At 69.9% G+C, this 171,388-nt stretch carries 146 protein-coding genes and 8 pseudogenes (1 of these 154 running past the window's edge); 86 read left to right on the top strand and 68 right to left on the bottom strand.

The genetic code is table 11. The features are described from left to right. Positions 1 to 224 (bottom strand): annotated as a pseudogene (locus G3I56_RS06170) (cytochrome ubiquinol oxidase subunit I); the annotation flags it as partial. Continuing rightward, the gene (coxB, locus tag G3I56_RS06165) at positions 221 to 1,213 is read right to left on the bottom strand and encodes a cytochrome c oxidase subunit II (RefSeq protein WP_343239873.1); all 993 of its coding nucleotides are present in this window, start codon (positions 1,211 to 1,213) and stop codon (positions 221 to 223) included. The gene coxB and the pseudogene G3I56_RS06170, both read right to left, overlap by 4 nt. A gap of 315 nt (positions 1,214 to 1,528) precedes the next feature. On the opposite strand from coxB, the gene G3I56_RS06160 reads away from it, so the two are divergent. After that, entirely contained in the window at positions 1,529 to 2,905 is a 1,377-nt protein-coding gene (locus G3I56_RS06160; protein ID WP_164407806.1) for a cysteine desulfurase/sulfurtransferase TusA family protein, read from the top strand. Positions 2,906 to 2,994: 89 nt separating this feature from the next. Here G3I56_RS06160 and G3I56_RS06155 read toward each other — a convergent pair whose 3' ends face one another. Next, on the bottom strand, positions 2,995 to 3,969 hold the full coding sequence (locus G3I56_RS06155; RefSeq protein ID WP_164407805.1) for a carbohydrate kinase family protein: 975 nt from the start codon (positions 3,967 to 3,969) through the stop codon (positions 2,995 to 2,997). Positions 3,970 to 4,102: 133 nt separating this feature from the next. Between G3I56_RS06155 and G3I56_RS06150 the strand changes: the two genes are divergently transcribed. Both G3I56_RS06150 and G3I56_RS06145 read left to right on the top strand, forming a co-directional pair. Then, the gene (locus G3I56_RS06150) at positions 4,103 to 4,348 is read left to right on the top strand and encodes a hypothetical protein (protein WP_164407804.1); all 246 of its coding nucleotides are present in this window, start codon (positions 4,103 to 4,105) and stop codon (positions 4,346 to 4,348) included. Between the two features lie 194 nt (positions 4,349 to 4,542). Further along, the gene (locus G3I56_RS06145) at positions 4,543 to 6,195 is read left to right on the top strand and encodes a hypothetical protein (RefSeq protein ID WP_164407803.1); all 1,653 of its coding nucleotides are present in this window, start codon (positions 4,543 to 4,545) and stop codon (positions 6,193 to 6,195) included. Between the two features lie 106 nt (positions 6,196 to 6,301). On the opposite strand, the gene G3I56_RS06140 is transcribed toward G3I56_RS06145, so the two are convergent. Next, positions 6,302 to 6,658, bottom strand: coding sequence for an iron-sulfur cluster assembly accessory protein (locus G3I56_RS06140; RefSeq protein WP_006380335.1), 357 nt, complete (start codon positions 6,656 to 6,658; stop codon positions 6,302 to 6,304). A 291-nt stretch (positions 6,659 to 6,949) separates the two neighbouring features. On the opposite strand from G3I56_RS06140, the gene nadA reads away from it, so the two are divergent. Beyond that, complete coding sequence (gene nadA / locus G3I56_RS06135) at positions 6,950 to 8,134, top strand: quinolinate synthase NadA (RefSeq protein ID WP_164407802.1); 1,185 nt, start codon at positions 6,950 to 6,952, stop codon at positions 8,132 to 8,134. A gap of 714 nt (positions 8,135 to 8,848) precedes the next feature. Here the strand turns inward: nadA and G3I56_RS06130 are convergent. Both G3I56_RS06130 and G3I56_RS06120 read right to left on the bottom strand, forming a co-directional pair. After that, positions 8,849 to 9,310 (bottom strand): hypothetical protein, encoded by a 462-nt coding sequence (locus G3I56_RS06130; RefSeq protein WP_164407801.1) that lies wholly within the window; start codon positions 9,308 to 9,310, stop codon positions 8,849 to 8,851. A gap of 701 nt (positions 9,311 to 10,011) precedes the next feature. Next, positions 10,012 to 10,815 (bottom strand): annotated as a pseudogene (locus G3I56_RS06120) (efflux RND transporter permease subunit); the annotation flags it as partial. 244 nt (positions 10,816 to 11,059) lie between these two features. Between G3I56_RS06120 and G3I56_RS06115 the strand changes: the two are divergent. Then, positions 11,060 to 12,232, top strand: coding sequence for an RNA-guided endonuclease TnpB family protein (locus G3I56_RS06115; protein WP_164407800.1), 1,173 nt, complete (start codon positions 11,060 to 11,062; stop codon positions 12,230 to 12,232). A gap of 261 nt (positions 12,233 to 12,493) precedes the next feature. Here G3I56_RS06115 and G3I56_RS06110 read toward each other — a convergent pair whose 3' ends face one another. From G3I56_RS06110 to G3I56_RS06095, 4 genes are all read right to left on the bottom strand, one after another. Next, positions 12,494 to 13,177 (bottom strand): response regulator transcription factor, encoded by a 684-nt coding sequence (locus tag G3I56_RS06110; protein WP_164407799.1) that lies wholly within the window; start codon positions 13,175 to 13,177, stop codon positions 12,494 to 12,496. 50 nt (positions 13,178 to 13,227) lie between these two features. Beyond that, positions 13,228 to 14,478: a histidine kinase gene (locus tag G3I56_RS06105; protein WP_164407798.1), complete on the bottom strand. Its 1,251-nt coding sequence runs from the start codon at positions 14,476 to 14,478 to the stop codon at positions 13,228 to 13,230. A 132-nt stretch (positions 14,479 to 14,610) separates the two neighbouring features. After that, positions 14,611 to 14,889, bottom strand: coding sequence for a hypothetical protein (locus G3I56_RS06100; RefSeq protein ID WP_164407797.1), 279 nt, complete (start codon positions 14,887 to 14,889; stop codon positions 14,611 to 14,613). A 60-nt stretch (positions 14,890 to 14,949) separates the two neighbouring features. After that, entirely contained in the window at positions 14,950 to 15,747 is a 798-nt protein-coding gene (locus tag G3I56_RS06095; RefSeq protein ID WP_164407796.1) for a PspA/IM30 family protein, read from the bottom strand. 224 nt (positions 15,748 to 15,971) lie between these two features. Here G3I56_RS06095 and G3I56_RS06090 point away from each other — a divergent pair, with 224 nt between their 5' ends. Together G3I56_RS06090 and G3I56_RS06085 are read left to right on the top strand one after the other, a co-directional pair. After that, a complete protein-coding gene (locus G3I56_RS06090; RefSeq protein WP_164407795.1) occupies positions 15,972 to 16,598 on the top strand; it encodes a DUF3043 domain-containing protein in 627 nt (208 codons plus the stop codon). An 83-nt stretch (positions 16,599 to 16,681) separates the two neighbouring features. Beyond that, a complete protein-coding gene (locus G3I56_RS06085) occupies positions 16,682 to 17,389 on the top strand; it encodes a methyltransferase domain-containing protein (protein ID WP_164407794.1) in 708 nt (235 codons plus the stop codon). 138 nt (positions 17,390 to 17,527) lie between these two features. Here G3I56_RS06085 and G3I56_RS06080 read toward each other — a convergent pair whose 3' ends face one another. Further along, positions 17,528 to 17,743, bottom strand: coding sequence for a hypothetical protein (locus tag G3I56_RS06080; RefSeq protein WP_164407793.1), 216 nt, complete (start codon positions 17,741 to 17,743; stop codon positions 17,528 to 17,530). A gap of 302 nt (positions 17,744 to 18,045) precedes the next feature. Between G3I56_RS06080 and G3I56_RS06075 the strand changes: the two genes are divergently transcribed. After that, the gene (locus G3I56_RS06075) at positions 18,046 to 19,245 is read left to right on the top strand and encodes a bifunctional adenosylcobinamide kinase/adenosylcobinamide-phosphate guanylyltransferase (RefSeq protein WP_164407792.1); all 1,200 of its coding nucleotides are present in this window, start codon (positions 18,046 to 18,048) and stop codon (positions 19,243 to 19,245) included. A 7-nt stretch (positions 19,246 to 19,252) separates the two neighbouring features. Here the strand turns inward: G3I56_RS06075 and G3I56_RS06070 are convergent, their stop codons facing one another. Continuing rightward, the gene (locus tag G3I56_RS06070) at positions 19,253 to 20,224 is read right to left on the bottom strand and encodes a class I SAM-dependent methyltransferase (protein WP_164407791.1); all 972 of its coding nucleotides are present in this window, start codon (positions 20,222 to 20,224) and stop codon (positions 19,253 to 19,255) included. A gap of 132 nt (positions 20,225 to 20,356) precedes the next feature. On the opposite strand from G3I56_RS06070, the gene cobT reads away from it, so the two are divergent. The 3 genes from cobT to G3I56_RS06055 are packed head-to-tail and all read left to right on the top strand — an operon-like array spanning position 20,357 to position 24,077. Further along, positions 20,357 to 21,472, top strand: a complete 1,116-nt coding sequence (gene cobT / locus G3I56_RS06065) for a nicotinate-nucleotide--dimethylbenzimidazole phosphoribosyltransferase (protein WP_164407790.1) — start codon at positions 20,357 to 20,359, stop codon at positions 21,470 to 21,472. A 55-nt stretch (positions 21,473 to 21,527) separates the two neighbouring features. Next, a complete protein-coding gene (locus tag G3I56_RS06060; RefSeq protein ID WP_164407789.1) occupies positions 21,528 to 23,297 on the top strand; it encodes a phosphatidylglycerol lysyltransferase domain-containing protein in 1,770 nt (589 codons plus the stop codon). Positions 23,298 to 23,333: 36 nt separating this feature from the next. After that, positions 23,334 to 24,077, top strand: a complete 744-nt coding sequence (locus G3I56_RS06055; RefSeq protein WP_164407788.1) for a hypothetical protein — start codon at positions 23,334 to 23,336, stop codon at positions 24,075 to 24,077. Here the strand turns inward: G3I56_RS06055 and G3I56_RS06050 are convergent. Next, the gene (locus G3I56_RS06050; RefSeq protein ID WP_164407787.1) at positions 23,972 to 24,739 is read right to left on the bottom strand and encodes a hypothetical protein; all 768 of its coding nucleotides are present in this window, start codon (positions 24,737 to 24,739) and stop codon (positions 23,972 to 23,974) included. The two genes, G3I56_RS06055 and G3I56_RS06050, sit on opposite strands and share 106 nt — an antisense overlap. An 89-nt stretch (positions 24,740 to 24,828) precedes the next feature. Between G3I56_RS06050 and G3I56_RS06045 the strand changes: the two genes are divergently transcribed. Then, on the top strand, positions 24,829 to 25,638 hold the full coding sequence (locus G3I56_RS06045; RefSeq protein WP_164407786.1) for an adenosylcobinamide-GDP ribazoletransferase: 810 nt from the start codon (positions 24,829 to 24,831) through the stop codon (positions 25,636 to 25,638). A 30-nt stretch (positions 25,639 to 25,668) separates the two neighbouring features. Here G3I56_RS06045 and G3I56_RS06040 read toward each other — a convergent pair whose 3' ends face one another. The 4 genes from G3I56_RS06040 to G3I56_RS06025 form a co-directional block, all read right to left on the bottom strand. After that, entirely contained in the window at positions 25,669 to 26,319 is a 651-nt protein-coding gene (locus tag G3I56_RS06040) for a spherulation-specific family 4 protein (protein WP_164407785.1), read from the bottom strand. A gap of 46 nt (positions 26,320 to 26,365) precedes the next feature. Then, positions 26,366 to 27,856, bottom strand: coding sequence for a hypothetical protein (locus G3I56_RS06035; RefSeq protein ID WP_164407784.1), 1,491 nt, complete (start codon positions 27,854 to 27,856; stop codon positions 26,366 to 26,368). After that, positions 27,853 to 29,376 (bottom strand): GT4 family glycosyltransferase PelF, encoded by a 1,524-nt coding sequence (pelF, locus tag G3I56_RS06030; RefSeq protein WP_164407783.1) that lies wholly within the window; start codon positions 29,374 to 29,376, stop codon positions 27,853 to 27,855. The genes G3I56_RS06035 and pelF overlap by 4 nt, the downstream gene beginning before the upstream one ends. Before the next feature lie 134 nt (positions 29,377 to 29,510). Then, positions 29,511 to 31,547 carry a hypothetical protein gene (locus G3I56_RS06025; RefSeq protein ID WP_203689238.1) on the bottom strand — a complete coding sequence of 679 codons (2,037 nt, stop codon included), beginning with the start codon at positions 31,545 to 31,547 and terminating at the stop codon, positions 29,511 to 29,513. A gap of 331 nt (positions 31,548 to 31,878) precedes the next feature. Here G3I56_RS06025 and G3I56_RS06020 point away from each other — a divergent pair, with 331 nt between their 5' ends. The 8 genes and pseudogenes from G3I56_RS06020 to G3I56_RS05985 all read left to right on the top strand — a co-directional run bounded on the left by G3I56_RS06020 (position 31,879) and on the right by G3I56_RS05985 (position 43,477). Beyond that, the gene (locus tag G3I56_RS06020; protein WP_164407781.1) at positions 31,879 to 33,399 is read left to right on the top strand and encodes a leucyl aminopeptidase; all 1,521 of its coding nucleotides are present in this window, start codon (positions 31,879 to 31,881) and stop codon (positions 33,397 to 33,399) included. Positions 33,400 to 33,704: 305 nt separating this feature from the next. Further along, on the top strand, positions 33,705 to 35,093 hold the full coding sequence (gene lpdA, locus G3I56_RS06015; RefSeq protein WP_164407780.1) for a dihydrolipoyl dehydrogenase: 1,389 nt from the start codon (positions 33,705 to 33,707) through the stop codon (positions 35,091 to 35,093). Between the two features lie 58 nt (positions 35,094 to 35,151). Next, complete coding sequence (sucB, locus tag G3I56_RS06010; protein WP_164407779.1) at positions 35,152 to 36,969, top strand: 2-oxoglutarate dehydrogenase, E2 component, dihydrolipoamide succinyltransferase; 1,818 nt, start codon at positions 35,152 to 35,154, stop codon at positions 36,967 to 36,969. Positions 36,970 to 37,194: 225 nt separating this feature from the next. Beyond that, positions 37,195 to 37,818: a GntR family transcriptional regulator gene (locus tag G3I56_RS06005; RefSeq protein WP_053742795.1), complete on the top strand. Its 624-nt coding sequence runs from the start codon at positions 37,195 to 37,197 to the stop codon at positions 37,816 to 37,818. Positions 37,819 to 38,100: 282 nt separating this feature from the next. Next, the gene (aceE, locus tag G3I56_RS06000) at positions 38,101 to 40,821 is read left to right on the top strand and encodes a pyruvate dehydrogenase (acetyl-transferring), homodimeric type (RefSeq protein ID WP_164407778.1); all 2,721 of its coding nucleotides are present in this window, start codon (positions 38,101 to 38,103) and stop codon (positions 40,819 to 40,821) included. 446 nt (positions 40,822 to 41,267) lie between these two features. Continuing rightward, positions 41,268 to 42,308 carry a WYL domain-containing protein gene (locus tag G3I56_RS05995; RefSeq protein ID WP_164407777.1) on the top strand — a complete coding sequence of 347 codons (1,041 nt, stop codon included), beginning with the start codon at positions 41,268 to 41,270 and terminating at the stop codon, positions 42,306 to 42,308. Between the two features lie 5 nt (positions 42,309 to 42,313). Beyond that, a pseudogene (locus tag G3I56_RS05990) lies at positions 42,314 to 42,859 on the top strand (transposase); the annotation flags it as partial. Positions 42,860 to 42,952: 93 nt separating this feature from the next. After that, positions 42,953 to 43,477 (top strand): DUF4240 domain-containing protein, encoded by a 525-nt coding sequence (locus tag G3I56_RS05985; RefSeq protein WP_164407856.1) that lies wholly within the window; start codon positions 42,953 to 42,955, stop codon positions 43,475 to 43,477. A 10-nt stretch (positions 43,478 to 43,487) separates the two neighbouring features. On the opposite strand, the gene G3I56_RS05980 is transcribed toward G3I56_RS05985, so the two are convergent. Then, on the bottom strand, positions 43,488 to 43,757 hold the full coding sequence (locus G3I56_RS05980; RefSeq protein WP_164407274.1) for a hypothetical protein: 270 nt from the start codon (positions 43,755 to 43,757) through the stop codon (positions 43,488 to 43,490). A gap of 124 nt (positions 43,758 to 43,881) precedes the next feature. Continuing rightward, a complete protein-coding gene (locus G3I56_RS05975) occupies positions 43,882 to 44,685 on the bottom strand; it encodes a peptidoglycan recognition protein (protein ID WP_164407775.1) in 804 nt (267 codons plus the stop codon). Positions 44,686 to 44,898: 213 nt separating this feature from the next. Between G3I56_RS05975 and G3I56_RS05970 the strand changes: the two genes are divergently transcribed. Next, entirely contained in the window at positions 44,899 to 46,083 is a 1,185-nt protein-coding gene (locus G3I56_RS05970; RefSeq protein ID WP_164407774.1) for a MarP family serine protease, read from the top strand. Positions 46,084 to 46,122: 39 nt separating this feature from the next. Here G3I56_RS05970 and G3I56_RS05965 read toward each other — a convergent pair whose 3' ends face one another. Continuing rightward, positions 46,123 to 46,680 (bottom strand): GNAT family N-acetyltransferase, encoded by a 558-nt coding sequence (locus G3I56_RS05965; RefSeq protein WP_164407773.1) that lies wholly within the window; start codon positions 46,678 to 46,680, stop codon positions 46,123 to 46,125. 62 nt (positions 46,681 to 46,742) lie between these two features. Here G3I56_RS05965 and G3I56_RS05960 point away from each other — a divergent pair, with 62 nt between their 5' ends. Then, a complete protein-coding gene (locus G3I56_RS05960; protein WP_203689236.1) occupies positions 46,743 to 47,642 on the top strand; it encodes a TIGR01777 family oxidoreductase in 900 nt (299 codons plus the stop codon). Positions 47,643 to 47,840: 198 nt separating this feature from the next. Continuing rightward, positions 47,841 to 49,244, top strand: coding sequence for an NAD(P)/FAD-dependent oxidoreductase (locus tag G3I56_RS05955; protein ID WP_164407772.1), 1,404 nt, complete (start codon positions 47,841 to 47,843; stop codon positions 49,242 to 49,244). A 163-nt stretch (positions 49,245 to 49,407) separates the two neighbouring features. On the opposite strand, the gene G3I56_RS05950 is transcribed toward G3I56_RS05955, so the two are convergent. Then, positions 49,408 to 50,847, bottom strand: coding sequence for a regulator (locus G3I56_RS05950; RefSeq protein ID WP_164407771.1), 1,440 nt, complete (start codon positions 50,845 to 50,847; stop codon positions 49,408 to 49,410). Positions 50,848 to 51,132: 285 nt separating this feature from the next. Here G3I56_RS05950 and lipB point away from each other — a divergent pair, with 285 nt between their 5' ends. The 4 genes from lipB to G3I56_RS05930 all read left to right on the top strand — a co-directional run bounded on the left by lipB (position 51,133) and on the right by G3I56_RS05930 (position 54,494). Further along, on the top strand, positions 51,133 to 51,918 hold the full coding sequence (gene lipB, locus G3I56_RS05945; protein WP_164407854.1) for a lipoyl(octanoyl) transferase LipB: 786 nt from the start codon (positions 51,133 to 51,135) through the stop codon (positions 51,916 to 51,918). A 329-nt stretch (positions 51,919 to 52,247) separates the two neighbouring features. Then, positions 52,248 to 53,213 carry a lipoyl synthase gene (gene lipA, locus G3I56_RS05940; protein WP_164407770.1) on the top strand — a complete coding sequence of 322 codons (966 nt, stop codon included), beginning with the start codon at positions 52,248 to 52,250 and terminating at the stop codon, positions 53,211 to 53,213. 303 nt (positions 53,214 to 53,516) lie between these two features. Continuing rightward, on the top strand, positions 53,517 to 53,717 hold the full coding sequence (locus G3I56_RS05935) for a hypothetical protein (RefSeq protein ID WP_164407769.1): 201 nt from the start codon (positions 53,517 to 53,519) through the stop codon (positions 53,715 to 53,717). 78 nt (positions 53,718 to 53,795) lie between these two features. Next, entirely contained in the window at positions 53,796 to 54,494 is a 699-nt protein-coding gene (locus G3I56_RS05930) for a DUF4191 domain-containing protein (protein WP_164407768.1), read from the top strand. A gap of 120 nt (positions 54,495 to 54,614) precedes the next feature. Here G3I56_RS05930 and G3I56_RS05925 read toward each other — a convergent pair whose 3' ends face one another. After that, the gene (locus G3I56_RS05925; RefSeq protein ID WP_164407767.1) at positions 54,615 to 55,082 is read right to left on the bottom strand and encodes an RDD family protein; all 468 of its coding nucleotides are present in this window, start codon (positions 55,080 to 55,082) and stop codon (positions 54,615 to 54,617) included. Between the two features lie 197 nt (positions 55,083 to 55,279). On the opposite strand from G3I56_RS05925, the gene glnA reads away from it, so the two are divergent. The 5 genes from glnA to G3I56_RS05900 all read left to right on the top strand — a co-directional run bounded on the left by glnA (position 55,280) and on the right by G3I56_RS05900 (position 60,465). Further along, positions 55,280 to 56,689 (top strand): type I glutamate--ammonia ligase, encoded by a 1,410-nt coding sequence (gene glnA, locus G3I56_RS05920; protein WP_164407766.1) that lies wholly within the window; start codon positions 55,280 to 55,282, stop codon positions 56,687 to 56,689. Positions 56,690 to 56,858: 169 nt separating this feature from the next. Continuing rightward, on the top strand, positions 56,859 to 57,116 hold the full coding sequence (locus tag G3I56_RS05915; protein ID WP_164407765.1) for a hypothetical protein: 258 nt from the start codon (positions 56,859 to 56,861) through the stop codon (positions 57,114 to 57,116). Between the two features lie 153 nt (positions 57,117 to 57,269). Next, positions 57,270 to 58,748 carry a hypothetical protein gene (locus tag G3I56_RS05910; RefSeq protein ID WP_164407764.1) on the top strand — a complete coding sequence of 493 codons (1,479 nt, stop codon included), beginning with the start codon at positions 57,270 to 57,272 and terminating at the stop codon, positions 58,746 to 58,748. Positions 58,749 to 58,844: 96 nt separating this feature from the next. Further along, positions 58,845 to 59,768 carry a zinc metalloprotease HtpX gene (gene htpX, locus G3I56_RS05905; protein WP_164407763.1) on the top strand — a complete coding sequence of 308 codons (924 nt, stop codon included), beginning with the start codon at positions 58,845 to 58,847 and terminating at the stop codon, positions 59,766 to 59,768. Positions 59,769 to 59,808: 40 nt separating this feature from the next. Beyond that, positions 59,809 to 60,465 carry a hypothetical protein gene (locus tag G3I56_RS05900; RefSeq protein ID WP_164407762.1) on the top strand — a complete coding sequence of 219 codons (657 nt, stop codon included), beginning with the start codon at positions 59,809 to 59,811 and terminating at the stop codon, positions 60,463 to 60,465. A gap of 44 nt (positions 60,466 to 60,509) precedes the next feature. Here G3I56_RS05900 and G3I56_RS05895 read toward each other — a convergent pair whose 3' ends face one another. Next, positions 60,510 to 60,797 (bottom strand): hypothetical protein, encoded by a 288-nt coding sequence (locus G3I56_RS05895; protein ID WP_164407760.1) that lies wholly within the window; start codon positions 60,795 to 60,797, stop codon positions 60,510 to 60,512. Between the two features lie 254 nt (positions 60,798 to 61,051). Here G3I56_RS05895 and G3I56_RS05890 point away from each other — a divergent pair, with 254 nt between their 5' ends. Continuing rightward, complete coding sequence (locus G3I56_RS05890) at positions 61,052 to 61,792, top strand: alpha/beta fold hydrolase (RefSeq protein WP_164407759.1); 741 nt, start codon at positions 61,052 to 61,054, stop codon at positions 61,790 to 61,792. A gap of 181 nt (positions 61,793 to 61,973) precedes the next feature. Here the strand turns inward: G3I56_RS05890 and G3I56_RS05885 are convergent, their stop codons facing one another. Continuing rightward, on the bottom strand, positions 61,974 to 62,282 hold the full coding sequence (locus G3I56_RS05885; RefSeq protein WP_164407758.1) for a hypothetical protein: 309 nt from the start codon (positions 62,280 to 62,282) through the stop codon (positions 61,974 to 61,976). 129 nt (positions 62,283 to 62,411) lie between these two features. Between G3I56_RS05885 and G3I56_RS05880 the strand changes: the two genes are divergently transcribed. From G3I56_RS05880 to G3I56_RS05850, 7 genes are all read left to right on the top strand, one after another. Continuing rightward, positions 62,412 to 62,783, top strand: a complete 372-nt coding sequence (locus tag G3I56_RS05880) for an arsenate reductase family protein (RefSeq protein ID WP_164407757.1) — start codon at positions 62,412 to 62,414, stop codon at positions 62,781 to 62,783. Between the two features lie 97 nt (positions 62,784 to 62,880). Next, positions 62,881 to 63,543 (top strand): hypothetical protein, encoded by a 663-nt coding sequence (locus G3I56_RS05875; RefSeq protein ID WP_164407756.1) that lies wholly within the window; start codon positions 62,881 to 62,883, stop codon positions 63,541 to 63,543. A 552-nt stretch (positions 63,544 to 64,095) separates the two neighbouring features. Continuing rightward, entirely contained in the window at positions 64,096 to 65,124 is a 1,029-nt protein-coding gene (glnII, locus tag G3I56_RS05870; RefSeq protein ID WP_164407755.1) for a glutamine synthetase, read from the top strand. A gap of 349 nt (positions 65,125 to 65,473) precedes the next feature. Further along, the gene (locus tag G3I56_RS05865) at positions 65,474 to 66,079 is read left to right on the top strand and encodes a winged helix-turn-helix domain-containing protein (RefSeq protein WP_164407753.1); all 606 of its coding nucleotides are present in this window, start codon (positions 65,474 to 65,476) and stop codon (positions 66,077 to 66,079) included. A 97-nt stretch (positions 66,080 to 66,176) separates the two neighbouring features. Continuing rightward, positions 66,177 to 67,475: a sensor domain-containing protein gene (locus G3I56_RS05860; RefSeq protein WP_164407752.1), complete on the top strand. Its 1,299-nt coding sequence runs from the start codon at positions 66,177 to 66,179 to the stop codon at positions 67,473 to 67,475. Continuing rightward, the gene (locus G3I56_RS05855) at positions 67,460 to 68,113 is read left to right on the top strand and encodes a response regulator transcription factor (protein ID WP_164407751.1); all 654 of its coding nucleotides are present in this window, start codon (positions 67,460 to 67,462) and stop codon (positions 68,111 to 68,113) included. Before G3I56_RS05860 ends, G3I56_RS05855 begins: the two co-directional genes overlap by 16 nt. A gap of 223 nt (positions 68,114 to 68,336) precedes the next feature. Continuing rightward, a complete protein-coding gene (locus tag G3I56_RS05850; protein WP_164407749.1) occupies positions 68,337 to 69,986 on the top strand; it encodes a DUF1996 domain-containing protein in 1,650 nt (549 codons plus the stop codon). A gap of 143 nt (positions 69,987 to 70,129) precedes the next feature. Here G3I56_RS05850 and G3I56_RS05845 read toward each other — a convergent pair whose 3' ends face one another. After that, positions 70,130 to 70,591 (bottom strand): hypothetical protein, encoded by a 462-nt coding sequence (locus tag G3I56_RS05845; RefSeq protein ID WP_164407748.1) that lies wholly within the window; start codon positions 70,589 to 70,591, stop codon positions 70,130 to 70,132. A gap of 140 nt (positions 70,592 to 70,731) precedes the next feature. Here G3I56_RS05845 and G3I56_RS05840 point away from each other — a divergent pair, with 140 nt between their 5' ends. From G3I56_RS05840 to G3I56_RS05820, 5 genes are all read left to right on the top strand, one after another. Then, positions 70,732 to 71,241: a tetratricopeptide repeat protein gene (locus tag G3I56_RS05840; RefSeq protein WP_343239872.1), complete on the top strand. Its 510-nt coding sequence runs from the start codon at positions 70,732 to 70,734 to the stop codon at positions 71,239 to 71,241. A 48-nt stretch (positions 71,242 to 71,289) separates the two neighbouring features. Further along, positions 71,290 to 73,218: a hypothetical protein gene (locus tag G3I56_RS05835; protein WP_164407746.1), complete on the top strand. Its 1,929-nt coding sequence runs from the start codon at positions 71,290 to 71,292 to the stop codon at positions 73,216 to 73,218. Positions 73,219 to 73,287: 69 nt separating this feature from the next. Then, a complete protein-coding gene (locus G3I56_RS05830) occupies positions 73,288 to 74,166 on the top strand; it encodes a metal-dependent hydrolase (RefSeq protein WP_164407745.1) in 879 nt (292 codons plus the stop codon). After that, positions 74,166 to 75,245 carry a PDR/VanB family oxidoreductase gene (locus tag G3I56_RS05825; protein ID WP_164407744.1) on the top strand — a complete coding sequence of 360 codons (1,080 nt, stop codon included), beginning with the start codon at positions 74,166 to 74,168 and terminating at the stop codon, positions 75,243 to 75,245. Before G3I56_RS05830 ends, G3I56_RS05825 begins: the two co-directional genes overlap by 1 nt. Before the next feature lie 56 nt (positions 75,246 to 75,301). Beyond that, complete coding sequence (locus tag G3I56_RS05820) at positions 75,302 to 76,021, top strand: TetR/AcrR family transcriptional regulator (RefSeq protein ID WP_203689234.1); 720 nt, start codon at positions 75,302 to 75,304, stop codon at positions 76,019 to 76,021. Between the two features lie 38 nt (positions 76,022 to 76,059). Here G3I56_RS05820 and G3I56_RS05815 read toward each other — a convergent pair whose 3' ends face one another. From G3I56_RS05815 to G3I56_RS05800, 4 genes are all read right to left on the bottom strand, one after another. Next, entirely contained in the window at positions 76,060 to 76,416 is a 357-nt protein-coding gene (locus G3I56_RS05815; RefSeq protein WP_164407743.1) for an isomerase, read from the bottom strand. A gap of 128 nt (positions 76,417 to 76,544) precedes the next feature. Next, entirely contained in the window at positions 76,545 to 78,167 is a 1,623-nt protein-coding gene (locus G3I56_RS05810; RefSeq protein WP_164407852.1) for a fused response regulator/phosphatase, read from the bottom strand. Positions 78,168 to 78,238: 71 nt separating this feature from the next. After that, entirely contained in the window at positions 78,239 to 83,683 is a 5,445-nt protein-coding gene (gene pulA / locus G3I56_RS05805) for a pullulanase-type alpha-1,6-glucosidase (RefSeq protein WP_343239871.1), read from the bottom strand. Positions 83,684 to 83,936: 253 nt separating this feature from the next. Further along, positions 83,937 to 85,319, bottom strand: a complete 1,383-nt coding sequence (locus tag G3I56_RS05800) for an alpha-amylase family protein (RefSeq protein ID WP_164407739.1) — start codon at positions 85,317 to 85,319, stop codon at positions 83,937 to 83,939. A 290-nt stretch (positions 85,320 to 85,609) separates the two neighbouring features. Here G3I56_RS05800 and G3I56_RS05795 point away from each other — a divergent pair, with 290 nt between their 5' ends. Then, positions 85,610 to 86,020, top strand: coding sequence for a hypothetical protein (locus G3I56_RS05795; protein ID WP_164407737.1), 411 nt, complete (start codon positions 85,610 to 85,612; stop codon positions 86,018 to 86,020). A gap of 43 nt (positions 86,021 to 86,063) precedes the next feature. On the opposite strand, the gene G3I56_RS05790 is transcribed toward G3I56_RS05795, so the two are convergent. From G3I56_RS05790 to G3I56_RS05775, 4 genes are all read right to left on the bottom strand, one after another. Further along, on the bottom strand, positions 86,064 to 87,749 hold the full coding sequence (locus G3I56_RS05790; RefSeq protein WP_239134724.1) for a glycoside hydrolase family 13 protein: 1,686 nt from the start codon (positions 87,747 to 87,749) through the stop codon (positions 86,064 to 86,066). Positions 87,750 to 87,999: 250 nt separating this feature from the next. Further along, positions 88,000 to 88,902 carry an ABC transporter permease subunit gene (locus G3I56_RS05785; protein ID WP_164407735.1) on the bottom strand — a complete coding sequence of 301 codons (903 nt, stop codon included), beginning with the start codon at positions 88,900 to 88,902 and terminating at the stop codon, positions 88,000 to 88,002. A 19-nt stretch (positions 88,903 to 88,921) separates the two neighbouring features. Then, on the bottom strand, positions 88,922 to 89,926 hold the full coding sequence (locus tag G3I56_RS05780; RefSeq protein WP_164407733.1) for a sugar ABC transporter permease: 1,005 nt from the start codon (positions 89,924 to 89,926) through the stop codon (positions 88,922 to 88,924). 95 nt (positions 89,927 to 90,021) lie between these two features. Further along, on the bottom strand, positions 90,022 to 91,296 hold the full coding sequence (locus tag G3I56_RS05775; protein WP_164407732.1) for an extracellular solute-binding protein: 1,275 nt from the start codon (positions 91,294 to 91,296) through the stop codon (positions 90,022 to 90,024). Between the two features lie 485 nt (positions 91,297 to 91,781). Between G3I56_RS05775 and G3I56_RS05770 the strand changes: the two genes are divergently transcribed. Further along, positions 91,782 to 92,819 carry a LacI family DNA-binding transcriptional regulator gene (locus G3I56_RS05770; protein WP_343239870.1) on the top strand — a complete coding sequence of 346 codons (1,038 nt, stop codon included), beginning with the start codon at positions 91,782 to 91,784 and terminating at the stop codon, positions 92,817 to 92,819. A 166-nt stretch (positions 92,820 to 92,985) separates the two neighbouring features. After that, positions 92,986 to 93,867, top strand: coding sequence for a phosphatase PAP2 family protein (locus G3I56_RS05765; protein WP_164407728.1), 882 nt, complete (start codon positions 92,986 to 92,988; stop codon positions 93,865 to 93,867). A 31-nt stretch (positions 93,868 to 93,898) separates the two neighbouring features. Here the strand turns inward: G3I56_RS05765 and G3I56_RS05760 are convergent, their stop codons facing one another. After that, positions 93,899 to 96,904 (bottom strand): bifunctional [glutamine synthetase] adenylyltransferase/[glutamine synthetase]-adenylyl-L-tyrosine phosphorylase, encoded by a 3,006-nt coding sequence (locus G3I56_RS05760; protein WP_164407726.1) that lies wholly within the window; start codon positions 96,902 to 96,904, stop codon positions 93,899 to 93,901. 212 nt (positions 96,905 to 97,116) lie between these two features. On the opposite strand from G3I56_RS05760, the gene G3I56_RS05755 reads away from it, so the two are divergent. After that, positions 97,117 to 97,563 (top strand): VOC family protein, encoded by a 447-nt coding sequence (locus G3I56_RS05755; RefSeq protein WP_164407724.1) that lies wholly within the window; start codon positions 97,117 to 97,119, stop codon positions 97,561 to 97,563. Positions 97,564 to 97,619: 56 nt separating this feature from the next. Here G3I56_RS05755 and G3I56_RS05750 read toward each other — a convergent pair whose 3' ends face one another. After that, on the bottom strand, positions 97,620 to 98,981 hold the full coding sequence (locus G3I56_RS05750; protein WP_164407723.1) for a glutamine synthetase family protein: 1,362 nt from the start codon (positions 98,979 to 98,981) through the stop codon (positions 97,620 to 97,622). 328 nt (positions 98,982 to 99,309) lie between these two features. Between G3I56_RS05750 and G3I56_RS05745 the strand changes: the two genes are divergently transcribed. The 3 genes from G3I56_RS05745 (at position 99,310) to G3I56_RS05735 (ending at position 102,765) form a co-directional block, all read left to right on the top strand. After that, complete coding sequence (locus tag G3I56_RS05745; RefSeq protein WP_164407721.1) at positions 99,310 to 99,996, top strand: DUF3105 domain-containing protein; 687 nt, start codon at positions 99,310 to 99,312, stop codon at positions 99,994 to 99,996. Further along, the gene (locus G3I56_RS05740) at positions 99,993 to 100,616 is read left to right on the top strand and encodes a DUF305 domain-containing protein (protein WP_164407719.1); all 624 of its coding nucleotides are present in this window, start codon (positions 99,993 to 99,995) and stop codon (positions 100,614 to 100,616) included. The genes G3I56_RS05745 and G3I56_RS05740 overlap by 4 nt, the downstream gene beginning before the upstream one ends. Positions 100,617 to 100,824: 208 nt before the next feature. Further along, positions 100,825 to 102,765 carry a S53 family peptidase gene (locus G3I56_RS05735; RefSeq protein WP_164407717.1) on the top strand — a complete coding sequence of 647 codons (1,941 nt, stop codon included), beginning with the start codon at positions 100,825 to 100,827 and terminating at the stop codon, positions 102,763 to 102,765. A 37-nt stretch (positions 102,766 to 102,802) separates the two neighbouring features. Here G3I56_RS05735 and G3I56_RS05730 read toward each other — a convergent pair whose 3' ends face one another. Beyond that, a complete protein-coding gene (locus G3I56_RS05730) occupies positions 102,803 to 103,159 on the bottom strand; it encodes a hypothetical protein (RefSeq protein WP_343239869.1) in 357 nt (118 codons plus the stop codon). Positions 103,160 to 103,438: 279 nt separating this feature from the next. On the opposite strand from G3I56_RS05730, the gene G3I56_RS05725 reads away from it, so the two are divergent. Both G3I56_RS05725 and G3I56_RS05720 read left to right on the top strand, forming a co-directional pair. Then, the gene (locus G3I56_RS05725) at positions 103,439 to 105,193 is read left to right on the top strand and encodes an NAD+ synthase (protein ID WP_164407713.1); all 1,755 of its coding nucleotides are present in this window, start codon (positions 103,439 to 103,441) and stop codon (positions 105,191 to 105,193) included. Positions 105,194 to 105,619: 426 nt separating this feature from the next. Then, positions 105,620 to 107,119, top strand: coding sequence for an arabinofuranosidase catalytic domain-containing protein (locus G3I56_RS05720; RefSeq protein WP_164407712.1), 1,500 nt, complete (start codon positions 105,620 to 105,622; stop codon positions 107,117 to 107,119). Between the two features lie 304 nt (positions 107,120 to 107,423). Here G3I56_RS05720 and G3I56_RS05715 read toward each other — a convergent pair whose 3' ends face one another. Continuing rightward, entirely contained in the window at positions 107,424 to 108,266 is an 843-nt protein-coding gene (locus tag G3I56_RS05715) for a DUF6461 domain-containing protein (RefSeq protein WP_164407710.1), read from the bottom strand. A 346-nt stretch (positions 108,267 to 108,612) separates the two neighbouring features. Between G3I56_RS05715 and G3I56_RS05710 the strand changes: the two genes are divergently transcribed. The 3 genes and pseudogenes from G3I56_RS05710 to G3I56_RS43625 all read left to right on the top strand — a co-directional run. Further along, entirely contained in the window at positions 108,613 to 109,119 is a 507-nt protein-coding gene (locus tag G3I56_RS05710) for a DUF6584 family protein (RefSeq protein WP_164407708.1), read from the top strand. A gap of 108 nt (positions 109,120 to 109,227) precedes the next feature. Beyond that, positions 109,228 to 109,308 (top strand): annotated as a pseudogene (locus G3I56_RS44985) (IS5/IS1182 family transposase); the annotation flags it as partial. 119 nt (positions 109,309 to 109,427) lie between these two features. Further along, positions 109,428 to 109,715 (top strand): annotated as a pseudogene (locus G3I56_RS43625) (IS256 family transposase); the annotation flags it as partial. 68 nt (positions 109,716 to 109,783) lie between these two features. Here the strand turns inward: G3I56_RS43625 and G3I56_RS05700 are convergent. Then, positions 109,784 to 110,356: a dihydrofolate reductase family protein gene (locus G3I56_RS05700; RefSeq protein ID WP_164407706.1), complete on the bottom strand. Its 573-nt coding sequence runs from the start codon at positions 110,354 to 110,356 to the stop codon at positions 109,784 to 109,786. Between the two features lie 171 nt (positions 110,357 to 110,527). Between G3I56_RS05700 and G3I56_RS05695 the strand changes: the two genes are divergently transcribed. Then, positions 110,528 to 111,178, top strand: coding sequence for a tetratricopeptide repeat protein (locus tag G3I56_RS05695; RefSeq protein WP_164407704.1), 651 nt, complete (start codon positions 110,528 to 110,530; stop codon positions 111,176 to 111,178). A gap of 98 nt (positions 111,179 to 111,276) precedes the next feature. Here G3I56_RS05695 and G3I56_RS05690 read toward each other — a convergent pair whose 3' ends face one another. From G3I56_RS05690 to G3I56_RS05675, 4 genes are all read right to left on the bottom strand, one after another. Further along, the gene (locus G3I56_RS05690) at positions 111,277 to 112,518 is read right to left on the bottom strand and encodes an MFS transporter (protein ID WP_239134745.1); all 1,242 of its coding nucleotides are present in this window, start codon (positions 112,516 to 112,518) and stop codon (positions 111,277 to 111,279) included. 142 nt (positions 112,519 to 112,660) lie between these two features. Then, a complete protein-coding gene (locus tag G3I56_RS05685; protein ID WP_164407700.1) occupies positions 112,661 to 113,722 on the bottom strand; it encodes an endonuclease/exonuclease/phosphatase family protein in 1,062 nt (353 codons plus the stop codon). Between the two features lie 219 nt (positions 113,723 to 113,941). After that, positions 113,942 to 114,559, bottom strand: coding sequence for a TetR/AcrR family transcriptional regulator (locus tag G3I56_RS05680; RefSeq protein WP_343239868.1), 618 nt, complete (start codon positions 114,557 to 114,559; stop codon positions 113,942 to 113,944). A 52-nt stretch (positions 114,560 to 114,611) separates the two neighbouring features. Further along, positions 114,612 to 116,210 carry an MFS transporter gene (locus G3I56_RS05675; protein ID WP_164407698.1) on the bottom strand — a complete coding sequence of 533 codons (1,599 nt, stop codon included), beginning with the start codon at positions 116,208 to 116,210 and terminating at the stop codon, positions 114,612 to 114,614. Between the two features lie 265 nt (positions 116,211 to 116,475). Between G3I56_RS05675 and panB the strand changes: the two genes are divergently transcribed. Beyond that, on the top strand, positions 116,476 to 117,351 hold the full coding sequence (gene panB / locus G3I56_RS05670; protein ID WP_164407696.1) for a 3-methyl-2-oxobutanoate hydroxymethyltransferase: 876 nt from the start codon (positions 116,476 to 116,478) through the stop codon (positions 117,349 to 117,351). Between the two features lie 215 nt (positions 117,352 to 117,566). On the opposite strand, the gene G3I56_RS05665 is transcribed toward panB, so the two are convergent. Genes G3I56_RS05665 through G3I56_RS05645 form a run of 5 tightly spaced genes read right to left on the bottom strand, consistent with a single transcriptional unit; the run spans position 117,567 to position 121,738 of the window. Beyond that, on the bottom strand, positions 117,567 to 118,142 hold the full coding sequence (locus tag G3I56_RS05665; protein WP_164407694.1) for a hypothetical protein: 576 nt from the start codon (positions 118,140 to 118,142) through the stop codon (positions 117,567 to 117,569). Then, the gene (locus G3I56_RS05660) at positions 118,139 to 119,533 is read right to left on the bottom strand and encodes a hypothetical protein (RefSeq protein WP_164407692.1); all 1,395 of its coding nucleotides are present in this window, start codon (positions 119,531 to 119,533) and stop codon (positions 118,139 to 118,141) included. Before G3I56_RS05660 ends, G3I56_RS05665 begins: the two co-directional genes overlap by 4 nt. Next, complete coding sequence (locus G3I56_RS05655; RefSeq protein ID WP_164407690.1) at positions 119,530 to 120,366, bottom strand: ABC transporter ATP-binding protein; 837 nt, start codon at positions 120,364 to 120,366, stop codon at positions 119,530 to 119,532. Before G3I56_RS05655 ends, G3I56_RS05660 begins: the two co-directional genes overlap by 4 nt. Then, complete coding sequence (locus G3I56_RS05650; protein ID WP_164407688.1) at positions 120,363 to 121,181, bottom strand: zf-HC2 domain-containing protein; 819 nt, start codon at positions 121,179 to 121,181, stop codon at positions 120,363 to 120,365. Before G3I56_RS05650 ends, G3I56_RS05655 begins: the two co-directional genes overlap by 4 nt. Then, positions 121,178 to 121,738, bottom strand: a complete 561-nt coding sequence (locus G3I56_RS05645) for an RNA polymerase sigma factor (protein ID WP_164407686.1) — start codon at positions 121,736 to 121,738, stop codon at positions 121,178 to 121,180. Before G3I56_RS05645 ends, G3I56_RS05650 begins: the two co-directional genes overlap by 4 nt. A gap of 145 nt (positions 121,739 to 121,883) precedes the next feature. Between G3I56_RS05645 and G3I56_RS05640 the strand changes: the two genes are divergently transcribed. Both G3I56_RS05640 and G3I56_RS05635 read left to right on the top strand, forming a co-directional pair. Next, entirely contained in the window at positions 121,884 to 122,918 is a 1,035-nt protein-coding gene (locus G3I56_RS05640) for an ATP-binding cassette domain-containing protein (protein ID WP_164407684.1), read from the top strand. Further along, positions 122,915 to 123,781 carry an ABC transporter permease gene (locus G3I56_RS05635; RefSeq protein WP_239134723.1) on the top strand — a complete coding sequence of 289 codons (867 nt, stop codon included), beginning with the start codon at positions 122,915 to 122,917 and terminating at the stop codon, positions 123,779 to 123,781. Before G3I56_RS05640 ends, G3I56_RS05635 begins: the two co-directional genes overlap by 4 nt. A gap of 45 nt (positions 123,782 to 123,826) precedes the next feature. On the opposite strand, the gene G3I56_RS05630 is transcribed toward G3I56_RS05635, so the two are convergent. Then, entirely contained in the window at positions 123,827 to 127,291 is a 3,465-nt protein-coding gene (locus G3I56_RS05630; protein ID WP_164407682.1) for a BTAD domain-containing putative transcriptional regulator, read from the bottom strand. A gap of 213 nt (positions 127,292 to 127,504) precedes the next feature. Between G3I56_RS05630 and G3I56_RS05625 the strand changes: the two genes are divergently transcribed. Next, a complete protein-coding gene (locus tag G3I56_RS05625) occupies positions 127,505 to 128,302 on the top strand; it encodes a site-2 protease family protein (RefSeq protein WP_164407680.1) in 798 nt (265 codons plus the stop codon). Here G3I56_RS05625 and G3I56_RS05620 read toward each other — a convergent pair. The 3 genes from G3I56_RS05620 to G3I56_RS05610 form a co-directional block, all read right to left on the bottom strand. After that, entirely contained in the window at positions 128,295 to 128,477 is a 183-nt protein-coding gene (locus G3I56_RS05620; RefSeq protein ID WP_164407678.1) for a hypothetical protein, read from the bottom strand. The two genes, G3I56_RS05625 and G3I56_RS05620, sit on opposite strands and share 8 nt — an antisense overlap. Positions 128,478 to 128,549: 72 nt before the next feature. Further along, positions 128,550 to 129,275: an NADPH-dependent F420 reductase gene (npdG, locus tag G3I56_RS05615; protein ID WP_164407676.1), complete on the bottom strand. Its 726-nt coding sequence runs from the start codon at positions 129,273 to 129,275 to the stop codon at positions 128,550 to 128,552. Positions 129,276 to 129,312: 37 nt separating this feature from the next. Beyond that, positions 129,313 to 130,389: a sialidase family protein gene (locus tag G3I56_RS05610; RefSeq protein WP_164407674.1), complete on the bottom strand. Its 1,077-nt coding sequence runs from the start codon at positions 130,387 to 130,389 to the stop codon at positions 129,313 to 129,315. A gap of 162 nt (positions 130,390 to 130,551) precedes the next feature. Here G3I56_RS05610 and G3I56_RS05605 point away from each other — a divergent pair, with 162 nt between their 5' ends. Together G3I56_RS05605 and G3I56_RS05600 are read left to right on the top strand one after the other, a co-directional pair. Next, entirely contained in the window at positions 130,552 to 131,160 is a 609-nt protein-coding gene (locus G3I56_RS05605; RefSeq protein ID WP_164407672.1) for a hypothetical protein, read from the top strand. Between the two features lie 154 nt (positions 131,161 to 131,314). Beyond that, on the top strand, positions 131,315 to 132,592 hold the full coding sequence (locus tag G3I56_RS05600) for an MFS transporter (protein WP_164407670.1): 1,278 nt from the start codon (positions 131,315 to 131,317) through the stop codon (positions 132,590 to 132,592). A 126-nt stretch (positions 132,593 to 132,718) separates the two neighbouring features. Here the strand turns inward: G3I56_RS05600 and G3I56_RS05595 are convergent, their stop codons facing one another. Further along, complete coding sequence (locus tag G3I56_RS05595) at positions 132,719 to 132,949, bottom strand: hypothetical protein (protein WP_164407668.1); 231 nt, start codon at positions 132,947 to 132,949, stop codon at positions 132,719 to 132,721. A 60-nt stretch (positions 132,950 to 133,009) separates the two neighbouring features. Between G3I56_RS05595 and map the strand changes: the two genes are divergently transcribed. Next, positions 133,010 to 133,867: a type I methionyl aminopeptidase gene (map, locus tag G3I56_RS05590; protein WP_164407667.1), complete on the top strand. Its 858-nt coding sequence runs from the start codon at positions 133,010 to 133,012 to the stop codon at positions 133,865 to 133,867. A gap of 85 nt (positions 133,868 to 133,952) precedes the next feature. Then, positions 133,953 to 134,126 (top strand): annotated as a pseudogene (locus tag G3I56_RS05585) (biliverdin-producing heme oxygenase); the annotation flags it as partial. Between the two features lie 104 nt (positions 134,127 to 134,230). Here G3I56_RS05585 and G3I56_RS05580 read toward each other — a convergent pair. Next, complete coding sequence (locus tag G3I56_RS05580) at positions 134,231 to 134,875, bottom strand: PhzF family phenazine biosynthesis protein (protein WP_164407665.1); 645 nt, start codon at positions 134,873 to 134,875, stop codon at positions 134,231 to 134,233. Positions 134,876 to 135,031: 156 nt separating this feature from the next. Here G3I56_RS05580 and G3I56_RS43620 point away from each other — a divergent pair. The 5 genes and pseudogenes from G3I56_RS43620 to G3I56_RS05555 form a co-directional block, all read left to right on the top strand. Then, a pseudogene (locus tag G3I56_RS43620) lies at positions 135,032 to 135,270 on the top strand (hemin ABC transporter ATP-binding protein); the annotation flags it as partial. A 218-nt stretch (positions 135,271 to 135,488) separates the two neighbouring features. Then, positions 135,489 to 136,628: an iron uptake system protein EfeO gene (gene efeO / locus G3I56_RS05570; protein ID WP_164407663.1), complete on the top strand. Its 1,140-nt coding sequence runs from the start codon at positions 135,489 to 135,491 to the stop codon at positions 136,626 to 136,628. A gap of 15 nt (positions 136,629 to 136,643) precedes the next feature. Beyond that, positions 136,644 to 137,990, top strand: coding sequence for an iron uptake transporter deferrochelatase/peroxidase subunit (efeB, locus tag G3I56_RS05565; protein ID WP_164407661.1), 1,347 nt, complete (start codon positions 136,644 to 136,646; stop codon positions 137,988 to 137,990). Between the two features lie 5 nt (positions 137,991 to 137,995). Further along, the gene (gene efeU, locus G3I56_RS05560) at positions 137,996 to 138,880 is read left to right on the top strand and encodes an iron uptake transporter permease EfeU (RefSeq protein ID WP_164407660.1); all 885 of its coding nucleotides are present in this window, start codon (positions 137,996 to 137,998) and stop codon (positions 138,878 to 138,880) included. 52 nt (positions 138,881 to 138,932) lie between these two features. Then, a complete protein-coding gene (locus tag G3I56_RS05555) occupies positions 138,933 to 139,868 on the top strand; it encodes a hypothetical protein (protein ID WP_203689230.1) in 936 nt (311 codons plus the stop codon). Between the two features lie 34 nt (positions 139,869 to 139,902). Here the strand turns inward: G3I56_RS05555 and G3I56_RS05550 are convergent, their stop codons facing one another. Then, the gene (locus G3I56_RS05550; RefSeq protein WP_164407658.1) at positions 139,903 to 140,652 is read right to left on the bottom strand and encodes a bifunctional DNA primase/polymerase; all 750 of its coding nucleotides are present in this window, start codon (positions 140,650 to 140,652) and stop codon (positions 139,903 to 139,905) included. A 165-nt stretch (positions 140,653 to 140,817) separates the two neighbouring features. Further along, complete coding sequence (locus tag G3I56_RS05545; protein ID WP_164407657.1) at positions 140,818 to 141,489, bottom strand: TetR/AcrR family transcriptional regulator; 672 nt, start codon at positions 141,487 to 141,489, stop codon at positions 140,818 to 140,820. A gap of 100 nt (positions 141,490 to 141,589) precedes the next feature. Here G3I56_RS05545 and G3I56_RS05540 point away from each other — a divergent pair, with 100 nt between their 5' ends. Together G3I56_RS05540 and G3I56_RS05535 are read left to right on the top strand one after the other, a co-directional pair. Further along, a complete protein-coding gene (locus G3I56_RS05540; RefSeq protein WP_239134722.1) occupies positions 141,590 to 141,826 on the top strand; it encodes a DUF6243 family protein in 237 nt (78 codons plus the stop codon). A 516-nt stretch (positions 141,827 to 142,342) separates the two neighbouring features. Beyond that, entirely contained in the window at positions 142,343 to 142,756 is a 414-nt protein-coding gene (locus G3I56_RS05535) for a cytidine deaminase (protein WP_164407656.1), read from the top strand. 93 nt (positions 142,757 to 142,849) lie between these two features. Here the strand turns inward: G3I56_RS05535 and G3I56_RS05530 are convergent, their stop codons facing one another. After that, entirely contained in the window at positions 142,850 to 143,968 is a 1,119-nt protein-coding gene (locus G3I56_RS05530) for a glycosyltransferase (RefSeq protein WP_239134721.1), read from the bottom strand. 413 nt (positions 143,969 to 144,381) lie between these two features. Here G3I56_RS05530 and G3I56_RS05525 point away from each other — a divergent pair, with 413 nt between their 5' ends. From G3I56_RS05525 to G3I56_RS05515, 3 genes are all read left to right on the top strand, one after another. Beyond that, on the top strand, positions 144,382 to 145,398 hold the full coding sequence (locus G3I56_RS05525) for a collagen-like protein (protein WP_203689229.1): 1,017 nt from the start codon (positions 144,382 to 144,384) through the stop codon (positions 145,396 to 145,398). Positions 145,399 to 145,833: 435 nt separating this feature from the next. Next, positions 145,834 to 146,106, top strand: coding sequence for a hypothetical protein (locus G3I56_RS05520; protein ID WP_164407655.1), 273 nt, complete (start codon positions 145,834 to 145,836; stop codon positions 146,104 to 146,106). 13 nt (positions 146,107 to 146,119) lie between these two features. Continuing rightward, positions 146,120 to 146,680 carry a GNAT family N-acetyltransferase gene (locus G3I56_RS05515; RefSeq protein ID WP_164407654.1) on the top strand — a complete coding sequence of 187 codons (561 nt, stop codon included), beginning with the start codon at positions 146,120 to 146,122 and terminating at the stop codon, positions 146,678 to 146,680. 168 nt (positions 146,681 to 146,848) lie between these two features. Here G3I56_RS05515 and G3I56_RS05510 read toward each other — a convergent pair whose 3' ends face one another. Continuing rightward, the gene (locus G3I56_RS05510) at positions 146,849 to 147,229 is read right to left on the bottom strand and encodes a VOC family protein (protein WP_164407653.1); all 381 of its coding nucleotides are present in this window, start codon (positions 147,227 to 147,229) and stop codon (positions 146,849 to 146,851) included. A gap of 345 nt (positions 147,230 to 147,574) precedes the next feature. Next, a pseudogene (locus tag G3I56_RS44645) lies at positions 147,575 to 147,679 on the bottom strand (DUF397 domain-containing protein); the annotation flags it as partial. On the opposite strand from G3I56_RS44645, the gene G3I56_RS05505 reads away from it, so the two are divergent. Then, entirely contained in the window at positions 147,675 to 148,889 is a 1,215-nt protein-coding gene (locus G3I56_RS05505) for an RNA-guided endonuclease TnpB family protein (RefSeq protein ID WP_164407845.1), read from the top strand. The pseudogene G3I56_RS44645 and the gene G3I56_RS05505 overlap by 5 nt on opposite strands. Positions 148,890 to 148,923: 34 nt before the next feature. Here G3I56_RS05505 and G3I56_RS05500 read toward each other — a convergent pair whose 3' ends face one another. Both G3I56_RS05500 and G3I56_RS05495 read right to left on the bottom strand, forming a co-directional pair. After that, complete coding sequence (locus tag G3I56_RS05500) at positions 148,924 to 149,358, bottom strand: GNAT family N-acetyltransferase (protein WP_239134720.1); 435 nt, start codon at positions 149,356 to 149,358, stop codon at positions 148,924 to 148,926. A 212-nt stretch (positions 149,359 to 149,570) separates the two neighbouring features. Then, entirely contained in the window at positions 149,571 to 150,581 is a 1,011-nt protein-coding gene (locus G3I56_RS05495; RefSeq protein ID WP_164407651.1) for a small ribosomal subunit Rsm22 family protein, read from the bottom strand. Positions 150,582 to 150,679: 98 nt separating this feature from the next. Here G3I56_RS05495 and G3I56_RS05490 point away from each other — a divergent pair, with 98 nt between their 5' ends. After that, on the top strand, positions 150,680 to 151,420 hold the full coding sequence (locus G3I56_RS05490) for a class I SAM-dependent methyltransferase (protein ID WP_164407649.1): 741 nt from the start codon (positions 150,680 to 150,682) through the stop codon (positions 151,418 to 151,420). A 20-nt stretch (positions 151,421 to 151,440) separates the two neighbouring features. Here G3I56_RS05490 and G3I56_RS05485 read toward each other — a convergent pair whose 3' ends face one another. Together G3I56_RS05485 and G3I56_RS05480 are read right to left on the bottom strand one after the other, a co-directional pair. Beyond that, positions 151,441 to 152,625: a serine hydrolase domain-containing protein gene (locus G3I56_RS05485; RefSeq protein ID WP_343239867.1), complete on the bottom strand. Its 1,185-nt coding sequence runs from the start codon at positions 152,623 to 152,625 to the stop codon at positions 151,441 to 151,443. Then, a complete protein-coding gene (locus G3I56_RS05480; protein WP_203689228.1) occupies positions 152,577 to 153,965 on the bottom strand; it encodes a multidrug effflux MFS transporter in 1,389 nt (462 codons plus the stop codon). Before G3I56_RS05480 ends, G3I56_RS05485 begins: the two co-directional genes overlap by 49 nt. Before the next feature lie 116 nt (positions 153,966 to 154,081). Between G3I56_RS05480 and G3I56_RS05475 the strand changes: the two genes are divergently transcribed. The 4 genes from G3I56_RS05475 to G3I56_RS05460 all read left to right on the top strand — a co-directional run bounded on the left by G3I56_RS05475 (position 154,082) and on the right by G3I56_RS05460 (position 158,666). Further along, positions 154,082 to 155,086, top strand: a complete 1,005-nt coding sequence (locus G3I56_RS05475) for a Gfo/Idh/MocA family oxidoreductase (RefSeq protein WP_164407644.1) — start codon at positions 154,082 to 154,084, stop codon at positions 155,084 to 155,086. Next, positions 155,083 to 155,892 carry an SDR family oxidoreductase gene (locus G3I56_RS05470; RefSeq protein WP_164407642.1) on the top strand — a complete coding sequence of 270 codons (810 nt, stop codon included), beginning with the start codon at positions 155,083 to 155,085 and terminating at the stop codon, positions 155,890 to 155,892. The genes G3I56_RS05475 and G3I56_RS05470 overlap by 4 nt, the downstream gene beginning before the upstream one ends. Before the next feature lie 506 nt (positions 155,893 to 156,398). Then, entirely contained in the window at positions 156,399 to 157,886 is a 1,488-nt protein-coding gene (locus G3I56_RS05465) for an ABC transporter permease (RefSeq protein ID WP_164407640.1), read from the top strand. 90 nt (positions 157,887 to 157,976) lie between these two features. Then, positions 157,977 to 158,666, top strand: a complete 690-nt coding sequence (locus G3I56_RS05460; protein ID WP_164407638.1) for an ABC transporter ATP-binding protein — start codon at positions 157,977 to 157,979, stop codon at positions 158,664 to 158,666. A 100-nt stretch (positions 158,667 to 158,766) separates the two neighbouring features. Here G3I56_RS05460 and G3I56_RS05455 read toward each other — a convergent pair whose 3' ends face one another. Both G3I56_RS05455 and G3I56_RS05450 read right to left on the bottom strand, forming a co-directional pair. Further along, positions 158,767 to 159,813: an aldo/keto reductase gene (locus tag G3I56_RS05455; RefSeq protein WP_239134719.1), complete on the bottom strand. Its 1,047-nt coding sequence runs from the start codon at positions 159,811 to 159,813 to the stop codon at positions 158,767 to 158,769. Between the two features lie 94 nt (positions 159,814 to 159,907). Beyond that, complete coding sequence (locus G3I56_RS05450; RefSeq protein WP_164407636.1) at positions 159,908 to 160,231, bottom strand: nuclear transport factor 2 family protein; 324 nt, start codon at positions 160,229 to 160,231, stop codon at positions 159,908 to 159,910. A 101-nt stretch (positions 160,232 to 160,332) separates the two neighbouring features. On the opposite strand from G3I56_RS05450, the gene G3I56_RS05445 reads away from it, so the two are divergent. Together G3I56_RS05445 and G3I56_RS05440 are read left to right on the top strand one after the other, a co-directional pair. Beyond that, entirely contained in the window at positions 160,333 to 160,896 is a 564-nt protein-coding gene (locus G3I56_RS05445) for a DoxX family membrane protein (RefSeq protein WP_164407634.1), read from the top strand. Positions 160,897 to 160,962: 66 nt separating this feature from the next. Beyond that, the gene (locus G3I56_RS05440) at positions 160,963 to 161,289 is read left to right on the top strand and encodes a MazG-like family protein (RefSeq protein ID WP_164407632.1); all 327 of its coding nucleotides are present in this window, start codon (positions 160,963 to 160,965) and stop codon (positions 161,287 to 161,289) included. 226 nt (positions 161,290 to 161,515) lie between these two features. On the opposite strand, the gene G3I56_RS05435 is transcribed toward G3I56_RS05440, so the two are convergent. Beyond that, complete coding sequence (locus tag G3I56_RS05435; protein ID WP_164407843.1) at positions 161,516 to 162,178, bottom strand: response regulator transcription factor; 663 nt, start codon at positions 162,176 to 162,178, stop codon at positions 161,516 to 161,518. A 326-nt stretch (positions 162,179 to 162,504) separates the two neighbouring features. Between G3I56_RS05435 and G3I56_RS05430 the strand changes: the two genes are divergently transcribed. Further along, positions 162,505 to 165,453, top strand: a complete 2,949-nt coding sequence (locus G3I56_RS05430) for an AAA family ATPase (RefSeq protein ID WP_239134743.1) — start codon at positions 162,505 to 162,507, stop codon at positions 165,451 to 165,453. 15 nt (positions 165,454 to 165,468) lie between these two features. Here the strand turns inward: G3I56_RS05430 and G3I56_RS05425 are convergent, their stop codons facing one another. After that, positions 165,469 to 166,536 carry a DUF6183 family protein gene (locus G3I56_RS05425; RefSeq protein ID WP_203689225.1) on the bottom strand — a complete coding sequence of 356 codons (1,068 nt, stop codon included), beginning with the start codon at positions 166,534 to 166,536 and terminating at the stop codon, positions 165,469 to 165,471. Positions 166,537 to 166,639: 103 nt separating this feature from the next. Continuing rightward, positions 166,640 to 168,589, bottom strand: coding sequence for a DUF262 domain-containing protein (locus G3I56_RS05420; RefSeq protein WP_164407628.1), 1,950 nt, complete (start codon positions 168,587 to 168,589; stop codon positions 166,640 to 166,642). Between the two features lie 468 nt (positions 168,590 to 169,057). Between G3I56_RS05420 and G3I56_RS05415 the strand changes: the two genes are divergently transcribed. Beyond that, entirely contained in the window at positions 169,058 to 170,038 is a 981-nt protein-coding gene (locus G3I56_RS05415) for a DUF3800 domain-containing protein (protein ID WP_343239878.1), read from the top strand. Between the two features lie 21 nt (positions 170,039 to 170,059). On the opposite strand, the gene G3I56_RS05410 is transcribed toward G3I56_RS05415, so the two are convergent. Further along, positions 170,060 to 171,388, bottom strand: partial view of a DEAD/DEAH box helicase gene (locus G3I56_RS05410; protein ID WP_164407624.1) — the 3' portion only. The gene runs 798 nt beyond the window's last position; only the last 1,329 of its 2,127 coding nucleotides appear in the window; its start codon lies beyond the right edge, outside the window; its stop codon occupies positions 170,060 to 170,062.

Raw genomic sequence — 171,388 nt, 5'->3', positions numbered from 1 at the left:
AGACCCGGCCGGGCCAGCTCGGCGCGCATGAACAGCGCCATCACGCCACCGATGCAGAAGAACGCGAACGACGTCACCAGATACAGCGTGCCGATCGTCTTGTGGTCCGTGGTCGTCAGCCACTTGATGACCACGTTGCCGGGCTGCTTGCGCCGTACCGGCAGCTCGTTCTCGTACGAGTCCTCAGCCGCGACGGCACCCTGGGGTTCGTTGGTGATGCTCACAGGTTCGTCGTCTCCCGGTTCTTCTCGTGGCTCGTCTGCGCGATGCCGGCGGGAATGTAACCGGTCTGCCCCTTCTTGGCGAGGTCCTTGAGGTGCTGCTCGTAGCGCTCGGGGGAGACGACCTTCACGTTGAACAGCATCCGGGAGTGGTCGACGCCGCAAAGCTCCGCACACTTGCCCAGGAAGGTGCCCTCCTTGTTGGGGGTCACCTGGAAGGCGTTGGTGTGGCCCGGGATGACGTCCTGCTTCATCAGGAACGGCACCACCCAGAAGGAGTGGATGACGTCACGCGAGGTGAGGACGAAGCGGACCGTCTTGCCCTTGGGGAGCCAGAGGGTCGGGCCGGGGTTGCCGGTCTGCGGGTTCTTCGTACCGGGGGTGCCGACGTCGTAGACGCCGCCGGCGTTGGCCGGGAAGTCCTCCTTGAACCGGTCCGGAATGGCGGCCAGGTTCTCGTCGGTGTCCGCGTTTCCGGTGGAACCCTCGACGTTCTCGATGTAGTTGAAGCCCCAGCTCCACTGGAAGCCCACCACGTTGACCGTGAGGTCGGGCTTCTTGGAGGTGTCGAGGAGCTTCGACTCGTCACGTGCCGTGAAGTAGAAGAGCACCGAGACGATGATCAGCGGGACCACGGTGTACAGCGCCTCGATGGGCATGTTGTACCGGGTCTGCGGAGGTACTTCGACCTTGGTGCGGCTGCGCCTGTGGAACATGGCGCTCCACAGGATCAGACCCCAGACCAGCACGCCGGTGGCGAGCGCGGCTGCCCAGGATCCCTGCCACAGGGAGAGGATCCGCGGAGCCTCTTCCGTGGTCGGGGTGGGCATACCAAGGCGGGGGAAGTCCTTGTATGTGCAACCGGTCGCGGTCGCGAGGACCAGGCCCGCAGTCAATGCCTGCAGCAGCTTCCGCCGCAACGGGCGCCGCGGCGTGGGGGTACCGCCCGCGCCCCCCAGGGCGTGGGGGAGGTCGGAGCCGTTGGGACTCACGTAGCGCCTTCCCGAGAGTCTCGCCCGCGCGGATCGGCTGCGGCCTGCCTTCTCGGGGTCGGTCGCCGCCCTGCGTCGGGCAGGGGTTTGGATGTTTATGCGGACCAAACCCTACTGGACGCAATTTGGGGTCGCGCGGGGAGGGTCCCCAACGCGCCGGGGGTCACCCCGAAGGGGTCTGACGGAGGGTCGGGCGCCTAGTGGGTGGGGGTTCCTCTTGTTCGGCGGCTGCAGGTGCGTTGTGGCTTGTCGCGCAGTTCCCCGCACCCCTTAGGTGGGACCGCGCACCCCTTGTTGAGGACTTAGCGTTGGGGTGTGTCCTACTTCGATGCGGCCTCCTCTGCTCCCCTTCACCCCGTTGCCCGGCAGGCTCTGCTGGCCTCTCTCGATGAGGGGTGGGCCGATCCCGCACGTCTGTACAGGGAGGGGCGGCGGGCCCGGATGTTGCTGGATGCCGCTCGGGAGGCCGCCGCCGAGGAGGTGGGGTGTCGGCCCGATGAGCTGACCTTCACATCGTCGGGTACACGGGCCGTGCACACCGGTATGGCGGGCGCTCTCGCGGGCCGGCGCCGCGTCGGACGTCACCTGATCGTGTCGGCGGTCGAACATTCTTCGGTACTCCATTCGGCGGAGGAGTGGGAGGCGGCGGGCGGCGAGGTGACGGCCGTCGCGGTGGATCGTGCCGGTGCCGTGGCCGTCGGGGTGTACGAGGCCGCCGTACGGCCCGACACCGCGCTGGCGTGTCTCCAGTCGGCCAACCACGAGGTGGGGACCGAGCAGCCGGTGGCGGAGGTGGCCGAGGTGTGCCGGGCGGCCGGGGTGCCGTTGCTGGTGGACGCGGCGCAGTCGTTGGGGTGGGCGGCAGTCGCGGGGCCCTGGTCGCTGCTGGCGGCGAGTGCCCACAAGTGGGGTGGGCCCTCCGGGGTCGGGCTGCTCGCCGTGCGCAAGGGAGTGCGGTTCGCGGTCCAAGGGCCCGTGGACGAGCGGGAGTCGGGGCGGGCGGCCGGGTTCGAGAACCTTCCGGCGATCGTCGCGGCGGCGGCCTCCTTGCGCGCGGTACGGGCCGAGGCGGCCCAGGAGGCGGAACGACTGCGGGAGCTGACGGAGCGGATCCGGGCGCGGGTGCCTCAGCTGGTGACGGACGTGGAGGTGGTCGGCGATCCGGTACGGCGGCTGCCCGGTGTCGTCACCTTCTCCTGTCTCTATGTCGACGGGGAGACACTGCTGCACGAGCTGGACCGTGCCGGTTTCTCCGTCTCCTCCGGCTCGTCCTGTACGAGTAGCACGTTGACGCCCAGCCATGTGCTGAAGGCGATGGGGGTGCTCAGTGAGGGAAACGTGCGGGTCTCGTTGCCGGTCGGGACCCCGGCCGAGGAGGTCGACCGGTTCCTGTCCGTCCTGCCGGGGGCGGTGGCGACCGTACGGGAGAAGCTGGGCGCGCCGGTTCCGGTGACGGTCCGGGAGAAGGACGCGCTCGTCGTGAACGCGCTCGGCAAGCGGTGCCCGATCCCGGTGATCGAACTGGCGAAGGTCATCGGCGATGTCCAGGTGGGCGCCACAGTCCGTGTCCTCTCGGACGACGAGGCGGCGCGGCTGGACATCCCGGCGTGGTGCGAGATGCGGGGGCAGGAGTACATGGGCGAGGAACCGGCGGAGAAGGGAACGGCATACCTGATCCGCCGGTTGAGCTGACCGACCTGCCTTCAGGGGCGCGGGGCTGTATCGATTTGCGGCTACCGCCGCGGGTGCGCGACCAGCCCCCACGCACCCGCACCCGGCACTCAGCCCAGATGCCCCTGGACCTCCGCCGCGGCCTCATCGCCGTACGCCTTGGCGAACCGCTCCATGAAGTGGGCCCGCCGCAGCTGGTACTCCTGCGTACCCACCGTCTCGATGACGAGAGTCGCCAGCATGCAGCCGACCTGTGCGGCACGCTCCAGGGAGACGCCCCACGCCAGTCCCGACAGGAACCCCGCGCGGAACGCGTCGCCGACGCCCGTGGGCTCGACCTTGGCCTCCTCGTCCGGGCAGCCGACCTCGATCGGCTCCTCGCCGACGCGCTCGATGCGTACGCCCTTGGCGCCGAGGGTGGTCACCCGGGTGCCGACCTTGGCGAGGATCTCGGCGTCGGACCAGCCGGTCTTCGACTCGATGAGGCCCTTCTCGTACTCGTTCGAGAAGAGGTAGGCGGCACCTTCCAGCAGGACCTTGATGTCGTCGCCGCCCATGCGGGCGATCTGCTGGGAGAAGTCGGCGGCGAACGGGATGGACCGCGTGCGGCACTCCTCGGTGTGGCGGAGCATCGCCTCCGGGTCGTCCGCGCCGATCGAGACCAGGTCGAGGCCGCCGACACGGTCGGCGACGGTCTTCAGCTCGATCAGCCGGGCCTCGCTCATGGCGCCGGTGTAGAAGGAGCCGATCTGGTTGTGGTCCGAGTCGGTGGTGCACACGAAACGCGCGGTGTGCAGCGTCTCGGAGATACGCACCGAGTCGGTGTCCACGCCGTGGCGGTCCAGCCAGGCGCGGTACTCGTCGAAGTCGGCGCCTGCGGCTCCGACCAGGATCGGCCTGGTGCCGAGCTGGCCCATGCCGAAGGCGATGTTCGCGCCCACGCCACCCCGGCGTACGTCGAGGTTGTCGACCAGGAAGGACAGCGAGACCGTGTGCAGCTGGTCCGCTACGAACTGGTCGGCGAAACGGCCGGGGAAGGTCATGAGGTGGTCGGTGGCGATGGAGCCGGTGACTGCGATACGCACGACGGGGACACTCTCCTGGGAGGGGAGGGGGATTGACAGTTCACGCTACCCGGTCGGCCCGTGCTCGCTGAAGCGGCAAAACTACCCGATAGTAGATCTTTCTCGCCGAGTATCCGGTGCATACGGTTCCACTATGACCAACTTCAAGATCCACCAGGCCCTTCAGGTCCAGCAACTGCACTCCGGACCGGGTGCCGCCCCGCACGATCTCGAAGGGGATCTGGCCTCCCTGCGCGGCGACTGCGCCCGGATGGCGCCGCACTGGGCGGCCCCGGACCGGATCATCGCCCTGCCCGTCTCCCCGTCCCGTATCCACGGCGTGACCGTCCCGCCCGCCTCGGCGCGGCTGGTGGACGCGATGCCCGAGTACGGCGACTAGGCCCGGCCCGGACGAGGGCCCGCGACCGACGGCACCCCGCCGACCAGCGCTCGACGGGAACCGTGCGCTCCCCCGCTGCGTCCCATCGCTGTCCCCCGTAAAGAGGACGCGGTGTACGACCTCCCGGTGCCTGTCTGTGACAGGGCCGGGTGGTCGGGACAGCCGGGACAGCTGGGAGCCCAAGGAGCGATGCGGTGAACACCGAGCGACCCGATCACGACGACGCCGACGCCGACGACAAGGCCGACGACAAGGCCACCGAGGCCACCGAGGCCGAGGCGGACGGCACCACCGAGGCCACGCCGGAGGAGAGCGACACGGAGCGTCCGTCCCGGCGCCGGTCCCCGGTGCTCGTCGCGTCGGTCGCCGCCGCGGTCCTGCTCGTCGGGGGCGGCGGGGCGTACCTCACCGCCGGCCTGACCGGCGGCTCGGGCGCCGACGATCGTACGGACAACTCCGCGCCCGGCGGCGACAGCACCACTCCCCCGCCGCTGGCCCTCGACGGCTACACCGAGGGCGGCACGGGCGGTACGGATGACACGGGCGGTACGAACGGCATCGCGCCCGGCGAGCCCGACCCGAACGGGGTGACCTACCGGGCGGACGGCGCGCTGCCCGCCGGGCCCGCCTCGGCGCCGGTGTACACGATGGCGAAGAAGGGCGAGGAAACGATCACGGCCGCCGAGGTGACCCGGCTGGCCAAGGCGCTCGGCGTCGAGGGGAAGCCGGTGACGGAGGCCGACAGCTGGCTGGTCGGCACGGCGAAGGACGGGACGGGCCCGTTCCTGCGGGTGAACAAGCAGGCGCCGGGGACCTGGTCCTTCAGCCGGTACCTTCTCGGCGGTCCCGACAACTGCAAGAGCACGACCGTGTGCGCGCAGAACTCCGGCACGGGCGCCGAGGGGACGACCGTCGATCCGGTGAGCGAGGCGGCGGCGAAGAAGGCCGCGGCGCCGGTCCTGAAGGCGGTCGGCCAGGACGACGCGAAACTGGACGCGAGCCAACTGACAGGCACCCAGCGGGTGGTGAACGCCGATCCGGTGGTCGGCGGACTGCCCACCTACGGCTGGACGACCGGCCTCCAGATCAGCGCGCAGGGCGAAGTGGTCAGCGGCAGCGGCCAGTTGGCGACGCCGGTGAAGAGCGACACGTACCCGGTGATCAGTGCCAAGGCGACGCTGGCCCTGCTCAACGAGCCGGGCGCCGGGGCGACTCCCGAGCACCGTATGGGCATCGGGGGCTGCGCCAGCCCCGTACCGCTGAAGGACCGTCTGGAGGCACCGTGCGGGGCCACCACTACGACGACGACGGGGCAGAAGGAGTCGCTCACCGTCGGCAAGGCGGTGTTCGGGCTGGCTTCGCACTCCGTGTCGGGGCGGCCTGCGCTGGTGCCGTCGTGGCTGTTCGAGGTACGGGCGCAGGGTGCCGCCAAGGGCTTCACGGTGACGTATCCGGCGGTCGACCCCCGGTACCTGGCCGGGGACGCGACCAGTGCGGAGCCGTCCCCGACGGCCACGCCGACCGCACCGGGCGACGAGCCGACGTCCGGGACGACGACGAGTGACATGAAGATCGAGGGCTACACGGTCTCCGGTGACGGCAAGGAGCTGACCGTGGGCTTCTGGGGCGGGGTGTGCAGCAAGTACTCGGCGTCGGCGAGCGAGGACGGGGACAACGGTGAGCAGGTCACGGTGACCGCGACCTCGACGACCAAGAAGGGCACGGTCTGTATCGCGCTCGCCAAGGCGACGTACACGACGGTGCGGCTGGACGAGCCGCTGGGCGACCGGAAGGTCGTGGGGGCGGACGGGGAGTCGATCCCCAAGGGCGACTTCGTCAACAAGTAGTCGACCCGGGCCCCTTTCGGGCTCCCCCGGTACGCGTGAAGGCGGCGCCCCCTCGGAGGGGGCGCCGCCTTCACGTGACGGCCTTGTGGCCTGACGGCCCTACGGCCTAGCTGAAGGAGTCACCGCAGGCGCAGGAGCCCGTCGCGTTCGGGTTGTCGATCGTGAAGCCCTGCTTCTCGATGGTGTCGACGAAGTCGATGGAGGCGCCGCCGAGGTAGGGAGCGCTCATACGGTCGGTGACGACCTTGACGCCGTCGAAGTCCTTGAGAACGTCACCGTCGAGGGAACGCTCGTCGAAGAACAGTTGGTAGCGCAGACCCGAGCAACCGCCGGGCTGGACCGCGACACGCAGCGCGAGGTCCTCGCGGCCTTCCTGGTCGAGCAGGGCCTTGACCTTCGCCGCGGCGGCGTCGGACAGGATGATGCCGTCGGTGACGGTGCTGGTCTCGTCCGATACGGACATCTACATCTCTCCCGGGTTGTACGGAGACTTCTGCCGACGAGTGCAACCGGCGGGGCCGCGGATTCATTCCGGGCCGAGAGTCTGTTTCTTTCCGTTCTCCTCTCCATGCTCGCACACACGCGGAAACGCGAACAGCGACCTGTGGACGGGCTCCGGTCCGGCTCCGGCCGGGCGCCGGGATTCATGTCACATCGACGCAATGAACCTCGTCAAAGTGACGTGAAGGGGTTACGATAGATAACGTCAATTAGACGAAAAGGCTTGAACGGCAGAACAGAAAGGGTGCGTGTCGTGACCACCGCCCAGACCCAGGACCTCGACGTACAGCCGACGCCCCTCGCCCTGCTGCTCCTCGGCCGTGAGGCCGACCCGCGGAGCGAGCGTGGCGTGGAGTGCCCCGGCGACCTGCCCTCCCCCTCCGACCCGAACCTGGTGGCACGTGCCCGTGCTGCCAAGGAGAAGCTCGGCGAGAAGGTCTTCGTCCTCGGCCATCACTACCAGCGCGACGAGGTCATCCAGTTCGCGGACGTCACGGGTGACTCCTTCAAGCTGGCCCGGGACGCGGCGGCGCGTCCGGAGGCGGAGTACATCGTGTTCTGCGGTGTGCACTTCATGGCGGAGTCGGCGGACATCCTGACCGGCGACGACCAGAAGGTGGTCCTGCCCGACCTGGCCGCCGGCTGCTCGATGGCGGACATGGCGACGGCCGAACAGGTGGCCGAGTGCTGGGACGTTCTGACGGAGGCCGGGGTGGCCGACCAGGTCGTGCCCGTCTCCTACATGAACTCCTCGGCGGACATCAAGGCGTTCACCGGGAAGCACGGCGGCACGATCTGTACGTCGTCCAATGCCGAACGCGCCCTCGAGTGGGCCTTCGAACAGGGCGAGAAGGTCCTGTTCCTGCCGGACCAGCACCTGGGCCGCAACACGGCCGTGCGGGACATGGGGATGTCGCTCGACGACTGCGTCCTCTACAACCCGCACAAGCCGAACGGCGGCCTGACGGCGGAGCAGCTGCGCGACGCGAAGATGATCCTTTGGCGCGGCCACTGCTCGGTGCACGGACGCTTCAGCGTGGACTCGGTGAACGACGTCCGGGAACGGATCCCCGGCGTGAACGTCCTGGTCCACCCGGAGTGCAAGCACGAGGTGGTGGAGGCGGCGGACTACGTCGGCTCCACGGAGTACATCATCAAGGCGCTGGAGGCGGCCCCGGCCGGTTCCAAGTGGGCCATCGGGACCGAGCTGAACCTGGTCCGCCGCCTGGCGAACCGTTTCGCACCCGAGGGCAAGGAAGTCGTGTTCCTCGACAAGACGGTCTGCTTCTGCTCGACGATGAACCGGATCGACCTTCCCCACCTGGTCTGGACCCTGGAGTCCCTGGCCGAGGGCAAGCTGGTGAACCAGATCTCCGTGGACAGGGAGACGGAGACGTTCGCGAAGCTGGCGCTTGAGCGGATGCTGGCGCTGCCGTAGGCGGGTTACCGGGTGAATGGCGCCGCCCGTGTCCATTCGGGTGCACTCGCGTTCTTGGGGATGCACATATTTGACGCGCATCCCCAAGAACGAGGTGACCTTGCCGCGCCCGTCCCGCCTCCAGCGGGCCATCGGGGTGCGCGCGGGCCGTCATCTGCGCCGCCACCCCCGCATCCTCCTTCTGGGACATCACCGACCCGAGGCTCTCGGTCCTCACCCACGCCACGGTCGGCGGAACCCCGGCCTACCGACGGGAGTTCGTCGACGACGACGCACCGACAGGACTGGACGACTTCGACGACTGGGTCTGCCGTACGGCCCTCAACCCGGCCCGTCCGCTGTACGGCGAGGCGGAGTACCTGCTGGCCGCAGAACCGGGCGTACGTGATCGCGCGCTCTGTCACTCCGTCCTCGCGGCGGTCTCGGCCGGCAACCGCAGTGCGTACCGCATCGCCGAACCGCTGATCACGTTCCACCACGCGGTGGTACGCCCCGACCAGGCCCACCTGCCCCGCCGACACAACGCGGCGCCGGCCTGGGCGCTGTCCCGGGACACCTTCCTTGGCAAGGTCGTCGGCCTCCACCTCGAGCACCTGTGCCGTGAGTGGGTCTCCTGGCACGCGGAACCCGACACCTTCGGCGGTCTGCCCATCGACGTCACCTCGGGAACCGAACGCCACGAGACCGCTCCGGCCCTCCGACCTGGCCTCGGCGTCACGCCAAGGAAGGAGCTACCGATCCGCTGGTCGTACCCTCAGCCTCACCGGCGAAGGCCAGAATTCCGTGTACGTGACACACAGGGGAGGTGTTTCTCTTGCGGTTCGCAAAATCTTCCAATAATTGATAGCCGGCGCACAGAACGGCCTCGTTCCCCTGATAAGACTCCAGGTTAATCACGGCGGCCTCGAGAAGACCAATCTCGTCGGCGAGTAAAGGAACACTGCGGCGCCCCTGGATTGAGCTGAATCCAGCTCGCGCGTAAAGCATCGGTATCAAACTGGATCCACTGGCCCTGGCGAGGGTTTCTTTGTCGACCTCACTCAAATCGACTATGAGGGCATGGGCGTGCTCGAAGATTTCTATAAGGGTGACTACCTCTGGGATCGCAATCGCAATCGCATCCGGGAGCGCTGACGCCAAGGGATCGCGAGGTTGGTCACGGCGCCGTCGACGCATCGATCTACTCCCGGAAGAGGCCTGTATGAGGACTGGGTCCCGCTTGCCAGCCAGCTATTTCGCGCCACGGCCGATAACGCAGAAGCCAAGCGATGCCCAAATCCTAGCGTAAGCGCTTTCCATTTCGACAGTTGTCGATCGTCTTCGATTACCTTTTATGTCATTTTTTCCTTATCGCGCACTCGGTCGCCAGGCATCGCCGTTGACCGCCACGGCGGGCGACACGTCGAAGCTCTGGGCGATGCGGGCGACCTCGTGGTTCAACAGCGTCAATCCAGAGCTTCGCCGCACGAGAGGCCACTCGTCGTAGCATCGTCAGGCTGTCGTGGCCATCACGGATCGCCGACCGGCAGGACTTTGGAACCGCCGCGAGGGTGAACGACTCGGAACCTTCGCCTTTGCGATTTCGGAGATTTTCCGCGTCGGCGGATTCGGAGACCCACGGTTACGCCTGTGAGACTCATCGAAAACGCCAGCACCGCCTGCCCCACAGCGCCTCAGCCAGCCGTACGACGAACTCCGCCGAGTTAAACAGATCCGTCTCCAACTCGTCCGCGACAGCAAGAGCCCTCGAGGGTCCGTATTCGTCGTCCCAGCCGCGATCTGGGACATGTTCGTCAACTCGCTGAAGGCATAAGACAGAGCGAAAGGGCGGCCGGGTCGCGTACGCGACCCGGCCGCCCTTTCGCTCTGTCAGCCGGTCACACCCCGGCCGGCTCCAGCACCTCCGGCTTCGGCTCCCGCTTCGCCGCCTTCTTCTTCGTCCGCCGTTCCTTCCGCAGCTCCACCACCGCGTACAGCGTCGGAACCAGCAGCAGGGTCAAGGCAGTTGACGTGATCAGGCCGCCGATGACGACCACCGCGAGCGGCTGGGCGATGAAGCCGCCCTCGCCCGTCACGCCCAGCGCCATCGGGAGGAGGGCGAAGATGGTCGCCAGGGCCGTCATCAGGATCGGGCGGAGCCGGTGACGGCCGCCTTCGACCACAGCCTCGACCACTCCGTAGCCCTGGCCGCGGTACTGGTTGATCAGGTCGATCAGGACGATCGCGTTCGTCACCACGATGCCGATCAGCATCAGCATGCCGATCATCGCCGGGACGCCCATCGGGGTGCCCGTGGCAACCAGCAGGCCGATCGCGCCCGTTGCCGCGAACGGGATCGACACCAGGAGGATCAGGGGCTGGACCAGCGAGCGGAACGTCGCCACCAGGAGCATGAAGACGATCGCGATCGCCGCCAGCATCGCCAGCGCCAGGTTCTTGAACGCGTCGTCCTGGTCCGACGACACCCCGCCGATCTCCGCCGTCGCACCTGCGGGGAGCTTGAGGGCGTCCAGCTTCGAGGTGAGGTCCGCGCTGACCGCGCCCGTGTTGTCGCCCGTCGGTCTCGCCGTGATCGTCGCGGCCCGCTGGCCGTCGATCCGGGTCATCGACACCGGGCCGTCGACCAGTCACACGTCCGCTATGTCGCCGCGTTTCACCGCGCCCAGCTTCAGCGCCTTCAGCCTGATCGTGCGAGGAACCACGGGCATTCACACCTGAGAGGAATCGCACCCGGGGCCGTGACGCGAAGCGCCCCAGCACCTTGCCCGGCGAATCCGTGTGTGGCGAAATCCAGCGGAGCAGGACGAGTTCCGTTGTTGCCGGAGGTGGTCACAGCTACCCCGGTCGACCGGCATCTCACTCAATCGGGTGATCCGATGAGCGGACGGTGTGGTGCGGGCGGTGAACTGTTTAGAGTCGGTGGCCATGAAGCTGGTGGTGCGGGTGAAGCTCCTGCCGACGCCCGTGCAGGCGGCGGCACTTGAGGCGACCCTGACCGCCTGCAACGAAGCGGCGAACTGGGTGTCGGCAGAGGCATTCGCGAAGAAACCGACCTCCAAGCGGGCGCTGCGGGATCGCACCTACAGTGCGGTCAAGGAGCGGTGGGGACTGGGTGCCCAGGCGGCCCAGCACAGCATCAAGAAGACCGCCGACGCCTACACCAGCCTGCGGGCCAACCTCAAGGCGGGCAACTACGGCCGCCCCGGCACCAAACGCTACGAGAAAGCGGCAGGCGAACCGATCACCTTCCGGGCCGAGTCCGCTCAGCCATTCGACGACCGGATGCTGTCCTGGCAGCACCAGGAGCGCACGGTGTCGATCTGGACAACCGGCGGGCGGATGAAAGAGGTGGCCTTCACCGGCCAGGCGGAACAGCTGGCGATGGTGGCCCGCTGCCGTCAGGGTGAATCGGACCTGATCCGCACCGGTGGACAGTGGTACCTCCTGGCGACCTGTGAGATCGCCGAGGCCGAGCCGAACACCCACCCCGTCGCCTTCCTCGGGGTGGATCTGGGCATCGTGAACATCGCCACCACCACCGACGGCGCCCGGCACAGCGGGCGCCGGATGAACCGGCGCCGAGACAACGACCGGAAACTGCGCACCAAGCTGCAGAAGAAGAACACCAAGTCCGCCAAGAGACGGGCGAAAAAGCACGCGGGCAAGGAAGCTCGGCGGGCCCGCGACATCAACCACAAGATCAGCAAGAGCATCGTGACGGTGGCACAGCGCACCGGTCGCGGCATCGCCCTGGAAGAACTCACGGGCATCCGCGAACGGGTACGGCTGAGGAAGCCCCAACGCGCCACCCTGCACTCCTGGTCCTTCCACCAACTGGGCACCTTCATCGCCTACAAGGCCAAGCGCTCCGGCATCCCGCTCGTACACGTCAACCCGGCGTACACCAGCCAGGAATGCTCCCAGTGCCACCACACCCACCGGCACAACCGGCCCTCCCAGGCCGTCTTCACCTGCAGGGTCTGTGGCTTCGTCGAGCACGCAGACCTCAACTCGTCCCACAACATCGCGGCCCGAGGCTGGATGACGTGGGTTCGCGGGGCCAAGTCACAGGCCCCCGCTCTCACCCTCATCGCGTGAGAGCTGGACGCAGCCGGGACCCATCGAAGCCATCGATGACTCGAGCAGCAAGCCCGGGCGTTCACGGCCGGGTCGTTGACGGACAGGTCCCTGATCCACAGAACGATCAGCGGCAGTATCACCGACAGCGGGATCGAGACCGCAGTGACGCGGTCGAGCAGACCGACACCATGAAGACCAGGATGACGATGACTGCGAAGAGGCGTCCGAGCCCGTCCTCCTTACTGGCTCCCGCTCCGGCCGCAGTACGCCCCGCGAGACTCACTCCACCCTTGGACGTACCAGTCCCGACTCGTAGGCGATGACGACGAGTTGCGCCCGGTCCCGGGCGCCCAGCTTGGCCATGGCCCGGTTGACGTGCGTCTTCACCGTCAGCGGGCTGACCTCCAGCCGCTCCGCTATCTCGTCGTTCGAGTGCCCGCCGGCGACCTGCACCAGCACCTCGCGCTCCCGCCCGGTCAGCGCGTCCAGCCGCTCGGCACGTGCGGGATCACGACTGTCGTCCAGCACGTCGCCCTGCGCGAGGAACTGGGCGATCAGCCCCTTGGTGGCGGCCGGCGACAGCAGTGCCTCGCCCCCGGCGGCGACCCGGATGGCGTTCAGCAGCTCGTCGGGCTCGGCCCCCTTGCCGAGGAACCCGGACGCGCCGGCGCGCAAGGACTGCACCACGTACTCGTCGACCTCGAACGTCGTCAGCATCACGACCCGTACATGCGCGAGCCCCGGATCCGCGCTGATCAGCCGCGTCGCGGCCAGTCCGTCGGTGCCCGGCATCCGGATGTCCATGAGCACGACGTCGGCACGCTGCTCCCGCGCCAGCCGCACCGCCTCCGCCCCGTCGGACGCCTCCCCGACCACCTCCATGTCGGCCTCCGAGTCCACGAGCACCCGGAAGGCGCTGCGCAGCAGGGCCTGGTCGTCGGCGAGCAGGACACGGATCGTCATGGGCGGTCCTCAGTGAAAATCGATGGATCGGCGAATCGGTGCGCGGCCGTCTACGCGGTTCTCGGTACGGGGGTGCCCGCGCCGTCCGCAGGACGCGGTCTGCTCTTCACCGGCAGGATCGCATGCACCCGGAAGCCGCCTCCGTACCGGGGACCGGCGCTGCAGCCGCCGCCGACCGCGGTGACGCGCTCCCTCATCCCGAGCAGCCCGTGCCCGCCGCCCTCCTCCGGGCCGTCCTGGCCTTCTCCTTTGCCCGGCCCGTTGTCCAGCACGGTGATCTCGATGTTCGGCCCCACCCGTACGACGCTGACCTCGGCCTTCGCCTCCGCTCCCGCGTGCTTCTGTACGTTCGTCAGGGCCTCCTGGATCACCCGGTAGGCGGCCAGATCGATGGCCGCGGGGAGGGTGGTGTCCTGGTCGGCGCGGGCGACCTCGACCTGGAGTCCGGCACTGTGGAAGGTGCCGACCAGCTCGTCGAGCCGGTGCAGACCGGGCGCGGGCTCGGTGGGTGCCTCCGGGTCCCCGGACTGACGCAGCAGTCCGACGGTCGCGCGCAGCTCGTTCAGCGCCGAGCGACTGGCCTCCCGTACATGGGCGAGGGCCTCCTTGGCCTGGTCGGGGCGCTTGTCCATGACGTGCGCGGCGACTCCGGCCTGGACGTTGACGAGGGCGATGTGGTGGGCGACCACGTCGTGCAGGTCACGGGCGATGCGCAGCCGCTCCTCGGCCACGCGTCGGCGGGCCTCCTCCTCGCGGGTGCGTTCCGCTCGCTCGGCGCGCTCTCTCATGGCGTCGATGAAGCCACGGCGGCTGCGTACGGCGTCCCCGGCGGTCGCGGCCATACCGGTCCAGGCGAAGATGCCGAGGTTTTCCTGCGCGTACCAGGGCAGCGGGCCGGCCAGCATCGCGGAACCGGTGAGGACGGTCATGGTGAGGAGGCCGACACGCAAGGTGGTGGGGCGGTCGGTGGTCGACGCGACGGTGTAGAGGGCGATCACCGCGGACATCGCGACAGGGGCACGTGGATCGGCGGTGACCGACTCGACGAGGGAGGCGACGCCGGTGAACGCGAGCACCTTCATGGGGGCGCGGCGGCGGAGGGTGAGGGCGGCCGAGCTGAGCACCATGAGGACGAGACTGAGCGCGTCGGGGGTGCGGGCGGTCCAGCCGCCGCCGTGCTTTCCATGCGGGTCGACGAACGAGGCGCCCAGCATGCAGAGGAGCACGGCTGCGGCGAGGGCCACGTCCAGCACGAGGGGGTGCGCCTTCAGATGGCGTCGGGCTCGCTGGAGGGGGGTCACATTCGTCAAGGTAGCTCTCACTTGGGCGTTACTGGGGGTTGCACCCCCAGGCACCCGCTACGGCCCTGAACGGGCCTTGTCCTCAATCGCCGGACGGGCTGAAGTTGCCGTCCGGCGCTGAAATACGGAACCTCACCCCGGGATCAAGCCGTCGTCGCCCAGCATCTCCCGGACTTCCTCCAGCGTCGCGTCCGGCGACGGGAGGATGAGGTCCGACGGGTCCAGGGCGGCGTCCGGAAGGGGCTCGCCGAGATCGCGGACCTTGTCCAGCAGGAGGTGGAGAGTGCGGCGGAAGCCGGGGCCGTCGCCGAGCTCCATTTCCGCCAGAAGCACGTCGTCCAGCTTGTTCAGCTCGGTGAGGTGGCTGTCCGCCAGCCTCACCTGGCCCTCCCCCATGATCCGTACGATCATGTCGCCCTCCTCAGGCGTGGCCCACTGCTGTGGGTTGCCGCTACGGGTTGCCGCGGTGGCTTACTGCTTGTCGAAGCGCGGAGTGTCGTTCGGCTGCTGCTGGGACTGCTGCTGGCCGCTGCCGCCCTCGATGGCCTGTTTCCCCGAGGACGACCCGCCGGCCAGCTCCGCCTTCATGCGCTGCAGTTCCAGCTCGACATCCGTACCACCGGAGAGCCGGTCCAGCTCGGCCTGGAGGTCGTCCTTGGCCATGCCCGTGGGGTCGTTCAGGGCGCCGGAGGCGAGCAACTCGTCGATCGCACCCGCCCGCGCCTGGAGCTGTGCCGTCTTGTCCTCGGCCCGCTGGATCGCCAGGCCAACGTCGCCCATCTCCTCGGAGATGCCGGTGAACGCCTCACCGATCCGGGTCTGGGCCTGGGCGGCGGTGTACGTCGCCTTGATCGTCTCCTTCTTGGTGCGGAAGGCGTCGACCTTGGCCTGGAGTCGCTGCGCCCCGAGGGTGAGCTTCTCCTCCTCGCCCTGGAGGGTCTGGTGCTGCGTCTCCAGGTCCGTCACCTGCTGCTGGAGGGCGGCGCGGCGCGAGAGCGCCTCGCGGGCCAGGTCCTCGCGGCCCAGCGCGAGCGCCTTGCGGCCCTGGTCCTCCAGCGTGGAGGACTGCTTGTTCAGCTGGGCGAGCTGCAGTTCCAGGCGCTTGCGGCTGGTCGCCACGTCGGCGACACCGCGGCGCACCTTCTGGAGCAGCTCCAGCTGTTTCTGGTACGAGTAGTCGAGGGTTTCGCGCGGGTCCTCGGCCCGGTCAAGGGCCTTGTTCGCCTTCGCGCGGAAGATCATCCCCATACGCTTCATGACACCGCTCATGGGCTTCGCGCGCCCCCTTCTGACTGACTTCAGCTCCAGGACCTGCAACAGGACCAACAGTACGGGCCCTGCCTCCATTACCGCACTGTTCCGGGCCCGATGCGCTCATCCCCAAGGACGACTGCGATCTGTCCCACTCCGGCGTAGGGAGTAGGTGACCCCCTACTGTCTGTCTCGTAAAGACGACCGGTGTTGCCGGATCGTTCCCCACTCGGCTGGGGTCCATGCCCCGATACCCATTACCCTTGGGTTTTGTGTTCCGTAGCCGCGCCAAGGAAGAGAAGGCCCCCGCCGACAAGGCGCTGGTGACCGACTCCAAGCAGACCCGTGACCCGCAGGCCCCGAAGGGCAGGCCCACTCCCAAGCGGAGTGCGGCCCAGTCCCAGCGCCGCAGCGTCGCCAGTACTCCCACGACGCGTAAGGAGGGGGCCAAGCGACAGCGCGACGAACGCCGTGCCGCGATGGACCGCCAGCGCCAGGCACTCGCCAGCGGGGACGAGCGTTATCTCCCCGCCCGCGACAAGGGCCCGGTGCGCCGTTTCGCGCGCGATTTCGTGGACTCGCGCTTCTGCGTCGCCGAGTTCTTCCTGCCGATGGCCGTGATCATCCTCGTGCTGAGCATGGTCCGGGTCGGCGCGCTGCAGAGCATCGCGCTGCTGCTGTGGCTCTTCGTGATCGTGCTGATCATCGTGGACTCGGTCTTCATCGCGCTCCGGCTGAAGAAGCAGCTGGCCACACGCCACCCGAACGAGCGGACGAAGGGCGCGGTCGCCTACGCGCTGATGCGTTCCCTCCAGATGCGTCGCCTCCGGCTGCCGAAGCCGCAGGTCAAGCGCGGAGAGCGGCCCTGAGCACTACGTCGTTCTCCGGGGGCGCGGCGGATGCCTGGCTGGACAGGCTGGGCGGGCTGCGGAATGTCGTACGGCAGGAACTGGTGGCCCGGCAGCTCGACGAGCAGATAGCCGGGCGGTTCCCGGTCGGGCAGCGGCTCCGGGTGCTCGACGTCGGTATGGGCCAGGGCACGCAGGCGTTGCGGCTGGCCCGGGCCGGCCATCAGGTCACCGGTGTCGAGAAGGACCCGAGGATGCTCGACGCGGCCCGTGAGGCGCTGGCCGCCGAGCCCGAGGGCATCCGTGATCGCGTCCGGCTCCTCGAGAGCGACGGCCGTGACACCGGGGTGCACTTCCTGCCGGGCAGCTTCGACGTCGTGCTCTGCCATGGCGTACTGATGTACGTCGAACTGCCGGACGCCCTGCTGGCGGGGCTGGCGCGGATGCTGGCGCCGGGCGGGCTGCTGTCGCTGCTGGTGCGCAACGGCGACGCGCTGGCCATGCGGCCGGGGCTCGCCGGGGACTGGTCGGGAGCCCTGGGCTCCTTCGACACCGACTCGTACACGAACCGGCTCGGCCTCGAAGTTCGCGCCGACCGGCTCTCCACCCTCACCGGCACGCTCGCCGGCATCGGGGCGCCGCTGCACGCGTGGTACGGGGTGCGGGTGTTCACCGACACGGCGGACGACGACGCGGAGATCCCGGCCGAGGCCGAGGTTGACGCGCTGCTGGCCGTGGAGGAGCGGGCCGGGCGGACCGATCCCTATCGGCAAGTGGCTGCTTTGTTGCACCTGTGCGGTGTTCGGGGCTGATAACCCCGGTGCTTCGTCTGCGGGTCCGTCGTGGCTGGTCGCGCCCGCGCGGCGGTAGCCGCAAGTCAAGTACAGCCCCGCGCCCCTAAAAACCTGCCCCGCGCCCCTCGAGGGGCGCGGGGCAGGTTTTCTGTCCGGCTACGCCTCCTGGGCGTCCTTCAGGCTCATCGGGCCGTAGATCTGTGTGGTGTCCTCGAACAGCCGTACCTGGTCCGCGCCGCCTGCGAGAAGTTCTTTCCAGTACTCACCGATCCAGGACTCGGCGTCCCCCTGCGTCGTGAACTCCTCGGGCTCCAGCGCGGGCTGGACCTCCGCCCCGTCGGCCTTCTCGAACCGCCACGTCCATGCCGCCATGTACGCCTCCAAGATATGAACCGCTGCAGACCAGGAGCCGGATCTTGATCCCGCTCCAGCCCCCCGAGCCTAGGGCCTGTCCGGCGGATCATGTCGGAGACGCGGGTCTTGGCACGCCCGTCTGCGGCGTTGTCGTCATTCGCCGACGCTCCGCGTCGACTCCCTCCTCCGCCTTGCAGCCAGACGCACCAAGACCCGCTCACCTGCGTTGATGAGGCACCGCAGCTATTCTCCGACCTGATCCGCCGGACAGGCCCCAGCCGGACGCGCAAGACCTGCGGGGACACGCGAAAATCAGGTTCGTGGAACTCACTCTGCTCGGTACCGGTGCCCCCGCGGGTCTGCCCCGCCCCGACTGTGCGTGCGCGGCCTGTGCCGGCGCGCTCGGTGTGCACGCGCGGGCGGCCACCGCGCTGCTCGTGGACGGCACGCTGCTGCTCGACCTCACCCCCGGCGCCGTACTCGCGGCGGCCCGTGCCGGGCACTCGCTGGGCGGCGTACGGCAGGTGCTGCTGTCGCATCCGCACGACGGGCCCGCCGTGGAGGTGCCGGCGGGGCTCCCGCAGCCCGGACGGGTGCCGGACGGGCGGGAGTTGGCACTGCTGACCGGGCACCGGGTGCGCGCGGTCCCGATGGACGCACCGGGTACGGGGTACGCGGTGACCGGTCCCGACGGGCAGCGCCTGCTGTATCTGCCGCCGGGCGCGGCGCCGGCCGGGCTCGACGGGAACGGTCCCTCGTACGACATGGTCCTCGCGGACGTCGTCGGGCGGCCGGACGCCCTGGCCCGGCTGCGGGCAGTGGGCGCGATCGGGCCGGCCACGGATGTCGTCGCCGTTCATCTGGACCATGACGTGCCGCCGGGTGCCGAGCTGCGGCGCCGGCTCGCGGCGGCGGGCGCGCGGGCGGTGGCGGACGGTACGACGTTGACGGTCGGGGTCTACGAGGACGTACCGGACGTGCCCCGGCGGACGCTGGTCCTGGGCGGGGCGCGGTCGGGGAAGTCGGTGGAGGCGGAGCGGCGGCTGGAGGCGTTCCCGGACGTGCTGTACGTGGCCACGGGCGGGACGCGGAACGGGGACGGGGAGTGGGCGGCGCGGGTGCACGCGCACCGGGAGCGGCGGCCCGGGTCGTGGCGTACCTCCGAGACGTGTGACCTCGTACCGCTGCTGAAGGACGAGGGGGCGCCGCTGCTCATCGACTGCCTGTCACTGTGGCTGACGGACGCGATGGACCAGGTGGGGGCGTGGGACGACGCGGAGTGGGCGGGGGGTGGGGAGAAGGAATTGCGGCGGCGGGTGCGGGAGTTGACGGCGGCGGTCCGGTCGACGCGGCGGACCGTGGTCACCGTGTCCAACGAGGTGGGGTCGGGAATTGTGCCCGCCACGGCGTCCGGGCGGCGGTACCGGGACGAGCTGGGGCGGCTGAACTCGGTGTTCGGGGCGGAGTGCGAGCACGTGCTGCTGGTGGTGGCCGGGCAGGCGCTGGCCCTGCGGGGGTGAGCGCCGGTCAGTCGGAGGCGCCCTTCCTCGCGATGATCCGGTACGTGTTCGCGAAGCGGGTACGGCGCAGGAGCGGGGCCAGGGTGTGGTCCAGGGCTGTGGCCACCGCCAGGAACGGGGTCACCGCCCGGAGCAGGAGTGTGCGACGGGCCGGGAGGGCGCGGGTGACGGCCAGGGAGAGGGCACCTGTCAGGTCGTACGGGATGTGGGGTTCCCGGCGGTCCGTCACGATGATCGTGCAGTGCTGGGACTCCAGTTCCGCCACCAGGTTGGCCAGCGGCATCAGGTGGAGGTGGCGCGGCTGGGCGTACCAGGGCCACCACCTGCCCAGCAGGGTGCCGAACGCGCAGTGCGGGTCCGGGACTTCGATGAGGAGGTGGCCGCCGGGGCGAAGGACCCGCAGGGCGGCGCGGAGTTCCTCGCGGGGGTCCTCGGTGTGTTCCAGGTGGTGGAACATGCTGACGACGTCGTAGCGGGCGTGCAGACGGTTGACGATCTTCTCGTCCGTGAGCCGGCCCCGGTAGGCCTCCTCGATGTGGCCGGAGGCGCGGGCCTTCTGAACGCGGCGGGTGGTGTCGACGCCGTCGAAGGCCGTGTACGGGAAATAGCGTTTCGCCGCCGCCGGAAAGGCTCCTTCGCCCGTCCCCACGTCGAGCCAGCTCTCCGGTTCCGGGAAGGGGAGCATCGCCCGGGCCGCCGCGCGGTGGCGGCGGGGCGCGACCGGGTGGGGGGCCTCGGGCAGATCCTGGTGGTGGAGGGCGAGACCCTCCGCGGTGAGGCGCGGGTTCTGGAAGGCGTGGGCGCAGTCGCGGCACTCGTCGACGACGAACGTGCCCGGCCCGCGCCGCCGGAGGTCCGATGTGCGCAGCCGGGTGCGCAATCGCCTGGAGCCGCACCAGGGGCAGTCCTCGCGGCGCGGTTCGTGGAACCCGTCGGTCCCGGTCTCCTGTGGGGCGGTCGCCTTGGGTGCGGCGGGCATGAGCGGCTCCTACCAGGAGGTGCTACGACATTACGTCTCAAAACGTTACGTAGGGGATCGCGATCCTGGGTGCAATGACATGGCTCCAACGTGACGGCGCCCTGTTCGATCGCTGCCGGTACTGTTCGGCGAATGAGCTCGCTTAATCTCGACGACTTCACCGATCTGATCGAGCGTCCCGACGGCGGTGTGCGCCGCGACGCGGAGGCACGGCGGGAGCGCCAGATCGTGCCGCCCGGGTCGCTCGGGCGCCTCGACGACCTGGGCGAGTGGCTGGCGGCGGCGCAGTCCTCCGTACCGGTACGGGCGGTGGAGCGACCGCGAGTAGTGCTGTTCGCGGGGGATCACGGGATCGCCGGCCAGGGTGTGTCGGCGCGCCCGGCCGGCAGCGCCGAGAAGTCCGTGCGGGCCGTGCTGGACGGCTCCAGCCCCGTCGCCGTGCTCGCGCGGCGGCTCGGTGTGCCCGTGCGTGTCATCGACATGGCGCTGGACTGCGAGCCGGACACGCTGCCCGACGAGGTCGCGGGACACCGGACGCGGCGCGGCAGCGGGCGGATCGACGTCGAGGACGCGCTGACCCTCGAGGAGGCCGAGGCCGCCTTCCTGGCGGGGGTCGCCGTGGCCGACGAGGAAGCCGACTCCGGTACGGATCTGGTGGTGCTCGGCGATGTGAGCGTGGGCGGCACCACGGCCGCGTCGGTGCTGGTGGCCGCGTTGTGCGGGACGGACGCGTCCGTCGTCACCGGGCGGGGCGGGCTACCGATCGACGACCTGGCGTGGATGCGCAAGTGCGCCGCGATCCGCGACTCGCTGCGGCGGGCCCGGCCGGTGCTCGGGGACCAGTTGCAGCTGCTGGCGACGGTGGGCGGCGCCGACCTCGCCGCGATGACCGGGTTCCTGCTGCAGAGCGCGGTGCGCAAGATGCCGGTGATCCTGGACGGTGTCGTCTCGGCCGCCTGCGCGCTGGTCGGGCAGCGGATCGCCTTCCGGGCGCCGGACTGGTGGCTCGCCGGACACAACAGCGGGGAGCCGGCCCAGGCGAAGGCCCTCGACCGGATGGCGCTGGAGCCGCTGCTCGACCACGGGGTGACCGTGGGCGAGGGAGCCGGGGCCCTGCTGGCCCTCCCGCTGGTCCAGGCAGCCGCGGCCCTGGCTGCGGAGCTGCCGGAGACGCCGGAGACACCCAAGGCGGAGGACGCGAAGGAACTGGAGGAGTCGGAGGCACCGGAGGAGTCGGAGGCTCTCTGACCACCGGGGATCATATGGGGCACATAGCGCAACATGCCCCATATGATCGTTCTCCATGGGAGATGACCGGCTCACGCCGAACGTTCAGCGAAGTGCCAGCACCACCGCCTCGCGGCGCGCCGCCGCGTTCGCCGTCTGGTATCTGCGGGTCGTCACCTTCGTCAATCTCCTCAGCGCGGTGTGGGTCTCCTTCGGGAACGACGTGCGGCGGCACAACGAGGAGAACTTCTTCACCCCGTACCTGCTGACCGCTGGCTTCGCCTCCGGTGTGTTCACGATGTTCCTGGCGATCACCATGCGGCGCCGCAAGCGGGCCGCCTGGATCCTGAACATCGTGATCAGCTCCCTGTTCCTGCTGCTGTTCGCGTTCGCCATGTTCTTCGCGGAGATCAGGGAACACGCGCAGAACTGGATCTCGCTCGTCCTCACGGCCGCCTTCGTCGCCGCGCTCGTCGTCGGGCGGCGCGAGTTCTACGCCAAGGGCGACCGGTCCAACCCTCGGCTCGCCGCCGCCGTCGCGGTCGGCGGCCTGCTCGTCTCCTCGCTCCTCGCCGCGCTGCTGGTCACCGTCGCCAACCAGGCGCACGACAGCCACCGCTCGACGTTCCTGGAGCGCTGGGGCTACGGCACGATGCGGCTGATCTCCGTCGCCGCCGACGACACGGGCTTCGCCGGGATCTCCACGCCCAACTGGGTCGACGTCACCATCAACGTCATCAGTACGGTGCTGATCCTCGCCGTCTTCTACGCCGCCTTCCGCTCCCGCCGTGCCGTCGACCCGCTCACCGAGGACGACGAGACCAGGCTGCGCGCCCTCCTCGACCGGCACGGCGACCGCGACTCCCTCGGCTACTTCGCCCTGCGCAGCGAGAAGAGCGTCGTCTGGTCCCCCACCGGCAAGGCCGCCGTCGCCTACCGCGTCCTGGGCGGGGTCTCCCTGGCCGCCGGTGATCCGCTCGGCGACCCGGAGGCCTGGCCCGGCGCCATCGAACCGTGGCTCGCCGAGGCCCGCGCCCACGGCTGGATCCCGGCCGCGATGGGGGCGAGCGAGGAGGCCGGCACGGTGTACGCGCGGCACGGCCTCGACGCCCTCGAACTCGGCGACGAGGCCATCGTCGAGACCGCCGAGTTCACGTTGGAGGGGCGGGCCATGCGGACCGTCCGGCAGGCCTACAACCGGGTCAAGCGGGCCGGGTACACCGTACGCATCCGGCGCCACGCCGACATCCCGGCCGCCGGGATGACGTCCCTCCTCCAGCGCGCCGACGACTGGCGGGACGGCGCCACCGAGCGCGGGTTCAGCATGGCGCTCGGGCGGCTCGGCGATCCGGCCGACGGGCAGTGCGTGATGCTCGAATGTACCGATGGGGAGGGAGAGTTGAGAGCGTTGCTCTCCTTCGTTCCCTGGGGGCCGCACGGCCTCTCGCTCGACCTCATGCGGCGCGACCGTGACTCCGACAACGGGCTGATGGAGTTCATGGTCATCGAACTTCTCCAGCGCGCCGAGGAGATCGGGATCACTCAGGTCTCACTCAACTTCGCGATGTTCCGTTCCGTCTTCGAACGTGGCGGGCGCATCGGCGCGGGGCCGGTGCTGAGGCTGTGGCGCTCGCTGCTCAGCTTCTTCTCCCGCTGGTGGCAGATCGAGTCGCTGTACCGCGCCAACGCGAAGTACCGGCCCATCTGGGAGCCCCGGTTCCTGCTCTTCGAGAAGAGCGCGGACCTGCCGCGCATCGGCATCGCCGCCGCGCGCGCGGAGGGCTTCCTGGAGGCGCCGGGACTGCCGAAGTGGCTGCACAGGAGACACCTGGAGTCGAAGAGATGAGCACGTGGACGGGCACGCACGGATGAGGACCGGGGTATGAGCACGGTCGCCCGCTGGGCCCGCGCCGAATGGGGGCGGCTGTACGTCGCCGTACGTGAGCCCCTGTTCCGGCGGCGGTGGCGGGCGGTGCCCATGACGCTCGTGGTCGTGTGCCTGACCGCGCTCGTCCAGTTCACGCAGAACCAGTCCTGGGGCTACCGGATCGTCCAGGACGCCGGTGCCGTCCGCGCCGGGGACCCTCTCTGGCTCGCCCTGCTGCGCACCCCGCTCTCCCTCTTCGTACCCGCCCCCGACCTGCCGGTCTGGGGCGCGCTGGCGCAGATCCTGGCCGCCTTCGGCCTCGCCGAGATCTGCCTCGGCCGGTGGCGCACCCTCGTCATCGCGTACGCCGCCACCCTCGCCGGCACGCTCTACGCGCGCGTGGGCATCGCCGTGGGCCCGGCGGGCCTCCTGGGACTGCCCGGCACGGACGCGCACGTCGTGGACACCGGCCCGTCGGCGGCCGTGGTGGGCCTCGCCGTGTTCCTGGGGTGGCGCTACCGGGCGTACGTGACCGCCGGTGCGGTGGTCGTCGCGATGGTGGTGGAGGTGATCCTGAAGGACAACCTCGCGGGCAAGGAGCACCTGGCCGCCATCGTGGCCGTACTCGCCCTGTGCGGGGTCTCGGCGACGCGTCACGGGCGTACGGCAGGGGTGCGGGTCGGCTGGGGATCGGGCTTGCCGCCGATCAGGTCCTGGACGCGGCGCCGGGGGCCGGCCCAGCGGCGGTCGTGGCGGTAGGCGCGCAGGACGGAGCGGGAACGGGCGCGCGGGCGGCGGCGGTAGAAGCGCTTCGCCCAGGCGGAACCGGGGCGGGCCAGGCGAAGGGCGCCCAGGATCGCGACGAAGGGGACGATCACGCCGAAGATCGCCGTGCGGGTCTTGCCCTTGCTCAGGGCGAGGAGGGAGAAACAGAAGTTGACGCCGACGCTGAGCATGGCTTCGCCCCGGTTCTGGATGTCCTCGTCGGTGAGGTCGTTCACGCCGAACGGCAGGAAGCCCAGGAGGACCAGGCCGACCAGGGCCGCCGTCAGCACCACCACCTCGACGCTCTGCCGGCCGGCCTCGGTCCAGTAGACGTCGTCGAGGTGCAGGATCAGCGCGAACTCGTCCAGCACCAGACCGGCGCCCATCCCGAACAGCACCGCGCACAGCCCCGCGCCGAACCCGCTCTGCCCGCTGGCCACGGCCCCGAAGCCGCCCACGACGGTCAGTACGACCCCGGGCACGACGTGATGGATGTGCATCCCGCCCGCCTTGACGTTGCCGAACGGCCCCTTGCCCGCGCGGATCATCCGGGTGACGACCCGGGTGATGAGGAACGTCAGTACGAAGGCGGCGAGCGCCAGGAGCAGCGGCAGCTTGCCCGGCTCGATGATGTTCCGCTCCAGCCAATGACCCATGCATGCACTTTATCCAGGTATGCACCATTCGTGACCCTCACTCACCGCCCGCCCTGGGCTGCCCGCACCCCGCCAGGTACTCTGCGCCGGTGTCCACGCCCCCGCCTCCGGAACATCCCGGGGCCTCCGACCCCCTCGACGGCCTCCGCTTCGCCTTCGGCACGCTGACGGTCCTGCCGGTGAAGGTGACCCGCTGGGACCGGGACGCGGCGCGTGGCGGCATGCTGTGCGCGCCGGTGGCGGGTCTGGTCGTCGGTCTGTGTGCCGCCGGGGTCGGGCTACTGCTTCTGTTCCTGGGCGCCGGTGCGCTGCTCGCCGCCGTCGCCACGGCTGCCGTACCCGCCGTACTCACCCGGGGGCTGCATCTCGACGGTCTCGCCGACACCGCCGACGGGCTGGGCAGCGGCAAGCCCGCCGAGGACGCGCTGCGCGTCATGAAGCAGTCGGACATCGGCCCGTTCGGCGTGCTCGCCCTCGTGTTCGTGCTGCTGGCCCAGGTGGCCGTGCTCGCTCAGGCGTACGGCGACTCGTGGGCCAGGGGTGCGCTCGCCGCCGTCGTCTCGGCGACCGCCGCCCGGCTGGCCCTCACCCTGGCCGCCCGCACCGGCGTACCGCCCGCGCGGCCGGACGGACTGGGGGCGGCGGTCGCGGAAACGGTGCCCGTGCGCTCGGCGCTGCTGGTCGCGGCCCTGGTGACGCTCGCGGCGGCCGGCTTCGGCGCGTTCTTCGGGGCGTTCGACATCGTCCGCACCGCTTTCGCGGTCGTCGCGGCCTGCGCCGCCGCCGAACGCCTCCTGCAGCACTGCACGCGCCGCTTCGGCGGGATCACCGGCGATGTCTTCGGCGGCCTCGCGGAGACGGCGGCCACGGCGGCACTGGTTGTGCTGTCGCTGCGCTGAGACATCAGCCGCACACAGTCACTCAGGTGCTCAGGCCACGGGCACGGCGTGGGGCAGGGTGCCCCAGGGATGGTCTCCGGTGCCGGGCACCGCGCAGTGCAGGTCGGCTCCCCGGGTCCTGGCCTCGGTTTCGAGGTCGGCGTCCGGCGGGACGCCGTACACGAGGTGGCACAGGCGTGTTCCCGGGGCCCCCCAGGGCTGGGGGCGCTGGGTGCGGTACGTGTCCCAGGTGCCCTCGAAGGTCACCAGGACGTCGGCGATCCTGGCGTACGAGGGGTGCGGCGGGACGCCGTGGTTGAGGGCGAGGGTGCGCAGGCCGGTGCCCCAGGCCGCCGAGGCGAGACGCCGGTAGTGGTCGAGCCGGTCCGGTTCCGAGGTGACCTGGTCGAGGAAGGCGCCGTCCGCGCCGTACCACTCGTGGTGGCGGACCAGGTCGCGGATGACGGCGGTGACCGGTCGGCGGGCGTAGTCGGTGTCGGCGTACCCGAGCACCCTGACGCCCTCCGCGCGCAGTCGGGCGGCGATCTCGGCGAAAGCCGGGTCGGGGTGGTCGCCGGGGCCGCTGGCCGGGTTCAGGACCACCCCGTACAGGCCTGGCGCGGCGGCGAGGATCGCCTCCCACTCGGCGGGGCGGACGGACGGGTGTTCGTAGTACGGGACCAGGAGACTGCTGGGGCTCATGTGGGGGTTCTTGTCCGTTCCGTTCGGCTGGGGATCCTGCGGCTGCTCAGCGGTGGGCGGTCGCTCGGCCCAGGAGGCCGCCGACCAGGGCCGCCTGGACGCAGGCCGCCGTTCCGTACACGATCAGGCCCACCCAGTGCGGGCTGCCGACGTGGGTCGCCAGGGCCAGGGTCTGGGCGAGGGCCGCGACACAGCAGATCACGGCCGCGCTGAGGATCGCGCCGAAGGACTGGAGCAGCAGGCCCGTCCAGAGGACCACGCCGAGGAGGAGCAGGCCGGCGAGCCTGATGCCTCCCACGCCTGGATCGTGCGGCCAGAGTGCCGAGATGGCGAGGCTGAGGGCGAGGAGGGTGGCGAGGTAGGCGCTGAGGCACTCGATGAGGGTGACGGCTGTGGTGCGCCAGAAGTCCTTCGAGGTACTGGTGGAGCGCAGTCCGGCGAGGCTGTTGCTGCGGAAGCGGTGCAGGAGCCATTCGGCGGGGCCCATGCTCAGCGTGAGCGCGACGGCGGCGGGGGCTCCGCCCAGGGCCGCGTAGAGGACGAGGATGCCGCCGCCGAGGCCGAACAGGGCGTACGGGACAGAAATGGACAGACGGGGGCCTGAGGATGTAGGTCGTCTGCGGGCCCGTGGGGGCTTGTCGCGCCCACGCGGCGGTAGCCGCAAATCAAATACAGCCCCGCGCCCCTTGGGTCCGGTGCTGCCAGGCACGACTTCGAGTAGACCCAAGATCACTACTGCGATCAGGGAGCCCAGCAGCAGGACGGCTCTCGCCGCGTCCGGCACGGGTCGGATCATCGCCAGGACCGCGCCCGCCGCCATCGGCAGCAGGGCTGCGAGGAGGGCGCGTTCGCGGCCCAGGACGAGCAGGGCGGTGGCGGCGGCGAGGTAGCAGGACTGGCCTGCGGCGAAGGCGACCGCGCCGGGGGTGGCGGCGCCTATGGCCGCGAGGGCGACCAGGGAGCCGAGGAGTGCCCCGGCCGGGGCGCCGAGCAGGAGGGAGCGGCGGGCCGCCGGGCGGTCGCCCAGGCTGAGCCAGGAGTACGCCCGGTGGGACAGGCCCTGGTTCCAGGTCCAGCCGACCAGGGCGCCGGCGAGCAGTGGGATCGTGCCGGCCGGGAGGCCCAGGCCGTCCTTCGGGCCGGCCAGGAGCGGGGCCCCGAGGACGTAGCCGAGGCCGGGGAGGGCGAAGACGACGCCTCTGAGGAGGCAGCCCAACAGGCCTGTCCGCCAGGGATCGTGGGCCGGGCCGTCCGGTTCGGGATAGCGGCGCTCGACCCGGTCGTACAACTCCTCGGCGAGTGCGAAGGAGCTCCTGACGCCGTACCGCTCGCGTATCTGGTCGTCCGACAGGCCGTCGGACTCCAGGAGGGCGGCTATCTCGTCCGGGTGGACGGCGGCGGCTATGAAGTCGTCGAGCCGGGCCGCGAGTTGGTCAATCGGGTCGGGCTCCGCCCAGCTGGGGACGGTGCGTTGCCGGGGAATGGCGGGGAGCGTGCCGGGGCCCGCTCCGGGCGGCATCCAGATGCTTCCGCTCACCAGCCGGCCCCTTCCGTCGCGACGGCCTCGTACCAGGGGTCACGCAGTTCGAGAGTCCAGTCGGCGACGGTCTCCAGCGTCGGTTCGTACACCTCGGGCCGGCCCGCGAGTTCCTGGTAGATCGTCCGGAAGGCGTCCACGGAACGGCGGAGCGTGAAACGGTCGATCACTCGCTGACGGGCCAACTCGCCCAGTTTCAGGCGCCGTTCATCGTCCCGGAGGAGGGTCAGTGCGGCGGCGGCCATCTTCTCCGGTTCACGCGGCGGCACGACGAGGCCGGTGTCGCCGACGGCCTCACTCACTCCACCGACGTCCGTCGAGACCGTCGTACGGCCACAGGACATCGCCTCGATGATGGAGAACGGGAAGCCCTCGGAGATGGACGACAGCATGACGATGTGACCGGCCGCGTAGGCGCGCCAGACCTCGGTGATGCGGCCCTCGAAGGTCAGTCCGTCGGTGACACCGAGTTCGGCGGCGAGCTTCTCCAGGCGGGTCTGGTACGCCTCGCCGCCCGCCGGTACCGGGCCGAACAACCGCAGCCTGGTTTCCGGGAGTTCGGCGCGGACCATGGCGTAGGCGCGGAGCAGTGTCTCCAGGTCCTTGATGGGGTCGACGCGTCCGCACCAGGTGAGGGTGGGGACCTCGGGCTCGGGGCCGGCGTGCGGGAAGGCGTGCGGGTCGACGCCGTTGTAGACCGTGCGGATCTTGTCGCTGTCGGCGCCGCCGCGTTCCTCCCAGCGGCGGTTGTACTGGTTGCAGGGGGTGATGAGGTCGGCCTCGCGGTAGCCGAGGGAGTTCAGCTCACGGTAGAAGCCGAGCATGAACGCCTTGACGGGCCAGCGCTGTTCACCGCTGCGGTAGCCGAGGTAGCGCTCGCGCAGATAGATGCCGTGCTCGGTGAGGAGGAACGGCACACCGTCCAGCTTGTGCGCGGCGAGCGCGGGCAGGGTGGCGAGGCCGCTGCTGACCGCGTGGGCGACGGAGTTCTCAGGGATACGGGTGCCCAGCGGCCGAAGTGCGTGCTCCAGCAGGTCCGTTGCGGTCAGGGCGTCGTGAACCGTCGGGCGGGCCTCGGCGGTCGACAGATGCGGCATCGTCCATATCCACATCAGCGAGCGCAGCGCCGACTCGGTGCGCAGGGCCGCCGACAGGCGTCCGTCGCGGGCGAGTTCGGCGAGTTCGTAGAGGGCCTCACCGAAGTCGCAGGGCGCCGCCGGGTCCAGGAAGGACAGCAGGAAGCGCTCGTACGCGTCGATGAAACGGCGACGGGACCGGCCCAGCGGTGCTCTCGCGCGACCGGGTCGCGGTCCCCACGTCGGCACGGAGGTGTGCCGGTAGACGTTGGGCGGCAGCTCCCAGGTGACGGGTTCGCGGCCGCTGCCGGTGAGCGAGACTATGTGGAAGTCGACTTCCGGCATGCCCTTGACCAGCTGGTCGCACCAGGTGCTTACCCCTCCGTGGACGTGCGGGTAGGTGCCTTCGGTGAGCATGGTGACGTGACGGCCTGTGCGGAACACTGCGTTGGCTCTTCCCCTGGGATGCGGGTGATGTGGGGGGAACTGTGCGATCGGCCCCGGCTGCGGGTTCGTCGTGGCTGGTCGCGCAGTTCCCCGCGCCCCTTCGGCGGCGCTGCCCCTTCGGGGTAGCTGCCTTACGGCAGGTTCAGCGTGAGTGCGGACTGGAGTAGCTCCGGTGTCGTCCAGGCCGAGAGGCGGCCCGCGTACGGGGTGCCGAACGCGGTGGTGCCCAGCAGGAGTTGCTTGGTGGTTCGCGTCGGGGCGGTGACCGGGATCCGGGTACCGGACGGGGCGGAGACCGTGATCTTCTTGCCGACGCGGTAGGCCGTGACCGTGCCGTTCGCGACAGCTGTCCGCCAGGCGGCGCGGCGCTGGAGTTCGGTGCCGATCGCGCTCTGGCGGGGGTTCTCCAACGGGGTGTTGTCCGCGAACAGCGCCCGGTAGTCGGCGAGGACCTTGTCCAGGACCGGGTACAGGGTGCGGTCCTCGGCCAGGTTGGACTGGTGCGCGTAGTGCGGACGCGGGTCGCCCGAGATGGCGTGCCCGAGCGCGGTGCGCGCCTCCTGCGGGACGATGTACGACAGATAGCCGGTGGCGGTGTCGAGCGGCTCGGCCAGGCAGGTGGACGTCGGGTTGTTCTCGCAGATGCCGCTGCCGCCGTCGGCCGCCGAGGCGTAGATCCAGTTGTACTCGTCGGCCATCTCGGCCTTCGTGCCCGTGTTGTAGTACACGTTCATCGGATAGCGCGGCACGGTCAGTGTGCTGCTGCCCGCCGAACGCTGCTGCGGCTCGCGGGAGTTGTCGGAGGCGGTCCACTGGATGCCGTTGTCGGCGAGGGCGCCCGCGAGGTTCGGGTTGTCGGCGGGCTGCTGCGGCAGGGTCTTCAGGCCCGAGTGCTCACCGGTCACCAGCTCACCCCGCTCGGCCGGAAGACCGTGGGTGAGGCCCCAGTTGTAGTTGTTCGCGATCTCCGCCGAGATCTCGGCGCGGCTCATGTACCGAGTGGAGCCGTCCGCGTTCTTCGCGCAGCTCCACGGCACGGTGGCGGTGTCCTGCACACAACCGAGGTACTGGTGGGTGTATGTGTGGTTCACCCAGCGGTACTTGGCCTTGTCGGTGAGGAGCTGGGCGGCGAGGGCGTCCGTGCCGCCGTTCTCGCTCTTCCATTCCTCTCCCGAACCGGCGTTGTAGACCATGTCGAGCGTGAGGCCGCTGCTCTGCTGCCACTGGGCCGCGTACACCGCGTCGGCCGCCGTCATCCGGATCGGCGTGGTGCCCTCGCCGTCGCCGCCCACACAGTCGAAGTCGCCGGGCGTGCAGTTGCGTTCGGTGTCCCAGCGGCTGTCGGGCGCGAAGACGTCGTCGACGTGCACGGAGAAGGAGTTCCGGCTCTGTCCCAGGTGGATCCCCTGGGTCAGCCATTCCACGATGCCCCGGGCCAGGACCCGGAACTGCTGCTGGTACTCGTTGTACGCGAAGGTGACCACGAGTTCGCGGCGCCCGTCGTGCGCGTACTCGCCGATCAGGCTGCCGCGGCCGGTGCCGCCGGGCACGGCGGTGTCGACGTAGCTGGTGAAGCCCGCGCGAGGTGTGGCGACGAAGCCGTAACTCTCCTGCACGGACGCCGAGTTGTCCTCGAACGTGAGCGGGCCGTCGAGATAGCCGAAGTACCCCGCCCGGCCCGAGTCGGTGACCGCGGCGGCCTGCCCGTCGAGGGTGCCGGAGTAGGAGCTGTAGTCGAGGCCGACCTCCGGGTGCGCCCAGGTGTAGGCGTCGACCTGCGGGATGCCGTACGTCGTCTCGTAGGTCTCCAGGGCGGTCTGCTCGGCCGAACCCGTACCGAACGGGGCCTCGTTGGGCAGCACCACGCCCTGGAACCTGGCCAGGGGTGTGCCGTTCACCGTGCCGCTCAGGAACGCGGCGTCGATCGTCGGGCGGTTCGCGTCGTTCAGGTCGACGGTCGTGTACGGGATGCCCGTGTCCGCCAGTTCGGCCGTGATGGCGTCGACCGGGCTGTCGCCGTTGTCCACGACGAGCACCTTCAGGTCGACGCGCGGCTCCGCGGCGGCTGCCGCGCCGGGCACTCCCAGCCCCAACGCCAGCAGTCCGGCAACCGCCACGACAATGGCCGTGTCCCGGGAAAATTTACTTCTGGGCGCTATCTGCGCCATGTTCGCCCCTCCCCCAACCAGTCCGCCCCGGTGGTCAATTCCGAGAGGATCCGTGGAAATGATGCATAAGCGATGCCAGCACCGCTTACCAGAACTTGACGAGTGTGACTCAGGTCACCGGAAGTGAAGGGTGGGAAGTGACCATGACGCCACTGCCAGGTGAACGCTCGCAGGAATGAGCGAACGCAGCGACCGAGCGTAGGCTCGTGCCGGGTGTACCAACCCTGGTACGGACTGCCCCCGGGGCCGGACCTAGGGTCGCTTGTCGGGCCTGGTCGACCCATTCCACTCGGCCACAGAAGTTTTCAGACGGAAGCGAGAATTCACCACCGTGACTGCTCTCACTCTCAGCACCGCCGCGGCGCCCGGCCTTCGGGCCGACGCGATCGTCGTCGGTGTCGCCAAGGGCGGCAAGGGCCCCGTCGTCGCACCGGGCGCCGAGGCCGTGGACAAGGCGTACGACGGCAAGCTCGCCGACGTCCTGGGGACCCTCGGCGCCTCCGGCGCGGAGGGCGAGGTGACCAAGCTGCCCGCCCCGGCCGGCTTCAAGGCACCCGTCGTCGTGGCCGTGGGCCTGGGCGCGCTGCCCGAGAAGGACGAGACCTTCGGCGCCGAGTCGCTGCGCCGCGCCGCCGGTGTGGCCGCCCGCACTCTCGCCGGCGCCAAGAAGGCCGCCTTCGCCCTGCCGATCGAGGACGCCGCCGACGCCGGCGCGATCGGCGAGGGCGCGCTGCTCGGGGCGTACAGCTTCGACGCGTACAAGGAGATCGGCAAGGACGCCAAGAACGGCAAGGCGCCGCTCGGCGAGATCGCCCTGCTCGGCGGCAAGCCCCGCGACGCCGCGTACAAGGCGGCCGTCGCCCGCGCCACCGCCGTGTCCGAGGAGCTCAACCGGGCCCGCGACCTGATCAACACCCCGCCGAACGACCTCAACCCGGAGGCCTTCGCCGCCGTCGCGCAGACCGCGGCCGACGAGCACGGCATCAAGGTGCAGGTGCTCGACGTGAAGGCGCTGGAGAAGGGCGGCTACGGCGGCATCCTCGGCGTCGGTATCGGCTCCGCCGCCGGTCCCCGGCTGGTGAAGCTGACGTACACGCACGAGGCGGCGAGCAAGCACCTCGCCTTCGTCGGCAAGGGCATCACCTACGACTCGGGCGGCATCTCGCTCAAGCCCGCCGGGCACAACGAGACGATGAAGTGCGACATGAGCGGTGCGGCGGCGGTCCTCGCCGCGGTCGTCGCCACCGCGCGGCTCGGCCTCGAGGTCAACGTCACCGGCTGGCTGGCGCTCGCCGAGAACATGCCGTCGGGCACCGCCACCCGCCCCGGTGACGTGCTGCGCATGTACAGCGGCAAGACCGTCGAGGTCCTCAACACCGACGCCGAGGGCCGTCTCGTCCTCGCCGACGCCCTGTGGGCCGCCTCGGCCGAGAAGCCGGACGCGATCGTCGACGTGGCGACGCTGACCGGCGCGATGATGCTGGCGCTGGGCAACCGGACGTACGGGATCATGGCGAACGACGACGCGTTCCGCTCCGCGGTGCACGAGGCGGCGGAGGAGGTCGGGGAGCCGGCGTGGCCGATGCCGCTGCCCGACCACCTGAAGAAGGGGATGGAGTCCCCCACGGCCGACATCGCGAACATGGGTGAGCGGTACGGCGGCGGGCTGGTCGCGGGCCTGTTCCTGCGGGAGTTCGTGGGTGAGGGGATCACCTGGGCGCACCTCGACATCGCGGGGCCCGCGTACAACGAGGGCGGGCCTTTCGGGTACACGCCCAAGGGCGGGACCGGGACTGCGGTGCGGACGCTTGTTCGGCTGGCTGAGTTGACTGCTGTCGGCGATCTGGGCTGAAGGTGCTTTTGGTGACGGGACCTCGCGTGCGGGTAGTGCCGAGGTCCCGTCACGCCTATCAGCTCGGTCATGCGCGTCGTATCGCGAGTGCGGGTCGTGTGTGGCTTGTCGCGCAGTTCCTCGCGCCCCTATCGGGTGGGGCGTCTCTCACAGTCACCCGGCGTCTCGTCCGGGGCCGACAAGTGCGAAGATGGGGCTCGGCAGGACAGGGCCCCCACCACAGGGCCGAAGAAAGAGCGGCCGGACACCAGCCGCCGCCCGGTCACTGACGACCGGCGTACGGCGCAATGCATGGAGGACGTGACGTGGCGAACGACGCCAGCACCGTTTTCGACCTAGTGATCCTCGGCGGTGGCAGTGGCGGTTACGCCGCGGCGCTGCGCGGGGCCCAGCTGGGGCTTGACGTCGCCCTGATCGAGAAGGACAAGGTCGGCGGTACCTGCCTGCACCGGGGATGCATCCCCACCAAGGCCCTGCTCCACGCTGGCGAGATCGCCGACCAGGCCCGCGAGAGCGCGCAGTTCGGCGTCAAGGCCACCTTCGAGGGCATCGACGTCCCGGCGGTCCACAAGTACAAGGACGAGGTCATCTCGGGCCTGTACAAGGGACTCCAGGGCCTCGTCGCCTCCCGCAAGGTCACCTACATCGAGGGTGAGGGGCGGCTCTCCTCCCCCACCTCGGTCGACGTGAACGGGCAGCGGATCCAGGGCCGCCACGTCCTGCTGGCGACCGGCTCCGTGCCGAAGTCGCTGCCGGGCCTGGAGATCGACGGCAACCGGATCATCTCCTCGGACCACGCCCTCGTCCTGGACCGGGTGCCGCAGTCGGCGATCGTCCTCGGCGGCGGCGTCATCGGCGTCGAGTTCGCCTCCGCGTGGAAGTCCTTCGGTACGGACGTCACGATCATCGAGGGCCTCAAGCACCTGGCCCCCCTCGAGGACGAGAACTCCTCCAAGCTTCTTGAGCGCGCGTTCCGCAAGCGCGGCATCAAGTTCAACCTGGGCACCTTCTTCTCGAAGGCCGAGTACACCGAGAACGGTGTCAAGGTCACCCTTGCCGACGGCAAGGAGTTCGAGGCCGAGGTGCTGCTCGTCGCCGTCGGCCGCGGCCCGGTCTCGGCCGGCCTCGGCTACGAGGAGCAGGGCGTCGCGCTCGACCGCGGCTACGTCCTGGTCGACGAGTACATGCGGACGAACGTGCCGACCATCTCCGCCGTCGGTGACCTGGTCCCGACACTCCAGCTCGCGCACGTCGGCTTCGCCGAGGGCATCCTGGTGGCGGAGCGTCTGGCCGGTCTGAAGGCCGTCCCGATCGACTACGACGGCGTGCCCCGGGTGACGTACTGCCACCCCGAGGTCGCCTCCGTGGGCATCACCGAGGCCAAGGCCAAGGAGATCTACGGTGCGGACAAGGTCGTCGCTCTGAAGTACAACCTCGCGGGCAACGGCAAGAGCAAGATCCTCAAGACCGCGGGCGAGATCAAGCTCGTCCAGGTCAAGGACGGTGCCGTGGTCGGCGTCCACATGGTCGGCGACCGTATGGGCGAGCAGGTCGGCGAAGCCCAGCTGATCTACAACTGGGAGGCGCTGCCGGCCGAGGTCGCGCAGCTCATCCACGCCCACCCGACGCAGAGCGAGGCACTCGGCGAGGCCCACCTGGCCCTGGCCGGCAAGCCGCTGCACTCCCACGACTGACCCTCGCTCGACGGACGACGACACAGACTTCCGCAATTCGTAAGGAGCAACCGAAACCATGGCGGTTTCCGTAACCCTTCCGGCGCTCGGTGAGAGCGTCACCGAGGGCACTGTCACCCGCTGGCTGAAGGCCGAGGGCGAGCGCGTCGAGGCCGACGAGCCGCTGCTGGAGGTGTCGACCGACAAGGTCGACACCGAGATCCCCTCGCCCGTCTCCGGCATCCTCGCCTCCATCAAGGTCGCCGAGGACGAGACCGTTGAGGTCGGCGCCGAGCTGGCCCTCATCGACGACGGCAGCGGCGCCCCCGCTGCCGCCCCCGCCCCGGCCGCCGAGGAGGAGGCCCCCGCGGCCCCCGAGCCGGCGCCGCAGTCCCAGCCTTCCACCGAGCAGGCGGCTCCGGCCCCGGCTCCCACCGCCGAGGCCGCCACCGGCGGCGGCTCCGCCGAGGGCACGGACGTCGTTCTGCCCGCGCTCGGCGAGTCCGTCACCGAGGGCACCGTCACCCGCTGGCTGAAGTCGGTCGGCGACAGCGTCGAGGCCGACGAGCCGCTGCTCGAGGTCTCCACGGACAAGGTCGACACCGAGATCCCGGCGCCCGTCTCCGGCGTGCTCCTGGCGATCGTGGTCGCCGAGGACGAGACCGCCGAGGTCGGCGCCAAGCTGGCCGTGATCGGTGCCCCGGGTGCCGCTCCGGCGGCTGCTCCGGCTCCGGCCGCCCCGGCTCCGGCGCCCGTCGCCGCCGCCCCGGCGCCCGCTCGGGCCGCCCCGGCCGCGCCCGTCGCGCCCCCGGCCCCCGTGGCTCCGGCCGCTCCGGCCCCCGCGCCGGCTCCGGTCAAGGCCGCGGCTCCGGTCGCTCCCCCGGCGCCCGCGCCGGTCGCGCCCGCCCCCGTGGCACCGGCCGCTCCGGCGCCCGCCGCCACCTCCGGTGACGACGGCGCGTACGTCACCCCGCTGGTGCGCAAGCTCGCCGCCGAGAACGGCGTCGACCTGGGCTCCGTCAAGGGCACCGGCGTCGGCGGTCGTATCCGCAAGCAGGACGTCCTGGCCGCCGCCGACGCCGCGAAGGCCGCCGCGGCTGCTCCGGCGCCCGCTGCCGCCGTTGCCGCCCCGGCTGCCTCCACGGCGCGCAAGACCCCCGTCCTGGAGGTCTCGCCGCTGCGTGGCCAGACCGTCAAGATGACCCGCATCCGCAAGGTCATCGGCGACAACATGGTCAAGGCGCTGCGCGAGCAGGCGCAGCTGTCCTCGGTCGTCGAGGTCGACATCACCCGCCTGATGAAGCTCCGCGCGCAGGCGAAGGACTCCTTCGCCGCCCGTGAGGGCGTCAAGCTCTCCCCGATGCCGTTCTTCGTGAAGGCGGCGGCCCAGGCGCTGAAGGCCTACCCGGTCATCAACGCCCGGATCAATGAGGCCGAGGGCACGATCACCTACTTCGACACCGAGAGCATCGGTATCGCGGTGGACTCCGAGAAGGGCCTGATGACCCCGGTCATCAAGCACGCGGGCGACCTCAACATCGCCGGTATCTCCAAGGCCACGGCCGAGCTCGCAGGCAAGGTCCGGGGCAACAAGATCACCCCGGACGAGCTGTCCGGCGCGACCTTCACCATCTCCAACACCGGCTCGCGCGGCGCGCTCTTCGACACGATCATCGTGCCGCCGAACCAGGTCGCGATCCTGGGCATCGGCGCGACGGTCAAGCGCCCGGCGGTCATCGAGACGGAGGAGGGCACGGTCATCGGCGTACGCGACATGACGTACCTGACCCTGTCCTACGACCACCGTCTGGTCGACGGCGCCGACGCGGCCCGTTACCTGACGGCCGTCAAGGCGATCCTTGAGGCCGGCGAGTTCGAGGTCGAACTCGGCCTGTAGCCGGCCGCCAGCCGCTTGGGCTGTACGTGTGTACGACGGTGCCCCGTCCGGAGTCCTCCGGACGGGGCACCGTCGTACGTGCTGTGGCGTGGGCCCTGCCCGGTCTGTAACGCTCGTCTCACGTTCGGCCGCACCCTCGCCCGGAACCCCTCTGTGCAGGGACGCGGCCTTATTGTCTAAAGGTCAAAGCCCCTGGGGCCGAAGCCCCTCCCTCAAGGAGCCCTCATGACCGCGCCCGTCGTCCACTCGCTGCGCGAGCAGATCCGCGAGCACATCGTGGAGGGGATCGTCAGCGGGCGCTGGAAGCCGGGCGAGAGGATCGTCGAGCGCCGGATCGCGACCGAGCTGGAGGTCAGCCAGACCCCCGTACGGGAGGCGCTGCGCGAGCTGGAGTCGCTGCGGCTGATCGAGTCGGCGCCCAACAAGGGCGTACGCGTACGGAATCTGACCGCCGCCGACCTGGAGGAGAGCTACCCCGTCCGGGCCGGCCTGGAGGCCATCGCGGCGGAGCTCGCGGCGGCGAAGCTGGCGGACGACTGCTCGGCCCTCGAACCGCATGTCGCCGCCCTCTACGAGGCCGACCGGGCGTCGGACGGAACCGGCCAGGTCCGGCACACGGTGGGGTTCCACCGCGAGATGGTGCGCGCGGCCGGGAACTCGGTGCTGCTGCACACCTGGGAGGGGCTGGGCATCGAGGTGTTCACGGCCCTGTCGATCCGCTGGCTGGGGACGGTCCAGCAGTCGTACGCGGAGGAGCACGAGGAGCTGGTCGCCGCGTTCCGCCGCCGGGATCCACGGATCGCCGAGCTGGTGAAGGCGCATGTGCTCGGGTGCGCGCCGCGCCCCTGACACAACCGAGCCCATACTCGCTCACCTGCGGAAACAGCGAAAAAGTGCGGCACCCCGTGCCCACTCACAAGGCACCCCGTGCCTACTTTCTCGTGATCAAGAGGTTTTGCCCTCAACCCTTTGATCGATCATCGATCAGCGAGTTAGAGTCGCCGACGGGCCCGTGGCGGAGCCACAAAATCGACACCGCCAAGGACCCGCAGCCCTGTCCTGCCAAAGACCAAGGGCACCCCCGAACCCTTACCGACGAGGGAACCCCCTTCGACTGAGGAAGGCGGCGACATGACCGACCCCAAGGCCATCCAGCCGAGCGAGCTCGACCAGCTCCCTGACCGCGACCCCGAAGAGACCGCCGAATGGCAGGCCTCACTGGACGCGGTCACCAAGGCGGCCGGGCCGCACCGTGCCGCGTATCTGATGCGCCGCACGCTGGAGCGCGCCGAGGGCAACGGCATCGCGCTGCCCAAGCTGCTGGAGACGGACTACGTCAACACCATCCCCACCGCCGCCGAGCCCGTAGCGGACGGCGACGAGGCGATGGAGCACCGGATCGCCGCCTGGAACCGCTGGAACGCGGCGGCCATGGTGACCCGGGGCAGCAAACACGGCGTGGGCGGCCACATCGCCACCTTCGCCTCGGCCGCCTGGCTGTACGAGACGGGCTTCAACCACTTCTTCAAGGGCAAGGAGTCGCAGGAGTCCCCCGGCTCCGGTGACCAGCTCTACATCCAGGGCCACGCCTCCCCCGGCATCTACGCCCGCGCCTTCCTCGACGGTCGGCTGAGCGAGGACCACCTCGACAACTTCCGCCGCGAGTCGGGCGGCAACGGCCTCCCGTCCTACCCGCACCCGCGCCGGCTGCCCTGGCTGTGGGAGTTCCCCACGGTGTCGATGGGTCTCGGCCCGCTGTCGGCGATCTACCAGGCACGCTTCAACCGCTACCTGACCAACCGCAACATCAAGGACGTCTCGGCGTCCCACGTGTGGGCGTTCCTCGGCGACGGCGAGATGGACGAGCCGGAGTCGACGGCGGCACTGGCGCTGGCGTCGCGAGAAGGTCTCGACAACCTGACCTTCGTCATCAACTGCAACCTCCAGCGTCTCGACGGGCCGGTCCGCGCGAACTTCAAGATCGTGCAGGAGCTGGAGGCACAGTTCCGCGGCGCGGGCTGGAATGTGATCAAGACGCTGTGGGGCACGGCGTGGGACGAGCTGTTCCAGCTCGACACCACGGGCGCGCTCGTACGCAGGCTCCGCGAGGTGCCGGACGCCCAGGTGCAGACGTACCAGACGCGCGACGCCGCCTACATCCGCGCCGACTTCTTCGGCAAGGACCCGGCGCTCGCCGAGATGGCGAAGCTGCTGAGCGACGACAAGATCCTCGAGTGTTTCCACCTCTCGCGTGGTGGCCACGAGTCGCGCAAGGTGTTCGCGGCCTACAAGGCGGCGGTCGAGTTCAAGGGCGCACCGACGGTCATCCTGGCCCAGACGGTCAAGGGCTTCACCCTGGGCGAGGGCTTCGCCTCGAAGAACGCCAACCACCAGATGAAGAAGCTGACGGTGGACGAGTTCAAGCAGATGCGTGATCTGCTCGAACTCCCCATCTCCGACGCGCAGTTCGTCGACGGTGTCGTCCCCTACGGCCACCCCGGCGCCGACTCCCCCGAGGTCCGCTACCTCCAGGAGCGCCGCGCGGCCCTCGGCGGCCCGGCCCCGGCCCGCCGTACGCAGGCACTCGCCCCGCTCCCCGCCCCTGCGGAGAAGACGTTCACGTCGTTCGACAAGGGCTCCGGCTCGCAGAACATCGCCACGACGATGGCCTTCGTACGGCTGGTCAAGGACCTCGTCCGCGACAAGGAGACGGGCCGTCGCTGGGTACCGATCGTGCCGGACGAGGCACGTACCTTCGGCATGGAGTCGCTGTTCCCCTCCCTCGGGATCTACTCCCCCAAGGGCCAGACGTACGAGCCGGTCGACCGCGACCAGCTGATGTACTACAAGGAGGCCAAGGACGGCCAGATCCTCAACGAGGGGATCACCGAGGCCGGTTCCATGGCGGACTTCATCGCCGCGTCGACGTCGTACTCGACGCACGGCGAGCCGATGATCCCGTTCTACATCTTCTACTCGATGTTCGGCTGGCAGCGCACGGCCGACCAGATGTGGCAGCTCGGCGACCAGCTCGGCCGCGGCTTCCTGGTCGGCGCGACCGCCGGCCGTACGACGCTGACGGGCGAGGGTCTGCAGCACGCGGACGGTCACTCCCCCGTGATCGCCGCGACGAACCCGGCCGCGATGTCGTACGACCCGGCTTTCGCGTACGAGGTCGCCGTGATCGTCCGTGACGGTCTGCGCCGGATGTACGGGGAGGCGGCGCCGGGCGAGGACCCGAACGTCTTCTACTACCTGACGGTGTACAACGAGCCGATCCCGCAGCCCGCGAAGCCGTCGGGCCCGGCCGGTACCGGCATCGACGAGGGCATCGTCAAGGGGCTGTACCGGTTCAACACGGCGGAGTCGGCGGGGCTCTCACCGGCCGCCAACGCGCCGCGCATCCAGCTGCTCGGCTCCGGTACGGCGATCCACTGGGCCCTGAAGGCGCAGCGGCTGCTCGCCGAGGAGTGGGGCGTGGCGGCCGACGTGTGGTCGGCGACGTCCTGGACCGAGCTGCGGCGGGACGCGCTGGACGCGGACGCGGCGCTGCTGCGGGGCGAGGAGCGGGTGCCGTACGTCCGTCAGGCGCTCCAGGGTGCCGAGGGGCCGGTGCTGGCGGTGTCCGACTACATGCGTCAGGTGCCGGACCAGATCGCTCAGTGGGTCGAGCAGGACTACTCGTCGCTGGGCGCGGACGGATTCGGACTGTCGGACACGCGGGACGCGGCCCGGCGGTACTTCGGGGTCGACGCGGAGTCGATCGTCGTGGCGGGGCTGGCGCAGTTGGCTCGGCGGGGCGAGGTCAAGGCCACGGCAGTGAAGGAGGCGCGGGAGCGGTACGGGTTGTAGGGGGCGGTTTTGCCCACCCACCCGCCCGTTTCCAGTCCGTTCGCCGGGCGCCCTCGAACTTCGCGAGCGCGCCCGGCGACCGAACAGCAGGGCCTGTTCAGCCGGGGTCCGGTAACTCACCCCGCCCGGCGTGGGAAGGCGAGACCGGTTCAGCCCGGGTCTTGTTTCCCACCCACTCGCCCTCACTGTCACTCCAGCCCAGGCCCAGGCATATCCAGCCCGCCCGGCGTGGGAAGACGAGGCCCCTTCAGCCCGAGCCGCGTTTCCCACCCACCCACCCCCACCGTCGCTCCAACCCAGGCCCAGGCATTCCAGCCCGTCCGGCGTTTGAGGACGAGGCCCCTTCAGGGCCGACAGCGGGGTCTGGGGACGCAGCCCCCAGGGATGGGACGGGTAAGGGCGGCGGGGGCGAGAACCCTTCGCGCGCCCCCAGGCATCATGAACCCATGCGCGCTGCCCGCCTCATCAAAATGGTGCTGCTGCTCCAGTCCAGGCCCTCCATGACCGCCGCCGAGCTGGCCCGGGAACTGGAGGTGTCCGAGCGCACCGTCACCCGGGACGCGCAGGCCCTGTCCGAGGCGGGCGTGCCCGTGTACGCGGACCGAGGGCGGGCCGGCGGATACCGGCTGGTCGGCGGATACCGTACCCGCCTCACCGGACTGGCCCGCGGCGAGGCCGAGGCACTGTTCCTGAGCGGAGTACCGGGCGCCCTGCGCGAGATGGGCCTGGAGGACACCGCCTCGGCGGCCCGCCTCAAGGTGTCCGCCGCCCTGCTCCCCTCTCTCCGCGACGCCCCCAGCACAGCCGCCCAGCGCTTCCATCTGGACGCCCCCGCCTGGTTCAGCGAGCCCCCGACCCCCGAGTCGCTGTCCGCCGTCGCGGAGGCGGTGTGGGACGACCGTCCGATCCTGGCCCGCTACCGGCGCGGCGGCCCCGGGGGCACCGACGTGGAGCGCGACCTGGAGCCGTACGGGCTCGTCCTCAAGGCGGGCGTCTGGTACCTGTGCGCCCGGGTGCCGGACCACGCCGGTCCCGGGCCCGGGTCCTTCCGGGTGTACCGCGTCGACCGCTTCACCTTCGTGCAGGCCACCGGCCAGGCCCCCGGCCGCCACGCACACTTTGCACGCGACGCCGGTTTCGACCTGCCCGCGTTCTGGGAGGAACGGGCGGAGCAGTTCGCCCGGTCGATCCTGCGCACCGAAGCCGTCGTACGGCTGTCGGCGGAAGGGGCGCGCAGACTGCCGTACACCGTCGATCCCGTGTCCGCCCGGGACGCGCTGTCGGCCGGCGGCGAGCCCGACGAGCGGGGCCGGGTCACCGTGACGCTCGCCGTGGAGTCGGCGGAGGTCGCCCACACGCAGCTGGCGGCGCTCGGGCCGGAGGCGGAGGTGCTGGCGCCGCCGGAACTGCGGGCCCGGTTCGCGCGGGACGCGCAGCGGCTTGGGGCGCTGTACTCCCCTCCACACCCACCTCCACCAGACGCGTAGTTCACCGCGAGGCGCGGGCGCAGCTGACCCGGCACGACCGGATGATGGCCCGCCGTAAACCGAAGAAGGGCCAGCCCGGGTCGAAGGGCTACCGCGAAGCGAAGATACTGCGGGCGAAGGCGCACAAAAAGGTCGCCAGGCAGCGTGCGGACACCGGCCGCAAGGGGGCCAAGAAGGTTGTCCGCGACCACGATGCCATCGCCGTTGAGGACTTCCGCCCGAAGTTCCTCGCCAGGAGCACCATGGCCCGCAAGGCTGCCGACGCCGCCATCGGGGCCACCAAGGCCGCTCTGATCGAGATGGGCCGCAAGCACGGGCGGGACATCCGCCTCGTCCACCCCGCGCACACCACGATGGACTGCGCGCACTGCGATGCGAGAGCCAAGCATCGCCTGCCGCTGGGGATGCGCACCTACACCTGCACCGCGTGCGGAAACGTGTCCCCACGGGACAAGAACTCCGCACACGTCATGCTCGTCCGGGCTGGTCTCAACCCGGCTGGCGCTGACGGCAGAAGACCTCCTGGAGCGCTGCTCCAGGAGGCGGCCTGAGCCAGGAATCCCCTTCCCTTCAGGGAGGGGAGGATTCAAATCCGCGTATCTCCACGTGCGTCCCACGTCTCCAGGCCCGATGCTGGACCCGTGATGGACGAGACGGAGTTCTGGAAGCTGGTGGACGCGACCCGTGAGGCCGCCGAGGGTGACCCCGAGGATCAGGCCGATCTGCTGGTCGAGCGGTTGCTCCAGCTGGACCCGGACTCGGTCCTCGACTTCGCCCGGCATTTCGAGGCCCGCTACAACAGGGCCTACCGCTGGGATCTGTGGGGCGCCGCCCGGGTACTGCTCGACGTGGCCGACGACGACGCCTTCGACTTCTTCCGGTGCTGGCTGATCGGCCAGGGCCGCGAGGTCTTCGAGGGCGCCCTGCACGGCGACCCGGACTCGCTCGCCGATCTCCTGGACGACTTCGACGCGGAGATCGACGGGGACGGCGAGGAGTTGGGCTACGCGGCCGACGAGGCGTACGAGCAGCTCACCGGCACCGTCAGCCCGGATCTGGGTATTCCGCCCGCGTCGGCGGAGCCCGAGGGGACGCCCATCGCCCTGGCGGACGAAGGGGCCCTCGCCGACCGGTATCCCAAGCTGTGGCAGCGGTTCAAGGGCGCCTGAGAGCCGTCTCTCAGGCCGCCGTGCCGCGGCGCCGGGTCAGGTCCGACGGGATGTAAGCCTGCTGCGTGTGGTCGACCCGTACGGCGTGGTGGTGCATGGGCGCCGCGTTGGCCTGGTCGAGGGCGGATGCCGTGACCGCGGCCGGGCCCAGGACGACCGTCGCCACCGCGCAGAGCACGGTCCACGGATTCCGCGCGGCCCCCGCCCAGCCGCCGGAAGACCTCTTGCCGCCGGCCTGTTCGGTCCGCTCCAGCGGGTTCGTACGACTGCTGCTGCTCATGATCCCCACCTCCGGTCAGTGCGTACGACGAAGGTAGGACGGGTAGTTGGGGCGCCTCGTTGAAAGCGCTGTGGTGTACCTGTGAGCCCGCGTCGGCACGTGTGCGCTCTGTTCTTGTCGCGGCTCAGCGCCTGCCCTGCAGACGTGCCGCCGTCTGTCTGATCGCCGGGAGGCGGGCCGTGAGGGCGGCGCCGGGGCAGCTCGTCATGTAGCCGGCGTTGTGGCCGGCCAGGGCGGGCAGGGTGACGGCGGTGCCGGACGAGTAGCGGCTGAGGTCGTTGCTGGAGACCAGGCGGGCGCCGCCGCGCGGGTCGGTGTCCGAGAGGCCGAGTTTCCAGGCGGCGAGGGCGGCGATCGCGTCGGTCATGGCCTGCGGCACGGGTACGCCCGCGGTGAAGGTGCCGAGGGCGGCGATGCCGGCGGTCCGATGGTTGAAGCCCTGGGTGTGGGCGCCGGTGACGGGGCGGTCGACACCGCCCGCGCGGCCTTCGTAGACGGTGCCGCAGCGGTCGACGACGAAGTTGTAGCCGATGTCGTCCCAGTCGCGGGAGTCGACCTGACCGGCGTACAGGTAACGGATGATGCGGGGCGCGTCGGCGCAGTCGTAGCCGTTGGGCGAGTCGGTGTGGTGGACGAACACGGCGACGACCCGGTCGTCGTAGCGCGGCGGCGGCTGCTCGCGTTCGGCGTCCGCGATCCAGGCGGTACGGGGCACGATGCGCGGCTTGGCGGCGGAGTGGACGACGGGCGGGCGCGCCGGGCGGGCCGCGACGGGGTGGGCCCGGTGCGAGGTCGGACGGTCGTCGCCCGTCGCACACAGGACCAGCCCGACAGCGGCGGCGATTCCGGGCAGGCAGGCGAGCACCACGCGGGCGGCGCCCGGCACGCGGCGGACACGCGAGTCACCCACGGACCCCTTGGACCCCATGGGCCCACTGTCGGCCAGTACGGTTCCGCCCGCGATGTGGGGTGTGCCACTTGGTGGAACCAATATCCCGGTCCGGGACGTTTTTACGGGTCCAGGCGCCTGGTGCGCGCAGGTGACTGATCGGCGACTGATCACCAGGCCCGTCCCGCGCGTACTACCGCATGCGAGGCATGTGTACGGGGGACCAATAGGTCCAGAGGAAAGGCGGCCGGAGTGGACCTGCTCGACGTCCTGCTGTTGCTGGTGATCGTCGGCTATGCGGCGTCCGGTTACCGGCGTGGCCTGGTGGCGGGCTGTGTCTCTCTGGCCGGGTTCGTGGGCGGCGCCGTCATCGGGGTGTGGGTGCTGCCCTGGATCATGGAGCTGGCGACGGCCGGGACGCCCGGGGCGACGGTGACGGCCGTGCTCACGGTGCTGGTGCCGGCCGTGGTGGGCCACGAGCTGATGGGCAGGTTCGCGCTGAGGCTGCGCCGCGAGCTGGACCGGGGACCGGCGCGGGTCGCCGACGGGGTCGGCGGGGCCGTGGCCAACGCGGTCGCCGTGCTGCTGGTGGCCTGGGTGGCCGCGAGTGTCCTGGGCGCCTCCTCCTCGCCGGTGGTCACGACGGCGATCCGGGACTCGGCGCTGCTGGGCGCGGTGCAGGACTCGATGCCGGAGACCACCCCGACCTGGTTCTCGCGGGCCACGTCCGCGCTCACCCAGGCGGGCTTCCCCCAGGTCTTCAACCCCTTCGAGAACGAACCGGCGACGAGCGTCGCCAAGCCCACCGGGGACAGTGTCACGGCGAGCGCGACGAACGCGGCCAAGCTGAGCACGGTCAAGATCGAGGGCGTCGCGGGCACCCAGGGCCGGGAGGGCAGCGGTTTCGTGTACGCGGCCCGGCATGTGATGACCAACGCTCATGTGGTGGCGGGCATCGACAACCCGACCGTCCGGGTCGGCGGGGTCGGGACGGCGCACGAGGCCCGGGTGGTGCTCTTCGACCCCGAGAAGGACGTGGCCGTGCTGTACGTTCCCGATCTGCGCGCGCCCGTCCTGCGCTTCGACGACAGCGCGAAGCGAGGCGACTCGGCGGTGGTCGCGGGCTATCCGCAGGACGGCGACCTGAATCTGCAGGCCGCCACGGTCGCCGACAAGGTGCGGGCCAGGGGCCAGAACATCTACAACAGCGAGACGGTGACCCGCGAGATCTACTCGATCCGCTCGACCGTCCGACCCGGCAACTCCGGCGGCCCGCTCCTCACCACCGACGGCAAGGTGTTCGGCGTGGTCTTCGCCCGCTCCACGTCCGACGCCGAGACGGGCTACGTCCTGACGGCGGACGAGGTCTCCGGCGACGCGAAACGTGCCGCGACCGCGACGGCGGCGGTGGACACGGGCGACCTGGTCACGTCCTAGACGTCCCCACCCGGTCGGTCGCGGCGTCACCCCGGGTGGCTACAGCGCCCGGCCCATGAGGACGTCGTCCACGAACTCGCCGTCCAGCAGGAACTCCCTGGGCTGGACGCCCTCGACGACGAAGCCCTCCGACTCGTACAGCCTGCGGGCCGGGGTGTTGGGCCCGAGGACGCGCAGCGAGAGGCGCAGGGCGCCCCGGCGTCGGGCCTCGGCCACGGCGGCCCGGATCAGCAGCCGCCCGACGCCCATGCCGCGCGCCTCGTCGGTGACGGCGAGCCCCTGGATCTGCCGGACGTGCGCGTTCGACGCGAGCGGGGTGGGCCGGCCGAGCTTGACATAGCCCACCACCAGACCGTCACCGACGACGGCGACCAGGTGGTCGCCCGGGGTGGAGTTCTCGTTGAAGAAGGGCGTGTACGGCGGTCTGGGCCGGGGTGAGACGGCGTGCAGGGTGGACCAGGTGGCGCGGTCGAGTCTGCCGAGGGCGTCGTCGTCGTCGGGCACGGCGAGGCGCACGAACGGCTCACGGCCGACAAGGGGCGCCTGGTCCTCGTGTCCGTCGTGCGGCTGGTGTGGTCGAAGCGGCTCGGGCGGCATGGGGATCACTCTAGAGCGGGGGTACGACAACGGGCCCGGGGCCGGTGGCGCAGGATGGGGGCATGGAACGCTCGCGAATCGCGGTGGCCGGTGCGTCCGGTCTGATCGGTACGGCCCTGGTGCGGTCCCTGACCGCCGACGGGCACGAAGTCGTCCGCCTGGTACGGCATGCGCCCCGGACGAAGGACGAGGTCCGCTGGGACCCCGAACGGCGGACGATCGACAGGGCCGGTCTCGCGGGCTGTACCGCTGTGGTGAACCTGGCCGGGGCGGGGGTCGGCAGCCGGCGCTGGACGGACGCGTACAAGCGGACGATCCGCGACAGCCGCGTCCTGGGCACGACGACGCTCGCCGAGGCCGTCGCCTCGCTGGACGAGCCACCGCGGGTCTTCGTGAACGGCAGCGCGATGGGCTACTACGGGGAGACCGGCGAGCGGCCCGTGGACGAGGACTCCCCTGCGGGAGAGGGCTTCCTGCCGTCGGTGTGCGTGGAGTGGGAGGGGGCCGCGAGTGCCGCCGAGGAGGCGGGCGTACGGACGGTCTTCGTGCGGACCGGGCTGGTGGTGGCTCGCGGGGGCGGGGCCTGGGGAAAGCTGTTTCCGCTGTTCAAGGCGGGCCTGGGCGGACGGATGGGTGACGGCTCCCAGTACTGGTCGTTCATCGCGCTGCACGACGAGGTGGCGGCGATCCGGCATCTCATCGACACCGACGGGCTGTCCGGGGCGTTCAACCTGACGGCGCCGCAGCCGCTCACCAACCGGGAGATCACGGCGGCGATGGGCCGCGTGCTGGGGCGGCCGACGCTGTTCACGGTGCCGGCGCCCGTGCTGCGGGTGGTGCTGGGCGAGATGTCGGGGGACGTGCTCGGCAGCGCGCGGGTGCTGCCGAAGCGGCTGCTGGAGTCCGGGTTCACGTTCGCGTTCCCGGAGATCGACGACGCGATCCGGGCGGCGCAGGCCTGATCCTCCTCCGCGCCCCTGGCCCACACCCTGGGTGACGGGGTGCGACCGCATGCGACCGGTGTGCGACCGTGCCCTGTTCATGCGCGACTTCCGCCTGCCGCGAGCAGCCCTACTCTCGATCCGAACTCGCTTATCCCGTAAGCCTGTTGGGGCAACGGCGCCCTGGCCGGCCGCGCCACCGCGATCGAGGGAGGGCACGTGCTTGAGCCCGCGTACCAGGCGGACGTCGTCATCGTGGGAGCCGGGGTCGCCGGACTCGCGGCGGCCCATCGGCTGACCAGCGCAGGAGTAACGACCGCGGTCTTGGAGGCCGCCCCTTACGTCGGCGGCCGGATGGCGACCGAGAAGGTCGACGGATTCCGGCTCGACCGGATCGGGCAACTGCTGTCCACCTCGTATCCCGAACTGCGGCTGACCCCCGGCCTCGACGAGCTCGTCCTGCGGCCCTTCGCACCGGGAGTCCTGGTGCACAGCGACGGACGCCGGCACCGCGCGGTCGCCCCGCTGGGCGGCGGGGGCGCACGGGGCGCACTCGGCGCTGTGCGCGCCCTGGCGAGCGCCCCGAGGCCGGCGAGGACGGCCAGGTCCGCCCGGCTGACGGCATCGGCGGCGGCGCGCACCGGCGCGCAGCGTGGTGGGGCAGTGGGCGGGGCGGTCGATCAGGCCCGGCTGGGCGCCGCGTTGAACCGGCTCGCCGGGGTCCCCGTGCAACGGCTGCTGGCCCGCCCCGAGCTGCCGGCCGCCCGCGCCCTGGCGGGCCGCGGCCTGCCCGCCCGTACGGTCGAGGGCTTCCTGCGCCCGCTGCTCGCCGCGCTGCTCTGCGATCCCGAGCTGACCACGTCGAGCCGGTGCGCGGATCTCGCGCTGCGGTCGTTCGCGAGCGGCCGGCTGTGTGTGCCGGAGGGCGGTGCGGAGACACTGCCGGAGCTGCTCGCGCGGACGCTGCCGTCCGGCACGGTGCACACCGGGGTCCGGGTCACGTCCATCGCCACGAACCTCGTGACCACCGCCGACCACGGCGAACTGCGCTGCCGGGCCGTCCTGGTGGCGACCGACGCGCGCGCCGCCGCCGGTCTGCTGCCCGGTCTGCGCGTGCCCGGCTTCCACCCGGTGACCGTCGTCCACCACACGGCCGACGAGGCGCCCGCGACCGGCGCGTTCCTGCTGCTGGACGCGGACCGCGAGGGCCCGGTGGCGCACACGGCGGTGGTCAGCCGCGTGGACCCGTCCCGCTCCCCCGCCGGCCGCCCGCTGATCTCGTCGACGGTGCTGGGCACCCCTCCCCAGGACGTGGACACGGCGGTGCGGGCCCATCTGTCCCGCCTCTACGGGATGTCCACCGCGCGCTGGGAGACGCTCGCGGTGCACCACACCGCCGAGGCGGTGCCCGCGATGCGTCCGCCGCACGACCTGCGCCGCCCGGTACGGCTGCTGGCGGGCCTGTACGTGTGCGGCGACCACCGGGACACCAGCACCGTCCAGGGCGCCCTGCACTCCGGGCACCGGGCCGCGTCCGCGATCCTGACGGACCTTGGCGCGGGCCCGATGCACATGGCGGAGCCGTTGCCGGCACATACGACGGCAACGGCCGAAGCGGCCTGAACGGCGCCCGCGTCCCAAGGGGCCGCGGGCTGTATCGATGTGCGGCTCCGCCGCGCCCATAAGGGGCGCGGGGCTGTATCCATGTGCGGCTCCGCCGCGTGGGCGCGACCAGCCACAACGGCGCCGCAGCAAACCGACAAACCCACACGGCACCGCCCCGCGCCTAGCCAAACGCAGCGACCTTGTCCCGGTACCCCCTGACCGGCGCCGCGTCCTTGTAGGGCTCCAACCGCCGCTCGAAGTCCCGCACATACTCGGTCGCCCGAACCGACCGCATCTCCGTCGCCGCGCCGGCCGCCTCGGCGCCCAGCTGACAGGCCTGGTCGAGCTCGCCGAGGCCCAGCCGGGCGGAGGCGAGCACGACGCGGCAGAAGAGTCGGCTGCGGGCGAAGGCGGGGGCGCGCAGCTGGAGCGAGCGCTCGGCGTGCTGGGCGGCGGCACGGAACTGCTGGAGATCGCGGTGGCAGTGCCCGAACTCGTCGGCGAGCTGTGCCTCGTCGAAGAACCTCGCCCAGTGCGGGACCTCGTCCCCGGGCCGGGACGCTTCGAGGGCGCGTTCGGCCCGTACGAGGGAGGCGGTACAGGCCCTGACCTCCCCCAGCACCCCGTGCGCGCGCGCCTCGCAGGCGTGCAGCAGGGACTGGACGACGGGCGGCGCGGTGGTGCCGACGCCCTGCTGGGCCACCCGCGCGAGTTGCACGGCCTCCCGCCCGTGCCCGAGGTAGACGGCCTGCCGGCTCATGGTGGCCAGCACGTACGAGCCGTACGCCCGGTCTGCCGCGGCCTGCGCGAGCCGCAGCGCCTGCACGAAGTAGCGCTGGGCGAGGCCGTGCGCGGCGATGTCGTACGACGTCCAGCCCGCGAGCCGGGTGAGGTCGGAGGCCGCCGCGAACAGGCGGCGGCCTGTCTGCTCGCCGTATGTGCCGCGCAGCATGGGCTCGGTCTCGTGTTCGAGGTAGCGGACGAGAGCCTGCCGGGCGTGGCCGCCCCCGTAGGCGTCGTCGAGGGTGCGGAACAGCTCGCCGACCGAGCGGAGCGCGGCGATGTCACCCCCGGTGACCTTCTGCCCGGGCCCGCGTTCGGCCTGCCCACGCTGCCGGGGCACGCCGGGGCGCCCCTGCACGGGTACCCGTACGACGGGCTGGTCGCCTCGTCCGACCCGCTCGTCGGGGCGCCCGATCAGCCAGTCCCGGCTGGGCACGACGAGCCCGGCCGGGGTGAAGGCGATCTTGCGCAGCTCGGCGTGGCTGCCGGAGTCCTTGCGCCACAGTCCGCTGACGATGTCGACGGCCTCCTCGGGGGTGGCCGCGAACTCCAGCCCCGCGTAGACGGGCGCGCAGGCGTCGAGCCCCAGGTCCTGGGCGGTGAGCCGTCTGCCGAGGCGCCGGGTGAACACCTCGGCGATGAGCGCCGGAGTGGTCCCGCGCGGCTGCTGCCCGCGCAGCCAGCGGGTCACCGATGTCTTGTCGTATCTCAGGTCAAGGCCGTGTTCGAGACCGAGCTGGTCGACCCGGCGGGCCAGACCTGCGTTGGAGAATCCCGCTTCTGCGATGAGCGCGGCGAGCTGTCGATTGGGCGTGCGCTGCGCGGGTCGTTCCGTCATCTGCGGTGCGGTCTCCTGCCTTCGGGCCCTCTGATGTGCCCGGATTGCTGGTGAGCAGCCCTATTCGGCCTCGTGAACGGCGCGAATGTAGCGGAGAGTAAGCAGCCGATCGCACATTCCGCCGCACATTCATCCGATCGTGTGAGAATCGGGCGTCGGACTGACGGGGATCGACCGGACGTACAGTGGCTTGGGCGCGTTACGTGCCTGACGCACAGTCGCCGAGGAAGTTGCGGAAACAGCCAGGGAGGCGCCACCGTGAGTGGTGAGTTGCGGTTCGTCCGGATGGGATTCGGTGCCGACGGCGTCGAGTACGTCGACTACCAGGTGGCCTGGGACGAGCAGCGCAGGGTGCACGCGGCCCGTTTCGCGGACGAGGTCCCCGACACCTGCCTGCTCCTCGAACACCACCCGGTGTACACGGCCGGCCGGCGCACCGACCCGAGCGAGCGGCCCCTCGACGGCACTCCGGTCATCGACGTGGACCGCGGCGGCAAGATCACCTGGCACGGTCCGGGCCAGCTGGTCGGCTACCCCATCCAGAAGCTGCCGCGTCCGGTGGACGTCGTGGCGCATGTACGGCGACTGGAGGACGCGCTGATCCGCACTTGTGCGGAGTTCGGGGTGGAGACGTCGCGGGTGGAGGGGCGCAGTGGGGTGTGGGTGCTGGGCGATCCGGTCGAGCAGCGGGCCGCCGCGCTCGGCGGTCTCTCACTGGACCTGGACCCGCGGCTGACGGACGACGAGTTCGATCCCCGGCTGAACGGACCCGAGTACGCGCCCTCGAACGCCGGGCAGCGGCGGGAGGACCGGAAGCTGGCGGCGATCGGGATCCGGGTGGCGAAGGGGGTCACGATGCACGGCTTCTCGCTGAACGTGAACCCGGACAACGTCTGGTTCGACCGGATCATCCCGTGCGGGATCCGCGACGCGGGGGTCACGTCGCTCGCGAACGAGCTGGGGCGGGATGTGACGGTGCCGGAGGTGCTTCCGGTTGTGGAGCGGCATTTGCGGGATGTACTGGAGCACGCGGATCTGCAGGCTCGGGTGGTGGAGGGGGCGTCGGCGTAGGAGGGCCTTTTCGCCCCCGCCGCCCCTGCCCGTCCCATCCTTCTGGGGCTCCGCCCCAGACCCCGCTCCTCAAACGCCGGAGGGGCTGGATTGTCAGCGCCGGCCGGCATTCCAGCCCGTCCGGCGTTTGAGGACGAGGCCGTTCAGGCCGACAGCGGGGGTCTGGGGGCGGCAGCCCCCAGGGATGGGACGGGTAGGGGCGGCGGGGGCAAGGAAACCCGGCCCCCGGGAATGCACCCCTCGTCTCAAAGGTTGCCCGTCTCGTAGGGCGGGAAGCGCACGGGCGTACCCTGGTGTACGCCGAAGAATCGAAGCTACAGGGAGCCATCGTGTCCGCAGTCGCACCCGACGGACGCAAGATGCTGCGCCTGGAGGTCCGGAACGCCCAGACCCCCATCGAGCGCAAGCCCGAGTGGATCAAGACCCGGGCGAAAATGGGTCCCGAGTACACGAAGATGCAGAACCTCGTGAAGAGCGAGGGCCTGCACACCGTCTGCCAGGAAGCCGGTTGCCCCAACATCTACGAGTGCTGGGAGGACCGCGAGGCCACCTTCCTCATCGGCGGCGACCAGTGCACCCGGCGCTGCGACTTCTGCCAGATCGACACCGGCAAGCCCGAGGCCCTCGACCGCGACGAGCCCCGCCGCGTCGGCGAGTCCGTGGTCACCATGGACCTCAACTACGCCACCATCACCGGCGTCGCCCGCGACGACCTGGAGGACGGCGGCGCCTGGCTGTACGCCGAGACCGTGCGCCAGATCCACCAGCAGACCGAGGGGCGGGAAGAAGGACGCACCAAGGTCGAGCTGCTCGCGCCCGACTTCAACGCCGTACCGGAGCTGCTGGCCGAGGTCTTCTCCTCCCGGCCCGAGGTCTTCGCGCACAACGTCGAGACGGTCCCCCGTATCTTCAAGCGCATCCGCCCCGGCTTCCGCTACGACCGCTCGCTCAAGGTCATCACCGACGCCCGCGACTACGGTCTGGTCACGAAGTCGAACCTGATCCTCGGCATGGGCGAGACCCGCGAGGAGGTCAGCGAGGCGCTCCGGCAGTTGCACGAGGCCGGCTGCGAGCTGATCACCATCACGCAGTACCTGCGACCGACCGTCCGGCACCACCCCGTCGAGCGCTGGGTCAAGCCGCACGAGTTCGTCGAGCTGAAGGAGGAGGCCGAGCAGATCGGCTTCTCCGGGGTCATGTCCGGCCCGCTGGTGCGTTCCTCGTACCGCGCCGGCCGCCTCTACCAGATGGCGATCGAGAAGCGGGGCTCCTACATCGCCTCGCAGGCGGTCTGAGCGGGCCTCCGGCCCCGGGTACGGCGCCTGACACACCGTCACTCATCCTGCCCAGCAGGGGCGCGGTAACCGTGTGAATTCCCGCACAAGTGACTACCCGCCAGTAACGGCCGATTCCGTGCGGTCCTGACCGTCCTCCCAGTTGAGGGCATACGTCAGGGCCGCATCGGTGTTTTCACCTTCCGTATCAAGGCTTCATCCGTGTTTGACCGGCAGGTCACGCCCTGGTAACACCAATCAGTGACCCTGTCTTTACACGATGTGCACCCTTACCCAGAGCCGATCCGAGGGGGGACCTCCATCATGCAGACCGCGCCCGTCCGTGCCACACCCATTCCGTCGTTCACCGACGCACTGCGAGCAGTCGAGTCGTTGCTCATGAACAGCGGCCAGCGCACCGCCCGCCAGAACGCCTGGACCTCCGTCCAGGAGGACCGCCGTCGCGCCAAGGACCGGGTCGAGGCACAGCGCGTCCTCGAGCAGGCCCTGGCCACCTACTCCTGACCACTGCTCCCCCCTCCCGGCCGTCTACCGGCGGCACCGGCGTCGTCGGCGCTTCCCAGGCCACGTAGACTTCACGGCATGGCGAGGAAGGAAACCGCGGCGGACGCCGCGAACCCCGGGCGACTCAAGCAGATCGCTCTGACGTACAAGATGACCCGCAAGGCCGACAAGAAGATCGGTCTTGTACTCGCGGCCGTCGGAATTTTCACCTTCGGTGTCTTCCTTGCGATCGGCTTCCTGATCGGTCACCCGATCTATCTCGGCGTTCTCGGCCTCCTGCTCGCCTTCCTCGCGACGGCGATCGTGTTCGGGCGCCGGGCCGAGCGGGCCGCCTTCGGGCAGATGGAGGGCCAGCCGGGTGCTGCGGCAGCCGTGCTGGACAACATCGGCCGAGGCTGGACGACGACTCCGGCGGTGGCGATGAACCGCAGCCAGGACGTGGTGCACCGCGCGGTCGGCAAGGCCGGCATCGTACTGGTCGCCGAGGGCAACCCGAACCGCGTGAAGAGCCTGCTGGCCGCCGAGAAGCGGAAGATGGCCCGCATCGTCGCGGACGTACCGGTGCACGATCTGCTGGTCGGCACGGGTGAGGGCCAGATCGAGCTGAAGAAGCTCCGCACGACCATGCTGAAGCTGCCCCGCGTTCTCGCCGGCCCTCAGGTGACCGCCACCAACGACCGGTTGCGGGCGATGGGCGACCTGATGAGCAACATGCCGGTGCCGAAGGGCCCGATGCCCAAGGGGACGCGCATGCCGCGCGGCGGCAAGATGCGCTGACGCGACGAGCGACCGCGTACGGCGACCAAGCAACCTCGTACGACGATGGGGGCGCCCGGATCACTCCGGGCGCCCCCATCGTCGTACGTCGTATGTCATGCCTGTCGTGCCGTGGAAGCGCTAGATCCGTACTTCCACGGTGCGGGCCAGCCGGTCGTGCAGGCCGCGGCCGTCGCGGTCCCAGATCAGGGGCGGGAGGGCGAGGAAGAACAGGACCGTTCGCAGCGCGGCGCGCAGGGGGTTGACGCGGCCGGTTTCCAGGGCGACGACCCGCAGGCCGAGAAGCCGCTTGCCCGGGGTGTAGCCGAGCGTGCCCAGCGTGAGCAGGAGCAGCGCGAGGAGGATGAGCGGCGCCCAGATCTGCGCGGCCTCGTTGTAGCTGTCCGTGATGAGGCCGTATGCGATCAAGAGACACAGGCCCCAGTCGACGGCCAGGGCGGCGATCCGGCGGCCCGGGCGGGCGATCGAGCCGGGGCCCTCCTCGGGCAGACCGAGCTGTTCGCCGCGGTATCCGAAGTCGACACCGGCTTCCTCTGCGGCTGCGCGAGGCCCGGAGAGCCACGATCCGATTGCGTCCCTGTTGTCCACGCGACCACCGTACTGCGCGTGAATTTCGATACCCACAGGTGGGTCGCCCGGCCCGGGTCCGGTTAACTTGGTCGAAACAAATGGGTCATGCCTGAGAAATCACCTGTCCCTATGGTCGGATCCAACGTGTGCCACCGCACTGGCCGCACGAACGAACTACCACCCCGGCACGGACGGCCGGGAGTAGGAGGAGCTGGATGTTCCAGAACGCCGACGAGGCCAAGAAGTACATCGCGGACGAGGACGTCAAGTTCGTCGACGTCCGCTTCTGCGATCTGCCGGGTGTGATGCAGCACTTCACGCTGCCGGCGACGGCCTTCGACCCGGACGAGGAACTTGCCTTCGACGGCTCCTCGATCCGCGGCTTCCAGGCCATCCACGAGTCCGACATGGCGCTCCGCGCCGACCTGTCCACGGCGCGGGTCGACCCGTTCCGCAAGGACAAGACGGTCAACATCAACTTCTTCATCCACGACCCGATCACGGGCGAGCAGTACTCCCGTGACCCGCGGAACGTGGCCAAGAAGGCGGAGGCGTACCTGGCGTCGACCGGTATCGCGGACACCGCGTACTTCGGTCCCGAGGCCGAGTTCTACGTGTTCGACAGCGTGCGCTTCGCGACCGGCGCGAACGAGTCCTTCTACCACATCGACTCCGAGGCCGGCGCCTGGAACACCGGCACGGTCGAGAACAACCGTGGCTACAAGGTCCGTTACAAGGGCGGTTACTTCCCGACCCCGCCGGTCGACCACTTCGCCGACCTGCGTGCCGAGATCTCCCTGGAGCTGGCCGCCTCCGGCCTCCAGGTCGAGCGTCAGCACCACGAGGTGGGCACCGCCGGCCAGGCCGAGATCAACTACAAGTTCAACACGCTGCTCGCCGCGGCCGACGACCTCCAGCTCTTCAAGTACATCGTGAAGAACGTGGCGTGGCGCAACGGCAAGACCGCGACCTTCATGCCGAAGCCGATCTTCGGTGACAACGGCTCGGGCATGCACGTCCACCAGTCGCTGTGGACGGGCGGCTCGCCTCTCTTCTACGACGAGGCCGGCTACGCAGGCCTGTCGGACATCGCCCGCTACTACATCGGCGGCATCCTCAAGCACGCCCCGTCGCTGCTCGCGTTCACCAACCCGACGGTGAACTCGTACCACCGTCTGGTCCCGGGCTTCGAGGCGCCGATCAACCTGGTGTACTCGCAGCGCAACCGCTCCGCGGCCATGCGTATCCCGATCACGGGCTCCAACCCGAAGGCCAAGCGCGTCGAGTTCCGCGCGCCCGACTCCTCCGGCAACCCGTACCTCGCCTTCTCCGCGCTGCTGATGGCGGGCCTGGACGGCATCAAGAACAAGATCGAGCCGGCCGAGCCGATCGACAAGGACCTGTACGAGCTTGCTCCCGAGGAGCACGCGAGCGTGGCGCAGGTCCCGACGTCCCTCCCGGCCGTCCTCGACTCCCTCGAGCGCGACCACGAGTTCCTTCTCCAGGGCGACGTGTTCACGCCGGACCTGATCGAGACGTGGATCGACTTCAAGCGCACGAACGAGATCGCGCCGATCCAGCTGCGTCCGCACCCGCACGAGTTCGAGCTGTACTTCGACGTGTGATCGACCCGCCTCACCAGCGTTTCAGGGCCGTCCCCGCGAGGGGGCGGCCCTGCCGTGTTTGGGCTGATCGATATCCTTTCCCGCTTCACAGACCGGCCGCGGTCAAGGGATCATCCTTGTCTATTGTCCAGACGGTTGTTCGAACCAGGCGTGAGAGAGGGAAACGGGGATGTCCGAACAGGACGACGTGGAGCGGGAGTTCGACGTGAGGTGGGCCGACGACGCCGAGCACAAGGAGCCCTCCGCGCGGGCCCGGATGCTGGCCGCGCGGTGGAAGGAGAACCCGCCGGAACCAGTGCCGTTTCGGGGGGATCCCGACTACTCGGGACCGCGCCGGTCGTCGTGGGTGTCGACGGCGGTCGTACTGGGGTGTGTGGCCGCGGTGATCCTGCTGCTGGGGTACGCGAACTTCCGGGCTCCGTACTAGACGTAGCAGCAGCGGCAGCTGCACTGGTCCTACCGGCTGTATCGCCGTATCGGCCGTACCGGAGTGCGTTGCCGGCCGCCCGTATATCGCGCGACCGGGGGCCGGATCCCGGCTTAACATCGCGCGATACGGCAGGCTGAACCGGGGGCGGGCATGTGCGAGGACGTCAGGGACGGCGAAGTGGCGGTGCGGCGGCTGGGCGAGGGGGCCGCTCTGGCGGATGTGCTCGATGCCGGGGACCCCATGGCCTGGCTCGGGCTGGACTCGGGGATTCGGTCCTGGTTCCACTGGCTCCCGTCGGAGCTGTTGCCGACCCTGACCGAGGTCGACGGTCGACGACCCTGGCTCGCCGACCTCCCCGAAGCCAGGCTCGCGCTCGCCCTGTGCCATCGCGACGGGCGGGTGCGTGAGGCGGCTCTCGGCCAGGCCGCGCGGTGTCCCGGGCTGTGGCCGTTGGTCGTCGTCCGCACCGCCGACTGGGTGCCTGCCGTGCGGGACGGCGCCCGGGAGGTGCTGCGGGCGGTCCTCGACCTGGACGCGGCCGTCCGGCTCGCCCCGCTGATCCTGCTCGGCGCTCGCCGCGGCCGGGGTGTCTTCGCCGTCGACCTGCTCGACGAGGTGCTGCGCCGGGCACCCCGCGAGCGTCTCGGGCCCCTGTTCACCGACGCCGACCGTGGCGTGCGCCGGTACGCGTACCGCCTGGCAGTCGCCGAGGGGCTCCTCTCCCCCGCCGAACTCGCCCGCGCCGCCGCCCGCGACACCGACCCCGTCGTCCAGAACGTGTGCGCCGAGGCCGCCTTGGCCGCCGTACCGGAGGGCGATGCGATGGGCGATGCGGTGGGTGGTGTGGCGGGCGGTGTGGCGGGCGGTGTGGACGTCGGCGTGCTCGACGCGCTGCTCTGCGCGCGCGGGCCCCGGGTGCGGTCCGCCGGAGTGACCGCGCTGCGGCGGGCCGGGCAGGGGGAACGGGCGGAGAGGTTCCTCGCCGACCGGTCGGGGCTGGTGCGGGCCTGTGCGCGGTATGTCGTACGGCAGTCCGGGGGCGATCCCCGGGCCTGGTACCGGCAGCGGTGTGCCGGGGCGGGCGACCAGGCGCTGTCCCTGTCCCCCGGCGCGGTCGCCGGGCTGGCGGAGTGCGGGATGCGCACGGACGCGGAGCTGCTGTGGCCGCTGCTCGGCCATCCCGCCCCCGGGGTACGGGCGCGGGCGGTGGCGGGTCTGCGGACGCTGGACGTGACGGACGTACGACGGCTGCGGGCGCTGCTCGACGACCCGGAGCCCGGCGTGGTGCGCGAGGTGACGTCGGCGCTGTTGCCCTTCGCGCGGTCGCTGGACACCGACCGGCTGGCGGAGCGGCTGGGTGACGGATCGGCGAGGCATGCGCGGGTGGCGGCGTTCCGGCTGCTGGACGCGCACGGCGGGGTGGTGCGGCTGCGGGCGGCGGTCGCCCTGCTCGATGATCCGGACGTTCGGCTGCGGGCCCGGGCCGCGCACTCGGTACGGGGATGGACGCCGACTCCGGGTGTGCCGCAAGGGTCGGCGGAGGTGGGTGAACTGCTCGGCCGGGCGCAGCGCCTGCTCGGCGAGTCCGCCCTGAGAATGCCGATGTGGGAGGCCGGCTTCCGAGGCTGAGCTTTGCTGGGCCCAGGACCGATCGCGACCGTTTCATGGGACGGGGCGGGTGCACACTGGGCAGTGGGGCGAGTGCCTGACTGCGGGGTGGTACGGATGCCGAACCGAATGCGGAGCGACTGGCGACTGACCGTGCGGATGACGGTCACGCTGTTTCTGCTCGGACTGCTGTACGTGGCCTTTGTCGCCGCGTTGATCGTGTTGCTGAAATCCTGGGTGCTGGTCGTGGTGGTCGCGGCGGGGTTCCTCGCCGCGCAGTACTGGTTCTCCGACCGGGTCGCCCTGTTCGCGATGCGCGGGCGGGTCGTGGAGCGCGAGGAGTATCCGCAGCTCCACGGGGTGATCGACCGGCTGTGTGCCGTGGCCGATCTGCCCAAGCCCCTGGTCGCCGTCTCGGACATGGATATGCCGAACGCGTTCGCGACCGGACGGAACGCCGATCACGCCGTGGTGTGCGTGACCACCGGGTTGCTGCGGCGGCTGGAACCGGAGGAACTGGAGGGTGTGCTCGCGCACGAGCTGTCGCATGTCGCGCACAAGGACGTCGCCGTGATCACCGTCGCGTCCTTCCTCGGCGTCATCGCCGGGCTCATCGTTCGGTTCGCGTTCTACTCGCAGATGTTCGGCGGGGGCCGGCGGGACCAGAACACCGCCGTCGTCTTCATGGCGGTGATGGGTGTCTCCGCGGCCGTGTACACGATCAGTTTCCTGCTGATCCGCGCGCTGTCCCGGTACCGGGAACTCGCCGCCGACCGCTCCGCCGCGCTGCTCACCGGGCGGCCCTCGGCGCTGGCCTCCGCGCTCACCAAGGTCTCCGGCGACATCGCGCGGATCCCGTCGAAGGATCTGCGGACCGCGCAGGCCTTCAACGCCTTCTACTTCACGCCCGCCCTCGGCAAGGAGCCGGGCCTGGCACGGTACTTCTCCACACACCCCAGTCTGGAGCAGCGGCTCGACCAACTGGGGCAGATCTCCGGCGAGTTGGGTGAGGCGGCGGCTCCCGGCACAGGACACTCGTGAGCTGCGGATCGAGGAGCAAGGATCGAGGAGAACGGAACCCATGGGGCTGCTGGACATTCTGCTGGGGCGCACCAAGCCCGTCGCACCCGATCTCGACCGGCTCTTCGGGCTGCCGTCGGCCGCCGTGACCCTCCAGGCCGCGGCCGGCTTCACGCCCACAGGCGGCGGGTCGGTGTGCTTCGCCACGGTGGAGGGCGCGGCCTTCGACGACGTACGCAAGGAGGTCCAGGCCCTGCTCGACGCGGATACGGAGCGGACCGGGCCGCCTGTCGAGCTGGTCCGGGACGAGTACGGGTACTCGTGGATGGTGTCCCGGCGCGGGCCGGAGGATCTGCCTGCGCTCGTGGGGGATCTGCACGCGGTCAACAGCGCGCTGGAGGCCAGTGGGTTCGGGCCCCAGCTGTTGTGTTCGGTGGTCGGGTTCGAGGATGTGGGGGGTTCGGAGGGCTCTGGGGGTTCGGAGAGTTCGGGAGGTTCGGGTGGGGGTGCCCGGCGGCTTGGGCTTGTCTATCTCTACAAGCGCGGGACCTTCTATCCGTTCTCGCCGCTGACCGGCGGTCACGGTGACGGTCGTGGTGACAGCCAACGGCGGGACAGCGCGCTGGAGTTGCAGGTGCGGGCCGTGCTCGCCAGTGATCTGCGGATCGAGCAGGACCTCAACCGCTGGTTCCCGGTGTGGGGCGCCCCCGGTCTGTGAGACGGACCGACCGACCGGAGGCACACTCCCTTTCTCGACTTCGCTTACTGGCCCCGGCGGTTCTGGCGGCGGGTCTGGACGGGGTGCTCGCGGCGGTAGCGGCGCTCCCACCTGGCCTGCTGGTCCCGGCGCTGGCGGTAGGCGCGGTAGCTGGCGGGTGCGGAACCCGCGGACGGGCCGCCGCCCCCGGACGAGGAGGTCGCCGTACCGCTCCCCGTGCGGCCGTAGCGGAAGTAGACGAAGAGCAGGCCGGCGGCGGCGAGCCACAGGACGCTGTTCTTGAAGCCCATGATGATCAGGACGACGATCGCGGAAATGATCAAGGTGCCCATGACGGGACTCCTTGTGAGTGACGTGGGTGGCTGAGCGGTGATGTACGTGACGGTGTGCGTCGGGCGCGGGCGCCTGGGGTGGGTTACCGTCCGTCGGTGCGTAGAGAGTAGCCCCGAGTCCCGCAAGTCATGCCTGCCCGGCGGAAAGCGGTATGGACGGCTTCGCTCTGCCTGTCCAGCCTAGGGACGACAGGGGAGCCCGCGCATCCGTATTTCCCGTGTGTGTGACGGGAGTGGCGTGAGTGAATGGGCCCATGAGTGAGCTGCTGCCCTTCGTGTACGACGTCGACGGTGAACGACTCAGCGGGGTGTACGGGGCTGCTCGGAACGGGGGTTCGGGCGGGGAGTTGGGCGGGGCCGCCGTCGTTCTGCTGCACGGTGCCGGCAACGGGAGCAAGGAGCGGCTGGTGCCGCTGCTCGCCGAGTTCGTCTCGCGAGGCTGCCAGGGGCTCGCCTTCGACTTCTCCGGGCACGGCGAAAGTACGGGTGAGCTGCGGGAGTTGAGCTTGCGGCGGCGGTTCGAGCAGGCCGTCGGCGTCATCGGGGCGCGGGTTCCGGTGGGCAGCCCGCTCGTGCTGGTCGGGTTCAGCATGAGCGGGCAGACGGTGGCCGATCTTGTCGGCCACTACGGCGAACGGGTCGCCGGTGTGGGGTTGTGCGCGCCCGCCGTGTACGGGGCCGAGGCGTGGGATGTGCCGTTCGGCGAGGGAACCGGCCGCTTCAGCGAGTTGATCCGGACGCCGGATAGTTGGCGTGGGGCGCCCGCGCTGGGTGCGCTGCGGGCGTTCGCGGGGCGGGCGGTGCTGGTGGTGCCGGGCACCGATCACGTCATTCCGGGTGAGGTGACGGAGGCGGTGGCGGAGGCTCTGGCGGTGCGGGCGCGGTTCACGCGGCTTGAACTGGCGGACGCGGACCACTTCTTGGGGCTCTGGTTGCGTGAGCATCCTGAGGATCGGCGGGAGTTTGTGGATGCGGTGCTGAAGGGGGTGGGGTGAGCGGGGTTTTCGCCCCCGCCGCCCTTACCCGTCCCATCCCGTACCTGAGGGCTGCCGCCCCCAGCCCCCCCTTCGGCCCTGAACGGGCCTCGTCCTCAAACGCCGGACGGGCTGAGTGGCGCGGGCCGGTGCTTGAAGAGGTGCCGGGTGCCCCTGGACAGACAAGGCACCCGGCGGTCGTTCAGCGGGAGTAGCGCATCAGCGCTCGGACCATGTGGCACGTCGTTTCCGACGGTGGGTGGACGCCGATCAGGTCCGCCGCGCTGCGGATCGTCTCGTTGCGAGCCTGGTTCGGCATGTAGACGCCGGAGTCGAGCAGGGCGATCGCGAGCCGCATCGCCTTGAGCCGGCGGTTGTGCGTGACGTACCAATCGCGGGGCCGCCCCGGCGGCAGCGGGCGCTTCTCCACGGGGGCGCACGGCAGTTCGAGCAGGACCCCCCTCTTGGCGGTGGACTGGGTGGGCATCAGCTTGAGAGCGGCAGCGGGCACAGGCATCCTCCTGTCGCGGTCAGGGTGGCACCGGACCCCCCGGCGACACCCTCGAACACTGCTTCTATTCTACTGCCCACCACTGACAAAAGCCCCTGGCCACAAGGCCTCTGGCGTACCGTGAGCCCCATGGAAATCTGGATCAACCCGGCCTGCTCCAAGTGCCGCGGAGCCCTGTCGGTGCTCGACGCCGAGGGGGCCGAATACACCGTCCGCCGCTACCTCGAAGACCTGCCCACGGAGGACGAGATCCGCGACGTACTCGACCGGCTCGGGCTCGAACCCTGGGACATCACCCGGACCCAGGAAACCGTCGCCAAGGAGTTGGGAGTACGTGAGTGGGGGCGGGAGGCGGGCGACCGCGAGCAGTGGGTCGCCGCTCTCGCCGCGCATCCCAGGCTCATCCAGCGGCCCATCATCACCGCCGACGACGGGAGCGCCGTCGTGGCCCGTACCGACGAGGCCGTGCGGGATGCTCTGGGTCGGCGGCCATCCGCGTGATGTACGTCACTTCGACGGCCACCGTGACCGCTGAGTGACCTCGTTCGATATCTCGTACATAGCGGCGTACGCTCCCCTATCTCTTCAGGAGGCGCGCATGTCGCGTAGGAGAACTTTCAGTACGAAGAAGAAGCTCGCGCTGTTGATCAGCGCCGGTGTGGTGGCGGGCGGTGGTGCTTTCGCCATGGCGGCCACCTCCAACGCGGCGCAGACCGCCGCGGACTCGACCGTCTGCCAGGGGCTCGCCACCGCCCTCGGCAACAACCAGAAGTTCATCGCGGACCAGCGGGCAAATCCCGACGCCCAGTCGACGGCCCGGATCGCGAACCGTGACGCGGTCGTCGCCCAGATCAAGGTCCAGCAGGAGGCGTCCGGTTGCGTGGTTGGGGAGTCGGCTCAGGACTCCCAGATCACGCAGCCCGGCACCCAGCCCGAGGCACCCGCGTCGCCTGCTCAGACCACCTCACCCGCCTCACCCGACACTCCGGCCTCCCCTGGCGTGCCCGGCGACGGGCAGCAGGTCTGCGACGGGTCCACCGTCACCCTCTCCGGGGAGGGCGGGGTCCCCGCCGCGTCCAGCAACCAGTTCCCCGCCGGGACCACGTTGCGCGTCACCAACCTGGACAACAACAAGTCCACGACGGTGGAGGTCACTTCGGTCTCCGGCAGTTGCGCCCTGCTCAACAACGCGGCCTTCGAGCAGGTCCGCGAACCCGGCAAGTTCCTGATCCGCCGGGCACTGATCGAGAAGGTGGGGTGAGGTTCCAGCGCTGACCTGCTCGGACAAGGGCCTGTCCGGCGGATCAGGTCGCAGGAAATCAGCGGCGCCACATCTCGCTGGTGAGCGGGGTTTGGTGCGTCGAGCTGCAAGGCGGAGGAGGGCGTCGACGCGATGGGGGTCCCCCCGGTCGAGCGAAGTCGAGAGTGGGGGAGTCGGCAACCGACGACAACGCCGCAGATCGGTGTGCCAAACCCCGCGCCTGCGGCATGGGCCGCCTGACAGGCCCTTGGGTCCTGTCGCTCCCGGCCAGGGGTGGCAGGACCCATCCGTTTCCCGGATTTCTCCAACCTCTTCGCATACGAGTCCCGGAGGGCGCCCGCTCGTTTCCCGCCGCTTCCCCTCCGCGGTCCGCGCGACCCTCTCCACGTGAAACTCACCACAAGAACAGCAGGTAACACGGGGTTCACACTCGAGCAATGATCGGGAAATCGCCTGTTGACAGGCTTCCGGGCAATGGCGCGGTGCCTCAGTGCCGTAGCACCGCAGCACCCGCAAGTGCGCATAGAGACCCACCCCGAAGGATGTGTCCCCGTGACCTTCAAGGCTGAGTACATCTGGATCGACGGCACCGAGCCGACGGCCAAGCTCCGCTCCAAGACCAAGATTCTGGCCGACGACGCCAAGGGCGCCGAGCTGCCGATCTGGGGCTTCGACGGGTCTTCCACGAACCAGGCCGAGGGTCACGCCTCGGACCGCGTGCTCAAGCCGGTCTCTTCCTACCCGGACCCGATCCGTGGCGGTGACGACATCCTCGTCATGTGCGAGGTCCTCGAGATCGACATGACGCCGCACTCGTCCAACACGCGTGCCGCGCTGACCGAGGTCGCCACGAAGTTCGCCGCTCAGGAGCCGATCTTCGGCATCGAGCAGGAGTACACCTTCTTCGACGGCTCCCGTCCGCTGGGCTTCCCCGAGGGCGGCTTCCCGGCCCCCCAGGGCGGCTACTACTGCGGTGTCGGCGCCGACGAGATCTTCGGTCGCGAGATCGTCGAGGCCCACCTGGAGAACTGTCTCAAGGCCGGTCTCGCCATCTCCGGCATCAACGCCGAGGTCATGCCCGGTCAGTGGGAGTTCCAGGTCGGCCCGGTCTCCCCGCTGGAGGTCTCCGACCAGCTGTGGATCGCCCGCTGGCTGCTCTACCGCACCGCCGAGGACTTCGGCATCACCGCGACGCTGGACCCGAAGCCGGTGAAGGGCGACTGGAACGGCGCGGGCGCGCACACCAACTTCTCCACGAAGGCGATGCGCGAGGGCTACGACGCGATCATCACCGCGTGCGAGTCCCTCGGTGAGGGCTCGAAGCCGCTCGACCACGTCAAGCACTACGGCGCCGGCATCGACGACCGCCTCACCGGTCTGCACGAGACCGCCCCGTGGAACGAGTACTCGTACGGCGTCTCCAACCGTGGCGCCTCGGTCCGTATCCCGTGGCAGGTGGAGAAGGACGGCAAGGGCTACATCGAGGACCGCCGCCCGAACGCCAACGTCGACCCGTACCTCGTGACGCGGCTGATCGTCGACACCTGCTGCTCCGCCCTGGAGAAGGCCGGACAGGTCTGATTCCGGTCTGATTCGCCTCTGACTCCTGTCTGAGTCTCATGTGATCCCAGATAGTGAGAAGGGGTGTCCACCGGACGGTGGACACCCCTTCTCTGCTTCGCCCCTTCTCTGCTTCAATGGACCCATGGCCAGCTTCCAGAAGTGCATCGCGACAGGTCGCCACGACCTCGAGCCCTTCTGGCCTTCCCGCCAGCACCACGACTTCGACCGGGTGTGTTGTCGCGCGATGAACGCGTCGGCCCTCTAACACCAGCCGTACGGCCTCTCTGCCGCCGTACCTCTCGGTCTTCCGCCGACGCGCACGACGTACGTCCCCGACGAACTCCTCGCGCGAAAGAGCTGACCTCTCATGGCGACCACTCGTACGCTCCCTCCCCTGGCCCCCGTCTCCCCCCTCTCCCCCGGCGGCTCCGCCCGGCACCGACTGCGCGCCGTCGACCGGGACGAGGTGGTCGACGTCAGGGACTTCCTGCCGCCGGGTGCCACCTGGCTGCCCGCGCCCCCGCACACCCTGCCCACGCTGCCGGGCCAGCCGCCGATGATCGGCTACCTGGTGCTCGTACCGGCCGACCAGCAGCCGCCCGTACTGCCCTTCGCGCTCCCTGACCCGGGACAGCCGGCCCCGGCCGTGGACCCGGAGCAGCCCGGGACCGACAGCGGCCGTCACCTCGTACGCGTCGACAACGTGCAGCGCACCGCCGAGGTCGAAGGGCGTCCGCTCGATCTCACGTACCTGGAGTTCGAGCTGCTCGCCCATCTCGTCGCCCACCCGGGCCGGGTGCACACCCGCGACCAGCTGGTCACCACGGTGTGGGGCTACGGGCACGTGGGCGACGGCCGGACCGTCGACGTCCACATCGCCCGACTGCGCCGCAAGCTCGGCGCGGAGCACCGGCAGGCCATCCAGACGGTGCGCCGGGTGGGGTACAAGTACACGCCCCCGACCGCCCGCTGACCTGCCGCCCCTGTCCAGGGGGTGTCCCTGGCACCACCCCCAGGTACGGGTGTTCGGGCCCGTGACCCGGCGGGGTGTGCTCGGCGAGACTGACCGCATGGACGACGCCATCAACGCACGATTCCGGGTTCCGGCTCGGGTTCGAGTTCGGATTCGTACGGTCGCGCTCGCCGGGGTGCGGGCACTGCTGCTGGCCGTCGGCTCGATCGCCGGGTCGGTGCCGCTCTTCGTGCTTCTCCTCGTCTCCCTCGCGCTCGTGCCCGTCCTGGGCATCGGTCTCCTCACGACGCCCAGGGTCGTCTCCTGGGTGCGGGCGTGGGCCGACTGGCGGCGGCTGACGGCAGTGCGGTGGGGCGGAGTGCGGATTCCGCCCCGGTACCGGGTGCCGGCGGCGGACGCGGGGCGGTGGGCGCGGGCCTTCGGGGTGCTGCGTGATCCGGCCACCTGGCGGGAGTTCGCGTGGCTGCCGCTCGACGCGGTGCTCGGGTTTCTCAGCGCGCTGGTGCCGGCCGCGCTGCTCCTCTACCCCGTCGAGGGGTTCGCGCTGGCCCTCGGGCTGTGGCGGGTGTTCACGGACGGGACGTACGTCGGCTGGTGGTACGGCTTCGTGCCGATCGGCGGGCAGGGAAGCGCGCTCGCCGCCGGCGCCCTGGGGGCCGTACTCCTCGTGGCCTCGTACCACCTCACGCCCGCCCTTCTGCGCCTCCACTTTCTGCTCACCCGGGCGCTGTTGGGCGCCGGACGCGGTGAACTCCGTGAGCGGGTAAGGGTGTTGACCGAGTCACGGCGGGACGTCGTGGACACCTCCGCCGCCGAACTGCGGCGGATCGAAAGGGACCTGCACGACGGTGCGCAGGCGCGGCTGATCGCGATGGGGATGGATCTGGGGACCGCCGAGGCGCTCATCGAGAAGAACCCCGACAAGGCACGGGAGTTGCTGGCGCGGGCCCGGCGGTCCTCCGCGGAGGCGCTCGCCGAGCTGCGCGACCTGGTGCACGGCATCCATCCGCCGGTGCTGGCGGAGCGTGGACTGGGCGATGCCGTAAGGGCGTTGGCGCTGCGGCTGCCGGTGGACACCGAGGTCACGGTGGAGCTCGAGGGCGGCCGGGTGGAGGCACCGGTCGAGTCGGCGGCGTACTTCGCGGTGAGCGAGGTGCTGACCAACGCCGTGAAGCACTCCGGCGCCGGGCGGGTAGGAGTCGATCTGCGGTACGCGGACGGCTCGCTGCGGATCGCCGTCTTCGACGACGGGCGGGGCGGGGCACGCGTCGGAGGCGGGTCGGGGCTGGCCGGGGTGGAGCGGCGGATCGGTACATTCGACGGCGTCCTGGCCGTCAGCAGTCCCGCGGGCGGTCCCACCATGGTGACCATGGAGATTCCTTGCGAGTTGTCCTAGCCGAAGACCTGTTCCTGCTGCGCGACGGGCTGGTCCGGCTGCTGGAGGCGTACGACTTCGAGATCGCCGCGGCGGTGGAGAGCGGCCCCGAGCTGGACCGGGCGCTCGCCGAGCTGGCGCCGGACGTCGCCGTGATCGACGTACGCCTGCCGCCGACGCACACCGACGAGGGGCTGCAGTGCGCGCTGCGGGCCCGCCGGGCGCGGCCGGGGCTGCCGGTGCTGGTGCTGTCGCAGCACGTGGAGCGGTTGTACGCACGGGAGTTGCTGGCCGACGGGGTGGGTGGGGTCGGCTATCTGCTCAAGGACCGGGTGTTCGACGCGGAGGAGTTCGTGGACGCCGTACGACGGGTCGCGGCGGGCGGTACCGCAATGGACCCACAGGTGATCCAGCAGCTGCTGGCGGGGCGCGCCGGGGACGGCCGGCCGCTGGGGCGGCTGACGCCCCGGGAGCTGGAAGTGCTGGATCTCATGGCCCAGGGACGTTCGAACGCGGCGATCGCTGGGCATCTGGTTGTCACGGAGCGGGCGATCGCCAAACACACGTCCAACATCTTCGCCAAACTGGGACTCGAGGTGTCGGACGATGACAACCGGCGCGTCCTGGCGGTACTTGCATATCTCGACCAGGGGCGCTGAAAGTACGCCAAAGTCGACGACATCCGCTCCCCCACCGAACACTTGCCGTAAGAGATCCGCAACTCCCGGTATAACCGGTGGAGTTCGGGCTGAATTGTCCTACGAATCTCTCATCAATTTCTGAGGCGGCTGAACACTCCTGAGGTCCCCCTCGTATGGAACGACGCCGCTTCAACTCCTGTCGGGCGCCTCGATAGCCCCGCAAGGAAGTCAGAGGAGTTCCATGGGACGCAATGCACGTAAACGACGCTCACCGCTGGCCGTTCGCGCCGTGGCCGCATCCGCGGCCCTCGCGATCGGTGGTGGTGGACTTGTCTGGGCGAATTTCTACGCCTCCGCACACGAGGAGAACGGCGCCCAGAACCAGACCAAGGCCGCTGCCGCACAGATCGCCACGATCGACTGCCCGGACGTCGGCCAGAAGCTCTCGAACGTCCCCAGCGGCGCCCGCGCCGGTGTGGACAAGGAGCTCGCGAATCTGGACAACCAGATCACCGAGGCCTACGCACGTCTCGCCTCCACTCGCCAGGCGCAGGCCGGCGACGCCAGCTTCGTACAGAACGCGATCGTCGGTCCGCTGAAGGACAAGCGGGCCGCCGCGATCGACCGGATCCGCATCAACATCAAGCGGGCCGGTGGTTCCGGAGCCGACAACCTGGCGCAGTTCGCCCAGTGCACCGGTGTTGCGGCGGCGCCGCAGACCAACGCCGGCCAGGGCCAGGGCAACAACAACCAGGGCAACGGCCAGAACAACAACGGCAACCAGAACAACGGTGGCCAGAACAACGGCCAGGCCAACGCCGGTGCGGGTAATGCCGGTGCGGGCAACGCTGGTGCAGGCAACGCCGGCGCGGGTAATGCCGGTGCAGGCAACGCTGGTGCGGGTAACGCCGGTGCAGGCGCCGGTGCGGGTAACGCCGCCGGTGGCGGCCAGGGCGGCAACGGCCCGGTGGCTGCCGACTTCGTCGACATCACCAAGGTTCAGGGCAACGCCCAGCTGGGTGTGGGCGCGAACGGACTCGCTGCAAACGGCAACAGCGGCTCGCTCGGCTCCTTCACCACGAAGTGCGGCACCAACGGGAACGACAACCACAACACGGACAACGTGATCGTCGCCCCCGGTGTCGCCAACGGTGCGCACCACCTGCACGACTACGTCGGCAACCAGAGCAACGACGCGTTCGCGAGCGACCAGGAACTGGCGGCGGCCCAGACCAGCTGCCAGAACCAGGGCGACAAGTCGTCGTACTTCTGGCCGGTGCTGCGTGTGCAGGACGGTTCGCAGGACTTCGACCAGAACGCCGACGGCGGTGGCAAGGAAGGCAACGTCGGCAAGATCCTGCAGCCCGCCAAGGCGCAGATCAAGTTCGTCGGCAACAAGAAGGGCAACGTCGTCGCGATGCCGACCGCCCTGCGCATCATCACCGGTGACGCCAAGGCCTTCGTCAACGGCAACGCGAACGCCAACGTGAACTGGAGCTGCACCGGCTTCGAGAACAAGGTGCAGCTGAAGGACAAGTACCCGATCTGCCCGCAGGGCAGCGCCGTGGTCCGTACGACCGACTTCCAGAGCTGCTGGGACGGCCAGAACATCGACAGTGCGAACCACCGCACTCACGTGTCCTTCGTCCAGGCCGACGGCACCTGCGCCAACGGCTTCAAGGCGATCCCCCAGCTCCAGGTCCGTCTGGTCTACAACGTCGCGGCCCCGAAGCTGCAGAACGGCACGGTTGTGAACCCGTACGCCGTGGACTCCTTCCCGGAGAACCTGCACAAGCCGATCACCGACCACAACGACTTCATCAACTTCTTCTCCGTGAACACGATGAACACGATGGTCAACTGCATCAACACCGGCAAGAAGTGCCAGTAGATCCACCAGTGGCCCACCGTCGGTGGGCCACCTGAGAAAGCCGGTGGCGGGTTCTCCCGCCACCGGCTTTCTCATGCTCTGAGCTGCTCTGCTCGGTGTTGCTCTGCTCGGTGTTGCTCGGTCCTTCTCGTTCCCGCTTCCGCTCAGCCTTCGTGGCCGGCGGAGTGGGTCGCCTCGGCACCGCCGCCCGCGTGGTGGTCGGCGCCCACCTCGGTGGTCCCGCCGAGCTTGGTCTGAAGCTTCGCGATCATCTTCTGGTCGCCCACCGCGGTCCACTTGCGGCCGAGGAGGTAGAAGCCGCCGTAGTCCTTGGCCCCGTTGATCCACTCGCGCTGGCCGCGGTCGGTGGCGTAGGTCAGGAGAAGGAACTTGCCGTAGGTGGTGGTCTTGCAGGCGGCCTGGCGGAGCTCGTCCGCGTCGATCTGCATGATCGGCTTGCAGCCCGCCTTGTTCGCGAGCTGCTCCAGGCTGCCCGTCGCGGCGACCGGCGTGGCGTCGATCGCCGTGGCCGCAGAATCGCTGTTGCCGCCCGAGCAGCCCGTCAGTGCCAGCACCGCCACGGCTGTGACCGCGGCAGCCGCGAGCTTCGGTCGCTTCACCATCATCTGTTCGTCCTCCGGTCCGTTCGCCGCCGACATTACTCTCGGCCCATGCCGCGGGTGACCCCGTCGCGGAGCCCTCGCACTCGATACGGCTACCGGGCACAGACCACTCAATCAGGGAACGTGTGTGCGAGAGTGGGCAAGTGAACGCAGACTGGAATGAGCGCGTGGACACCGCCTGGGCCACCTTCGACGACTACGACGAGGACCACGGGGCCGACTTCCGCGCCGTGATCGACACCCTCGTCGCGGAACTGCCCGCCGACAGCCCCCTGGGATTGTTCGAACAGGCATGCGCATGGGACTCGACGGGCCACTCGGACCGGGCGGTGCCGCTCTACCGGGAGGCTCTCGCGCTCGGGCTCAGCGAGGACAGCGGCTACAAGGGCCGGCGCGCCAAGATCCAGCTGTCGAGTTCACTGCGGAACATCGGGCAGGCCGAGGAGGGCGTCAAGCTGCTCACACCCGAACTGGACGCCCCCTCCGACGAGTTGGACGACGCCGTACGAGCCTGTCTGGCGCTGTGTCTGTCCAGCCTCGGCCGCGACCGTGAGGGCCTCTCGCTGGTCCTCGGTGCCCTCGCTCCCCATCTGCCGCGCTACCAGCGGTCGATGGCGAACTACGCCCGGCTGCTGACCGACCCCGACCGGTAACTCCGGGAGGCCAGGTGACCATCCGACCATTCGCTCGTTCTGCTGAACGTGCAGTCACAGGATGTCGCCTTCAGCCCCACCACCGGTAACAGCGCCAAGGGCCGCCCCGTCGTCGACGTGGAGCAGGCCGAGGCCGCACTGGTCGAGCACTACCCCCGGCTCGTCCGGCTCGCCTATCTGGTGCTGCCGCCGAGCCTCGGCCGCAACCGGCGTGTCCTGACCGCGCACGCCCTCACCCAGCGCGCGCTGCCCAGGGGTCGCACGGCCACTGCCGCGATCCCGGCCCAGCCCAAGGGCCGCGCGGGCGACCCCGGTTACGCGCTCATCCGCCTCCAGGTGCTGCGTACGGCACTCGCGGCGGGGCAGCCGTGGCGGGGCCGCACGCTGCCGAAGCGGTCGCAGCTGCCGCCGCTGCTCCCCCAGGTGTGGGGCCTGCGGCTCTTCCCGCGGTCGGGTGGCGCCGAGGAACTCGCCCTGGACCAGCGGCTGTCGGCCCTCTCCGGCCCCGCGCGGGCCGCGTACGTCCTGCGCGGTCTGGAGAAGCTCCCGGACTCCGACGTCACCACCGCCCTGGAGGCCGCCGGGGTCGACCGGCCGATCGAGGCGCTGCGCGAGGCGGACACGGTCCCGGCGCGGTACGCGCTGCTCGACTCCGCCGAGTTCGACCCCTGTTCGCTCCAGGCCCGCCCGACCGACCTGATGCGGCGCAGGCAGCACCTGAAGGCCGCGCTCGTCGCCGCCACGGCCGTCGCGGTGTGCGGCGCGCTGCTCGGCCTGCCTGGCGACGGCTGGGCCCCGGACGGTGCCGCCGCCCCCGCGTACGCGAAGAACCCGGCCGCCGAAGCCGCCCTGGACCCGGCCCGGCTGACCCTGGTGGCCCCCGCCACCTGGAAGTCCTCCGCGCGCACCGACTTCTCCGTCTGGCCCGCACGCGGCGACCTCGTCGGCGACAGCGCCCTGCTGCGCCGCGCCCTCGCCGTCTGGGCCCGCCCCGGCGAGACGGTCCAGGTATCGGCCACCCCGGGCACCCCGTCCGGCGGCCCGGCCGGCCCGCCCCAGCTGCTCTACGCGGGCACTGTCGACGCCGCGCACGTGGTGATCCTGTACGACGGTCTGCGCATCGCCCGGTACGCCGAACCGAAGGACGGCACGAGCGGGGCCGCCCTCGACTTCGCCCGGGTCGACGGCGCGACCGGGGCCGAGGCCGACGCGGTGGTCCTCGACCGGGCCGACGGCAACGTCCGTTATCTGACGGCTCCCTGGGTGCTCAAGGCGGAGATGCGGGACCTGCGCACGCCGGGCGCGACGCCGATCGGCCTGGGGCTGACCGACGGGGTGACCGGGCCGCTGGCCAGCCCTGTCGCGCAGACCGGCACCTGCCGGTCCTGGAACACGCTCCAGGTGACCGACGCCGGTGGCGCCCGCCTGCTGAGCGACCTCGGCGAACTCGTCCCGGCCCACCTCACCACGGGCCGCCCGACCGCACCCCGCGAGGCCTCGGCCCCGGCGGCGCTGGCCACCTGGTCGCCGTTCGCCTGCTCCCTCGCCGCGATGCACTCCCAGGGCGTGCGCGCTGTGAACGCCTGGCAGTACGCCCAGCAGCCGCTGCCCGACGCGAGCGGCGCCGCCGACTGGGTGTGCACCCGCGCCGAGACCTGGCGGGGCGACGGCGCTCAGGTGCTGGCCCAGTTCCACACGCCCGGCGGGATGTACGGAGCGGTCGCGGCGAAGTCCGCCAGCAGCCCGGCGTGCGGCCCCCGCGACCCGAACGTGCTCGCCGGTGTTCTGTGGAAGTCGGGGGCGGGCGAGTGGTACATGCTGGCCGCCGGCGCCGAGAACACGGCGTCGATCACGGCGACGGGCGGGGTGAGCTCGTCGACGCGGGGTGCCATGCTGGCGGCGAAGACCCAGCAGGGGGCTCAGGCCGGGTTGAAGGGCACGTTGAAAGACGGGCGGGCCATCGGCGGGTTGCGCTAGCTGACACCGGCGTCAACAAGTCGGCGCAGAGGGGTTTCCTCGCCTCCTACTGATCAGTACATTGACGCCATGTCTAACCGGCCACACATACCGCTCAAGGCGCGCAAGGTGTCCTTCTCCTGGGAGGGCACCCCGCTGCACTGGGTGCCGGGGGATCCGTTCACCTCGCACACCATCAACGTGCTGCATCTGCTGCTGCCCGCCGGTGAGCGGTGGTTCGTGCACGTGTACAAGCAGGTGCTGCCGTACATCCGTGACGAACGGCTGCGGGCGGACGTCGTCGGGTTCATCGGGCAGGAGGCGATGCACTCCCAGGCCCACGACGAAGTCCTCCCGCATCTACGGGAGTCGGGGCTCGATCCGACTCCGTACACCGCCCAGGTCGACTGGCTCTTCGAGAAGCTGCTCGGCGACCGGTTCCCCCTGCCGGGCCGCCGGGCGCGCAAGTGGTGGCTCATGGAACGGGTCGCCGTCATCGCGGCCATCGAGCACTACACGGCGTTCCTCGGCGGCTGGATACTCAACGCGTCGGAACTGGACCGGCGCGGCGCCGATCCGACCATGCTGGACCTGCTGCGCTGGCACGGCGCCGAGGAGGTCGAGCACCGGTCGGTCGCCTTCGACCTGTTCACCCACGTCGACGGGAGCTACCGGCGGCGTGTGCGGACCTGGCTGACCGGGCTGCTGGCGCTGTTCTTCCTGTGGCAGCGCGGGGTGCGGTTCTTCATGGCGAACGACCCGGCCCCGAACCTCCGCAAGCCGACCTTCCGGGGGTTCTACGTGCGCGGGAAGCGCGGTCTGTTGCCGTCGACCCGGGCCATGGCGAGATCGGTGCCGCGCTATCTCGCCCGGGACTACCACCCCTCCCAGGAGGGCTCCACCGAGCAGGCCGTCGCCTATCTGGCCTCCTCCCCCGCCGCCGTCGCCGCCGACAGGGGTGCCGCCTGATGCCCCGGCCGCTGGCTCTCGCGCTCACCGCCGGGGCCGCGCTGCTCGCCCGGGGGGCCATGCGCCGCCGGATCGAGGACTCGCCGCTGTGGCCGCTGGGTGCGCTGGCGGAGCCGGTCTCCGGCCGGCCGCGCTCACGGGCCCTGCGACTCACGGTCGCCGCGCACGAGACGGTCGCCGACGGGGTCGTGCAACTCCGGCTGGAGGGGCGGGAGTTGCCCGGCTGGGCGCCGGGCGCGCATCTCGATCTGGTACTGCCGTCGGGGCTCGTTCGGCAGTACTCGCTGTGCGGGGACCCGGCGGACACCTCGTCGTACACCGTCGCCACGCGGCTGGTGCCGGACGGGCGCGGAGGCTCGCGCGAGGTGCACGAGGGACTCCGGGCGGGCATGACCGTCGAGGTGCGCGGCCCGCGCAACCGTTTCCCGCTCGCCCCGGCTCCGGCGTACGTCTTCGTGGCGGGCGGTATCGGCATCACCCCGATCCTGCCGATGCTCCGGGCGGTGAGCGCCCGACCCGGTCCGGAATGGCGGCTGTTGTACGGGGGCCGCAGCCGGGCCTCGATGCCGTACCTCGCCGAGATCGAGAAACTGGTCGCGGGCGACGCTGCCGAACGCGTCACCGTCGTCGCGGAGGACGAGGACGGGCTGCCCGACCTCGACGCGCTGTTCGCGGGCGTGGCGGCGGACCTGCCCGAGGGCACCGCCGTCCACTGCTGCGGTCCCGAGGCGCTGACGGCCGCGGTGGAGGCCCGGATTCCCGAAGGTGCCGTCCTGCGTACGGAACGCTTCACCCCGCGTACGTCGATCGGCGGCAACCAGCCTTTCGAGGTCGAACTTCGGCGCAGCGGGCGGACGTTGACGGTGGCCGCCGACTCGACCGTGCTGGCCGCCGTACGGGCGGAGCTGCCGGACACCCCGTACTCGTGTGAGCAGGGATTCTGCGGGACCTGCCAACAGCGCGTGCTCGCGGGGGAGATCGACCATCGTGACGAGCTGCTGACCGACGCCGAGCGGGCGGACTCGATGCTGATCTGTGTGTCGCGGGCACGACGGAGTCCACTTGTGCTGGATTTGTGAACATCCTCGGTCGGACCCGTCCGTTGCGGGCCGTATCCGATCGGTAAGGTGTTCGCATGACAACCGGGGTTCGCCGCAGAATGGGAGTCGAGGAACGCCGGCAGCAGTTGATCGGCGTCGCCCTCGAACTGTTCAGCCGCCGCTCGCCCGACGAGGTCTCCATCGATGAGATCGCGTCGGCCGCGGGCATCTCGCGCCCACTGGTCTACCACTACTTTCCCGGCAAACTCAGCCTGTACGAGGCTGCGTTGAAGCGGGCGTCGGACGATCTGGCGGGCCGGTTCGTGGAGCCGCACGAGGGTCCGCTGGGGTCTCGGCTGCTGCGCGTGATGCGCCGGTTCTTCGACTTCGTCGAAGAACACGGGCCCGGGTTCGCGGCGTTGATGCGCGGTGGTCCGGCGGTGTCCGCGGACGAGGTGCGTTCGAGCAGTGCCTCGGCGACGAACGCGCTCATCGACGCCGTACGACAGGTCGCGTACGTCCAGATCCTGTCGCATCTGGAGCTGAGCGTCGAAGAGGCGCCCGCCCGGCTGGAGTTGGTCATCCGGACGTGGATATCGCTCGTCGAGTCGACCGCGCTGATCTGGCTGGACGGGCGGCGGGTGCCGCGCGGTGAGCTGGAGGCGCAGCTCGTGCACGACTTCGCGGCGCTGGCCGCCGTGAGTGCCGCCTACGACGAGGAGATGGCCGCCCTGCTGCGCCGGATGCTCAAACAGGAGCCCGCCGAAGGCCCGTTCAGCGACCTGGTCGCACGGCTCATCTCGCTCGCGTCGTAACCCGCGGAAAAGTCAGCCGGAAAAGCCGGCCGGACGGGTCAGCTGTCGAACTTCCGGTATGAGTCGTCGAGTTCCCGGACCTCGACCGAGGCGTGCAGGGCGAGTCCCTCGACAGGCTTCACATGGGCGCGGACCAACTCCAGTACAGCTTCCGTCAGTTGGGCCTTCGTCTCGATCGTGCGCCCGGTGAGCATGCCGATCCAGACGTGCACGATCGCGTGGCCGTCGCTGTCCGCGCCGACCGTGGCGTCCTCGGTGCGGCGGAACTGCGTCTTGCACGCCTCGGGCTTCGCCTTCGCCGTGGCGACGACCTCCTCGTGCAGCGCGAGCGCGAACGCGCGCCGGTCGAAGGCCTCGGCCAGCGGACCCGAGTAGTCGACGGTGATCTGCGGCATGGGTGAAACCCCTGTTCTACGACTGCTACGACTTGTACGACGGCTGCGACTTGTACGACGGCACGGCCAACACACCCTAACCGTTGGCCCTCACCGTTGGCTCTGACCGCCGCCCCTGGCCGTTCGCCCTAGTCAGCGAGCCGCAGTGCCAGCATCGCGATGTCGTCCTCCCGGTCGTGGCCGAAGGAGACCAGCAGTGTGTCGCAGAGGGCGTCCAGGCCGGGCAGCGCCCCGGAGGCCGCCGCGCGCAGGTGTTCCATGGAGTCCGCGAGGTCGGTGCCCCGGGTCTCGATCAGACCGTCGGTGATCATGAGGAGCCGGTCGGTGGGTTCGAGGAACAGTTCGGTGGGCGGCGGATGGGCGAGACCCACGCCGAGCAGCGGGCCCGCAGCCTTGGCGTAGTCGGCGCTGCCGGTGTCGCGGATGATCAGCGGCGGGATGTGGCCCGCGTTGGCGATACGGGTGCGCCCGGTGCCCGGGTCGACGTGTACCAGGCAGACGGTGGCCGTGACCTCGGGGTGGTAGCGCTGGAGCATCCGGTCGAGGCGCTCGGCGAGCACGGCCGGGTCACTCTCGTCGACGCAGTAGGCGCGCAGCGCGTGCCGGATCTCGACCATGACGGTGGCCGCGTCCAGCGAGTGTCCGACGACGTCACCGACCGCGGTGAGCATGCCGTCGCCGGCGCGCAGGGCGGCGTAGAAGTCGCCGCCGATCTCGGCGTCCCGGGACGCGGGCACGTACCGGACCACGACGTCGATGCCCGGGAGGTCGGGCAGCCGGTCGGGGCGGGGCAGGAAGCTGTGCTGGAGGGTGAGGGCGACATGCCGCTCGACCTGGTACATGAGCAGCGGCTCGGCGGCGAGCACGGTGGCCTGGGCCAGCCGGGCGACCAGGGACTCGTTCTCGGGGCTCACCCTGCGCGTCCCGCGGGTGGGCGTGGCCAGGCACACCGAGGCCCTGCCGTCCTCGGTGGGGATGAGCACCAGGCGGGCGTCGTGCTCCATGCCCGGCCGGAAGAACCCGGCGGGCCACAGCGGCGAGGGCACCGTGGTGATCTGCACCCCGCTTTGCCCACGAGTGAGCCGCCTGAGCAGCCCCGCCACGACGCGGTGGGCGCCCTCGTCCGGCATGGCGAGCGTGGTGCGGTCGCGGGAAGTGGCGCGGTACAGCTCGTCGTCCGGGCCGAGGAAGAACACGGCGGCGGGTGAGCCCGTGAGACGTGCGGTGCCCTCGGCGGCGGCGTCGGCGAGTTCCTGCAGCGAGCGCGCCGACTGGATGGTGAAGATCGTCTCCGACAGCCGGGTCAGCCGCCGCGCCACTGCCTGGTCGTCGGCCCGCAGCCGCGAGGCCCGCACCGCGGCCCGCAGTACCGCGTCGATCTCCCCGGGCTCGGCGGGCACCGTCAGATACGCGTCCCCGCCCGCCTCCAGCCCGTCGCGACGGTCGCTCTGGGCAAGGGCGGAGGCCGAGAAGTGGACGACGGGCAGGCCGGCCATGTGCGGCCGGCTCTTGATCCGGCGGCACAGCTCGACCCCGCTCACGCCTGGCAGGTTCACGTTGATGAGGGCCACATCGGGCAGGATGCCCTTGCGCAGCCGTACGTCGAGTTCGGCGAGCGCCTCGTGACCGCCGCCGACCGGAACGACCTGGTAACCGGCGCGGCGGAGCAGGGCACTCATCGCGTAGCGGCCGGCCGCGGTGCCGTCCACGACGAGCACGGTGGTGTCGGTCCGCTTGCCGTTGCCGTCCATCTGACCGCCCTTGGACACACCGGTGGGGCAGACCGAGGTCCATGGTCTGCCCCACCAGGGTAATGCCCTTGTCAGGAGGTGCGCGAGAATACCGCGACGCTTCTCCCCGGAACGGTGAACGTGCCCGAGCCCCGGTCGTACGTGGCCGACTTGACGACGGGGTCCGCTCCCGCCCGCAGTACGGGATGCAGCGCGTACGAGGTCCCGGCGAGCGGGCCGACCCGCTGCTCAGCGCGCTGGGGCGTCGCGTTGAACACGATGACGAGATCGCCGAGTTCCATGGTGATCACGCCGGGCGTCTCCTCCTTGCCGGACAGCGGGAAGGAGAGCGCCGACTGCACCTGTCCGGCCGTGTCGAGGGAGAAGGCACTTTCCGTCGTACGGATTCTCAGCAGATCTCGGTACGCGGCCGATGCGCCCTCGATCTGTGTGCAGCCGACCCCGACGGTGGTCAAGAGGGGTTTGGCGTAAGACCACTTGGAGGCATTGTCGGCCGCCATGGGCAGCCCGCGACCGAAGCCGTTGCCAGTGCCATCGCCGCTACCAGTACCGGTGCCGGTGCCGTCTGCGCAGTTCCAGTGGATGGCGTTGAACCAGTCGCCGCTGTCGTAGGAGTTGCGGTCGAGGGACTTGGAGCGCAGGAGGTCGCTGCCGGCCTGGGAGAGGGCCGGGCCCTGCGAGAGGGTGGCCGTGGCCATGGCCAGGACCTGCATACGGGCCCGGTCGGCGGCGCTCGTCGTGGCGGGCAGTTTGAAGGCGAGCGCATCGAACAGTGACTCGTTGTCGTGCGCGTCGGCGTAGGCGAGGGCGTCGCCGGGTGATTCCGCGTAACCGGCGGGTTGGCCGTTGTAGTCGACCTGGGCGCCGGTGACCTCCTTGCCGTCGGTGTCGGTGAAGCGGTAGGCGGCGAGGTTGCCGGAGAGGCCCACCTTGATCAGGTCCTGGTAGTGCAGGAGGCGGGCCTTCTGCTCGGCCGAAGTGCCGTTGCCGGTGGACGAGTTGGGGTCGGTGTACAGCCCGGACGCGAAGCCCTGGACTCCCGGGTCCTCGTCGAAGGGGCCGCCGCCGCGCACGGCGTCACGGGCCCGGTCGGAGAAGGTCGCGATGCCCGTCCCCGCCATGTTCTTCTGGGTGGCCTGTACGAAGCGGGCGTCGTCGGCGACCTCGCCGAAGTTCCAGCCCTCCCCGTACAGGATGATCTTCCTGCCGTCGACGCCGTCCTTCTTGGGGGTGAGCGCGTCGAGGGCCTTCCTGACCGCCAGGATGTTGGCCTTCGGGTGGTGGCCCATCAGGTCGAAGCGGAAGCCGTCGACCTTGTACTCCCTGGCCCAGGTGACGATCGAGTCGACGACGAGCTTGCCCATCATGGTGTTCTCGGGCGCGGTGTTGGCGCAGCAGGTGGAGTTGGCGACCGACCCGTCGGCCAGGAGCCGCTGATAGTAGCCGGGGACCACCTGGTCGAGGACGCTCGTCTTCGCCTGGCCACTGGCCGGGGTGTGGTTGTAGACCACGTCCATCACAACCCGCAGCCCGTCGCTGTTGAGCGACTTCACCGTTTGCCGGAACTCGACAGTGCGCCGCGTCCCGTCCGGGTCACTCGCGTACGAGCCCTCCGGAACGGTGTAGTGGTACGGGTCGTAGCCCCAGTTGTACGCGTCCTTCGCGGCGACCTTCGCGACGCACGCCTGCTGCTGGTCGGAGTCGGCGGCGTAGGAGGACAGGTCGCAGTCGACGGTCGCCTGGTCGGCCTTCTTCTCAGGGATGGTCGCGATGTCGAAGACGGGTAGCAAGTGCACGTAGGAGGTGCCGGCCCTCGCCAGCGCGCGGAGGTGCTTGGAGCCGTCGCTGCCCTTGTCGGTGAAGGCGAGGTAGGTGCCCTTGTCCTTCGCGGGGACGGTGTTGTCGGCGACCGAGAAGTCCCGGACGTGCAGCTCCTGGATCTCGGCGTCCTTGAGGGGTACGGCTTTTGGCTTGCTGTACGACGTCCAGCCGCCCGGCGCCAGGGAGTTGTCGTCCAGGTCCACGACGAGGCTGCGTTCGGAGTCGGCGGTCAGGGCGACGGAGTAGGGGTCGGTGACGTGGTTGGTGACGACCTTGGCGACGCTCGGGGCCCACACCTTCACGACGTATCGATAAGGCTTGTTCTTCCAGGACTTGCCGCCGGTGACTGACCAGACGCCGGTAGCGTCGTTCCGCTTCATGGCGACCGTGGAGCCGTCGAGGTCGAGCGTGACCGACTGCGCCGTCGGCGCCCAGACGGCGAGTGTCGGACGGCCCTTGCTGAACGTCGGTCCGAGGTCGGCGTTCGACGCGGCGGCGCCGTACACGTCGTCGAGTACGCCGGCGATCTGGACGCCTGTCGCCGCCAACACCGCACCGTTCGCGGCCCGTTGGGAGGCGACGAGCTGGCCACGCAGGGCCTCGCGGACCCGATCACGGTCGCGCGGGTCGACCGTCCAGGCGGTGTACGAGGCGAGGTGCGGGAACTTGGCCTTCTGGGCGTCGGTGAGGGAAGACTTGGTGAGGCGGAGCCAGCGCTCGTCGGTGCTGGTCAGCGCGCCGTCCTTCGCCGTGATCGAGCCGGTGCGGGAGTACAGCAACTGGGTTGAGGCGGCGGTGTCGTTGCCGTTCCAGGCGACGGTGTTCCGGTCGATCCAGACCGCCTTGGATGTGCTCAGGTCGAGGGCGGCCGAGCTGCCGGCGGGCTGTGGGAGCAGGTACTTCTCCTGGCCGTTCAGGAGCCAGACCTCGTGGCCGTTGGTCTTCAGGTCGAGGGCCTGGTCGGTGGAGAGGTCCTTCTCGTCGCCCTTGTGGATGATGTAACTGAGGCTGGTGGCACCGGCGTTGAGCGGTACTTCGTAGACCGCGCCGTACGCGTCGGTCCGCACCGGCTCCAGGGGCTTCGACCAGTCCGTGGGGTTCGCGGCGCCGGACCAGACGTGCAGGCCCCAGCCGTCGTAGTCGCCGTCGGCGCGGTGGTAGTGGAGGACCGCCTTGGACGTGTCCTGGTCCGGGTAGTCGGCGGCGGGCCTCTCCGTCAGTACGGCTTCCTTGCCCTGCTCGACCCAGATCTCGCCGGTCTTGGTGACGTCGATCGAGCGGTCGGTGGAGACGTCCTTGTTGCCGTCCTTGTCGATGACGAGGTAACTGACGTCGGCGGCACCGGGCTTGAGCTTGACGTAGGCGAAGGCGCCGTACGCGTCCCGCCCGACGAAGTCGTGGCCGGCGGGCCACGTCGTGCCCTCGCCGTCGGCGATGTCGCCCCAGGTGTACAGGCGCCAGTCGGTGTAGTCGCCGTCCGCGCGCTTGTAGTGGACGACCACGTAGTCGCGCGAGGAGGCAGTGGGGACCTCGGGGGCGGGCGGGGTGCCCGTGGTGGAGATCGCCAGGGCGCTCGCCGTACGTCCGGCTCGGTCGATCACAACTGCCTTGTAGCGCAGAGGTGTTCCGGGGGCAACGTCCTTGGCGATGGTCTGGGTGACCCGGTAGGGCGCGTGGTCGGCGGAGCCGAGGGTCTGCCATGCGCCGTTGCCGGTCTGGGCGGCGAAGACGACGCGGTTGAGCTGGCCGCCTCCCCCACTCTCGGCTTCGCTCGAGCGGGAGGTACCCCCATCGTCGGCGGTGATGTTCACCGTGCCGGTGGCGCCGGTGGCCGGAGCGGTGAGGGTGAGGGAGGGCTTGGTGGCGGGGGTGGCGAGCCTGCCGGCGGCCTTGAGGACGATCGAGGTGCCGGGCGGGACGGTGACGGTGAGCTTGCGGTCGGTGCCGCTGGTCACCTTGGCGTCGGTTCCGTAGATGCCCTTGAAGGCCATGTCGGCCGAACCGGTCGCGAAGGTGGCCGTCTTCGCCTCGGCCGCGTTGTTGAAGGCCACGACGTACTCGGTGCCGGACTTGGTGCCGGACTGGGCGTCGGTGCGGGAGAAGGCGTAGACGCCGGGGCCGTCGGCTGCGTAGCGCTCGGTCTGGACGCCGTCCGTGAGGGCCGGGTTGGCCTTGCGGAGCTTGGCGAGAGCGCTGATCTGCTGATAGAGCGGTGCTCTCGTTTCGTACGCGTCGCTGGCGTGCGTACGGTCCGTGCCGAGTTCGTCGTCGTCGAGGTAGTCGGAAACCTTCGAGGCGAACATGGTCTGGCGAGCGTCCTTGTCGCCGCCCGCGCCGGTGAAGCCCTGCTCGTCGCCGTAGTAGACGACCGGGTTGCCCCGGCTGAGGAACATCAGCTCGTTGGCGAGCCTGTCCTTGGCGAGCAGCTCGGTATCGGTGGCCCGGGGGTTGTCCTGTCGCAGGAAGGACCCGATGCGGCCCATGTCATGGTTGCCGAGGAAGGTGACCTGCTCGTAGGCGTTGGCCTTGTCGGTCGTGTACTTGTAGTCGTCGCCGAAGACCGAGGCGAGCTTCTGGGCGCTGCCGCCCTGGGAGGCGTACGAGCGGGCCGCGTCCTGGAAGGGGAAGTCGAGCGTGGAGTCCAGGCGGCCCTGGGTGACGTACGGGGAGGTCACGGACGTGTCGGCGGAGTAGACCTCGCCGAACATGAAGAAGTCGTCGCGCCCCTTCTTGGCCGCGTACGCGTCCAGCGCGGTGGCCCACTGGGTCCAGAACTCCATATTGACGTGCTTCACGGTGTCGATCCGGAAGCCGTCGATCCGGAAGTCCCGTACCCAGCGCTCGTAGATCTTCTCCATCCCGCTGACGACCTCGGGACGCTCGGTCCACAGGTCGTCGAGCCCGACGAAGTCGCCGTATGTGGCGGACTCGCCGACCCAGGTGGAGTCGCCCCTGTTGTGGTACATCGTCGGGTCGTTGAGCCAGGACGGGACCTTGGCGTTCTTCTTCGCGGCGGGGACGACGGGTGTGCGCGGGAAGGAGTCGGCGTCGACCTTCGGGAAGGCCTCGGCGCCGTCCGCGTAGTCCGCGTCGTCGAAGGGCTCGCCGTCCTTGGTCAGATAGGGGAAGGCGCCCTTGGAGAGGTAGTCGTAGGACTTCTGCTCGTAGTCGACGACATCGGCGGTGTGGTTGGTGATGACGTCGAAGAAGACCTTCAGACCCTTGGCGTGCGCCTTGGAGATGAGGGTTTCGAGGTCCTGGTTGGTGCCGAAGTGCGGGTCGACCTGGGTGAAGTCGGTGATCCAGTACCCGTGATACCCGGCGGAGGCGTCCGTCCCGGCGCCCTGCACGGGCTCGTTCTTGAAGATCGGGGCCATCCAGATGGCGGTGGTGCCGAGGCCCTTGATGTAGTCGAGCTTGCCGGTGAGGCCCTTGAGGTCGCCGCCCTGGTAGAAGCCCTTGTCGGTGGGGTCGTAGCCGGTGGCGAGGCGCGAACCGGTGAGTCCGCCACGGTCGTTGGCGGTGGTGCCGTTGGCGAAACGGTCCGGGAGGACGAAGTAGAACTGCTCGCGGGTCAGGTCGTTGCGGGCGGCGGTCTTCGCCAGCTTCGCGTCGGAGGGGGGCACGGGCGGGGTGGCCGCCCCGGCGGACCCGGCAGCGAGGGGCTGGACGAGGGCCGCGGTCAGCGCGATCACGGTGACCGCGGCGACTCGTCCGGCGCGGGCGGTACGGGTGGCGCTGGCGGTTTTGGTAGCACTCGTGGTTTTTGTGGTGCGGGTGGGACTGGGAACACTGGCTGAACGGGCTGTACGGCGCCTTGTCGGCGACGGCCATCTCGGTATCACGGATGGACTCCTTGCGATCACGACTCTTCGGGTCCGACCCCGCGCGACCGTACCGCCGCCGAAAGGTTTACAGCAAGGGTCTTGAAAGTAACGGAAAGAACTTTCAGCAGGTGGACTTGCCCGCATAGATCGCGAGGGCCGCGTTGGAGCCGAGGGTCGCGGTGAACTGACCCGAACTGTTCACGGTGATCGCGGTGTTGCTCTGCACGTTGCAGTAGGTCCCGGCGGCCAGGGAGGTCTGGTACGTGCGACTCAGGCTGCTCGACTCGTGGTTGATGGCGACGAAGCCCTTGGCGCCACGCCCGAAGGCGATGGCGTCGCCCCCGTTGTCCCACCAGTTGGTGACGGACTCACCGCGCACGGCGTTACGGAAGGCGACCATGCGCTGGATCTCCGGCCAGGCGTGCTGGCACTTCCAGCCGTCCTGCCAACAGGCGTTGACCGTACCGCCGTTGGGCGGCCCGGCGTCCGTGTCGGAGAACTCGTACCCGGAGTTGATGTCCGGGGCGCCGTACGGGTAGGCGAGCATGAAGACGTTGGCGAGCGTGTAGTTGGCGTTGTCCTTGTAGCTGAGCGTGGAGCCGTTGCGCTCGGTGTCGTGGTTGTCGACGAAGACACCGGCGACCGAGCTGCTCATATAGCCCCAGCCCTCGCCGTAGTTCTTCAGGTAGGCGAGGTTCTCGTTGTTGAAGACGCGCTTGAGGTCGTAGGCGTAACGGAACTCCTGGACGTCGCCGTTGCCGGTGTACTCGGTGGGCTGCACGGCCTCCCCGCTGCCGTAGATGGCCTCCTGCTTCCAGTACGCCGCCGTGTTGCTCAGCCGGGACTTGATGTTGGCCAGGTCGGTCGCCGGGATGTGCTTGGCCGCGTCGATACGGAAGCCGTCGACACCGTAGCCGAGCAGGGAGTTCATGTACCCGGCAATGGCCGAACGGACGTACTCCTCACCGGTGTCGAGGTCGGCGAGCTGCACGAGCTCGCAGTTCTGGACGTTGGCACGGTTGGTGTAGTCGCTGATGGTGGCCGTGCAGTCGTCGAAGTCGTAGGAGGAGTACAGGCCTGGGTAGTTGTACTTCGTGTACGACGAACCGCCGGTGCCGGTACCGCTGCCCGCCGACATGTGGTTGACGACGGTGTCGACGACGACCTTCACACCGGCGGCGTGACACGTGTCGATCATGCCCTTGAAGGCGGTGGCGTCACCGAGGCGGCCGGCGATTTTGTAGCTCACCGGCTGGTACGACGTCCACCACTGCGAGCCCTGTATGTGCTCGGCGGGTGGGGAGACCTGGACGTATCCGTAGCCGGCGGGGCCGAGGGTGTTGGTGCACTCCTTGGCGACCGAGGCGAACTTCCACTCGAAGAGGACGGCGGTGACGTCCTTGGTGCCGGGCGGGGAGGCGTGGGCGGCACCCGCCGGGACTGCGAGCGCGATCGACGCGCCGGCCACGAGGGCGAGCGCGCCGGAGAGGGTTCTACTGGCCATGTGGGGCCCTTCTCCGTTGAAGGTCCTGACAAGATCCTTTGCAGGTTCTTGCTGCAAGATGGCTGAAATATTTCAGCCGACCAGAAGGTACGAGTCAACTTGTCAGACGGTCAACCCTGGGGACAGTTCCTCTTCACGCGCACGGCATCTCTTCACAAGACGGGTGTGGCGCGTCGCCGCACCATCCAGCTGACGGACCTCACAGAGACCCACCGGGGCGAAGCCGTACTCAGGTAGAGCTGAGTACTTACGCTCTGGTCCGCCACGGGGTGAGCCGGAACCCTTTGGGCATGGAACGACAAACACCGAAACCCGTTCACCAACTCCTGCCCATCCTGGCGCTGGCCGGGGTCGCACTGGCCGCGTGGGCTGCCTGGCTGGGCTGGGACCAGGAGTACGACGTGCACTCTGACGGCTCGACGACCGGCCCGTACGAGGCGTGGCAGGTGATCGGGCTGGTGCTGACCCTGCTGGCGCCGGTGTACTGGGCGGCGTCCCGGCGTTACTTCGTGGGTGCTGTGCTCGGCACCACGGCCGGCCTGACAGTCGCCGCCTTTTACGACTGGTCGGACGACTCCAGCGGCCTCTTCATCATCGGCGTGGGAATGATCATGTTCGGGAGCCTCGGAGTGACCGCCGCCGTTTGCGCTGTGACCGCCGCCGTGAAACGAGAAGGCCCCTCGACTGTCGCGACCCAGTAGGGTCCGCCGCCCCAACTGGGCGGCGGACCCGGCAAGTTCGGCCTCAGCCGGTCGTCCACCACACCGTCGTGTCCGCCGGCAGCTTCGCCTCGTCCTGCGCCACCGTCACCTCGCCGCTGGCGACCAGGATCTCGCCGTACGCCGGGATCGTGACCGACTCGCCGCTGGTGTTGGCGACGCACACGAACTCGCCGCGCCGGAAGGCCAGGACGCCCTGCGGGGTCTTCAGCCACTCGACGGAGTCGCCCGCGCCGAGGCCGGGGTGTTCGCGTCGGGCGGCGAGAGCGGCGCGGTACAGCTCCAGGGTGGAGCCGGGCGTGCCCGTCTGCGCCTCGATGCTCAGCTCGGCCCACTCGGCGGGCTGCGGAAGCCAGGAGCCGCCGTCACCGAAGCCGTACGACGAGCCATCGCGGGTCCACGGGATCGGCACCCGGCAGCCGTCGCGGAAGCCGTCCTGACCCTCGCCCCGGAAGTACGCGGGGTCCTGGCGGACCTCGTCCGTGAGGTCGACGACGTCCGGCAGGCCCAACTCCTCGCCCTGGTAGACGTACGCCGAGCCGGGCAGCGCCAGCATCAACAGGGTTGCCGCACGGGCCCTGCGCAGGCCCAGCGCGCGGTCTCCGGCGAGGCGGAGCTGCGTGCCGAGGCCCGGCTCGTTGGCGAAGCGGGTGGCGTGGCGGGTGACGTCGTGGTTGGACAGGACCCAGGTCGCGGGGGCGCCGACCGGGCGCATCGCGTCCAGGGTGCGGTCGATGACGACCTTCAGCTCCGCCGCGTCCCAATAGGTGGCCAGGTACTGGAAGTTGAAGGCCTGGTGGAGTTCGTCCGGGCGGACGTAGTTCGCTGTGCGCTCGATGGTCGGGGTCCACGCCTCCGCGACGAAAATGCGCTCGTCCGCGTACTCGTCGAGGACCAGGCGCCATTCCCGGTAGATGGCGTGTACGCCGTCCTGGTCGAAGAACGGCATGACATCGTTGCCCAGCAGCTTGAGCTGGTCGTGGGATCCGAGGTCCGGGAGGCCCGCCGCCTTCACCAGTCCGTGTGCGACGTCGATACGGAAGCCGTCGACACCCATGTCGAGCCAGAACCGCAGGACCGAGCGGAACTCGTCTCCGACGGCCGGGTGTTCCCAGTTGAAGTCGGGCTGCTCGGGTGCGAAGAGGTGCAGGTACCACTCGCCGGGGCTGCCGTCCGGCTCGGTGATCCTCGTCCAGGCCGGGCCGCCGAAGATGGACTCCCAGTCGTTGGGCGGGAGTTCACCGTTCTCGCCCTTGCCGGGGCGGAAGTGGTAGCGGTCCCGCAGCGGTGAGCCGGGGCCCTCGCGCAGCGCCTGCTTGAACCACTCGTGCTGGTCGGAGGAGTGGTTGGGGACCAGGTCGACGATGATCCTGAGGTCCAGTTCGTGGGCGTCGCGGATCAGGGCGTCAGCGTCCAGGAGGTTGCCGAACATGGGGTCCACGGCCCGGTAGTCGGCGACGTCGTAGCCGGCGTCGGCCTGCGGGGAGGCGTAGAAGGGGCTGAGCCAGACTGCGTCGACGCCCAGGTCGCGCAGATACGGCAGCCGGGTTCGTACGCCCTCCAGGTCGCCCATGCCGTCGCCGTTGCTGTCGGCGAAGCTGCGGGGGTAGACCTGGTAGATCACCGCGTCGCGCCACCAGTCGCTGCTGGCGGCGACGTTGGCGGTCGTGGCTGCGGAGGTCGGGGCCGGAGCGGAGGAGTGCTGGCTCATAACGTCCTTGATATGTAACGGAGTTCGGGTCATGGGGTGCTTACTGCTGGTTTTCACGCTGCGGGTCCGCTGTGGCTGGTCGCGCCCCGCGGCGGAGCCGCAGATCGATACAGCCCCGCGCCCCTAGAAGCAAGGGGCGCGGCCGACCGTCGGGGACATTGGCGGACGCGGTGACAGCGGGGTCGGATGGCCACCGCGTCCGCCACCCGCGCGGCAGATGACGCGCGGGAGTCTGTGCGCAGGGCCGACGTCAGCCCTTCGTACCGCCCGCTGTCAGGCCCGACACCAGGTTCTTCTGGACCAGGTAGAAGAAGGCCGAGACGGGTATCGCGACGAGTACCGCGGTGGCGGCCATCAGGTTGCGCTGGGCGTCGTGCTCGCTGACGAAGCTCTGCAGGCCGACCGCGAAGGTGTACTTCGTGTCCGACAGCATGAACGTCGACGCGAAGGCGACCTCGCCGAACGCGGTGATGAAGCTGTAGAACGCGGCGACCGCCAGGCCCGGTTTGGCCAGTGGCAGGATCAGCCGCGCGAAGGTGCCGAAGGGGGTCAGCCCGTCGACGCGTCCCGCCTCGTCGATCTCGAAGGGGATCGTGTCGAAGTATCCCTTGAGCAGCCAGGCGCAGTACGGCACGGCCGTCGAGCAGTAGACGAGGACCAAGCCGAGGTAGTTGTCGATGAGTTGGAGGTCCGAGAGGATCTGGTACATCGGCACGATCAGGACCGCGATGGGGAACATCTGGGTCACCAGGAGCACCCACATGAACTTGCGGTAGCCGGGGAAGCGCATCCGCGAGACCGCGTACCCGGTGGTCGCCGCGACCATCACCCCGATGACCGTCGTACCGAGCGAGACGATCAGCGAACTCTTCATCCAGTCGAAGAAGTTGGTGTGCTGGAGGACGAACGAGTAGTTGTCGAACGTCATCTTGTCCCAGATGCCCCCGGGGTGGAGGTAGTCGTCCTTGTCCGGGCCGAGGGACAGGTAGAGCAGCCAGGCGATCGGGAAGAGCGCGATCAGACTCGCGACGGTCAGGATGCCGTGGGAGGCGAGGGCGGTGGCCAGGCCCCGGCGCCCGCGGGGCTGCGGGGCGGCGGCGCCGCTGTCGGCCGGGTCCGACGGTGTGGGCTTCTGAACGGTCATGGCACTCATGGGGGTTGGGACTCCTGCCTCAGATCGCGAGCTGCTGGTCATTGCGGTTCAGCCAGCGGCGGTAGAAGGAGGTGAAGACGACGAGGATGGCCAGCAGCAGCATCCCGTAGGCCGCCGACTGCGCGAAGTCGCGCGGCTGTTGGCCGAAGCCGAGGTAGTAGGCCCAGGTGACGAGGATCTGCGCGTCCGGGGCGGTGTTGCCGAACAGCAGGAAGATCACGGCGAACTGGTTGAACGTCCAGATGATGCCGAGGAGTACGACGGTCGAGCTGACCGAGCGCAGGCCCGGCAGGGTGACGTAGCGGAACCGCTGCCAGGCGTTCGCGCCGTCCATGTCCGCGGCCTCGTACAGCGTGGAGTCGATGGACTGCAGGCCGCCGAGCAGCGAGACCATCATGAACGGCACACCGCACCACGTGTTGACCATGATCGCGGCGAACCGCTGCCAGAAGGTGTCCTCCAGCCACAGCGGCGACGGCAGGTGCACCGCGTCGAGCATCGAGTTGATGATGCCGCCGTCGGCGAGCATGAACCGCCACCCGAAGACGGTGACGAAGGTGGGTACGGCCCACGGCAGGACCAGGATCAGCCGGTAGAAGGTGCGCCCGCGCAGCTTCTGGTTGAGGAGCAGGGCCAGGCCGAGGCCGATGCAGTAGTGCAGGGCCACGCAGAGCGCGGTCCAGACGATCGTCCAGATGAAGTGCGACCAGAAGCGGTCGTACGCGGTGTCGCCCCACAGGATGTCGGCGTAGTTGTCGAAGCCGATGAACTTGTAGGTGGCGTCGATGTGGTTGACGCCGATCGTGCGGGCCGAGTTGAGGCTGTTGGCGTCCGTGAGCGTCAGGTAGAGGCCGCGCACGAGCGGGTAGAGCACGAGTCCGCCGAGCACGACGACCACGGGGGCGATCATCGCGTACGCGTACCAGTACTTCTGGTAGGCGTGCTTGAGACGATCGAGCCGTCCGGGTCGCTGCCCGGGCTCACCGCGGCGCTTGCCGGTCGCGCGGTCGATGGCGACTGTCATGGTTCGACACCTTCTGGAAGATCTGGGGAGATCAGGGGCTACGGCACACACACCGATGACCGCCGGAACCGGTCAGTTCCGACGGCCATTCGGGATCACTTGGTGAAGTCCGGGACCAGCTTGGCGATCGCGGTCTCCGCGTTGCCCAGGCCCTTGTCGAGGGACTCCTTGCCGCCCGCGATCTGCGCCAGCTCGGTATCGAGCGGACCCCACAGGGAGCTGTACTCGGGCAGCGCCGGGCGGGGCTGGGCGGCGGCGAGGACTCCCTGGTAGCCGGCGAGGCCCGGGTCGGCCTTGACCTCGGCGGTGTAGGCGTCGTCGCGGGTGGGCAGCGTGGAGTTCTTCAGGGCGATCTGCGTCTGGGACTTCGCGGAGGTCATGAAGTTGACGAACTTCAGGGCCGCCTTCTGGTGCGCGGCGTCCGAGCCCGCGTACACGGAGAGGTTGTGGCCGCCGGTCGGCGCGCCCGCCTTGCCGCTGGAGCCGGCCGGGACGGTGGCGATACCGAGGTTGGCCTTGTCCTTGAACGCGGCGCCCGCGTAGAAGTTGGTGATCTCCCACGGCCCCTGGACGATCGCGGCGACCTTGCCGGTGACGAAGGCGTCCTGGATGTGGGCGTAGGCGTCGGCGGTGGTGTCCGCCTTGTGCAGGCCCTTGCCGTCGAAGAGGCCGAGCCAGGTGCCGTAGGCCTTCTTGGCGGCGGCCGAGTTGACGGTGATCTTCTTGGCGGCGGCGTCGACGGTGTCGGTGCCCTCGCCGTAGAGGAACGACTGGGCGTAGTAGGCCTGGGTGGAGCCCCAGTAGCCGTCGACGCCGGTCTTCGCCTTGATGGTGGCGGCGGCCGTCTTCAGGTCGGCCCAGGTCTTCGGGGCCTCGGTGATGCCGGCCTTCGTGAAGAGTTCCTTGTTGTAGACCAGCGCCAGGGTGTCGGTGACGAGGGGTGCGCCGTACGTCTTGCCGTCGTACTTGGCCTGTTCGATCAGGCTGGGCTGGAACTTGGCCTCGTCGGTGAGGGCCTCGGTGCCGTCGAGCGGCAGCAGGAAGCCCTTCTTGGCGAAGGCGGGGGTCCAGCCGACCTCGGAACGCAGCACGTCCGGGGCGCCGGAGGCACCAGCGGCGGTGTCGAACTTGTTCTGCGCCTGGTCGAAGGGGACATTGACGTACTTGACCTTGACGTCCTTGTTGGCGGCCTCGAACTCCTTGACGAGGGCCTGGTACGTCGGCGCCTCGTTGGTGGCGTTGGAGGTGTCCCACCAGGTGATGGTGACCGGACCGTCGGCCTTGTCACTGCCGCTGTCGTCTCCGCCGCAGGCCGTCGCCGCGAGGGCGATGGACGCCACCAGCGCTGTGGCCGCTATGCCACGCCGCATGAGTTCTCCTTGAGGGTGAAAGCCCGTGTACTGACGGAAACGGGCCCGTCCGCCGTCTCCGCCGACTTGCCGGCCGCTCCGTTGCCGCCGCCGGGCGACGTGAACGTAACAGCCAGGTAAGCGGGACGAAAGACCTTGCAGCAAAAAAATGCAAGAACCGACGACAGTTACCGCTCCGTGACCCTCTCGGCTCCCACCGGAGAACCGTCCGATCCCCTGTTCTGCCGGTACCCAGCGGGATCCGGGACACTTGTGCAAGACTCTGCAAGCTCTTGCCATGTACGCCCCATCAGACACACGCCCGACCCACGCACGACCCACGCGAGACCCACGCCAGACACACGTGCCAGACACGAGGGAGCGCGATGACGCAGCAACCTGCGGCGGCGAGCGGCCGTCCCGGCCGTCCGGCCGGCCGTTCGACGGCCCGTGCCCGGCGGCCGTTCGGTGGGCAAGGCGAGGGTCGCCGGGTACAGTCCAGCCCTGTGACCACACGGCTTGCCGATATCGCCGCCCAGGCGGGGGTGAGCGAAGCGACGGTCAGCCGGGTCCTGAACGGGAAGCCGGGCGTCGCCGCCACCACCCGCCAGACCGTGCTCGCCGCCCTCGACGTACTGGGCTACGAGCGCCCGGTCCGGCTGCGGCAGCGCAGCGAGGGCCTGGTCGGCCTCATCACCCCGGAGCTGGAGAACCCGATCTTCCCCGCCCTCGCGCAGGTCATCGGGCAGGCTCTGACCCGGCAGGGTTACACGCCGGTCCTGGCCACCCAGACGCCCGGCGGCTCGACTGAGGACGAGCTGACGGAGATGCTCGTCGACCGGGGCGTGGCCGGCATCATCTTCGTCTCCGGTCTGCACGCGGACACCTCCGCCGACATGCAGCGTTACGATCAACTGCGCGCCCAGGGAGTGCCGTTCGTCCTGGTGGACGGCTTCTCCCCCAAGGTGCAGGCGCCGTTCATCTCCCCCGACGACCGCGCGGCGATGACTCTCGCGGTCACCCACCTCGTCTCCCTCGGCCACACCCGTATCGGACTGGCCCTGGGGCCGAAGCGTTTCGTTCCGGTGCAGCGCAAGATCGAGGGCTTCGTGCGGACGATGCAGGATCTGCTGGGCCTGACGGCACAGGATGTCGAGACGCGGTTCGTCCAGCACTCCCTGTACACCCTGGAGGGGGGCCAGGCGGCGGCCATGGCGCTGATCGAACGTGGCTGCACGGCGGTGGTGTGCGCGAGCGACATGATGGCGCTGGGCGCGATACGGGCGGCCAGGCAACGTGGTCTGGAGGTCCCCCGGGACGTCTCGGTCGTGGGCTTCGACGACTCCCCCCTGATCGCCTTCACCGACCCGCCCCTCACCACGGTCCGCAAACCGGTCCCGGCGATGGGCCAGGCCGCCGTCCGCACACTCCTGGAGGAGATCGGCGGTACGCCCGCTCCGCACAGCGAGTTCGTGTTCATGCCGGAGCTGGTGGTCCGGGGTTCGACGGCCTCGGCCCCCGGGGACCGCAACCGTTCCCAGTAGGGCTCCCGGGCTCCACCCCCGGTGTCGTTCTCAGGGTGGAGAATTCCCCGCTTCGGCCAGTGCTCCGGTAGTACTGCGGGCCGCCTGTCCCCACCGTAGGACGTGCGGGTCGGACAGGACCAGGGGATGATCTGGGAGGGGGCCGTATCTGGCAGACTCTGTGTCCATGGGTGAGACGACCGTGACGACAAGGGAAGGCCACGACCGGGCCGCTCCACACTCCGTCACGGACGAGACGGCGGAGGGGAACGACCGCGTGGTCAAGGGACTCCTGCGCCGAGTGCGCGCTCCGCGCCGGCCACGGCTGTGGTTCGAGATCCTTCTGATCGCGATCAGTTACTGGACGTACTCACTGATCCGCAACGCCGTTCCGGAGCAGAAGGCCGAGGCGCTGCGCAACGCGGACTGGCTCTGGAAGGCCGAGCACAGTCTGGGCATCGCCGTCGAGGAGTCGGTCAACCACACGGTCAACTCGGTGACATGGCTGATCGTGGGCATGAACTACTACTACGCCACGCTCCACTTCGCCGTCACTCTCGGTGTCCTGGTGTGGCTGTACCGCAGTCACCCGGGGCGTTACGCGGCGACGCGCCTGACCCTCTTCGCAACCACGGCGGTCGCCCTGGTCGGTTACTACCTGTATCCGCTGGCCCCGCCCCGGCTGATGAACGGCGGCGACTTCGTCGACACGGTGATGATCCACCACACCTGGGGTTCGATGGCCTCCGGCGACCTCAAACACGTGTCGAACCAGTACGCGGCGATGCCGTCGATGCACATCGGCTGGTCCACGTGGTGCGGCCTGACGATCTTCGCCCTGGCCTCCGTCCCCTGGGTGCGCGTGCTCGGGCTCCTTTACCCGGTGGCCACCCTGGTGGTGATCGTCGCCACCGCCAACCACTTCTGGCTGGACGCGGTGGGCGGCCTTCTGTGCCTGGCCTTCGGCTTCACGGTGGCCCGCCTCTGGTACGGCAAGCTCCCCTACGCCCTCCCGAAACTGGTCCCGGTGCGGGGGCAGGGCGGCCCACTGCTCCCGGTCAAGCCATGACGCGACGGCGACCTGCCGGGACCAGTCGGGCTTACCCCGCCGCCCCGTAGAACAGCGTCTCCACGACACCGCGGGCCCGTCGGGTGGTACGCCGGTACGCGTCGATCATGTCGCCGACATGCCCCGGCCCGTACCCCAGATACCGCCCGACCGCGCCCAGTTCACGCCCGTCCGAGGGGAAGGTGTCCCCGGCCCGCCCGCGCACCAGCATCACGGCGTTGCGCACCCGGGTGGCCAGGACCCACGCCTCGTCCAGTATCGCCGCGTCCTCCCCGGAGATCAGTTCGGCGGCGCAGGCGGCGGCGAGGGCCTCGCGGGTACGGGTCGTCCGCAGCCCCGGTTCCGCCCACCCGTGCTGGAGTTGCAGCAACTGGACGGTCCACTCCACGTCCGACAGGCCGCCCCGCCCGAGCTTGGTGTGCAGGGTCGGATCGGCGCCGCGAGGCATCCGCTCCGACTCCATACGCGCCTTCAGTCGCCGGATCTCACGCACCGCGTCGTCGCCGAGCCCCTCCACCGGGTAGCGGAGCGGGTCGATCAGCTCGATGAAACGGCGGCCCAACTCCAGGTCCCCGGCGACGACTTCGGCCCGAAGCAACGCCTGTGACTCCCAACCGAGGGACCAGCGGCGGTAGTACGCCTCGTACGACGGCAGGGTCCGGACCATCGGCCCCGACTTGCCCTCGGGGCGCAGATCCGCGTCGATGAGCAACGGCGGGTCGGCGCTGGGTGCCTGGAGGAGGCGCCTCATCTCGGAGACGACGGTGTTCGCGGCCTTGGCGGCCTCGTGCTCGTCGACGCCCTCCCGGGGTTCGTGCACGAACAGGACGTCGGCGTCGGAGCCGTAGCCCATCTCGTGCCCGCCGAAGCGGCCCATGCCGATCACCGCGAACCGGGTGGGCAGCGTGTCTCCCCACCCGTCCCGCACGACCGCGCGGAGGGTCCCGGCCAGGGTCGCCGCCGTGAGGTCGGAGATCGCGCCGCCGACCTGCTCCACCAGGGCGCCCTGGTCGGCCTCGGCGGGCGACTGCTCGGTGCCGTAGGAGCCGACGATGTCGGCGGCGGCCGTACGGAACAGCTCGCGCCGCCGGACACCGCGCGCGGCGTACACGCCCTGTTCCCCGGACTCGGAGCGCCCGACCGCGGCCAGTATCTCCTGCTCCAGCTGGACCCGCTCGCGTGGCTCAAGACCGCCTGCCCCGTCACCGTCGCCGAGCAGCGCGACGGCCTCCGGGGCCCGCATCAGCAGGTCGGGGGCGAGTCGCCCGGCCGACAGGACGCGGGCCAGGTTCCCGGCGGCGGCCCCCTCGTCCCTCAACAGCCGCAGATACCAGGGGGTTCGGCCGAGCGCGTCCGACACCTTGCGGAAGTTGAGCAGCCCGGCGTCCGGATTGGCGGAGTCGGCGAACCAGCCCAACAGGACGGGCAGCAGCGTCCGTTGGATGGCCGCCTTCCGGCTCACCCCGCTGGCCAGCGCCTCCAGATGCCTGAGCGCGGCGGCCGGATCGGCGTACCCGAGCGCGACGAGCCGCTCCCGAGCCGCGACGGTGCTCAACCTGGTCTCGCCGGGGGCGAGTTGGGCGACGGCGTCGAGCAGCGGCCGGTAGAAGAGCTTCTCGTGCAGCCGCCGTACGACGGACGCGTGCCGCTTCCACTCCCGGATCAGCTCGGCCACCGGATCGGTGCGCAGCCCGAGCGAGCGCCCGATGCGCCGCAGATCGGCCTCGTCCTCGGGCACCAGGTGGGTGCGCCGCAGCCGGAACAGCTGGATCCGGTGCTCCATGGACCGCAGGAACCGGTAGGCGTCGTCGAGCTGCACGGCGTCCGCGCGCCCGACGTACCCACCGGCGGCGAGCGCTCCCAGCGCGTCCAGGGTGGTCCCGCTGCGCAGGGAGGTGTCGGCACGCCCGTGCACCAACTGGAGCAGCTGAACGGCGAATTCGACGTCCCGCAAGCCGCCCGGCCCGAGCTTCAGCTCCCGCTCCACCTCGGCGACGGGAATGTTCTCGACGACGCGGCGGCGCATCTTCTGCACGTCGACGACGAAGTTCTCGCGCTCGGCGGCGTGCCAGACGAGCGGGGCGAGCGCGGCGACGTACGCCTCCCCCAGTTCGATGTCACCGGCGACCGGGCGGGCCTTCAACAGGGCCTGGAACTCCCAGGTCTTGGCCCAGCGCTGGTAGTAGGCGAGGTGGCTGCTGAGGGGTCGCACCAGCGGGCCGTTGCGGCCCTCGGGGCGGAGATTGGCGTCGACGGGCCAGATGCTCCCCTCGATGGTGGTCTCGGAGCAGATCCGCATCAGGTGCGAGGCGAGCCGGGTGGCGGCCTGCAGCGCCTTCCCTTCGTCGGCCCCGTCGACAGCCTCACCGACGAAGATGACGTCGACGTCGGACACGTAATTGAGCTCGTGGCCACCGCACTTGCCCATGGCGACGACGGCGAGCCGGCACAGTGCGGCGTCGTCGGGCGCGGCGGCCCTGGCGATGGCGAGGGCGGCGCGCAGGGTCGCGGTGGCGAGGTCGGCCAGCTCGGCGGCGGTCTCGGCGAGGTCGGTGGTGCCGCACACGTCGCGGGCGGCGATGGACAGCAGGCAGCGCCGGTAGGCGACGCGCAGCGACACGGGGTCGGTGGCCTGGGCGAGCCCCCGCTCGAACTCCTCCACCCCGGGATGGAGATCCCGGGGCTCGTACATGGCGAGGGCCTGCCAGTCGCGGGGATGCCGGATCAGATGGTCACCGAGGGCGGCGGAGGCGCCGAGCACCCCGAGCAGCCGGTCGCGCAGCGGCTTGGCCGCTATCACCGTGTCCAGCAACTCGTGCCGGGCGGTCCGCCCGTCCTGCGCCTCGGCGAGCCGCACGAGCCCGAGCAGCGCGAGATCGGGGTCGGCGGTCGCGCCCAGCGCGTCGAGCAGCACCGGGTCGTCCCGCATAGCCGCGAGCTCGGCGCTGTCGAGGAGCCGCTCGGCGGCGGAGGGATCGGTGAAGCCGTGCCGCAGCAGCCGAGTGAAGGTACTGCTCCTGCGCCCCGGCACCATCATCCTGGGCCTTTCCGTCGGACCATCGGATCAAGGTCGTACGCCCACGAGCGTAACCGGACAGGCCGCGGGAAGCGCCCGACGGACCGGGGGGATGTCCGCGCTGGTCGGAACGACGGCTTCCGCCGCCGACGTGGCCGTTTCGGTGGCGCCCCGCACGGATTTCGGCTTCGGTGAGGGGAGCCGTTCCGTGAAGGTGATCTGGAGGACCAGCGATGCAGTACACGCTCGAAGTGATCCCGCTGCCCGTGAGCGACATCGACCGGGCCCGGGACTTCTACCGCGACAAGGCCGGTTTCCACGTCGACATCGACCAGGAGGTCATGCCGGGGATGCGTATCGTCCAGCTCACGCCGCCGGGCTCGGGCTGTTCGATCGCTCTCGGTGACACCATCTGGGAGACGATGGCCGGCCCGACGCCCGCACCGGGCTCGTACCAGGGCCTCCAGCTGTGCGTCGCCGACATCAAGGCGGCCCACGCCGAGCTGGTCGAACGCGGCCTCGAGGTGTCGGAGCCGATGCAGTACTCGCCGGACGACGGCGCCACGTTCATGTACTTCAAGGACCCGGACGGCAACGGCTGGGCGATCCAGGAGTACCGGCAGCGGGCGGGGAAGCCGCTGCACGCACTGCTGACCGAGGCGGCGGCCGGCTCTCTTTAGCGGCCGTGTTCCCGGGGCCGCCGCTGCGGCGGCCCCGGGAGTGTCCGGCTACCCGCTTACAGAACCGGCAGGTTCTTCCGCAGTTCGAAGGCCGTGACCTCGCTGCGGTACTCCTCCCACTCCTGGCGCTTGTTGCGCAGGAAGAAGTCGAACACGTGCTCGCCGAGCGTCTCGGCGACCAGTTCGCTGCGCTCCATGAGGGAGAGCGCCTCGCCCAGGTTCTGGGGAAGCGGCTCGATGCCCATCGCGCGGCGCTCGGCGTCCGAGAGGGCCCAGACGTCGTCGTCGGCGCCCGGCGGGAGCTCGTAGCCCTCCTCGATGCCCTTGAGGCCGGCGGCCAGCAGGACGGCGTACGCCAGGTACGGGTTCGCGCCCGTGTCCAGGGAGCGGACCTCCACGCGCGCGGAGCCCGTCTTTCCGGGCTTGTACATCGGGACGCGGACCAGCGCCGAGCGGTTGTTGTGGCCCCAGCAGATGTACGAGGGGGCCTCGCCGCCGGCGCCCGCGGTGCGCTCCGAGCCGCCCCAGATGCGCTTGTACGAGTTCACCCACTGGTTGGTGACCGCCGCGATCTCCGCCGCGTGCTTCAGCAGGCCGGCGATGAACGAGCGGCCGACCTTGGAGAGCTGGTACTCCGAGCCCGACTCGTAGAACGCGTTGCGGTCACCCTCGAAGAGCGAGAGGTGGGTGTGCATGCCGCTGCCGGGGTGCTCGGAGAACGGCTTCGGCATGAACGTGGCGTTGACGCCCTGCTCCAGCGCCACCTGCTTCATGACCAGGCGGAACGTCATGATGTTGTCCGCCGTGGAGAGCGCGTCCGCGTACCGCAGGTCGATCTCCTGCTGGCCGGGGGCGCCCTCGTGGTGGGAGAACTCGACCGAGATGCCCATGGACTCCAGCATGGTGATCGCCTGGCGGCGGAAGTCCTGGCCGACGTGGGTCGGGGTGTGGTCGAAGTAGCCGGAGTTGTCGGCCGGGGTCGGACGGGTACCGTCCAGCGGCTTGTCCTTCAGGAGGAAGAACTCGATCTCCGGGTGCGTGTAGAACGTGAAGCCCAGGTCGGAGCCGCGTGTGAGGGCCCGCTTGAGGACGTAGCGCGGGTCCGCGAAGGACGGCGAGCCGTCCGGCATGAGGATGTCGCAGAACATCCGGGCGGTGCCGGGGGCCTCCGCACGCCACGGGAGGATCTGGAACGTCGACGGGTCGGGCTTGGCGATCATGTCGGACTCGTATACGCGAGCGAATCCCTCGATCGCGGAGCCGTCGAACCCGATGCCCTCGTCGAAGGCCTGCTCGAGCTCGGCCGGGGCCACGGCCACGGACTTGAGGAAGCCCAGCACGTCCGTGAACCACAGCCGGACGAACCGGATGTCACGCTCCTCCAACGTCCGGAGCACGAACTCCTGCTGCTTGTCCATCTTCCGCTTCCCCATCCTTGCTGGTCAGGCCGCCTGTCTCCCGCACCACGGAAGGCGGTCGGGCACCTGAGCATCCCACCACAACAGCATTTCATGCGCATTGCGCACCTTGATCGTCCAGCCGACCTCGGAGTGAACGCCTCGCATACGGCAGGTGCACCGCTCTGCTCCTCATCTTGCCTGTTCGCGGCGACATCCGTAATGGGTGACCCCCGACGGGAACCGTTGCGGACGGTCGCGGATTACGATCAGTGGCCACCGATTACGATCAGGGACCGAACAACCGACCGGCCAACCGACCGCCCCTTTCCCCAGAAGGACCGATCCCATGGGTTCCGCCAAGAAGAGCGCCAAAGACGCCAAAGACAGTGGCAGCGCGGCGCGCAAGGCGCGCATAGAGGAGATGCGGCGCGCCGAGCGCTCGCGTGAGCGCCGGAACCGGATCCTCACGATCGGCGTGAGCGTTGTCATAGTGGCCGGCCTGGTCGTCGGTGCGACGGTCCTGGTGAAGAAGCAGTCCGACGACAGTGACACCGCGGCGACCGACTCCAAGGGCGCCGGCAAGTTCGTCACCGGCGCGGACGGTGTGAAGACCTGGGACAAGAAGCTCACCCAGAACCACGTCACCAAGACGGTGGACTACCCGATGGAGCCCCCGGTCGGCGGTGACCACAACCAGGTCTGGATGAACTGCAACGGCGACATCTACACCAAGGCGCTCAACAACATGAACGCCGTGCACTCGCTGGAGCACGGGGCCGTGTGGGTGACGTACAACAGCAAGGCGTCGAAGACGGACATCGACGCGCTCGCGGCGAAGGTGAAGAAGACGCCGTACACGCTGATGAGCCCGGACGACAAGCAGGCGGACCCGATCATGCTGTCCGCCTGGGGCAAGCAGCGCACGGTGACCAGCGCCAAGGACCCGAACGTGGACAAGTTCTTCGAGGAGTTCGTCCAGGGCAAGCAGACCCCCGAGCCGGGCGCCGCCTGCACGAACGGGCTGGCCCAGTGAGCCGGTCGGCCTGGATCGCCGGCGCCGCCGCGACGGCGCTCGTCGCGGCCGGCGCGATCACCTACGCGGTCGCCGACGGCGACGACTCCGGGATGAAGGCACCCACCGCCGAATCGGCGGACGCGGGCTTCGCCCGTGACATGGCCGTCCACCATCAGCAGGCCGTCGAGATGTCCTACGTCGTGCGCGACCGGACGAGCAACGACGAGATCCGGCGGCTCGCGTACGACATCTCGCAGACGCAGGCCAACCAGCGCGGCATGCTGCTGGGCTGGCTCGACCTGTGGGAGCTGCCGAAGGTGTCCTCGGACGCTCCCATGTCCTGGATGGACATGGCGGGCATGGCCGACGGCAAGGACGGCGCGCTGATGCCGGGCATGGCGACCAACACCGAGATGACGAAGCTGGGCAAGCTCAGCGGCAAGCAGGCCGAGGTCTTCTATCTCCAACTGATGACCAAGCACCACCAGGGCGGTGTCCACATGGCCGACGGGTGTGTGGAGCGGTGCGAGGTGGGGGTGGAGAAGCGGCTCGCGCAGGGCATGGTCAACGCGCAGCAGTCGGAGATCTCCCTGATGGCGGGGATGTTGAAGGAGCGCGGCGCCAAGGCCCTCTCCTAGGCCCTCCCCCCAAGGCCCTTCCCGGGGAGGGCGGTTCGGCGGGACGATTGGGGCGGATGGCTCAAATCGCCTGCGTATACGTTCTCTTGGGGTCTTCTTGGCCCAGCCATTCCCCCTGGATTCCCCTGGCATGAACGGTTCATCGCGAGAGTGGCCAGCGGCGAGTGATCACTCGCCTTGCTCGCGTTGAACCGCATCAGGGGGTTCCATGAGATCCACTCGCGCCGTCAGGCGTGCCGGTGTGAGCCTGGCAGCGACACTGCCTCTGCTCGCCGGCGCGCTGGCGCTCGGCATACCCGCGGCCCATGCCGTGGACGCCCCGGGCCGGGACACGCTCGCCGGCACCAGGCCCGCGTGGGCCACCGCCAAGGCGGACAAGGGAGCCACGTCCGACGGCTCCAAGGTCACCGCCCGGGTCTACTTCGCCGGCCGGGACGCCACCGGTCTGGCCGCGTACGCGAAGGCCGTCTCCGACCCGAGGTCCGCGGTGTACGGCAAGTACCTCACCGCCGCCCAGGTCAAGCAGCGCTTCGGGGCCTCCCCGGCCCAGGTCGCCGCGGTCAAGGCGTGGCTGAAGTCGGCGGGCCTCACGGTCACCGGCGTCACGGCGCACTACGTCACGGTGACCGGTGACGTGGCCGCCGCCGAGAAGGCCTTCAGCACCCAGCTGCACAACTACGCCAAGGGCAAGAAGACGTACCGGGCGCCCGCGAGGACCGCCTCCGCGCCGGACAGCCTGAACGGTGCCGTCCTGACCGTCACGGGTCTGGACAACGCCCCGCACACGGCGACCCACGACGACACCCTGCCGGAGCCGGAGGCGGTGTTCCGCAACTCGGGGCCGTTCTCCACGTATCACGGCTCGAACACCGCCTCCACGCTGCCGACGGCTTACGGCAAGCAGCTCCCGTACGCCGTCGAGGGCTACACGGGCAAGCAGCTGCGGGCCGCGTACGGCGCGGGCAGCTGGACCGGCAAGAAGGTGCGCGTCGCCATCACCGACGCCTACGCCTCGCCGTACATCGCCGCCGACGCCGCCACCTACGCGGCCAAGCACGGCGACGCCGCCTATCGGAATGGCCAGCTCAAGCAGGTCCTGCCGGCGGACTACACGAACATCGAGGACTGCTCCGCGGCCGGCTGGTACGGCGAGGAGACCCTCGACGTCGAGGCCGTGCACGCGGTCGCGCCGAGCGCCGACATCACGTACGTCGGCTCCGTGTCCTGCTCCGACGACGATCTGCTCGACGCGCTCAGCAAGGTCGTCGACAACCACCTGGCCGACATCGTCTCCAACTCCTGGGGCAGCACCGAGGCCAGCCAGACGCCCGACCTCGCGGCCGCCTACGACCAGGTGTTCAAGCTCGGCGCGGTGGAGGGCATCGGTTACTACTTCTCCTCCGGCGACAACGGCGACGAGGTCGACAACACCGGAACGAAGCAGGTCGACAGCCCGGCCAACTCGGCGTGGGTGACGGCGGTCGGCGGTACCTCGCTGGCGGTGGGCAAGAACGACAAGTACCTGTGGGAGACCGGCTGGGGCACCGAGAAGGCCGTCCTGTCGGCCGACGGCAAGAGCTGGACGAACTTCCCGGGCGCCTTCACCTCGGGTGCGGGCGGCGGCACGAGCGGGACCGTCGCCGAGCCGTACTACCAGAAGGCTGTCGTCCCGAAGTCGCTGGCCACGGCCAACAGCGCGGCCGGCAACCGTGTCGTCCCGGACATCGCGGCGATCGCCGACCCGAACACCGGCTTCAAGGTCGGCCAGACGCAGGCCTTCCCGGACGGGTCCCTGCAGTACAGCGAGTACCGCATCGGCGGCACCTCACTGGCCGCGCCGGTCATCGCGGCCGTCCAGGCACTGGCCCAGGAGGCGCGCGGCGGCAAGGCGATCGGCTTCGCCAACCCGGTGATCTACGCCAAGTGCGCCTCGCGGGCCTACCACGACGTCACCGACAGCCCGACCGGCACCGACCTGGCCGTGGCCCGCGTCGACTTCGTCAACGGCTTCGACGCCGCCGACGGAATCACCACCTCGGTCCGCAGCCTCGGCAAGGACAGCTCGCTGTCCGCGGTCCGGGGCTACGACGACGTCACCGGCGTGGGCACCCCGGCGAGCGGATACGTCGATTCGTACCGGCGCCGCTGACCCTCCAAAAAATGCTCAAAAACCGCCCCCGGAGCGTTCACCGTCCGGGGGCGGGCGCATTTCGGGCACCCCGCTCGAGCAGGAGGAAGATCACGAAACCCGCGACAAACACGAGCACGCCGCCGACCAGGAACGGTATGGGCGTGTACTCGTCGGTGCACGTCTGCCCGCCCGACGACGAACGGCAGACATTCCCCGGGCCGCCCCGGTTCAGGTACGCGATGTAGAAGAGCGGCAGCGCCAGGCCCGCGAGACCTCCGACAACGGCGTTCCGGGGCCCCTTCCACAGCAGGAGCCCCGCGGCCACGGTGGCCAGGACGAGAAATCCCAGCCCCACCGTCAGGATGGCGGCGAGCCCGGCAACCAGGCACGCTCCCACCGCGAACCAGGCCACGAACCAACCCCAGCCCGTTTTGGTTCTGCAGCCTTCACTGTCCACATGTGCCCCGTTGTACGTCATATCCCTTACGGAAGACGCAGCCATGACGTCCGGGCAATGCACTTCAGGATCCCATTGCCCTACCGTCAGGGAGAGATGACCCCAAGCACCGCACCGTGAGCCCGACTTGCGCCAAATGGCCGGTAAGCCGGGATCGGGCCCTCAGCCCTGGCGTGGGGCGACCCACACTCCCCGACCCCCCATCGCGTCGCATTGACGATTACACTTGGCGGCGTGCCTCAACTACGCCTCGCCCTGAACCAGATCGACTCGCGCGTCGGCGACATCGCCGGAAACACGGACTCGGTCCTCCGCTGGACCCGGCACTCCGCCGAGCAGGGAGCGCACCTCGTGGCGTTCCCGGAGATGGTGCTGACCGGGTACCCCGTCGAGGATCTCGCCCTGCGCTCCTCCTTCGTGGAGGCGTCCCGCGCGGCCCTGCGCTCCCTCGCCACGCGTCTCGCCGACGAGGGCTTCGGTGAGCTGCCGGTGGTCCTCGGCTACCTCGACCGGTCCGAGAGCGACCTGCCGAAGTTCGGCCGCCCGGCCGGCTCCCCGCGCAACGCGGGCGCGGTGCTGCACAGGGGCAAGGTGATCCTGACGTACGCCAAGCACCACCTCCCCAACTACGGCGTCTTCGACGAGTTCCGCTACTTCGTGCCGGGCGACACCATGCCCGTACTGCGTGTGCACGACGTCGACGTGGCGCTCGCGATCTGCGAGGACCTCTGGCAGGACGGCGGCCGGGTCCCGGCGGCGCGCTCCGCGAAGGCGGGCCTCCTGCTCTCGATCAACGCCTCCCCGTACGAGCGTGACAAGGACGACACCCGCCTGGAGCTGGTCCGCAAGCGCGCCCAGGAGGCGGGCTGCACGACCGCCTACCTCGCGATGGTCGGCGGCCAGGACGAACTGGTCTTCGACGGCGACTCGATCGTGGTGGACAGGGACGGCGAGGTGATCGCGAGGGCCCCGCAGTTCACGGAGGGCTGTGTGGTCCTGGACCTGGACCTGCCCGCGGCCCTGACCGACGCTCCGACGGGCGTGGTGGACGACGGTCTGCGCATCGACCGCGTGGTGCTGTCCGAGGAGCCGCTGCCGGCGTACGAGGCCGAGTTGACGGGCGCGTACTCGGAGCGCCTGGACGACGACGAGGAGATGTACTCGGCGCTGGTGGTGGGCCTGCGCGCGTACGTGACGAAGAACGGCTTCAGGTCGGTCCTGATCGGCCTGTCCGGCGGTATCGACTCGGCGCTGGTCGCGGCGCTCGCGTGCGACGCTGTGGGCGCGGAGAACGTGTACTGCGTGGCGATGCCGTCGAAGTACTCGTCGGACCACTCGATCGGTGACGCGGCGGAACTGGCCCGGCGGACGGGCCTCAAATTCCGTACGGTGCCGATCGCGCCGATGTTCGACGCGTACATGGACTCGCTGGGCCTGACGGACCTGGCGGAGGAGAACCTCCAGTCCCGCCTGCGGGGCACGATGCTGATGGCGATCTCCAACCAGGAGGGGCACATCGTGCTGGCGCCGGGCAACAAGAGCGAACTGGCGGTGGGTTACTCGACGCTGTACGGCGACTCGGTGGGTGCGTACGGCCCGATCAAGGACGTGTACAAGACGTCGATCTTCCGCTTGGCCGAATGGCGCAACCGCGCGGCTGCGCAACGGGGCCAGACCCCGCCGATCCCGGAGAACTCGATCACCAAGCCGCCGAGCGCGGAGCTGCGTCCGGGGCAGATCGACACGGATTCCCTGCCCGACTATCCGGTGCTCGACGCGATTCTCGAGATGTACGTGGACCGGGACTCGGGTGCCGACGCGATCGTGGCGGCCGGGTACGACGCGGAACTGGTGACCCGGGTGCTGCGGATGGTGGACACGGCGGAGTACAAGCGGCGGCAGTATCCGCCGGGGACGAAGATCTCGGCCAAGGGGTTCGGGAAGGACCGGCGGCTGCCCATCACCAACGGGTGGCGGGAGTCGGTCTGAGGGCCCAGTAACCCGCGAGGTCACCGGTTCGACATTTCGAGCAATTCATTTGGTTCGGCATTTCGATCACACGCCGTTCGGCATTTCGACCGAATTCCAACGCGACCCTCCCCTGCGCGAGAATTTGACGATCTATTGGCCGGCGTTTGACGACTTGTTAGCGCTCGCATACGACTCATGCCGGAAATATTGACGCAACCTCACGCCAGGAACATACTGGCGGCCACCTGACCTCCAGGTACTCCCACTGGTCGTTCGAAGTCCCGCACAACAGCCCCTCCTCAACCCTCCCCCGGCCTTCCCTTGAGCGCATAAATGTTAGCGCTCACATCGTGTACTTGCGACGAAGTTCCGCTGCGCTGAACCCCGATCCGGTCAGCGGCACCTTCGGGTATTCGCCATGCCTCAAAGGAACGGAGATCAACGATGATTTCTCTTTCACGTCGTCAACGCCTCAGAGGGATACTTCTCTCGGTCGGCGCGACCATCGCGGTGGTCGCCGGCCTCCTGGTCGGCGCCGCCGGCCCGTCGCAGGCCGCCACCTCACTCCCGTGCGACATCTACGCCGCGGCCGGCACGCCCTGCGTCGCCGCCCACAGCACCACACGCGCGCTCTACGCCGCATACAGCGGCTCCCTCTACCAGGTGAAGCGCGCCTCGGACGCCACGACGGCCAACATCGGCACCCTCAGCGCGGGCGGCTACGCCAACGCCGCGGCGCAGGACTCCTTCTGTTCCGGCACGACATGCGTCATCACGGAGATCTACGACCAGAGCGCCAGGCACAACGACCTCACCGTCGAAGGCCCCGGCGGCAACGGCGGCCAGGACGTCGGCGCCATCGCCAACGCCCTCCCGGTGACGGTCGGCGGGCACGCGGCCTACGGGATCTTCGTGTCGGCCGGCGTCGGCTACCGCGACAACAGCACGACGGGCGTCGCCACCGGTAGCAGCCCCGAGGGTATGTACATGGTCACCAGCGGCCACCACGTGAACAACCGGTGCTGCTTCGACTACGGCAACGCCGAGACGTCCGGCAACGACACCGGCAACGGCCACATGGACGCGCTCAACTTCGGTACGGAGTGCTGGTTCTCGTGCTCGGGTGCCGGCTCGGGCCCCTGGGTCGAGGCAGACCTGGAGAACGGGCTCTTCTTCGGCGGAAACGGCTCCTACCCGAGCAACACCGGCAACAGCAGTGAGTTCGTCACGGCCCTGCTCAAGAACAACGGCACGACGACCTATGCCCTCAAGGGCGGCAACTCACAATCGGGGTCGTTGACCACTTGGTACAACGGGGCACTGCCCAACCTGGGCGGGTACACCCCGATGCAGAAAGAGGGCGCCATCGTCCTCGGCACCGGCGGTGACAACAGCAACGGCTCCGACGGTTCCTTCTTCGAGGGCGTCATGACCGCCGGCTACCCGACCGACGCCGCCGACAACGCCGTACAGGCCAACATCACCTCCGTCGGCTACACCACTCCGACCGCCACCTTCCCCGTCGCCGGCACCGCCTACCGGCTGACCAACACCAATTCGGGCAAGGTCCTGGACGCGGTGAACTGCGGTACCGCAAACGGAACCTCGATCGACCTCTGGGCCTCGCTCGGAAACACCTGCCAGCAGTGGAAGTTCGCCGGCGCGGGCAACGGGCACTACACCATCACCAACGTCAACAGCGGCACGGTCCTGGACGACAAGAACTGCGGGCAGAGCAACGGCACGGCCGTCCAGCTGTGGGCCTCGCTCGGCAACCAGTGCCAGCAGTGGGACGTCACCCACGTCGGCAGCCACTACACGATCAGCAACGTCTACACCGGTATGACGCTGGACGTCACGAACTGCGCAACGGCCAACGGCACGGTGGTCCGCCAGTGGCAGCAGCTCGACAACACCTGCCAGCAGTGGGACATCGCCCCCTAGCAGGCACCCCCATCCCGAAGGCCTGCCGGATGCCTGTACCTCTGGCAGGCCTTCGGCCTGAGCGGCGGTGCCCCGGCCCCGGACGGCTTTTCGTATGCGGGCGTTGACCGACTCCCAAGCGCCTGGCGGTGCGGTGGGAGCGACGCCCCGACCTCCACAACGCCTTCGCCTCGCGGGGCTGCGGCCTCAGCTGCCGGTGACGGCTCCAGAAGGCTGCCGGGCCATGATCGCGGAAACCCCCGTGGCGTCAGGTTCCCTTGCAGAGGGCGGCGAGCACGCCGGGGACCCTCAACGCACGCGCTCGCTACTCACCGGTCTCGCGCTCCGAACGATCCCTGGCCGACGGCTCGTTGTGGGTGATCACGACCGGCGCGTTCGCCTCCGCCCGTGCGCGGTCCGACGCCGCCGCGATCTCCTCGTAGGTCCATTCCCTGTGCAGGCGCTCCCCGTGGGCATCGGTGATGTCGATGACCACACCGGTCCACTCCTCGGCGGGCTGTTCGGGGACGAGCCCCAGCTCGTACACAGCGTCCTGGAGGAGGGATTCGGTGACGCGTATGCCGGTGAGTCTCTCCGCCAGAGCGAGGACCCCCGCCTTCCGGTCGATGTCCGGGGTGCTCTCGTCGTGCTCTCCCCCGGAGGTCAGAGGAAAGCCGACTTCCCGCAGCAGTGGGACCAGTTCGTCGGGGGTGTTGCCGTCGCGCGACGAGGGGCCCTCGAACGTCGTACGGAGCTCACCGTCCTCGAACCAGTGGAAGAGGTGGATGGGCTTGCCGCCGTTGGTCGAGTGCCCCACGACCCGGCCGCCCTCCGACAGCGTCTCCACGCACCGGGCCGCGATCCCCAGGCCACCGTCGAAGCCGAGGACTAGTGTCCAGTCGCCGTTCTCACCCGGAACGCTGAAGGCACCCGCGACGTAGGACTCGTCCCAGTAGTCGTGGTCCACCGCAGCGCGGTGAGCGTCGCCCGCCTCGATCAGCCCGGCCGTTCCCGTCCCGGTCCCGCGCCGTTCCGCCTCCATTGCGCGCAGCACCTCGCGCGGGGTCCGCCCCCGTATCAGTGTCAGTGTGTATCCGCTTTCCGTCATGTGGCGGAAGAGCGGCGAGGTGCGAATCCAGGCGTAGTCGTGCGCGGTCACCGAGTTCATACGGCGCAGTGTGCCCGATGCCTCTGACAACGCCCGGTGGAGCCGGTTCTCACAGCTGGAGCTGTTCCTCGGGTCGGGCCGCCGGATCCGTGTCGGACCGGAACCTCGCTCAGGCGGCGGAAGCGGTGGTTCCAAGTGATCTCCCAGTTCATCCGCCATGGTCCTCGATGACGTCCGTGTCCGCACACCGGACCGAACACTCGACTCCCGCCCCAAGGGCTCCTGTCCCGTAACTGGCGGTATCCCGTCTCAGAGTGGTTCAGCCGATGCCGTTGGGGGGGGCGAGCGAGTGCTGAGCGACGAAACCAGGTCGACGTAGGCCAGTGCGGTACCCGATCATGCGTTCATGCCCCTGAGATACACCCTCGCCCGAGTCGATGCAGACCTGGCCGCCGGCCGGGTTCCCGTCGCGCGCCAGCGCCTGCGCGGGCTGGTGTCGTCCTTTCCCAACGACCTGATGCTTCGCCGGCGCCTCGCCGAGGTGTACCGCCTGTACGGAGAGCCTGCCCAAGCGGGTCGCTGGATGTACCTCGAACAGGACAGGGACGCAGCTGAGACCTCCGCCTTCGAGGCGAGGTACCACACAGCTCAGCAACGCATGCGGGCACTTGCCTGGCAGGGCCGTGAGTCGCTTGCCCGAACAGACTTCGCCAGAGAGCAACTGGCAGCAGTACGAGCAGCTTGCTCCGATGACATGGGGCGCCCCGTCGACTGGGACACGATGCCGTCCGGCGAGAATGGACGCAGCAGCCGTAGCCCCTTGGCCAATTTCCTGGCACAGGCCGGATGCCTGGTGACGGCCCTTGCCTTCATCGCGATCTGGGTGAACGGTCTCGTTGCCCTCTTCGACTGACTCAGGTCACCGGGGCCTGGTCCTGTGCGGAGCACCGCTCAAAGTTCGGTGAGACAGTCCAGAACTGCCCTGAACGGGACACCCGGTGACGGGTGAAATGATCTCGCTGTGTCTGCGTCTGGTGTGATCACGGCTTCGGAGCCGTCCTGGACAGCCCCGTTCACCGGGCTGAGCCCTCGCCTGTTCGGAAGCGATGCCCAGGACCTGTGGATCAGCCGGGAGCACGCGAAGGGCGTACCTTCCCAGGTGATCGACCGAGAAGTCACCGAGTAGATGTGCGTTGCGGCACGGGTCGGGAAGGCACGCCCATGCTGAACGCGGTCACCGCCGAGGGTTCCACCAAGTCCGGCTCCTTGATCGACGAGATCGTGCGAGAGGGCGCCCGCCGGATGCTCGCCGCCGCGCTGGAAGCGGAAGTCAGCCAGTGCACAGCCGAGTTGGCGGCTGAGACCGATGCGGCCGGGCGCCGTCTGGCGGTCCGCAACGGGCACCACCGGCCCCTCACTGTGGTCACCGCGGCCGGACCGGCCGAGTTCACCGCACCCCGGGTGAACGACCGGCGGGTCGACGACGCCACCGGCGCGCGCAAGCGGTTCTTCGACCCAACCGGAGTTGACGGACATGGCAGACGTACACGGTCGTGCACGCCGAGTCGGGGACCAGGTCAGCGGACGACGTCGAAGACGTTCTTCTGCAGGCCGTTGGCGTACACCTCGGACTCGACGAGCTTCAACTTCTGGGTGTCCTTGTCCGTGGCGCTGAACAGCCGCTTGCCCGCGCCGAGCAGCAGCGGGAAGACCAGCAGGTGGTAGCGGTCGATGAGGCCGGCGTCGGAGAGGTCGCGGGTGAGGGTGGCGCTGCCGTGGATGATGATCGGGCCGCCCTCGGTCTCCTTCAGGGCGGCGATGTCGTCGAGCGAGCGCAGGATCGTGGTCTCGCCCCAGTTCGAGACCAGGTCGTCCTCGGTGAGGGTGGTGGAGACGACGTACTTCGGCATCACCTTGTAGTCGGCGAAGTCCTCCATGTCGGGCCACACCGGGCTGAACGCCTCGTAGCTGGCCCGGCCCAGCAGCATCGCGGCGGCTTCCTTCTGCTCCCGGCCCTTGATCTCGAACGCCTCCGGGAGGAACTCGATGTCCTTGAAGGTCCAACCGGCGTTCCGGTAGCCGGGCTCGCCGCCCGGAGCCTCCACGACTCCGTCGAGCGAGACGAAAGCGGTGCTGATCAGGGTGCGCATATCGGGTCTCCTGGGGGTGTCTCGTGGCTGGTTCGCTGATACTCAGCCCGTTCTACCCTGACTGACTCAGGGTCGCGGTGAAACTCATCGGCCATCAGGACCGGACATCCAGGCCCGCACAACCCCGAAAGTGCGCGGACTGCTGCCTCGTGCGGTCGATACGCTCACCGCATGACTGCCGACGAGCGAATCGAGCAAGCCCAACTCCTTTACGAACGTGCCGTGTTCGGCGGTGACAGCAGTGCGCTCGCGTCCGCCGACCGGAACCTCGACGCGGTCGAGGCCGACCTCGCGCTGACCCGTGGCAAGGTGATCCACGCACGCTTCCTGGAGGAGCGGGTCGAGGATGCGCGGGAGCTGGAGCTCTTCGAGCATGCGGTGGAGCTGTACGGGCGGCTCGGGGACGTCCGGGGCGAGGGTGAGGCCGTGTTCTGGGTCGGTGCCTTCCACCAGGTGGTCCGCGACGACGCCGGGGCCGCCGTGCCCGCCTTCGATCGTGCCCTCGACCTCGCCACCCGGGCCGGCGACCGGCTGACGACGTCCTACGTCCTGCGGCATCTCGGCTTCGCCGACCACATGGCCGGCCGCCTGGACGAGGCCCGTGCGCGCTTCGAGGAGTCCACCCGTCTCCGCCGGGAGCTGGGATTCCTCCCGGGGGTGGCGGCGAACCTCGTCGGGCTGGCCTACCTGGCCGCCCAGCAGGAGCGGCGGGACGACGCGTCGGCACTGCTCAAGGAAGCCACGGAGTTGGCCGAGAGGACTGACTCCCAGGGCGTGCTGCGCTGGGTGGCGGGAGCCCGCGAGGAGCTCAGCCTGCCGTGAGACGTAGACGGTTACCGGAAATGCCGGGCGGCAGCGAGTAGTTCAGGGGCGCCCTGGAAACGAACCGCAAACGGGCGGTTGGGTGGGAGATCAGCCCCTCAGTGGTGCACCTTCTCCGCCCGCACGGGCACATGCGACGCCACCACACGCCCTCGCCCGACCGACGGAGTCTCCACCACGTACGCGATCCCCGCGACGCCCAGGCCCAGTACCGCCAGCCCCGCGCCGACCAGCGCCGGCGAGGTCACCCCGAAGCCCGCCGCCAGGGCCAGGCCCCCGATCCACGCTCCCCCGGCGTTCGCCAGGTTGAAGGCCGCCTGGTTCGCCGAGGACGCCAGGGACGGGGCCGTCGACGCCCTCTCCATCACCATCAGGTTGAGCGGCGAGCCCGTGACGAACGCCGCCACGCCGAGCAGCACGACCGCCAGGGCCGCGCTCCACGCCGTACTCATCAGCAGCGGGAACGCGCCCAGGACCGCGATCAGCGACACCAGGCCGCCGAACAGCGTGCCCCGCATCGAGTGGTCCGCCAGGCGACCGCCCACCAGGTTGCCGATCGTCGCGCCGACGCCGAACAGGGCCAGCAGCAGCGTCACGCTGGAGTCGGCGTACCCGGCGGAGTCCGTGAGCATCGGGGTGATGTAGCTGTACGCCGAGAAGAGGGCGCCGAAGCCCGCCACCGTCGTACCGAGGGCCAGCCAGACCGGCAGCGACCTCAGCGCGGCCAGTTCGCCGCGCAGGCCCGTCACCGGTGCTCCCACCCGGTCGTGCGGGATCAGCAGCGCCAGCGCCGCTATCGCCGCCGCGCCGATCACGCTCACGCCGAGGAAGGTCGCCCGCCAGCCCAGCTGCTGGCCCATGGCCGTGGCCACCGGGACGCCGACCACGTTCGCGACCGTCAGGCCCAGGAACATCAGGGAGACCGAGCGGGCCTTGCGCTCCGGGGGCACCATGCTCGTGGCCACCACCGCGCCCACGCCGAAGAAGGCGCCGTGCGGCAGCCCGCTCAGGAATCGGGCGGCGAGGAGGTAGTCGTAGTTCGGCGCGAACGCGGAGAGCGCGTTGCCCGCGATGAACAGACCCATCAGGCCCATCAGGACCTTGCGGCGCGACATCCGGGCCGTGACCGCAGCGAGCAGCGGGGCGCCGATGACGACGCCGAGCGCGTACGCCGAGACCAGGTGCCCGGCGGACGGGATCGAGACGCCCAGGTCGTCGGCGACTTCGGGCAGCAGGCCCATCATCACGAACTCGGTCGTGCCGATGCCGAAAGCACCCACAGCGAGGGCCAGCAGGGCCAGGGGCGTGGTCCTGCGGGCGGACACGGTGGTCGGCAGCATGGTCGGGGGCGTGGTCGGCGTGGGCCGGGACATCAGAGCGCGGGGCCTTTCGAAGGGTGCGGCGGGCGTACGTCCGTACAGTTTATGTTCAAGTACGGAACAAAGCCTGCCAGGCCCGGTATTCCCCCGGCGTTCCTCCCGGTTACGAGCCGGTTGCCGATGCGGGAATCTTCACCCGCGCCGCGATCGGCAGATGGTCGCTCGCCGTGCGCGGCAGTGACCAGGAGCTGACCGGCTCCACGCCCTGCACCATGATCTGGTCGATCCGCGCCAACGGGAACGACGCCGGCCAGCTGAACCCGAACCCGCTGCCCGACGCGCCCTGCGTGGAGCGCATCTGGGCGGTGACGGCGTTGAGCGCGCGGTCGTTCATCGTGCCGTTGAGGTCGCCGAGCAGGATCTTGCGCGGCAGCTTCTCGTCGAAGAGCGCCTCGCCCAGCGCGTCCGCGCTCCTGTCGCGCTGGCGGGCCGTGAACCCGGCCTCCAGCTTCACGCGTACCGACGGGAGGTGGGCGACGTACACCGCGACCGGGCCCTCCGGCGTCGTCACGGTGGCACGCATCGCGCGGGTCCAGCCCAGCTTGATGTCCACCGGCCGGGAGGCGCTGATCGGGTACTTGCTCCACAGGCCGACGGTGCCCTGCACCGAGTGGTACTTGTACGTCGACGTGAGGGCCTTCTCGTACGTCGGGACCGCCGTCTCCGTCAGCTCCTCCAGGGCGAGGACGTCGGCGCCGGAGCCCGCCACCTCGCGGGCGGTGCCGGACGGGTCCGGGTTCTCCGCGTTGACGTTGTGGGTGGCCACCGTCAGGTCGCCTCCGGTGCCGGCGTTGCTGCCGAGCAGCCCGCCGAAGAGGTTGAACCAGACCGCCGTGGGCAGCACGACCGCGATCAGCGCGGTCGCGGAGCGCCGGATGAGCGCGACGACGAGCAGCAGCGGTACGGAGATGACGCCGAACCAGGGCAGGAACGTCTCGCTGAGGCTGCCGAGGTTGCCGATCCGGTTGGGGATCTGCGCGTGCAGCACCATCACCAGGGCGAGCAGTATCGCCAGTGCCGCCGTGATCAGGCCTCGCCGCCAGATTCTCGGATCACCTCGCCAGCCCGACGCCAGACGGCTCATCAGGCGCCGAAGCCGGGGTCCCCGGCGCTCGGGTCCCGAGCCTCCGTTGTCCGTCTCCGTCATGTACGCCTGCTGGGCCATACCGTCGCCTCACAACCTGCCGTGCATATACCGTCCGTCCCCCGCGCCTAAGACCCTAGGGGATGAACGGTTCCGATCTCGCCGTCTCATGACGGCCGTACGGGGACGATGACGAACAAGTCGGCACGCCCAGTTCCGGTTGCCGCACGCAGATGGGCCTCTGTGACGAAACACGCACAGTCGAGCGCCGGCCGGCCCGACAGGCGTACGAATTCCCGCTTATGGGGCGATCGGCCGCAGACCTTCCAGCAGAGTGTCGACGATCTGTTCGGCGAGGCCCTCCGGCAGTTCCGCGTCGGAGCGCATTACGGCGCGCAGGAGCATGGGGCCGACGAAGAGGTCGTTCATCAGGGTGACGTCGATGTCCGGGCGCACCTCGCCGGTCCGCTGGCCGCGGCGCAGGAGTTCGACGCCGAGCAGGCGGCGCGGTTCGAGGACGGTGTCGCTGTAGGCGGCCCAGAGTTTCGGGCTGCTCTTCATCTGGGCGTGGACGTTGTGCAGGAACGCCGAGGACTGTTTGGCCAGACCGCGTCGGCGCAGCGTCTCCAGCAGGACGACCAGGTCGTCGCGCACCGACGTACCGGGCAGCTCCGGGTCCACGGGCTCCATGACGCGCATGACGTCGACGAAGAGCTCCTCCTTGCCCGGCCAGCGGCGGTAGATGGTGGCCTTGCCGACACCGGCGGTACGGGCCACCCGTTCGATGGAGATGTCCGCGAGCGGCACGCCTTCCTCCAGGAGCTGCATCACGCCCTCGATGATGGAGCGCTCCACGGCTTCGCTCCGTGGGCGGCCACGGGTGCTGCTCCGACCGGCCGGGCCGTCCGCGAGGTTCACGCGCCCTGCTCCTTTCCTCGTGCTGCAGTCGTGCGTCGATTCTCCCTGCTGCTCAGTGGTCCGCCGACGCCAACTGCGGCTTCTCCTCGCCCTCTTGGGGTGCTGCCGGGCGGCCGGGCAGACACAGGACGACGACCAGGGCGCCCAGGAGGGCCACGCCCGCGCCGCACAGCGCGGTGAGGTGCATGGCGTGCAGGAACGCGTCGTTGGCGGGGGCGACCAGGGCGTCGCCCTTGGGACCGAGCTTGGCGGCGACGCCGAGGGTGGCCTCGATGGACTCGCCCGCGGTGTGCCGTACGTCGGCGGGCAGGGCGCCGAGCTTGTCCTCGATGTCACTGCGGTAGGCCGCCGAGAGGACCGAGCCGAGTACGGCGATGCCGAGCGCTCCGCCGACCTGGCGGAAGGTGTTGCTGAGCGCGGAGGCGGAGCCCGCCTTCTCGCGGGGCAGGGCCTGCATGATGACGACGCTGGTCGGCGTCATGATGTGCGCCATACCGGTGCCCATGAGGAAGAAGACGACCTCCAGCACCCAGATCGGCGTGTCGGCCTCGAACGCGGCGAACGCGGCCAGCGTCGCGGAGATCAGAAGCATGGCGGCGGTGGTCGTGGCCCGGTTGCCGAAGCGGTCGACTGCCAGCCGGGCGCGCGGCGCGAAGATCAGCTGGGCGGCGGCCAGCGGCAGCATCAGCAGACCGGTCTGGAGGGGCGAGTAGCCGCGCACGCTCTGGGTGTAGAAGACCGAGAAGAAGGTCACGCCCATCAGCGCGAAGAAGACGAGCGCGATGACGGACATCGCCGCCGAGAAGGTCTTGTTGCGGAAGTACGTCACGTCGATGGACGGATGGTCGCTGCGCTTCTCGAACAGCACGAAGCCGACGAGTACGGCGAGACCGGCGCCGATGGTCGCCAGCACCTGCGGGTCGGTGAAGTCGGCGAGCTGGCCGCCCTTGATGATGCCGTAGACGAGCAGCACGAGCCCGACGACGGACAGCACGACCCCGACGGGGTCGACACGGCCGGGCTTCGGGTCGCGAGAGTCGGGCACCAAGGCCGTCATCAGGACGAGGGCGATGATCACGATCGGGACGTTGATGAGGAAGACGGAGCCCCACCAGAAGTGGTCGAGGAGGATGCCTCCGGTGATCGGCCCGATGGCGATGGCCAGCCCGACACCGCCGGCCCAGATGCCGATGGCCTTGGGCTGCTCCTCGCGCTCGAAGACGTTCATCAGGACAGCGAGCGTGGCGGGCATCACGAAGGCGGCACCGAGGCCCATCACGGCCCGGAAGACGATGAGCTCGGTGGGCGAGCCGGCGAAGGCGGCGAAGGCGGAGCCGAGGCCGAACACGGCGAGCCCGCCGAGCAGCACCTTCTTGCGGCCGAGCCGGTCGCCGAGGATCCCGGCGGTGAACAGCAGCCCCGCGAAGACGAGGGTGTAGGCGTTGATCGCCCATTCCAGCTCGCTCTGGGTGGCGCCCAGGCCGGTCGGGGCGGGGGTGGAGATGGTCTTGATGGCGACGTTGAGGATGGAGTTGTCGAGCACCACGATCAGCAGGCTGAGCATGAGCACGCCGAGGATCACCCAGCGTCGCCGGTGCACGGCCTCGGGGATCCGGGGGCCGAGGGTGGACGGACCGGCGGGAGTAGTCATGGCGGCAAGCCTAGGGCTATTTCGATACGGGACCGTCTCGTATCGGAATTCTTTACCGAGACCTTACCCCTGGCCACCACCCTTGGTGTCACGTCGTCCCACATCGGCTCGCGTCGTCTCACTCGTGTCTCGCGCGCGAGATGTTCAGCACACAGGCCCCACTCCACGGGCGACCACTAGCCGTTCCCGGAGGAGAGGTGCCACCATGGGTGGTGATCCGGGGACGCCGTCAGGGTGCCTCGAGATGATTGAAGGAGCCGTTGCCATGACGCAGCTTCAGCCTGCCCACCAGACCTCCGCCGGCAGCACCAACGGGACGAACGCGCTGTACGGAGGCAAGGGCACCCGCCGCATCACGGTCCGGGACATCACCGCCGCCAAGGAACGCGGCGAGAAGTGGCCCATGCTCACCGCGTACGACGCGATGACCGCGTCCGTCTTCGACGAGGCCGGTATCCCGGTCATGCTGGTCGGCGACTCGGCGGGCAACTGTCACCTGGGGTACGAGTCGACGGTACCCGTGACCCTCGACGAGATGACGATGCTGTCGGCGGCGGTCGTCCGGGGCACCAGCCGGGCACTGATCGTCGGTGACCTGCCCTTCGGTTCCTACCAGGAGGGCCCGGTGCAGGCGCTGCGCTCGGCGACGCGCCTGGTCAAGGAGGCGGGGGTCGGTGCGGTCAAGCTGGAGGGCGGCGAGCGCTCGCACCGCCAGATCGAGCTGCTGGTCGAGTCGGGCATCCCGGTGATGGCCCACATCGGTCTGACCCCGCAGTCCGTGAACTCCATGGGGTACCGGGTCCAGGGGCGCGGCGAGGAGGCCGCCCAGCAGCTGCTGCGGGACGCGAAGTCCGTGCAGGACGCGGGGGCGTTCGCGGTGGTCCTGGAGCTGGTTCCGGCGGAGCTGGCCGCCGAGGTCACGCGGACGCTGCACATCCCCACGGTGGGGATCGGGGCGGGGGCGGAGACGGACGCGCAGGTGCTGGTGTGGACGGACATGCTCGGGCTGACCGGGGGACGGATGCCGAAGTTCGTCAAGCAGTACGCGAATCTGCGTGAGGTCATGGGGAACGCTGCGAAGGCGTTCGCGGAGGATGTGACCGGCGGGACGTTCCCGTCGGAGGAGCACTCCGTGCACTGAGCGTCCGCTCGGTTCACGGGTCCCACAGAGCCACTGCGGTACGAAAGCAGCCCGCCGACTTCCCCCATCGGCGGGCTGCGGCTTTTGTTGTCGCCCCCGCCGCCCCTACCCGTCCCGTCCTCTTCCTGGGGGCTGTGCCCCCAGACCCCCCCTTCGGCCCTGAACGGGCCTCGTCCTCGAACGCCGGACGGGCTGATAGTGGCGGAGGGGGCCGGTTACCGTCTCGGGCCCGCTATGGCGTAGGCCATGGTGCCGGTGGCTGTGAGGAGGAGGGCCGTCCAGGTGGCCGCCGGTGTGCCGGAGGGCAGCAGCATCCAGGTCGCCACCCGCGTCGGCGTACTCGTCGGAGGCGGGGCGAAGAACGAGAACGAGAGCCAGGCGAACGGCAGCGTCCATGCGTACTGGCCGCCCGAGACCGCCGCGCCCAGGGCGACCAGTCCCATCAGGCCCGCGCTGTCCCGGACGACGAACGCGACGGTGGCCATGGACGCGCCCATGGCCTGCACCGCCAACAGCCCCGCGGCCACGACCGCGCCGGCGAGCAGCACATGCGCCGCTCTGCGCGGCACCCAGCGGATCGCGGCCGTCCGGTCCAGCGCGAGATCCTGCCCGCTGAGCCCGATCGAGGCCGCCATCACCCCGGCGGCGAGGGCGAGAACAGGCAGCCGCGGATCATCTGGGCCCTCGCCCCCGTCCCGGGCGAGTGCCCACACCGCCACCGTGCTGATCAGTATCGCGGCGAGCGACGCGGGTACCTGACGCGAACGCGCGTACAGCGTCAGCCACCTCACCGGGACGCACCGCCTTTCAGCGCGTCGAACGCGTCGCCCTCGCAGGAGAGGGCGGCGGCGCGCATCGCGTTGATCCGCGAGAGCTGCTCGGCCCGCGGAAGCGCCCTGAGTTCCTTCCACACGGGGCGGGCCTCGGCGTCGACCTCGCGGCGCATGTTCGTCGGCGTGCCGCCGAGCGGCTTGAGGTCCCCGAGAACCCAGCCCACCGCGACGGCCCGCGCGTAGTCGTCTCCCCCGAAGCCGCTCCAGCCGACGGGGGTGCACCCCGGCACCATGCCTTTGGCGATGAGGGCCCGGGTCAGCTCCTCGCCCTTCGCAGCGGCGACGATGTCGTCGTCGAAGTCGAGGGGCACGGTCGTAGGGGACCACTTCGGCGTGGAGCCCTCCGGCTGTACGGCGGTGTTCTCCCGGACCGAGACCGGCGCCCGGTCGCCCAGGGCACCGCGCAGCAGGCGCAGCGCCTCCTTGCCGGGACCCACGAGGCCGGCGAGTCGCGCCTGCTGCGTCTTCGTCACGCACACCGGGCCGTCGCACACCAGCTCCGCGGCGGCCTCGTCGACAACGTACATCCGGCGCGGGTCGGAGGGCAGGACGAGCAGGGCGATCGCCGCGCCCGCCAGGACGGGCGTCAGGGCGGTCAGCCGGGCGCGCGGGGTCGCGGCGACCAGCAGCGCGAAGCCGGTCGCGGCCATGCCGAGCAGCCAGATCGTCTGCCCGACGTGCACGGAGGCGGAGAGCGTGACGAACGCCTGGCGCACCACTTCCACCGTCGGTGACAGCAGCGAGAGCCGGTTCGGCTCCGTGCTCGTGATCCCCTCCACCGTGTCCGTCTCCGTCCGGCCCAGCGACATGTGCATGAGGGCCGTGAACACGAAGGCGGTCATGGCCAGCGCGGGCGGGGTGAGCGGGGACGGCAGTGCCCGCCCGGCCCCCATGCCCAGCACGGCCCCCGCCACGAGGAAGAGTGCCCCCACGAGCGAGATCGGCAGCCATCCGAGGTGCGTGTACCCGCTGTGGGCGAGCACCTGGACCCCGCCCACGAGGACGAGGAGCGCGAAGGCCGAGGACAGGGTGATCGCTGTCGCGCCCGCCAGGGTGGCCGCTCGGTGCCGGGCGGGCCGTGGCGTACTCGTCAGCAGTTCGGTCATCTTCGAGCGGTGGTCGCGCAGACCCTGCAGTGCCCCGAGCCCCACGGTGAGCGGCCACAGGTAGAACAGCAGGGAGCGGGTCCACAGTGCCAGGGGCGTCCACTGGGCCGTCCACGCCGTGGTGCCCGTCCGCCACTGTCCGGAGAGCAGGTACAGGAACGCCAGCGCCGGCGCCAGGACCACGACGCCGGCCCACGGGGCGACGGAACGCTTCAGCTCGATACGCAGGACGCGGCCGTTCACCAGGTGCCCCTTCCCTGGTCGGGGTTGAGCAGCAGCGCCGAGTAGCCGCGCTCCAGCGGACTGTCACCCACGTGTTCCGGGCCGCCCATCGAGGCCAGCTCGTCCGGAGGGCCCTGGAAGACCAGCCGGCCCTCGGCGAAGAGCACCACGTCGGTACAGGCGGCGGCGACATCCTCCACCAGATGGGTCGAGACGAGCACGCAGGTGTCCGTGCCCAACTCCTGCAGCAGCTCGCGGAAGCGCAGCCGCTGCGCCGGGTCCAGTCCGGCTGTCGGCTCGTCGAGGAGCAGGATCGTCGGGTCGTTGACGATGGCCTGGGCGATGCCGACCCTGCGCACCATGCCGCCCGACAGGGTCCTCATCCTCTCGTCGGCGCGGTCCGCCAGGCCCACCCGCTCCACGGCGCGCTGCACCGCCGCGGGGATGTCCGCCTTCGGCACCTCCTTCAGCCACGCCATGTACTCGACGAACTCGCGCACCGTGAAGCGCTTGTAGTAGCCGAACTCCTGCGGCAGGTAACCGATTTGGCGGCGCAATGCACGGTGCTCACCTCTGCCGCCCACGGACTCGCCGAGCAGCTCCAGGGTGCCTTCGGTGGGGCGCAGTACGGTGGCCAGCGTCCGGATGAGGGTGGTCTTGCCCGCCCCGTTGGGGCCGAGGAGTCCGTGGACGCCGGTGCCCAGCGACAGGTCGAGGCCGTCGACGGCCATCCGTTTCCTGCCGACCCTGACCTTCAGCGCGGTGGCCCGGATCTCCCAGGCGTAGGACGTCGGTGCGATGTCGGCCGCGCTCACGGCGGAGATCATGGGCGGTCCTGCCTTTCTGTTGGTCATCGATGGGCTCCCAGCACGGAGTACGCGCCTCTGCGGGCGATCACGACAGTGATGCCGAGTGCGAGGATCAGCCCCCACGCGGGCAGACCGTCCGTCCGCAGGGCGAAGGTCGTACGGCCGGCGGCCAGGGTCGGTGCCACGACCACCACGGCCCATACGGCGGCCAGCGCGATGGCGGCGCGGGTCACCCCGACGACACCGCCGAGTGCCAGGGTCGTCGCGGTGAAGGCCAGACAGGGCAGCAGCCACTGGGCCACCATCACCCCCGTCGCCCAGCCGCCGACCAGCAGCGCGGGGACGACCACGCCGAGCACGGACGCGGTGCGCCGCAGCACCAGATGGAGCCCGGCCCTGGGCACCGAGGCCGTCAGCTCGTACGCCGGGTCCAGACCGCGCGACCAGGAGGCCGCGACGCCGAGCACGGGCAGGACCGGCGCGAGCAACAGCACCGGCGACACCTCGCCGGAACCGGGGCCGACCAGGTCGAGCAGCAGGGCCAGCAGCGTCACGCCCACGACCATGGCCAGCCACGGCACCATCGTGGGCGTCATCCACCTCGACAGCCGCGCCGACCAGCGCCGTCCGCGCGGCATCGTGGGGGTCACCGCCAACCGGGATTCGAGACCGGACCACACGGTGTCGACCAGCGACGCCGCTGCGGGCACCCCGGCTTCGACGGCGGCGGACAGCCGGTCGCGGCAGACCCGGCACGTCTCCAGATGGGCCTCCACGGCCCACACCTCGTCGGCGGCGAGGTCCGTGCCGCCGCGCGCGTAACCCTCGATGATCCGCGTCGACGCGTGTTCCACACTCATGCCAACGCCCTCCGCATCGCGATCCGGGCCCGGCGGGCACGGGTCTTGACCGTGCCCTCGGGCAGCCCGAGCAGGACCGCGGTCTCCCGGACGGACAGCCCGTCGAGCACCATGGCCTGCAGTACCTGTCTCAACTCCGGCGCGAGGCACCGCAGCGCGTCCCCGACGTCACCGCCGACGGTCTCCGCGAGCGCCAACTCCTCAGCGGCGGGCGCCGCTTCGGGCACGGCGGCGGCCGGTGGCGGCTCCGCGTAGTGGGCCCTGCGCCGGAACGCGTCGACCAGACGGCGCGCCGCGATCGTCCACAGCCAACCGGTGGCCGATCCGCCGACGGAGGCCCCGGCGAACGCACCCGCCGCGCGCCACACCGCCAGATACGTCTCCTGCATGACCTCGGCGACGATCTGGTCGTCCACACACCGGCGGCGCAGCCGCACCGCCAGCCACGGCGAGGTACGCCGGTACAACTCCTCGAACGCCGCACGGTCGCCTTTGGCCACCAGCCGGACAAGGCGCTCCTCGTCCAACTCGTGCAGCACTGCCCTGACTGATCTCACATCTCCTAGACGCCCGGGCCGGGCCGCAGGTTTTCCCCTCGACGTGATCCCCGCCACAGGGTGGATCCAGGCTGTCGTTCGGTCCGTAGGCGGTCTGTCGGTGGTCTGTAGGCGGTTTGTCGGTGGGGGGTGACAGGTTCTGTTCATGACGCGAATCGACAACCGCCCCGCCGACGGGGCCACACATGCCGTTTCCGTGCGGGGGCTGGTCAAGCACTACGGCGAGACCAAGGCGCTGGACGGCGTCGACCTGGACGTCCGGGAAGGCACCGTACTCGGTGTGCTCGGACCCAACGGCGCCGGTAAGACCACCCTCGTACGCATTCTCTCCACGCTGCTGCAGCCCGACTCCGGGCACGCGACCGTCGCCGGGTACGACGTCCTGCGCCAGCCCCGGCAGCTGCGGCGGGTGATCGGACTCACCGGGCAGTACGCCTCCGTGGACGAGAAGCTCCCGGGCTGGGAGAACCTGTACATGATCGGGCGGCTCCTCGACCTGCCCCGCAAGGACGCCCGCGCCCGGGCCGACGAACTGCTGGAGCGGTTCTCGCTCACCGACGCGGCCAAGCGGCCGACCAGCACGTACTCCGGCGGTATGCGGCGACGGCTCGACCTGGCCGCCTCGATGATCGGACGGCCCCAGGTCCTCTTCCTCGACGAGCCCACCACAGGCCTCGACCCCCGCACCCGCAAGGAGGTCTGGACCGAGGTCAAGCGGATGGTCGGCGACGGCGTGACCGTGCTGCTCACCACCCAGTACATGGAGGAGGCCGAACACCTCGCCTCCGAGCTGGCCGTCATCGACCGGGGGAAGGTCGTCGCCGGCGGTGCCATCGACGCGCTGAAGGCGAAGGTCGGCGGCCGTACCCTGCGGATCCGGCCGGCCGACCCCCTGCAACTGCGCCCGCTCGCCCGCGACCTCGACGACCTCGGCATCACCGGGCTCGCCACCACGGCCGTGGACACGGAGACCGGCAGTGTCCTGGTGCCGATCCTGAGCGACGAGCAGCTCACCGCCGTGACCGGGGCGGTCGTCGCCCGCGGCATCACCATCGCCTCGATCTCCACCGAACTGCCCAGCCTGGACGAGGTGTTCCTGTCCCTCACCGGCCATCGTGCCGGTGCCCCGCAGGACGACGACAGCACCCCCGCCGACATCCGAGAGGAGGTCGCCGTATGAGCGCCGCGACCACAACCGTCAACGACATCCACAACGACATCCGCGACAACGACAAGGCCGGCGGGGACGGCGTTCAGGGCGACGGCCGGATTCCGCTGCGCGGCCATCTGCGCCACACCGGCGCCCTCGTCCGCCGCAACCTGCTGTGGATCCGGCAGGACCCCGAGTCGATGGCCGACGCGCTGCTGATGCCGATCATCTTCACCCTGCTGTTCGTGTTCGTCTTCGGCGGCTCGATCGGGCAGGCCCTGGGCGGCGGGCAGGACGGGTACGTGCAGTACGTGATCCCGGGCATGATCGCGATGATGAGCATGACGCTGTCCCAGGGCGTCGGCACCGGGTTCTGCCAGGACTTCAACTCCGGTGTCATGGACCGCTTCCGGTCCCTACCGATCGGGCGCGGCTCGGTCCTGTTCGCGAAGATCTCGGTCGAGCTGATCCGGATGCTGTTCGCGACCACCGTGCTGATGATCGTCGCCGTCCTGGTCGGTTTCGACATCAACCACTGGCCCGGACTGTTCGCGGCCGTGGGTCTGGCCACGCTCTTCGCCTCGTCGATCATGTGGGTGTTCCTCACCCTGGGCGTGATGATGAAGAGCGCGCAGTCCGTGCAGGCGATGGGCTTCCTGGTGCTGTTCCCGCTCCAGTTCGGTTCGTCGATCTTCGCCCCGACGCAGTCGATGCCGGGCTGGCTGCAGGCGTTCACCGACTACAACCCGCTGTCCACGCTCGCGGACGCGTCGCGCGGACTGATGGTGGGCGGCCCGGTCGCACACGACCTGTGGGTGACCATCGGCTGGTCGGTGGCCATCACGGCGGTGATGGCGCCGGTCGCCATCCACAAGTTCCGCACGAAGAGCTGAAGGAGCTGCCAACCGCGGTACGTCCGTGCCCGTACGCGTCGGATGTCAGATGAGGGCGGTCGCCTCCCCCACGGAGAGTCGGCCGCCCTCCGCGTACGCGGCCTCGTACGCCTCGTCGCCGAGGACGTCACGGACCGCGCGGACGGAGCGGGCGCGGACCTCGCGCTCCATGTGTCCGGAGACATGGCCGGGCGGCAGCAGGGCGTCGGCGGCGCCCAGGCAGCGGGCGGCGTCGTGGGCCCGGCCGGGGTCGAGGCCGACGAGGGTGGCGGCGCCGGTGGTCAGCAACGTGGAGCGCATGTGCGGGGCGATGGCGACGGACAGCTCGTCGTCTGCGCGGGTCACCGCCTGTCGCACCTTGCCGAGGGCCTCCTCGTAGTGCCCTTCCACGACATCCAGCCAGGACTCCGTGCCGAGGATGAACGCGTCGAAGACGACGAACGAGGCGGCTCCGAAGTCCGCGCGCAGCAGCCGGAGTTGCTCGCGTGCCTCGGGGACCCGGTCGGTGATGCCGAGCCAGGCCGCGAGAAAGAGCCGGGCGGCGGGCATGGCCTCGTTGACCATCCCGTCCGCCTGCTCGATCACCTCGCGCAGCAGTTGTTCGCCCTCTTCGTTCCGGCCCGCCTCCAGGAACACGTTGCCGAGGCGGGCGGCGAGCACGGTCTTCTGGGAGCGGGCGCCGAGTTGTTCGGCCAGTTCTATCGCGTCCTGGAAGTCGGTGGCGGCGGCGGCGTACTCGGCCTTGCGTTCATGAGCCTCGCCGCGTGCGGAGAGCGCCTCGGCGGCGCCCCAGGAGTCGCCGAGGCGCAGGAAGATCTCCAGCGACTCGTCGGCGTCGCGGGTCGCGTCACCGGCCCAGTCGCTGCGGTTGGCGAGGACGTTGGCGCGCAACTGCAGACAGGCGGCGAGTTCCCACTCGTAGCCGGGTGCCGCGTCGCGGCAGGTGCGCACGGACTCACCGACGATGACGCTGAGCCGCTCCATGTCGCGGGTGAGCATGACGGCGTAGAACCAGAGGAGGCCGGGGAAGCGGCAGGTCTGCGGGGCGCCGGGTTCGTAGACCTGGGTGATGGCGCGCAGTTTCTGTCGGGACTCCGGTGTCTGCCAGACGTCCAACTCCATGTCCATGGAGGCGAGATGGATGAGGTGGACGCCGCGCCGGGCCTCTTCGAGGTGCTCGCCGCGCCAGGGGGGCGGGGTGTTCGTGCAGCGCTCCCACACGGGCTGGGCCGGACGGATCGGAAGGGCGAAGGGGTCGGGGCCGAGGTTCATGACCTCGCGGGACCAGTTGCGGCCGGCGAGGCGCAGATCGCGCATCTGCCAGTACCAGGAGATCGACAGGACGAGGCAGATCGCCTCCTGTTCGTCGCGCGCGGTGACGGCGTGGCGGAGGGCGGCACGGATGTTCTCGCTCTCCCGCTGGAACACGTCGAGGGCGGCGAGCTGGCCGGGGCCGCGCAGCAACGGGTCGGTGGTGCGGGCGAGTTCGCGGAAGTACGTGAGGTGCGCGCGTTCGGCTTCGGGGCGGACACCTGCCTCGTCGAGGCGTTCACCGGCGTACTCGGCGACGGTCTCCAGGAGCCGGTAGCGCATCGCGCCCGCACCGTTCTCGTCCGAAGGGGCGGCTACGACAAGGGACTTGTCGACGAGCGAGCCGAGCGCCTCGAGTGCGACGGGCCCGCACACCGCCTCGGCGGCGGGGAGGTCGCAGCCGCCCGCGAAGACGGACAGCCGCCGCAGGACGTCCCGTTCGTCCGTGTCGAGCAGGTCCCAGGACCAGTCGACGACGGCCCGCAGGGTCTGCTGGCGGGGCAGGACGGTACGGCTGCCGGAGGTGAGCAGCCGGAAACGGTTGTCGAGCCGGTCGGCGATCTGCCGCAGTGACAGCATGCGCAGCCGGGCGGCGGCCAGTTCGATGGCGAGCGGCAGTCCGTCGAGCCGCCGGCAGATCTCGGCGGCGGCCTCCGGATCGTCCTCGACCCGGAACCCGGGCCGGGCGGCTGCCCCGCGGTCGGCGAGCAGCTGTAGCGCTACGGGCTCGGGCAGCGGTTCGACGGGGCGTACCAACTCCCCTGGTACGCCCAGGGGTTCACGGCTGGTGGCGAGCACGGTGACTCCCGGGCAGCGCGCCAGCAGTTCCGCGACGAGCTGCGCGGCGGCATCGATGACGTGCTCGCAGTTGTCGAGGAGGATCAGCATCCGCCGGTTCGCGCAGTGCTCGGTGAGGCGTACGAGGGGGTCGTCGTGGCGTTCGGCGGAGGCGGCGCGCAGTTCCTCGGCGCCGGCTCCGCGCAGCACGGTCTCACGGGCGCCGACGGCGGTGAGTACGGCTTCCGGTACGGCGTCCGGGTCGACGACGGGCGCGAGTTCGGCCAGCCACACCCCGTCCGGCGCGGCGTCCCGCATCCGGTCCCGCGCCCCGCCCCGAGCCCGGTCTCCCGTCCCGTCCCGCACGGCTTCGGCGGCCTCCTGCGACAGCCGTGTCTTTCCGGCCCCGCCGGGCCCGAGCAAGGTCACGAGCCGGGCCGTCGCGATGTCCCCCCGGATGGCCTCGATGTCCGCCTCCCGGCCGACGAAGGAGGTGAGGCGGGCCCGCAGGTTGCCCGGAGGCGGGGGTTGCGGCGAGGGCGGAGGTGAAGCCTGGGGCGAGGTGTGGGAAGCGTCGGCGGAACCGGCAGGCCGGGGCGAACGGAGGGTGGGGCCGCCCCATGCGGGAGCCACGCCCGCAGGGTTCGCGGCGGCGCCGCCGAAGGCAGGGGCGGTCGCGCCCCGCGCGCCTTCGGGTGTGCCCTCCGGACTCAGCAACTCCGCGTGCAGCGACCGCAGTTCGGGACCCGGGTCGGCGCCGAGGCGGTCCGAGAGCAGTCGGCGTACGTCCTCGTAGGCGGCCAGCGCCTGGGCCGGGCGGCCGGCGTCGCGCAGGGCGCGCAGGCGGAGGGCCTGGAGAGGCTCGTCCAGGGGATGACTGTCGCACAGGGCGGTGAGTTCGGGCAGTGACTGTTCCGCGCGACCCAGGGCCAGCGCGGCGGTGAGGCGGGCGCGGCGCGTGTCCAGGCGGCGCGTCTCCCAGCGGGCCGCCTCTGCGGTGCGGTCGGGGAGGTCGGCGAGGGCCGGGCCGTGCCACAGGGCCAGGGCGTCGTCGAGGACGACCGCCGCCTTGGCGGGGTCGCCGTCGGCCAGCGCACGCGTGCCCTCGTCGGCGAGCCGCCCGAAACGGTGCAGGTCGACGTCGTCCGGCGCGGCGCACAGCCGGTAGCCGCCCTCGGCCGAGGCGATGGTGTCCGGGCCGAGCGCACGGCGCAGGCGGCCGACCAGCGCCTGGAGCGCGGCCGACGCGTCGGCGGGCGCGTCCCCGTTCCACACCTCCTCCACCAGGACGCCCGGGGGCACGGTCCGGCCGGGCCGCAGGGCGAACACGGTCAGCAGAGCGCGCAGCCGCGCGCCGCCGACCGGGACGAAGGTGCCGTCGGGACGGAGTGCCTGGGTGGTGCCGAGGATGCGATAGCGCACAGGGCCATTCTCTCCGGGGACGGTTCCGTGGCGCGCGTGGGTTTACGCACGCGTGAACAGGGACGTGAAAGGGGAGAAGTCCAGGATCTCCGGGAACCTCCTGGAACCTCCGACCCTGGGTGGGGCGTTCTTCACAGAGCACGAGTACCGTCGACCCGCCCGCACCAGCCGCGTACGGCGTTTCCCGCCGAGTCCCCTCAGGAGTCCCGCCCCATGACCACCGCCACCACCCGCAACAGCGAACGGCGGATCAGCCCCGTCTTCCTCGGGATTCTGGCCGTCACCGCGGTCACGGGCTGGGCCACCTGGACCGGGTTCGCCGAACAGCCCGGTGTCGCCGTGTTCCTGTTCGTGACTGCCGCGTGGATCGTGTCCCTGTGTCTGCACGAGTACGCGCACGCGCGCACCGCGTTGCACGGGGGCGACATCACCGTGGGCGCCAAGGGCTATCTCACCCTCAATCCGCTCAAGTACACGCACGCGCTGCTCAGCATCGTCCTGCCGGTGATCTTCGTGATCATGGGCGGGATCGGGCTGCCGGGCGGCGCCGTCTTCATCGAGCGGAACCGCATCCACGGCCGCTGGAAGCACAGTCTGATCTCGGCCGCCGGTCCGCTGACGAACGTCCTGTTCGCGGCGGTGTGCGCGGCGCCGTTCTGGCTGGACGCGCTGGACGGCGTACCCACGGAGTTCCGGTTCGCGCTCGCCTTCCTGGCCCTGCTCCAGGTCACGGCGGCCATCCTGAACTCCCTGCCGGTGCCCGGTCTCGACGGCTACGGGGTCATCGAGCCCTGGCTGTCGTACAACGTCAAGCGCCAGGTGGAGCCGTTCGCGCCGTTCGGCCTGCTGTTCGTGTTCGCGGTGCTGTGGATCCCGTCCGTCAACGCCGCGTTCTTCGATGTGATCGACACGGTGCTGCGCGGTCTGGGGATCGCCGAGTTCGAGACGTACTGCGGTCAGGGGCTGTACCGCTTCTGGCAGGGGACGAACGAGCTCTGCGCGGTCAGCTGACCGAGTGGGGGCCGGTGGACCGGGCCCGCCGGGCGTAGTACCAGCACATGTTGGACGACAGCCCGGCCAGCAGTACCCACACGATCCCCAGCAGGTTGCCCTGGACGAAGGACACGACGGCCGCGGCAACCGCCAGCACGCAGACGATCAGGGCGTAGAGGGCAAGGCGGGGCATGTGGGCTGCTCTCCTGTCAGGGGCACCGGTCGGGGGACACCGGACTGCGGACGTCCAGTGTCCCCCATCCGCTCAGATGTCGGTGACGCGCAGGCCCGCGTGGGCCTTGTAGCGGCGGTTGACGGAGATCAGGTTGGCGACGAGCGACTCGACCTGGTGAGCGTTGCGGAGCCGGCCGGAGAAGACTCCGCGCATGCCGGGGATGCGGCCGGCGAGGGCCTGCACGATCTCCACGTCCGCCCGCTCCTCGCCGAGGACCATCACGTCCGTGTCGATCTCCTCGATCGCCGGGTCCTGGAGCAGTACGGCCGACAGGTGGTGGAAGGCGGCCGTGACCCGGGAGTCCGGCAGCAGGGCGGCGGCCTGTTCGGCGGCGCTGCCCTCCTCCGGCTTGAGCGCGTACGCGCCCTTCTTGTCGAAGCCGAGCGGGTTGACGCAGTCGACGACGAGCTTGCCGGTCAGTTCCTCGCGCAGGGATTCGAGGGTCTTGCCGTGTCCGTCCCAGGGCACGGCGACGATCACGATGTCGCTGCGGCGCGCGGTCTCGGCGTTGTCGGCGCCCTCGACACCGTGGCCGAGTTCATCGGCGGCGGCCTGGGCGCGGTCGGCGGCGCGCGACCCGATGATCACCTTCTGTCCGGCCCTGGCGAGCCGGTAGGCGAGGCCCTTGCCCTGCGGCCCGGTCCCGCCGAGCACGCCGACGACGAGCCCGGAGACGTCGGGAAGGTCCCAGGGGTCCTTCGCGGGAGCCTTCCCGGGGTTCTCGGCCGGGGTCTGTGCACTGTCGGTAGAGGTCATGGGCCGACTTTACGTCCGTGGCCGCGTAGCCATGAGGTCAGGTGAGCCGGGTCACGGGGACGCGGCAGAAGGAGATCCTTTCGTAGGCGCCGAAGTCGCCGGTCTCGAAGAGGAGTCCGACGGTCTCGGCGTCGACGCGGACGAGGTCGGAGTAGGCGGCGGGCAGGCCGCTGACCGTGTCCGCCGGGCGCCAGGTGGTGCCGCCGTCGGTGGAGACGCGGATGGTCATCAGGGCGCGGTCGACGGGATCGGCGGGTCCGGAGAAGAGGAGCAGGTCGGGGTCGCGGATCTGCAGCACACTGCCCTCGCAGATGGGGGCGGACAGGCCGGCCTGCGGACGGAAGGGTTTGACTAGGGTCTGGCCGCCGTCCGTGGAGTGGGCGTCGGCGCGGTTGCCGGGGGACGGCGAGTCGTTGCGGGTGTTGAAGTAGACGCGGCCGTCGGGGAGTTCGGCGGCGGTGGTCTCGTTGACGTTGATGTAGCCGTTGGTGTTCTCGTCGCGGTACCCGATGCGCCAGGTCGCGCCGCGGTCGTCGCTGAGCAGGCAGTGGCCGCTGTTGTAGCGGCCCTCGTTGCCCAGGTCCGCGCCGGTGGGCGGGATCGTGTGGTTGGCGGCGACCACGACCCGGCCGGTGCTCAGCTGGATGGCGTGGCCGGGGGTGGTGGCGTACCAGCGCCACTTCGGGTCCTTCACCTGGGCCGTGATCTCCACGGAGGTGGACCAGGTGACACCGTCGTCGTCGCTGTGGCGCAGCCAGACGCGGCGCCCTTCGGCGGCCGAGACCTTGCCGAGCAGGATGTCCTTCTCGGTCGCCGTGCCCGAGGCGCGGACGTACACGAGGAGGATGCGGCCGGTGTCGAGGACGACGGGGGCGGGGTTGCCCGCGAGCTTGTCGCCGTTGGTGGCGGCGACGGTGAGCGGGCCCCAGGTGTTACCGCCGTCCGTGGACCGCTTCAGGACGATGTCGATGTTCCCGTGGTCCGAGGCGGAGCCGACCCGGCCCTCGCAGAAGGCGAGCACGGTGCCGGCGTGGGTGACGACGACGGCCGGGATGCGGTAGCTGGCGTAGCCCTCCTGGCCGGACCGGAAGGGGACGCTTGTCTCCTCTGTCATGTGCGGCTCCTTTCTGTCATGTGCGGCTCGTTGCCGTGAGTGGTCTTGGTGACGATGACGGTGACTGTCCGTACGGGTAGTGGTTCGGGTTCTTACCCAGGTTGGGCGAAATCATGGTGAAGGGAGAGCCCCGAGTTGCCCGTTGCGGCAGGATGCGCGGACATGGACGCCGTACGGGTCGCGTTGCTGCGCGAAGTGCTCGCTGGAACCGAGTGGTTGGGGGCCACCCGGAGGTTCGCGGGGGCGTTACGGGGGTCCGTGGTGTCGTACGGGGGCGGTTTGCTGTTGGTGGGGACGCCGGCGTACGAGCCGTGGCACCTGGCGGCGCATCTGGTGGACGAGGCGACGTGGTCGGGGACGCCCGAGCTGGCCCCGACGCTCGTACGGCATGACCCGCGGGCGTCCGGTCCCGGGCGGCTGTCGGTCGGGCTCGGGCGGATCGAGGCGGCGCGCCGGGGTGAGACGTTGCTGGTGGTGGCGCCGGAGGGGGTGGGCGGCGCCCTGCTGGAGCGGGTCCACGATGCTCGGCGGGGTGGGGCGAAGGTGCTGGTTCTCGGTGCGGGTGAGGGGGAGTTGGTGTCGATGGCGCACGAGTCGCTGGCGGTGCCGGACGGGTTGGAGCTGGAGTTGGACCTGGACACCGTGCAGCACCTGGTGAGCGCGGCGGCCGGGGAGAACGCGGTGCCTGTCGGCCGGGGGCGGCGGGGTTTCCGTGACCGCCTGGCCCGGCTGGCGGACGCCCTCACGGCACCGCCGCCGTCCCGCTGGTAACAGCGTTTCCCACCACCCGTCTCGCCACCTCACCCGCCTTCGGCGGAACGGCAGAAGCACCCCTCCCCTCACCCGGCGCGAAGCAGCCGCCCCACGCCTCCCCCACCCGAAAACCTGTTGCCCGCACCTCCCCCACCGCTCAACATGACCTCACGTGACCTCCCCCCTCCGTGCCCTCCTCCCCGACCTCTCCCCCTGGCGGGCCTCCGTCGATTTCCGGAAGCTCTGGCTGTCGGGGCTGATCACCAACTTCGGAAGTTTTCTGACCTTCGTCGCGCTGCCGGTACAGATGAAGGAGCTGACCGGGTCGGCCGCCGCGGTCGGGGCGATCGGGGCCGTGGAACTGATCCCGTTGATCGTGTTCGGGCTGTACGGCGGGGCGCTGGCCGACGCGGCGGACAAGCGGAAGCTGATCCTTTGGACGGAGGCGGGGCAGGGGGTGCTGTGCGCCGTACTGCTCGTGAACGCGGTGCTGCCCGAGCCGCTGGTCTGGCCGCTTTACGTGGTCGCCGCACTCACCTCCGCCCTCGGGTCGGTGCAGCGGCCGGCGCTCGATTCGCTGATGCCTCGGGTCGTCGCCCATGAGCATCTGCCGGCCGCCGCCTCGCTGAACTCCCTGCGCTGGACGGTCGGCGGAGTCGCGGGACCGGCTCTCGCCGGGGTGGTCGTGGCGTATGCGGGGCTCGGCTGGGCGTACGCCGTCGACCTCGTCACCTTCGCCGTGTCCCTGCTGTTCGTCGTGGGGCTCGCCTCCTCCCCCGCCTCCCACGAGGCCGCGAAACCCTCGCTGCGGTCCATCGCGGAGGGCGCCCGGTACGCGTGGAACCGCAAGGAACTCCTCGGGACGTACGCCATCGATCTCGCCGCGATGTTCCTCGCGATGCCGCTGGCCGTACTGCCCTTCCTCGCCGACGAGTTGGACGCCGAGTGGTCGCTCGGTCTGATGTACGCGGCGATCCCGGCCGGTTCGCTGCTCGTGAGTCTCACCAGCGGCTGGACCTCACGGGTGCACCGGCACGGGCGGATGGTCGTGCTCGGGGCGGCGGGGTGGGGGCTGGCGATCGCCGCTTCCGGGCTCGTCGGCAACGTATGGCTGGTGCTGCTGTTCCTGCTCCTCGGCGGCTGCTTCGACATGGTCAGCGGGATCTTCCGCGGCGCGATGTGGAACCAGACGATCCCGGACGAGCTGCGCGGACGCCTCGCCGGCATCGAACTGCTCTCCTACTCCGTCGGCCCTCAGCTCGGCCAGGTCAGGGCCGGTGGCGTGGCCGCGTGGCGCGGGGTGCGGGCGTCGGTGTGGTCGGGCGGGCTCGCGTGCGTGGCCGGGGTGGGGCTGCTGGCCCTGTGCCTGCCGGGCCTGATGCGCTACGACGTACGGACGAACGAGCACGCACTACGACTGCGCAAGCAGCGGGAGGAGGCTGCCGCGTGACAGGACGGCTCGACGCCCCCCTTCAGGGGCGCGAGGAACTGCGCGACAAGCCACGACGAACCCGCAGCCAACAACCGGCCGGGCGGCCCAGCCAGGTCGACCGGGCCGCCCGGACACGCGGTTCCGTCAGCGCTCGTCCTCGCCGCGCGCGTGCGCATCGTGCCACTTGGGGTCGTTCTCCCACTGGAGGTTGCGTTCGCGCGCCGTCTCCATCGCGTGTTCGGCCTCCGCTCGGGTGGCGTACGGCCCGAAACGGTCCTTGCCCGGGCAGTCCGGGCCCTCCTCGACCTTCTTGTGCTCCAGGCAGTAGTACCACTCGCCCGGTTTGCCGACCGTTCGCTTCTTGAACAGGGCCATGGTTCGGACTCCTTTCACCAGGGTCATCGTCCCCCACCAGTGCTCGTTAAACTCGCTGTCATGTCTGGCCAGTCGCTGCTCGTACCAGGGGAGCTCTCTCCCATCCGTTCCGTGCCCGGAAACATCCGTCGCCCCGAGTACGTCGGCAAGCCCGCGCCGACCCCGTACACCGGGGCGGAGGTGCAGACGCCCGAGACGATCGAGGCGATGCGGATCGCCGGGCGGATCGCCGCGCGGGCGATGGCGGAGGCCTCGAAGCTCATCGCCCCCGGCGTGACCACCGACGAGCTGGACCGGGTGGCACACGACTACATGTGCGACCACGGCGCCTATCCGTCCACCCTCGGCTACCGCGGCTTCCCCAAGTCGCTGTGCACGTCCGTCAACGAGGTCATCTGCCACGGCATCCCGGACTCGACCGTGTTGCGGGACGGCGACATCGTCAACCTCGACGTGACGGCGTACATCGGCGGGGTGCACGGCGACAACAACGCGACGTACCTGGTCGGGGACGTCGAGGAGGAGAGCCGGCTGCTCGTCGAGCGGACCCGGGAGTCCCTCGACCGGGCCATCAAGGCCGTCCGGCCGGGCCGGCAGATCAACATCATCGGCCGGGTCATCGAGTCGTACGCCAAGCGCTTCGGATACGGCGTCGTCCGGGACTTCACCGGGCACGGCATCAACTCGTCGTTCCACTCCGGGCTGATCGTCCCGCACTACGACAGTCCGCATGCCAAGACGCTCATCCAGCCGGGCATGACCTTCACCATCGAGCCGATGCTGACGCTGGGTTCGTACGACTACGACATGTGGGACGACGGGTGGACTGTCGTCACGAAGGACCGCAAGCGCACCGCACAGTTCGAGCACACCCTTGTGGTGACGGACTCGGGCGCGGAGATCCTGACACTGCCGTAGCCCACCCAGCCCCTCGACCCACTCAGCCTGCCAAGCCGCGCAGCCCGTCCTCTTCTGGGGGCGGGCTCGTTGCGTATCCGGATAGGAGATCAGCAACCCGGCGGCCTTCAAGCGCGGCTACCGCGAGCTGCTGGACCGGGCGGGCGTGGCGGTGCACGAGCTGGAGAGTCAGCGGGTGGTCGCGGAGTGCAAGCGGGCATTCGCGCTGAACACAGGTGTCTTCCACGCCCTGGGTGGAGAGTTCCCTCTGTCCGCGTGACGCCCCCTGGGGGCTGCGTCCCCGGACCCCCGCTCCGGCCCCGAACGGGCCTTGTCCTCAATCGCTGGAGGGGCTGAAAATCAGCCCCTCCAGCGTGGGGAAACTCAGCGCTCCAGGAACACCCGCCCTCCGACCTCCACCCACCCCATCGGCTGCGGGGCCGTGAGTATCTGCGACCCCTTGCCCTGCGTGATGTTGAGCGCCCGGCCCAACTGTTCCGTGAGCAACAGCGCCGCCGCCCCCGTCGCCTCGTCCTCCGCGATCCCGTCGTCGCGCCCGGGGAAGGCGCGGGCCCGCACCCGGCCCGCGGCCTCGTCCTCCCAGGCCCACGCGTAGATCCACTCTCCCGGCGGCGGCACCGCCAGCGCGTCGACCTCGGCAGCGGAGCCGTACCGGCGCAGCGTTCGCGCCGGCACCCACTCCGCCCGCGCCTCGATCCAGCTGAACTCCCCGTCCAGCCGCGCCCCCACCAGCCCGGCAGGAGTGACCAGTTCGGGCACGTCGAGCAGCCAGGCCGTGCCGACGCAGGGGTGGCCGGCGAAGGGCAGGCGCAGGGTGGGCGTGTAGATGTCGATGACCCCGCGCTCGGGGTCGTCGACGAACACGGTCTCGCTGAAGCCGAGTTTCGCCGCGAACGCCTGCCGCTCGCTCCGCTCGGGCATGACGGAGCCCTCACGGACCACGCCAAGCTCGTTGCCGTATCCCCCGTTGGGCGCGCAGAAGACGCGGAGTACGTCGTAGTCAGTCACGCGCGCATTCAAACACCCAGGTGGCAGCCCTCACCAACTACAGGTACCAACTACGCGTCCGTACGCCGACGTCGTACCGGAGGAGCCGCCCGTGGATTCCGATCCACCGTCGCCGTCCGGGAGTTCGGCGCCCTCGGCGAGAGCGACGGACAGGTCGAGGTGGCCGGGTTCGCCGTACGGCCGTTCTCGGCGGTCAGAGGCGGCGAGCGGGCCCGGGTGGCGCCGGCCCGGGTGCTCACCCAGCGGAGGCGCTGCTGCTGCTCGACGAGCCGACCGCCGCACTGGACCTGCGCCAGCAGGAGCTGGTGCTGCCGGAGGTCTACCGTCGGCCTATCGAGGTGTTTTCGCACCCACGCACCGGCGCTGTCCTGATCTCGCCGGTCCGGGACTCTTGACCTGTGCATTGCCTGTGCATGGGGTTGGCTTTAGCTCACCTTTAGATGGTCATTAATTAGCCGTGATCGGGACGTGGCCTGCACCGCCCGTGAGAGGTGAATCACCGATTGCCCGGGTATCACTGAGGCAAGCCTTAGGTAAGTTAGGGCCGCCTCACCAAACCTGTGTGAGCCCGGACACGTCGTTTTTTAGCCACCCGTGATTCTCAGGAGCCCGCATGCGAGCCGTCAGACTCTCCGTCGTCACCGCCGCCGCCACCGCGGCGGCCCTGGCAGCCGTCACGGGGTGCACGGAGAAGGGCAGCTCCGGGAGCGGCGACCGGGTCATCAGCGTCACCGCGACGGACGACAAGTGCGAGGTCTCGAAGAAGGAGTTCCCGGCCGGGCACATCGAACTGGCCATCGAGAACAAGGGCTCCAAGGTCACCGAGGTCTACGTCCTCTTCCCGGACGACCGGATCGTCACCGAGCGCGAGAACATCGGCCCCGGCACCAAGCAGAAGGTCACCGCCGAGGTGAAGGCCGGCGACTACACGATCGCCTGCAAGCCCGGAATGAAGGGCGACGGCATCCGGCAGGCCGTCAAGGCCACCGGCGGCAAGGTCGCCAAGCGTGACCCGCGCCTGGACGCGGCCGTCGCCGCCTACCGCAAGTACGCGCAGGAGCAGGCCGACGCGACGCTGCCGCTCGCGGAGACCTTCGCCAAGGCGGTCAAGGCCGGCGACCTCGAGGCCGCGAAGAAGGCGTACGCGCCCTCACGTATCGGCTGGGAGCGCACCGAGCCGGTCGCCGAGTCCTTCGGTGACATCGACCCGAAGGTCGACGTCCGTGCCGACGGTCTGGAGGCCGGCCAGAAGTTCACCGGCTGGCACCGCCTGGAGAAGTCTCTCTGGGAGGACAAGAAGATCACCGCCGAGGACAAGACCCTCGCCGACGAGCTGATCACCGACCTGACGGACTGGCAGAAGCGGGTCGGCAAGGCCGAGATCACCCCGACCTCGATGGCCAACGGTGCCAAGGAACTCCTCGACGAGGTCGCCACCGGCAAGGTCACCGGCGAGGAGGAGCGCTACTCGCACACCGACCTGGTGGACTTCAAGGCCAACGTCGAGGGCGCCGAGCAGTCGTACGAGCTGCTGAAGCCGGTCGCGAAGGAGAACGACGCGGCGCTGGTCACGGAGCTGGACAAGCAGTTCGCGGCCCTGAACACGCTGCTCGACAAGTACCGCGTGGACAAGAACTCGTACGACTTCACCTCGTACGACAAGGTCGGCGACGCCGACCGCAAGCAGCTCTCGGACGCGGTGAACGCGCTCGCCGAGCCGCTGTCCAAGCTCGCCGCCGCCGTCGTGAAGTAGAGGGGACCGACTGTCATGACGGAGACACCGGAGACATCCGAAACCACCGAAGCCGCTGAAGCCGCTGAAGCCACCGGCAGTGCCGACAGTGCCGCGGGCAGTACCTCGCGGCGGGCGCTGATCGGCTGGGGCGGGGCCGGGCTCGCGCTCGGGGCCGTCGCGGCCGGGGGCGCCGTGGCGATGACCCGTGGCAGCGACGAGGTGCAGACGGTCGCCGCCGATACCGGCGGGGCCGTCGGCTTCCACGGCGGCAACCAGGCGGGTATCGCGACGCCGGTGCAGGACAGGCTGCACTTCGCGGCGTTCGACCTGGCCACGGACGACCGCGCCGAGTTCGTCACGATGCTCAAGGACTGGACGGCCGCGGCCCGGCGGATGACCGCCGGGCAGACCGTCGGCGAGGGCGCGTACGGCGGTCTCGCCGAGGCTCCGCCGGACGACACCGGTGAGGCACTGGGGCTGAAGCCGTCACGGCTGACGCTGACGATCGGGTTCGGGCCCGGCCTGTTCGAGAAGCTCGGGATGGCGGACCGGCGACCCGACGCGCTCGTCGATCTGCCCCAGTTCCCCGGCGACAACCTCGACAAGGCCCGCAGCGGCGGCGACGTGTGCGTGCAGGCGTGCTCGGACGATCCGCAGGTCGCGGTGCACGCGATCCGCAACCTGGCCCGGATCGGCTTCGGCAAGGTCTCGGTGCGCTGGTCGCAGCTCGGCTTCGGCAAGACGTCGTCGACCACCCCCGAGGAGCAGACCCCGCGCAACCTGCTGGGCTTCAAGGACGGCACGCGCAACATCGCGGGCACCGAGACGGCCCGGCTGAAGAAGTTCGTGTGGGTGGACGGCGCGGACACCGACGACAAGTCGGCCTGGATGGAAGGGGGTTCGTATCTGGTCGCGCGACGCATCCGGATGCACATCGAGCCCTGGGACCGGACCTCGCTGCAGGAGCAGGAGGACATCTTCGGGCGCGACAAGGGTGAGGGCGCCCCGGTCGGCAAGGCGAAGGAGCGGGACGAGCCGTTCCTGAAGGCGATGCTGCCCGACGCGCACGTCCGGCTCGCGCACCCCGACTCCAACCACGGGGCGACCCTGCTGCGCCGCGGCTACTCCTTCACGGACGGCACGGACGGCCTCGGCCGGCTGGAGGCGGGCCTGTTCTTCCTCGCCTACATGCGGGACATCCGCAAGGGCTTCATCCCGGTGCAGCGCAACCTCGCGACCGACGCGCTCAACGAGTACATCCAGCACGTGGGTTCGGCGGTCTTCGCGGTTCCTCCGGGCGTCCGGGACAAGGACGACTGGTGGGGCCGAGCACTGTTCTCCGAACCTTCCAAGTCCTCCAAGTCCTCCAAGGAGGCGTAGGCGCCGTGTTCGCGAACTATCTGATCGGTCTGCGCGAGGGCCTGGAAGCCAGTCTCGTCGTCTGCATCCTCATCGCCTACCTGGTGAAGACGGACCGCAGGGACGCCCTGAAGCCGATCTGGATCGGCATCGCGGTCGCCCTCACGCTCGCCCTCGGCTTCGGCTGCGCGCTCGAATTCGGCTCCCAGGAGCTGACGTTCGAGGCGCAGGAGGCGCTCGGCGGCTCGCTGTCGATCGTCGCCGTGGGTCTGGTGACGTGGATGGTCTTCTGGATGCGGCGCACGGCCAGGCATCTGAAGTCGGAGCTGCACGGCAAGCTGGACGCGGCTCTCCAGATGGGCACGGGCGCGCTGGTCGCGACGGCGTTCCTGGCGGTGGGCCGGGAAGGCCTGGAGACCGCGCTGTTCGTGTGGGCGTCGGTGCGGGCGTCCAGCGACGGTACCGAAGGCCCTCTGATCGGCGTGCTGTTGGGCATCGCGACGGCGATCCTGCTCGGCTACCTGTTCTACCGGGGCGCCCTGCGCATCAACCTGTCCAGGTTCTTCACCTGGACCGGCGGCATGCTGGTGGTGGTCGCGGCGGGCGTCCTCGCGTACGGCTTCCACGACCTCCAGGAGGCTGACTGGGTGCCCGGCCTGACGAACAAGGCCTTCGACATCAGCGGGACGATCCCCCCGGACAGCTGGTACGGCACGCTCCTCAAGGGCGTCCTCAACTTCCAGCCGGATCCGACCGTCCTCCAGGTCACGGTGTGGGCGCTGTACCTGGTCCCGACGCTCGCGCTCTTCCTGGCCCCGGTAGGGTTCGCCTCCGGGAAGGGGAAGGTGAAGCCAGCTGATGAGCACGGTGAGCAGGGGTCGCAGCCCTCGGAGTCCACAAACGCCTCGTAGGACTCGTAGGCCCCGGGGTCTTCTTGAGCGGAGCGGCCTCGCAGCGGCCTCGATGACCGTCTTGTCCCTGGCCGCGAGCGGCTGTGTCGTGGTGCACGGCGAGCGCGAGGTGCTCCCGGCGGCGACCCCGACGGAGGCCGCCGAGGCGCTGAAGGACTTCACCGCCGCGTACAACAAGGCGGACAGGGCGTACGACCGTGCCCTGGACGCCGACTACGTCACCGGCGCCCTCGGTGCGATCGACGCGGCCCGGCTGGACGCGGGTCACGAGGTCAGCCCGGCCGGCAACCCGTCGTACGCACCGCTGGAGTTCACGGACACCAGGTTCACGATCCCGAAGAAGGCGGGCTGGCCGCGCTGGTTCGTCGCGAACGCCGACGCCAACAAGGGCAACGAGGCGCGCTGGCTGATGGTGTTCACGCGCAGCAACGTGGCCGAGCCGTGGGCGGTGGCGTATCTGACGCTGCTCGCCCCGGACGACGTACCGGTGTTCAAGACGGACAAGGACGGCCTCGCGGAGCCGGTGACGCCCAACTCGGCCGAACTGGCCGTCGCCCCCAAGGACTTGAGCGCGGACTACGCGACGTACCTGAAGGCCGGCGGTGACGTCTTCGCGCCCGGGGTGCACACTAGCGGCTGGGTGGAGCAGCGCAGGAAGAGCGCCATCAAGCCCGGGCTCGTCACCCAGTACATCGACGAGCCGCTCGGCAAGGGCGACTTCGCCCCGCTGGGCCTGCGGACGGCGGACGGCGGCGCGCTGGTCTTCTTCGCCACGCACCACTACGAGAAGCAGACGGCCGCGCAGGGCACGTCGATCCCGGCGCAGAGCGACAGTGTGCTGGCGCTGACGACGGGCGAGATCAAGCAGTCGCTGACACTGGAGTTCGTGTCGAACCAGGTGGTGCTCGACCCGGGGAAGGGTGCCGCGAACCAGAGTGTGAAGTTCCTGAACCGCATCCAGGGTCTGACGGCGGCGCAGGGCGAGTAACTCCGGTTGCAGCTCCGGCTTGTCGGGCAGCAGTTCAGTTGCGGTGGGGCCAGGCCGCGGTGGCGTGGTCGGGTTCCTCGCCGGCGTACCGGGCACAGGCGTCGGTGAGGACTTCGAGCAGGCTGAGCGGGTCGGGGAGAGTGAACTCCGGTCCACGCACCCAGTAGACGCCCTGCTCACCGGGCAACCGGGCGGGCGGTACGAGGACATAGGACCCCCGGCAGTGCCAACGCAGGCCCGGATGCTCGTCCATGGTCTCGGGGTGGCAGTCCAGTTCGCAGGGCCACCACTCGTCCTCGTCGTCGGGGGTGCCGCGCGTGAGGGTGAAGAACAGGAGCCGTCCGTCGTCGCTCTCCGCGACGGGCCCGACCTCGATCCCGGCCCCGAGCAGTCGCTCCAGCGCCTCGCGGCCCGCTTCGAGGGGCACGTCGAGGACGTCGTGGACTATGCCGGTCGCGGTGATGAAGTTGGCCTGCGGCTGGTGCTTGGCCCAGCGCTCGATCTGGGCGCGGTCGGTGGTGGACTGCGTGTGCCAGGCGAAGGAGATCGGGTGCCGGGCGGGCGTGGGACAGCCGACGCGGTCACAGGAACACCGGTAGGCGGAGGGGTGCGCGGCGGGCGCGAGGGGCAGTCCGGCACGGGCGGCGGCGAGCAGCAGTTCCTCACGGCGCCCGCTCTCGGCGGCGGTGGCGGCGTCCTCCCGGGCATTCGCACGGCCTCCGCGCAGCCACTGGGAGATCCTGCCCTGCCAGCCCGTCGTACTACCGCCGAACTCCGCGCTCATGTATCGCCTCGCCTCGCTGCTGTTGTGCGGACAGCCTGCTCCATGCTCCCACCATCCTGCGGTGTGGGAGGCCGGAGCCGACATCCGGGGTAGGGGGGACGAGGCGTACGGAGAGCGTGATCAACCGTTTTCAGACTGATTAGCAGGATTTACCACCCACTACTTTCAGCCATTCCGGCTCCTGCCGTTGCCGGGTGCGGCGATCCCGCCCAGGGCGTAGTCGACAAGGGTGTCCGTGTACTCGTACGAGATCGGTCCGGTGCGCTGGAGCCAGCGCTGGGCGAGCGGCGAGACGAAGAGTTCGAGGGCGATTCGGGGGTCGACGTCGGCCCGGACCTCCCCCGCGCCCTGGGCGGCGCGCAGTCGCTCGACATAGAGCTGGAGGGAGGGTTCGAGCAGGCGGGCGACGAACCTGCGGCCGAGCTCCTCGTTGACAAGGCCTTCGGCGGCAAGGGCGCGGGAGGGAACCTCGAACGCGGGGTCGAGCAGTTCGTCGACGGTGGCGCGCAGTACGACCTTGAGGTCGGCGGTGAGATCACCAGTATCCGGGATGGCGTACTGTCGCCCGGGCTGAGCGGCTTCGGCGGCCTGCTCGCTCAGATCGACGAAGGCCTCCATGAGCACGTCCCCTTTGGAGGCCCACCACCGGTAGATGGTCTGCTTCCCGACACCGGCCCGGGCGGCGATGCCCTCGATGGTCGTCTTCTGGTACCCGACCTCACCGACGAGCGCGAGCGCCGCGCCATAGATGGCACGGCGGGACTTCTCGCTGCGGCGGGTGGAGTCGGGGCCGGGTTTGACTGGGGCGGGTTTGGCTGGGGTGGGCTTCTGGACCATTTCGGCAATTTATCAGGTTGACAAGACGGAGCGTCTCGCCTCAGGGTGAGATCGTAACGAACGAGACGATACGTATCGTCAGAACCGAAGGAGATGGGTCATGGCACGAGGTGGCGGAAACATGCTCGGAGTCGGCGGCACCCGCAGCAACCTGGGCAAGGGCGCCCTGCGGGGTGGCGGCCGGGGCAAGCAGACGGGCAGCGGGACGGATCCGCAGGCCCAGAAGCGGGAGCTGGTGCGCAAGTTGCAGGAGAAGCGCGCCGAGGAGGAGGGCGCACAGGAAGGCACTCCGGAGGGGCCCACGTCGGACAAGACCGACCCGACGACGACCGAGTGACCGAAGCTCCGCAGCGCAGTACAGCCGCCGGCAGGTCGGTTCCCAGCACCGTCAGGTCGGGCGGACTGACGGTGCAGCGGACTTGACGACCGCGTCGGCGGGCCGCGAGCAGGTCCGTTGCGGCACAGGACGGCGAGATGGCGGGAAACCTCCGGTGGTGAGAGGTCCCACACCTGAGCCGGTTCACGGGTGGCGAGGGGACCGCAGGGACCGCCGGGCAAGGGTGCGCGGCAGCCGCAGCCGCACCGGCTGGGCGCTGGGACATGGCTGGACCGCTCCGGCCGTCGCCGCAGTGACCGTGGCGTCCGTGGTGTCCGTAGCCCGTGGTCTGCACGACCGGCGAGATCGTCTACGCCGGCAGCACCACCGCGCTCGTCACCGCCACTCACCCCCCACCCACCACCACGGCTCGACGGCTCGACGGCCCGTGGGGCGGCCTCAGCACTGAGGCGCCCCTCTCAACGTCCGCCGGTAGCCGAGGACTTGGGGTGTCCGAAACCTGACAAAGGCAGAGAGATGAGCACGCAGCCCCACCCCGTCGACCACGAACTCATCCAGGCCGCGGCGCACACAGCGCGCACTCGATGCCGGGGTGACAACCACACCATGGCAGCCGCGGCCCGTACTCAGGACGGCCGGATCGTCACAGCGGTGAACGCCTACCACTTCACCGGAGGCCCCTGCGCCGAACTGGTCGTCATCGGCACGGCAGCAGCCCAGGGCGCCTACGACTTGGACACGATCGTCGCGGTGGGCGACCGGGACCGCGGGGTTGTCCCACCTTGCGGCCGATGCCGTCAGGTCCTGCTCGACTACTTCCCCACCCTCAAGGTCATCGTCGGCGAAGGCAACCGCCTCCGAACCGTCCGCATCACCGAGTTGCTCCCCGAAACCTATGTCTGGGCCGACCACCAACTCGATACCGAGTAAACCGCTGTCACAGCCGAAAGCCCGACCATGTACGCGACTTGTACCCGACCGGGGTGCTTGGGTTCCAGCGTGAGTGGCGCGACGTGGCCGCGTCTAAATTTTGGCCCCGGATTTCTGGGACGCTCCCCCCTCGACGCTGCCCGACTCTTCGGCTTGACGGGCGACGGCAAAATCGCGATTCTTCAGTGTTTGCAGACGGTGGGCTTCCGGCAGGTCAGGCATGGCCAGGAGACGGTCACACGCTTCGAGGGAGCCTTGAATATCCCCTGCCCAGTAAGAAACGACGGAATACTCGAAGAGCATCCCCCACTTGTAGACCCATGGGTGAGTGAAGAGAATATCGTCGGGCTCTGTGCGATTGATCCCCGCACACGCGAAGGCATGCCCGGCACGATAGTTTCCACGCTTTCGCAGCCGTGAGACCAATTCGAAGCATGCCTCAAGGCGCTGCGGCCGTTGCTCCCATGCCCGCGAGAGGGTGTCCATGGCTCCCGGCCAGTCACCGGACTCATCTTTGAGGACTCCTGCCTGCAGGAGTGAGTAATAGACCTCCTCTCCCCAGCCACCCATCTCCGCACGCCGTTCGTAAAGGGCGATCGCCTCTTCAGTGCGACCCATGTCACGCATGGTCTGGGCCAGGTAGAACGTGCTGCGCGCGTTTGTGGGATCGCGCTCGAGCTCCGCGCTCAGCAGGGCCATGTCTCGTTCGAACTTGTCGTGCCGGGAGCCGCCGTCGGCGAAGTGCTCGATCACGAGGGCGTCGAGGTTCTCCTGTTCGTGCTCCTCGTCGGCGGTCAGGTACTCGTGTGTCACGCCTTCGTAGCGCCAGTGCAAATCACCGCGGACGAGACGCTTGATCCGGTAGGCGAGACTTCCGGCGTGCGGGATCATATAGGACGCGCAGGACAACGAAGGCAATGGCCCTTCTTGCCGAATGGTCATGTCGGCGTCCATCAGAAGCAGGTAGTCAGCTTTCCCGCGGGCGCGTTCGATGTTGAGTGTGCGATTGACCCCGAAGTCAACCCAGGCGTCTTCATGCAGCTCGCCGGGGACACCGTCGAAGGCTTTTCTAATCAGATCCTGAGTGCCATCTGTCGAGCCCGTGTCGGAGATAATCCAGGTGTCGACGATGTCGCGCACCGAGGCGATACACCGCTCAATTACAGCCGATTCGTTCTTTACGATCATGCAGAGACAGATGGTCGGCTTCATGGTTCTGACCCTACTTTCGAGTTTCTCATCGGGCATGACGAAAAAAGCTTGAATCGCACAGGAGGAAGTCGCCGTAGGCACTGTAGACACTTCGACTCAAGGATTGTCGACGCAACGCCGATTCTTGTTATGAGCGAGCTCGCCGGGCGACAGGAAGCGGGCGGATGCCGGTAGACCGGCGGCCAACCTTGCCCCTTGGAGGGGATACATCCGGCATCTGTCACGGAGCTGGCCGTTCACGCCAATACCCGTCAGAAAATGTCATGGACATGGCGCATAACTACGAGCACTTAAAGCATGGACAAGGCGTCAAGGTTACACAAAGTGCGCAACTCGTCGCACATGGTAATGATGTGGATGTCGCCCCTTCCGGGGTGGCGTGACTCTTCGACTTCGCGAAATCAGGAGACCGCATGAGTCCTGACTCCAGGACACGTTCCTCACTCGGCCCGCTCCCCAGGCGAAGCACTTGGATCGCGGGCAGCAGCCTCGCATCCCTCGCCATCGTGCTCACGGGCATGGCCAGCCCGGCTCTCGCGACGGAGCACACGAAGACGGTCGCCAACATAGCCTCCGCCACCAGCCCTGGTGGCGATGGCGACTACGGCGACGACGACCAGACCGGCCCCACGGGGCCGACAGGGCCGAAGGGTCCCAAGGGGCCCACGGGAGCGACGGGTGCGACGGGGCCGAAGGGTCCGAAGGGGCCCACGGGCGCCACAGGGCCGACGGGTGCCACAGGCGCTACGGGCGCTGACGGCGAGACCGGCCCGACCGGCCCGACCGGTGCCACGGGAGCCACGGGCGCTACCGGTGCCACGGGTGCCACCGGCGCTACTGGTGCCACCGGTCCCACGGGAGCTACCGGCGCCACCGGTGCCACGGGTGCCACCGGCGCTACCGGCCCTGCGGGCGTCGACGGTGCGACCGGCCCGACCGGCGCCACCGGCGCCACGGGTGCCACGGGTGCCACGGGTGCCACGGGAGCGACGGGAGCGACGGGAGCGACGGGCGCTACCGGCGCCACGGGTGCTACCGGCCCTGCGGGCGTCGACGGTGCGACCGGCCCGACCGGCGCCACGGGTGCGACGGGTGCGACGGGCGCTACCGGTCCCGCGGGCGTCGACGGTTCCGCGGGTGCCACCGGCCCTGCCGGCGCCACCGGCCCCACCGGCCCCACCGGCGCCACGGGCCCCGCCGGACCGTTGAATTCGGTGATCGTCTCGCAGAACTACAACGTCCTGTTGGGCGTCAACGCGTCCTACGACTCCCCGGCATGTCCGGCCGGCACCACTCCCATCTCCGGAGGACTGTCTGCCGTTGGCCTCGCCACCGTCCTCGGGCAGACCTACCCGAACGGCGACCACTGGACCGTGACCGCGACGGCGGGTGCCATCACCACCATTACGGTCTACGCGGTCTGCAGCTGACCGCACACCTCACGAACGCCTTTGCACATATGAGTCCCCGCCGGCCTTCTTCCGGCGGGGACTCATGCGTGCTGAGATTCCGCTCGCGCCTGCGCTTGCTGACCCGACAGCCGGCCGATCATCGCCGTCAGGTCGGCACCAGTTGGCGGAGTCCGTCCGCGCGTCGCCAGGTCCTGCTCGTACTGGCCCACCTGCACTGCGGCGCCCCTACACCCGGCTCGCCCCTTTCTTCGGTATCGGCGTGACCACGGTCTTCCGCCACATCCACGAGGCTCTGGACCTGCCGGCCGCGCCGACTCCCACCCTCCGGCAACCGTCGAGCGTGCGACGACCACCGCGTTCGTCACCCTGGAGGGCACCCTGCTGCCCGGCGACCGGATCGCCGCCGGCCGACCCTTCCACTCCGGCAAGCACCACAAGAACCGTAAGCACCGCATGAACGTCCAAGTGCTCAGGGACCCGTTCGGCCGCCCGCTGGGCGGCGCCTCGCCCGCCTTGCCCGGCACAGTGCACGACATCAAGACCATCCGCACCCACGGCATGCTCGACGCCCTTGCCGAGGCCGTCCTGGACTGCTGGGACGACCGCCAACTCGACACCGAGCAGGCCAATCAGGCCAGCGTCAGAGGGGATGGGAGAGAAGAAGGACGGGACCGGGCAGGGTGGGTTGGCCGGTCCGCGAGTCTTGATCGCTGCCGAGCCTGCTGATTGGCTGGCCGGTATGACTGAGCTCGGAGCCGTCGCCTGGCCACCTGCCCCGATCAAAACCGAGAGGCTTGTGCTCCGTGAGTCCGAGACCCGGGACCGTGCGGCGTTCATCGAGCTGTACGCCTCGCCGGAGGTGCACACCTACCTCGGCGGCCCCCAGCCGCGTGACGAGCTGGAGCGCGAGATGCCCGAGGTGCCCGGGCGGCAGCCCGGAAGTTTCGTCGTTGAGCTCGACGGGGCGATGATCGGCCAGATCCTGCTCCGGAGAGCAACGGGCCACCGTCGCCCGGCTGCCGCAGGAAAGGTCGATCTCGGCTACCTGTTCCTGCCGCGGTCGTGGGGATCCGGGTACGCCGCCGAGGCATGCGTGGCGGCACTCGACTGGCTCACCGGCGCCCTTCCCGGCGAGCCGGTGGTGCTCACCACCCAGACCGCCAACGTCGGCTCGATGCGCCTCGCGGCGAAGCTGGGGTTCACCGAGGTGGAGCGGTTCGAGGCCTGGGACGCCGAGCAGTGGCTCGGCCTGCGGTCCCCGGTCACGCCGTCCGATCGAGATTTCCCGCCAACCCCGTGACACGTCAAGCGACTTGGACGGTTTCGGCTGGTCCCGGGAGGGCCGCGTCGGACCGGACAGAGGGCTGGACTGCGGGCGGAGTGAGCCGACGGGTCATGAGCTGACCGAGGCGAGGGCGAGCATCGCTTCGGAACGCTCGGGCCGGGTCCCGCAGTCGCGGACACGGCATCAGAGTGGGTTGAGGCGGGCCTTGAGCAGGCAGAACTCATTGCCTTCGGGGTCGGTCAGCACATGCCACTGCTCTTCCCCTGTCTGGCCGATGTCGGCCGGGCGCGCACCGAGCTTCAGGAGGCGTTCGAGCTCGGCTTCCTGGTCGCGGTCGGTGGCGTTGACGTCGATGTGCAGGCGGGTTTTCCCCGGCTCCGGCTCGTCCCTGCGGCTGAGGATGATCGTCGGCTGCGGTCCGCCGAACCCTTCGCGGGGCCCGATCTCGTACATGTCGTCGCCCTCGCGATCGAGTACGACGAAGTCCAGGACCTCGCACCAGAACCGCGCCAGCACCTCAGGCTCGCGGCAACCGAGCACGAGTTCACTGATACGACATGCCATGACGAAACCTGCTCTCAGCCTGGGAACCGCCGGGGGCCACACGTGAACCTCATGTGCTCCCAGCAGTGAAAACAACCTCGCGACCGTATCGAACGAGGCGAGCGCTGGCGAACGATTTCAGGGCGGCTACGGGGGGGGGCGGGCGGGCGCGGGGGCCACCGGGAAGCCGGTGGGCCCCCGCGTAGTTGAACCTCTCGTCCTCGTACGGGGCCCACAGGCAGTCGTGAGAAAGGCTGGGCGGCGCAGCAACAAGCCCCACACCACCCTCCGTCCTGACAGGGGGTGCGACGAGGATTCTGCTGCCGCGCACTACGTGCGGAGCCAGGCGCTCGGACGGTCAGACAGTCAGACGGCGCCGAACTCTCCGGCCCTGACGCCCTTGACGCCCTCGACAAAGGACGAGAACGCGTCGACGGGGAAGTCCAGAACCGGGCCGCTCGGGCTCTTGGTGCTGAAGACGGACGACCAGGCGCACGCCGCCCGCACGATGTGGAACCTGCTGCACGCCTGGTGGCGGATGATGCCGAAGGAGAAGCGAACGCTCGCACACGCGGACGCCGCGATCCGACAGGCCCGTCAGGACGTCGGCTTCCTGGCAGTCCTGCCCGCGCAGGCCGCGCAGGCGGTCCTCAAGACGTATTTCCAGGCGTGGAAGAACTGCTGGGACGGGCGGGCCGCCGCCCCGAACTTCAAGGGCCGGTTCCGCACGGTGATGTCGGTGGATGTTCCGCAGGGCCGGGATCTGAACATCGTCCGCGTGCACCGCCGGTGGGGCATGGCCAGCATTCCCAAGGTGGGTCGTGTCCGGTTCCGGTGGACGAAAGACCTGCCGGTAGGCAAGCGTGCATGCGTTGAGAACCGGATCACCGGGGCCCGGCTGATCAAGGACGCGCTCGGCTGGCACATCGCCTTCCGTGTTCAGACCTTGGAGGTCAAGCCCGATCCCCACCAGGGGCCAGACGTCGGCATCGACGTAGGCGTCACCGTGCCCCTGGCCCTCTCGAACGGTGAAACGTACGAGCACGGCGAATGGCTGACCGCCAAGGAGAAGGCCAGGCTCCTGCACCTGGAGCAGCGCGCCGCACGGCGTAAGCAGCACCGCAGGCCCGGCGAGCGCACCAGCCGCCGACTGCACCACACCTACGACCAGATCGCAGGACTCCGCGCGAAAGCCAAGCGCCGGGCCCTGGACTGGCAGCACCGGACGACCACCGCCATCGCCCACACCTACGGCACCGTCGTCGTCGAAGCACTCACCATCACGAACATGGTCAAGTCCGCCAGGGGAACCATCGAGGAACCGGGGAAGAGCGTTGCCCAGAAGGCTGGGCTGAACCGCTCCATCATCGGGGAGGCATGGGGCCGCACCGTCACCATGCTGACGTACAAGACCGCCCGGCTCGGCGGCACCCTGCACAAGGTCCCCGCCCCTGGCACCTCCCGACGCTGCTCGGCGTGCGGCTTCACCACACCCGGCAGCCGGGAGAGCCAGGCCGTGTTCGTGTGCAGGAACCCGGACTGCGGCTGGTCGGGCAACGCCGACCACAACGCGGCCCACAACGTCCTGCACCTGTACCGGATGGGCCTCGCGCTCATCCCGGCTGCCGGGAGGGCAGTCGCAAGGCGCGCGAAGCGCGTCAAGCCCGCTGCCGCAAGGTAAGCAGGAATCTCCCGGCTTCAGCCGGGAGAGCACTTCAAAGAGTGATCCAGTAGCGGCGCTTGATGCCCACTTCGGTGGTACGTACGTCCTCCAGGACGCCACCGTTGCGCTCGATGGTGCGCGCCGATCCGACGTTGTCGTCGTCGCAGGTGACCAGGACCCGGTCCAGCCCGAGCGTGCGGGCTTCGTGCAGAACCGCCCCGAGGGCCCATGTGGCCAGGCCGCGTCTCCGGGCGGAGGGCCGGATGCTGTAGCCGATGTGCCCGGCGACATCGAGCAGAACGGCGTTCAGATAGTGCCGCAGATCGATGGCTCCCAGATAGTTGCGGCCCTCGACGATCCACCAGTAGGTGGCGTGGACGTGCCCTCCGCTCACGGCGACCGACCTGTCCGACTGCTGCCGCAGTAGTTCGACCCACTGCGCGAAAACCTCGGGCCTGTCGAGGCCGTCGTCAGGTGCGAGACGCAAACCGGTTCCGTCCTGGTGGGCACCTGGAGACCACTCGTCACACGCCGCGAGCCATGAGGACCGGAGTCGACCTGTGGGTGCGATCAGTTCTGGCATGCGGGCGACGATAACACCCGTCCATCCTCCGTGATCAGGCATCTTTCGCGCCCCCGGGCCCACGACCGCTCACGCGTCACGCGTCACGTATGACCGTTCCCGGCCAAGATCCATTTTCACCTCGGACTCTGGTTCCCGTTCTCCGTCACCGGCGGCCAGGCATCCCCCCAGTCCGCGTCCCGGGCGGCCCGGTAAAGAACCCCGTGCCGCTTGGTGACCGTTTCCCGGCGCAGCGAGGGGTTCGTCTCGCACAGGTCCAGGAGGACCTGGCCCTTGCGGATCTGTGGTTTGCGTACGACCCGGGCGGGCGCCGGGGTCACCGGGAAGCGGGTGGCCGCGACGTAGCTGAACTTCTCGTCCTCGTACGGGAGGGAGCCGCCCTTCACCCGGCGGTGGAGGGAGGAGCGGCTGACCCGGGCGGAGAAGTGGCACCAGTCCTCGCCGGGGACGATCGGGCAGGCCGCGCTGTGCGGACAGGGAGCGGCGATGTGGAAGCCGGCGCGGATGAGCTGGTCGCGGGCCGCGATGACGCGGAGGTAGCCGTCGGGGGTGCCGGGTTCGATGACGAGGACGGCCTGGGCGGCGCCGGCCGCCGTGTCGACCACGGAGGTGCGGTCCGCGTCGGTCAGTTCGCCGAGCACGTAGGAGATGGTGACGAGATCAGTGCTCTCGATTTTGAGCGCCGCTCCGATACGAGAGCGCTGCCACTCCGCACCCTTCAACTCCGGGTTGGCGGCGGCGATCTCCCGCCCGAGGACGAGCGCCGGCTCGGCCCAGTCGAGCACGGTCACGGGCCGTACGCCCGCCCACACGGCGTTGACAGCCCAGGTCGCGGACCCTGTCCCGCCCCCGACGTCGACATGGCTGCCCGGCACCCAGCCGGGCGCCGCCCCGGCGAAGGCGTCCAGCGCCGAGCACACCGCCTCGAACGTGGCCGGCATCCGGTAGGCGGCGTACGCGGCCGCGTCCGACCGGTCCCGCAGCACGGGCGCATCGGTCGGCGTCAGTCCCCGGTAGTTGGCGATCAGCCGCTCGACCGCCTGAGTGGCCGCCTTCGGCGGCAGCCCGTCGAGCAGACCGGCGAGGGCGGCGCGCAGGGCGCCGGCTGGGGAAACAGGGGTGTTCACGGGCCGATTGTAGTGATTCCCGGAGGGATGCCGACCTCGCCCATGGGGGGACGAAACTCGGCGGCGGCCGGGCATCCGGTGCCGATAGCGTCCGCCCCATGGCTGACGAAGCGTTCCGGCATCCCCGCCTCGCCGCGATCTACGACCCCCTCGACCCCGACCGCTCCGACCTCGACGCGTACGTCGGCCTCGTGGCGGAGTTCGAGGCCCGCCGCGTCCTCGACATCGGCTGCGGTACCGGCGTGTTCGCGCTGCTGCTCGCGCGCCGGGGGATCGACGTGGTCGGCGTCGACCCGGCCCTGGCGTCCCTCGACGTCGCCCGTGCCAAGCCCGGCGGCGGACGCGTCCTCTGGATCCACGGCGACGCGACAACCCTGCCGCCCCTCCAGGTCGACCTCGCGACGATGACCGCCAACGCCGCCCAGGAGATCACCGACCCGCACGCCTGGCAGCGCACCCTGCGGGGCGCCTACGCCGCCCTCCGTCCCGGTGGCCACCTCGTCTTCGAAACCCGGGACCCGTCCAAGCGGGCCTGGGAGCAGTGGAACCGTGACTCCTCGTACCGCGTGACGGAGATCCCCGGGGTGGGTGCGGTCGAAAGCTGGGTCGAGGTGACGGAACACAACGGCCCCCTGGTGACCTTTCGTTGGACCTTCGTGTTCGCCGCCGACGGTGAGGTGCTGACCTCCGACTCCACACTGCTCTTCCGTGAACAGGGCGAGATCGAGCGGGAGTTGCTGTCCCAGGGTTACGAGGTACGGGACGTGCGCGACGCACCCGACCGCCCCGGCCGGGAGTTCGTGTTCCTGGCCCGGCGGCCTGCCGCACGGACACGGTGAACGGACACGGTGACTCGCCCTCATCTCCCCCGCACGCCCCGAGCCATCCGGTCCCCCGCCCTCGCCCGGGGCCCGTTCCCCACGCGTCCCCAACTCCGTTTCGGATGCACCGCGTTCGTCAGCAGTACGACGAAGGTGTCCGTGGCCCGGTCCAGGACGAGGGAGGTGCCGGTGAAGCCGGTGTGGCCGGCCGCGCCCCGCCCCGCCAACTCCCCCATGAACCAAGGCTGGTCGATGGCGAAGCCCAGGCCCGGCGGGGTCAGCAGCAGTTCCACGTAGTCCTGGCCCAGGATGCGTGCCGGGCCGTAGGCGCCGCCCGCCAGCAGGCAGCGGCAGAAGACCGCCAGGTCGTGGGCCGTGGAGAACAGGCCCGCGTGGCCCGCCACCCCGCCCAGCGCCCACGCGTTCTCGTCGTGGACCTCTCCCCGCACCGTCCCCCGTTCCGCCTTGGCCCACGGCCTGCGCTGGTCCTCGGTCGCCGCAGCGTCGGGGGAGGGGCCGAAGTCGGTCGCCGTCATGCCGAGGGGGCGGGTGATGCCGTCGCGGATCAGGACGTCCAGAGTGCGGCCCGTGATGCGTTCCAGGACGTACTGGAGGAGCAGCATGTTCAGGTCGGAGTAGGCGTAGTGGCCCGGCTCGGACGACGGCGCCTCCGCCCGTAGCAGCGCTCGGCGGGCCGCGTCATCCGGGCAGTCGTACAGCGGGAGTTCGGGGCGCAGGCCCGAGGTGTGGGTGAGCAACTGCCTTACGGTGATGCTGTGTCGGGCAGCCGCCGTGAAGTCCGGCAGGTAGGCGGCCACCTTTGCGTCCATGCCGAGTGTGCCGCGCTCCAGTTGCTGCGCCGCCGCGACCGCCGTGAACAGCTTCGTCAGGGAGGCGAGGTCGAAGGGGGTCGACATCGTTGCCGGGATCCGTGCCGCCGCCGGGAGTTCCACTCCCGTGTCCGTGCGCTCGTCGTAGGACGCGTACCGCACCGCCCAGCCCGCCGCCGCCTCCACCGCGATCACCGGGCCGCGCCCGACGACCACGACCGCGGCCGGGGCCCAGGGGCGCTCGCCGGTGGTGAGGGCGCGTACCTCTCGTACGAGGTGACGCATCTCCTCGGGGTCCAGGCCGGCCCGTTCGGGGGTGTCGACGCGCAGTCTCGGTACGGCGCTCAGCTCTCCACTCCCTCCAAGGTCGTACGTCTGTTCCAAGGACGGCACAGTCCCACGAAGCAGCCGACCGCCACCAGTGCCGCCACCAGTTGGACGATCGCCATCGGGACGGCGGTGTGCTCGCCCGCGATGCCCACCAACGGGGAGGCGACCGCGCCGATCAGGAAGGAGGTGGTGCCAAGGAGGGCGGACGCGGCGCCCGCCGAGTGGCGCGTACGCATCAGGGCGAGGGTCTGGGTGTTGGGCATCGCCACGCCCATCGCCGACATCAGCACGAAGAGCGCGGCAGCCACCGGGAACAGGCCCGCCTCGCCGAACACGCCCGTCGACATCAGCAGCAGCGCCGTCGCCGCCAGGGTGATGACAGCCAGGCCCAGCGCCAGCACCTTGTCCATCGACACCCGGCCGACCAGGAACTTTCCGTTGATCTGGCCGACGATCATCAGCCCGACCGAGTTGACGCCGAACAGCAGGCTGAACGTCTGCGGGGAGGCGCCGTAGATCTCCTGGATCACGAAGGGGGACGCGGCGATGTAGGCGAACAGGGCCGCGAAGGCGAAGCCGCCGGCCAGGACGTACCCGGTGAAGACCCGGTCCGCGAGGAGGACGCGCATGGAGTGGAGCGCCTCGCCGACTCCGCCGCTGTGGCGGTCGGCCGGGTCGAGGGTCTCGGGGAGCCGGAACCAGACCAGCACCGCGAGTGCGATGCCGACCACCGTGAGGACGGCGAACACGCCCCGCCAGTCCGTCACGCGCAGGACCTGGCCGCCGATGAGCGGCGCGATGATCGGGGCGACGCCCGAGATCAGCATGAGGCTGGAGAAGAAGCGGGCCATGGCCACGCCGTCGTAGAGGTCCCGTACGACGGCACGGGCGATGACTATCCCGGCCGAGCCCGCCAGTCCCTGCAGCAGCCGGAAGGCGACCAGGAACTCCAGGTTGGGCGCGAGGGCGCACAGGACGGTGGCCACGACGTACACCGCCAGGCCCGCCAGCAGGGGGCGCCGACGACCCCAGCGGTCGCTCATCGGGCCGATCAGGAGCTGGCCGAGGGCCATGCCCGCCAGACAGGCGGTCAGGGTCAGCTGGACGCTCGCGGCGGGCGCGTGCAGGGAGGTCGTGACCTCGGGGAGGGACGGGAGGTACATGTCCATCGCCAGCGGGGGCGTCGCCGTCAGCCCGCCGAGCATGAAGGTGACGAGGAGGCCGGTACTGCGGAGGGAGCGGGCGGAGCCGGGTATCTCTCCCCGTATCCCTGTCCCGGCCGCCTTTTCTGTCGCTGCCGGTGCGTCTGGCGCTGTGTCTGTCGCGGTCTCTGGCCCTGCCTCTGTTTCTGTCTCCGCCTGGGGACGCTTCCTGTCCCGCGTGGTTCGGCCACGCTCGGGCATACGCCCTCCCTTTTCGAGTAATCCGCCACCTATGCTCTCAGCTCGTACAGGCGGTTCGTACATTCCGTTCGTACAGGATGTTCGAGGTAACAAAGGTCACGGGACTAGGGGCTGGCATGTCGGCTGAGCGCGTGCGGTGGGGAATTCTGGCTACGGGAGGGATCGCGGCGGCGTTCGCGGCGGATCTGGTGGATCTGCCGGACGCGGAGCTCGTGGCGGTCGCCTCGCGGACGGAGGCCTCCGCGAAGGCGTTCGCGGAACGGTTCGGCATCCCCCGGGCCTACGGCGACTGGGCGTCGCTGGCCGAGGACGCCGATGTGGACGTGGTGTACGTCGCCACCCCGCACTCGGCGCACCGGGTCGCCGCGGGCCTGTGTCTGGAGGCCGGGCGGAACGTGCTGTGCGAGAAGGCGTTCACGCTGAACGTGCGGGAGGCGGAGGAACTCGTCGCGCTGGCGAAGGAGCGGGGCGCCTTCCTGATGGAGGGCATGTGGACGTACTGCAACCCGGTCGTCCGGCGGCTGAAGGCGCTGGTCGACGATGGCGCGATCGGCGAGGTACGGACCGTGCAGGCCGACTTCGGGCTTGAGGGACCCTTCCCGCCCTCGCACCGGCTGCGGGACCCGGCGCAGGGCGGCGGGGCGCTGCTCGACCTGGGTGTCTACCCGGTGTCGTTCGCTCACCTGCTGCTCGGGGAGCCCGACGGCATCTCGGCGAGAGCGGTGCTCTCCGAGGAGAACGTCGATCTCCAGACGGGAGCACTGCTCTCCTGGGAGAGCGGCGCTCTCGCCTCGGTGCACTGCTCCATCGTCGGCGGTACGTCCATCAGCGCGTCGGTGACCGGTTCCAAGGGCCGGATCGACGTACCCGACGGGTTCTTCTTCGCGGACCGGTTCGTGCTGCACCGCGACGGCCGCGACCCCGAGGAGTTCGTCGCCGCCCCCGACCACGGCGCCCGCAACAGCTTCCGGCACGAGGCCACCGAAGTCATGCGCGCCCTGCGGGCCGGCGAGACCGAGTCCCCGCTCGTCCCGCTCGACGGCACCCTCGCCGTGATGCGGACGCTGGACACCATCCGGGAGCAGATCGGCGTCCGCTACCCCGTCGAGGCGCGCGCATGAGCGAGGTGAGCGAGCCGAGCGAGGGGAAGGTCGCCGTCGTCACCGGTGCCGGTTCCGGTATCGGGCGCGCGGTCGCCCTCGAACTGCTCGGCGCGGGCTGGTCGGTGGCACTCACGGGCCGCCGTACCGAACGCCTGGAGGAGACGGCGGCCCTCGCGCCCGAGGGCCGCACGCCCGAGGGCACACAGGCGGGCACGAGCAAGGGCGCCTGTCTCGTCGTGCGCGCCGATGTGGCCCAACCCGACGACGTGACCGCCCTGTTCGCGGCCGTGCGTGAGCGGTTCGGGCGGCTCGACCTGCTGTTCAACAACGCCGGGACGTTCGGTCCCGGCGGGGTGGCGGTGGAGGATCTGGCGTACGAGGCGTGGCGGCACGTCGTGGACACCAACCTCAACGGGGCGTTCCTGTGCGCGCAGGCGGCGTACCGGCAGATGAAGGAGCAGGATCCGCAGGGCGGCCGGATCATCAACAACGGGTCGATCTCCGCACACACTCCCCGGCCGAACTCGGCGCCGTACACCGCGACCAAGCACGCGTTGACGGGGCTGACGAAGGCGCTGGCGCTGGACGGGCGGCCGTACCGTATCGCGGTCTCCCAGATCGACATCGGGAACGCGGCGACGGACATGACGGCGCGCATGCGAACGGGTGCCCTGCAGGCGAACGGGGAGACAGCGCCGGAGCCCGTCATGGACGTGGCGGACGTGGCACGCACCGTGCGGCACATGGCGGAGCTGCCGTTGGAGGCGAATGTTCAGTTCGCGACGGTTCTGGCGACCACGATGCCCTATGTGGGGCGGGGCTGAGGCGGCTTCGCGCACGCATTCGAGGACTTAACCTGCACAAGTGGAACTGCCTGCTCCGTAGCGTTCGGCCCGGTCGCAGGCATATGCTCAACACGCCTTCTCCACCGGAGCTTCACACTTGACGCTCCGGGGTTCCGGTAACACAACGGACCACACCGAGGGGTGGGGAAGACGACAGCCGCTCCATGGCGCATCCGGGTGGGGGTGAACCTCGCGTGGGACCGCGAGGTACGCGCCGGGTCATGGAGCGGCTGTCGCGCGCTCCGGCACACGAGCACCACGGGCAGCACCACGGGCAGCAGGACGGGCAGCGCGATGGGCAGTGCGACGGGCCGCATCAAGAGCCGTGCCACACGCCTTAATTGTTCGTGATTGTTTCGGTCCCTCTTTCTCAGCCCCCGCACATCGTTTACCCAGTTCCCCACAAAGGTTCCTCCCTAGCTTGTGGCAGCGCCCACAGTGGGCGCCGTCCGCAGCTGGGCGCCCATGAACCTTTGAGGAACGGGATGTTTGGCATCTATCTCAAGCGTGAGCTGAGCCGGCGCAAGAAGGCGGCTCTGGTCATCGCCATGGGTCTGGCGCTCGGTATCGCGCTGGTCATCACCGTCAACTCGGTGTCGGCCGGCATGCAGCAGGCACAGGAGAAGGTCCTCCAGTCGCTGTACGGCCTCGGCACCGACATGACCGTCACCAAGGCCAGATCGGCCCCCACCGGCAACCAGTCGGGCCGGCCGAGCTTCGACTTCGACGCCAGCTCGAACGACTCGACGGAGACGCAGAGCAGCGACCGCGTGACGACCCAGGGTGGACAGACCCTGAAGTCGGCGCTGGTCACCAAGGTCGCCGCCCAGAAGGGCGTGGCGACGGCGGTCGGCGCGCTGAGCCTCAACGTCACCAAGGTCGACGGCTCCTTCACCCAGGGCAGGGCGAAGACCGACACCTCGTCTTCGTCGTCCTCGTCCTCCGGCCAGGGCGGTCCCGGCGGCGGCCAGGGCAACAACTCCGGCAGCACCGCCCCGCCCGAGATCCAGGGCGGCGGCGCCTCGTTCGACGTCAACTCGTACTCCGTCACGGGCGTCGACGTGACGAACCAGGAGCTCGGCCCGCTCGCCACCACGACGATCACCAGCGGCAAGACGTTCACGACGGCGCAGGCCGACGCGAAGGTCGCGGTGCTCAGCAAGTCGTACGCCAAGGAGAACAAGTACACGGTCGGCAAGACCGTCACGATCTCCGGCACCAAGTACAAGGTCATCGGCATCGCGACGCCCGAGAGCAGCGAGGCCACGACCGACGTCTACCTGCCGCTCAAGCAGGCGCAGACGCTCGGCGACTCCAAGAACCTGGTCTCCACGATCTACGTCCAGGCGACCGACTCGAAGCAGATCGACACCGTCAAGTCGACGATCCAGAAGAACATCTCGGGTACGACCGTCACGACCTCCGCCGACCTCGCGGAGACCGTCTCCGGGTCCCTCTCCACGGCCTCGAACCTCGCGACCAGCGTCGGCAAGTGGCTGTCCATCGCGGTGCTGGCGGCGGCGTTCCTGGTGGCCGCGCTGCTCACCTCCTCGGCCGTGTCGCGCCGGGTGCGGGAGTTCGGCACGCTGAAGGCGCTGGGCTGGCCCTCGCGCAGGGTGACCCGGCAGGTCGTCGGCGAGTCCATCGTGAACGGTCTGCTCGGCGGCGCGCTCGGCATCGGCCTCGGCCTGGCGGCGGCTTACGCGGTGACCACGTACAGCCCCAAACTGACCGCACAGCTCGGCAACACCGGCGGCGGTGGCGGCGGCATGGGTGGCGGCCCCGGTGGTGGCGGCCCGGGTCAGCAGTCGGCGGCCAACACGATGGAGATCGCGCTGTCGGCGCCCGTCTCCCTCACCACCATCGCGCTCGCGGCGGGCCTCGCCATCACCGGCGGTCTGATCGCCGGCGCGATGGGCGGCTGGCGGGCCTCCCGGATGCGGCCCGCGGACGCGCTGCGCAGCGTGTCGTAGCCCTACCGAACTCCTCGGTTCCCCCTCCTCGGTTCCTCCCTCAGTTCCACCCTCCCCCTGCCCCAATTCCCGTACGTCACGGAGTCGTTCATGTACAAGCTCACCGGTGTCACCAAGAGATACACGCGGGGCAAGGAGACGGTGGAGGCGCTGCGCGGCATCGACCTCGTCATCGAGGACGGCGACCAGCTCGTCATCCAGGGCCCCACCGGCGGCGGCAAGTCCACCCTCCTGCAGATGATCGGCGGCCTGGACCGGCCGACCGAGGGCAGCGTCGAGCTGGACGGTGTCGATCTCGGCGCGATCAGCGAGGCCAAGCTGACCCGGCTGCGCGCCGAGAAGATCGGCATCATCTTCCAGGCGTTCAACCTCATCCCGACGCTGACCGCGCAGGAGAACGTCGAGACGGCCCTCGTGCCGCTCGGTGTGAAGCCCGCCGAGCGGCGCGAGCGGGCCGCCGAGGCGCTGCGCTCGGTCGGTCTCGGCGACCGACTGACCCACGCGCCGGCCGAGCTGTCCGGTGGTCAGCAGCAGCGGGTCGCCATCGCCCGTGCCCTGGTGAAGAAGCCGAAGGTGCTGCTCGCGGACGAGCCCACCGGCAACCTCGACGAGGGCACGCGCGACGACATCATGGCGCTGCTCGAAGGGCTGTGGCACGAGTACGGGCTGACCTTCATCCTGGTCACCCACGACTCGTCGATCGCCCGCAAGGCCCCCCGGGTCGCGACGATCAAGGCAGGTCAGCTCACGGTCACTGATCAGGATCAGTACGTCAGCTGAGCGCCTGCGGTTTTTGACTGCGGGTCCGTTGTGGCTGGTCGCGCCCACGCGGCGGAGCCGCATGTCGAGACGGCCCCGCGCCCCTTTGGGGCACGGCCGTTCACCGCCCGAGCAGTTGGTCGATCTCGGCCAACTGCCCTGCGGTGAGCGGCCCTTTCCCGATCGCGCCGGCGTTCTCCTCGGCCTGCGCGACGGACCGGGAACCGGGGATGGGGACGGTACGGGGGCTGCGCGCCCACAGCCAGCCGAGGGCACCCTGCGCGAGCGTACGGCCGCCGCTGGTGAGGACGGAGCGGAGCCCGTCGACGTGTGCCAGCCAGTCCGGGTCGGCGCCCGCACCGGCCGTGAAGCCCGGCAGCCAGGCGGGCGGCGCGTTGCGGATGTCCCCCGCTTCGAGCGCCTGCCCGGCGGCCCGCTTTCCGGTCAGCAGGCCCATGGCGAGCGGACTCCGGTTGATGCTCGCGATCCCCGACTCCTCGCAGAGCGCGAGCATTTCGGGCGCGTCCTGGATGACGTTGAGCGTGTGCTGCACGGCGGCACAGTGCGGCCCCTCGGCGAAGAGGGCGGCGCGGGCCGGGTCGTCGGTGCTCCAGGCGTAGGCGCGGATGAGCCCTTCGGTAACCAACTCCTCGCATACGTCCCGGAGTTGGGCTGCCGCAGCCAAGTCCCCCTCGGACAGGTGCAGTTGGTACAGGTCGACGTAGTCGGTGCCGAGGCGGGCGAGGGAGGCGGTGAGGGCTCGGCGGACGTACGCGGGGCTGTCGTCCTGGCCGTCCGCGATCCGCGTCCGCTCGTCGAAGAGGTTGCCCCACTTGGTGGCGATCACGACATCCGCACGGTGCTTGCCGAGGGCCCGGCCGAGGATGCGCTCACTGTGTCCGGTGCCGTACACGTCGGCGGTGTCGAAGAAGGTCACTCCCAGGTCGAGGGCGCGCCGGACCGCCCGTACGGACTCGTCGTCGTCGACCCTGCCCCAGCCCAGGGGCTGCCCGTCCGGGGCGCCCCACTCTCCGCCGATGGCCCAGCAGCCGAAGCCGAGCGGGCTGACCTCGATGCCGCTGCGGCCCAGGGTCCGGTTCGCGAAGGCCTGGGTGGTGCTGGTGCCGTCCGTGTTGCCCTTGTTGCCCGTGCCGTCCGTGGTCTCCATGGATCAGGACAGTAGGAGTTGGAGCCCACTTCAGCGCAAGGGGACGTACAGGCGACTTCTTCGGCTCCTACGACTCCTGCGGCTCCTGCGGCTGTCAGGCCTGGCCGGTCTCGAAGCGGAGGATGCGGCCGTCGTCGACGGTGAAGGTCCACTTGGTGCGCATCTCACCCCAGGTGTCGTTGCTGTAGCCGGCGACGAGGACGCGGCCTCCCCTCGACTCGTTGTCGACCTCCATGTGTCCGTGGGAGGAGAAGATCTCGCGCTCGGTCCACTCGGCGAGGTCACGGTCCGAACCGTCGTCGGACATGGTCGCGTCGGGCGCCAGGACTGCCTGGAAGGCTTCGCGGTCGTGCGCGTTCACGGCGTTGACGAAGGCCCGGACGGCCGGGTCGCTGAGCTTGGCGGTCTGAATCGTCATGCCGGTCAGACTGGCACCGCGCCCGGGCACCCGCCACCCGAACGGCAGGCATGGAAGGCCGTCGCGGGTGCGGTGGACGCGATCGGTGCGACGGTGGAGGCATGACCTGTGACGAGCGACGCAACCGTTACGACCGGCGTGATCTGGGGCTCCTGTTGCTCCGTCTGGGGACGGGCGGGGTCCTGGCGGCACACGGTGCGCAGAAGCTGTTCGGGTGGTTCGGCGGGCACGGCCTCGAAGGCACCGGCGCCTTCATGGAGTCCGTCGGCTTCGCGCCCGGGAAGGCCAGCGCCACGGCGTCGGGCCTCGCGGAGGCGGGCGGCGGTGCGCTGCTCGCACTGGGCCTGGCGACTCCGGCCGCCGGCGCGGCGGCAGCGGGCGCGATGGTGGGCGCCACCGCCGTGCACGCGCCCAACGGGTTCTTCAACACGGGCGGCGGCTACGAGTACGCCGCCACCCTCGGCCTCGCCGCGGCGGGCCTCGCGGTGACGGGCCCGGGCCGGCTCTCCCTGGACCACGCGCTGGACCACGTACTCGACCGCGGCTGGATGGTCCCGGCCGCCCTCGCCGGAACCGCCGCGGTCACGGCCGTGGTCGTGGGGGCGCGGAACCGGCGGGTGCGGGAGCGTCAACAGGGCAAGCAGGACGCGCTGTTCGAGGAGTAGAGAGTAGGGACGTAGCGGAACGGGCGGACTCGGGTGGGTGTCGGGGTCCCGTGGGAGGCTTCTCCCATGGCCGATGACGACGTCTGGGCAGTGATCGACGACCTCTGGACCTGGCTCGACGCCAACCAGACTCATCCCGACCGGGAGTCCCTGCTCCTGCGCATGCTGAAGCTGACCGAGGAGGTCGGCGAGGTCGCCCAGGCGGTGATCGGCGCGACCGGCCAGAACCCGCGCAAGGGCACCAGTCACACGTGGGACGACGTCCGGTCGGAGCTGTGCGACGTCGTGATCACGGCGATGGTGGCCCTGCGCACCCTGACTCCGGATGCCCGGGAGGTCTTCACGACCCACCTGGAAGGAGTCAGGGAACGCTCACTGGGCCCCACATCCTGACCGGCTCCATGCCTTGCGGTACGTCCGTTCCGGGCCCTCCACCGGATCCGCCGAGCCGACCCCTGTCGAAACAGGCGAACCCTGCGAAGCCATCTCGGCGCCGTCGGCGCCCGCCCGCGCAGGCGTCCGGAGGCGTCCGCAGGCACCCGCGGGCGCGCCAGGCTCGCAAGGGACAAGCTGCGGGCACGAGTTGCTGCCCGCGCGCCGTGTTCGATTACCCGTTCGGTCAGATGTAGCCTTCGCGCAAGGCATAGGCCACGGCATGCGCCCGGTTGCGCAGATGCAGTCGGGTGGTGAGTCCATGCATCACGTTCTTGACCGTGCGCTCGGAGTAGGACAGCTTGCCGGCGATCTCCCCCGTGTCGAGTCCCTCGGCGACGAGGCGCAGGACATCGACCTCGCGCGGCGCGAGGCCCGAGGCGGGGGCACCGGGCTGGCCGGCCGCCGTGCGGTGCAGGGTGCCCACCTGGCTGATGAGTCGGCCGAGCAGGTCGGAGGGCAGGTCGCCGTCGCCCCGGGCGGCGGCGAGTACGGCCTGCGCCAGCCGGTGTCCGGTGGCCTCGTGGCGCCAGACGATGGCTCCGACGCCGCACTCGATGACGTCCAGGAGTTCGTTCTCGCGCAGCACGCCCACCACGAGAACGGCTTTGGCGCCCTCGCTGCGGACAAGTCGGCGCAGCCTGGACAGCGTTGTCTCGTCGAGGATCTCGCTGACCAGCAGGGCAACGACGCCGGGCCCGCTGTCGGATTCCTCCCGGAGTTCGACCACCGGGTGCTGCCGCAGCTGGCTGACCGCGCCCGCACGGGAGATCGGGTCGGCCGCGTGCACGGCCACGGGTATGCGGCGCCCGGCTTCGGACGGCCCGGTACCGGCCCTCGTGCCGGCCACGGCCCCCGTGCCGGGGCCTGTGGTGCGGAGTGTGGTGCGCAAGAACTGCCCCCAGGGTCAGGTGCCGCCACCTTCGAGGGGTCGGTGGCCGACGTTCACAGCCCAGACTTCTGTGACACATGGGGCGCGCACAATCGTGGACCACCACGAGACACACCACGAGATCGGCCACCAGTTCGACCACTAAACCGGCCAGTACCTACCCAAGACAGGAGGCAGGCATGCCACCCCCATCCAGATCCCCGTCGTCGTCCGCGTCCTCACCGTCGCCGTCACCATCCCCGTCATCGTCATCGTCATCTGCGTCCTCATCTGCGTCCTCATCGCTGTATGAGCGTCGGGAGGCCCTGGCTCTGGTGGCCGACGAGGCAGCCCGCGCCCGTGCGGGGACGGGTCGTCTGGTCCTGCTGCGCGGCGCCACCGGTACCGGCCGCACCGCACTCCTCGAGGCCGCCACCGAGCACGCGGAGGCGCACGGCATGCGCGTCCTGCGCGTCCGCTGCTCCACCGGGGGCAGCGCGACCGGCGCCCCCCTGGCCGTCGTAGAGCAACTACTTTCCCCCCTGCACGAGTTGAGCACCTCGCCTCCGCCCGGCTCCTCTGCCGAAGCCACCGGCGCTCTGGACGAGTCGTTGCCGGCCGCCGCCCGGCTCTGGCGGTCGCTGAGCGCGTACGCGGCCGAGGGTCCGGTGCTGGTCGCCGTGGACGACGTACACCTCGCGGACGAGGACTCGCGGTGCTGGCTGATCGAGGCGGCGCGCAGGGTGGACCGATTACCGCTACTGCTGGTGGTGACCGAGCGCAGCCAGTACGACGTGGACCCACCGTCCGCCGGTCTGGTCCACACCCTCTCCCCCTCCCTCGTACGCACCCACACCCTCGCCCCGCTGAGCCGCGACGCGGCGGCGGAGCTGGTGCGTTCGGCCGTCGGCGACGACGTACCGGAGAAGTGGGTGACGGACTACGTTCGGGCGGGCGCGGGCAACCCGCTGCTCCTGCGCGCGCTGCTGGAGGACCTGAACGCCACCAGCGCCGCACCGGCCGCGCTGCCGGAGACGTGCGCGGCGCTGTATCCGGGGGCGTATCCGGCGGCTGTGTCGTGGTGGCTGGACTGTGCCGGGGCGGCGACGGCCGAGGCGGCGCGCGTGCTCGCCGCGCTGGACGAGCTTCCAGGGGGCGCCGACGTCGACGTGTTCGCCGAGACCGCGGACGCCCTCGGTGCCGACCCGGCCCGGGTACGGGGCTGGCTGACCGCCATGCCCCGGCTCGGCATGCTGCGCTTCGGCGACGACGGGCTGCCCCGCTATGCCCACCCGCTGCTGCGGGACGCGGTGCTCACCGGCTGGTGCGCCGCCGACCGGCAGGCGGCGCACGGGGCGGCGGCCGAGGCGATGCTGCGGCGCGGCGTCCCGACGGCGACGGTGGCCCAACTCCTGCTGCGTTCGGGCACGATGGGCGAGGTGTGGGCGACGGAGGTCCTGCTGGACGCGGCGGGCGGCGCCGTCAATGACGACCGTACCGACGACGCGGTGGTCCTGCTGCGCCAGGCGCTGGACGAGCCGATGTCGGACGGCCGCCGGGCCGAGGTGCTGACCGAACTGGGCTCGCTGGAGTTCGCGGCAGTACGTTCCTCGACGGGCATCCCCCGCCTGACCGAGGCGATGCGACTGCCGGGCCTGCCGCAGTACCGCGTACAGGCGGCGGTGGCCCTGGGCACAGCGCTGGCCAGACGCGGCGAGACCCGCGCGGCGGTGACCCTGCTCCGCGACCTGGACGGCCAGTTGACGGACCACCCCGATCTGCTCCGCACGGTCCAGACGGCCTCGGCGCTCCTCTCCGACCACGACCAGATGATCCGCGAGGAGATGTACCGCCGCCTGCATGAGACCGCCCAACACTCCCCACAGGCGCTCGGCCCCGCCGGCCACGCCCTCCTCGTACGGTACGAGGCGACAGCGGGCCTGATCTCGGCGGACGCCGCCATGAAGCGCGTACGAACCCTGCTGTCGGAGCCGGCCGGCCCACTGGCGGAACCCTTCCTCCTGGGTACGGCGGCGGCGGTGGCCCAGTGGGCGGACGAACTGGACGAGGCCGAACGCCTGACGGACCGAGGCCTGACCGGCCAGCGCCCGACCCTGCTCCACCCGATGCACGAGGCCCTGCTGAACGTACGCGCCGACATAGCCGCCGCCCGCGGTGACTACGGGCAGCTGCTGAGCGATCCGGAGTCGTGGCGGAGGGACGGGGTGGGATCGGGGGCGGGGACCGGTGATGGGCCCGGATTCGGGGGATTTGGGTTCAGGTTCGGGTTGGAGTGGGCGGCCGGGGGCGGGGACGGTAAGGCGAAGGCTGAGTCCGGAATCAGCACCGGGAGCGGAGCTGGGACCGGGACCGGGACCGGGACGAGCAACGGCAACGGCAACGGACCGACGAACGTGGAGGCGCACGTACTGCTCGCGCTCGTCGAAACGGGCCGCGTCGACGAGGCGTGGCAGCTCGCCGACGCCTTCGACCTGCGGGAGGCGCACGACTCCTGGGAGTTGAACCGTTTCCTGTACGCCCGGGGCGTGGTGCGCGCCGCCTCCGGTGATCCGGCAGGCGCCCTGGGGGACTTCCTGGAGTGCGGACGCCGCCAGTCCGCGCGCGACGTACTGAGCCCGGTGGTCACACCCTGGCGGGCCGCCGCCGCACAGTGCCAACTGACCCTCGGTCACCACCAGGAGGCGCTGGCACTGGCAGAGGAGGAGCTGCGACTGGCCCGGGTGTGGAACACCCCACGCCTGGTGGGCCGTTCACTGCGGATACTCGGCACGGCGACGGGCGGTCGCCACGGCCTCGACCTGACCGACGAGGCGGTACGAATCCTGCGCGCAGCCGCCGTCGAAACGGAACTGATCCCGGCCCTGATCGCCCGGGGCCGCCAACTGACCGCCGCCGGCGAACGCACCCGAGCCCGCAAGTCGCTGCGCGAAGCAGCCGAACGCGCCGAACTCCTGGGCGCCGTACGCCTGCGTACCGCAGCCGACGAGTCCCTCCGCGAGGGCGGCGCCCGCAGCACGACGACGACGCTGACTGCGAGCGAACGCCGGATCGCGGAACTCGCGGTGGAGGGCCGCACGAACACGGAGATCGCGGAACTGCTGCACGTGGCCCGCCGCACGGTGGAAACCCATCTGACCAGCGCCTACCGGAAGTTGGGCATACGGAGGAGGGGCGAGCTGACGGCGGCGCTGGGCCGCGTTCCCGGAGCCGACTCTCCGTCCAACCGGCCGTAAGAGAGGCGTTGTGAACTAGAAGTGGGAGTCGGTGTCGGTGTCCGTCGCCGCCAGCACCGCGACCCGGGTACGACGAGGATCGAGTACGGCGAAGGCCACGTCCGCCGTGTCATGGTGGAACCAGTCCGTGAACGCCATGAATCGCAGCCACCGACAGTCGGCGGCGTGCCGCACCGCCTCCGGGAACGGGATGTCGTCGGACAGCCCCATCAGCGCGTACAGACTGTTCCAGGCGTGCAGCCGGGCGTACGCGCCACCCTGCCCCTGACCGTTCACTCCGCCGTTGTGCGCTGCCGCGAACAGTTCGTTGATCACGTCGTCGGGCGTGGTGTGACAGGTGAGGGCGACGCCCCGGCGCGTGCCCTCACCCTCCAGGCACTCCAGAGGCAGTTCCTTGACGAACGCGATGTTGAAGTCGTCCGGATCGAGCGGGCCCGGCAACGTGAAGAAGCGCACCTCGGGCTCGCGGGACCAGCCGCTGCCGGTGAAGGGCTCGGCGGCCTTCCCCGTTCGCTCGAAGTCAGGGCTCTCAACGGCCGTACGTCCGGCGGCCGCACCTCTGTCGGTGGAGGGAACCTCCGGGAAGCGGGACCGTAGCTGCTCGGGGGTTTTCACGGCCCCGAAGCCCCGTACACGAACCCCGAATCGGTGCTCGACGTCCAGGCGGGCCCTAGGCAGCCGGGCCAGCGGGTGCCCCAGCTCGCGGAGTCTCTCCGCATAGGCGTCCAGGGCGGGCCGACCTCGCCCCGCCCCGATCATGGCGAGCTCGCCGAGGATGCAGGCCCGTACCTCCACCGCAGGGTCATCGAGCCGTTTCGGCAGCTCGCCGAACAGAGCTTCCAGATCGCGCAGTTGCTGGGTCTTGACCAGTTTCTCGACCAGCTTCTCGGCCACCGAGCGCCGTACCCGGTCACCTTCCTGCCGGCACTCGGGCCCGAGCGGCGGCAGCAGCAGCCCCGCGATGTCCGCAGCGAACCTTGCGCAGTCCCGGGAGCGTGTGTCGGCGAGAGCATCGGCGATCCGTCCGACGGCCTGCACCGCAGAGCGGCCCTCGGAGTCTTCGCCGAACCCGGTGCGGCACAAGTGAACTCCCTAGTGACGACCTCGGCGCCTTCGCCACCTCCACGCGTGCTGTGGCTGCTCTTGGACCAAGCAGCCTCCTGCATTGCCGTCTGGCTCCTGGAACTCAGCGCTCGGCGTGCAGATTGCGGATGTAGCCGCGCAGTGCGTCCGTGCTGTGGAAGATGCGGTAGTCACCGGCTTCGAGTGCCGCCTGTTGCTTCTCGGTTGTGTCGGGGGCCAGGACGACAGGCACACCGCCCTCCGCCCACAATCCCTGGGGCCAGAAGGCGGCTGCCACGGTGATGGCGGCCCCGGAGTGCGGGTCACTCACCTCGCTGTCCAGTTCCGGCGCGGCCAGGTCGGCTTCGCGCAGCTCGGACAACAGCTCGCGGAGGCCGGGGACCTCGTCGGCCGCGTCGGTTTCCGCCATGTCGGGCGAGGCGGCGGAAGAGGCAGTGGTCAGGGATGCCCGCGAGTCCGCGAGCGCGACGGGGGACGGGCCGTCGTGCAGACCCTGGAGGAACTCGTTTGCTGCGCGGGCCAGAAGAGCGCGCCGGGCGGCGAGGAAGTCCGGGTAGTTGGACACCTTCCACAGGTCGCGGTCCATCGGGATCCACTGCGTTGCCAGCGCCCCCGGCATGCGCGACTCGATCTCTGCTAGATACTCCGCCGGTTCCTTCGCTCCGATCTTGAGATTGGTGTCCTGGGTGAGGAAGCAGAAGTTGGCGACGGCATTCACCTCAGCCCGGCTGTAATCGTGCTTGTAGAGCAGCGCCTTGGGGAAAATGTGGTGCACCTGGAGTGAGCTGAGCCGTCCCAGCATCCCGTCCCTCAGTGGAACGCCGCTGACGAAGTCCTGGGCACCGTAGACCCGTGTCAGCATGTAGAGCAGAGGGTAGAAGCGGGAGCCCATGCTGGAACCGACGAAGTCGTCGGAGCCAACCGCGAGGTGGCCGCCGCGACTGCGGCGCAGAACGCTAATCAACTGGCCGATCCCGCCTTCATCGAGGGCCTGCAAGTCCTGGTTGAGGACGGTCTCCGTGGCTCCCGTGTGCCGTCCCCAGAGGAAGCTGTGCACGTACCAGTAGAAGAGACGGTCACGCGTCATGGCGTCAGGAAACGAGCCGCTGTGATGATGGAGCAGCCGACTCATCACCGGAAGGGCGCCGCGGCCGCTGAGAACGGCGCCGTGGTCGAGCCCAAGTCGCCCGCCGAGCGCGTTAAGCAGGTACGAGACGGCGTCGATGGTCTCAGCGAGTCCCGACCGGAATGCCAGGACATCCACGTCTGCGAGCTTGGAGAACTGCGCCTCTCCGGTGATCACGGCGTTGACGTTGCGGAGCAGCCAGTCGAGCTTGAAGCCGAAACCGGCGGTCGACCAGTCCTGGAGAGCGCGGTTCATGGTGGGCCGGGCGGCCGGCCAGGCCGCGCAGATGGCGGCCAGGGCGAGGTCACCCTTGGAGAGCTTCGTTCCGCCCGAGTTCACCCGGTTGAAGATCTCCACGACCACATCGATGGTCTTGTCCTCGCCGGTCACCTCGTCGATGTGGACGCTGCGGTCCTTTATCTGAGTGATGCGGTTCAAGCGCTCGATGTAGGCGACCTGGAGGTCGGCGTCCCCGTTGGCCAACTGGGTCACGGCGAGGAGCTGGCTCGCCAGTCCGCTCTGGAATAGAGCGGTGACATCCACCCAGACCTGGTTGTCCTTCATCTTCGCAGGGGCGTAGAACTCGAAGGCTTCTGTCTGCAGGTTGAAGTGCAGCCCAGTGAGCGCCGAGGCGTTGCCCTCGAAAAAACTCGGGGCTCTGCCTCGGGTGACACCGTAGAGAGTGGTCACGCGCTGCTGGCCGTCGAGCAGGAGATGGATCGTGCCGTCCCGGCCCAAATCCCCACCGCGCGTCTGCACGCCGTCTGCCCTGGTGCTCCAGGTCAGGAACCCGCCGATCGGGTATCCGCGGTAGAGGGACTGGAAGAAGCCGCGTACCTGGTCACGTGTCCAGACATATCCACGCTGGAACTCGGGAAGCGCGATGTCTCCGGCGTCGACCTTGTCCAGGACTTGCGAAATATGCACCGTCGTTGAGCCTGTTCTTCCGGTCCTGGCAGCTTCCTCCACCAGAACGTGGCTAACCAATTGCATGAAGCTACCAGCAGGTGGCCGGAGTTCGGCCTGGCGCGGGCTCCTATGCGAGTGGGCCCGCCCCGCAGGCCACGGAAGCGGGTGGGCTTCCCCCTCAGCCGAAAATGGGTCGTACTGGCAGTGAGCGGTTGCCTGCGGAATCTCCGGCGGGACCGGACCACGACGACTGGTGCCGACCTCTCTCTGTCAACCTTTACCTCTCACAGCCCTCGCTCCCAATAAGCCGGCCTTCACCATGTGATGGCGGTGCATGGTGGCTCGAAACTGTTCCTCCTGCCGGTCCCGGCCACGCCGTGATTGCTCGTCACAAGCGGACTCCACTACGCTGCGCCTCAGAACGAACACCACTCTGCGACCGGGCTCTGCTCGGCGTGGAACCTCCTATGGCCGTCCCCCAAGGATTTGGGGTCGGCCATAGCTGTTTGTGCACCTAGGGGGAAGGTCTTGCACCTGTGTTATCTCGATGAGTCCGGGACCGGGCAGGTCCTCAACCCCGGCGTGGCCGACTCTGTTCCGGTCATGGTGATCGGCGGATTCACTGTGCCGGAGAGTCAGATCAAGGGCCTCGCCTGGGACTTCATCGCTCTCAAGAAGCAGTTCCGGCCGGAGCTGCGCAAGGTGCCTGCCTTGAGTCAGGTAGTCCACCATGAGATCAAGGGCGAGACGATACGCAAGTCCTTTCGTCGCCAGGGGCGCAACCAACGGCGTATGGCGCACGGCTTCCTCGACCATCTCCTGACAATCCTGGAACGTCGCGACTGCAGGGTCATGGCTCGTATCTGGGTGAAGCAGGACGGTGTCGTCAACGCCGACACAGCCATGTACGCGGCGTCAGTGACCGCTCTGTGCGCAAACTTCGAGCACTATCTCGCCGAACGCTCCAGCAGCGGCATCGCCGTTCTGGACAGTCGCAACCCCAGCGACAACGTCGGCAACGTGCACTGTGTGACGACCAGAAAGTTCGCCAAGGGTGGCGACCCGATGCCTCACCTTCCCGAGTCTCCGGTCTTCGGCCACAGTGACACGCACTTGGGTCTGCAGATCGCCGATCTCCTGGTGAGCGCCGTACTGGCTCCGTCGGCCGCCGTGACCTACGCCGGTGACCTCACCGGCAATGTCCACTGCCACCCGGGGTTCGTCGAGGTACGAGACCGGCACTGCCCCCGCCTCGGAAAGCTCCAGCACCGCTATCAGGCGCCAACGGGTAAGTGGACAGGCGGGATCGTCGTCTCCGATGCACGCGGACATCAGTCAGCGGGCAAGCTGTTCGCGCCAACGGTCACGGCCGTGACCGCACCCGTGGCGGGCATCCCCGGGCAGGGTTTCCCTCTCGACCTGGCCACCGTTGCCACGGCCCCCGCACCGGCCTCTCCCGCAATGTAACGCTTCGTGCCGTGCGGTCACTCAGTCGACCATGGTGCTGAACCGGACCGGTTCCTTGAGTACTGCAGCGGCCCCTTCCAGATCGGCCAGCCGCGCCGCCAGTGTCGCTTCGGCGAGGCGGCGTGGCAAGGCCGTACTGAACTTGAGCCCCTTCAACGCCTGTTCATGGACCGTGGGAAGGCAGAGCTGGGATGCGGCGTCAGCCACCGTCTGCTTCCATACCGGCGCAGTCAGGTCCGTGCTCAGTCGGATCCAGCAGTCATTGATGCGTTGAGCCGGGTCCGCAAGGTTTCCGAGCGTTGCAGCCAGGGTCGCGTTCGCGCGGTGACCGGCCCATGTCCACCATCGAAAGTCGCCGTTCGGCTCACGCACGATGAGCGTGCCGGTGGGGCGCACGTACTCCAGGAAACGGCGCCGTGCCTCGGTGAGACAGCCTCGTGACCGGCCGGTCAGCTGTACCTGTGGATCCGCGCCGAGCAGTACGTCTCGTGCGGCGCGGGTCAACTCGTACGACGTGGGCCGAATGAAGCCCATGCCGCTCCACTTTGCCTTGCCACCACTGTCGACCGGCTCGACGAAGCAGCGGCGCCTGTTCCAGTCGATGTAAGTGACCTGCCAGCTGCGGCCGGCCAGTAGGAGTCTGCGAGGTCCTTGGACGCTCTCGGTCAGCAGACTCGGATCGGTCCTGCCGATCTCGGTCAGTCCGCTCAGGACGGTGAACTCGGGGGCCGCGGTAAACACTGCGGTGAGGTTCATGAAGTGCCGGTGTCCGAAGCGTCGTTCGGCCTCGGGCCCGATGAAGAGCATCCCGCCGTCCCGGTCGAGGTAGCCCTCATCCACCAGGTGCCGCACGATCGGCTCGGCGGACTGCCCGAACGGGCCGAGGCCCGCCCACCATTCCTGCCACAAGCGGTCCCCGACCTGGTGCTCCTGCAGGCACAGCGCAAGGACTTGCTGGGCGACGATGTGCCGGGGTTCGGGCGGTGCCACCACCGGCTCGACCCAGCCACGTGACCACTGGAGCAGCAACGCGGCAGCGGCCAGCAGTCCACTTTCGTCGAGAGTGAGGAACAGGCAGTTGCGCGTCGAGCCCGCGCGCCGTCCTGTCCGGCCGAGGCGCTGGAGGAAGGACGCCACCGTCGCCGGAGCGTCGATCTGGATGACTCTGTCGAGGTCGCCGACATCAATGCCCAGCTCAAGAGTGCTCGTGGACACGATGACGCAGTCCCTGGCTTCGGCGAAGGCTTCCTCGGCTCGGCGCCGCTCGTCCACCGAGAGCGAGGCGTGCGAGAGGAAGGTCGTGACGCCCTTGGCCCGCAGCTTCTCTCCCAGTTCTTCGACGAGCCTCCG

Source organism: Streptomyces sp. SID12488, from assembly GCF_010548275.1.
In the GTDB taxonomy this organism is placed as follows: Bacteria; Actinomycetota; Actinomycetes; order Streptomycetales; family Streptomycetaceae; genus Streptomyces.
This window is presented reverse-complemented; position numbering and strand designations above follow the sequence as displayed.

Bases quoted from the DNA above. Each gene is read 5' to 3' on its own strand.
- G3I56_RS06150 (WP_164407804.1), top strand. From the start codon at position 4,103: ATGACCAACTTCAAGATCCACCAGGCCCTTCAGGTCCAGCAACTGCAC.
- G3I56_RS06140 (WP_006380335.1), bottom strand. From the start codon at position 6,658: ATGTCCGTATCGGACGAGACCAGCACCGTCACCGACGGCATCATCCTG.
- G3I56_RS06130 (WP_164407801.1), bottom strand. From the start codon at position 9,310: ATGCGTCGACGGCGCCGTGACCAACCTCGCGATCCCTTGGCGTCAGCG.
- G3I56_RS06115 (WP_164407800.1), top strand. From the start codon at position 11,060: ATGAAGCTGGTGGTGCGGGTGAAGCTCCTGCCGACGCCCGTGCAGGCG.
- G3I56_RS06110 (WP_164407799.1), bottom strand. From the start codon at position 13,177: ATGACGATCCGTGTCCTGCTCGCCGACGACCAGGCCCTGCTGCGCAGC.
- G3I56_RS06100 (WP_164407797.1), bottom strand. From the start codon at position 14,889: ATGATCGTACGGATCATGGGGGAGGGCCAGGTGAGGCTGGCGGACAGC.
- G3I56_RS06095 (WP_164407796.1), bottom strand. From the start codon at position 15,747: ATGAGCGGTGTCATGAAGCGTATGGGGATGATCTTCCGCGCGAAGGCG.
- G3I56_RS06090 (WP_164407795.1), top strand. From the start codon at position 15,972: ATGCCCCGATACCCATTACCCTTGGGTTTTGTGTTCCGTAGCCGCGCC.
- G3I56_RS06080 (WP_164407793.1), bottom strand. From the start codon at position 17,743: ATGGCGGCATGGACGTGGCGGTTCGAGAAGGCCGACGGGGCGGAGGTC.
- G3I56_RS06070 (WP_164407791.1), bottom strand. From the start codon at position 20,224: ATGCCCGCCGCACCCAAGGCGACCGCCCCACAGGAGACCGGGACCGAC.
- cobT (WP_164407790.1), top strand. From the start codon at position 20,357: ATGAGCTCGCTTAATCTCGACGACTTCACCGATCTGATCGAGCGTCCC.
- G3I56_RS06060 (WP_164407789.1), top strand. From the start codon at position 21,528: ATGGGAGATGACCGGCTCACGCCGAACGTTCAGCGAAGTGCCAGCACC.
- G3I56_RS06055 (WP_164407788.1), top strand. From the start codon at position 23,334: ATGAGCACGGTCGCCCGCTGGGCCCGCGCCGAATGGGGGCGGCTGTAC.
- G3I56_RS06050 (WP_164407787.1), bottom strand. From the start codon at position 24,739: ATGGGTCATTGGCTGGAGCGGAACATCATCGAGCCGGGCAAGCTGCCG.
- G3I56_RS06040 (WP_164407785.1), bottom strand. From the start codon at position 26,319: ATGAGCCCCAGCAGTCTCCTGGTCCCGTACTACGAACACCCGTCCGTC.
- G3I56_RS06025 (WP_203689238.1), bottom strand. From the start codon at position 31,547: ATGGCGCAGATAGCGCCCAGAAGTAAATTTTCCCGGGACACGGCCATT.
- sucB (WP_164407779.1), top strand. From the start codon at position 35,152: ATGGCGGTTTCCGTAACCCTTCCGGCGCTCGGTGAGAGCGTCACCGAG.
- G3I56_RS06005 (WP_053742795.1), top strand. From the start codon at position 37,195: ATGACCGCGCCCGTCGTCCACTCGCTGCGCGAGCAGATCCGCGAGCAC.
- aceE (WP_164407778.1), top strand. From the start codon at position 38,101: ATGACCGACCCCAAGGCCATCCAGCCGAGCGAGCTCGACCAGCTCCCT.
- G3I56_RS05995 (WP_164407777.1), top strand. From the start codon at position 41,268: ATGCGCGCTGCCCGCCTCATCAAAATGGTGCTGCTGCTCCAGTCCAGG.
- G3I56_RS05985 (WP_164407856.1), top strand. From the start codon at position 42,953: ATGGACGAGACGGAGTTCTGGAAGCTGGTGGACGCGACCCGTGAGGCC.
- G3I56_RS05980 (WP_164407274.1), bottom strand. From the start codon at position 43,757: ATGAGCAGCAGCAGTCGTACGAACCCGCTGGAGCGGACCGAACAGGCC.
- G3I56_RS05975 (WP_164407775.1), bottom strand. From the start codon at position 44,685: ATGGGGTCCAAGGGGTCCGTGGGTGACTCGCGTGTCCGCCGCGTGCCG.
- G3I56_RS05965 (WP_164407773.1), bottom strand. From the start codon at position 46,680: ATGCCGCCCGAGCCGCTTCGACCACACCAGCCGCACGACGGACACGAG.
- G3I56_RS05960 (WP_203689236.1), top strand. From the start codon at position 46,743: ATGGAACGCTCGCGAATCGCGGTGGCCGGTGCGTCCGGTCTGATCGGT.
- G3I56_RS05950 (WP_164407771.1), bottom strand. From the start codon at position 50,847: ATGACGGAACGACCCGCGCAGCGCACGCCCAATCGACAGCTCGCCGCG.
- lipB (WP_164407854.1), top strand. From the start codon at position 51,133: ATGGGATTCGGTGCCGACGGCGTCGAGTACGTCGACTACCAGGTGGCC.
- G3I56_RS05935 (WP_164407769.1), top strand. From the start codon at position 53,517: ATGCAGACCGCGCCCGTCCGTGCCACACCCATTCCGTCGTTCACCGAC.
- G3I56_RS05930 (WP_164407768.1), top strand. From the start codon at position 53,796: ATGGCGAGGAAGGAAACCGCGGCGGACGCCGCGAACCCCGGGCGACTC.
- glnA (WP_164407766.1), top strand. From the start codon at position 55,280: ATGTTCCAGAACGCCGACGAGGCCAAGAAGTACATCGCGGACGAGGAC.
- G3I56_RS05915 (WP_164407765.1), top strand. From the start codon at position 56,859: ATGTCCGAACAGGACGACGTGGAGCGGGAGTTCGACGTGAGGTGGGCC.
- G3I56_RS05910 (WP_164407764.1), top strand. From the start codon at position 57,270: ATGTGCGAGGACGTCAGGGACGGCGAAGTGGCGGTGCGGCGGCTGGGC.
- htpX (WP_164407763.1), top strand. From the start codon at position 58,845: ATGCCGAACCGAATGCGGAGCGACTGGCGACTGACCGTGCGGATGACG.
- G3I56_RS05900 (WP_164407762.1), top strand. From the start codon at position 59,809: ATGGGGCTGCTGGACATTCTGCTGGGGCGCACCAAGCCCGTCGCACCC.
- G3I56_RS05895 (WP_164407760.1), bottom strand. From the start codon at position 60,797: ATGGGCACCTTGATCATTTCCGCGATCGTCGTCCTGATCATCATGGGC.
- G3I56_RS05890 (WP_164407759.1), top strand. From the start codon at position 61,052: ATGAGTGAGCTGCTGCCCTTCGTGTACGACGTCGACGGTGAACGACTC.
- G3I56_RS05880 (WP_164407757.1), top strand. From the start codon at position 62,412: ATGGAAATCTGGATCAACCCGGCCTGCTCCAAGTGCCGCGGAGCCCTG.
- G3I56_RS05875 (WP_164407756.1), top strand. From the start codon at position 62,881: ATGTCGCGTAGGAGAACTTTCAGTACGAAGAAGAAGCTCGCGCTGTTG.
- G3I56_RS05865 (WP_164407753.1), top strand. From the start codon at position 65,474: ATGGCGACCACTCGTACGCTCCCTCCCCTGGCCCCCGTCTCCCCCCTC.
- G3I56_RS05860 (WP_164407752.1), top strand. From the start codon at position 66,177: ATGGACGACGCCATCAACGCACGATTCCGGGTTCCGGCTCGGGTTCGA.
- G3I56_RS05850 (WP_164407749.1), top strand. From the start codon at position 68,337: ATGGGACGCAATGCACGTAAACGACGCTCACCGCTGGCCGTTCGCGCC.
- G3I56_RS05845 (WP_164407748.1), bottom strand. From the start codon at position 70,591: ATGATGGTGAAGCGACCGAAGCTCGCGGCTGCCGCGGTCACAGCCGTG.
- G3I56_RS05830 (WP_164407745.1), top strand. From the start codon at position 73,288: ATGTCTAACCGGCCACACATACCGCTCAAGGCGCGCAAGGTGTCCTTC.
- G3I56_RS05825 (WP_164407744.1), top strand. From the start codon at position 74,166: ATGCCCCGGCCGCTGGCTCTCGCGCTCACCGCCGGGGCCGCGCTGCTC.
- G3I56_RS05820 (WP_203689234.1), top strand. From the start codon at position 75,302: ATGACAACCGGGGTTCGCCGCAGAATGGGAGTCGAGGAACGCCGGCAG.
- G3I56_RS05815 (WP_164407743.1), bottom strand. From the start codon at position 76,416: ATGCCGCAGATCACCGTCGACTACTCGGGTCCGCTGGCCGAGGCCTTC.
- G3I56_RS05810 (WP_164407852.1), bottom strand. From the start codon at position 78,167: ATGGACGGCAACGGCAAGCGGACCGACACCACCGTGCTCGTCGTGGAC.
- G3I56_RS05800 (WP_164407739.1), bottom strand. From the start codon at position 85,319: ATGGCCAGTAGAACCCTCTCCGGCGCGCTCGCCCTCGTGGCCGGCGCG.
- G3I56_RS05795 (WP_164407737.1), top strand. From the start codon at position 85,610: ATGGAACGACAAACACCGAAACCCGTTCACCAACTCCTGCCCATCCTG.
- G3I56_RS05790 (WP_239134724.1), bottom strand. From the start codon at position 87,749: ATGAGCCAGCACTCCTCCGCTCCGGCCCCGACCTCCGCAGCCACGACC.
- G3I56_RS05785 (WP_164407735.1), bottom strand. From the start codon at position 88,902: ATGAGTGCCATGACCGTTCAGAAGCCCACACCGTCGGACCCGGCCGAC.
- G3I56_RS05780 (WP_164407733.1), bottom strand. From the start codon at position 89,926: ATGACAGTCGCCATCGACCGCGCGACCGGCAAGCGCCGCGGTGAGCCC.
- G3I56_RS05775 (WP_164407732.1), bottom strand. From the start codon at position 91,296: ATGCGGCGTGGCATAGCGGCCACAGCGCTGGTGGCGTCCATCGCCCTC.
- G3I56_RS05765 (WP_164407728.1), top strand. From the start codon at position 92,986: ATGGGTGAGACGACCGTGACGACAAGGGAAGGCCACGACCGGGCCGCT.
- G3I56_RS05760 (WP_164407726.1), bottom strand. From the start codon at position 96,904: ATGATGGTGCCGGGGCGCAGGAGCAGTACCTTCACTCGGCTGCTGCGG.
- G3I56_RS05755 (WP_164407724.1), top strand. From the start codon at position 97,117: ATGCAGTACACGCTCGAAGTGATCCCGCTGCCCGTGAGCGACATCGAC.
- G3I56_RS05750 (WP_164407723.1), bottom strand. From the start codon at position 98,981: ATGGACAAGCAGCAGGAGTTCGTGCTCCGGACGTTGGAGGAGCGTGAC.
- G3I56_RS05745 (WP_164407721.1), top strand. From the start codon at position 99,310: ATGGGTTCCGCCAAGAAGAGCGCCAAAGACGCCAAAGACAGTGGCAGC.
- G3I56_RS05735 (WP_164407717.1), top strand. From the start codon at position 100,825: ATGAGATCCACTCGCGCCGTCAGGCGTGCCGGTGTGAGCCTGGCAGCG.
- G3I56_RS05720 (WP_164407712.1), top strand. From the start codon at position 105,620: ATGATTTCTCTTTCACGTCGTCAACGCCTCAGAGGGATACTTCTCTCG.
- G3I56_RS05715 (WP_164407710.1), bottom strand. From the start codon at position 108,266: ATGAACTCGGTGACCGCGCACGACTACGCCTGGATTCGCACCTCGCCG.
- G3I56_RS05710 (WP_164407708.1), top strand. From the start codon at position 108,613: ATGCCCCTGAGATACACCCTCGCCCGAGTCGATGCAGACCTGGCCGCC.
- G3I56_RS05700 (WP_164407706.1), bottom strand. From the start codon at position 110,356: ATGCGCACCCTGATCAGCACCGCTTTCGTCTCGCTCGACGGAGTCGTG.
- G3I56_RS05695 (WP_164407704.1), top strand. From the start codon at position 110,528: ATGACTGCCGACGAGCGAATCGAGCAAGCCCAACTCCTTTACGAACGT.
- G3I56_RS05690 (WP_239134745.1), bottom strand. From the start codon at position 112,518: ATGCTGCCGACCACCGTGTCCGCCCGCAGGACCACGCCCCTGGCCCTG.
- G3I56_RS05685 (WP_164407700.1), bottom strand. From the start codon at position 113,722: ATGGCCCAGCAGGCGTACATGACGGAGACGGACAACGGAGGCTCGGGA.
- G3I56_RS05675 (WP_164407698.1), bottom strand. From the start codon at position 116,210: ATGACTACTCCCGCCGGTCCGTCCACCCTCGGCCCCCGGATCCCCGAG.
- panB (WP_164407696.1), top strand. From the start codon at position 116,476: ATGACGCAGCTTCAGCCTGCCCACCAGACCTCCGCCGGCAGCACCAAC.
- G3I56_RS05655 (WP_164407690.1), bottom strand. From the start codon at position 120,366: ATGACCAACAGAAAGGCAGGACCGCCCATGATCTCCGCCGTGAGCGCG.
- G3I56_RS05650 (WP_164407688.1), bottom strand. From the start codon at position 121,181: ATGAGTGTGGAACACGCGTCGACGCGGATCATCGAGGGTTACGCGCGC.
- G3I56_RS05640 (WP_164407684.1), top strand. From the start codon at position 121,884: ATGACGCGAATCGACAACCGCCCCGCCGACGGGGCCACACATGCCGTT.
- G3I56_RS05635 (WP_239134723.1), top strand. From the start codon at position 122,915: ATGAGCGCCGCGACCACAACCGTCAACGACATCCACAACGACATCCGC.
- G3I56_RS05625 (WP_164407680.1), top strand. From the start codon at position 127,505: ATGACCACCGCCACCACCCGCAACAGCGAACGGCGGATCAGCCCCGTC.
- G3I56_RS05620 (WP_164407678.1), bottom strand. From the start codon at position 128,477: ATGCCCCGCCTTGCCCTCTACGCCCTGATCGTCTGCGTGCTGGCGGTT.
- npdG (WP_164407676.1), bottom strand. From the start codon at position 129,275: ATGACCTCTACCGACAGTGCACAGACCCCGGCCGAGAACCCCGGGAAG.
- G3I56_RS05610 (WP_164407674.1), bottom strand. From the start codon at position 130,389: ATGACAGAGGAGACAAGCGTCCCCTTCCGGTCCGGCCAGGAGGGCTAC.
- G3I56_RS05605 (WP_164407672.1), top strand. From the start codon at position 130,552: ATGGACGCCGTACGGGTCGCGTTGCTGCGCGAAGTGCTCGCTGGAACC.
- G3I56_RS05595 (WP_164407668.1), bottom strand. From the start codon at position 132,949: ATGGCCCTGTTCAAGAAGCGAACGGTCGGCAAACCGGGCGAGTGGTAC.
- map (WP_164407667.1), top strand. From the start codon at position 133,010: ATGTCTGGCCAGTCGCTGCTCGTACCAGGGGAGCTCTCTCCCATCCGT.
- efeO (WP_164407663.1), top strand. From the start codon at position 135,489: ATGCGAGCCGTCAGACTCTCCGTCGTCACCGCCGCCGCCACCGCGGCG.
- efeB (WP_164407661.1), top strand. From the start codon at position 136,644: ATGACGGAGACACCGGAGACATCCGAAACCACCGAAGCCGCTGAAGCC.
- G3I56_RS05555 (WP_203689230.1), top strand. From the start codon at position 138,933: ATGACCGTCTTGTCCCTGGCCGCGAGCGGCTGTGTCGTGGTGCACGGC.
- G3I56_RS05550 (WP_164407658.1), bottom strand. From the start codon at position 140,652: ATGAGCGCGGAGTTCGGCGGTAGTACGACGGGCTGGCAGGGCAGGATC.
- G3I56_RS05545 (WP_164407657.1), bottom strand. From the start codon at position 141,489: ATGGTCCAGAAGCCCACCCCAGCCAAACCCGCCCCAGTCAAACCCGGC.
- G3I56_RS05540 (WP_239134722.1), top strand. From the start codon at position 141,590: ATGGCACGAGGTGGCGGAAACATGCTCGGAGTCGGCGGCACCCGCAGC.
- G3I56_RS05535 (WP_164407656.1), top strand. From the start codon at position 142,343: ATGAGCACGCAGCCCCACCCCGTCGACCACGAACTCATCCAGGCCGCG.
- G3I56_RS05530 (WP_239134721.1), bottom strand. From the start codon at position 143,968: ATGAAGCCGACCATCTGTCTCTGCATGATCGTAAAGAACGAATCGGCT.
- G3I56_RS05525 (WP_203689229.1), top strand. From the start codon at position 144,382: ATGAGTCCTGACTCCAGGACACGTTCCTCACTCGGCCCGCTCCCCAGG.
- G3I56_RS05520 (WP_164407655.1), top strand. From the start codon at position 145,834: ATGAACGTCCAAGTGCTCAGGGACCCGTTCGGCCGCCCGCTGGGCGGC.
- G3I56_RS05515 (WP_164407654.1), top strand. From the start codon at position 146,120: ATGACTGAGCTCGGAGCCGTCGCCTGGCCACCTGCCCCGATCAAAACC.
- G3I56_RS05510 (WP_164407653.1), bottom strand. From the start codon at position 147,229: ATGGCATGTCGTATCAGTGAACTCGTGCTCGGTTGCCGCGAGCCTGAG.
- G3I56_RS05490 (WP_164407649.1), top strand. From the start codon at position 150,680: ATGGCTGACGAAGCGTTCCGGCATCCCCGCCTCGCCGCGATCTACGAC.
- G3I56_RS05480 (WP_203689228.1), bottom strand. From the start codon at position 153,965: ATGCCCGAGCGTGGCCGAACCACGCGGGACAGGAAGCGTCCCCAGGCG.
- G3I56_RS05475 (WP_164407644.1), top strand. From the start codon at position 154,082: ATGTCGGCTGAGCGCGTGCGGTGGGGAATTCTGGCTACGGGAGGGATC.
- G3I56_RS05470 (WP_164407642.1), top strand. From the start codon at position 155,083: ATGAGCGAGGTGAGCGAGCCGAGCGAGGGGAAGGTCGCCGTCGTCACC.
- G3I56_RS05465 (WP_164407640.1), top strand. From the start codon at position 156,399: ATGTTTGGCATCTATCTCAAGCGTGAGCTGAGCCGGCGCAAGAAGGCG.
- G3I56_RS05460 (WP_164407638.1), top strand. From the start codon at position 157,977: ATGTACAAGCTCACCGGTGTCACCAAGAGATACACGCGGGGCAAGGAG.
- G3I56_RS05455 (WP_239134719.1), bottom strand. From the start codon at position 159,813: ATGGAGACCACGGACGGCACGGGCAACAAGGGCAACACGGACGGCACC.
- G3I56_RS05450 (WP_164407636.1), bottom strand. From the start codon at position 160,231: ATGACGATTCAGACCGCCAAGCTCAGCGACCCGGCCGTCCGGGCCTTC.
- G3I56_RS05445 (WP_164407634.1), top strand. From the start codon at position 160,333: ATGACCTGTGACGAGCGACGCAACCGTTACGACCGGCGTGATCTGGGG.
- G3I56_RS05440 (WP_164407632.1), top strand. From the start codon at position 160,963: ATGGCCGATGACGACGTCTGGGCAGTGATCGACGACCTCTGGACCTGG.